Raw genomic sequence first — 175872 nt, 5'->3', positions numbered from 1 at the left:
CTGCGCGGTCACTCCTTCGAGTTCCGTATCAACGGCGAGGACCCGGGCCGTAACTTCCTGCCCGCGCCCGGCACCGTCACCACCTTCGAAGCCCCCTCCGGCCCGGGCGTGCGTCTGGATGCGGGTGTGGAGGCCGGCAGTGTCATCGGCCCGGCGTGGGACTCCCTGCTGGCCAAGCTGATCGTCACCGGCCGCACCCGCAAGGAGGCCCTCCAGCGGGCCGCCCGCGCCCTGGAGGAGTTCCGCGTGGAGGGCATGGCCACCGCCATCCCCTTCCACCGCAAGGTCGTCACCGACCCCGCCTTCGCCCCCGAACTCACCGGCTCCAGCGAGCCGTTCACGGTCCACACCCGGTGGATCGAGACCGAGTTCGTCAACGACATCAAGCCCTTCACCGCCCCGGCCGACGCCGAGGCCGACGAGGACGCGGCGCGTGAGACGGTCGTGGTGGAGGTCGGCGGCAAGCGTCTGGAGGTCTCCCTGCCCTCCAGCCTGGGCATGAGCCTGGCCCGCACGGGTCTTGCGGCCGGGGCCAAGCCCAAGCGGCGCGCGGCGAAGAAGTCCGGGCCCGTCGCGTCCGGCGACACCCTGGCCTCCCCGATGCAGGGCACCGTCGTCAAGATCGCCGTCGAGGAGGGCCAGCAGGTCAAGGAAGGCGACCTGGTCGTCGTCCTGGAGGCCATGAAGATGGAACAGCCCCTCAACGCCCACAAGGCGGGCACCGTCAAGGGCCTGACCGCCGAGGTCGGCGCCTCCCTCACCTCCGGCGCCGCCATCTGCGAGATCAAGGACTGAACCGCAGCCGTACGGCAGTGAAGTGAGTCGGCCCCTGGCGCACGTCGCCGGGGGCCGGCCGCGTTCCGGGACTCTTCGCCCGGCTCGGCGGCGGCGCGCACCCTGGCCACCGTCGTCCGCGGCCTCGCCGTCCACGCCGGACCGCGCACCCGATCGCGAGCCGGACCGAGCGCGGGACCGAGGGCCGGCTCGAGCCGATGGGTGCCGACGAAACGGCGGCCGGCCGCCCGTACCGTACGGGCCGGTCAGCGTCGGCGCAGATCCGCCACGCGCCCGCGTTCGGCCGGGGCCGGTTCGGGCAGCGCCGTGGCGGAGCGGAGCGGGGAGGCGCCCGGTACATGGCTTCTGCGGGGTCCCGGCAGGGAGGTGCGGCGGCCCGCCGGGACCTGGTCACCCCCCGGGTTTCCACTCGCCCCCGCAACGGCGATCTGGACGCCCTGGTCGGCGAGGGCCTGCAGTTCGGTGACCGCGCGGTCGTCGTGGGGCGGGGGCTCGTCGGTGACCAGGCGGGTGATCAGGTCCGTCGGCACGGTCTGGAACATCGTGTCCGTGCCCAGCTTGGTGTGGTCGGCGAGGACCACGACCTCCGCGGCGGCCTGGACGAGCGCCCGGTCGACGGATGCCGAGAGCATGTTGGAGGTGGACAGGCCCCGTTCGGCGGTCAGGCCGCTTCCGGAGAGGAATGCCTTGGAGACGCGCAGGCCCTGGAGGGACTGCTCGGCGCCGGAGCCGACGAGGGCGTAGTTGGAGCCGCGCAGGGTGCCCCCGGTCATCACGACCTCCACCCGGTTGGCGTGGGCGAGCGCCTGGGCCACCAGGAGGGAGTTGGTGACGACCGTCAGGCCCGGCACGCGCGCGAGGCGGCGGGCCAGTTCCTGCGTGGTCGTACCCGCCCCGACCACGATGGCCTCGCCCTCGTCGACGAGGCCCGCGGCGAGGTCGGCGATGGCCGTCTTCTCGGCCGTCGCGAGGTGCGACTTCTGCGGGAAGCCGGACTCCCGCGTGAACCCGCCCGGCAGTACCGCACCGCCGTGACGGCGGTCGAGGAGTCCTTCTGCCTCCAGCGCGCGCACGTCCCGCCGTACGGTCACTTCGGAGGTCTGGACGACGCGGGCGAGCTCACGGAGCGACACGGCACCGTTCGCTCGCACCATTTCGAGGATCAATTGGCGACGTTCAGCAGCGAACACGAAACTGACAGTAACCCCAGCGACCGTCTGGTTTCAGCAGTTTGCGGCGAATAGCAGAAGTTGTTCGCAGTGTGGGACGCGAAGTGGTATAGGGCGCCGATCGGTGCGGTTTCGCCACCCGTCGGCGCCCCGGCCCGCGATGACCAGCGGGAATCCGGCCGGAGTCGTCAGCCCTCCGCGCTCGCCCTGCGGGTGTGCAGCTGCCGGGCGACCTCCGCGATCGACCCCGAAAGGGAGGGGTACACGGTGAAGGCGTTCGCGATCTGTTCGACCGTCATATTGTTGTCGACGGCGATCGAGATGGGGTGGATCAGTTCCGAGGCGCGCGGCGCCACCACGACACCGCCGACGACGATCCCCGTGCCCGGCCGGGAGAAGATCTTCACGAAGCCGTCCCGGATGCCCTGCATCTTGGCGCGCGGGTTGCGCAGCAGCGGCAGCTTGACCACGCGCGCGTCGATCTTGCCCGCGTCCACGTCCGCCTGCGTGTAGCCGACGGTCGCGATCTCGGGGTCCGTGAAGACGTTGGAGGAGACCGACTTCAGGTCCAGCGGGGCCACCGCGTCGCCCAGGAAGTGGTACATCGCGATCCGCCCCTGCATGGCGGCCACGGAGGCGAGGGCGAAGACGCCGGTCACGTCGCCGGCCGCGTAGACGCCGGGGGCGGTGGTGCGCGAGACCTTGTCGGTCCAGATGTGCCCGGACTCGCGCAGCTTGACGCCGGCCTCCTCCAGGCCGAGGCCGGCGCTGTTCGGGATGGCGCCGACGGCCATCAGGCAGTGCGTGCCGGTGATGACCCGGCCGTCGGCCAGCGCCACCTCGACCCGGTCGCCGACGCGCTTGGCGGACTGCGCGCGGGAGCGGGCCATGACGTTCATGCCGCGGCGCCGGAAGACGTCCTCCAGCACGGCGGCGGCGTCCGGGTCCTCGCCGGGCAGCACGCGGTCGCGGGAGGAGACCAGGGTGACCTTGGAGCCGAGGGCCTGGTAGGCGCCGGCGAACTCGGCGCCGGTGACGCCGGAGCCGACCACGATCAGCTCTTCCGGCAGCTCGGTGAGGTCGTAGACCTGGGTCCAGTTCAGGATGCGCTCGCCGTCGGGGCGGGCGTCGGGCAGCTCACGGGGGTGGCCGCCGGTGGCGATGAGGACCGCGTCGGCGGTGAGGGTCTCCTCGGTGCCGTCGGCGGCGGTGACGACGACCTTGCGGGACCCGTCCAGGGCCTGCATGCCCTCCAGCCGGCCGCGCCCGCGCATGACCCGGGCGCCGGCGCGCGTGACGGACGCGGTGATGTCGTGGGACTGGGCGAGCGCGAGGCGCTTCACCCGGCGGTTGACCTTGCCGAGGTCCACCCCGACCACCCGGGCCGACCGCTCCAGCGGCGGGGTGTCGTCGGCCACGATGATCCCCAGCTCCTCGTAGGAGGAGTCGAAGGTGGTCATCACCTCGGCCGTAGCGATAAGGGTCTTCGACGGCACGCAGTCGGTCAGCACCGACGCTCCGCCCAGACCGTCGCAGTCGACGACGGTCACCTCCGCGCCGAGCTGGGCGGCCACCAGGGCCGCCTCGTATCCGCCGGGTCCGCCACCGATGATCACGATCCGAGTCACGTACTCCATTGTCCCGCACGCTTCAAGGTGCTACTGCCCGGGGGCACCGCCGGGTCGCTCCTGTGACGCGCGGGGCGCCCGGGACGTCTGCCGTACCCTCTCCCCATGTCGCTCTATGCCGCCTACGCCGGCAACCTCGACGCGCGTCTGATGTCCCGCCGCGCCCCGCACTCCCCGCTGCGCGCCACCGGCTGGCTGAACGGCTGGCGGCTGACCTTCGGCGGCGAGCAGCTCGGCTGGGAGGGCGCGCTGGCGACGATCGTCGAGGACCCGCTGGCGCAGGTGTTCGTCGGCCTGTACGACATCGCGCCGATGGACGAGGAGTCGCTCGACCGATGGGAGGGGGTGGGGCTGGACCTGTACCGCCGGGTCCGGGTGCGCGCGCACACCCTGGACGGTGAGGAGCCGGCCTGGGCGTACGTCCTCAACGGCTACGAGGGCGGGCTGCCGTCGGCGCGCTATCTGGGCGAGATCGCCGACGCGGCGGAGTCGGCGGGCGCCCCGCACGACTATGTGATGGAACTCCGCAAGCGCCCCTGCTGAGACCGGCAATCCGCCCCTTACCTCCCGTTTCGCCCGCTCTTTGTGGAAAACGACAAGGCAACGAACGCAATCCCGTGTGCTCTGTCATCTACGCGCGTAGGCGAAGAGCGGCTACCCTCGTCGGCGTGAACGCATCTCTTCTTCCGGACGACATCCAGGGCGACCCCTACGCCGCCGCCGACGCCGCCGCCGCGCGCCTGCGCGCCCTCACCGGCGCCGAGACCCACGACGTCGCCCTCGTGATGGGCTCCGGCTGGGCTCCGGCCGTCGACGCGCTGGGCGCCCCCGACGCCGAGTTCCAGGTCACCGAGCTGCCCGGCTTCCCGCCGCCGGCCGTCGAGGGCCACGGCGGCAAGATCCGCTCGTACTCCTTCGGTGACAAGCGCGCCCTGGTCTTCCTGGGCCGCACCCACTACTACGAGGGCCGTGGCGTCGCGGCGGTCGCGCACGGCGTGCGCACGGCGGTCGCGGCCGGCTGCAAGACCGTGGTGCTCACCAACGGCTGCGGCGGCCTGCGCGAGGGCATGCGCCCCGGCCAGCCGGTGCTGATCAGCGACCACATCAACCTCACGGCGACGTCCCCGATCGTCGGCGCGAACTTCGTCGACCTGACGGACCTGTACTCGCCGCGCCTGCGCGCCCTGTGCAAGGAGATCGACCCCACGCTGGAGGAGGGCGTCTACGCCCAGTTCCCCGGCCCGCACTACGAGACCCCGGCCGAGATCCGCATGGCCCGCGTCATCGGCGCGGACCTGGTCGGCATGTCCACCGTCCTGGAGGCCATCGCCGCGCGCGAGGCGGGCGCCGAGGTGCTGGGTATCTCCCTGGTCACCAACCTGGCCGCGGGCATGACCGGTGAGCCCCTCAACCACGAGGAGGTCCTCCAGGCCGGCCGTGACTCGGCGGCCCGGATGGGCTCGCTGCTCGCCCAGGTGCTGGGCAAGCTGTAAGCGGACGCGGGCGCCCCGGCGCCGGTGACGGGGCCCTCGTCGTGCCCGCCTCCCGTCCGACGGTTCCGGGCAGGCGGGCGAACGGGGGTCCGGGGGGCACAGCCCCCAGCGACGACTAGGAGAGGTTGATCCCAAGGTGCACGACGATCTCATCGCCCGGGCCAAGGCATGGCTCGCCGAGGACCCGGACACGGAGACCCGCGACGAACTGGCCAAGCTGATCGACGCCGGTGACACGGCGGAGCTGTCGGACCGCTTCGGCGGCACGCTCCAGTTCGGCACGGCGGGTCTGCGCGGCGAACTCGGCGCCGGCCCCATGCGCATGAACCGCAGCGTCGTCATCCGCGCCGCCGCCGGCCTCGCCGCGTACCTGAGGAAGCAGGGGCAGGGCGACGGCCTCGTGGTCATCGGCTACGACGCCCGGCACAAGTCGGCCGACTTCGCCCGGGACACCGCCGCCGTGATGACCGGCGCCGGCCTGCGTGCCGCCGTGCTCCCGCGCCCGCTGCCCACCCCCGTGCTGGCCTTCGCGATCCGCCACCTCGGCGCGGTGGCCGGCGTGGAGGTCACCGCCAGCCACAACCCGCCCCGGGACAACGGCTACAAGGTCTACCTGGGCGACGGCTCCCAGATCGTGCCGCCCGCGGACGCGGAGATCGCCGCCGAGATCGACGCCATCGCCTCCCTGCACGACGTACCGCGCCCGGACACCGGCTGGGAGATCCTGGACGACTCGGTCCTGGACGCCTATCTGGCCCGTACGGACGCCGTCCTCGCGACCGGCTCCCCGCGCACCGCCCGCACGGTCTACACGGCCATGCACGGCGTCGGCAAGGACGTGCTGCTGGCCGCCTTCGCCCGGGCCGGGTTCCCCGAGCCGGTGCTGGTCGCCGAGCAGGCCGAGCCGGACCCGGACTTCCCGACGGTCGCCTTCCCGAACCCGGAGGAGCCGGGCGCGATGGACCTGGCGTTCGCCCGGGCCCGGGACACCGACCCGGACCTGGTCATCGCCAACGACCCCGACGCCGACCGCTGCGCGGTGGCCGTCAAGGACGGCGCCGACTGGCGGATGCTGCGCGGCGACGAGGTCGGCGCCCTGCTCGCCGCCCACTTGGTCCGCCGCGGCGTGACCGGCACCTTCGCGGAGTCGATCGTCTCCTCCTCCCTGCTCGGCCGGATCGCCGGCAAGGCGGGGCTGCCGTACGAGGAGACCCTGACCGGCTTCAAGTGGATCGCCCGCGTCGACGGCCTGCGCTACGGCTACGAGGAGGCCCTCGGCTACTGCGTGGACCCCGAGGGCGTGCGCGACAAGGACGGCATCACCGCCGCGCTGCTGATCACCGAGCTGGCGTCGGTGCTGAAGGAGGAGGGCCGCACCCTTCTCGACCTGCTCGACGACCTCGCCGTGGAGCACGGCCTGCACGCCACCGACCAGTTGTCGGTGCGGGTCCAGGACCTGTCGCTGATCGCGGACGCGATGCGCCGGCTGCGCGAGCGGCCGCCGGCCGAGCTGGCCGGCCTGCCCGTCGTCCGGGCCGAGGACCTGGCCCGCGGCTCCGAGAGCCTGCCGCCCACCGACGGCCTGCGCTACACCCTGGACGGCGCCCGGGTCGTCGTCCGCCCCAGCGGCACCGAGCCGAAGCTCAAGTGCTACCTGGAGGTCGTCGTCCCGGTCTCCTCCCCGTCCGCCCTGCCGGCCGCCCGCACCCGCGCGGCCGAACTGCTGGCAGCGGTCAAGCGCGATCTGTCGGCGGCCGCCGGCATCTGAGCCCCGCACACCCGCACACCTGAGGGCGCCCCTGTCCGCCGGCCATGGGCGCCCTCAGTCGTGTCCCGGCGGACCGGAACGGGAAAGTGCGGCCGACCCGGTTCGCTCAGCCGGTCGCCAGCAGGATCGCCAGCAGTACCGCTCCCGCCACCGCCGGCGCCACCACCTCGTAGGCCCACCGCACGCCGACCTCACCCTGGGCGGGCTCGGCCGTGCCGTGCTGGTCCAGGAGCTCGCGCAGGTCGTCCATCACCTTGTCGGTGTCGGCGCGGGCCGGCCCGGTGTCCGGGCCGCGCAGCGCGAACCCGCCGAGGCCCAGGCCGCTCGGCCCGAGCCCGCCCCGGCCGCCCGGCGTCCCGCCCCGGGCCGCGTCCGCCGCCGCCCGCTGCTGGCGGCGGGCCGCCTTCTTGCGGGCGCGCAGCGAGACCGGGATCGCCCACAGCTGGTACTTGCCGCCGGACTTGGCGAGGACCTCGTTGGTGTAACCGGAGCGCAGGCCGGCGACCTCGCCCCAGGGCAGGCTGATCACCCGGAACGGGTTGCGTACGCGCAGCCGCTCCTCGTTGGCGAAGACCGCCGGGCGGAGCGTGAAGGCGAGGATCAGCGGCACGACCAGGATCAGGCCGGCCAGCGCCAGCCACGGGGTGCGGCCGTCGCCCTTGAACAGCGCGTCGAAGCCCAGCCAGAGCACGACCAGGAGCAGCAGCGCGCCCCCCGCCAGCCCCAGGGGTGAGCGGTAGATCCGGTCCTTGCCGGCGGGCACCGGAGGCTGTGACGCGGGTGACGGGTGGTCCGGGGTGGTCATGGGCCGATTCTGCCCCACGCCCACGGCGGGCCCCAGCCCCCCACCCGGACACCACCGGCCCCGCCCGGACACCACCGCTCCCGCCCACCGCACCCGACCCGCCCGGAATCGCACGCCCCCGCACCCCACGCGACTGGTCCGGCCCCCGCCGTCACCCGTGCGGCAGGCTCCGCCGTCCCCATGTGGCAGGCTCCGCTCCCCCCGTGCGGCAGCCGTCCGCCGTCCCCCTGTGACAGCCCCCGCCCCGTGTCCGCCGTCCCGGGGCTATACATCCGCTACGCGCGTAGATATGCTCGTCTGGTGACCATGCCCACTACCGCATCCTCAGCCCACGTTCTCTCGGACGTCGCCGCGTCCGACAGCACGCTGCGCCGCTTCCTGCACGGGCTCCCCGGCGTCGACGCGGTCGGCCTGGAGGCGCGCGCCGCGTCCCTCGGCACCCGCTCCATCAAGACCACCGCGAAGGCGTACGCCATCGACCTCGCCATCTCGATGGTCGACCTGACGACGCTGGAAGGCGCGGACACCCCGGGCAAGGTCCGGGCGCTCGGCGCCAAGGCGGTCCACCCCGACCCCACGGACCGTACGACGCCCACGACGGCCGCGGTCTGCGTCTATCCCGACATGGTGGCCGTCGCCAAGGAGGCCGTCGCCGGCTCCGGCGTGAAGGTCGCCTCGGTGGCCACCGCCTTCCCGGCCGGCCGGGCCGCGCTCGACGTGAAGCTGGCCGACGTGCGCGAGGCCGTCGCCGCCGGCGCCGACGAGATCGACATGGTCATCGACCGGGGCGCCTTCCTGGCCGGCCGGTACCTGAAGGTGTACGACGAGATCGTCGCCGTGAAGGAGGCCTGCGGGACGAGCGCCCGGCTGAAGGTCATCTTCGAGACCGGCGAGCTGTCGACGTACGACAACATCCGCCGCGCCTCCTGGCTCGGCATGCTGGCCGGCGCCGACTTCATCAAGACCTCCACCGGCAAGGTGGCCGTCAACGCGACCCCCGCGAACACCCTGCTCATGCTGGAGGCGGTGCGCGACTTCCGGGCGCAGACCGGCGTCCAGGTCGGTGTGAAGCCGGCCGGCGGCATCCGCACCAGCAAGGACGCGATCAAGTTCCTGGTGCTGGTCAACGAGACCGCGGGCGCGGACTGGCTGGACAACCACTGGTTCCGCTTCGGCGCCTCCTCGCTCCTCAACGACCTGCTGATGCAGCGCCAGAAGCTGGCCACGGGCCGCTACTCCGGCCCCGACTACGTTACGGTGGACTGAAACATGGCATTCGAGTACGCTCCCGCGCCCGAATCGCGCGCGATCGTCGACATCGCCCCGTCGTACGGCCTGTTCATCGATGGGGAGTTCGTCGAAAGCTCGGGTGGGGATCTCAACAAAACGGTCTCTCCGGCCACCGAGGAAGTACTCGCCGAGTACACCCAGGCCACCGTGGAGGACGTCGACCGGGCGGTCAAGGCCGCCCGCAAGGCGTTCGAGAAGTGGTCCGCGCTGCCCGGCGCCGAGCGCGCCAAGTACCTGTTCCGCATCGCCCGCATCATCCAGGAGCGCAGCCGCGAGCTGGCCGTCCTGGAGACGCTGGACAACGGCAAGCCGATCAAGGAGACCCGCGACGCGGACCTCCCGCTGGTCGCCGCGCACTTCTTCTACTACGCGGGCTGGGCCGACAAGCTCGACCACGCCGGCTTCGGCGCCAACCCGCGGCCGCTGGGCGTCGCGGGCCAGGTCATCCCGTGGAACTTCCCCCTCCTGATGCTGGCGTGGAAGATCGCCCCGGCGCTGGCGACCGGCAACACGGTCGTCCTGAAGCCGGCCGAGACCACCCCGCTGTCGGCCCTGTTCTTCGCGGACATCTGCCGCCAGGCCGGCCTGCCCAAGGGTGTGGTCAACATCGTGACCGGTGACGGCCGGACGGGCGCCGCGCTCGTCGCGCACCCGGACGTGAACAAGGTCGCCTTCACCGGCTCGACGGCCGTCGGCAAGGAGATCGCCCGCACGGTCGCCGGCACGGCGAAGAAGCTGACGCTCGAACTGGGCGGCAAGGGCGCCAACATCGTCTTCGACGACGCGCCGCTGGACCAGGCCGTCGAGGGCATCGTGAACGGCATCTTCTTCAACCAGGGCCAGGTCTGCTGCGCGGGCTCCCGCCTGCTGGTGCAGGAGTCGGTCCAGGAGGAGCTGCTGGACGCCCTCAAGCGCCGGCTGTCCACGCTCCGCCTCGGCGACCCGCTGGACAAGAACACCGACATCGGCGCGATCAACTCCGCCGAGCAGCTGGCCCGGATCACCGCGCTGGCCGAGCGGGGCGAGGCGGAGGGCGCCGAGCGCTGGTCCCCGGCCTGTGAACTGCCCGCCTCCGGCTACTGGTTCGCCCCGACGCTGTTCACGAACGTCACCCAGGCGCACACCATCGCCCGCGAGGAGATCTTCGGCCCGGTGCTGTCGGTCCTCACCTTCCGTACGCCCGACGAGGCCGTCGCCAAGGCCAACAACACCCAGTACGGCCTGTCGGCCGGCATCTGGTCCGAGAAGGGCTCGCGCATCCTGGCCGTCGCGAACAAGCTGCGCGCCGGTGTCGTCTGGTCCAACACGTTCAACAAGTTCGACCCGACCTCGCCGTTCGGCGGTTACAAGGAGTCGGGCTTCGGCCGCGAGGGCGGCCGCCACGGCCTGGAGGCGTACCTCGATGTCTGACCGTTTGAGTGTCTTCAAGACCTACAAGCTGTACGTCGGCGGGAAGTTCCCGCGTTCCGAGAGCGGCCGGGTGTACGAGGTGACGGACTCGAAGAACAACTGGCTGGCCAACGCCCCCCTCTCCTCCCGCAAGGACGCCCGGGACGCGGTGGTCGCCGCGCGCAAGGCGTTCGGCGGCTGGTCCGGCGCAACCGCCTACAACCGCGGCCAGGTCCTCTACCGCGTCGCGGAGATGCTGGAGGGCCGGCGCGAGCAGTTCGCGCGCGAGGTGGCCGACGCGGAGGGCCTGTCGAAGTCGAAGGCCGCGGCCGTCGTGGACGCGACGATCGACCGCTGGGTCTGGTACGCGGGCTGGACCGACAAGATCGCCCAGGTGACCGGCGGCGCCAACCCGGTCGCGGGCCCGTACTTCAACCTCTCCTCCCCGGAGCCGACCGGTGTGGTCGCCGTCGTGGCCCCGCAGGAGTCGTCCTTCCTCGGGCTGGTGTCGGTGGTGGCCCCGGTGATCGCCACCGGCAACACGGCGGTCGTGATCGCCTCCGAGAAGGCCCCCCTGCCGGCCCTGTCCCTGGGCGAGGTGCTCGCCACGTCCGACGTCCCGGGCGGTGTCGTCAACGTCCTGTCCGGCCGTACGGCGGAACTCGCGGCGCCCCTGGCCGCGCACCAGGACGTCAACGCGATCGACCTCGCGGGGGCGGACGAGGCGCTGGCGAAGGAGCTGGAGATCGCGGCGGCCGACAATCTCAAGCGGGTGCTGCGTCCACAGCCTGTGGACTACTTCGAGACGCCCGGCATCGACCGGATGACGGCGTTCCTGGAGACGAAGACGGTGTGGCACCCGACGGGGTCGCTGGGCGCCGGAGGGTCTTCCTACTGACGGTTCCGCCCCGCGGGCGGGCGCGTTCAGTGCCCCACGGACGCGAGGACCGGGCCTGCCAGGGGCACGCTGCCCAGGGAACTGGCCTGGGCCAGCGGGCCCGTCAGCATCCGGGTGCCGACCGGCTGGAAGTCGGCCACCTGGGTGCCGACGCCGTTGTCCAGCGGGTCGACGCCCGTGCCCGCCAGCGGGTTGGGCTTGAGGCCGGTGACCGGGCCGGTGACGTAGCCGACGATGCCCGTCATGGCGCGCAGGCCGGCCTCGGGGTCGATGCTGCCGGCGTCGGGCGCGCGGTAGGTCACTCCCGAGCCGGAGACCGTCTCGGCGGACGCCGTGGCCGCCCCGGTGCCCAGGACCGCACCGGCGGCGGCGAGGACGACCAGGGCGCGCTGGGCGGCGGAGTGCTGGGGTGAGGCGTGTCGGGCCATCGCTGGTGCCACCTTCTGCTGCACTGGGTGATCGTGTCGGCACGAAGGGTAGTTGAGGCGGGGCTCACGCTCAAAAGCCGACCCGCGGGGTCGGCAGGCGGTCCGCCATGCGTCAAACTGGTGTTCCGTGAGCATTCATCCTCCGTCTCCCGCCCGTGTCGTGCTGCTGTGCGGCCCCTCGGGCTCGGGCAAGTCCCTCGTCGCCGCCCGCTCCGGGCTTCCCGTGCTGCGCCTGGACGACTTCTACAAGGAGGGTGACGACCCGACCCTGCCGCTGGTGGAGGGGAGTTCGGACATCGACTGGGACCACCCGCGGTCCTGGGACGCGGACGTGGCGGTCGAGGCCATCACCCGGCTGTGCGCCACGGGGTCGACGCCGGTGCCGGTGTACGACATCGCGCTGAGCGCCCGTACCGGCGAGGAGACGCTGCGCATCGGCCGTACCCCGCTGTTCATCGCGGAGGGCATCTTCGCCGCGGAGATCATCGGGCGCTGCCGGGAGCTGGGGGTGCTGGCGGACGCGCTGTGCCTGTCGCGCGGGGCGTTCACCACCTTCCGGCGGCGCTTCCTGCGCGATCTGAAGGAGGGCCGCAAGTCGGTGCCGTTCCTGCTGCGCCGCGGCTGGCGGCTGATGCGTGCGGAGCGGTCGATCATCACCCGCCAGGTGTCCCTCGGCGCGCACCGCTGCGACCGGGACGAGGCGCTGGGCCGGCTGGCGGCAGCGGCGGCGGGCCGTCAGGTGCGGCAGCGGACGCCGGCCTGAGCGTCGTACCGGACAAGCCGCCGGTCCGGATGCGCGCAGCCGCCGTACCGGACGCGCGAAGGCGCCGGGTGGCGGGCATGGGAAACGGGACTGGCCGGTCCCCCCGGTCCGCCAGTCCCGTTCCTGTTTCTCCCCGTGTTCCCCCGTGTTCTCCGTGGGCCCACCCCCCAGTGGTCCTCCGGAGTCCCCCGTGTTCCCCCCTCGGGCCACTCCCCAGGTGGCCCTGCCCTCAGGCGACCAGTTCGCCGAAGGCAGTCTCCTCGTCCCGGCCGAAGCTGAGGACCTCGTCGTCGCGCAGGCGGCGCAGCGAGCGCCAGATGCTGGACTTCACCGTGCCGACGCTGATGCCGAGGATGTCGGCGATCTCCGGGTCCGTGCGGCCCTCGTAGTAGCGCAGGACCAGCATGGTGCGCTGGAGTTCGGGCAGCCGGGCCAGCGCCTGCCACAGGACCGCGCGCAGCTCGGTGCCGCGCATCGCGTCCGTCTCGCCGGGCGTCTCCGGCAGTTCCTCGGTCGGGTACTCGTTGAGCTTGCGCCGCCGCCAGGCACTGATGTGCAGGTTCGTCATGGTGCGGCGCAGGTATCCGCCGACCGCGGCCTTGTCGCTGATCCGGTCCCACGCCCGGTAGGTCGAGAACAGCGCGCTCTGCAGCAGGTCCTCGGCCTCGTGGCGGTCGCCGGTCAGGTGGTAGGCGGTGGCGTACAGGGAGGCGCGGCGCTCCTGGACGTAGGCGGTGAACTCCGCCTCCGACAGCGAACGGCGCTCCCCCGGTTCCTCCCCGTACGCGGTTCCCCCGTGCGTTTCCCCCGTGTGCGCGTCAACCACCGACATGTACGCCGGATGCTGACGCCCGGTGCCGCGAGCGCACCCCCGCCCTCCCCCAAGCCCTCGGCTTCGCTCGGGCAGGGAGGTGCCCCCGTCGGCACCGGACTTCTCGGTTCCCCGGTGCACGTCGTGCAGACGCGTGACCACTGCGCTGGTGCTGATGCTGTGCAGCGTGTTCATCTCGCGCTCCCCGTCGTGGACTTCCGGTGGATCTGTCGTACCGGGCCGGTTCCGGCTCGCCGTCCGGCCCGTGACGAAAAGCCTGCCGGGGCGACTTCATGGCCGTGTCCGTCGACTGTCACAGACCTGTCACAGGGGTCCGGCGGGGCTCCGGCCGGGCCGGTCACTTGTCGCGCACGGTGCGTGGCGGTGCGCGAGGAGTGGTACGGGCCGGTCGTACGACACCCCGTCCATGGGCCAGAATGAGGCCGTGCCTTCCCTGTTGCTGATCGAGGACGACGACGCCATCCGTACGGCCCTGGAGCTCTCCCTGACGCGCCAGGGACACCGGGTGGCCACCGCTGCCAGCGGCGAGGACGGTCTGAAGCTGCTGCGCGAGCAGCGGCCGGACCTGATCGTGCTGGATGTGATGCTGCCCGGCATCGACGGGTTCGAGGTCTGCCGCCGCATCCGGCGCACCGACCAGCTCCCGATCATCCTGCTGACCGCGCGCAGCGACGACATCGACGTGGTGGTCGGCCTGGAGTCGGGCGCCGACGACTACGTCGTCAAGCCGGTGCAGGGCCGGGTGCTGGACGCCCGGATCCGGGCCGTGCTGCGGCGCGGCGAGCGCGAGTCCAGCGACTCGGCGACCTTCGGCAACCTCGTCATCGACCGTTCGGCGATGACGGTCACGAAGAACGGCGAGGACCTCCAGCTGACCCCGACCGAGCTGCGGCTGCTGCTGGAGCTGAGCCGGCGGCCCGGTCAGGCGCTGTCCCGGCAGCAGTTGCTGCGGCTGGTGTGGGAGCACGACTACCTGGGCGACTCTCGCCTGGTCGACGCGTGTGTGCAGCGGCTGCGCGCCAAGGTCGAGGACGTGCCGTCGTCCCCGACGCTGATCCGTACCGTCCGTGGTGTCGGCTACCGCCTGGACGCCCCTCAGTGACCGGTACGCGAGGGAGGCTGCGCGGCTGGGCCGCGGGGCGTGGGGGAAGTCTGTCGCGGCTGCGGTTCACCAGTCTGCGGCTGCGCCTGGTGGTGGTGTTCGCGCTGGTCGCGCTCACCGCCGCGGTGTCGGCGTCGGGCATCGCCTACTGGCTCAACCGGGAGGCGGTGCTCACCCGCGCCCAGGACGCGGTGCTGCGCGACTTCCGGCAGGAGATGCAGAACCGCGCGGGCGCGCTGCCCGAGCACCCCAGCCAGGACCAACTGCAGCGCGCGGCGGGCCAGATGGCGGCCAGCAGCCAGCGCTTCAGCGTGCTGCTGGTCGCCACGGACACCGACGGCAAGACGGTGTACGGCAACTCGGGCGGCATCAACGGCTTCGCGCTGGAGGACGTGCCGTCGTCGCTGCGCGCGGCCGTGACCGAGCGGCAGCCGGTGACCGACCAGAACAAGGAGCCGTACCACCTGTACTGGCAGCGGGTCGTGGACCACGGCACGCCGTTCCTGGTGGCCGGGACGCGCGTCATCGGCGGTGGCCCGACCGGCTACATGGCGAAGTCGCTGGAGCCGGAGGCCAAGGACCTCAACTCGCTGGCCTGGTCGCTGGGCATCGCCACCGGGCTCGCGCTGATCGGCGCCGCGCTGCTCGCGCAGGCCGCCGCCACGACCGTGCTGAAGCCGGTGCACCGGCTCGGGGTGGCCGCGCGGCGGCTCGGCGAGGGCAGGCTGGACACCCGGCTGCGGGTCTCCGGCACCGATGAACTCGCCGATCTGTCCCGGACGTTCAACAACGCGGCCGAGGCACTGGAGAAGCGGGTCGCGGAGATGGCCGCGCGGGACGAGGCGTCCCGCCGGTTCGTCGCCGACATGTCGCACGAGCTGCGCACCCCGCTCACCGCCATCACCGCCGTCACGGAGGTGCTGGAGGAGGAGCTGGAGGCGGAGACCGGCAGCATGGACCCGATGATCGAGCCCGCGGTCCGGCTGGTGGTCAGCGAGACCCGGCGGCTGAACGACCTGGTCGAGAACCTGATGGAGGTCACCCGCTTCGACGCGGGCACCGCCCGGCTGGTCCTGGACGACGTCGACGTCGCCGACCAGATCACCGCCTGCATCGACGCCCGGGCCTGGCTGGACGCGGTCGAGCTGGACGCCGAGCGCGGCATCCACGCCCGGCTGGACCCGCGTCGGCTGGACGTGATCCTCGCCAACCTGATCGGCAACGCGCTCAAGCACGGCGGGTCGCCGGTGCGGGTGTCGGTGCGGGAGGCGGAGGACTCGGTCGAGATCCGGGTCCGCGACCACGGGCCGGGCATCCCCGAGGACGTCCTGCCGCACGTCTTCGACCGCTTCTACAAGGCGAGCGCCTCCCGGCCGCGCTCCGAGGGCAGTGGGCTCGGCCTGTCCATCGCCCTGGAGAACGCCCACATCCACGGTGGCGAGATCACCGCCGCCAACTCCGCCGAGGGCGGCGCGGTGTTCACGCTCCGGCTGCCCCGGGACGCCTCGGCGCTGACCGAGCAGGACGGCGAAGACGGCGGAAACGGCGGAAACGGCGGAAACGGCAAGGAAGGCGCGGGCGGCAAGGACGTCAAGGCCGAGCGGGACAGCGCAGGGAAGGAGCGGTCATGAACATACGACGCCTGCTGGCACTGCCCCTCCTCGCCGCGCTGCTCACCGGCTGCGGCATCCGGGCCACGGAGGTGCCGACCGACTTCGGGGCGGCACCGTCCCGGGTGCCGTGCTCGCTGACCGGGCCGGACCGGTCCACGCAGTCCTCGCGGGGGGTGCCGGTGCAGGTCTTCCTGCTGTGCGGGGCGTCCCTGGTCGCGGTGGACCGCACGGTGCCGGTCCCGGAGGGCACCCCGGACGCCCGGCGCCGGGTGATCGTGGCGCAGGGACTGCTGGACCAGCTCGCCGCGTCCCCGTCGGCCGCGGAGCGCTCCGCCGGCTATACGACGTACGTCCCGGGCGGACTCGGCGTGCGCGGGCCCGGCCCGAAGGACCCCGAGGACGCGCTCCGGCTGAGCACGGCGCCCTCGCGCCTGAGCTCCCAGGCCCTGGCCCAGCTGGTGTGCACGCTGTCCGACTCGGCGGCCACGGAGGGCGACGGCTCGGTCATCCTGGGCGGCCCGGACGCGGGGCCGCTGCGGCGGTACGCGTGCACGGACGACGTCCGCGACCACCCGGCCGGCACCCGGCCCCCGTCCAGCGGGGTGACGGAGTAGCCGTCGTCCAGCGGGGTCACGGGGCAGGCGGGGCGGTCCGCCCGGTCTCTTCGGGGCCGTCCGGCTCCTCCGGGTGGCCTCCCGGCCGCCCCTACGGGTGTTCCCCGACGGTGGTGGTCATGCCGGTGGTGGTCACGCCGGTGGTGGTCGGTGTGCGGGCCGGATTGTCGGCGCGGCGGAGACGAAACGTTTTCACCCCGGAACCGTTCCGCACCGTGGTCGCGTCTAGGGGGGCGTGCAGCGTCAAGGCTCCATCGGCGGCAGCGCCGCGATCCGCATCCGTGTGACGGGGGGTGTCCTCCTCGCCACGCACCTCGCCCTCGTCGCCTGGCTGATGCTGCGCCCCCTGGACGTCCCCTGGGTGATGCCCCCGAATCTGCGTCCGCTGGCCGGCATCCGGGCCGATCTGGCACTGGGCTGGCCCGGGGCCGCCCGGCCGCTCGGCGAGGGTCTCGGGCTGCTCGCGCCGCTGGGCGTGCTGCTGCCGGCGGCGCACGGCAGACTCACCGTCTCTCCGCTCGTCTCGCTGCTCAGGACGGCCGCGGCCGGCGCGCTGATCTCCCTGGGTATCGCCCTGTTGCAGACCGGGGTGCCGGGCCGGGTGGTGGACGTCGACTCGCTGCTGCTGAACACGGCGGGGGTCGTGCTGGCCCACCTGGCCGTCGTACCGGCGGGCCGCTCCTGGCTGCGCCGGCGGGCGGAGCGGGAACCGGCGGCCGCGGCCGGGCCGGCGGTCAGCATCGCGGAGGAGCTGTCTCAGGGCCGTACCCCGACGATTCCCAGGGTCGGTATCGCCCCTTAGAGTGATGCTTCGCCCTCTTCGTCCGCCTACCGTTGATGGCAGTTGAGGGACCCGTCCCGGGTCCCGCCACCGGCTCGGGAGCGAGCCGACGACGACGGAGGAGCCGACATGACCGCCCTTTCCCGCCCCACCCACGGCCGCGTGATCGGCGGAGTCTGCGCCGGACTGGCCCGCCGCTTCGGTACGTCGGCCACGACGATGCGGGTGATCTTCCTGGTGTCCTGCCTGCTGCCGGGCCCGCAGTTCCTGCTGTACATAGCGCTGTGGCTGCTGCTGCCGTCCGAGGACAAGGCCCGCACCGCCTGGTGACGCGCGGGCCCGCCCGGTGAGCGGCGGGGGCGGAGCACACCGCGGGGGCGCGTCCGGACGTGCCGGAGCGCCCCGCGTGCCCCGCGGCGGCCGGGGTCAGCCGAGCGGAAGCCCGTTGACCGGCGTGCCCTTGACCGGCAGTCCGCCGAGCAGGCCGGCGACCGGCTTGGTCGGCCCCTCGGCCACGGCGTGCTCGGCGACGGGCTGCGCGACCACCAGCCCCTTGCGGGCGGCCGGCACCGCGGCGGCGACACCGCGCTTGGCCAGGGGCTTGAGCGTCTTCACCGCTCCGCTGTCGGGCAGCGCGTCCACGACCTGCCCGGGCGGCAGCAGCTTGGTGACGGTGTCCAGGGTGTGGGCGGCGTCCGGGGCGGCCGGGGCCGCGTTGGCCGCGCCCGCGCCGATGGCGGCGACGGCGGCGCCCAGGGCGGCGACACCGAGGGTCTTGGCAGCAGACTGCTTCATGGTGCATGCGTCCTTGCGTGCGGAGACGGGGGATCACGAACGATCTGAGCGGTCCACGACCGTAAACACCGGACACCACCCACCGCAAACACCGAAATAGGGACACCACGGGAAAACGCACCCGTGTTCCCCACCCGCCCGGCCTACGACGGTCCGTCCTTCGAGCGGCCGGAACCGCTGGTAGACGCGGTCTGCTGGAACAGCCATTCGGATTTCAGCTCGGCATATCCGGGCTTGATGACCTCGTTGATCATCGCCAGTCTTTCATCGAAAGGGATGAACGCCGATTTCATCGCATTGACGGAGAACCATTGGAGGTCGTCGAGCGTGTAACCGAACGCGTTGACGAGGTGCTCGAATTCCCGGCTCATGCCGGTGTGCGACATCAGCCGGTTGTCGGTGTTCACGGTGACCCGGAAGTGCAGCCGGCGCAGCAGCCCGATCGGGTGCTCGGCGTAGGAGGCGGCCGCGCCGGTCTGGAGGTTGGAGGTGGGGCACAGCTCCAGCGGGATGCGCTTGTCGCGCACGTAGGAGGCGAGCCGGCCGAGCATGACCGAGCCGTCCTCGTGGACGTCGATGTCGTCCACGATCCGCACCCCGTGCCCGAGCCGGTCGGCCCCGCACCACTGGATCGCCTGCCAGATGGAGGGCAGCCCGAAGGCCTCACCGGCGTGGATGGTGAAGTGGTTGTTCTCCCGCTTCAGATACTCGAAGGCATCCAGGTGCCGGGTGGGCGGGTGACCGGCCTCGGCACCGGCGATGTCGAAGCCGACCACGCCCGAGTCCCGGTAGCGGTTGGCGAGTTCGGCGATCTCCAGGGAGCGGGCCGCGTGCCGCATGGCGGTCAGCAGGGCGCCGATCCGGATGCGGTGCCCGGCCTCGCGGGCCAGCCGCTCGCCCTGCCGGAACCCCTCGTCGACGGCCTCGACCACCTCCTGAAGGGTCAGCCCCGCGTCCAGGTGCTGCTCGGGCGCGTAGCGGACCTCGGCGTAGACGACCCCGTCCGCGGCGAGGTCCTCGGCGCACTCCCGGGCGACCCGGATCAGGGACTGCCGGGTCTGCATCACCGCGGCGGTGTGGCGGAAGGTCTCCAGATACCGCTCCAGGGACCCGGAGTCGGCGGCCTGCCGGAACCAGCCGCCCAGCCGGTCCGGGTCGGTCTCGGGCAGCCCGGCATAACCGCATTCCCGGGCGAGTTCGAGCACGGTACGGGGGCGCAGGCCGCCGTCGAGATGATCGTGCAGCAGTACCTTGGGCGCGCGGCGGATCTGGTCCGGCGTGGGAACGCGGGCCGGAACGGTCGCCGGGACGGCCCCCTTCGGTGCGGTCTGGCTCGTCATTTCCGCACTCTAACTCCTACGCGCGTAGAGCGCCCGGTGTACGGAATTGTCTCCGGCGCTTTTCCGTCGATACGCAATGGTGACCCGCCGTACGGGTTTCGTATACCGCCCCTTCTGACACTGTTCTGTCATGGGACAGCAAGCGACGCCGGAGCGAACGGCCAGGCTGGGAAAGGCGGTCGGCCCGGCGCCGACACCGGTGTGCGGAGCGGTGCTGCTGCTCCCCGACGGCCAGGAGGTCTCCACCCGCCGGCCCTCACCCGTGCGGCCCCTCTCCCTCATCCGCTCCCTGGGCCGCGCCCTCGCCCGCGCGGGCCGCGCCGAGGGGCTGGCGGTGCACCGCGTCCGCTACCGCTACCGCGGCTGGAACGGCGGCGAGGCGCATCTGGCGGCGGACGCGGAGTGGGCCGCCGAGGAGGTCGTACGCCGCTACGGCGATGTGCCCGTGTGCCTGGTCGGCGTCGACATGGGCGGCCGGGCGGCACTGCGCTCCGGCGGTCACGAGGCCGTCAACTCCGTGGTGGCGCTGGCTCCGTGGCTCCCGGAGGAGGACATGGCCGCTCCCGCCGAACCGGTGAAGCACCTGGTGGGCCGCCGGATCCTGATCGCCCACGGCACGAACGACGAACGTACGGACCCGGAGCTGTCCTTCCGCTACGCGGCGCGGGCGAAGAAGGCGAACCGCGAGGTGTGCCGCTTCGAGGTGCACTCCGACGGCCACGCACTGCACGGCCATCGCTCCGAAGTCCTCGCCCTGACCACCGACTTCGTCCTGGGCGCCCTGTTCGGCCACCCCGTCTCCCGGCCGGTGGAGGACGCCCTGGCGGCTCCCCCGCCGATCGGCCTGCGGATGCCGTTGGCGGCGGGGTTCGGGCGGTCGTTGCGGCGGTAGCGCCGGGCGGGGCTCAGCGGAACTCGTGCACCAGCCGGATCCGGCCGACGATGTGGGCGTTGAACTCGTCCAGCTCCTCGGCCGGGACCCACAGTTCGAGGATCGTGCGTCCGCCGGCCTGCCGGACCGGGTACCTGCGCAGGAAGCCGGAGTCCACGTCGAAGCGGGTGACGAAGCCGGCGCCGTCGTGCTTGACGTTCCAGTCGCGCGCGATCTTCACGGCGTACTCCTCGTCGAGCACCGGGTAGAAGATCGGCTGCTCGGGAAGCCGGGGCGGCCAGGCACGCCAGTCCAGCTCGCGCACCAGCTCCAGTTCCCTGGGGCCGGTGGGGCGCCACAGGGTCGTCGTCGCTCGCGGGCTGGTCATCGCGGTCGCTCCTCGTCACGGCGGCCGGCCGGGCGGCCGGCCGGGGCCGACGGTACCGACCGCGGGCGCGCGGCGGCCATCGGGTTTCGCTTCCGGTCCCCGCGACCGGGAAAGCCGCTCAGGGCCTTGAGGGCGCTCAGGGCAGCAGGTTGCCCCTTCTCGACAGCAGGAACTTCTTGAACGCCGCGACCGGCGGGGTGTCCGGGCGGTCGGCGAGCCACGCCACGCCGATCTCCCGGGCCGCTCGCGGAGCCGTCACCGTCAGCTCGACCACGCCGGGGCGGGGGACCGTCGGCGGGGGCAGCAGGGCCACGCCGAGACCGGCCGCGACCAGGCCCCGCAGGGTCTCGGCCTCCTCGCCCTCGAACGCGACCCTCGGCCGGAAGCCCGCCTGGCGGCACAGGTCGTCCGTGATGCGGCGCAGGCCGTAGCCGGGCTCCAGGGTGACGAAGGTTTCCTCGGCCGCCTCGGCCAGGCGGATGCGGCGGCGGGCGGCCAGCCGGTGGTCCGCGGGGACGACCAGGCGCAGTTTCTGCTCGTCCAGGCGGCGGGCCACCAGGTCGGGGGCGTCGGGCACCGGCGAGGTGAGGCAGAGGTCCAGCTCGCCGGCGCGCAGCCGCTCCAGCATCGCCTCGCCGTAGTTCTGGACCAGGCTGAAGCGGACGCGCGGGTGGTCGGCGCGGAAGGCGTGCAGCAGGCCGGGTACGGTCTCCGCGCCCATGGTGTGCAGGAAGCCGAAGGCGACCTTGCCGGTGGCCGGGTCGGCGTCCGCGCGGACCTCCTCGGCGGCCCGTTCGACCTCGGCGAGGGCCCGCTCGACGGAGGCGAGGAAGGTGCGGCCGGCGGTGGTCAGGGAGACCGTGCGGCCGTGCCGGGCGAACAGCTCGACGCCCAGGTCCCGTTCCAGGCGGGCCATCGCGCGCGAGAGGGTGGACTGGGGGACGTTCAGCTCCTGCGCGGCCCGGGTGACGTGCTCGGTGCGGGCCACCCCGGCGAAGTAGGCGAGGCGCGGCGCGAGCAACAGCGCCATGTCTTCTGTGTCACTGAACGGTGACAGCCGGGCCTGTGAGCTTCGCTGATGCGCCATGGGAACGATTATGGCCGTTCCATGCATTGGACGCATGAGCCGCGTCGTCCTTACCGTCGAGGCATGTCTCCCGCCAGTACCGGGGCGTCCACCAGCGTGGGCGCCGTACCGTCCGTTCCCGTCCCCGACTCCTCCGGCTCCGACGCCACCGGCTCCGACTCCCGTATGACTCCGGGCGGCCCCGGCTACCGCCGGATGAGCCTCGCCCTCTTCCTCGCCGGGGTCGCGACCTTCGCCCTGCTGTACTCCACCCAGGCGCTGCTGCCGCTGATCTCCGGGGAGTTCGGGGTCGCGGCGAGCGAGGCGAGCTGGACGGTGGCGGCGGCGACCGGCGGGCTGGCCCTGTTCGTGCTGCCGATGAGCGCCCTGTCGGAGCGGTTCGGCCGCCGTACGGTGATGACGGCCTCGCTGGCCGTCGCCGTCGCCGTCGGTCTGCTGGTGCCCTTCGCGCCGTCGATCGGCGCGCTGGTGGTGCTGCGGGGCGTGCAGGGCGCGGCGCTGGCGGGTCTGCCGGCCTCGGCAACGGCCTACCTGGCCGAGGAGGTCCGGCCGAAGGCGCTGGTCACCGCCATCGGGCTGTTCGTGGCGGGCAACAGCGTCGGCGGCATGAGCGGCCGGGTGATCACCGGCTGGGTCGCGCAGGAGTGGGGCTGGCGGGTCTCGGTCGGCGTCATCGGCGCCCTCGCGGTCGCGTGCGCGGTGGCGTTCCGGCTGCTGCTGCCTGCGCCGCGCCACTTCACGCCCGGCTCGCTGCGGCCCCGGGTCCTGTACGGCACGGTCCGCGGCCACCTCGCCGATCCGCTGCTGCGCCGGCTGTACGCGATCGGCGCGCTGTTCATGACGGTGTTCGGCGGGGTCTACACGGTGATCGGCTACCGGCTGACGGCGGCGCCGTTCGGGCTGCCGCAGGGCATCGTGGGCTCGATCTTCCTGGTCTACCTGGTGGGCACGGTGTCGGCCTCGGCCGCGGGCCGGCTGGTGGGCCGGTTCGGCCGCCGGGGCGCGCTGTACCTGGCGGGCGGTACGACGGCGGCGGGACTGCTGCTGTCGCTGGCCGCGTCGCTGCCGCTGGTCCTGCTGGGCCTGGTGCTGATCACGGCGGGTTTCTTCGCCGGGCACGCGGTGGCCTCCTCGGCGGTCGGCAAGACGGCCACGCACGGCCGCGCCCAGGCCTCGGCGCTGTACCAGTCGGCGTACTACATCGGCTCCAGCGCGGGCAGCACGGTCGGCGCGCTGGCCTTCCGCACGGGCGGCTGGGCGGGCACGGTCGGCGTGGGCCTGCTGGCGGTGCTGGGCGTGGTGACGATCACCGTGCTCGGTTCCGTGGCGGCACGGCGGTCGGTGGCGAACCCCGGGCGCGCCTCCGTACGGGCCACGGCGCACTGAGGCCGCCCCGCGGGGGGGGGCTCCGGGCGCTGGGCAGCCGCCACGGCGCCTTGGCGCGGCGGGCATTTTCCGACTCCGGCGGTCAATGTCGGTGGGCTGCGGTAGCTTCCGAGGTGCTGGGGCGCGAGGTGCGCCACGGGGAAGGCCACAGGGGTGGGTGGACGATGGGCAACGGAACGGCGACGGCGGACCTCGATGTCGCGCTGGAGAAGCACCGGACCGAGCTGACCGGGTACTGCTACCGGATGCTCGGTTCCTCCTTCGAGGCCGAGGACGCGGTGCAGGACACCCTGGTCCGGGCCTGGCGGAACCACGAGAAGTTCGAGGGCCGTTCCTCGCTCAGGTCGTGGCTGTACCGGATCGCGACGAACGTGTGCCTGGACATGCTGTCGGCGGGCAACAAGCGGGCCCGGCCGATGGACCTGTCCGAGGCCACCCCGCTCGCGCAGGCGGCGCTCAACCCGCGCCCGGACCACACCTGGCTGGAGCCGATGCCGGACGCGCGGGTGCTGCCGGCCGTGGCGGACCCGGCGGAGGCGGCGGTCGCCAAGGAGTCGGTGCGGCTCGCCTTCATGGCGGCGCTCCAGCAACTGCCGCCCAAGCAGCGGGCGGTGCTGATCCTGCGCGAGGTGCTCGCGTGGAAGGCGAGCGAGGTTGCCGAGCTGCTGGAGACCTCGGTGGCCTCGGTGAACAGCGCGTTGCAGCGGGCCCGGGCCACGCTCGCGGAGCGGGCGGACGCGGGGCCCGAGGGGGCGGTGTCCGATCCGCTGGACGAGGAGCAGCAGAGGCTGCTGGAGCGGTACGTCAAGGCGTTCGAGGGCTATGACATGACGGCGCTGACGGCGCTGCTGCACGAGGACGCCATCATGACGATGCCGCCGTTCGACCTGTGGCTGCGCGGCACGTCCGACATCACCGGCTTCATGACCACCATCGGCGCCTCCTGCGCCGGGTCCCGGCTGGTGCCGGTCCAGGCCAACGGCCTGCCGGCGTTCGCGCACTACAAGCCCGACCCGGAGAACGGCGGTTTCACGCCGTGGGCGGTGCAGGTGCTGGAGATCTCAGCCGGCCGGATCACCGGTTTCCACTGCTTCCTCGACACCCAGCGGTGGTTCCCGCTCTTCGATCTGCCCCTCCGTCTGGAAGCGGAGGCCGAGCAGGTCCAGCAGGGCGAGTAGCGCGGGAGAGGCGTCCCGCAGCCGTATCCGCCCGCCGGCCCGGCGGGCGGTCAGCTCCAGCCGGGCGAGCAGATCGACGGCCGCCAGCCCCGGCGGCCCGAGCCCGCCCACGTCACACACGACCACCCCGCCCGCACGTCCCGCGAGCGCCTCCCGCACGGCGGCGCACCACCCCGCCACCTCATCGGGGCGGACGGGACCGGTCAGCACGAGCACGAGGGGCGTCTTGGCATCCACGTGCGGATAGACCGCCCGGGCGGCCGGAACTCATCGCCGCCCGGCTTGAAGGACCTCAGTCCACCGGCCACTCACCGGTGTCGATGGTGATCCCGAACGGCTCCGGCAACTTGATCGGATCGCCGAACTTCACGGCGGACAGCACGCGGTAGACCTCGCCCTTCGGCTCGCCGTACAGGGTGGCGGTGGGGCCTCCGGGGGCCCAGCGGTCGACGAGGAGGTAGAGCGGGATGCCCGCGGTGGCGTAGGCGGCCGGCTTGCTGACGCGGTCGTGGCGGGCGTTGGACTTGGAGGTGACCTCGACGACGAGTTCGGCGAGGGCGGCGGGGGTGTGGGAATCCGAGTCCTGGCGTGCCTCCACCGGCACCACCAATAGGTCCGGAATGAACATGCCCAGCCGCGACGGGACGGCGATGGCCTCGGTCTGGAAGATCTCCCAGTCCTCTGGGATCACAGAATAAAGGCGACGCTGAATGCGAGCCGCGATCAGGTTGTGACGGAACGCGGGAGCAGGTGACACGGTGACGATCCCCTCGATGATCTCCACCTTGCTGCCCTCAGGCCATTCCATCTCCTCCCAGAACCGGACGAGGTCGTCCCAGCTCTGCTCGGCGTCGTGGCTGACGGTGAGTGCGCTCATGGCGGTCTCCTATCGGTGCGTCACCGATCCCAGCATGCCGAACGGGACCGGTACAGGTCCACCGGTCCCGTTCACCCGAATGGGGAAACCGCAGGTCAGGCGATGCGTTCCAGGACCACCGGGGTGGGCTCGAAGGTGGTGTCCGGGGCCGCGATGTCGTAGGAGCCCGTCACGGCCTGGAGGGCGTACTCGAAGCGGTCCGGGGTGTCGGTGTGGAGGGTGAGGAGGGGCTGGCCCTCGGTCACCCGGTCGCCGGGCTTGGCGTGGAGTTCGACGCCCGCCGCCGCCTGCACCGGGTCCTCCTTGCGGGCGCGGCCGGCGCCCAGGCGCCAGGCGGCGATGCCGATGTCGTAGGCGTCGAGGCGGGTCAGGACACCGGTGGCGGGGGCCTTCACCACGTGCTGTTCCTTCGACGTGGGCAGCGGGGCGTCCGGGTCGCCGCCCTGGGCCGCGATCATCCGGCGCCAGACGTCCATCGCCGAGCCGTCGGCCAGCGCCTTCGCCGGGTCGGCGTCCTTCAGCCCGGCGGCGTCCAGCATCTCCCGGGCCAGCGCGAGCGTCAGTTCCACGACGTCCGCCGGGCCGCCGCCCGCCAGGACCTCCACGGACTCGCGGACCTCCAGCGCGTTGCCCGCCGTCAGGCCCAGCGGGGTGGACATGTCCGTGAGCAGCGCGACCGTCTTCACCCCGTGGTCGGTGCCGAGGCCCACCATCGTGGACGCCAGTTCGCGGGCGTCCTCGATCGTCTTCATGAAGGCGCCGGAGCCCACCTTGACGTCCAGCACCAGCGAGCCGGTGCCCTCGGCGATCTTCTTGGACATGATCGAGGAGGCGATCAGCGGGATGGCCTCGACCGTTCCGGTCACGTCCCGCAGTACGTAGAGCTTCTTGTCGGCGGGGGCCAGGCCGTCGCCCGCCGCGCAGATCACCGCGCCGGTGGTGTCGAGGACGTTCAGCATCTCCTCGTTGGAGAGCAGGGCGCGCCAGCCGGGGATCGACTCCAGCTTGTCCAGGGTGCCGCCGGTGTGGCCGAGGCCCCGGCCGGAGAGCTGGGGCACGGCCGCCCCGCAGGCCGCGACGAGCGGGGCCAGCGGCAGGGTGATCTTGTCGCCGACGCCGCCCGTGGAGTGCTTGTCGGCCGTCGGGCGGGACAGCGAGGAGAAGTCCATGCGCTCGCCGGAGGCGATCATGGCCGCCGTCCAGCGGGCGATCTCGCGGCGGTTCATGCCGTTCAGCAGGATCGCCATGGCGAGCGCGGACATCTGCTCGTCGGCGACCTCGCCGCGGGTGTACGCGTCGACGACCCAGTCGATCTGCTGGTCGGTCAGCTCGCCGCGGTCCCGCTTGGTGCGGATGACGGAGATGGCGTCCATGGCCATGGCTGGGGCTTCCTTCCGGGAGGTGCGAAGTGTGCGGCCCCCCTGCGGACGGGGCAGGGGGGCCGTACGGCGTTACTGGGTGAGATGGTCCGGTCCGAAGGCCTGGGGCAGCATCTCGGCGAGCGTCAGGACGCCCGCGGGGGTGTCCAGCAGCAGGTCCGGGCCGCCGAACTCGTACAGCAGCTGGCGGCAGCGGCCGCACGGGACCAGCAGGGCGCCGGCGCCGTCGACGCAGGTGAAGTGGGTCAGCCGGCCGCCGCCGGTGCGCTGGAGCTCGGAGACCAGGCCGCACTCGGCGCACAGGCCGACGCCGTAGGAGGCGTTCTCCACGTTGCAGCCGGTGACCGTGCGGCCGTCGTCGACCAGGGCCGCGACCCCGACCGGATAGCCCGAGTAGGGGGCGTAGGCGTGGGACATGGCCTCCCGCGCCAGGGCGCGCAGCGGCTCCCAGTCGAAGGCGTCGTCGTGCCGGGTCACTTGCCCTGGCCCTTCCGGTAGCGCATGCCGTCCGCCTTGGGCATCCGCAGCCGCTGCGCGGACAGCGAGAGCACCAGCAGCGTGACGACATACGGGGTGGCGCCGACGAAGTCGCTCGGGACCTCGTCGGTGAGCAGGTACCAGACCAGCACCAGCACGGCCATGACGGCGCTGACCACGCCCTGGACCACGGCCTTCTTGTACAGCTTCCAGCCGGCCAGCAGCGCGAGCAGGACGACCAGGAGCAGCAGCAGCGCGTGCACGGTGACGCCGCCGTTGCGCAGCTGGAGGGCGTCGGAGTAGCCGAACAGGCCCGCGCCCATGGCCAGCCCGCCGGGCCGCCAGTTGCCGAAGATCATGGCGGCGAGACCGATGTAGCCGCGGCCCGCGGTCTGGCCCTCCAGGTAGGTGTGCGAGGTGACCAGCGCGAGGAACGCGCCGCCGAGGCCGGCCAGACCGCCGGAGACGGCGACGGCCGCGTACTTGTACCGGTAGACGTTGACGCCGAGGGACTCCGCGGCGACCGGGTTCTCACCGCAGGAGCGCAGCCGCAGCCCGAACGGGGTGCGCCACAGCAGCCACCAGCTGCCGACGAACAGCAGCACGGCCACGATCGTGATCACGGACAGGTTGGTGACCAGGCCGCCGACGATGCCGGCGAGGTCGGAGACCAGGAACCAGTGGTGCTTCTCGATGGAGGCGAGACCGTCGGACAGGCCGGGGACGGTGATGTCGGGCAGCGAGTCCGCGGGCGGGGACTGCTTGGGGTTGCCGCCCTCCTGCGCAGCCGTGCCGTCGGCGAAGAACAGCTTGGCGAGGTACTGGGTGGCACCGAGCGCGAGCAGGTTGACGGCGACGCCGGAGACGATGTGGTCGACGCCGAAGGTGACGGTGGCGACGGCGTGCACCAGACCGCCGAGGACGCCGAAGCCGATGCCGCACAGCAGGCCGAGCCAGGGGCTGGACTGCCAGCCGACCCAGCCGGCGCCGAAGGTGCCGAGGATCATCATGCCTTCGAGGCCGATGTTGACCACGCCGGCCCGCTCCGACCACAGGCCCGCGAGTCCGGCGAGGCCGATCGGCACGGCGAGGCCGAGCGCGGCGGCGACCTGGCCGGAGGAGTCCAGCTGGTTGGAGTCGGTGATCATCCGGACGGCCGCGAGGAGCAGCAGGGCGCCGGCGACGATCATGAGGACCTGGCCGAGGGAGCGGCCCGAGCGCTGGGGCGCGCCGGGTGCCTTGGGCGCCGCGGGCGGCGGCGTGTCGGTCATCGTGGCAGTCATCACGCCACCTCCTGCTTCTTCGTCGGGGCGGCGGCCTGGGCGGCGAGTTCCGCGCCGACCCGCTGCTGCTGGCGCTTGAGGCCGTAGCGCCGGACGACCTCGTAGGCGATCACGACGCACAGGACGATGACGCCCTGGATCACGCCGAGGATCTCCTTGTCGTAGCCCTGGAACTCCAGGTGGTTGGTGGTGCGCTCCAGGAAGCCCCAGAGCAGGGCGCCGAGCGCGATGCCGATCGGGTTGTTGCGGCCGAGCAGCGCGATGGCGATGCCGGTGAAGCCGATGCCGGTGGGGAAGCTGTTGTCGTACTGGTGGCTCTCGTTCAGCAGCGTGGGCATGCCGATCAGACCGGCCACCGCACCCGAGATGATCATGCTGGTCGCGACCATCTTCTTCACCGACACACCGCTCGCGGCGGCGGCGCTCTCGGACTGGCCGACGGTGCGCAGGTCGAAGCCGAACCGGGTGCGGCCGAGCACGAACCAGTAGGCGAGGCCGACGATCACGGCGACGACGATGAAGCCGTCCAGCACACCGGCCGGGCCGGTGTCGATGCTGAAGAAGAACGAGGACGACGGCAGCGGCTCGGTGGAGACCAGGGTGCCGCCCTGCTGGAGTTCGCCGAGCCGCTCGGGCTGGAGCAGATAGCCGATGACGGCGGTGGCGATGGAGTTCAGCATGATGGTCGCGATGACCTCGCTGACGCCCCGGGTCACCTTCAGCACACCGGCGATGGCCGCCCACAGGGCGCCGGTCGCCATGGCGCAGATCATGATCAGCGGGATGGCGATCCAGCCGGGCACGGCCAGCGCGCCGCCGAGGACGGCGGCGATGAACGCGGCGAGCCGGTACTGGCCGTCGACACCGATGTTGAACAGGTTCATCCGGAAGCCGACGGCGACCGCGATACCGGCGAGGTAGTACGTGGTGGCCTTGTTCAGGATGTAGACCTGGCTGTCGCTGGCGAAGCCGTAGCTCATCATGTCGCTGAACGCGGCGCCGGGGTTCTTGCCGGTCGCGAGGATCACCAGGGCGGTGACGACGAGCGCGGCGACGACCGCCAGCAGCGGCGCGGCGATGCCGAGGGCCAGCCGCTCCTTGTCGATGCGTGAGGTCAGCTTGTTCATCGCTCGTCGTCCTCTGTGTGCTCCAGGTGGCCGGTGGCCGCACCCGTCATGGCGGAGCCCAGCTCTTCGGGGGTGATGGTGGCGGGGTCGGCGTCGGCGACCAGACGGCCCCGGTACATCACCCGCAGGGTGTCGGACAGGCCGATCAGCTCGTCCAGGTCGGCGGAGATCAGCAGTACGGCCAGGCCCTCGCGGCGGGCCTCGCGGATGTAGTCCCAGATGGCCGCCTGGGCGCCGACGTCCACACCACGGGTGGGGTGGGCGGCGATCAGCAGCTTGGGGTTGTGGCTCATCTCGCGGCCGACGATCAGCTTCTGCTGGTTGCCGCCGGACAGCGAGGCCGCGGTCACGTCGATGCCGGGGGTGCGGACGTCGTACGACTTGACGATCCGCTCGGTGTCGGCGCGGGCCGCCTTGATGTCGAGCAGCGCGCCGCGCGAGTTGGGCTTCTCGCTGACGTGGCCGAGGATGCGGTTCTCCCACAGCGGGGCTTCCAGCAGCAGGCCGTGGCGGTGGCGGTCCTCGGGGATGTAGCCGATGCCGGCCAGGCGGCGGTCGCGGGTGGCGGCGCCCGAGATGTCGGCGCCGTCGAGCGTGATGACGCCGGCGTCGGGCTGCCGCATGCCCATGATCGCCTCGACCAGCTCGGACTGGCCGTTGCCCTCCACGCCGGCGATGCCGAGGACCTCGCCCTTGTGGATGGTGAAGGAGATCTCGTCGAGGATGACCCGCTCGATGCCGTCGAGGCCGGTCTGCGTCAGGTGCAGGCCCGCCAGCTGAAGCATCGGGACGTCCGTGACGGTGGACTCCTCGGTGTCCGGGCTGGGCAGCTCGCTGCCGACCATCAGCTCGGCCAGCTGCTTGGGGGTGGTGGTGCGCGGGTCGGCGGTGCCGACGGTGGTGCCGCGCCGGATGACGGTGATCTCGTCGGCGACCGACAGCACCTCGCCCAGCTTGTGGGAGATGAAGATGACGGTGAGGCCCTCGGCCTTCAGCTCGCGCAGGTTGTCGAAGAGCGCCTCGACCTCCTGCGGCACGAGCACGGCGGTCGGCTCGTCGAGGATGAGGGTGCGGGCGCCGCGGTAGAGGACCTTGAGGATCTCCACGCGCTGGCGGTCGGCGACACCCAGCTCCTCCACGAGGACGTCGGGCCGGACGTTCAGGCTGTACGCGTCCGAGATCTCCTTGATCCTGGCGCGGGCCCGGCCCCCGATGCCGTGCAGCTTCTCCGCGCCGAGGACGACGTTCTCCAGCACGGTGAGGTTGTCGGCGAGCATGAAGTGCTGGTGCACCATGCCGATGCCGCGGGCGATGGCGTCGCCGGGGTTGTGCAGGACGACCTGCTCGCCGTTGACCGTGATGGTGCCCTCGTCCGGCTGCTGCATGCCGTAGAGGATCTTCATCAGGGTGGACTTGCCGGCACCGTTCTCACCGCACAGGGCGTGGACGGTGCCCGTGCGTACGGTGATGTCGATGTCGCGGTTGGCGACGACGCCGGGGAAACGCTTGGTGATGCCGCGCAGTTCGACGGCAGCGGGCGGGCTGGACGCGTTGATGGCGCACTCTCCTCGGGGAAAGAGGCTGCGGGGAGGGGGCAGGCGTCGGCGACGCTAGCGCGGCAACTCCGCGCTACACGCGTAGAGTTGACACATTGTTATGGCTCGGCGGGGGGCTGGGGAGGCCCCCCGCCGAGCCGGGGTCCGAGCGGACCCATCAGGTCACGGGGTGGTCTTGACCTTGATGGAGCCGTCGACGATCTTCTTCTTCGCCTCGTCCAGCTTGGCCTGGATGTCGTCGATGAAGCCGCCGCTCGGGGACAGCTTCACGCCGTCCTGGGCGAGCGCGTAGGTGTGGGTGCCGCTCAGCGGCTTGCCGTCGTGGACCGACTTGACGAAGTCGTACACGCCGAGGTCGACGTTCTTGACCATCGAGGTCAGGATCGAGTTCTTGTACTTGGCCAGACCCGGAACGTTGTACTGGTCCGAGTCCACGCCTATCGCCCAGGCGCCCTTCTTGCCCGCGACGGCCTCGATGGCGCCGTTGCCGGAGGAGCCGGCCGCCGTGTAGACGACGTCGGCGCCGTTGTCCAGCATGCCCTGCGCGGCCTCCTTGCCCTTGTCGGGGCTGGCGAAGCCGGAGGTGTCCGAGCCGTGCGACAGGTACTGGGTGTCGACCTTGATCTTCGGGTCGGTGTCCTTGACGCCCTGGAGGTAGCCCGCCTCGAACTTCTTGATCAGCGGGACGTCGACACCGCCGATGAAGCCGACGTGCTTCGACTTGCTCTTCAGCGCGGCGGCGACACCGGCCAGGTAGGAGCCCTGCTCCTCGGTGAAGGTGATGCTGTTGACGTTCTTGCCGTCCACCACCGAGTCGACGATGCCGAAGCTGGTCTTCGGGTACCTCGCGGCGACCTTGGTCATGGAGGCGGCGTAGGCGTAGCCGATGCCGACGATCGGGTTGTAGCCGGCCTCCGCGAGGTCCGACAGGCGCTGCTCGCGGTCGGCCTCGGTGTCCGAGGTCTTGGCGGTCAGCTCCTTGATCTCGCCGCCGAACTCGCCCTTCGCCTTGTCGGCGCCGCGCGCGGCGGAGTCGTTGAAGGAGCGGTCGCCACGGCCGCCGACGTCGAAGGCGAGGCCGACCTTGACCCCCTTGCCGCCACCGGAGGACGAGGAGGACTCCTTCTCGGAGGAGGTGCTGCCACAGGCAGTGGCAGTCACGGCGAGAGCTGCGGACGCGATACACGCAGCAGAAAGCTTGGCTACCCGGCGCACGGGAAGGCTCCTTCACCTGACCTGAGCGCCATGTCGGCGCTTGATGGGAGCACCATGTCAGTGCTCCGGCCGAGTCGCCCCTTCGGCGTCGGCTTCGCGGCATCGTAACGCGCGTAGATGTCGCAAAAAACCCTCTCGCGAAGCCGTTATCGATTCGAGGCAAACACCATCTGAACTCGGAGTCCGGGTCGTATACGAGCCGGGTCGCCGTGCGTGTGCGAATGGCTTGCGTCCGTGTTGCGCCGGAGGGGGGAACGGCCCCGGGGGGCCGTCCGGCCTGTCTCCGTCAGGGGCCTCCCGTCACCTCTCCGCCGTGGCCGCGTCCAGGAAGGCGGCGGCGGTGAACATCTCCACGCCCACCGTGATCGCGTGCTCGTCGGCGTCGAAGTCGCCCTGGTGCAGGTCGCGGACCCGGTGCTCGCCGGGCCGCCGCACACCGAGCCGGGCCAGCGCGCCCGGCACGTGCTCCAGGTACCAGGAGAAGTCCTCGCCGCCGAGGCTCTGCTGGGTGGTCTCCACCGACTTGGTGCCGCGCCGGGCGACCATGGCCCGGTGCAGCAGCTCGGTGGACTGCCGGTCGTTGACGACCGGCGGCACCCCGCGCACATAGGTGATCTCGGACTTGGCCCGGTGCAGGGTGGCGACCTCGTCGATGGCCGCGTGCACGATGTCGGGGGCGTGCCGCCAGGTCTCCAGGTCCAGGCAGCGCACGGTTCCGGACAGCTCCGCGTGCTGCGGGACCACGTTCGGCGCGTGCCCGGACTCGATCCGGCCCCAGGTGAGGGCGAGGCCGACGCGGGTGTCGACCCGGCGGGCGATCAGCGCGGGCACGTCGACGGCGACCCGGGCGGCGGCCGTGACCAGGTCGGTGGTCAGGTGCGGCCGGGCGGTGTGCCCGCCGGGGCCGTCGAGCGCGACCTCCAGGCAGTCGCAGGCGCTGGTGATCGCCCCGGTCCGCAGCCCGACCTTCCCGGCCTCCACCCTCGGGTCGCAGTGCACCGCGAGGATCCGGCCGACGTCGGTCAGCACGCCGTCGGCGATGGAGGACAGGGCGCCGCCGGGCAGCACCTCCTCGGCGGGCTGGAAGACCAGCCGCACCGGGCGCGGCAGCAGGCCCTTGGCGTGCAGGTCGGCGAGGACCAGCCCGGCACCGAGGACGACGGTGGTGTGCACGTCGTGACCGCAGGCGTGCGCCCGGTCCGGCACGGTCGAGCGGTACGCGCAGCCGTCCTTGGTGTCCGGGATGGGCAGCGCGTCGATGTCGGCGCGGAGCGCGAGCAGCGGTTCCTCGGGCCGCTCGCCCTCCGCGAGCCCGATGTCGCAGACGAGTCCGGTCCCGGACGCGAGCACCCGGGGCCTGAGCCCGGCCCGCTCCAGCCGTTCCTTGATGGCGGCGGTCGTACGGAACTCCTGGTTGCCCAGCTCTGGGTGCATGTGCAAGTCGCGCCGGAACGCGACGAGTTCGGCGTGCAGCGACTCGCTCAGCACGCCGGGGAGCACATCCCCCGGAAGGCCGGACCCGGACTCTTGCGACATCAATTGCTTCACCCTCTGAAGGGTAGGACGCCCGCAGGCCAACTTCCCCTGGAATGACGAAAGTTCAGCCCGTTAGGGGACGTAAATCTGACCGGCGGACGCATGGCTGCGGACTCTGGCGGGTAAACCCTCTGTTTCTCTCCTTCCACGCATACCACGCCTCGCCGGGATCACGCGCGCCGTATCCACGAGCATCAGGCTGAGTTTGTGCGGGTTCCTCTTCTTCATCCGGGTGCGGTGTCGTCCTCCCCGCCACCCGTCACCTCGTTGCACCGGCAACGAAACTCGTGACCGAATGCAGGGGAGCCGGGAGTGCTACGCCGGGCTCGTCACCGCCGCCAGCCGGTGTACGTCGCGGGCCGTTCCGGTCACCCCGGACAGGAAGCCCTGGGCGCGTGGGGAGGCGGTGTCCGTGAGCCAGGCCGGGTCGATGTCGCACACCGCCACGCGCACCCCCGTGCCGGCCAGGGCCAGCGGGAGGGTGTGGACGACCGTGGAGGGGAAGCTGAGGATCGTACGGCCGACGGGTCCGCGCCGGGCGATCAGCTCCAGCGGGAGTTCCGGGCGCACTATCTCCAGTCCGGTCTCGGCGGCCAGCCGGCGCAGCTTGTCGGGGTGCTCGCGGCGGTGGGCGAAGTAGCGGGTGGCGCCGTGCGCCTTGGCCAGGGCGCGGACGGCCTCCAGATAGCGCTCGCCGTCCACCACCCCGGTCTCCACCAGCGAGGTGCCGACCATGTCGGCGCCTGCCGTGACGGTGGGCGGGCCGAAGCGGGCGCGGGTCCAGGCGAAGTCGTTGGCGGTGACCGTGACGCCGTCCGGGATCTCGGACACCGGCATGGAGGAGAACACCTCGACGCGCCGCCGGTCGCTCGGGGTGAGGCGGCGCCGGGCGGAGGAGGAGACCGGAGCGAAGAGCAGGTCGCGGGCGCCGGGCCGGCCGCCCTTGCGGTGCCAGCGGACCAGGCGTTCGCCGCGGGCCAGCTGGGCGACGAATTCCATCGTCGCGGTGCCGTCGTCGACCACGACCAGGTCCTTGGCCCGGGTGATCGTCAGCAGCAGCTGTACGTAGCGGGAGAACGGGTCCCCCATGACGATGCGGCCGGCCCGGCGCAGCACGCCCGCCAGTCCGCCGATGGTGTGGAAGGGCGCGGTCGTGCCGCCCCGCGCCTCCTCCCAGCGCACCCGGTACCCCTCCTCCCGGGCCAGGTCGGCCATGCGGCGCAGCTGGCCCCGGGTCATGGGGTCGGTCGGGGCCAGCACGACGACGGTGAGGTCCGCGCCCGCCGCCGGCGCACGGTCCCCCGCCGCCCGCCGGCCCAGCGCCCGGCGGACCGCGGCCCGCCGGGACTGCGCGGGCACGGCGCCGAGCGCGGCGGATGCGGGCAGGGCCGGGGCGGGGACGGGAGCGGCCTGCCCCGGCATCAGGGCCGTGGCCGGATCGACGCCGCCCGGCCAGGCGGCCGTGTCCGGATCCGCGCCGACGGGACGGCCCGCCGTGGCCGGATCGGTGCCGACGGGACAGCCCGCCGTGGCCGGGTCCGTGCCGGCGGGACAGCCCGCACTGGCCCGGTCCGCGCCGACGGGACGGCCCGCCGTGGCCGGATCGGTGCCGACGGGACAGCCCGCCGTGTCCGGATCCGCGCCGACGGGCTGGGCCGCCGTGGCCCGGTCCGCGCCGACGGGACAACCCGCCGTGGCCGGGTCCGTGCCGACGGGCTGGGCCACCGTGGCCCGGTCCGCGCCGACGGGACAGCCCGCCATGGCCGGATCGGTACCGACGGGACAGCCCGCCATGGCCGGATCCGCGCCGACGGGACAGCCCGCACTGGCCCGGTCCGTGCCGGCGGGCTGGGCCGCCGTGGCCGGGCCCGCAGCCGCCGTATCCGTGCCGCCCGCGCCGTCCGTCGTACCCCTACCGCCCGCTCCGGCCGCCCTGGCCGGGGCGGTGCCGCTCGCCCCGGCCGCTATCGGCCGTTCCGCGCCGCCGGTGCCCGGTGGCGCGGCGCGGTCCGCTCCCTCCTCTGCTCGCGCGCCGGCCGGTGTCCGGGCGGCGTGCAGGTGGGCCCACTCCAGTACGTTCAGCAGCTGCACCGGGCTCTCCACGAAGGCGAGCGTGCGGGCGGGGTGGCCGGCCTGACCGGCGCGGGGGCTCATCGGCGTACGACCGTCCCGTCGTCAGTGACCTGGATTCACACCGTGACCGGCTCGCCGGCCGCCGCGGCGATCTCGGCGTCCGCGACGACACCGGGGACCCGGCGCAGCTTCTTCATCGGGCCCAGCTCGGAGTCGTAGACCTTCTTGACGCCGTCGCCGAGGGAGGCCTCGATGGTGCGGATGTCGCGGACCAGGCGCTGAAGGCCCTGCGGCTCCACGGAGGCGGCCTGGTCGGAGCCCCACATGGCGCGGTCCAGGGTGATGTGGCGCTCGACGAAGGTCGCCCCGAGCGCGACCGCGGCGAGGGTGGTCTGCAGGCCGGTCTCGTGGCCGGAGTAGCCGATCGGGACGTTCGGGTACTCCTTCTCCAGCGTGTTGATCACGCGGAGGTTCAGCTCCTCGGCCTTGGCCGGGTAGGTGGAGGTGGCGTGGCAGAGCAGGATGTTGTCGCTGCCCAGGACCTCCACCGCGTGGCGGATCTGCTTGGGGGTGGACATGCCGGTGGAGAGGATGACCGTGCGGCCGGTGGCGCGCAGGGCGCGCAGCAGCTCGTCGTCGGTCAGGGAGGCGGACGCCACCTTGTGGGCGGGCAGGTCGAACTTCTCCAGGAAGGCGACGGCCTCGGTGTCCCACGGGGAGGCGAACCAGTCGATCCCCTTCTCCTTGCAGTACGCGTCGATCTGCCGGTACTCGTCCTCGCCGAACTCCACCCGGTGGCGGTAGTCGATGTAGGTCATCCGGCCCCAGGGGGTGTCGCGCTCGATGTCCCACTGGTCGCGGGGGGTGCAGATCTCGGGGGTGCGCTTCTGGAACTTCACGGCGTCGCAGCCGGCCTCGGCGGCGGCGTCGATCAGCTTGAAGGCGTTCTCCAGCTCACCGTTGTGGTTGATGCCGATCTCGCCGCAGATGTAGACGGGCTTGCCGGGGCCGACCTCGCGCGTACCGAAGGCGCGCAGACGGGAGTGGGTGCTCATCAGGGGGTGTCCTTACTTGGGGAGGGAATCGAGAGAGGGGCCGAGGATCCAGCTGGCGATCTCCCGGATCGCGCCGTCACCGCCGGGGACGGTGGTGACCGCGCGTGCGGCGCCGCGTACGACGTCGTGAGCGCTCGCGACCGCCACGGGCCAGCCCACGAGGGCGAAGCAGGGCAGGTCGTTGACGTCGTTGCCGACGTAGAGCACGCGCTCCGGCGCGATGCCCTGTTCCTCGCACCACTGCTTCAGCGCGAGGTCCTTGCGGTCGATGCCGTGCAGCACGGGGATCTTCAGCTTGCGTGCGCGGGCGGCGACGACCGGGTTCTGTTCCGTGGACAGGATCAGCAGCTTCAGGCCGCTCCTGCGGAGGGCCGCGACGCCGAGACCGTCGCCGCGGTGCACGGCGACGAACTCCCGTCCCTCGGAGTCGATCAGCACCCGGTCGTCGGTCTGGGTGCCGTCGAAGTCGAGTACGACCGCGTCCACGTCGGCGGCGGTCGGCAGCGCGCCGGGGCGGGCCGCGTCGAAGAGCGGCGCGAGGGCCCGGGCCCGGGCGAGGTCGTGCGGGTCGTCGATCTCCAGCACCCGCGCGGGGTCGGTGCGGACCAGCTCGGTGCGGCCGAAGAAGCGGTGGCCGTGCGCGCGGAAGCCGGCCGCGTCCATGGCGTAGGCGGCGCCGGTCTCCAGGAAGTCCTGGGGGCGGTCCTGGCGGCGCGGGCGGTAGGACTTGTCGTGGTTGACGCCCGTCCCGCCCTCGGCCTCGGTGTCGCCGTCGCGCCAGACGAAGCCGTGGAAGGGGGCGACGGTGACGGCGGTGTCGGCGCCGTGCTCGACGACCGCGGCGGCCACCCCGTCGATGTCCTCCCTCAGCAGGAAGGGGCTGGTGCACTGCACGAGCAGGACCACGTCGACGGCCGCGCCGTGCAGTGCCTCGTGGGTGTCCATGGCGTGCCGGACCGCGGCCTCCGAGGTGGCGGTGTCCCCGGCGATCGCGGCGGGCCGCAGCACTACCTCGGCGCCGGCCTCCCGGGCGGCGGCGGCGATGGCCTGGTCGTCGGTGGACACGACGACGTCGGTGACCAGCCGGGCGGCCCGGCACTCGCGGACCGCGCGGACCACCAGCGGGACACCGCCGACGGGGGCGAGGTTCTTCGCGGGCACGCCCTTGGAACCGCCGCGCGCGGGGATGACGGCGAGCACCCGGCGGACCGAGGCGCCCGGGTCCGCTTCCGAGTGGGACATGGGCTCTACTCCTTGCGATGAGGTCACAGCTCGCCCATCCGCCGGATCACGGGGGCGACCCGCTGGACGCCGTGCCGGTAGGCGCCGCGGGCGGCGCGGCGCACGATCTGCCGGACGGGGCCGGGCGACCTGTCGGCGGCGGGCGCGCCGGGCAGCGGGACGCCGTCGGGGCCGAGGTGGTGGCGGGCGAGGATGCCGGGCAGATAGCCGGGCGCGGTCTCGGGGGTGTAGTAGGGGGCGAGGGGCGGCAGTCCGCCGGGCCGGACGAGGAGCTTCGCGATGCGTTCGCGGGCCGCGTCGAAGGCGGTGGCGTAGGAGCCGTCGGCGGCGACGCCCTGCCGGGCCACCCACTCCTCGTCGGGGGCCGGCCGGTGCCCGGCGTCCAGCTGGTCCCAGGAGGCGAGGCAGCCGGAGCCGGTGAAGTGGTGGTTGCCGAGCACCTCGCGCACCCCGAGGTCGGTGAGGACGGCGGTGGGGATACGGCGGTGCAGGGCCTCCAGGGCGGCGGTGGAGCTGACCGTGACCAGCAGGTCGGTGCGGTCGAGCACCTCGCCCATGTGGCCGTAGACCAGACGGAAGTTGGCGGGCAGGTCCTTGCCCTGGGCCAGCTTCTGGTACGGCAGTTCCTCGATGTGGGTGGTGTGTTCGCCGGGCTTGGAGCGCAGCTTGAGCAGCACGTCCCGCTCGGGGTGGCGGCGGGCGTGCTCGATGAGGCGGTCCAGCAGGTAGGTCCGGTCGCGGCGGTTGTCCGGTACGGACGGCTGGGCGGCGAACACCACGGTGTACGGGTCGTGTTCGCCGGTGTACGGGGCTCCGCCGAGGAAGGGCAGCGCGACCTCGGTGACCGCGGAGGCGTCGGCGCCCACGCCCTCGTACACGGCCCGGAACCGGTCGGCGTCGTGGCGGGAGTTGGCGAGGACGAGGTCCGCGCCGTGCCGCAGCAGCAGTCCGTCGGCGAGCTTTTCGTAGACGACGCCGACGTAGCCGGTGACGACCACGGGCCGTTTCCCGGAGCCCCAGGCGGCGCGCAGCCCGTGCAGCATCGCCTGGACACCGCCGCCGACCAGGGCGAGGACGAGGATGTCGGGCGCCGCCCCGCCCATCTCGCGCAGGAACTCGACGCCGGTGACCTCGCGCAGGGAGTCCGCGCGGACGCCGACCTCCTCCAGCTGGCGGGCGGTCGGGGTGGCGCGTCCGCGCAGGAGGTAGCCGTCGAGCCGGACCTCGGCAGCCGGGGGAGTGAGCCGGCGCGCGGTGAGCGCGCCCCACTTCCACCGGGTGTCGGAGTCCGCGAGGACGGCGACCCGCAGGGACTTCGTAGCACTTACTGGCACGTCGAAGACGCTAGGAAGCGTGGGAGAGGAACCGCCCAACCGGAATACAACAAACGGTTAACAGCACATCGCCGAAAGGCGAACCGGCGCGTGTTCGGGTGAAAAAACAGCGTGGTTCACCGCATTGCCACGCGTAGTTCACCGGAAATCAAGCAGTCGGCCAGAATGCGGGCCGGGCTTCCCTCTACCGTCGTCCGCGTGGTGAAGCTCTCGGTCATCGTGCCCTTCTACAACGTCCAGCACTACGCGCCAGACACTCTGAAGAGCCTGCGTGCGAACACACGTGAGGATTTCGAATTCATTCTCGTCGACGACTGTTCGCGCGACGAGACACCGGAGATCCTCGCCCGCGCGGAGCGCGAACTGCCCGGCGCGGTCCTGGTCAGACACGAGCGGAACGGAGGGCTGGCCACCGCGCGCAACACCGGTATCGACCGGGCCCGCGGGGAGTACCTGACATTCCTCGACGGCGACGACTGGCTCGCCCCCGGCTACTACCCCCAACTGGTCGCCGCGATGGACGAGTTGGGCTGCGACTTCATCCGCACCGACCACGTCCAGTGCACCGGACGGGCCCGCGCCATCCACCGGGTGCCGCAGGGCCGCCGCGGTGTGGTGCTGAACCCGCGGGAGGCGATCCTGCCCGCCGACCGCTCCACCTCCGTCGACTACGCGTACGCCTGGGCGGGCATCTACCACCGCCGGCTGGTCGACCGGGGCCTGCTGCACTTCACCCACGGGCTGCGCACGGCCGAGGACCGGCCGTGGATCTGGAAACTGCACCGCGAGGCGGATTCCTTCGCCGCCCTCGGCCTGCTCGGCGTGTACTACCGGCGCGGCGTCGCCTCGTCGCTCACCCAGATCGGTGACGTCCGGCAATTGGATTTCATTCGCGCGTTCGACCAGGTGATCGAGGAAACGGCGCGCGATCCCGAGGCCGATAAGCTGCTGCCGAAGGCCGTGCGCACCTATTGCGCGATCATGGCCCATCACCTCGGATCGATCGAGAGGTTCGAACCCGCCGTGGCCCGACAATTGCGTTCGCTGAGCGCAGCCGCGCTGAAGAGACTCCCGCAGGACGTGCTGGCGCAGGTCATGGACTCGATGGACGCCCAGCGCGCGGGCCGGTTGCGGCGACTGCGGCGCCGGCCCACGGCCGCCCGGACGGTGACCGTCTGATGCCCCGTACCACCCACATCTTCTGCGCGTCGACGCTGTACGGGGCGGCCACCCTGGCCGCCGCCCTCGACGCCGGCCTGTTCGGGCCGGCCGACCGCCGGCTGCTGCTGGTCACCAACAACGCGGCCAATCCCGAGACCACACCGTCCGTGGACCGCATGCCGGGCTTCACCCACATCGCCGAGCGCTTCGACGGGGTGCTCTCCTGGAACGAGACCATCTCTCCCCTGCACCCCAGCGGCTGGGGCCCGCGCGCCAACGACATCCCCATGTGGGAGCGGTACGTACGGCTGCTGTGGGGGCTCGGCGACGACCAGGTCCGGCTCGCCGTGGAGTCGGTGCAGGTCAACCCGGCACTCGCGCTGTGCCAGCTGTTCACCGGCGCCCCCGTCGACGTCTACGCCGACGGCCTCATAAGCTATGGCCCCACGCGCGACAAGATCGACCCGTTGGTCGGCACGCGCATCGAGCGCCTGCTCCACCTCGACCTGGTCCCCGGGCTGACCCCGCTGCTGCTGACCGAGTTCGGGGTGCGCCCGGAGCTGGTGCCCGCCGAGGCCTTCCTGAAGGTGCTGGGCGAACTGGCCGAGGACGACACCGAGTTGCCCGGCGCCGGGGAGCCGCGGCCCGCCCTGCTCCTCGGCCAGTACCTCTCCGCGCTGGACATCCTCAGCGCCGCCGAGGAGGAGGAGCTGCACCTGAGGATGGTGCGGGGCGCGGTCGCGCTCGGCCACCGCGAGCTGGTCTTCAAGCCGCACCCGGTGGCGCCCGCCCGCTGGTCCCGGATGCTCCAGCAGGAGGCGGAGCGGCTCGGTGCCGGACTGACCCTGCTGGACGTGCCGGTGCTCGCCGAGGTGGCCTTCCAGCGGCTGCGTCCCGCGCTGGTCGTCGGCTGCTTCTCCACCGCGCTGTTCACGGCGGCCACGTTCTACGGCCTGCCCGTCGCCCGGGTGGGCACGGACACCGTCCTGGCCCGGCTCGCGCCCTACCAGAACAGCAACCGGGTCCCGGTCACCATCGCCGACGCGCTGCTGCCCGACCTCGGCGACGCCGCCGCCGTGTCCGGCTGGCGCCCGCCCTCGCGGGAACGGGTGGACGAACTGGCCGCGCTGCTCGGCGCGGTGGGCTTCGCCATGCAGCCCAAGATCTACCCGGGGCTGCGGGGTGCCGCCGAGAGCTACCTCGCCCGGCACCTGGACGCGGACACCTGGCGTTACTTCAAGCGCCGCCGGCTGACCGCGCTGGCCCTGCCGGGTGCGGTGCCCGCGCAGCTGGCGTTCATCCCGCGCAACGCGACCGTGCGCAGGCTCGCCCGCCGGGCCCGCGCGCTCACCCCGCGCCCCAGACGCTGAGCCGGCCCCCGCCCCGCCGGGGGCGGGGGTTCTCCGTTCCCGTGTCACCGTCCGGCGCGTTACGTCATCCCGGCGACAGGTGTGCGGCCGGCGGGAGGGACCGCGCGTACCCGGGTAGACGTCCGGCGCCCACGTACCCGCGCGGTACGAGGCCCCGTCCGTCCCCCACGCGGAGGGTCCCGCGATGCACGCGTCCGACCTCGCCCTGCCCGCCACCCCGAAGGAGCCCGCTCCCGCCGCCGGGCCGCACCGGCCCGCCTCCCGGCTGCGGGCGCTGGACGGTCTGCGGCTGCTCGCCGCGCTGATGGTCTGCCTCTACCACTTCGCCGGGCGCGGCGGCCCGGTGGCCGGCGCGTGGCAGGAGTCCCCCGGCCGGCTCTTCCCCGTGCTCTCCCGGGCCGCCGTCTACGGCTGTCTGGGCGTGCAGTTCTTCTTCGTCATCAGCGGCTTCGTGATCTGCATGAGCAGCTGGGGGCGGACCCCCGGCCAGTTCTTCCGCTCCCGCGTCGCCCGGCTGTACCCGGCGTACTGGGCCGCGCTGCTGCTGGTCACCGGAGCCTGTCTGCTGCTGCCGGCCGTCGTGCGCCCGCCGCGGCCGGACGAGTTCCTGGTCAACCTGACGATGCTGCAACAGCCCCTGGGGGCGCCCCGGGTGCTGGGCGTGTGCTGGACGCTGTGGGCCGAGGCGCGCTTCTACGTGCTGTTCGCCCTGTGCGTGGTCCGGCGCGGGGTCACCTACCGCAGGGTGGTGCTGTTCTGCGGCCTGTGGACCCTGGCCGGCGTGCTGGCCCGGGTCGCCCGTGATCCCCTCGTGGACGAGCTGGTGATGCCCGAGCACGCCCCCTTCTTCATCGGCGGTCTGGCGCTGTACCTCGTCCACCGCCACGGCGGCGACCCGCTGCTGTGGGGGATCGTCGCGGTCTCCTGGCTGCTCGGCCAGCGCTCCTGCGTGACGGGCCTGTGGCAACCCCGGCGCCCAGGGCGGCGACTTCCACCGGGATCCGTACGTCATCCAGGCGGTCGTCACGCTCGCCTTCGCGGCCGTGGCGGTGGTGGCGCTGGGCCGGCCACGGTGGGCGGACCGGCGCCTGCTGACGGCGGCGGGGGCGCTGACGTACCCCTTCTATCTGATCCACGAACACCTGGGCTGGTTCGTCATCCGGGTGGTGCGCCAGGACCTGGGGTTCGGCCCGTGGCCGACGCTCGGCGTGACGGTGGCCGGGCTGCTGGGGCTGGCCTGGCTGCTGCACCGGTTCGTGGAACGCCCGGTGGGCCCGTGGCTGAAGCGGGCGCTTTCCGCGCCGTCGGCCAGGGCCCGTACCGGTGTCCCGCCCCGGCCTACCGGCGGCGTGCGCGGATCTGCCGCACGGCCTTGCGCACGGCGGGGTGGCGGCGCAGTGCCTCGGCCCGTACGGGGCTGCCGCCGGGCAGGCGCAGGCTGGTCAGGCGGCGCTTCTTGAAGTACCGCTGGTGCCCGGCGAGGTGGGCGGCGAGCCAGGCGGCCGCCTCCTCGCGCAGATCCGGGTGCTTGCGGGACTGCATGCAGTAGCCGACGGTGCGCACCAGCGGGCCCAGTTCCTCGCCCAGCGTGTCCAGCGGCAGCGGGGTCCCGATGGTGTCGCGTTCGGCGTCGGGCAGGGCGGCGTCGATGAGGGTGAGCGGGACGCGGTTGCTGTTCTCGTACGGCGTGATGCGTTCCAGGAGCAGCTCGGTGCCGACCCGGGCGACCGGGATGCCGTAGAAGGCGGCGGCCGTCATCAGCGCGGTGGAGAAGCAGCCGATGACCAGCTCCGGCTTCAGGTGGGCGAAGACGGTCTCGGCGAGCACGGGTTCGCTCAGGACGGTCAGCCGGATCCCGAGGTCCCTCGCCGTCTCTTCCAGCGAGGTGTTGTAGACGGCGGGTGCGCTGGGGTGGGGCTTGAAGAGCACGGCGCGGTGCCCGGCGCGGGCGGCGGCGCGCACCATGCGGACGTGGAGTTCCTCCTCCTCGTCCTGGGTGATCAGGTCGATGGCCGAGAGGTACTGGCCGAGCAGTACGGCGGTGGGGCGGTGCTCGGCGGGGAGCCGGTCGGCGAGGATCGCGGCGCCCGCCTCCCCGATCCGGGCGAGCACGTCCACGATGGCCTCGTTCGGCACGGGTTCGGGCCGGACCCCGTACTCGGCCAGGAGCATCGGGCGCAGCCCGGGTATCAGGTCGAGGTGCAGCACCCGGGCGATGCGGCTGCTCATGCCGTGCGGGATGCGGTTGCGGGTGGGGCCGTAGCTCATCAGGCCGTCGGCGTACACATGGATCGGGCTGTCGGCGAAGATGTCGGCGACCGCGCGGGAGGGGTTCGCCTGGATGGACTCGCAGGCGATCTCGACCGGCTCGTCGCCGAGCTTCCAGGCGAGGCGTACGGCCTTCTCCCACATCACCAGGTCCTGGCCGCGCGGTGACCAGCCCGCCGGGTGGTGCGGTGCTATGAACTCGTTCCAGGAGCGGACCTCGTCGAACTCCGGGCGTATCCGCTCGAATCCGGCCATCCGGTCCAGCGGGGTGCCGACCTCGGGCACGGCCGCGGTGTTGCTGACGACGAGGATCCGGCGGTGTTCGGAGCGGGGGCCGAAGAGCCCGGCGCGCAGGGCGGCGGTGACGGTGGCGGCCGCGTACTGGGTGGCCGAGAAGAAGATCTGGGTGGTGCCGCTCATGCCGCGACTCCCTTCATTCCGCCGCGTATGCGCCGCAGGACGTCGACCCGCTCCTCGCCCATGCCGAGGAGGGCCTCGTTCAGCTCCTCCTCCGTCATCCGGTCCAGCACCTCGCCGGCCCGCCGCCGCAGCTCGGCGGCGACGCTGCGCTCGAACCGGTCGCGTTGCAGGAGCTGGTGGGCGATGACGACGCAGTAGTTGCGCAGCGCCTTCTTGCGCAGCCGGTGCGCCTCCGGGTCGTCGGCGAGTTCGCCGAGGACCAGGTCGAAGGAGCGGAAGAAGTCCAGCTGGCGCACGTCACCGATCTGGGTCAGCGAACTGGCCACGCCCCTGCGGTAGAAGACGCCGCGCAGGCTGGCGACGGCGTAGGACTCGGCCCTGCGGTGCAGGTCCCAGATCCAGGGCCGGTCCTCGGCGGTGCGCAGCCCGTCGTGGAAGCGGAGCATCCCGCGGTCGAGGAGGCGGCGGTGGTAGACGCCGGCCCAGGCGTAGGGGTAGTCGACCATCGTGGTGTCGTCCACCGGGAGGATGGAGGTGCGGGGGTCGAGCGGGGTGTGCCGGCGGCCTTCGGGGGCCCGGTGGACCATGCGGTTGACGCCGGTGACCTGGACGTGGTCGGTGCGCACGAAGTCGACGTCGAGCCGTTCGATCCACTCCACCAGGTCGGCCAGGTAGCCGGGGGCGAGCCAGTCGTCGCCGTCGAGGAAGGTGAGGTAGCGGCCTTCCGCGGCGTCGATGCCGGTGTTGCGCGCGGTGGCCAGCCCGCCGTTCCGCTCGTGCCGGATCACTCTGCTGTTCGGCAGCCGCTTCGTCAGTTCCAGCAGCGCCTCGTACGTGTGGTCCTTGGTCGAGCGGTCCTCGACGAACAGGAACTCGAAGTCACTGCGGGCGTTGTGGACGCAGCTGGCGACGGTCTCCGGGATATAGCCCTCGACATTGAAGCAGGGGATGATCACCGACAGTCGCGGGGAACGGTTGGTCACACGGACACCTGGGCTCTCTCAGGGGCGGGTCGGAGCGACCGTAGAAAGCGCTCCACGCCAGGGGGCGACGTCCGCCGGAACACCGGGTGAACGCGAGGTGGCGGCTGTCCCCGTGCAGCCGGGTTCAGCCGGCCCCGTACCGCGCCGCGATCCCCGCGATGAGCAGCTCCAGGCCCTCCTCGAACTGCTGGTCGTAGTCGTCGAAGAGCAGCTTCCCGGCCTCGGCGGCCAGCGGGTACCCGGCCAGCCGCCGGGCGCGTTCCGCGACGTCGTAGCCCTCGCGGCGCTCGTCCGGGTGCGGCCGCACCCCCTGTTCCTCGGTGACGAAGCCGAGGGTGTACAGGTGCGTGGTGCGGCCCGCGTGCACGGCCTGGGCGAGGGTGAGGCCGGACTCCGTGAGCAGCCGCAGGTTGGCCTCCAGTTCGGGGCCGTGGTCCGCGCCGGTGAAGCGTGAGCCGCTGAAGACCCGGGCGCCGTCGCGGTAGCCGAGCAGCGCGCCGCGCAGTCCCCGGTTGATCTTCAGCAGCCGCTCCCGCCAGGTGTCGGCGGGGTCGAGCGCGGCCCCGGCGGCCATCCGCCGGTACATCTCGGTGGCCATCTCGTCCAGCAGCGCCTGCTTGTCCTTGAAGTGCCAGTACAGCGCGGGCGCCTTCACGTCCAGTTCGCGCGCGATGGCCCGCAGGGTCAGCCCTTCCAGGCCGACCTCGTTCAGCAGCCGCAAGGCCGTGTCGGCGACTCGTCCACGGTCCAGGGGTGCGCGTTTCTCCGGCTTCACGCTTGACAGCTTAACGCCGTTAAGGACATGCTCACCGACGACGCCACTTAACGCTGTTAAGGAGATGTGTGATGGATGTCCTGATCGTGGGGGCGGGTCCGACGGGTCTGACCCTCGGTATCGACCTCGCCCGACGCGGGGTCGACGCGCTGATACTGGAGCGGGCGGACGGGCTGTTCCCCGGCTCCCGCGGCAAGGCGGTCCAGCCCCGCACCCAGGAGCTCTTCGACGACCTCGGCGTCCTGGCCGAGGCCCGCGCGGCCGGCGGCCCCTACCCGCCCCGGCTGTTCTGGCAGGACGGCGAACCCCTCGGCGCGGAGCCCATGTTCGACCCGGTCCCGGCGGACGAGGGCGCGCCGTACACCGAGCCGTTGATGATCCCGCAGTGGCGGACGCAGGAGATCCTGCACACCCGGCTGACCGCACTGGGCGGCAAGGTCGCCTTCGGCCACGAGGTGACCGGCCTGCGGCAGGACGCGGACGGCGTGACCGTGGAGCTCGCGGACGGTACGGCGCTCCGCGCGGCGTACGTGGTCGCGGCCGACGGCGGACGCTCCACGATCCGGCGCGCGCTCGGCGTGGGGATGGCCGGGGAGACGGTGGACCCGGCCTCGTTCCTGGTGGCGGACGTCCAGGTCAAGGGCCTCGACCGCGACCACTGGCACATGTTCCGGGCAGCGGGGGAGATCGGCCTCGCGCTGTGCCCGCTGGCCGGGACGGACGACTTCCAGTTGCAGGCGCGCCTGCCGGAGGGCACGGAGCCGGAGCCCACCCTGGACGGTGTCCGGTCGCTGGTGGCCGCCTTCACCCATCTGGACGCCGACAGCGTGACCGGGTTGCGGTGGATCTCCGGTTTCCGGTCGCGCACCGGGCTCGCGGACCGGTTCCGGGCGGGCCGGGTCTTCCTCGCCGGCGACGCGGCGCACGTGCACTCGCCGGCCGGCGGCCAGGGCCTGAACACCAGCGTCCAGGACGCCTACAACCTGGGGTGGAAGCTGGGCGCGGTGCTGCGGGGCGGGGCACCGGGGGAGCTGCTGGACACCTACGAGGAGGAGCGCCGGGCCACCGCGGCCGGCGTGCTCGGCCTGTCCACGGCGGTGCACCGCGGGGAGGTGCGGCGCGGCGCGGCGACGGTGCAGCTGGGCCTGGGCTACCGGGAGTCGTCGCTGAGCGTGGAGGGCCGCACGGACCCGGCGGGATTGCGGGCGGGCGACCGGGCCCCGGACGGCCGGGTGGCCGGCGCCCGGCTCTTCGACGTGTTCCGCGGGCCGCACTGGACCCTGCTCGGCGCGTCGCTGCCGGGCGTCCGCTCCCTCCCGTCGGCTCCGGAGTCCTACGGCCCGGGCATCTTCCTGATCAGGCCGGACGGGTACGTGGGCTGGGCCGGCGAGACAACCGCGGGCCTGACGGAGTACGCCTCACGCGTGGGCGGCCTGACGGCGCCGTAGCGTCACGCGCTCGCCAGCGACAGCTTCACCGCGAAGCCCAGGAACAGCGCGCCCGCCGCCGACGTGGCCGTCGCGGAGAGGCGCCTGCGGCGGCGGAAGGCGGCGGACAGGCGGGTGCCGCCGAATATCAGGGCGCTGAGGTACAGGCAGCTCGCCACCTGGGCGAAGGCGCCGAGGACGACGAAGGAGAGGGCCGGGTAGGCGTAGTCCCGGTCCACGAACTGCACGAAGAAGGCGACGAAGAACAGGATCGCCTTGGGGTTGAAGAGGCTGACGACGAAGGCACGGCGGAAGGGGCGCTCGTCGGCGGCCTTCGCGGGCGCCGCGTCCTCGGCGGCCGGTGCGCGGCGGGTCCGCCACATCTGCCGGGCCGCCCGCAGCATGCCTATCGCCAGCCAGGTCAGATATCCGGCGCCGGCGTACTTCACGATGCCGAACAGCACGGCGTTGGCCTGGAGCAGCGAGGCCACCCCGGCGGCGGACAGGGTCATCAGCACGGTGTCCCCGCACCACACGCCCGCCGCCGCGGTGTACCCCGCCCGTACGCCGCGGCGGGCGGCGACGGACAGGACGTAGAGGGAGTTGGGGCCGGGCAGCAGCACGATCAGGATCAGGCCCGCGAGGTACGTGGGGAGGTCGATGACACCGAACATGCGGGGAGTGTCGCACGCGGACACGACAACGCACCCGGACGGTCCGAAGGACGGTACGCGCGGCACGCCGGCCAGGACGCGACCGTACGGGGTCCCGGACGCGGGGCAACGCCGGCCAGGACGTGACCGTACGGTCCCGGGCGCGCGGCACCCCGCTCAAAACGCGTCCGACGGGACGTGACTGCCCCAGACCTCCCGCAGCGCCCCGCACACCTCCCCCACCGTCGCCCGCGCCCGCAGCGCCTCCTTCATCGGGTACAGCACGTTGTCCTCCCCCTCGGCGGCCGTCCGCAGCGCGTCCAGCGCCGCCTCCACCGCCCGCCGGTCCCGGCCGGCCCGCAGCCGGGCCAGGCGCTCGCACTGCCGGGCCTCGATCGCCGGGTCCACCCGCAGGGGCGCGTACGGCTCCTCCTCCTCGAGCCGGAACCGGTTGACGCCGACGACCACCCGGTCACCGGACTCGGTCTCCCGCGCGATCCGGTACGCGTTCCGCTCGATCTCGGCCTTCTGGAAGCCCCGTTCGATCGCCGCGACCGCCCCGCCCGTCTCCTCGACCCTGCGCATCAGGTCCAGCGCGGCCTCCTCCAGGCCGTCCGTCAGCCGTTCGACCGCGTAGGAACCCGCGAACGGGTCCACCGTCGCCGGCACGTCCGTCTCGTGGGCCAGCACCTGCTGGGTGCGCAGCGCCAGCCGCGCGCTCTTCTCCGTGGGCAGCGCGATCGCCTCGTCGAAGGAGTTGGTGTGCAGGGACTGGGTGCCGCCGAGAACGGCCGCCAGGGCCTGCACGGCGACCCGGACCAGGTTCACCTCCGGCTGCTGGGCCGTCAGCTGGACGCCGGCCGTCTGGGTGTGGAAGCGCAGCATCCACGACCTGGGGTCGCGCGCGCCGAACTCCTCCCGCATCACCCGCGCCCAGATCCGGCGCGCCGCGCGGAACTTGGCGACCTCTTCCAGCAGCGTCGTACGGGCCACGAAGAAGAAGGACAGGCGGGGCGCGAAGTCGTCCACGTCCAGGCCGGCCGCCCGCGCCGTACGGACGTACTCGATGCCGTCGGCGAGGGTGAAGGCGACCTCCTGCGCGGGGGACGCGCCCGCCTCGGCCATGTGGTAGCCGGAGATCGAGATCGTGTTCCACCTCGGGGTCCGAGCGGTGCAGTAGCGGAAGATGTCCGCCGTCAGCCGCAGGGACGGCCTGGGCGGGAAGATGTACGTGCCGCGCGCGATGTACTCCTTGAGCACGTCGTTCTGGATGGTGCCGGCGAGCCGGTCCGCGCCGACGCCCTGCTCCTCGGCGACCAGTTGGTACAGGAGCAGCAGCACGGCCGCCGGGGCGTTGATCGTCATGGAGGTGGAGACCCGGTCCAGCGGGATGCCGTCGAACAGCAGCCGCATGTCCTCCAGCGAGTCGACGGCCACGCCCACCCTGCCGACCTCGCCGTGCGCCAGGGGGGCGTCGGAGTCGTGGCCCATCTGGGTGGGCAGGTCGAAGGCCACGGACAGGCCGGTGGTGCCGTGGGCGATCAGCCGGCGGTAGCGGGCGTTGGACTCGGCCGCCGAGCCGAAACCGGCGTACTGGCGCACGGTCCAGGGGCGGCCGGTGTACATGGTGGGGTACACGCCCCGCGTGAACGGGTACGCGCCCGGTTCGCCCAGTTTCCGCTCCGGGTCCCAGCCGGCCAGGTCGGCCGGACCGTAGACCGGCTCGATGGGCAGACCCGATTCCGACTCACGTGCCATGGCTGCCTCCGCGGTACGACGCGTACCCCCCTCCACCATGCCCGCCACCCGGCCACGGTCGCGCGGGGAAGGGGAATCGAGTTCGGCGGCGGCCACGCGGGGAAGCATCCCCGGCATGAGGATTACGGGGAGACCCGCCGCCCTGCTCGCGTCGGCCGCCGCGGTCACCGCGTTCGCCGCCCTCGCCGGCTGCACCGTGCAGCCGCAGGACACCGACGCCAAGCACCGCCTGCCGGTCCGCGTCCAGTTACCCTCCAGCCCCGCTCCCGTGCCCACCGGGATGGCGGGGACCACACCGACCACCCCGCCCCCGCGGGCCACCACCCCCACCCCGGCCACGCCCCCGGCACCTCCCGCGCCCCCGCCCCGGGTGCTGTGGGCGCACGGGAGCAGCGGGCCGGGCGTACGGGAACTCCAGGCGCGGCTGCGCCAGGTGGGCTGGCTGTCCGCCACGCCGACGGGGACGTACGGCCCGCAGACCACGCGGGCCGTCCTCGGCTTCCAGGCCAAGCGCGGGCTGCCGGCGACCGGCAGGCTGGACACCGTCACCTGGCAGCGGCTGCTCGCCATGACGCACCGGCCGACGCGGTGGGAGCTGTACCCGATGGGCGGTCAGCCGGCCGCCGCGCCCGACGCGCGCTGCGTGACCGGCCGGGTGCTGTGCATCGACAAGACCAGCCGGACACTGCGCTGGATGATCGACGGACGCACGCTCGACACGCTGTCCGTCCGGTTCGGCACCCAATACACACCCACCCGTGAAGGTGTGTTCAAGGTCTACTGGAAGTCACGGCACCATGTGTCGACGCTCTACCACTCCCCGATGCCGTACGCGATGTTCTTCAGCGGCGGCCAGGCGGTGCACTACTCGGCCGACTTCGCGGCACGCGGGTACGCGGGCGGTTCGCACGGCTGCGTCAACGTGCGGGACGAGGCGGCGATCGCGCGGCTGTTCGCCCAGGTGAAGGTCGGCGACAAGGTCGTCGTGTCCCGGTGAGGCTGCGGGGCGCGGGCGGGACCGGGGGAACGTGTCCCGCCCGCGCCAGGTGCACGAGCCTTGGGTACGGGGGGAACCCCGGCTCCGTGCGACGGCCGATGACCAGTCGGCTCACTCAGTACTGCGTCACGGGCTTCAAAAACGTCACACCTGGCGCGGAAAAATTTTCTCGCCCTGGTGAAACCGCAGGTCACGGGGGTTTCGGACCGGAGGGTCAGCGGGTGGAGCGGGTGGAGCGGGCGGAGTGCGCCGGGCTCGGCGCGAGGTCCGGCCGCTCGCGGTCCGACTGCCCGTGGCCTGGCTGCCCGTGGCCTGGTTGCGCGCGGTCCGGTCCGCCGGTGTGCGGGGCGACGACGGAGGGGGCGGGCGCGACACCGCCGTGGCGCCCGCCGCCGTGCCCGGAGCCCGGACGGACGGGCCGGCCGCCGCTCCCCTGCCCCCGCCCCTGATCCCCCTTGCCCTCTTTTTCCTCTTTACCCTCTTTACCTCGCTTGGTCTTACCGCTGTTCCCGTCCTCGCCGTGTCCGCCGGCGGACAGCAGGACCTCGCAGTACCGGCTCACGCGGGCGGCCCCGCCGGCCAGGTGCTCCAGGGCGCGCCGGCGGCCGGCGTCCAGGTCCTCACCGTCCCGCAGGGCACGGCAGGCGTCGGCGTCACGGAGCCATCCGGTGCCGGGGGTCGCGGAGGGGGTGCCGGGCGCGGTGCCGCGGCCGGTGCCGGGCTCCTGCCCGCGGGTCCCGCCGGGGCCGGCGCCGTGGCTCCCCTCGGCCCGGCCACCCGGAGTGCCCTTCGTGGCGGGGGCGCCGGTCCCGTTTCCGTCGTCCGGTACGGCCCGCGGGGACGGGGAGGCGAGCGACCGTCCGGTGGTCGTACCGGCGGTGGCGGTGGGGCGGGGCCCGGCGTCGCCGAACGGCGCCGGGAGGGCTCCGCTGCCCGCGGCCACGGCCACCCCGCCGAGCGTGCCGGCGGCCAGCGCGGCGGCGAGCGCCAGACGCGCCGGGCGGACCCGGCGGGGGCGCCGCACCGGGATTCCGGTACGGGCCGGCGCGGCGATGCGGATCAGGTCCGCGTCGGTGCCGGGCGCCGGCGCGCGGGCGGCGGAGGGGGCGTGCGCGGCGGCGGTGCGCTCCGCCTCGGCGGCCTCACGGGCCTTGCGGAACGCGGCCAGCGCGGCCTGCTCGCCGGGGAGTTCACCGGTGGCCGGAGCCGCCTCGGCGGACAGCGCGCCGAGCGCCCGGGAGAGGCGTTCGGCCTGGTCACGGGCGGAGGGGTCGACGGCTTCCAGCGACTCGCCGCGCAGCAGACGTTCCGCCGTCTCACGGTCCAGCCACTTGTCCTGCTCGTCGGCCATCACATGTCCTTCTGCGTCCGCGTACGCGTATGCGTCACAGTTGCGGACGTCACCGCGCGGCGGCGCGGTTCTCGCTGTGGCGGGAGGGCGTCGAGTCCGCCCGCCGATTCCGGATCCGCGCCGATCAGCTCCGCGAGCCGTTTCAGACCGCGGTGCGCGGCGGTGCGGACGGCGCCCGCGCGTTTGCCGAGCGTCTCGGCGGCGGTCTTGGCGTCCAGGCCCACGACCACGCGCAGGACGACGGCCTCGGCCTGGTCCTGCGGGAGCCGGGCGATCAGGGACAGGGTGCTGTCGGTGGCCAGGGCCTCCATGGCCTCGCCCGCCGTGTCGGACTCGGCGGGCCGGCCGGTCAGCTCGGTCTCGTCGCCGCCTATGGCGGGGCGCCGGCCGCGCATGCGGATGTGGTCCAGGGCGCGGTTGCGGGCTATCCGGGCGGCCCAGCCGCGGAACCGGTCGGCGTCGCCGCTGAAGCGGTCCAGGTCACGGGCGATCTGGAGCCATGCCTCGGAGGCGACGTCCTCGGCGTCCGGGTCGCCGACGAGGGTGCGGACGTATCCGAGCAGCCGGGGGTGCACCGCGCGGTACACCGTGCGGAACGCGGTCTCGTCCCCGCCCTGGGCCGCGCGCACCGCGGCGGTCAGCTCCGCGTCGTCCCCCAGCACCGTACTCCCTTTACGCCTGTCCTCCGGTCGGCGCGAAAGGCACGTTACGGCGTGAAAGGGCCGCGCGTCCATGTCCATAGAAGATGCAACTAACTCGTGACCGGGTGCGGATGTGCGCAGGGTGAGGACCCGGTGTGGCCGGGTGTGACAGAAACGGCACGCACGGCGCTGAAGAGAGTACGGGCCGCACGCGACCCGTACGCGCGACGGCCGGGGCCTCTCCTGTGGGGGGTGGCGGCCCCGGTCGTTGCCGTGTCGCCGCTCGATCACGTCCGGAACGGTCAGCTGCCGTAGAGGGTGGGCAGATCGACCAGGAGGAGGTCGTCACGGTGGTCGGCCAGGTCGAGCAGGTCGGGATAGAAGCCGTGCAGGGAGTACAGGGCCAGGGTGGTGGCAGTGGTGTCGTACCCCTGATCCGCGAGCAGGGCACGGATGCGTTCCAGGCGCTCCAGGTCACCGGTGCCACGGCGGGCGGCGGTTGCCTTGGCCTCGCCCAGCAGCGCGATCCTCGCGCGGGCGGCCTGCGGGCGCTCGCCGGCGGCCAGGGCGATGACATCGACCTCGTACTTGGTCCGGGCGACCTGGTCGGCGACCTCGGTGGTACCGACCGGTCCGGGCAGTCCACCGGGCAGCAGGGTATGGGCGTAACGACGGGTGAAGTCGCGGGCCAGGTCCTCGAAGTGCGGCCCGAGGATCTTGGAGTTGAACGTCGGAGCGGCCTGTTGCCACACCTGCTCGGCGAAGCCCTGCTCCACGGCGGCGGCCTGCGGGAGGGTGATGAGCTGGTTGAACCGGATGACGGGATCGGCGAGCGTGATGACTGGGTGCCTGGAGCGGAGGATGTCCTGTTCCCGCCGGATGTAGCCGGTGGATTCCAGCACGCCGAGCGGGTGAGCCACGGCGTTGCGCGGGCGTTCCAGGGCGGCACCGATCTTGCTGGGAGTGGTGGCGCCCTGCGCGATCGCGGTGAGGATGTCGTAGTACAGCGTGTGCTGCGTGATCCTCGGGTCCTCGCGCAGCAGGTACTCGGTCTCGGTACGCGAGTACACCGCCCGCCCCGGGTCGAGCAGCGTCCGGGTGAGCCAGGTGTCGAAACCGTCGTCCGGATGCGGCCGGCCGGCCACCGGCCGGTATCCGGGGGCTCCGCCCAGGACCGCGTGCACCTTCAGCGCGGTCAGCGGATCGGCGATCTGCCAGAAGGCCCGGCTGTCGCGGTAGTCGAAGGCACCCAGCCGTAGATCGATCACGGCACGGCCCCGCAGCGGCTTGGTCCCCGAGAGCAGTTCGTGCATGACACTCATCGCGGAACCACACAGGATCAGCCGGGGCCCCGGCCCGGCACCGGGCCGAGCGCCGCGCTGGCGTTCGTCGTAGAGCTGTTGCAGCAGTCCCGGGATCTCGGGCGAGTGCTGGAGCAAGTACGGCAGCTCGTCGATCACCAGGAGCGGGTGCGGCGAACGAGCGGTCACGTCGAGGGCGTTGGACAGGACGTCACGCCAGTCGGTCAGTCGTAGACTCCCCGGCCGCAGGCCGGCGTGGGTGGCGACGGCGTCACTGAACCGCTGGATCGCGGGCAACCGTCCCTCCTCCCGGACCGCTGTGACGTACAAGCCGCCGACCTGCTGGGACAGGGCCTGAAGAAGGTACGACTTCCCGTGCCTCCGCCGCCCGGACACGATGCCGAGCCGCATCGCCGGATCCGGATCGGTGAGGAACTCCGTGAGCAGTCCCCACTCCCGGTCCCGATCGACCACGTCGTCCGGCTTCACCGGCGGGTTCTTCATCACGTGGACCTCCTGCACACCGCGCGAGGGGACTATGTCTAATTCTACTTCGACAGAATCAGTCGCACTCACTTATATAGAATCAGTACCGCCGCACTGTGACAGGGCCAGGCAGGCGACAGCCTGACGGCCGGCCGCCGTTCAGGTCAGCCACGTCCGCGCCCGTCCTCCCCGTTCCCGTCCTCGTGCCCGCCCCCGGCGCCGGTGCCGGCGAGGTGGCGGGCCAGGCGGCGCAGGCCCCGGTAGGTGGCCGTGCGGACGGCGCCGGGGCGTTTGCCGAGGACGCGGGCGGCGGACGGGCCGTCGAGGCCGACGACCACCCGCAGCAGCACCGCCTCGGCCTGGTCCCGCGGCAGCGCGCGCACCAGCTCCAGCACCCGCCCGGTGGACAGCGACTCCAGGGCCTGGTCGTCGGTGCCGTGCCGGCCGGGCAGTTCCAGGGCGTCCTGTTCCAGCGGGACGGGCCGGGGCCGGGCCCGCTGCCGGCGCAGGTGGTCCAGCGCGCGGTGCCGGGCGATGGCCGCGGTCCAGCCGCGGAAGCCGGCCCCGTCGCCCTGGAAGCGGGCGAGGTCCCGGGCGATCTCCAGCCATGCCTCCGAGGCGATGTCCTCCGCCTCCTCGCCGACCAGGCCGCGCAGATAGCCCAGCAGTCCGGGGTGCACGATCCGGTAGGCCACCGCGAAGGCGGTCTCGTCGCCGCCCTGGGCCCGTGCCACGGCCGCGCCCAGCTCCCCGTCCCGCGGCTGCGGGCGGCGGGGTTGAACTCCCTGGCCCAAGACCGTCCTCGTTCGTGCCGAGTTCCTGGCCACTGCGTGGCGCCTGACCTCACGGTTGCGACACGCTCCGGCCGTGTCGGTCGCCCTCCACGATCATCAGCGTCGGCCCCGACGGAAGTGTCACAGCCGGACGGCGGCCGGAGAAGGGGCGGGGGCGGCCGGCGAAGGGCCGGAGAAGGGGCGGGGCGGCCCACGAACGGCTCGGAAACGGCCCCCCGGTCGGGCCGAGCACGGTCCCCGCTCGGCCCGGGCCCGGCCCGCCTCAGACCTCGGCAGTCACCTCACGCCTCGGTGGTCGCGTCCCGGCACAGCAGTCGGAGCGAGCCGTGGCCGCCGTAGCAGCGGCGGGCCTCGTCGATGGGGTCCCACAGCCGGCCGTCGGGGGTGCGCACCCAGTGCTCGCCGCCCGTCGCCCACCACTCGGCGCCGGTCCGGCGGACGATGACCTCGCCGGCGTAGGCGCCGAAACCGCGCAGGACGCTGCGGACGGCCGCGTACGGCGCCCGCTCCCGGCGTATCTCCTGGATCATCCGGTCCACCCGCCACAGGCTCTGCGCCGAGTAGTCGAGCCGCACCCGGGCGCCCTCGCGCATCGTCGCCACCGCGTCCGCCGCCCAGCGCGCGGGTTTCGCCGCGGCGCGCGGCCTGGTCTCCCGCCGGGCCGGCCCGTACGGGGCCGTCGAACGGGCCGGCGCCGCGGCCGGCACCGGGCCGGTGGCGTAGGCGGTCACATGGGCTGTCGCTTCGGCTGTCGTGTGGGCTGTCACATAGGGAAGAGCGCCCCGGGGCGGGGTCGCGTCACGGGGTTCCGCCCTGTTTCGCCAAACGTTTCGCCAACCGCCGCAGGACCGCCCCACGTCCACCGCACGAAGGTCACAGGCCCGCCCGCGCCCCCGCTTCCGCCGTGTTGCGCGCCCGGCGCGAGACCACCGCGCGCAGCACCCGGCGGCCCTCCACCGTCACCTCCAGCGCCCGGCGCAGCCCCTGGGCGCCGTGGTCCGCGAGGAGCTCCAGCACCAGGGCCTGCCGGCGCAGCTCGGCGGCGACGAGCGGCGAGGGGCCGACGGTGTCCCCCGCGTCCGCCCGTAGGGAATCGCCCGCGTCCGGTCCGGCCCCTGCCGCCGGGTCCAGCAGCCGGTGGACCCGGAGTGAGGCGGTCGAGCATGCCTCGGCCCAGGGCCGCAGCGCGTCGGCGGTGCGCTCGGCGGGGGCCGACTCCAGCATGCGGTGGGCCAGCAGCGCGGCCTCGTCGTCGGGGAGCCGCCCGGCGCCGAGGAGGTCACGGGCGCGCGCCAGGTCCCCGGCCCAGCCGGAGCCGTCGGCGAGGCTCGCCCACAGGGGTCGCAGCGCCTCGTCGTCGCCGCCGAGCAGCGGAAGGCACCGATCAAGACAAGCCAGCCCGCCGACGGCCAGTCCGCGTTCGTCGGCCCGTGCGACCAGTTCCACCAGGCTCATGGAAAGCCTCCCTCACCGGGGCACCGACCGGTACGGAGCCCGCACTCCCCCTTACTGCGTGCGACGGCGCGGGAGTGTCACAGTGGTCGATTTTCAGCCAAGCTCCGGAGCCGGGGGCGGGGCCGGGAACGGCATCTCGCCCGAGCGCAGCTTCCGCTCCTGCAACCGGCTCAGCCGGACGACCACCAGGACGGCGAGCACCGCGGCCACGATGTCGAGCGCGTCGGAGAGCAGCATCGCCCTGGCGGCCTCGTACAGCTCCTCCACCGTCTCGGCGCGCCGGGAACGCGTGTCGGCGAACCGGCCCAGCAGGAGATCGACGAGCCACAGCGTCCACCAGGCGTTGACCAGCGAGTGCCCGGACCGCGCGCCCCAGGGCCCGCTGGCGTCCCAGGTGTCCGCGACGATCCGGCGCGGGAACCACAGGTTCACCACCGGGCAGAACCAGCCGCCGATCGTCCAGCCGAGCCGCATGCGGTGCCGGGAGGCGTCGAACACCCCGGCGTTCACCCGGACCCGCCACAGCCAGCACAGATAGACGACCATCGTGGCCACCAGCGCCACGCCCTGGAGGATGCCGGAGAGGCCGTAGAGGTCGTCCGCGTGGTCGGCCCGGTCGATCACGTCATCGCCCACGACGCCGTCGACGAGGTCCTTGGTGACGTCCATCTCCAGCAGGTCCGCGTAGCAGGCGAACAGGTCGGTGGCGACGACCAGGCCGAGCAGTACGGCGGTGGCCCGGGCGAGCGCGGCCGGTGAGCGCGGCCAGGCGCCGGGCGGGGCCGGGTGCGGGTTCGGCGGCACGGGCACGGGCGAGGTCATGACGAGGTTCCCCCGAGAAGAAAGAGAGGCGGGACGGCGCGTGGTCCTCCCCGGACCCGAGCGCCGCCGGCGGCACCGGCACGTGCGTCGCCGGCGTGCGCGGACACCGGAACATACGGCCGGACGCCCCCGCCCGTCCACCGGGTTCCGGCGCCCGCCCGTTCCGCCTCCCGTGGCTCAGCCCAGCCGGTCCGCCAGTTTCCGGAAGTCCGCCCAGGACAGCGCGGGCCGGCCCGGGTCCCACAGTTTCTGCACGGTGGCCCGCAGCGGCATCCGGATCCCGGCGGCGACCTGCGCCTGCGTCTGCGCGTTGGGGAAGTCGCACCACACGGCGAACGACCCGCCGAGGATCTGCCCGTCGTAGCGCGCGGGCACGGCGGTCTTACCGCGCACCACCCTCGGGTTCCACTGCTCGTAGATGCGCTGTCCGGTCGGGTAGACGAAGGTCTGCGGCTGGCCGAGCACGTAGTAGAGGAACTCGTCGTTGTAGTTGAGCATCCGGCGGCCGGCGCTCAGGTACTCGGCCGGCGGCCGGGCGCCGATCTCCTTGCCGGTCCAGTAGGCGACCTGGAGCGAGGGGTCGGCCTGTACGGAGGTGCCCCGGAAGAAGCCGTCGTTCCAGGCCCGTACGGTCCTGCCGTGGGCGCGGACGGTGGCGGCGCGGTCGTTCAGCCAGCCGGTGGTGAGGTCGGCGACCGTGCCGCCGGGGCCGTACTTGCGCTTCGCGGCGGCGGCCAGCTGCGGGTACGACGTCTGCGGGTCGCGCGCCATCAGCGCCTGGTACTCGTCCCCGCCCAGGTGCCACTGGCCGCCGGTGAACAGGTCGGCGTACTCGTTCAGCAGGTCGTCCACCAGCCGGGCCGAGGCGTCCTTGGAGATGTCGACGGCACCGCGGAGCACCACCCCGTTCGCCTTGCGCAGCCGCAGGTCGGGGTGGGCGGCGAGGACCGCGCCCAGGTGTCCCGGGGAGTCGATCTCGGGGACGACGGTGATGTGCCGGGCGTCCGCCAGCGCCACGATCTCCTTGACCTGGGCCTTGGTCAGGTGGTCCGGGGAGACGATCTCGGGATGGCTGGCGGACTCGATCCGGAAGGCCTGGTCGTCGGAGAAGTGCAGGCCCAGCTCGTTGAACTTCAGGTCCCCCAGCTCGCGTATCCGGTCCTCGATCCAGGCCGCGGTGAACGGTTTGCGCGCGATGTCCAGCATGAACCCGCGCACCGGCTTGGCCGGCTGGTCGCGCACGACGCCCTCCGGTGCCGTGCCGCCGCCGTGGACCTCCTGCTTCAGGGTGCGGGTGCCGTAGAAGACCCCGGCCTCGCCGGGCCCGGTGATCTCGACCCGCCCGCCCCGGACGGTCAGCGTGTACGACTCCCGGTTCCCGCCCCCGCCGCCGAGCGCGAGCCGTACGTCGCCGGCCCGCGCGTCGTTCTTCTCCCCGGCGTACGCCAGCCCCAGCTCCCCGGCTACCAGCCGCCCCTCGTCGGCCAGCGCCGGATCGGCCACCACCACCCGCGCGCCCGGCCGGGGCCGCCAGCCGGGGCCGCGCTCCGGGGTGTGCGAGCGGACCGCGGGTATCGTGCGCGGCGCCTTCGACAGCGGGTACGACCGGCTCGGGCTCGGCGCCACCGACGGGGTGCCCGGTGCCGTGGGCGCCTTACCGGTGCCAGTACCGGGGCCGGTGCCGGTGCCGGTCACCCGGCCGGAGGCCGAGTGGCGCGTGCCGTTCCCCGGCGGTGCGCCGCCGTCGTCCGCCGCGGCCCACAGGCCGACGCCCGTGCCGAGCGCGACCGTCCCGGCGAACGCCGCGACCATCACCGCCCGCTTCCGTACCACCTGTCGCGCCGGTCCCCGGCGCTCGCGCCTGTGCTGGGTCACCCTGCCAACGTACGACCGTTCCCCGGTTCAGCGGTCAGCCGGACGAAGCGAAACTCTGCCGTTCGAGTGAAATTCCGTTATCGCTCGGACACCGTATGACCACTCTCGATAACCTGACGACACTCACATCCTTCACAGAATCCCCTGCCGCACCACAAGTGACGCGAGGACCGACGCTGCCCGCCCACCCTCTGCCGTATCTCCCCAAGCCGCTCGACGCCTTCAACACGGCGTCCGCCGACGAGGCGCGCACCCTTCTGCTGCACTGCCTGCGCAGCCCGCGCTGGTCCGACCGGATCGCCGCGCACCGCCCCTACCCCGACCTGGACTCCCTGCTGGCCGCGGCGGACGAGGCGACGTACGACCTCTCCCCCGCCGACCTCGCCGAGGCCCTGGCCGGGGAGTGCCTCCCCGAGCTGCCCGAGGACACGTACTCGGCGGCCCACATGGCCCTCGGCGCCGCCCACGCCGCCTACGAGGCCCGGTTCGGCCACACGTTCATCATCTACCTGGGCGACATCCCCGCGGACGAGGTCATCGACCACATCCTCCAGGCGATCCGGTCACGATTGGCGAACGATCCGGAGGACGAGCGGGTGGTGGCGGCGGAACAGCTCCGACGCCTCGCGAAAGGGAGAATCGCGGCATTTCTCAGAGGCACCAGGAACCGCGCGACCAGTACCAACGCACCCGCACCCGGCAGATAACCGGACACACCGCACCGGGCTAGCCCAACCGCGTGCCACTTTGATCACACCGGTAGGCCCCCCGTAAGGCACAGCTCATCGCCTCGCTACGATGCTGGGGGCCGGTGGACCGTACCCGGCCGGGCCCGACCGACAGAGAAGCCGGCGCGGCCCTAGTCCCCGCACCCGGAGGGTTCTTCCGTGCCGGCTGGAACGCTGTACCGCGGCCGGGAAGGAATGTGGTCCTGGGTGGCTCACCGAGTCACCGGCGTCCTCATTTTCTTCTTCCTGTTCGTTCACGTGCTGGACACCGCTCTCGTGCGTGTCTCCCCCGAGGACTACGACAAGGTCGTAGCCACGTACAAGACGCCGATCGTCGCGCTGCTGGAGTACGGCCTCGTCGCCGCCATCCTCTTCCACGCGCTCAACGGCCTGCGGGTCATCGCCGTCGACTTCTGGTCGAAGGGCCCGCGCTACCAGAAGCAGATGTTCTGGACCGTGATGGGTGTCTGGATCGTCCTGATGGCCGGGGCGATCTACCCGGTCCTCGGCCACGCGTACCGTGCACTCTTTGGGAGCTGACGCCGATGTCCACGACTGAAACCCCCGCTTCCGGAGTCGGCCCCGTGGAAGGCGCCCCCGTCTACACCGTCGACCACCCGGCCCCGCTGATCGAGGCCCCGCGCAAGCGCACCAAGAAGACCCCCAAGTCGACCCGGGGCAACTTCGAGCTGGCGGCGTGGCTGTTCATGCGCCTGTCCGGCATCGTGCTGGTCGTCCTCGTCCTCGGCCACCTGCTGATCCAGCTGGTGCTGGACGGCGGTGTCTCCAAGGTCGGCTTCGCCTTCGTGGCCGGCCGCTGGGCATCCCCGTTCTGGCAGGTCTGGGACCTGGTGATGCTGTGGCTGGCGATGCTGCACGGCGCCAACGGCCTGCGCACGGTCATCAACGACTACGCCGAGCGGCCGACCAGCCGGTTGTGGCTGAAGGCACTGCTCTACACCGCCACGGTGTTCACCATCCTGCTGGGCACGCTGGTGATCTTCACCTTCGACCCGAACATCCGCTAGGCACGGGGCTGCGAGAATCATGAAGATCCACAAGTACGACACCGTCATCGTCGGCGCCGGCGGCGCGGGCATGCGCGCCGCCATCGAGGCGACGAAGCGCAGCCGCACCGCGGTCCTGACCAAGCTCTACCCCACCCGCTCCCACACGGGCGCCGCGCAGGGCGGCATGGCCGCCGCGCTCGCCAACGTGGAGGAGGACAACTGGGAGTGGCACACCTTCGACACGGTCAAGGGCGGTGACTACCTGGTCGACCAGGACGCCGCCGAGATCCTGGCGAAGGAGGCCATCGACGCCGTCCTCGACCTGGAGAAGATGGGCCTGCCGTTCAACCGGACCCCGAACGGCACCATCGACCAGCGCCGCTTCGGCGGTCACTCCCGCAACCACGGCGAGGCCCCGGTCCGCCGGTCCTGCTACGCCGCGGACCGCACCGGCCACATGATCCTCCAGACGCTGTACCAGAACTGCGTCAAGGAGGGCGTGGAGTTCTTCAACGAGTTCTACGTCCTGGACCAGCTGATCACCGAGGTCGACGGCGTCAAGAAGTCCGCCGGTGTCGTCGCGTACGAGCTGGCCACCGGCGAGATCCACGTCTTCCAGGCGAAGGCCGTCATCTACGCCTCCGGCGGCTGCGGCAAGTTCTTCAAGGTGACGTCGAACGCCCACACCCTGACCGGTGACGGCCAGGCGGCGGTCTACCGGCGCGGGCTCCCGCTGGAGGACATGGAGTTCTTCCAGTTCCACCCGACCGGCATCTGGCGCATGGGCATCCTGCTCACCGAGGGCGCCCGCGGCGAGGGCGGCATCCTGCGCAACAAGGACGGCGAGCGCTTCATGGAGAAGTACGCTCCCGTCATGAAGGACCTGGCGTCCCGTGACGTCGTGTCCCGCTCCATCTACACGGAGATCCGCGAGGGCCGCGGCTGCGGTCCCGAGGGCGACCACGTGTACCTGGACCTGACCCACCTGCCGCCGGAGCAGCTGGACGCCAAGCTGCCGGACATCACCGAGTTCGCGCGGACCTACCTGGGCATCGAGCCGTACACGGACCCGATCCCGATCCAGCCGACCGCGCACTACGCGATGGGCGGCATCCCGACGAACGTCGAGGGTGAGGTCCTGGCGGACAACACCACGGTCGTGCCGGGTCTGTACGCGGCCGGCGAGGTCGCCTGTGTCTCCGTGCACGGCGCCAACCGTCTCGGCACCAACTCGCTGCTGGACATCAACGTCTTCGGCCGCCGCGCGGGCATCGCCGCCGCCGAGTACTCGGCCAAGGCCGACTTCGTGGAGCTGCCGGAGGACCCGGAGTCCTTCGTCGTCGAGCAGATCGAGCGGCTGCGCACCTCCACCGGCAACGAGCGGGTGGCGACCCTGCGCCGCGAGCTGCAGGAGACCATGGACGCCAACGTCATGGTGTTCCGCACCGAGCAGACGATCAAGACGGCGGTCGAGAAGATCGCCGAGCTCAGGGAGCGCTACAAGAACGTGGCGATCCAGGACAAGGGCAAGCGTTTCAACACGGACCTCCTTGAGGCGATCGAGCTGGGCAACCTGCTCGACCTGGCCGAGGTCATGGCCGTCTCGGCCCTCGCCCGCAAGGAGTCCCGCGGCGGTCACTACCGCGAGGACTACCCGAACCGCGACGACGTCAACTTCATGCGGCACACCATGGCGTACCGCGAGGTCGGCGCCGACGGCTCGGAAACCGTCCGTCTCGACTACAAGCCGGTCGTCCAGACCCGCTACCAGCCGATGGAGCGTAAGTACTGATGGCTACCCCTGTTCTGGACAAGGCGGACGCGGCCGGCCGGCCCGAGCCCGGTTTCGCCGACTCCCCCTACATCACGGTCACCTTCCGCGTCCGCCGGTTCAACCCGGAGGTCTCGGCCGAGGCGACCTGGGAAGACTTCCAGCTGGAGATCGACCCCAAGGAGCGAGTCCTCGACGGTCTGCACAAGATCAAGTGGGACATCGACGGCTCCCTCACCTTCCGCCGGTCGTGCGCGCACGGCATCTGCGGCTCGGACGCGATGCGGATCAACGGCAAGAACCGCCTTGCCTGCAAGACGCTGATCAAGGACATCAACCCCGAGAAGCCGATCACGGTCGAGCCCATCAAGGGCCTGACGGTCCTGAAGGACCTGGTCGTGGACATGGAGCCGTTCTTCCAGGCGTACCGGGACGTCATGCCGTTCCTGGTCGTCAAGGAGACGAACGAGCCCACCCGGGAGCGCTTCCAGTCCCCGGAGGACCGCGAGCGCTTCGACGACACGACGAAGTGCATCCTCTGCGCGGCCTGCACCTCCTCCTGCCCGGTGTTCTGGAACGACGGCCAGTACTTCGGTCCGGCCGCGATCGTGAACGCCCACCGCTTCATCTTCGACAGCCGTGACGAGGCGGGCGAGCAGCGCCTGGAGATCCTCAACGACCGCGACGGCGTGTGGCGCTGCCGTACGACCTTCAACTGCACGGACGCCTGCCCGCGCGGTATCGAGGTCACGAAGGCCATCCAGGAAGTCAAGCGCGCCCTCATCACGCGCCGCTACTGACCTGCCGAGGCACCGCCGAGGGCCCCGCTCCGCCACGGAGCGGGGCCCTCGCGCATGTCCGCGCGCCGTACCCCCGCCGGAGTCCGCCGCGGTGGGGCTCCTCGCTTCCCGGGAGCCGGGATCCTAATGTGACGACATGTCAGACGAAGAGTCGTACGAACTGCTCGGCTTCGACAACGTGCTGCTCCCCGTCGGCGACCTCGGCGAGGCCGTCGCCTTCTACGAGCGGGCCGGGTTCACCGTGGGCTTCCGGCTGGACGAGGCCGGTATCGCGCTGCTGAAGGTCGGCGCGGAGACGCCCGGCATCCTGCTGCGCGCCGAGGAGGGGCTGGGCCGGAGGCCGCCGCACTGGCCCTCGCCGCGGGTGTGGCTGGAGGTGCCGGACGCGCGGGCGGCGGCGCGGGAGCTGGCCGCCGCCGGGATCCCGCCGCTGGACGAGATGACCCAGGGCGTCACCGGCTGGACGGTGGAGATCGCCGACCCCTGGGGCAATCTCCTGGGCTTCACGGACTACACCAAGCGCCCGGCGCTGGCCCGCAGGAACTGAGCCCCCACCCTCGGTTGAACGCGTTCAAAAACGGGTCTAGAGTCATCCCTGTCAGCGTTTTGAACGCGTTCAAGAAGGGGTGGGGCATGGACCGCACCGTCATCGCCTACGTCATCTACCTGGTCGTCAGCATCGCGCTGACCATCTGGGTGGCCCGCACGCTCAGCCGCAACGGACGGATCTTCCTGGCCGACGTCCTGCGCGGCGACGAGAGGCTCGCCGACGCCGTCAACCACCTCTTGGTCGTCGGCTTCTACCTCGTCAACCTCGGCTTCGTGGCGCTGTACCTGAGCGATGACGACACGGTCCAGGACACCCGCGGCATCTTCGAGGCCCTGTCCACCAAGCTGGGCGTGGTGCTCCTGGTCCTCGGCGCGATGCACCTGGGGAACGTGTACGTCCTCAACCGGATCCGCCGGCGCGGGATGCTGGAGCGGGAGCAGGTCCCCCCGGTCCGCCCGCAGGAATGGATCGCGCCGGGGGCCGGGGCGTGACCGGCGTGACCACCGCGGCCACCGCACCGGACCGGGACGCCGCCGGGGTCCCGGTCCGCGGGCTGACCGTCCTGTACGACGACCGGACCGCCCTGGGCCTCCACCTGTGCGGCTGGCTGGCACGGCAACCCCGGCTGGTGCCACTGGAGCCGCTGCCCGCCGGTTCGGCCGCGGCCCGCGCCCGCTTCCCCGGGCTCGGCCCCGGCGACCCCCGGGACGAGATCACCGTGGTCGGCGACTCCGGCCAGGTCTACCGGGGCTCGCGCGCCTGGATCGTCCTGCTGTGGGCCCTGCGCGAACACCGCCCGCTCGCCCACCGGCTCGCCGGCCCGGCCGGCGCCAGGGCGGCCCGCGGCGCCGTCCTCACCGCGGCGGGATGGCGCGGACCGCGGCAGCCCGGCGCCCAGTGGGGCGGGCGGGTGTACCAGCGGGCCGACGGCTGGTCCTACCACCCGGTCACGGGCTGGACCTACGCACCGCCGTCCCGGGCGGGAACCGGCCCGGCCACTCGTTAGGCTCTTCTACCGTGCCCGCGAAGAACGACGGCCCCGAGGCGGCCGGCCCCCACAGCAGCAAGTCCGAGCAGACCCGCGCGCTGATTCTCCAGACCGCGATGCGGATGTTCCAGGAGCGCGGCTACGACAAGACGACCATGCGGGCCATCGCCAAGGAGGCCGGGGTCTCCGTCGGCAACGCCTACTACTACTTCGAGGGCAAGGAACACCTGATCCAGGGCTTCTACGACCGGATCGCCGCCGAGCACCAGGCGGCGGTCCGGTCGGTGCTGGAGCGGGAGACCGACCTGGAGGCACGGCTCGCGGGGGTGCTGACCGCGTGGCTGGACATCGCCCGGCCGTACCACGAGTTCGCGGTGCAGTTCTTCAAGAACGCCGCCGACCCCGACAGCCCGCTCAGCCCCTTCTCCCCGGAGAGCGAGCATGCCCGCGAGCAGGCCATCAGCGTGCACCGGGAGGTACTGGCCGGCTCCAAGGCCAAGGTGGCCCCGGAACTGCGGGACGTCCTGCCGGAGTTGATGTGGCTCTCGCAGATGGGCCTGGTGCTGTACTGGATCTTCGACCGCACGGAGAACCGCGAGCGCAGCTACCGGCTGGCCCGGCGCGGGGCCCGGCTGACCGCGCGCGGGGTGGCCCTGGCCCGCTTCCGGGTGCTGCGGCCGCTGGTCATGGAGGTCCACGAGCTGTTCACGGACTTCCTGCCGGGCATGACGAGAGTCCTGCCGGACCCGGGGCGCGGGGGCCGGGAGAGCGGGTGATCACTTTCGGGTGAAGGCGCGGGGACAGGACGCCCGGCGCCGCGGATGCCTACGATGCTGTTCTCGACACAGCCCACAGGAGGCACCAGATGTCCGCAGCAGCTGTCGAGCGGCCTCACGACGACTGGTCGCAGATCGCCGAGGCGAACCAGATCATGGAGCGTCTCCCGGGCCTTCGTGCCGAGATCATCGGAGGCCAGATTCTCGTGAGCCCAGCGCCGGACGGCCCGCACTCCGAGGCCCTCATGCTCTTCGCGGCTCCCTTCCAGCAACTGGGCCTCGTGAGAGCACTGCCGGGAATCGGGCTCTGGCTGCCCACCGGCCCGGAGGACTACGTCATCCCCGACCTGTCGGTGGTCGACGACGACTACCGCGACCACTTGGTGGAGAACAGCTGCTACGACCCGGTCTGCTTCCGCCTGGTCATGGAGGTCACCTCCAGCAACTGGCGAACGGATCTACGCGACAAGGTCGCCTGCTACGCCAGGGCCGGTATCCCGGTCTACGTCATCATCGACCGCCACCACCAGCGCATCCACCTCCTCACCAGCCCGGTGGCCGACCGCTACCAGAACCACGGGATCCACACACCCGGCGAACTCGTGACACTTCCCGAGTCCGTCGGAGGCAAGGTCGCCCTGGACGTGACCCGACTCCTGCAGGCCGGCCAGAGCTGACCCGCCGCTCGTCGGACCCATCCGAGCCCGGACACCCCCGCGCCGCTCCCGGACGCGGGGTTTTCGTGTGTCCGCTATGAGTTTCGGCGCAGTGCGCGTACTCCGCGCAACCCGATGACGCCGATGACCGTCCCCAATACGAAGGAAACGACCGCCAGCAGCAGGTGCACCCAGAAGTACGCGGTCGGGTGACCGTCGTCGAAGGCCAGACCGCTGCTGTCCTTGACGAGATTCTTGACGAAAGTGACCCAGATGACCCAGCTCCACACCCCGAAGGCGAGCAGGAACCAGGAGACAGGGCGGCTGAGCTTCATGAGTCCAGTATCGCCGTCGGGGGTCCGGGTCCGTGCCGGGGGTGGGGCCGCCGCGCTCCCCCGGCGGTCCCTGCTGGTCGTCTCCGCCGCCGCGCTGTGCGTGTCCGTCACCGCGCCCGCCGCCCTCGCCGCCCCGTCCCCCACCACGAGCCCGACGGCCACGCCCCCGGCGCAGATGTCCACCCTCGGCGGCGCCCGGCTCGGGATGCCCGGCACGCAGGTCAACCTCGCGCCCGGGGTACCGGTGCTGCCCAAGGGCCTGACCGCCCGCTCGTGGATCGTCTCCGACGCCGAGTCGGGCCAGGTCCTGGCCGCGCACAACGCGCACTGGCGGCTGCCCCCGGCCAGCACGCTGAAGATGCTGTTCGCGGACACCGTGCTGCCCCGGTTCCCCAAGGACACCCGCTACAAGGTGGCCCCGGCCGATCTCAAGGGGGTGGGCGACGGCTCCAGCGTGGTCGGGGTGAAGGAGGGCGTCACCTACTCCGTGCGCGACCTGTGGCTCGGGGTGTTCCTGAAGTCGGGCAACGACGCGGTGCACGTGCTGTCCGCGATGAACGGCGGGGTGCAGCGGACCGTCGAGGACATGCAGAAGCACGCCGAGGAACTCCAGGCGCTGGACACACAGGTGGTCTCGCCCGACGGCTACGACGCGCCGGAGCAGGTCTCCTCGGCGTACGACCTGACGCTGATCGCCCGCTCGGGCCTGCAGAAGAAGGACTTCCGCGACTACTGCTCGACGGTCAGCGCCAAGTTCGGCGCGACCGAGATCCGCAACACCAACCGGCTGCTGAGCGGGGACAGCGATGTGCCGGTCTACCAGGGCATCGCGGGCGTGAAGAACGGCAACACCACGCACGCGGGCGCCACCTTCACCGGGGTGGCCGAGCGCGGCGGAAAGGTGCTGCTGGTCACGGTGATGAACCCGGAGAAGCACGACCACAACGAGGTCTACAAGGAGACCGCGAAGCTGTTCGACTGGGGTTTCCAGGCGGACGGCAAGGTGAACCCGGTGGGCGAGCTGGTGCCGCCGAGGAGCGCCGTGCCGGTCGGGTCCACCTCCGCGGCGAGCCCCCGGCAGACGCCCGGCACGGGCGGCGGGGCGGGCGCGAAGGCGGCGGCGAGCGCCCCCGCCGCTTCCGGCTCCAGCGGCGTCGGGACCGCCCTGGCCATCGCGGGCGGGCTGCTGGTGCTGCTCGGCGGCGGGGCGTACCTGGTCAACCGCCGGTGGCCGCTGCCGGACCTGATGCGCCGCCGGTCCCGTCCGTGACCTCGGCGACCTCGGCGGCCTCGGTCTCCTTGCTGCCCGTCGCCGTCCAGGCGGCACAGAACAGCACGAGTTTCGCGGTGAAGTTGATCCACAGCAGCAGGGCCACGGGGACCCCGAACGCGCCGTACACACTCTTCGCGGCAACCCCCTGGACATAGCCGCTGAGCAGCAGTTTCAGCAGTTCGAAGCCGACCGCGCCGAGCAGGGCGGCGACCAGCAGGCGGCGGCGCGGCGGCTCGACCCCGGGCAGCAGGGTCAGCACGTAGAGCAGGACCAGGAAGTCGGCGAGCACGGCGACGGCGAACGCGGCGACCTGCAGCAGCGCGGTGCCCCAGCCGTGCTCGTCCAGGCCGAACTGCCTCGACACCAGGCCGACGGCGGCCGAGGCGAGGGTGGAGGCGGCGAGCGTGATCAGCAGGGCGCCGCCGAGACCGAGCAGGATCACGGTGTCCTTCACCTTGGCCAGCACCGGGTTCTCCCCCTGGTCCGGCAGTTCCCACACCGCGCGCAGGCAGTCCCGCACCTGGCCGACCCAGCCGATGCCCGTGAACAGCAGCGCCGCGCCCGCGATGAGCCCGACGGTGCCCGCGTTCTGCACCAGCGAGGTGAGGTCCAACTGGTCGGACAGGCCCGGGAACTGGTCGGCGATCCGCTGCTCCACGATCTTCTGGCGGGCCGGGCTGAGGGTGGCGGCGGTGACCGCGGCGGCCACGGTCAGCAGCGGGAACAGCGCCACGAAGCTGACGAACGTCATGGCGGCGGCCAGCCGGGCCCACTTGACCCGGTCCAGCCGTTCGTAACACCGCCACGCGTGGGTGATCGTCAGGCGGGTGACGATCGGCCCGATGCCGGGCAGCCTCTTCAGCCAGTCCATGATCCGACTCTGCCCGCTGCGCGGGACTGCCAACACCGCGTTTCGCCGCCGGAAGGGTCATATGGGGGCGATACGGTCATCTGTCATGAAGGATGCCACCGAACTGCCCCGGTCCCTGCTCGTCCTCGGCGGCACGTCCGAGATCGCGCTGGCCACCGCGCGCCGGCTGATCGCCCGCCGCACCCGCACGGTGTGGCTGGCGGGCCGCCCCTCGCTCGCGCTGGAGAACGCGGCCGGGAGCCTGCGGGCGCTGGGCGCGGACGTCCACACCGTCGCCTTCGACGCGCTCGCCCCCGAGTCCCACGAGGCCGTCCTCGGCAAGGTGTTCGCCGAGGGACCGGTCGACATGGTGCTGCTCGCCTTCGGCATCCTCGGCGACCAGGCGCACGACGAACGGGACCCGGTCCGCGCGGTCCGGGTCGCCCAGACCAACTACACCGGGGCCGTCTCGGCGGGTCTGGTCGCGGGCCGCGCCCTCCAGACCCAGGGGCACGGGTGGCTCGTCGTGCTGTCCTCCGCCGCCGCCGAACGCGCCCGCCGCGCCGACTTCATCTACGGCTCCAGCAAGGCCGGCCTGGACACGTTCGCCCAGGGTCTCGGGGACGCCCTGTACGGGACGGGCGCGCGCGTCATGGTCGTACGCCCCGGCTTCGTGCGCACCCGCTCCACGGCGGGCCGCCCGCGCAGCCCCTTCGCCACCACCCCGGAGTCGGTGGCCACGGCCGTCGAACTGGGCCTGCGCCGCGGCGCGGAGACGGTGTGGGTGCCGGGCGCGCTCCGCCTGCTGACGGCGGCCCTGCGGCACGCGCCCCGGGCGCTGTTCAGGCGGCTTCCGCTGTAGGGCCACGGGCGGGTCACGGCGCGACGCGCGGCGCGCACACCTCCGCGTGTCCCGGCTGGACCGGTACGACCGGCCCGCCGAACGTGTACTCGCGCAGCTTGCGCCAGACGGCGTCGGCGCCCTGTTCGTACAGCGCGAAGCCGGTGCACGCCCACTCGGCCTCGTAGTCCGCCAGTTCCTCGAAGGCGCGGTCCATCGCCGCCTCCTCGATGCCGTGCGCGACGGTGACGTGCGGGTGGTACGGGAAGAGCAGTTCGCGCGCCATCGGCCCGGACGCGTCCCGGATCCGCTGCTGGAGCCGGGTGCACGCCTCGGCGCCCGCCACCACGCGGACGTAGACCACCGGTGACAGCGGGCGGAAGGTGCCGGTGCCGGACAACCGCATCGGGAACGGCCGGCCCGCCGCGGCGACCTCGGTCAGGTGCGCGTCGACCGCGGGCAGGTCGGCCTCGTCCACCTCGGTCGGCGGCAGCAGTGTGACGTGGGTGGGGATGCCATGAGCCGCGGCGTCGCCGAAGCCCGCGCGCCGCTCCTGGAGCAGGCTGCCGTGAGGCTCCGGGACCGCGATCGACACGCCGATCGTTACGGTCCCCACGTCGTCTCCTGTCGTCGCGTCTGTCGTCGTCTCGGCCGACTGGCCCCGGCCGTTGGCATCGACTGTACGGCCACGGGTGCCCCGTGGGCAGGCGCAGCGGAAGTGATGTGCAGCGCTCTGCCCGCGCGGGCCCGTGCGGTCGTACGCCTCAGTGCTTGGCCGGGAGGAAGCCCACGCGGTCGTACGCCTGCGCGAGGGTCTCGGCGGCGACGGTCCGCGCCTTCTCGGCGCCCTTGGCGAGGATCGAGTCCAGCGTCTCGGCGTCGTCCAGGTACTGGTGGGTGCGCTCGCGGAACGGGGTGACGAAGTCGACCATGACCTCGGCGAGGTCGGTCTTGAGCGCGCCGTACATCTTGCCCTCGTACTCCTGCTCCAGCTCGGCGACGGTCTTGCCGGTGAGCGTGGAGTAGATGGTGAGGAGGTTGGAGACGCCCGGCTTGTTCTCGGTGTCGTAGCGGATCACCGTGTCGGTGTCGGTGACGGCGCTCTTCACCTTCTTGGCCGTGGTCTTCGGCTCGTCCAGGAGGTTGATCAGGCCCTTCGGGGTGGACGCCGACTTGCTCATCTTGACCGCCGGGTCCTGGAGGTCGTAGATCTTCGCCGTCTCCTTGAGGATGTACGGCTTCGGGATCGTGAAGGTGTCGCCGAAGCGGCCGTTGAAGCGCTCGGCGAGGTCCCGGGTCAGCTCGATGTGCTGGCGCTGGTCCTCGCCGACCGGCACCTCGTGGGCCTGGTACAGCAGGATGTCCGCGACCTGGAGGATCGGGTAGGTGAACAGGCCGACGGAGGCCCGGTCGGCGCCCTGCTTGGCGGACTTGTCCTTGAACTGGGTCATGCGGGAGGCCTCGCCGAAGCCGGTGAGGCAGTTCATGACCCAGGCCAGCTGGGCGTGCTCGGGGACGTGGCTCTGCACGAAGAGGGTGCAGCGGTCGGGGTCCAGGCCCGCGGCCAGCAGCTGGGCCGCGGCCAGGCGGGTGTTGGCGCGCAGTTCCGCCGGGTCCTGCGGGACCGTGATCGCGTGCAGGTCGACCACCATGTAGAAGGCGTCGTGGGACTCCTGGAGGGCCACCCACTGGCGGACGGCGCCGAGGTAGTTGCCGAGGTGGAACGAGCCAGCCGTGGGCTGGATGCCGGAGAGCACACGAGGTCGGTCAGTCGCCATGCTTCTCATTGTCTCAGAGCGGGCGGGGGGTTCCGAGCGCGGGCGGGCCCGTCGTGGCCGGGCGCGCCCGCGTGGCGGAGCCGCACATCGGATGCGGCCCCGCGTCCCTTTCAGGGGCGGTTCAGCCGAGGTCGACCTGCGGGTAGAGGGGGAAGCCCGCCACCAGGTCCGTGGCGCGGTGGGCGATCTCGTCGGCGGTCTTCTCGTCCAGGACGTGGCTCGCCTTGGACGGGGCGCCGGACTTGGTGGTGCCCGGCTCGGTGGAGGTGAGGACGCGGTCGATCAGGGCCGCGACCTCGTCCATCTCCGCCGTGCCGAGGCCGCGGGTGGTCAGCGCGGGGGTGCCCACGCGGATGCCGGAGGTGTACCAGGCGCCGTTCGGGTCGGCCGGGATGGCGTTGCGGTTGGTGACGATGCCCGAGTCGAGCAGGGCGGCCTCGGCCTGGCGGCCGGTGAGGCCGTAGGAGGTGGCGACGTCGATCAGGTTGAGGTGGTTGTCGGTGCCGCCGGTGACGAGGGTGGCGCCGCGGCGCATCAGGCCCTCGGCGAGGGCGCGGGAGTTGTCGACGATGCGCTGGGCGTAGTCCTGGAAGGCGGGCTGCCGGGCCTCGGCGAGGGCGACGGCCTTGGCGGCCATGACGTGCGGGAGCGGGCCGCCGAGGACCATCGGGCAGCCGCGGTCCACCTGGTCCTTGAGGGAGTCGTCGCACAGCACCATGCCGCCGCGCGGGCCGCGCAGCGACTTGTGGGTGGTGGTGGTGACGATCTGGGCGTGCGGAACCGGGTCGAAGTCGCCGGTGAGCACCTTGCCGGCGACCAGTCCGGCGAAGTGGGCCATGTCGACCATGAGGGTGGCGCCGACCTCGTCGGCGATCTCGCGCATGATCCGGAAGTTCACCAGCCGGGGGTACGCGGAGTAGCCCGCGACGATGATCAGCGGCTTGAACTCGCGGGCCTGGGCGCGCAGGGCGTCGTAGTCGATCAGGCCGGTGGCCGGGTCGGTGCCGTAGGAGCGCTGGTCGAACATCTTGCCGGAGATGTTCGGGCGGAAGCCGTGGGTGAGGTGGCCGCCGGCGTCCAGGGACATGCCGAGCATGCGCTGGTTGCCGAAGGCCTGGCGCAGCTCGGCCCAGTCGGCGTCGGTGAGGTCGTTGATCTGGCGGGCGCCGGCCTTCTCCAGGAAGGGCACCTCGACGCGGTCGGCGAGGACCGCCCAGAAGGCGACGAGGTTGGCGTCGATGCCGGAGTGCGGCTGGACGTAGGCGTGGCGGGCGCCGAAGAGTTCGCGGGCGTGTTCGGCGGCGAGGGCCTCGACGGTGTCGACGTTGCGGCAGCCGGCGTAGAAGCGGCGGCCGATGGTGCCCTCGGCGTACTTGTCGCTGAACCAGTTGCCCATCGCGAGCAGGGTCGCCGGGGAGGCGTAGTTCTCGGACGCGATCAGCTTGAGCATCCCGCGCTGGTCGGCGACCTCCTGGCCGATGGCGTCGGCGACGCGCGGCTCCACGGCGCGGATGACGTCGAGGGCGGCGCGGAAGGCGGTGGACTCGGTGGAGAGGGGGGCGGCGTTCTCGGGCATCGGGGACCTCCGGACGGTGTGCGTACAGCGTTCACGTTCGGCCCAGGCGCACGGCACTCATACCGCTCGGGCCGCTCCCTGATGGTCCGTCCCATCCCAGCGCGCCAGTCACGGCCCGGGTGCCAGCCTACCGGGCGCGCCGTGCGGGGAAGATCCCGCGTCCACCATGCGAGCGGGGTTAAGAAGGAGGTCATCGTCGTATCCGGGCCGATCCGGGAGTGTCCGTGACCGCTGCCGCAGCAGACCTCATCGCCCTCGCCGACGCGCACTGCGCGCCCACCTACGATCCGCTGCCGGTCGTGCTCGCCACCGGTGAGGGGGCGTGGCTGACGGATGTGGCGGGGCGGCGGTACCTGGACCTGCTGGCCGGTTACTCGGCGCTGAACTTCGGGCACGGCCACCCCCGGCTGGTCGAGGCGGCCCGGCGGCAGCTCCAGCGGCTGACGCTGACCTCCCGCGCCTTCCACCACGACCGGTTCGCGTCGTTCTGCGCCGAGCTGGCGGCGCTGTGCGGGATGGAGATGGTGCTGCCGGCGAACACCGGCGCGGAGGCGGTGGAGGGCGCGATCAAGACGGCCCGGAAGTGGGGCTACCGGGTGAAGGGGGTGCCCGCGGAGATGGCGAAGATCGTCGTGGCGGGCGGCAACTTCCACGGCCGTACGACCACTGTCATCAGCTTCTCCACGGATCCGGAGGCGCGGGCGGACTTCGGGCCGTACACGCCGGGGTTCGAGATCGTGCCGTACGGCGACCTGACCGCGCTGCGGGGGGCGCTGACGGAGAACACGGTGGCGGTGCTGCTGGAGCCGGTGCAGGGCGAGTCGGGGGTGATCGTGCCGCCGGCCGGTTATCTCGCGGGGGTGCGGGAGCTGACCCGGGAGCGGAACGTGCTCTTCGTCGCCGACGAGGTCCAGTCGGGGCTGGGCCGGACCGGGCGGACCTTCGCGTGCGAGAACGAGGGGGTCGTGCCGGATGTGTACGTGCTGGGCAAGGCGCTGGGCGGCGGGATCGTGCCGGTGTCGGCGGTGGTGTCGAGCGCGGCGGTGCTCGGGGTGTTCCGGCCGGGTGAGCACGGGTCGACGTTCGGCGGGAATCCGCTGGCCTGCGCGGTGGCGCTGGAGGTGATCGCGATGCTGCGCACCGGGGAGTACCAGGAGCGGGCGGCGCGGCTGGGCGAGCGGCTGCACCGGCTGCTGGGCGAGCTGGCCGGGACGGGCCGGGTGACGGCGGTGCGCGGGCGGGGGCTGTGGGCCGGGGTGGACATCGCCCCCGCTGTGGGTACCGGGCGGGAGGTCGCCGAGCGGCTGCTGGCCCGTGGGGTCCTGGTCAAGGAGACCCACGGGGCGACGATCCGGATCGCTCCGCCGCTGGTGATCGGCGAGGAGGATCTGGACCGGGGCGTGGAGCAGCTGCGGGCGGTGCTGCTCGGGGCCTGATCAGCGCAGGGGGATGTCCGTGCCGTGTTCGTCCGCGGGCCGGGGTCCGAAGATGCGCCGGTCGGTTTCCTCGATGGCCACGTCGTCGATGCTCGCCTCGCGGCGGCGCATCAGGCCGTACTCGTCGAACTCCCACAGTTCGTTGCCGTAGGAGCGCCACCACTGTCCGTCGGTGTCGCGGCTCTCGTACTGGAAGCGGACGGCGATGCGGTTGTCGTGGAAGCTCCACAGGCTCTTGCGCAGCGCGTAGTCCAGTTCGCGGCGCCACTTCTCGGTGAGGAAGGCGACGATCTCCTCGCGGCCGGTGAGGAACCGGTCGCGGTTGCGCCAGACGGAGTCCTCGGTGTAGGCGAGGGCCACCCGGTGGGGGTCGCGGGTGTTCCAGGCGTCCTCGGCCGCCTGGACCTTCTGCCGGGCGGTTTCCGGGGTGAACGGCGGGTAGGGCGGGCGGGCTTCGGGCACGGCGGTCTCCTCGGGCCGGGGCGGGTCGAGAACGGTCGTTCTCCATCGCTGCGGCTAAGGTAGAGAACGACCGTTCTCAACGTCAAGGAGCCACGAGGAGCCCGGATGCCCGCCCCCGCCACCGAGGAACGCGACCGCCTGGACCGCGAGACCCTCCTGGACACCGCCGAGGCGCTCTTCTACGCGCACGGCATCCAGGCGGTCGGCATGGACCGGGTCCGGGAGGCGTCCGGGCTGCCCCTGAAGCGGATCTACCGGCTGTGCCCGACCAAGGAGGACCTGGTCGTCGCCGTGCTCCGGCGACGCGACCGGCGCTGGCGGGAGAGCCTGGCCGCGCACGTGGAGCGCGTCGCCGACCCGCGCGAACGGGTGCTGGCGGTCTTCGACTGGCTCGCCGCGTGGTTCGCCGAACCCGGCTTCCGCGGCTGCGCCTGGATCAACGCCCACGGGGAGCTGGGCGCCACCTCGGAGGCGGTGCTGCGGGAGGTCCGCGCCCACAAGGACGCCTTCCGCGCCCAGCTGTCGGCCTGGGTCCGGGCCGCGGGATGCCCGCTCACCGAATCCGTCCACCTCCTGGCCGAGGGGGCCATCGTCACGGCGGGCATCACGGGCGACCCCTCCGCGGCCGGGCACGCGCGGCAGGCGGTGGAGGCGTTGCTCGCGGGCGCGCCCGCCTAGAGGATCACGTGCGGCAGGAAGCGGGCGTACTCGTCGGTGATCAGACCGGTGGACTCGCGGATGCCCAGGCCCGCCGGTTCGCCGGCGACGACCCAGGTGCCGAGGACGACGTGGTTGCCGTCGAAGGCGGGCAGGGGGGCCAGCTGCTGGTAGCAGCAGGGCTCCTCGCGGGGGGCCGGCGGGGTGCCGGGCTCGTGGACCGTGATGCCGGCGCCCTCGCGGCCCAGCAGGGGCTTGGCCACGTACCCGGTGGTGGCGGCCAGGTCGCGGGGGCCGTCGAGGTAGGCGGGCAGGAGGCTGGGGTGGCCGGGGTACAGCTCCCAGAGGATCGCCAGCAGGGCCTTGTTGCTCAGCAGCATCTTCCAGGCGGGCTCGATCCACAGGGTGCTGCCGGTGCCGCCGCCGTTGTCCAGGGTGTCCAGGACGTGCGGGCCGAAGGCGTCGGCGGTGAGCCACTCCCAGGGGTAGAGCTTGAAGATGCCCCGGATGAAGCGGAGCCGGTTGTCGACGAAGCGGCCGGAGAGGGAGTCCCAGCCGATCTCCTCCATGGCGAGCCAGTCGGTGGCCAGGCCGGCCTGCTCCGCCGTCTCCTTCAGATAGGCGACCGTCATCAGGTCCTCGCCGAGTTCGTCGGCGGCGGAGTGCGCGAAGTGCAGGGGGGCGCCGGGCGGCAGCAGCGCGGCCTGGGCGCGCCAGGCCTCCACCAGGCGTTCGTGCAGGGAGTTCCACTGGTCGGCGCCGGGAAAACGTTCCTCCATCCAGAACCACTGCGGGGAGGCCGCCTCCACCAGCGAGGTGGGCGTGTCGGCGTTGTACTCCAGCAGCTTCGCCGGGCCGGTACCGTCGTAGCGCAGGTCGAAACGGCCGTAGAGGGAGGGCAGTTCGGCGCGGCGGTGCCAGGACTCGGTGACCGCGGCGGCCACCCGGGCGTCGGTGATGCCGAGGTCGGCCAGCCGGTCCTCGGCCACGATGTGGTCCGCCGCCGCGAGGCACATGCGGTGCAGTTCCGCGACGGTCTCCTCCAGCGCCTCGATCTCCTCCAGGGAGAAGACGTAGTAGGCGCTCTCGTCCCAGTACGGCCGCAGGGAGTCGTCGGGGTGGCGGGTGAGGGGGTAGATCAGGCCCTGGGCCTCGACGGTCTGCTGCCAGCCGGGGCGGGGGGTCGTGGTACGGCGTTCCATGCCCGTCCTCCGCTCAGCCGCCGGAGCTGCCCGAGCCGCCGCCGAAGCCGCCGCGGCTGACCCCGCCGTGACTTCCGCCGCTGTTCCCGTCGTCGTACGACGAGCCGCCCGAGCTGCCACCCGAACTTCCGCCCGATCCGCCGGGCTTGGTGAACGAACCGCCGTCGACCCAGCCGTTCTTCTCCTTGCCCTCGTAGTACCAGGCGGCGTCGACCGGCCGTTTGGCGCCCTTCTTGACGGGCTTCTTCCGGCCCGAGGAGGAGACGCCGCTCCCGCTCGTCGTCTTGCAGTTCTTGTCGGAGACGACCTTGTAGCCCTTGGAGAGGTCGTAACTGTCCCGGTCCACACAGCGTTTGTCCGGGTCGGACGAGCAGGCCGTGAGGGCGGTGGCCAGCAGGCCCACCCCGCCCAGGACGACCGCGCCGGAGCGGAGTTGCCTCCGGTTGTGCGCCATGGTGTGTCTCCCCCGTCGGATGAGTGTTCGGCGGTCAGCCTAGAGACCGGGGCGGCACGGCCGCACGGGGCCCCCGCGGTTGTCCGCCGGGACGGGGGGCTTCGCACTGTTTGACGGGGTGTGTGCCGTCGACGGGCTCGGCGGCAGGGGGCAGGGGGCGGATGGTCCCGCCGTACGGGCTCCTTGATCGGCCGGTTTTTTTGTTCCCACTTTTCACGGAAATGGCTCGCCCACTTCCACGGAAGCGGGCGAGCCATTCCTACTCGGCTCCGGTCACAGATAAAGGACGTAACCGGTGCCGCTCTTGTAAGTGGAACCCACGGTGGAGCAGTAGGCGTACGACCAGCTGTAGTTGCTCGCCGACGCCCCCTGGACCCACTGACCGTTCTTGCACTGCGCGACGGCGATGTACGGACCGCCGGAACAGGAGACTCCGTAGGTGGTGCCGTCGGTCCACGGGGTACGACAGGCCTGCGGTGATGCCTGCGCGCTCCCCGCGTTGGCCACCAGGGCGCCGGAGGCCAGCACGGCCGCGCCGAAGACACCGGCCAGCAGACGTTTCATGGAACACTCCATTCCATCAGCGCGTGACGGGCGTGTGCCCCTTCCGGCGGGAAAGCCTGCACCAAGCGCTTGACGGCCAGGGAGCGTTTTTCCGGCCAACCGCAGGACCGGAGCCGCCGTAAACCGAGATCCGGACACCGGAGAAACACACAGAACGATTCTCGCCTCTTCCTCCCGGCACCCCGCCCGGCGGTATTCCTATTCCGCCGGCCCGTTACGGCAGCACCCGGCACAGTGCCTCCAGTGCTCCCGCCCACGCGCTGTCCGAAGGTGTGCCGTAGCCGACCACCAGGGCGTCCGAGGGGTCGGCCGGGGCGTCGGGGTGGCGGTAGTAGGACAGGCCGTGCAGGGCCAGGCCCTGGAGGTCCGCCGCCTGCACCACCGGCTGTTCCAGGCCCGGCGGGAGCCGCAGCACCGCGTGCAGCCCGGCCGCGATGCCCGTCACCCGCACCGACGGCGCCCGGTCCGCCACGGCCGCGGCGAGGGCGTCCCGGCGGCGCCGGTAGCGCAGCCGGGCGGAGCGGACGTGCCGGTCGTAGGCCCCGGAGGTGAGGAACTCGGCCAGCGTCAGCTGGTCCAGCGACCCGCAGGTGTCGGTGTGCCCCTTGGCCGCCACCGCCTCCTCCGCCAGGGCCGGCGGCAGCACCATCCAGCCCAGCCGCAGCCCGGGCGCGAGGGACTTGCTGGCGGTGCCCAGGTAGACCACCCGGTCGGGGTCGAGGCCCTGGAGGGCGCCGACGGGCTGGCGGTCGTAGCGGAACTCGCCGTCGTAGTCGTCCTCCAGCACCAGGGAACCGGTGCGCCGCGCCCAGTCCACGACGGCGGCCCGCCGGTCGGGGTGCAGCGGGGTGCCCGTCGGGAACTGGTGGGCCGGGGTGAGCAGGACCGCCGCGGCGCCGTCCGGCGGGCGCGGGTCGGTGCCGAGCGCGTCACAGGGCAGTGCGGGGGTGGCCAGGCCCGCCGCGCGCAGCAGCCGCCAGTGGACGTCGAGGCCGTAGGACTCCACCGCCACCGTGTCCGCCCCGCGCGCCCGCAGCATGGTGCCGAGGACGCGCAGGGCGTGCGAGGTGCCGGCGGTGATCACGACGGTGTCCGGGGTGGCGCGCACGCCCCGGACCCGGGCGAGGTATCCGGCGAGGGCGGTGCGCAGCTCGCGCCGGCCGCGCGGGTCGCCGTAGCCGAGGGCGTCGAAGGGGGCTGCGGCCAGCGCCCGGCGGGCGGCCTTGAGCCACTCGGCGCGCGGGAAGGCGGCGAGGTCGGGCGTGCCGGGGACCAGGCTGTACGCGGGGCGGCCCGGCTCCCGGCGGCCCGGCCCGGCCGAGGCGGGCGGCGGGGCCACCACCCGGTCGGCGACCCGGGTGCCGGAGCCCTGCCGGGCGGTGAGCCAGCCCTCGGCCACCAGGTCGGCGTAGGCCTCGGCGACGGTGTTGCGGGCGATGCCGAGGTCGGCGGCGAGGGTCCGGGAGGACGGCAGCCGGGTGCCGGGGGCGAGCCGGCCGGTGCGCACCGCGTCCCGCAGGGCGTCGGTCAGGCCCCGGCGCAGGCCGCCCGCGAGAGCCGGTTCGAGATGCAGGTCGACGCCCAGAGTGGCCCAGGATTCCGCCATGGGAATGGACCATACCCCTGGGCTGCCTCGCTTCTAGGGTCGAAGACATGAGCACTCACGAGGAACCCGTCCCCTACGCCCCCGAGGAGCCGGCGCGGCTGCGCTGGGCCCAGCACGCGCCCGAGGTCTACAAGGCGATGATCCAGCTGGACGCCGTCGCGGGCCAGGGCCTGGACCCCCGGCTGCGCGAGCTGGTCAAGATCCGCGCCTCCCAGGTCAACCACTGCGCGCGCTGCCTCGACATGCACTCCAAGGACGCCCTCGCGGCCGGCGAGAGCGTGGAGCGGATCATCCAGCTCGGCGCCTGGCAGGAGTCCCGGCACTTCTACACCGAGAAGGAGCTGGCGGCGCTGGAGTTGACCGACGCGATCACCGTCCTGACGGACGGCTTCGTGCCGGACGAGGTCTACGAGCGGGCCGCCAAGCACTTCGACGAGGCCGAGCTCTCCCGGCTGATCGCCGCCATCGCCGTGATCAACGCCTGGAACCGGTTCGGCGTGTCCACCCGGACGCCCGCGGGCCACTACCACCCGGGGCAGCACAAGTGAACCGCACCCAGCTGCTGGACCCGAAGGTCTTCCGGGCGATGGCCGCGGTCAGCGCGGCGGCCAAGAAGGGGCTCGGCGATCCGGGCCTGGCCGAACTGGTGATGATCCGCGCCTCGCAGATCAACCACTGCGCGTTCTGCCTCGACATGCACCTGGGCCTGGCCCGCGAGCAGGGGGAGTCCGAGGACCGCATCCACTTCCTCAGCGCCTGGGAGGAGACCGAGGACCTCTACAGCGAGCGGGAGCGGGCCGCGCTGGCGCTGACCGAGGCGGTCACCGTACTCACGGAGGGCTTCGTGCCCGACGAGGTGTACGAGGCCGCCGCCAAGCACTTCGACGAGGCGGGCCTCGCCCACCTCATCGCCCTGATCACCGTCATCAACGGCTGGAACCGACTGATGGTCAGCCGCCGTGTGCCCCCGGGAGGCCGGCAGCCATGAGCAAGGCGGAAGAGTTCCGTGCCCTGCACCGGGGGCGCGCCCCGGGCGACCCGCTGGTGCTGCCCGGGCCGTGGGACGCCGCCGCCGCGCGGGTCTTCGCGGAGGCCGGGTTCCCGGCGCTCGCCACGCCGAGCGCCGGGGTGGCCGCCTCCCTCGGGTACGAGGACGGGGCCACGCCGGCCGACGAGATGTTCGCGGCCGTCGCCCGGATCGCGCGGGCGGTGGACGTGCCGGTCTCGGCGGACGTGGAGGGCGGCTACGGGCTCGCGCCGAAGGAGCTGGTCGAACGGCTGCTGGAGGCCGGTGTCGTGGGCTGCAACCTCGAGGACTCGGACGGGGGTGTCCTCAAGGACCCGCACGCGCACGCCGAGTTCCTCGCCGGGGTGCGCCAGGCCGCCGCCGACCGGCTGTTCGTCAACGCCCGCGTCGATGTGTTCGTGCACGGCGACGGCGATCCGGAGCGGGCCATCGAGCGGGCCGCGCTGTACCGCGCGGCGGGCGCCGACTGCGTGTACCCGGTCCTCGCCCCGGTGGAGCTGGTGCCGCTGCTGCGGTCGGGGATCGAGGGCCCGCTGAACCTGCTGGCCCGGCCGGACGGCCCCTCGCCCGCCGCGCTCGGCGAACTCGGGGCCACCCGGGTCACGTTCGGGCCGGGCCTCCAGCGGCGGGCGACGGCCGCGCTGCGGGAGATCGCCGCGGGCCTGCTGCCGTAGGCCGGGGGCGTCCGGTCAGGACAGCCACTTCTTCCACACGGACGGGTGGCTGTCCACCCACTTCTTCGCCGCCTCGGCCGGGGAGAGCTTCTGCTCGGCGATCATCAGCGACACCTCGTTCTGGTCCTCGGTGGTCCAGCGGAACTTCTTCAGGAAGGCCGCCGCCGCGCCGCCGGACTTGGCGAAGCCCGCGTTGAGGTACTTCTTCAGCGGGGTGTGCGGGTAGCCGCAGGCGACCTTGTCCGGGTCGGCGTCGCAGCCCTCCTTGTGCGGCGGCAGCCTCACCTCCGTCATCGGCACCTTCTCGAACAGCCACTGGGGTGCGTACCAGTACGTCAGGAAGGGCTTCTTCTCCTTGGCGAACCGTTTGATCTGGGTGATCTGGGCGGCCTCGGAGCCGGCGAAGACGACCTGGTAGTCCAGCTTCAGGTTCTTCACCAGGGCCTTGTCGTTGGTGACGTAGGACGGGGAGCCGTCCATCAGCTGTCCCTTGCCGCCGCTCTCCGCGGTGCGGAACAGGTGGGCGTACTTGTCCAGGTTCCGCCAGTCGGTGATGTCCGGGTGCTGCTCGGCGAGGTACGTCGGCACGAACCAGCCGATGTGGCCGGTCACCCCGAGGCCGCCGCCGGGCGCGACCGTCCCCTTCTCCTGGACGTAGCGCTTCTCCTGCTCCGGGTGGCCCCAGTCCTCCAGCAGGGCGTCGACCCGGCCCTGGCTGAGCGCGTCCCAGGCCGGCACCTCGTCGACCTGGACGGTGTCGACGCGGTAGCCGAGCTTGTGCTCCAGGATGTACTGGGCGACGGCCGCGTCGGCCTGCGCGCCCACCCAGGACTGCACGGACAGGGTGACCGTCTTCGCGCCCCGGGCGTTGGCGAACGGGCTGGCCTGCTTGGTCATGTCGGCGGCGCCGCAGCCGGTGGTCAGGGCCAGGACGGCCACGGCGGCCGTGATCGCGGTACGACGCATGTCAGGCTCCCTTCCCCGCGCCGCGCCGGGCCGGCTGGGTCACCCGGTCGAGCATCAGGCCCAGGCAGACGATGGCGGCGCCCGCCACCAGACCGGTGGCCAGGTCGCCCTGGGCCAGGCCGAAGGCGACGTCGTAGCCGAGGGCGCCGCCGCCGACCAGGCCGCCGATGATCACGACGGCGAGGACCAGGACCACGCCCTGGTTGACGGCGAGCAGCAGCGCGCGCCGGGCGAGCGGGAGCTGCACCTGCCACAGCTGCTGCCGTCCGGTCGCGCCGAGCGAGCGCGCCGACTCCAGCGCGGCCTGGTCGACCTGGCGCAGGCCCTGCGCGGTGATCCGGACGACGGCCGGGAGGGCGTAGACGACGGCCGCGGCGACGGCGGGGGCGCGGCCGACGCCGAACAGGGCGACGACCGGGATCAGGTACACGAACTGCGGCATGGTCTGGAAGACGTCCAGGACCGGACGCAGGGCGCGGTCGACGCGGGCGCTGCGGGCCGCAGCGATACCGGTGGCCAGGCCCAGTACGAGGGTGACGGCGACGGCGGCCAGCACCTGGGAGAGGGTGTCGAGCGACGGCTCCCACACACCGAGGACACCGATCGCGGCCATGGCGAGGACGGCGGTCAGCGCGGTACGCCAGGTGCCGATCAGCCAGGCCAGGGCGGCGACCACGAGCAGCACCGACCACCAGGGCATCCCTTGCAGTCCGGCGCGGACCGGGTCCAGGACCCAGGTGGTGAAGTGCCCGGCCCAGTCGGCGGTGCCGCCGACGACGGGGACGCCGGAGTAGAGGTGGTCGGTCATCCAGTCGACGGCCCGGTTGACCGGTCCGGCCATGTCCAGGGTCCGGCCGGCGGGCCAGTCGGTCGCGCCGAGCAGCCGGGCGGCGAGGGCGGCGGTGACGGTACCGGCCAGGGTGAGGGCCCAGGCGATCAGCCTCGGCCGGCCGCCGGTCTCGGGGTGGGCGGTGCCGTCGCCCGCCGCTCCGGTGAGCCGGTCCAGCACGATCGCGAGCAGTACGAGGGGGATGCCGGCGGCGAGGGCCGCGCCGACGTCGACCGAGGCGAGCGCCTGGTAGACGCGGTCGCCGAGGCCGCCGGCGCCGATGACGGCGGCGATGACGGCCATGGACAGCGCCATCATGATCGTCTGGTTGAGGCCGAGCAGCAGCTCCTGGCGGGCCAGCGGGAGGCGGGCGGTCAGCAGCCGCTGGCAGCGGGTGGCGCCGAGCGACTCCACGGCCTCCAGGACTTCGCGGTCGGCTCCGCGCAGGCCGAGCGCGGTGAGGCGGGCCATCGGCGGGGCGGCGTAGACGACGGTGGCGAGGACGGCCGCGGGCACGCCGATGCCGAAGACCAGGACGACGGGGAGGAGGTAGGCGAAGGCCGGGAGCACCTGCATGGTGTCCAGGACCGGGCGCAGGGCGCGGTCGAGCCGGTCGGAGAGGCCGGCGGCGAGGCCGAGCAGCGCGCCGACGACGACGGAGGCGAGGACCGCCACGACCATCAGGGCGAGGGTCTGCATGGTCGGCACCCACATGCCGAGGGCTCCGCAGGCCAGGAAGGCGAGGGCCGTGCCGGCGGCCAGGCGGAGACCGGCGAGGCGCCAGGCGAGCAGCGCGCCGAAGGCCGTGACGCCGGCCCAGCCCGCCGCGAGGAGGGTGAGGTAGACGGCGCGTACGGCGATGACGACCGCGTTGCTGAGGTGGCCGAGGAAGTACAGGAACAGGGGGTGGCTGTCCCGGTTGTCGATGACCCAGTCGCTGGCGGAGGCGAGGGGCTTGTCCACGCTGACGGTCAGGGAGTGCGGCCAGGTGCCGTTGCCCCAGCGGTTCAGCACGGGCAGGAGGACGGCGGTGAGCAGGGCGAGGAGGAGGAGTTTGGCGGCGGCCCGGTTCCTGAGCAGGCGGGGGGCCTTGGTCCGGGCGGTCGGGAGACTGAGCGTTGCCATCAGACGGCCTCCCGGGTGCCGCTCGCCGGGGCCTCGGACGCCGGCCGGTGCTCGCCGAACGCCTGCCGGCGCTCGCCGGGTGCGGGCCGGTGCTCGCCGGGTGCGGTTCCGCGCGGGGCGGGCGCGGATTCGGGGGCGGGGGCGGGAGCGGTCTCAGCGGCTCGAGCGTCCTCGGCCGGGGCGGGCGCGTTCCCGGCGGTACGGGTGCCCGCGGCGGGGGCGGGAGCGTCGCCCACCGCTGCGGCGGGGGCCGTGGCGGTTCCGGCCGGGGTATCGGGGGTGACGCCCGCCACCACGCCCAGCAGCCGGTCGTGGTCGATCACGCCCAGGCAGCGGCCCTCGTCCATCACCCGGGCCGGGGTGCCCGCCCGGGCCACCGCCTCGATGGCCTCGGCGACCGTGGCCTCGGGGCGCAGGGCCGGGCCGTGCGCGGCGTCCTCGGCGGACGCCGGGCGCATGGCGGTACGGCAGGTCAGCACCTGTTCGCGGGGGACGTCCCGGACGAACTCGCGGACGTAGTCGTCGGCCGGGGCGCCGACGATCTCCTCGGGGGTGCCTAGCTGCACCACGCGGCCGTCGCGCATCAGGGCGATCCGGTCGCCGAGTTTCAGGGCCTCGCTCAGGTCGTGGGTGATGAAGACCATCGTGCGCCCCTCCTCCCGGTGCAGCCGGGTCACCTCGTCCTGCATGTCCCGGCGGATCAGGGGGTCCAGGGCGCTGAACGGCTCGTCGAAGAGCAGCACCTCGGGGTCCACGGCCAGGGCCCGGGCCAGGCCCACCCGCTGGCGCTGGCCGCCGGACAGCTGGCCGGGGCGGCGCTTCTCCATGCCGGCCAGGCCGACCTTGGCGACGAACTCGGCGGCGCGCTCCCGGCGTTCGGAGCGGCCGACGCCCTGGATCTCCAGGCCGTAGGCGACGTTGTCGAGGACCGTGCGGTGCGGGAGCAGCCCGAAGTGCTGGAAGACCATCGCGGCCCGGTGCCGGCGCAGTTCGCGCAGCCGGGCCCGGTCCATCGCGCGGACGTCCTCGCCGTCGATGGCGATGGTGCCCGCCGTCGGCTCGATCAGCCGGGTCAGACAGCGGACCAGGGTGGACTTGCCGGAGCCGGACAGGCCCATGACGACGAAGACCTCGCCCTTGCGGACGTCGAAGGAGACGTCCCGGACGGCGGCCGTGCAGCCGGTGCGGGAGCGGAGTTCTCCCGCGGGCAGGGCGCTGAGTTCGGGGTCGGCGGGGACGCGCTCGGGCTTCGGTCCGAAGACCTTCCACAGGCCGGACACCGAGAAGACGGGCTCGGCGGTGGTGGGCGGCTTGCGGGTGGGGACGGTGAGGGTCATCGCAGGTCACCTCCGATCAGGTCGACGGCCTTCTCCCCGACCATGAGCACCCCGATCATCGGGTTGACGGCGGGCATGGCCGGGAAGACGGACGCGTCGGCGATGCGGATGCCGTCGAGCCCTCGGATGCGCAACTCGGGGTCCACGACGGCGAGTTCGTCGTCGGCGGCGCCCATCTTGCAGGTGCCGGCCGGGTGGTAGACGGTGTGGGCCGCCTTGCGGGCGTACTCGCTCAGCTCGGCGTCGCCGGTGATCTCCGGGCCGGGGCACACCTCGCGCTTGAGCCAGCCGGCCAGCGGCTCGGTCCTGGCGATCTCGCGGGCGATGCGGATGCCGTCGACCAGGGTCCGGGCGTCGTAGTCGTCCTCGTCGGTGAAGTAGCGGAAGTCCAGGGCCGGCTTGACGGCGGGGTCCGCGCTGGTCAGGTACAGCCGGCCGCGGCTCTTCGGCTTGGGGATGTTGGGGGTCATCGAGACGCCGAACTCCGGCCGCTCGTAGCCGAGGCGCTCCGGGTTGTCGGTGAACGGGATCTGGTAGAAGTGGAACATCAGGTCCGGCCCGGCGTGCTCCGGGTCGCGGCGCACGAACAGGCCCGCGTCGGAGTCCATCGCCGAGTTCTCCGGGATCGGGCCGTGGGTCTCCCAGACGATGACCGACTCGGGGTGGTCGAGCAGGTTCTCGCCGACGCCCGGCAGGTCGTGCACGACGGGGATGCCGAGCGCCTCGAGGTCGGCGCGGGGGCCGATGCCGGAGTGGAGCAGCAGGCGCGGGGAGTCGACGGCGCCCGCGCACAGCACGACTTCCTGGCGGGCCCGGATCAGCAGCTCCGTACCGTCCTTGGTGCGCACGTGCACGCCCTCGGCGCGGGTGCCGTCCAGCTCGAGCTTGTACGCCCAGGTCTCCAGCAGGATCGTCAGGTTGGGCCGCTCGTCCATCACCGGGTGGAGATAGGCGACGGAGGCGGAGGAGCGCTTGTTGTCCTCCGGGTGGTAGGCGAGGTCGAAGAAGCCGACGCCCTCGGTGAACGGCGCGCGGTTGAAGCCCTCGACGCGGGGTACCCCGAGCGCGGCCTGGGCGGCGTCGACGAAGTCGCGGGCGATGGCGTTCCGGTCCTTCTCGTCGACGGAGACGATGTTGTTCTTCAGGCGGGCGAAGTACGCCTCCATGGGGACGGCGCCCCAGCCCTTGGCGCCGGCGGCCTCCCACTCGTCCCAGTCGGAGGGCAGGGGCTTGAAGGAGATGAGGGTGTTGTGCGAGGAGCAGCCGCCGAGGACGCGGGCGCGGCTGTGCCGGATGTGGGAGTTGCCGCGGGGCTGCTCCACCGTCGGGTAGTCGTAGTCGAGTTCGCCGCCGAGCAGGCCCATCCAGCGGCGCAGGGTGAGGACGTCGTCGCGGCCGACGTCGCTCGGGCCGCCCTCGATGACGGCGACGGTGACGTCCGGGTTCTCGGTGAGGCGGGAGGCGATGACGGAGCCGGCCGTGCCGCCGCCGATGACGACGTAGTCGTAGACGTGGGGGGTGCTGTCGGACATGGGGGTACTACTCCAGGGACTCGTACTCGGTACGGGGGAGCTGATGGAGGGCCGGCCGGTGAGCCGAGGGGATCGGCCCGCGGGCGGAGGGGGGGGTCGGCCGGTGGGCGGGGGTCAGCCGGTGAACCAGCGCACCGGCTTCGGTGCGAGGTTCTGGTAGACGTGCTTGGTCTCGCGGTACTCGGCGAGCCCGGCGGGGCCCAGCTCGCGGCCGGTGCCGCTCCTGCCGAAGCCGCCCCACTCCGCCTGCGGCAGATAGGGGTGGAAGTCGTTGATCCAGACGGTGCCGTGCCGCAGCCGGGACGCCACCCGGCGGGCCTTCGCGGTGTCCGCGCTCCAGACCGCGCCGGCCAGGCCGTACTCGGTGTCGTTGGCGAGGCGGACGGCCTCCTCCTCGGTGCGGAAGGTCTCGACGGTGAGGACCGGGCCGAAGACCTCCTCGCGGACGACGCGCATCTCGCGGTGGCAGGCGTCGAGGACGGTGGGCTCGTAGAACCAGCCGGTCGCGGGCCGCTCGGGTGACGGTTCGGGCCGCTTGCCGCCGCAGCGCAGGACGGCACCCTCTTCGAGGGCGGAGGCGACGTACGCCTCGACCTTGGCGCGCTGCTGCTCGGAGACGAGCGGGCCGCACTCGACGCCGTCCGCCGTGCCCCGGCCGAGCCTGATCCTCTGGGCGCGGCGGGCGAGTTCGGCGACGAAGCGCTCGCGGACGGACTCCTCGACGATGAGCCGGGCGCCGGCCGAGCAGACCTGGCCGCTGTGGATGAAGGCCGCGTTGAGGGCCTGGTCCACGGCGGTGTCGAAGCCCTCCTCGGTGGCGCAGGCGTCGGCGAAGACCACGTTGGGGTTCTTGCCGCCGAGTTCGAGGGCGACCTTCTTGACGGTGGGGGCGGCGGCCTGGGCGACCTTGACGCCGCTGGCCAGGCCGCCGGTGAAGGAGACCAGGTCGACGTCGGGGTGCTCGGCGAGCCGGGCGCCGACGGTGTGCCCGGGGCCGGTGACGAGGTTGGCCACTCCGGCGGGCAGGCCGGCCTCGGCGAGCAGTTCGATCAGCGCGATGGTGGTCATCGGGGTGATCTCGCTGGGCTTGATCACGAAGGTGTTGCCGGCCGCGAGCGCCGGGGCGATCTTCCAACTGGCCTGGAGGAGCGGGTAGTTCCAGGGGGTGATCAGCGCGCAGACGCCGACCGGTTCGTGGACGACCACGCTGTGGATGTCGGGCGAGCCCGCGTCGACCACCCGGCCGGGGGCCTCGGCGGCAACCAGGTCGGCGAAGTACCGGAAGGCGTCGGCGACACAGTCGATGTCGACACGGCCCTCCTCGACGGTCTTGCCCGCGTCCCGGCTCTCCAGCAGGCCGAGTTCCTCGCGGTCGCGCACGAGGAGGGCGGCGACGCGGCGCAGCAGCGCGGCGCGTTCGGCGACCGGGGTGCCGGGCCAGGGGCCGTGGTCGAAGGCCTGCCGGGCGGCGGCCACCGCGCGGTCGGCGTCCTTCTCGTCCCCCTCGGCGACCACGGCGAACGGCCGGGCGTCCGCGGGGTCGAGGATCTCCCGGGTCGCGCCGGAGACCGCTGCCAGCCACGCGCCGTCCGCGTGGATGGTCGCCTGGGGCTGTCGTTCCGTTCTGTCCGCCATGATCGGTGTTGCCTTCCGTTCCTGTTCGGTACCCCTGTGTCACACGCGTGTCACACTCGGGGACCGTCGCCGCCTGCCCAGGGCCCCGGCCCGGCATGCGGAATCCGTGGCCGAACGTGCTCGGGGTCACGGAAATCGGGGGTGATAACGGACGAAAACGGAAGGCAGGCCCGGTCAGCCGCTCGCCGGCCCCGGCGTCAGCAGCTCCCGTACGCAGCCGCGGAGCCAGGCGTGGGCCGGGTCGGCGTCGTGGCGCGGGTGCCAGGCGAACCCCACCGTGATCGTGGGCAGCGGCAGCGGGATCTCGAAGGCGACCAGTCCGAGGGCGTCGGCCAGCGGGCGGCCCCACTCGGTGATCAGCCCGATGAGGCCGGTGTCGCGCAGCACGAACAGGGAGGCCGGATAGCTGCCGACGCTGCCCACCACCCGGCGCTCGAGGCCGAGTCCGGCCAGGGCGTCGTCGATCGGCCCGCGCTGTCTGCCGCGCCGGGAGACGACGAGGTGCCCGGCCGCCGTGGCGAACCGCTCGGGCGTCACCTCGCCCTCCAGCAGCGGGTGCCCGGCCCGTACGACGCCGAGCATGCGGTCCTCGCGCACGGTCTCCACATGCACCTCGGGCACGACCGAGTCGATCACCCCGACCTCCAGGTCGGCGATGCCCTGCCGCAGGTACGGGGCGTCGGTGTGGCTCTCGCTCAAAAAGCGCAGGCGGATGCCGGGGGCCTCGCGGGCGGCGCGGGCGAGGAGGACGGCGCCGTGGGTGGCGGCGATCATGTCGTGGCCGAGGACGGTGAAGGTGCGGGTCACCGTGCGCAGGTCGGTGACCCGCCCCGGCGCGAACAGGGCGCGGGCCCGCTCGACCACCGCGCCGACCTCGGCCCGTACCGCGAGCGCGTGCGGTGTCGGCACCATCCGGCGGCCGGCGCGGACCAGCACCGGGTCGCCGAGCGCCTTGCGGATCCGGCCGAGGGTGCGGCTCATCGCCGGTTCGGACAGGTGCAGCCGGCGGGCGGCGCCCTGCACGCTCTCCTCCTCCAGCAGCACGTCCAGCGCGACCAGCAGATTCAGGTCGAGGCCGGTGGATTGCGTCATGTGCAGGTGTTCCTTGCGAAGGTTGCACTGGAAGTAAGGTCTGCGGCGAGCCTACGGTGAGGACGCATCCCACACCACCCACCAGCTCCCGGGAGGAGCCGTGCCCGCGCACGCCCTGACCCGTCCCGTCCTGCTCACGCTGTGCGCCTGTGTCCTGGTCGCGCAGAGCATGGTCGCGGCGATCAACCTGCTCATACCGCAACTGAGTTCGTCCGGCCTGCACCCCTCGCACACCGAGGTCCTGTGGACGGTCGACGCCTACGTCATCGTCTTCGCGGGCCTGCTCGTCCCGGCCGGCGCGCTCGGCGACCGGCACGGCCGCAAGGGCGCGCTGCTCGCGGGCCTCGCCCTGTTCGCCGCGGGCGCCGCGACCAGCGCGCTGGCCCCCGGTCCGGCGCTGCTGATCGCGGGCCGGGGCCTGTCCGGGGCCGGGGCCGCGCTGATCACCCCGGCGACCATGTCGATCCTGGTGCACCTGGCCGGGCCGGAGCGCCGCGCCCGGGCGATGGCGTCCTGGACGCTGGCCATCGGGCTGGGCGGCATGGCGGGCAACCTGGGCGGCGGGCTGGCCGGCCAGTACCTGTCCTGGCGGGCGCTGTTCGCCGTGATGGTGCCGCTGGCGGCCGTGCTCGCCGCCGCGGTGGCGGTGACCACCCCGCGCACCGCCCGCTCGGCGCAGGGCAGCCCGGACCCGGCCGGCACCCTGCTGCTCACCGCGGGGCTGATCGCGGTGCTGTTCGGCATCATCGAGGGGCCCGGCCACGGCTGGACCTCGGCGCGCATCCTGACCGCGTTCACGGCGGGCGCCCTGCTGCTGGCCGCTTTCACCGGGCACGCCCTGCGCTCGCGCGCCCCGCTGTTCGACCCGCGGGTGTTCCGCTCCGCCGGACTGCGGGCGACCACACTGGGCCTGGCGACCGGATTCTTCGGCCTGTTCGCGCTGTTCTTCGTCAACTCGCAGTACTTGCAGCAGGTCAAGGGCTACGGCCCGGCCGTGACCGGGGTCGCGATCGTGCCGCTGATCGTCGGCATGGCCCTGGTCCCGAGGTTCGCGGCCCGCTGGTCGGCGCGTCCGCGTCCGGTGGTCGGCACGGGGCTGGCGCTGATCGGCCTCGGCCTGCTGGCGGCGTCCACGGCGGACGCCCACACCCCCTACCCGCTGTACGCGTGCTGGCTGCTGGTGATCTCGGCGGGCACGGGCCTGGCCATGCCGGCGCTCACCCTGGGCGTGGTGGTGTCCCTGCCCGCGCACCAGGCGGGCCTCGGCTCCGGCCTCGGCACCTCGGCCCGCGAGATCGGCGCCGCCCTCGGTGTCGCCGTCGCCGGGACCGCCCTGGCGGGCCACGCCGACTTCGCGAGCGGCATGGGCCCGGCGCTGCGGGTGGTGGGGCTGACGGTCCTGGCGGCGACGGCGCTGGTCGTCATCGGCCACCGACCCTCCGGCCGCCCGCCCCGCACGGCTGCGGCGGCCCCCGCGACACGGGAACCGGTGGCCTGAAACGTACGCGGGGCCCCGGTCCGCGGCACACAATGCGGGCCCCGACCGAGAGGACCCGCCGTGCGCCGTATCCCGACCTGTGTGCTGACCGACGCGGCCCCGCCCCGGGCGAGCGACGGGCACGCACCGGACCGCTTCGTACAGATCGGCTCCCTCACCAAGGCGCTGACCGGCACCTTGCTGGCCCGCATGGCGGAGGCGGGCGTGGCCGCGCCCGGCGACCCGGTCGAACGCTGGCTCCCGGCCCCGCCCGGCACCGGGATCACCCTGCTGCACCTGGCCCGGCACACCTCGGGACTCCCCCGGCTGCCAGCCGGCCTCGGCCGCCGGGACCCGTACGCGGCTTTCGGCCACGCGGAGTTGGAACGGCTGGTCCGCGTCGTGGACACCGTCGCCGTGCGCCCGCCGGGGGACGAGGAGTACTCCAATCTCGGGTACGCCGTCCTCGGTGCCGCCCTGGCCGCCGCGGGCGGGGCACCGTACGAGGAACTGCTGACGGAGTACGTCCTGCGGCCGGCGGGCGTCATCGAGGTGACCGTCCGCCCGGCTCCCGCGCGGCGGCTGACGGCCCCCGGCCTGCTGCCGGGGACGCGGCGCAGGCCCTGGACGATGGACGGGGCGATCCTCCCGGCGGGCGGCCTGTGGGCGACACCGCGTGCGGTCGCCGCGCTCGTCGTGGCCCTGCTGGTGGAACGGCGGCTGGGCGAGCCGGGCCCGGGGTGGCAGTCGGCGGGGCCGCTGTCCTGGCACAACGGCGCGACCCGGGACGCGTCCGTGTTCGCGGGGGCGATGGCGGACGGGCGGTGGGCCGTGGTGCACCGGCTCAACGGACGGCCGGAGGACACCGACCGGGCCGGGATCGCGCTGCTGAGGCGGGCGTAGGGCCCCAATCGGCGAGGCCGGGAACGACGAGTCCGGAAACGACGAGGTCCCCTCCCGCCATGACGGGAGGGGACCTCGTGTGTGGAGCGCCGGGCAGGCCTTGCACCTGCATCTCCCCGCAGGAAGCGGGGCGTCTTTCCTTGGACCACCAACGCACAGTCGGCTTCCGGGAGTTCCGGTGGCCGGTGTGTGATCAACTATAGACCACACCGGCCACCGGAGTCACATCCGGACGCTCAGATGAGGCCGAGGCCGCGGACCGCCTCGCGCTCCTCCGCCAGCTCCTTGACGGAGGCGTCGATGCGGGCGCGGGAGAACTCGTTGATCTCCAGGCCCTGCACGATCTCGTACTTGCCGTCCTTGCAGGTGACCGGGAAGGAGGAGATCAGGCCCTCCGGGACGCCGTAGGAGCCGTCCGACGGGATGCCCATGGAGGTCCAGTCGCCCTCGGCGGTGCCGTTGACCCAGGTGTGCACGTGGTCGATGGCGGCGTTGGCGGCGGAGGCGGCCGACGAGGCGCCACGGGCCTCGATGATCGCGGCACCGCGCTTGGCGACGGTCGGGATGAAGTCCTCGGCCAGCCACTTCTCGTCGTTCACGACCTCGGCGGCGTTCTTGCCGGCGACGGTGGCGTGGAAGATGTCCGGGTACTGGGTGGCGGAGTGGTTGCCCCAGATGGTCAGCCGCTTGATGTCGGCGACCGAGGTGCCCGTCTTCTTCGCGAGCTGGGTCAGCGCGCGGTTGTGGTCCAGGCGGGTCATCGCGGTGAAGCGCTCGGCCGGGACGTCCGGCGCGGCGGCCTGCGCGATGAGCGCGTTGGTGTTGGCCGGGTTGCCGACGACGAGCACCTTGATGTCGTCCGCCGCGTGGTCGTTGATGGCCTTGCCCTGCGGCTTGAAGATGCCGCCGTTGGCCTCCAGCAGGTCACCGCGCTCCATGCCCTTGGTGCGCGGGCGGGCGCCCACCAGCAGGGCCACGTTGGCGCCGTCGAACGCCACGTTCGGGTCGTCGGTGATGTCGATGCCCTGGAGCAGCGGGAAGGCGCAGTCGTCCAGCTCCATGGCCGTGCCCTCGGCGGCCTTCAGCGCGGGGGTGATCTCCAGGAGGCGCAGCTTGACCGGCACGTCCGCGCCGAGCAGCTGGCCGGAGGCGATGCGGAAGAGCAGGGCGTAACCGATCTGGCCGGCCGCGCCGGTGACGGTGACGTTCACGGGAGTGCGGGTCATGGCGTTCTCCGTATGACAGCTGGCGGTGGGGCGTCCCTGCCCCGGGCGGATGATCGATCTCTTGGTATCAAGAGAGATCCAGCGGTCAGGCTATCGCGCATCCGGCATGTGAGACCCCCGGGGCCGTGTGGCTCACCCCACAAGGGGACCAGTGGGGCGTAACGCCTGGCCGGCGGCGCGGACGCGAGAACGAACGGCGGCCGTCGGCCGTCCGGGAGAGGTGGGACGACGACGGCCGCCGGTGGGGGCCGGAGTTCCGGACTCCCGTGGGGGTACGGTCCGCGTGCCCGGGATCCGGCCGCCTATGCGCGCCTACCGGAATTTCTCACTCCGTGCAGCCGGTCTGGCCCGACGCGAGCGTGGCGCACGCCCTGGCCTGGGCCGGGTTCCGTACGGCGACCATCGGCGTGTACCCGATGGTGTCCCCCGCGGCGGTGATGTCGCCCGTCTGCCGCTCCTTGCCCGCGGTGACCCGCACGGTGTCGCCCGGCGCGCCGCTGGTGATCCGGCCCCAGACCGTGCCGCAGACCTTGCTGTAGCGGACCTCCAGGGTGGTGGTGCCGACGGTGGCTGTCTTGGCGGTGGACACCAGGTCGCCGCCGCACCCCATGGCCTCGGCGTCCTTGCCGGTGCAGGCGGACCCGGCGCACTTGACGCCGGGCGGCGGGGTGGCCGGGGCGGAGGCCTTCGGGGAGGGCTTGGCCGCGGCGGCCGTGCCGTCGCCGTCGCGGTGGGTGAAGTAGAAGACCCCGCCGATGAGGGCGAGCACGCCGACCAGCCCCGCGAAGAACATGACCACCTGCTGCCGGCGCGCGGACCACCGCTCTCCCGGCGCGGGGCGCCCCTCGGGAGCACGGGCGGGGCCGGTGACCGGGGTACCGGCGGCCGGGGTGCCGACGGGCGGGGTGCCGACGGGCGGGGTGCCGAGGGGGCGGGTGGCACCGAGTCCGGCCGGGGTGCCGACGGCGGCGGGCGGGGTGGCGGTCGCTGCCGCGTCCGGCCGGCCGGAGGACCGGGCACCCGGCCGGGCGCTCGCCGGGGAGGGGCCCCGGTAACCGGCCACGCCCCAGGAGTTCTTGACGGGGGTGTCCGCACGGGAGCCGCCGGCGCCGGCCGTGCCCCCGCCCTTCCCGCTCGCCCCGCCGGAGCCGGAGGCGTTCACCGCGCCGGAGCCGGAGCCGTCCCGGGAGGCCGTGCCCGCGTCCCCGCCGGCCGTACGCCCACCGGACCCCTCGCCGGTGGCCGTGCCCCCGCGCCCCGGACCGTCCGCCCCACCGTCAGGCGCGCCGGTGCCGGTGTCCCGGGCCGACGGCTGGGCCGGGACGGCCGGCGTGGCCCAGCCGGGGCCGCTGCTCCCCGGCGCCACGGCGGTACCGGCGCCGCCCTTCCCGAAACCTTTCCCCGAGCCCTTGCCGAGCCCCTTGCCGACGCCCTGTCCGGCGCTGACGCCGGCACCCTTCCCGGCAGCCTGGCCCACGCCCTTGCCGAGATCCGGACCGGCGCCCTTGCCGAGGCTCGGTCCGATGCCCTCGCCGGCGCTCCTCCGGTCGCTCTCCCCCTCCGCGATCCGCAGTGCCTGCAGCGTGCTGCCGTCCCGCAGCTCCGCCCGGCTCCAGGCGCGTTCGGCCAGTTCCCACAGGGTGGTCAGCGGGCCCGTAGGGGTGCCGGTGACCTCGGCGAGGGCGATGACCGCGCCCTTGGGCGCCAGCAGCCGGCCGTCCAGGTACCGCTCCCAGGACGTCGTGCCGTAGCCCGTCCGGTCGGCCAGTGCCGCGACGCCCAGACCGCCGCGGTCCACGAGTTGCCGCAGTTCGTCGGTGAACTCCCTGATCTGCGGGTCCAGATCGTCCGGCAAGGCTTTCCATCGAGGCATGGGTTCCCCCTCTTCCCCCGGTCGTGCTGTCGAACTCACGCACCCCGGCCACCCACAGGGATGCGTTGACCAAGGATCCCAGTTCCCGGAGCCGGACGCACACCGGCGAAGGCCGACAGCCGCGCGGGAGAGGGGAGATACGGCAGGCGGCCCGCGCCCCCGGGCGGGAGACGCGGGCCACCAGGCGTATCGCGGGCGCTACTTGGCGAGCGTGAAGTGCAGGATGTCCTTCAGGAAAGGCAACTTCAGCAGCGGGTCGGGCTGGATCATCAGCGCCAGCAGGACGATCACCAGGCCCAGGACGCCGTACGTGGCGATGTCCGTGAAGCGGGAACGTACGGCGAGCATGCCGACGTCGGGCAGCAGCCAGCGCAGCACCGCGCCGCCCAGCAGCGCGAGACCGATGATCAGCGTGCCCGCGCGGAACGCGTCCAGCGCGGTCACCAGCAGGCCGAGCGCGACCAGGCCGACGACGGTGAGCAGCGGCCACTGCCGGGCGGGCGCCGGGGCGTCGCCGGGCGCGGCGCGGCCGCCGCCCTCGGGCCGGGCGGTGTCCTTCGTGCGCCATCTCCTGGGCGGTATCCGCCCGGCGCCGCCGCGCGGGAAGCGGCGCGCGCGGCCCGGTCCGGCCGGCGTGGCGCCCCTTTCCCGCAGGGTCGGTTCCGCGTGCCCGCGGGCGTTCTCAGCCGGCACTGCGCTCCGCCGCCTCGACCACGTTGACCAGCAGCTGGGCCCGGGTCATCGGGCCGACACCGCCGGGGTTCGGGGAGATCCAGCCGGCCACCTCGGTCACGTCCGGGTGGACATCGCCGACGATCTTGCCCTCGGCGTTGCGGGAGACGCCGACGTCCAGGACGGCCGCGCCGGGCTTGACGTCCTCGGCGCGGATCAGGTGCGGGGAGCCGGCCGCCGCGATGATGATGTCGGCGCGCTTGAGGTGGGCGGACAGGTCACGGGTGCCGGTGTGGCACTGGGTGACGGTGGCGTTCTCGCTGCGCCGGGTGAGCAGCAGCGGCATCGGGCGGCCGATGGTGACACCGCGGCCGACGACCACGACCTCGGCGCCCTTGATCTCCACGCCGTGGCGGCGCAGCAGGGTGAGGATGCCGTTGGGGGTGCAGGGCAGCGGGGCGGGCTCGTTCAGGACCAGCCGGCCGAGGTTCATCGGGTGCAGGCCGTCGGCGTCCTTGGCCGGGTCCATCAGCTCCAGGACGCGGTTCTCGTCGATGCCACGGGGCAGCGGCAGCTGGACGATGTAGCCGGTGCAGGCCGGGTCGTCGTTCAACTCGCGGACGACCGCCTCGATCTCCTCCTGGGTGGCCGTGGCGGGCAGCTCGCGCTGGATGGAGGCGATGCCCACCTGGGCGCAGTCGCGGTGCTTGCCGGCGACGTACTTCTGGCTGCCGGGGTCGTCCCCGACCAGGATCGTGCCGAGGCCGGGCGTGACGCCCTTCTCCTTCAGCGCCGCCACGCGGGCGGTCAGATCGGACTTGATCTCGGCTGCGGTGGCCTTGCCATCGAGAATCTGGGCGGTCATGTCCCCATCCTCGCGGATGACCCGGCCCCGGTTCCAATCCGGGTGCCGCGGCTCGCTTGTTGATGTTGCACTTGCACAACACCTCCTGGCCCGGCTGGACAAGTAAGACGCTGTTAAAGAACGATGAGCACACAGTGCCGCGGGCAGTACCGGGGGGACGGACCGCATTTCTGTAGAACTCTCCTCCGCACCGTGCCGCGCGTCGTCCCCGCACTTGAGCAACACGACGGAGGAAGTCCGCCATGAGTTTCGGCGATCCGAACAACCCCTACGGCGCCCCGCAGGCGCAGCAGCCGGGCTACGGCTATCCGCAGCAGGGCCAGCAGCCCGGTTACGGCTACCCGCAGGCGCCGCCCGTCGGCGCGTACGGCATGCCGCCGGCGCCCGAGACCATGCCCGGCACCGTCAGCGCGGCCCGGGTGATGATGTGGGTGATCGTCGCCCTTCAGGTCATCGGCGTCGCGCTGTTCGCGTTCAGCGCCATCGGCGTGAACGCCGCGAAGAACGACGACGAACTCAAGGACGACGCCGCCTTCCAGCAGCTCGCCGACTACTCGTCGGGCCTGCTGTGGGGGCTCACGCTGTTCGCCGTGGCCTGGATGGTGCTCACCATCGTGCTGGCGCTCAAGTTCGGCAACGGCGGCAACGGCGTCCGCATCACGACGCTGATCTACGGCATCATCACCGCGATCCTCGGCATCTACCCGTTCATCCTCGTCGGCCTGGTGCACACCGTGCTCGCCATCCTGATCGCCTGCTTCGTCGGCGGCTCCAAGGGCTCGGCCTGGTTCAACCGTCCGCGGTACTGAGCCGCGACAGCACACCGGCACACTCCACAGGCCGCGCCCCGTCCGCCCGGACGGGACGCGGCCTGTGCCGTACGCGAACGCACGCGTACTCCCGCCCGCGGACCGGCGAGGCGGGAGCACGCTCAGGTGCGGGGTATCAGTGGAAGAAGTGGCGCGTGCCCGTGAAGTACATGGTCACGCCCGCCTTCTTGGCGGCCTCCACGACCTGCTCGTCGCGGATCGAGCCGCCCGGCTGGACGATCGCCCGGACGCCGGCGTCGATCAGGATCTGCGGGCCGTCGGGGAAGGGGAAGAAGGCGTCGGAGGCCGCGTAGGCGCCCCGGGCCCGCTCCGCGCCGGCCCGCTCGACGGCCAGCTTGCAGGAGTCGACGCGGTTGACCTGGCCCATGCCGACGCCGACCGAGGCGCCGTCCTTGGCGAGCAGGATCGCGTTGGACTTCACCGCACGGCACGCCCTCCAGGCGAAGGCGAGTTCCTTCAGCTCCGCCTCGGACAGCGCCTCGCCGCTGGCCAGCGTCCAGTTGGCAGGGTCGTCGCCGTCGGCCTGGAGCCGGTCGGTGATCTGGAGCAGCACACCGCCGTCGATGTGCTTGGCCTCGCCCGCGTTCGCGGGGGCGCCGGGGGCCTTCAGTACACGGATGTTCTTCTTCTTCGCGAGGGCCTCCAGCGCGCCCTCCTCGTAGTCCGGGGCCACGATGACCTCGGTGAAGATCTCGGCGACCTGCTCGGCCATCTCCTTGCTGACCGGCCGGTTCACGGCGATCACACCGCCGTACGCGGAGACCGGGTCGCAGGCGTGCGCCTTGCGGTGCGCCTCGGCGACGTCCACGCCGACCGCGATGCCGCAGGGGTTGGCGTGCTTGATGATCGCGACGCAGGGCTCGTCGTGGTCGTACGCGGCACGGCGGGCGGCGTCCGTGTCCGTGTAGTTGTTGTACGACATCTCCTTGCCGTGCAGCTGCTCGGCCTCGGCGAGACCGCCGGCGCCGTCCACGTACAGGGCGGCGTCCTGGTGCGGGTTCTCGCCGTACCGCAGGGTGGCCTTGCGCGTGTAGGTGGTGCCCGTGAAGTCCGGGAAGCGGGAGGCGTCGGCGGGGGCGTAGGCCGCGGCGAACCAGGAGGCGACGGCGAGGTCGTACTCCGCGGTGTGCCGGAACGCCTCGGCGGCCAGCCGCTTGCGCGTGGCGAGGTCGAAGCCGCCGTCCTTGACCGCGGCGAGGACGTCGGCGTACCGCTCCGGGCTCGTGACCACGGCCACGGACGGGTGGTTCTTGGCGGCGGCGCGGACCATCGAGGGGCCGCCGATGTCGATCTGCTCGACGCACTCGTCGGGCGACGCGCCGGAGTCGACGGTCTCGCGGAACGGGTAGAGGTTCACCACGACCAGGTCGAACGGCTCCACGCCCAGCTCGGCGAGCTGCTCACGGTGGCTGTCCAGGCGCAGGTCGGCGAGGATGCCCGCGTGCACCTTGGGGTGCAGGGTCTTCACCCGGCCGTCCAGGCACTCGGGGAAGCCGGTCAGCTCCTCGACCTTGGTGACGGGGACGCCGGCGGCGGCGATCCGGCCGGCCGTGGAGCCGGTGGAGACCAGCTCCACACCGGCCTCGTGCAGCCCGCGGGCCAGCTCTTCGAGCCCGGTCTTGTCATAGACGCTGACAAGCGCACGGCGGATGGCCCGCTTGGCGTTGCTCTCGGCGGTCACTGGATAACTACCTTTCGTCCCTCAATGCGATAGCCGTGGCGGGCGAGCCGGCCCACGACCTCTACGAGCAGCCTTCGCTCGACTTCCTTGATGCGCTCGTGCAGCGCGCTCTCGTCGTCCTCGTCGCGGATCTCGACCACGCCCTGGGCGATGATCGGCCCGGTGTCGACGCCGTCGTCGACGAAGTGGACGGTGCAGCCGGTCACCTTGGCGCCGTACGCGAGCGCGTCGCGGACGCCGTGGGCACCGGGAAAACTGGGGAGCAGGGCGGGGTGGGTGTTGACGAAGCGTCCGCCGAACCGGGCCAGGAACTCCTTGCCGACGATCTTCATGAACCCGGCGGAGACCACGAGGTCGGGCTCGTGGGCGGCGACGGCCTCGGCGAGGGCGGCGTCCCACTCCTCGCGGGTGCCGTAGTCCTTGACCTTGCGCACGAAGGTGGCGATGCCGGCGCGCTCGGCCCGGGCCAGCCCCTCGATGCCTTCACGGTCGGCGCCCACGGCCACGACCCGGGCGCCGTACGCCTCGGGACCGACGGCGGCGATCTCGTCCAGCAGCGCCTGCAAGTTGGTGCCGGAGCCGGAGACCAGCACGACGAGGCGCTTGACTGCCGGGCCGGCGGAGGTGGCGGCCACGATGGGGCCCTTTCTCGGGTTGCGATCCGTGTTCGGCCGGTTTGTACGGTCGTACGAATGCTTCACGCCCCCGGATACGGGGAAGTCTACGAAGCGGCCGGCCGTCAGCAACGATACCGGCACTCCGGACGGGCCCCCCGGGACGGGTGTCCGGCCGGGCGGTAGCGTTCGCGGGGAATCACGAAAGAGCAACCTCGGGAACGCGGTCGTCGTGCGGTGCGTTCACGGAGAGGAAGCTCACGACGGAACCGCCGTAGTCACCTAGGGGAAGACGCTCTTTTGATGCCCGATCGCAGCCTGCGACACCTCACGTTCCCGCCGCGCCCGGCCCAGGGAGGCGAGCGGGGCGCCGCACTGCTGCGCGAGCGCCCGTCCTCGCCCCCGGCCCACACCCCGGGAGGCGGGTGCGACGGCTCCGGGCGGGGCGGTTTCGGACAGAGCGGCTCCGGCGGCTCGGGGCAGGGCGGGCACGGCGGTTCGGGGCACGGTGGCTCGGGGCACGGTGGCTCCGGGCAGGGCGGCGAGCGGCAGGACGACAATCCGTTCGCGCCGCCGCCTGAGGGCACTCCGGACCGGCCCTGGCGGCCCCGGACTCCGGGACATCAGGGAAATCAGGGGGGCGCGGGCGGTCCCGGGTACGGGCCGGGGCAGGGCCCCGGCGCGGGACAGCAGGGCCAGGGTCATGGGTACGCCCCGTGGCCGGAGGCCGGGGCGGGGCAGGGCCCCGGGTCCGGTCAGTGGCAAGGTCCCGGCGCGGGCCAGGGTCCCGGTCAGGGCCAGGGTCAGGGTCAGGGCCAGGGTCAGGGTCAGGGCCCCGGGGGCGGGGCGCCCTGGGGCAGTCAGTGGAGTGACCGGCAGCCCGGCCGCTCCCCCGACGGCTTCGGCCAGCGGCCGGGCGGCGAGCCGCAGGGGCCCGGTGGACCGGCCGGCCCCGGCACGCGCTGGGACCCGAGGGACCCGGCCCAGCGCCGCGCGCGGTTCGCCCTGCTGTCCGGCATGTGGGCCGTCTTCTTCGTCCTGTTCAGCTGGCCGTACGTGGCGCTGCTGCTGGGCGCGCTGTCCCTGTACTGGGGCAGCAGCGCGCTGCGTGCCAAGCCGCGCTCCCAGGCCCCGGACGCCCCGGCGGCCCCGCCCGGCCGGCCGCAGACGACGGCGGCCGTCGGCGGCCTGATCACGGCGTCCCTGGCGCTGGTCCTGGTGGCCTCCACGTTCACCGTGCAGCTGGTCTACCGCGACTACTACACCTGCGTCGGCGACGCCCTCACCCACGAGGCCAAGCAGTCCTGCGAGACCCTGCTGCCGCGCGAGCTGCGGGGCGTACTGGGCGACCAGAACGGCTGACACCACCTCTCACCCGGGCCGCTCACCCGGAGGAGCCGGGGCGGGGCTCCGGTGGGACGGGTGATTCCGGTGGTTCCGGTGCTTCCTGGACAGCGGACGGCTGCCCGGCGAGGGGCTGTCCGGCGGGTGACGGCTCGGTGGAGGGCTGTCCGGCGAGGTCCGGGTCGGTGGCCGGTGTGGCGGCGGGGCCGGACGCGGCCTGCCTCAGGGCCGCCCAGCGGGAGGCGCGGGTCACGTCGTCGCGCCAGTCGCCGGCGCGGGACTCGGTGAACGGCGTGGGGAACGGGTCCTCGGCGGGAAGGAAGTCGTAGAGGTCCTCCTCGGAGGCCGCGGCCGCGGCCGCGGCCTCCGCCTGCGCGGGAACCTTCCTCTTGCCCCGGCCCCACCGCCCGGTCCCGGCGCCTCCCGCACGGCCGCCCGGCCCCGGCACCGCGCCGGCCCGGGCGGGAATCCCGGGGCCGCCCGCGCCCGCCTCCGCCGCCCGGACCGTACCCGGCGTGCCTGGGTCCGCCGTCCGGTCAGGGTCCGGCGTCCGGTCAGGGTCCGGCGTCCGGTCGGTCGCCCCCGGCCTCGCCTGGCCGGTGGGCGCGACGGCCACCGTCCCGCCGTCGCCCTTCTCCTCCCGCGCCCCCTTCTGCGCCGTACTCCCCGCCCCCTGCGCCGGTCCCTCGCCGGAGCGCGGGCGCCGGCCGCGCAGCAGCCGCCAGGCGCGGACGATCAGGGCCACCGGCAGCGCGAACACCGGCGTCCAGAGCCCGGCCGCTCCCCCGGCGCGCGGCCACAGCGGGCCGAGGCGGGACAGCGCGGCCACGCCCAGGGGGCCGCCGGCCAGCGCGGTGAGCAGGGCGACGGCCACCGCGCAGACCGCCGCCGTCAGCAGCACCACCCCGGCGGTCTGCCCGGCCGACCAGCGGGCCCGGGCCGGCTCCCCGGCTCCCGGTGGCCGTACCGCCGCCCGCGCCACGAACCACCCCGCCGTCATCCCGGCCGCCGCCGGCACCAGCCCCACCACCCAGTGCTGCGGCGTACCGGCACCCGGTTCCGGCACCGCGGCCAGCAGCGGGTACGGCGGCAGCAGCGGGGCGGGGTCGGACGCGAACGGGTCGACCAGGTGTCCGGCGCCGAGGGCGAACCCGGGGCCGAGGGCGTAGGAGGCGGCCCACAGCGCGGCGTTGGGGATCAGCGCGACGCCGAGCAGCAGCACGGCGAACCGGCCCGTCCAGCCCTCCGTCAGCTGGAGGAAGGACGCCCGCGCCGCCGCGCCGTGCCACACCAGCGACACCCCGACCAGCAGGGCGCCGCCGCCGAGCAGCACGGCGGTGGCGGCACCGGCGGCCCGTGCCGCCGCGCCCAGCCGGGCCCGCTCGTCCGTGCCGAACACCGGCCGCCGCACCCGTTCCGGCAGCACCGCGAGCACGCGCAGCAGGGGCTCGGCCGGGCAGCCGTGACCCGCCCACACCCCGGCACCGGCCGCGCTCGCCACCACGGCCGGAAGACACACCGTCAGCCAGCCCCAGTGAGGTCGCAGTTCACCACCGGAGCAGTACAGCGCCGCGGCGACACCGACACCCAGATAGCCGAGGACCACGCCGGTCCACGCCGTGCGCGCGGGCACCGGGGGCGGGCCGTCCGGTTCGGCGGACGCGTCGGTGGCGTCCCGCGCCGCCCGGTACAGCAGCCACACCGGCAGGACGAACAGCAGCAGCGGGGTGACGCCGACGGGCATGGGGGTGCCGGAGAGCGTGTCGGTGCGGACCAGTTCGACGCCGTGTCCCAGCAGCCACAGGGCGGCGGTGACGTGCAGCGCGCCGGCCGGTCCGCTGTCGGGGTACGGCGAGCTGACCCACAGCGCCATGACGAGGACCGCCATGACGCCGAGGCCCAGACCGGCCGCGACGGCTCCGCCCAGCAGGCTCGCGGCGAGTCCGGGCGAGCGGTCGCGCAGCCGGGAGAGGGCGGGAGACGACGAGGGGCGCACGGTCATCCGGATCACGCACGCCATGCTCCCAACGACACGCGCTTTCCCGGTGTAACGGGCGAACCCCCGATGTGTCGCCCAATATATGTTTATGTTCTTTTTCGTACGAAAGGGTGCATGGTGACGACGCAGACCCCTGCCGGCCCGCCACCGTCGGGCAACCGCCGACGCCCGCGCCGGTCCCGGCCGCTGACGCCGGTTCAGGAGCCCGCCGGACGGACGGCTCCCGGCGCCACGGACCCGGAACCGGAGCCACGTGCCGGCCTGCCCGATGTCCCGTCCGACCAGCCACGGCAGTTGACACCCGCTCAAGCCTTCGACGCCCTCTACGCCTTCTGCGCCCCCGCCCTCGTACGCCAGACCTATCTGCTCACCGGGCGCCGGGAGCTGGCCCGCGAGGCGGTGGAACGGGCCTTCCAGCTGGCCTGGCAGCGCTGGCCGGACGTGGCCCGGGACCGGGATCCGGCCGGGTGGGTGCGCGCGGTGGCGTACGACTGCGCGCTCTCCCCCTGGCACCGCTTCCGCCCCCGGCACCGGTCCCCGGAACCCCCGCCCGCCGACCCGGCCGACCGGGAACTGCTGCACGCGCTGCTCACGCTGCCGCCGGCGTACCGGCGCACGCTCGTCCTGTACGACGGTGTGGGGCTCGATCTGCCGGAGACGGCGGCGGAGACGGAGGCGAGCACCCCGGCCGCCGCCAGCCGGCTGACCCATGCGCGCGAGGCGGTGGCCGCGCGGCTGCCGGAGCTGGCCGATCCCGCCGCGCTCCACCGCCGGCTGCTCGAACTGGCCTCGGCCGAGCGGCTGGGCGCGGCCCGGCCGACCCATGTGCGCACCGGCTCCGAGCGCCGGAACGTCTTCTGGACCCGGGCGGCCATCGCCTTCACGGTGACGATCGTCGGCGCGACGACGCTCACGCTGCGGACGGCGCCGACGCGCTACGAACCGCCGATCGCCCCGGCGCAGGCCGTGCGCGGAGTGCCGGCGGTGGGCGGGATGGGCCCGCTGTCGCGGGAGGAGCGGCAACTGCGCGAGAAGCTGAGGAAGGCGGAGACCAGCGGGCCGGAGAGGGTGTTTCCGGAGGCGCGGTGAACCACGGTGAACAAGGCCCGCCGAGCCGCCTGATCGTGCTGGGGGGCGTCCGGCTGTCGGGCCGGGCGTCCCTTTCGGCGCGTCCGGCGAAACGTCGGCAGGCCCGCCCCGGACGACGGGGCGGGCCTGCCGATGACGGGCAAGGGCCGGTCAGGCCGAGAGGATCTCCCGGGCCAGCTTCGCCGTCTCGGTCGGGGTCTTGCCGACCTTGACGCCGGCGGCCTCCAGGGCCTCCTTCTTGGCCTGTGCGGTGCCGGAGGAGCCGGAGACGATGGCGCCGGCGTGACCCATGGTCTTGCCCTCCGGCGCGGTGAAGCCCGCGACGTAACCGACGACCGGCTTCGTCACGTTCTCCTTGATGAACGCCGCGGCACGCTCTTCGGCGTCACCGCCGATCTCACCGATCATCACGATGAGGTCGGTCTCGGGGTCGTCCTGGAACGCGGCCAGGGCGTCGATGTGCGTGGTGCCGATGATCGGGTCACCACCGATGCCGACGGCGGTGGTGAAGCCGATGTCCCGCAGCTCGTACATCATCTGGTAGGTCAGCGTGCCGGACTTCGACACCAGGCCGATGCGGCCCGGCTTGGTGATGTCGCCCGGGATGATGCCGACGTTCGACTGGCCCGGGGTGATGATGCCGGGGCAGTTCGGGCCGATGATGCGGGTCTTGTTGCCCTTCTTGCCGGCGTACGCCCAGAACGCGGCCGTGTCGTGCACGGCGATGCCCTCGGTGATGACGACGGCCAGCGGGATCTCGGCGTCGATGGCCTCGACGACCGCGTCCTTGGTGAACTTCTCCGGCACGAAGATGACGGAGACGTTGGCGCCGGTGGCCTCGATGGCCTCCTTGACGGTGCCGAAGACGGGTACCTCGGTGCCGTCGAAGTCCACGGTCTGACCCGCCTTGCGCGGGTTCACGCCGCCCACGACGTTCGTGCCGTCACCGAGCATGAGCTTGGTGTGCTTCATGCCGGTGGCGCCGGTCATGCCCTGGACGATGACCTTGCTGTCCTTGTTGAGCCAGATAGCCATGGTGGTTTGAGTCCTCGTCCTCGTACTTACTTGGCGGCGGCCAGCTCGGCGGCCTTGTCGGCCGCGCCGTCCATGGTGTCGACGCGCTGCACCAGCGGGTGGTTGGCGTCCGTGAGGATCTTCCGGCCCAGCTCGGCGTTGTTGCCGTCGAGGCGGACGACGAGCGGCTTCTCGACCTTCTCGCCGCGGTCCTCCAGGAGCTTCAGGGCCTGCACGATGCCGTTGGCGACCTCGTCGCAGGCGGTGATGCCACCGAAGACGTTCACGAAGACGGACTTCACGTCCGGGTCGCCCAGGATGATCTCCAGGCCGTTCGCCATGACCTGGGCGGAGGCGCCGCCACCGATGTCCAGGAAGTTGGCGGGCTTGACGCCGCCGTGCTTCTCACCGGCGTACGCGACGACGTCCAGGGTGCTCATGACGAGACCGGCGCCGTTGCCGATGATGCCGACCTCGCCGTCCAGCTTGACGTAGTTGAGGCCCTTCTCCTTGGCGGCCGCCTCGAGCGGGTTGGCGGCGGCCTTGTCGTGGAGCTCGTCCCAGTCGTGGCGGAACTCGGCGTTGTCGTCCAGCGACACCTTGCCGTCGAGGGCGATGACCTCACCGGAGGCGACCTTGGCCAGCGGGTTGACCTCGACCAGGAGGGCGTCCGACTTGATGAAGGTGTCCCACAGCTTGACCAGGACGTTCGCGACCTTGTCCGCGACCTCGGCCGGGAACTTGGCGGCCTCGACGATCTCGCGGGCCTTGGCCTCGTCCACACCGTCGATGGCGTCGATCGCGATCTTGGCGACGGCCTCGGGGCGGGTGGCCGCCACCTCCTCGATCTCCATGCCGCCCTCGACGGACGCGATGGAGAGGAAGGTGCGGTTGGCGCGGTCGAGGAGGAAGGAGACGTAGTACTCCTCGAGGATCTCCGGAGCGGTCTCGGCGATCATGACCTTGTGGACCGTGTGGCCCTTGATGTCCATGCCGAGGATGTCCGTCGCACGGGCGACGGCCTCGTCCGGGGTGGCGGCCAGCTTCACGCCACCGGCCTTACCGCGGCCACCGACCTTCACCTGCGCCTTGACGACGGACTTGCCGCCGAGCCGCTCGGTGATCTCGCGCGCCGCCTCAGGCGTGTCGATGACTTCACCGGCCAGCACCGGTACATCGTGCTTGGCGAAGAGGTCCCTCGCCTGGTACTCGAACAGGTCCACGCGCTTCCGTCCCTATCAGTGATCTCGCGGTTCGTTGGATGCGTGGGCGTGCCGCGAAGGGCAACGTGACGTCCGCTTGTCACAAGGGAGGCGCACACGGTGTCCGAGCGCGCGGCATGTCCGTCTCGCAGGTTATCGCCGCTTGAGGGGGCTCCCTAAATCGAGGGTCACACACGAGCGGTGATACCTGTCACATGATGCCGCGTTCCCTGGCACGGGGTGCCGTCGTATGGGTGCGGTTGCGTGCCCCCGCGTATTCTGCGCGGTCTACAGCGGTCTACACGGTCTACGCGATCTGCGCGGTCTCACCGGGCGGGGACGGTCCCGGTGAGACGCGCGGAGGTCAGGCCGGGTCGGGTATGGGCAGCGGGCGCTTCTCCAGGGCCGCCGCCATCACCTCGGGGAACAGGTCGGGGGTGCAGGCGAAGGCGGGGGCGCCCAGCGCGGCGAGTGCCGCCGCGTGCTCCCGGTCGTACGCGGGCGCGCCCTCGTCCGACAGCGCGAGCAGCGCCACGAACTGCACTCCGGACGCCTTCATCGCGGCGACCCGCTTGAGCATCTCGTCGCGGATGCCGCCCTCGTACAGGTCGCTGATCAGCACGACGACGGTCTCGGCCGGCCGGGTGATCCGCTCCTGGCAGTAGGTGAGCGCCCGGTTGATGTCCGTGCCGCCGCCGAGCTGGGTGCCGAAGAGCACGTCGACGGGGTCGTCCAGCTGGTCGGTGAGGTCGACGACCGCCGTGTCGAAGACGACGAGCCGGGTGCTGATCGACCGCATGGAGGCGAGCACCGCGCCGAACACCGACGCGTAGACCACGGACGCCGCCATCGACCCGGACTGGTCGATGCAGAGCACGACCTCCTTCTTCACCGACCGCGCGGCCCGCCCGTAGCCGATCAGCCGCTCGGGCACGACCGTGCGGTACTCCGGCAGGTAGTGCTTGAGGTTGGCCGCGATGGTGCGGTTCCAGTCGATGTCGTGGTGGCGTGGGCGCTGGACGCGCGCGCTGCGGTCCAGGGCGCCGGTGAGGGTGGCCCGGGTGCGGGTGGCGAGCCGTTTCTCCAGCTCCTCGACCACCTTGCGCACCACCGCGCGGGCCGTCTCCCGGGTCGTCTCGGGCATCGCCTTGTGCAGCGAGAGCAGCGTGCCGACCAGGTGCACGTCGGGCTCCACCGCCTGGAGCATCTCCGGCTCCAGCAGCAGGGCGGCCAGGCCGAGCCGGTCGATGGCGTCGCGCTGCATGACCTGGACGACGGAGGACGGGAAGTAGTCGCGGATGTCCCCGAGCCAGCGCGCCACGGACGGTGCCGACGCGCCGAGTCCGGCCGAACGGTCCCGCCCGGTCTGCGCCTTGTCCCCCTTGCCGTAGAGCGCGGCCAGTGCGCCGTCCATCGCCGCGTCCCGGCCGGAGAGCGTGCATCCGGTGCCGTCGGCCTGGTCCCCGCCGAGCACCAGCCGCCAGCGCCGCAGCCGCTCCCGCGCCGGGTCGGCCGCCTGTGCCGATGCCTGTACCGGTGCCGGTGTCTGTCCGAGCGTCGTGTCCGTCATGTGCCCACCCCCGCGAGGCTCCCGTGGTCCGTCGTCTCCGTCATGCCCGTCGTGTCCGTCGTGCCGGTGCCGTCGTCCGCCGTCAGGCCGAGCAGCAGCCGCAGTACGGGCAGTACGGCGTCGGCACGCGCGGTGTCCGGTTCGGCGGCGAAACCGGGGACCGCGGCGGCCTGGGCGGCACCGCCCGGACGGTCACCGGGACCGCGCCGTACCAGTTCGCCCAGCGTTCTGCGCACCCCCGGCTCGTACGCCGCGAAGGTCCGCCGCAGCAGTGGCAGTACGTCCGTGAAGGCGTCCGCCGGCACCCCGGTCAGCCAGGTGTCGAGCAGGCCGAGCAGCCGCTCGTCGTGGACCAGCAGCAGTCCGCCCCCGCCGCCGGCGAAGCCCTCGATCCAGGCGGCGGCAGCGGCGGGCGGCGTGCCCGGCGACAGCGCGAGCCCCATCAGCCGGGCCGCCTCCTCGGGCCGCAACGCGCCGTCGTCCAGCAACAGCCGCACCGCCCGCCCCCGGATGACACCGGGCGCGGTGTCCCGCAGCGACAACGCCCGCAACACCCCCCGCCAGCGCTCCCGTAGCCCCCCACCGACCTCACGCCCCGCCCCGCCCCCGGAAAGCGCGCCGCCCTTGGACGCGCCGCCGGCCCGCTCGGCTCCGGTGGATGCGCCGCCGGCCTCCCCGCCCGTCGTGGCCAGGCTCTCCGTCAGCAGGCCCACCGCCGTGTGTACGGCGTCCACGTGGGCCCGCATCTCCTCCGCTGCGTCGGCGTCGAGGGCGGCGCAGGCCGGGGGCAGGCCGACGAAGACGCGCTCGGCGAGCCCCGCGGCGACCTCGGCCAGCGCCCCGGTGTCGGTGCCGCGCACATCGCCGTAGCGCAGCGAGCGGACCAGGGCGGGCAGGGCCTGGGCCAGGTGACCGACGTCCGTGTCCAGGGCGGCCCGGTCGGCGAGCACCCGCATCACCACGGGCAGCGCCTCCGGCAGCCCCGCCAGCAGGCACTGCTCGGCGAGCGCGGTGACGTCGGCCAGGGCGCGCGCCGCGTCCGCGTCCGCCTCGGCCTTGGCCCGGGCCGCCGCCTGTACGGTCGTCCCCCACACGCCGGCCTCGGCGACCCGCACGGACAGCTCCGGTTCCCAGCGCAGCCGCCAGGTCTCCCGGAAGGTGCCCGTGCCGCCCCGGGACCGGGCCGGCTCGCCCCAGCCGACGCCGAGCAGCCGCAGCCGGTGCAGCAGCCTGCTGCGCCCGGCGTCGGTGTCGCCGCGCAGGTCCAGCTCCAGGTCGCGCTCCAGCGCCTCGGGCTTGAGCCGCAGCGAGCGCTGCTGCCGGGCCAGGTCGCGCTGCAACGGCACCGCGGGCGCCGACTCGGGCACCTCCCCCAGCGCGTCCCCGACCACCAGCCGGTCGTGGACCAGCGCCAGCGGCACGTCCGAGCCTTCGCACAGCACCGCGCGCACGGCGTCGGTGGTCTCGCCGAGGCCGGGCAGCGGCCGGCCGCGCAGCGCGGCCAGCGTCTCCGCGAGCCTGACGGCCTCGATGACGTGCGCGGAGGACACGATCCGGTCCTCCTCGCGCAGCAGTCCCGCCACCTTGGTCAGCCAGCGCTCCACCGGCCGGTCGGGGGCCTGGAAGAGGTGCCCGTACCAGCCGGGCGAGTCGATGCCCGCGCCGTACCCGCCGGACCGGGCCAGCCTGCGGTGCGTCCACGGCACCCAGGTCACGTCGGTCTTGACCTTGGGCAGGCCCCGGAGCAGGGCCCGGTCGGCGGTGACGGTGGTCCTCTCGCGCAGCGCGGGTACGTGCCAGGCCCCGCACACCACGGCCACGGCGTGCCCGAACTCCTTGCGCGCCGCCCGCAGCCGCAGCCGCATGTGCGCCTCGCGGACGAGGTCCCGGTGCCCGCCGGCGCCGTACCGCTCGCGCAGTGCCGTCATGGCCTCCGCCACCGCCGTGAACGGTGCGAAGGGGTCGTCGGCGCCGGGCCCCCGGTGCTCGACGACGTCCTCCCACCAGCGCTCCGGATCGTCGTACCCGGCCGCCTCGGCGAGCACGGCGAGCGGATCGACACGGACTTCCCCGGCGTCGTCGGGACCGGGCCGACGGCCGCCGGGACCGGGGGCGGCCTGGTCGTCAGGGCCGGGCTCGTGGTTGTCCGGGTCGGATGCGTGGCCGTCGGCACCGGACGCGTGACCGTCGGAACCGGACGCGTGGCCGTCGGCACCGGTCGGGTGGTCGCCGCCGGCCCCCTCATGCCCGCCGGCCCCGGATTCCCCCTCTTCCCGCGCCCACGCCAGCGTGTGCGTGGCCGGCAGGTCGATGAAGCGGGCCGGTACACCGTGGTCCAGGGCCCAGCGGATGGCCACCCACTCGGGGCTGAACTCGGCGAACGGCCAGAACGCCGAGCGGCCGGGCTCGTCCACGGCGTGCGCGAGCAGGGCGACCGGAGGCCGCAGACCGGGGTCGGCGGCCAGCGGGATCAGCGGGTCGGCCTCGGGCGGCCCCTCGATGAGGACGACGGCGGGCCGGGCGGCCTCGAGCGCGGCCCGCACCGCGCGCGCGGAGCCGGGACCGTGGTGCCGTACGCCCAGCAGCAGCGGCCCGGCGTCGTAGGCCGTGCTCTCCCGGGCGCCGGTCACGCGCTCACCTCCCGGCAGGCGCGGTAGAAGTCGGTCCAGCCCTCGCGCTCGCGCACGACCGTCTCCAGGTACTCCTGCCAGACGACCCGGTCGGCCGCCGGGTCGCGGACGACGGCGCCGAGGATGCCGGCGGCGACATCGCCCGCGCGCAGCACGCCGTCGCCGAAGTGGGTGGCGAGGGCGAGGCCGTTGGTCACGACGGAGATGGCCTCCGCCGTGGACAGCGTGCCGCTGGGGGACTTGAGCTTCGTGCGGCCGTCGGCGGTGACGCCGTCCCGCAGCTCGCGGAAGACGGTGACGACCCGGCGGATCTCCTCGATGCCGTCGGGCGCCGCCGGCAGGTCCAGGGAGCGGCCGAGCTGTTCGACCCGGCGGGTGACGATGTCCACCTCGGCGTCGGCGCTCTCGGGCAGCGGCAGCACGACGGTGTTGAAGCGGCGGCGCAGGGCGCTGGAGAGATCGTTGACCCCGCGGTCGCGGTCGTTGGCGGTGGCGATGAGGTTGAAGCCGCGGACCGCCTGGACCTCCTCGCCGAGTTCGGGGATGGGCAGGGTCTTCTCGGACAGGATCGTGATCAGCGTGTCCTGCACGTCGGCCGGGATCCGGGTCAGCTCCTCCACCCGGGCCGTCATGCCCTCGGCCATGGCCCGCATGACGGGGCTGGGCACGAGGGCGTCGCGGCTCGGGCCGTGGGCGAGGAGCCGCGCGTAGTTCCAGCCGTAGCGGATGGCCTCCTCCGGGGTGCCGGCGGTGCCCTGCACCAGCAGCGTCGAGTCCCCGCTGACGGCGGCGGCCAGGTGCTCGGACACCCAGGTCTTGGCGGTGCCGGGGACGCCCAGCAGGAGCAGGGCGCGGTCGGTGGCGAGCGTGGTGACGGCGACCTCGACGATGCGGCGCGGGCCCACGTACTTGGGTGTGATCACCGTGCCGTCCGGCAGGGTGCCGCCGAGGAGATAGGTCGCCACCGCCCACGGCGACAGCTTCCAGCGGGCCGGGCGCGGGCGGTCGTCCTGCGCGGCGAGCGCCGCGAGTTCGGCCGCGAAGGCCTGCTCGGCGTGCGGTCGCAGCGCCTGCTCGGTCTGGTCGCGGTGGGGTGTGGCGGTCGTCGGTTCCACGGACACAGTCATGGCTGAGGCCCCCTCCAGCTCGGCCGGTTCGGTTCTGGCATCCACCGTGCACCACGCCACTGACAATCGCTGTGACCTGCGCAAACGCGCTCGCCGGGGCGATTGTCAGTGGTGGGGCCTACCGTCGGTGGCATGACTGAGCAGGGGGTGCGCTGGACCGCGGAGCAGGTGCTGGCACTGGCGCCTGACGCCGCGTCACGCAAGGCGGGGAGCAAGCTCGGGGTGGCCGGGCCGTGGTCCGGGACCGGGAGCGGAGAGGGGACGGTGTGGGGGCTGTGCAAGGGCAGCGGCAGCAGGCCGTACCAGACGGTGGTGGACCTGGCCGGCGCGGCCGGCCCGGGATACAAGTGCAGTTGTCCGAGCCGTAAGTTCCCGTGCAAGCACGCGCTCGGCCTGCTCCTGCTGTGGGCGGGCGACGAGGACGCGGTGCCGGCCGGCGAGCGGCCGCCGGACTGGGCCGGGCAGTGGCTCGCGGGCCGGCGGGGCCGGGAGCAGGCCAGGAAGGCCCGGGACGAGGAGGGTTCGGCCGCTGGTCCCGCCGATCCGGAGGCGGCCCGGCGGCGGGCCGAGCGCCGGGCCGAGCGGGTCACGGCGGGCGTGACCGAGCTGGAGCAGCGCCTGGCGGACCTGCTGCGCGGCGGCCTGGCCGCGGCCGAACAGGCGGGGTACGGCTGGTGGGACGAGGCGGCGGCCCGCATGGTCGACGCCCAGGCGCCGGGCCTGGCCGCACGCGTCCGGGAGCTGGGGGCCGTGCCGGCGTCCGGCGCGGGCTGGCCGGCGCGGCTGCTGGAGGAGTGCGCGCTGCTGCACCTGCTCGACCAGGGCTGGCTGCGCCGGGCCGGGCTGCCGGACGCCCTCGCGGCCACGGTCCGCTCCCGGGTCGGCCTGCCCGCGGCGCCGGACGGCCCGCCGCTGCGCGACCGCTGGCTGGTCCTCGCGCAGTACGACGTCGTGGACCCGAAACTGACGACCCGCCGGATATGGCTGCACGGCGCCCGCTCCGGCCGGACCCGGCAGCTGCTGTCCTACGGCGCGGCGGGCCGGGCCCCGGAGCTGTCCCTGCCGGTCGGGCTGGCGCTGGAGGCGGAGCTGTCGACGTATCCGGGCGGGGGCCGGACCCGGAGCGCACTGGGCGAGCGGTTCGCCGCGCCGGCGCCGGCCGCGTTCCGTCCGCCGGGGACGACCACCGCCGAGGCGGCGGCCCGCTACGGCGAGGCGCTGCGCGACGATCCCTGGCTGGAGTCGGTCCCGGTGACCTTGGACCGGGTGATACCGGTCCCGGACGGCGACCGGTGGCAGCTGGCCGACGCGGACACGGACACGGCCCTGCCGCTGACCGGGTCGGCCCGCTCCCGGCCCGGCCTGTGGCGGCTGGTCGCGCTGTCCGGCGGCGCCCCCGTCACCGTGTTCGGGGAGTGCGGCCACCGCGGGTTCACCCCGCTCACGGCCTGGCCGGAGGGGACGGGCGAGGCGGTGCCGCTGTGCTGACCGGCGGTACCGGGACACGAGGGCAGGCAGGCGAAGGGGAGGGAACGCGATGAACGGGGCACCGAGCGGCAGGGACACGGCGATGCCGGACGGCACCTGGGAGGAGCTGGTCACCACCGCGCTCCTCGGCACCGACCGGCGCGCCCCGGCGCACGTCCCGCCCGGCCGTACGGCACCGGCGGCACTGCTCGACGCGGCGGCCGTGGCCACCGTACGGCGACGGGCCGGGCTGCGCCCCGGGCGGGCGGCGCGCCGGCCCGAGCGCGCGCCCGCCGATCCGCGCCCGCCGCTGCCCGCGCCGGCGGCACGCCGGCTCACCACCCTGCTGGCGGACCGGTCCGGCGGCGCGGGTGGCGGACGGCGGGGCAGTTCCCCGGACCTGATCGAGCTGCTTCCGCAGTGGCTCGCGGCGGCCAACGCGCACGGGTACGCGGCGCCCCCGCAGGCGCTGCCCGCCCTGCTGGACGCGGCCCGTGGCCGCACCGACCTGCGTCCGGCGGCGCTGGCGTTCGCGGGTCCGCGCGCCCTGTGGCTGGCCCGGCTGAACCCGGACTGGCGGTTCGCCCTGCGCGCGGCCCCCGGCGGCGGGGCGGCGCTGCCGGACACCGAGGACGCGGAGGCGGTGCGCCGGCTGTGGCAGGAGGGGCTGTTCGCGGAGCGGGCGGTGCTGCTCGGCGCGCTGCGCACCCGTACGCCCGAGCGGGGGCGGGAGTTGCTGGCGTCGACTTGGGCGACGGAGCGGGCGGAGGACCGGCTGATGTTCCTGGACTCGCTGCGCACGGGCCTGTCGGACGCGGACGAGCCGTTCCTGGAGCAGGCGTTGGGCGACCGCAGCCGCAATGTCCGGGCCACTGCGGCGGATCTGCTGTCGTCGCTGCCGGGCTCGGCGCTCGCCGCGCGGATGGCCGTACGCGCCACGGCGTGTGTGGCCCTGGACCGTACCGGGGACGGGCCGGCGATCGTGGTGGAGGCGCCGCTCGAATGCGACGCGGCCATGGAACGCGACGGGGTGGCGGCCACGCCCCCGGCGGGCCGGGGGGAACGGTCGTGGTGGCTGGGGCAGTTGGTGGAGTCCGCTCCGCTCGGCACCTGGCCGCGGCGGCTGGGCGGGCGGACGCCCGAGGAGATCGTGGCGCTGCCGGTGACGGACGGCTGGCAGGGCGAGCTGCACGCGGCCTGGTGCCGGGCGGCGGTCCGGCAGCGGGACGCCGCGTGGTCGCGGGCGCTGCTCGGCTCGCCGTCGGCACCGGAGGCGGGCGGACCGGGCGCGGTGTCCCTGGCGGAGCGGGCGAAGCTGCTGGCCGCGCTGGGCCCGGACGAGCGGGCCGCGTGGGTGGCCGGGTTCATCGCCATGCACGGCCTGTCGGAGGCGTTCCAGCTGCTCGGTGTGTGCGCGGTGCCGTGGGCGCCGCCGCTGGGCCGCGCGGTGGTGGACGCCCTCGACATCGCCCGGGAGGCGGGCAGTTACCCGTGGAGCTTCAGCGGGGTGATGGGCCTGGCGGAGCGCTGCCTGGACCCGGCCGAGGCCAGGCGGCTGGAGACGCTGCTGGCGATACCCGACGAGCCGGCGGACGCCGCGCCGGGCGCCGGCGGGTACTGGGCGGAGGCGTTCCAGCGGCTGGTCACCACGCTGCGGCTGCGGGCGGAGATGACGCGGGAACTGATGCCGCCCGCCGGGCCGCGGGAGGAGGGCGCTCAGCCGCCGGACGCGGCCGGCTGACGGACGTTCTCCCGGACCCACTCCACGATCGCGGAGGTCGTCGCGCCGGGGGTGAAGATCTCCGCGACGCCCTTCTCCTTCAGCGGCGCGATGTCCTCCTCCGGGATGATGCCGCCGCCGAAGACGAGGATGTCCTCGGCGTCGCGCTCCTTGAGCAGGTCGATGACCGCGGCGAACAGCGTGTTGTGGGCGCCGGAGAGGATGGACAGGCCGATCGCGTCGGCGTCCTCCTGGATGGCGGTGTCGACGATCTGCTCCGGCGTCTGGTGGAGCCCGGTGTAGATGACCTCCATACCGGCGTCGCGCAGAGCCCGCGCGATGACCTTGGCCCCGCGATCGTGACCGTCGAGCCCCGGCTTGGCGACCACCACGCGGATCGGACCGGCTGCCACACCCATCACTGCCTCCATCAAGCGACCACGGAAGCGATCGCTTCCGTTCGTACCGACAAGTACCGCACTTTTGGCGCGTCCCGCCATCGTCGAAGTGAACGAACGTTATCTCCAGCATCCCGCACCGGGCAGTTTTACGGTGCGCGGCGAGGGGGAAATCACATGGTGGGACATGAGGCACACGGGGGTCGAGGACGCCCCCCGCGTGCCGACAGGAGGTCGGCCAATGAAGGTCACCGGGGTACTGCCGCTCTTTTTCCCGTCCTGCCACCGCCTGTGGCCGGGCAGACTGGCCGGGCTGTCCGTGACGCTGCTCCGGGCGACGGCCCTGGAGGCCGCGATCCTGGCGGGTCACCTCCTGCTCTATCCGACCGGCCTGATCCGGGAGCGCCACCCCGCCGCCCTGCCCGCCCCCGACGACGGCACCGCCCGGCTGCCGGTCCGGCCGGCCCCGCCGGTCGTGCTGCTGCACGGCTTCATCGACAACCGCTCGGTGTTCGTCCTGCTGCGCCGCGCCCTCGCCCAGCACGGCCGGCAGCGCGTGGAGTCGCTGAACTACTCGCCGCTCACCTGTGACATCCGCACCGCCGCGGAGCTGCTCGGCCGGCACATCGAGGAGATCTGCGAGCGCACCGGCAGCGCCCGGGTCGACATCGTGGGGCACAGCCTCGGCGGCCTGATCGCGCGCTATTACGCCCAGTGCCTCGGCGGTGACCTGCGGGTACGCACGCTGGTCACGCTGGGCACCCCGCACTCCGGAACCCGGGTGGCACCGCTGGCGGACGCGCATCCGATCGTGCGGCAGATGCGGCCGGGCTCGGCGGTGATAGAGGAGCTGGCCGGGCCCGCGCCCGGCTGCCGGACCCGGTTCGTGAGCTTCTGGAGCGACCTGGACTCCCTCATGGTCCCGCTGGAGACGGCCTGCCTGGAGCACCCCGATCTGGACGCGCACAACGTCCGGGTGAGCGGCATCGGTCATCTCGCCCTGCCCGTGCACCCGGCCGTTGCCGCCGCCATACGCGAGGCCCTCGACGCCCCGCACCCCGGGGACCGGAGCACCGGCGGCCTGACGGTGGCCTGACGGCAACCCGAGGCAGGCCGCGCCGAGAAGCGCACGGGCGCCTCACAGGACGTGCACAGTCGACACAAATCGCCACTCGACATCGAACATTCTTCGAACGCAAGGCCAAAGTCGCGTTGGGAGCCCCCGAAACACGGCCGAATGCCCGTTTCCGGCCCACGCGAAACCGTCCGAAGATTGTCGCGCCCAGGTACTGCCGGGTACAGTCGCCGCACTGCTCTGGCAGCCCCTGTTGTCGAGGCGAAAGAGAAGTTGGTGAACGACCGTCACCCGTCGGGGACGATGACCACCCCGGCCCCGGCTTCCGACGCCTCCACCGGGCACTACGCGCCGTACGGAGCGCAGGAAGCCTCCTACGACGACCTCACCACGTACGACGGCTATGACGCCACCGGTTTTACCGACGGTTCCGGCGGCACGGCCTTCCACGCGGACCCGCTCTTCGGCAGCCTCCCGGGCAGCGAGCCGACCACCGGCGCGTACGGCACCGCCCAGTGGCAGACCGGCACCGGCCAGTTCCCCGCCTACGACGCGTACGCGGCCGGACATGCCGGCGCCTACGACTCCGGTGTCTACGACAGCACCGCCTGGACCGTCCCCGCGCAGGCCACCGGAAACGATGTCAGCGGCCAGTGGGACACGAGCACCTGGCAGCAGCACGGCCCCTCGGGCGCCGCCGACACCACCCAGCAGTGGACGTGGGGCACCCAGACCTTCGACACGGGCGCGTACGACGCCACGCAGTGGAACTCCGCCGGGCAGCCCGCGCCGGCCGAGCCCGAGCAGGACGGGGAACCGTTCGACCGGCAGGCCACCGCGACGTTCGAGGCGGTCGGCGCCCACACCCCGGGCGGACCGGCCACGCCCACGGCCTACGAGCAGGAGCCGTACGGCGACACCGGGCTCACCGAGCCGCCGTCCGCCTCCGACGAAGCGGACGCCACCGGTGAACTGCCCGCCGTGGCCGGTCTGCTGGACGGCCAGGAGGAGATCGCCCCGGTGCCGGCGGCCCGCACGGGCTCACGCGGCGCGGCCCGCTCCCGGCGCCGTACGCCCGCCAAGCGCTCGGCGCTGCTGACCGTCGCCGTGCCCTCGGCCTGTGTGATGGGGGTCGCGGGGATCGCCGCCGCCTCGGTCGGTGCGTTCGGCGACGACTCCCAGGACACCTCCACCACCGTCGCGGACGCGCAGCCGGTCAAGCCCGCGGTCGCCAACAGCAAGCTGGACTCCCAGCTCCAGACCCTCTCCGCCGGTGCCGACGACTTCGCCGACCGGGCGAGCCGCACCCAGGAGCGGATCGACCTCAAGGCACAGCAGGAACTGGAGAAGAAGAAGGCGGCGGCGGAGGCCGCGCTCAAGGAGCGGCTGCGCCCCAAGTTCGCGCTGCCGGTCGCGCAGCACGGGCTCAGCGCCTACTACGGCCAGGCCGGCATCAACTGGATGTCGGTGCACACCGGCATCGACTTCCCGGTCTCCTACGGCACCCCGGTGCTGGCAGCCACCGACGGCACCGTCACCACCAAGTGGAACAGCGCCTACGGCAACATGATGATCGTGACGGCGAAGGACGGCACGGAGACCTGGTACTGCCACCTGTCCAGCTACCGCGTCGCCTCCGGTACGACCGTCAAGGCCGGCGAGCCCATCGCCTACTCCGGCAACTCGGGCAACTCCACCGGCCCGCACCTGCACTTCGAGGTACGGCCGGCGGGCGGATCGGCCATAGACCCACTGCCGTGGCTGCGCAGCCACGGCCTGGATCCCACCTAGCCGGCAGGGCCCCGCTTGCGAGCGGGGCCCTTTTCGCGGGCTACAGCTTCTCCACCGGCGCGTACCGCAGCAGCAGCCGCTTCGGCTTGGCTTCACCGAAGTCGACCGTCGCCTCCGCGTTGGCGCCCGTGCCCTTCACCGCGACGACCGTGCCGAGCCCGAACTGGTCATGGGTGACCCGGTCCCCGACGGCCAGCGCGACCACCGGCTTCTCCGCCGTGCGCCGGGTGGCGAACCCGGACGCCCCCGACGCCGAGGAACGCGAACGGGACGAGGACAGCGACGCCGCGACCCCGGACGCCGGAGCCGTGGCCCCGGTCCGCTTCCACTCCACATGGGTGGGCGGGATCTCCTCCAGGAAGCGGGAGGGCGGGTTGTACGACGGCTGGCCCCAGGCGCTGCGCAGCGCCGCGCGCGTGAGGTACAGCCGCTCCCGCGCGCGCGTGATGCCGACGTACGCCAGGCGCCGCTCCTCCTCCAGCTCCTTGGTCTGGCCGAGGGCCCGCATGTGCGGGAAGACGCCGTCCTCCATGCCGGTCAGGAACACCACCGGGAACTCCAGGCCCTTGGCGGTGTGCAGGGTCATCAGCGTGATGACGCCGTCGCCGTCCTCCTCGTCGGGGATCTGGTCGGAGTCGGCGACCAGGGCGACCTGCTCCAGGAAGTCGGCCAGCGTCCCCTGCTCGCCCTCCCCGCGCTCCTGCTCGAACTCCAGGGCCACGGCCGCGAGTTCCTGGAGGTTCTCGATCCGGGTCTCGTCCTGCGGGTCGGTGGAGGACTGGAGTTCGGCCAGATATCCGGTGCGCTCCAGGACCGCCTCGAGGACGGTGGCCGGTCCGGCGCCGGACTCGACGATCGTGCGCAGCTCCTCCATCAGCGCGTTGAACCGCTTGACCGCGTTGGTGGAACGCGCGGCCATGCCGTACGCCTCGTCCACCCGCTTCAGGGCCTGCGGGAAGCTGATCTTCTCGCGCTGGGCAAGGGCGTCAACCATCGCCTCCGCGCGCTCGCCGATGCCCCGCTTGGGCACGTTGAGGATGCGGCGCAGCGGCACCGAGTCCTCGGGGTTGGCGAGGACGCGCAGGTAGGCCAGGACGTCCCGGACCTCCTTGCGCTCGTAGAAGCGGACCCCGCCGACGACCTTGTAGGGCAGGCCGACGCGGATGAAGACCTCTTCGAAGACACGGGACTGGGCGTTGGTGCGGTAGAAGACGGCGACGTCCGAGGCGCGCGCCTCGCCCGCGTCGACCAGGCGGTCTATCTCGTCGGCGACGAACTGGGCCTCGTCGTGCTCGGTGTCGGCGACGTACCCGACGATCCGGGAGCCCTGGCCGGCGTTGGTCCACAGGTTCTTCGGGCGGCGGGACTCGTTGCGCTCGATGACCGCGTTGGCGGCGGACAGGATGGTCTGCGTGGAGCGGTAGTTCTGCTCCAGCAGGATCGTCGTCGCGTCCGGGTAGTCCTCCTCGAACTGGAGGATGTTGCGGATCGTCGCGCCCCGGAACGCGTAGATCGACTGGTCCGCGTCACCTACGACGCACAGCTCGGCCGGCGGGACGTCGTACTCACTCGGCGGGGCGTCCGTCCCGTCGGCGGCGGGCTCCCCCGTGCCCACGAGCTCCCGGACGAGGGCGTACTGGGCGTGGTTGGTGTCCTGGTACTCGTCGACCAGGACGTGCCGGAAGCGGCGGCGGTAGTGCTCGGCGACGTCCGGGAAGGCGCGCAGCAGGTTGACCGTCGTCATGATCAGGTCGTCGAAGTCCAGCGCGTTGGCCTCGCGCAGCCGCGACTGGTAGAGCGCGTACGCCTGCGCCAGGGTCTTCTCGAAGCCGTCGGTGGCCTGGGCGGCGAAGTCCTCCTCGTCGATCAGCTCGTTCTTCAGATTGCTGATCTTGGCGCTGAAGGACTTGGGCGGGAAGCGCTTGGGGTCGAGGTCCAGGTCGCGGCAGACCAGGGCCATCAGGCGCTTGCTGTCGGCGGCGTCGTAGATCGAGAACGACGAGGTGAAGCCGAGCTTCTTGCTCTCCCGGCGCAGGATGCGCACGCACGCGCTGTGGAAGGTCATCACCCACATCGCGTTCGCGCGCGGGCCGACGAGCTGCTCGACGCGCTCCTTCATCTCGCCCGCGGCCTTGTTGGTGAAGGTGATCGCGAGGATCTGGCCCGGGTGGACGTTCCGCTCGGCCAGCAGGTAGGCGATGCGGTGGGTGAGCACACGGGTCTTGCCGGAGCCGGCGCCGGCGACGATGAGCAGCGGGGAGCCGGCGTGCACGACAGCGGCGCGCTGGTTCTCGTTCAGCCCCTCCAGGAGGGCCGCCGGGTCCAGCGCGGGGCGCGGGGCGCCGTCGCGGTAGTGGGTGTCCCGGTCCGGCGGCATGTCGAACTTCCCGCCGAACAGATCGTCCGGAATCGACTCCGGAAGGTGATCGTCCTCGGGCGGCGGGGGCTCCTCCTCGTGCCCGCGAGGGGCCTGGAGGTCCGCCAGGAAGCTGTCGTCAAAGAGGCTGCTCATCGCTCTCCGAGTCTAGGGCGCCCCACCGACAACCGGTCGCCGTCCCCGGAACATGGCCCGTTTCCGGGGCGGTTGATCTTCCCCGCGTACCGCGTCACCCAGCGGAAACACCTGGTCACCAGCGGGCGCCCCGACCCCCAGGTCACGGAAATGTATCGGACATAGCGTGCGCCGACCTTCACAGAAGACTCACGAGTTGGCTAGGTTGCCGTCAGGCCGCACGACCACCCTCCGGCGAACGTCGCCGGGCCGTACGGCCTCCGCCGAGTCCGGCACGCCCCGCGCGGGTGCCCGGAGCCGGGGACCCATCGATCCTGGGCCGAATCGGCCGACTCCCGCCCGGGACGAAGCCGTGGGGCGCCCCGTGCCGGCACCCGCCCGAGCCCACCGGCAGGCGGCAGCACGGAAGGAGTGGCCCCCTTGGCGTCGCACCGCAAGCCGCGCCCCGGCGGCAGCCAGCCGACAGGCGTCCACACCCCCACCCTGGCCGCCGCCCTGACCTCCATGGCGGTGTTCTCCCAGCCCGCCGAGGCCGCCCTCGCGACCGGCCCGGGCATCCCGACACCGGAGGAGGTCGCCCGCAAGATCGACGACTTCTACCGCCAGGCGGAGACGGCACTGGAGGCCTCCACCGACGGTGGCGGCACCAGGGGGCGGTGGGGGCGCGGGGAGCAGCGGGGGGTGCGTGCGGCGCGGGACGGGCGCGGGGAGCGGGACGGGCGGAGCGAGGATGCGCGGGCGCGCGTCACCGACGGAGCCGGGCGTGGGGAGCGAGCGGCACGCGTGCCCGAGGGCAGTGGGGACGTTGAGCGGGCACGGCTTGCCGACGCGGTCGGGCCCGGGGAACGGGACGGGCGCGGGGAGGGAAGAGCACGCGGGGAACGGGAACGGGCCGACGGCAGTGGGCGGGCCGGGCGCGCCGACGCGGACGGGGGCGGGCCACGAGCCGGAAGCGCCGGACGGGGCGGGGAGGCCGGGTGGAAGGGGCGTCCGGAACCGGCCGGGTGGGCCGTGCCGGCCGAGCGTGCCGAGGCCCCACGTGCCGTGGAGGGCAGCCTTCGGCGGCTCCGTGACGAGGTCGCGCGGCGGGCCCGGCAGCGCCCTCTGCCCGGCGTCCGCGGCATGATCCCGGCTCAGCGCGGCACCGGGCAGTCCGGGCCGGGCATGAGCCAGGCCGGTCCCGGCACTCCACAGGCCGAGCCGGGCATCGGCCAGGCCGGGCCCGGCACGAGGCAGGCAGAGCGGCGCATGGACCAGACCGAGCGCCGTATCCGCCGCACGGGGCACAGCACGAGCCAAACGGAGCCGGGCGCCGATGAGACCCGGCACCGTACCGACCACGCCTGGCACGGGGTCAGCGACCCCACCGCACGTGGGACCAGCCACGCCAAGCGCGACACCGGCCAGGCCACGCTCGGGACCGGCAACGCCCCACTCGGCACCGGCAACGCCACGCTCGACACCGTCCAGGTCCCCCGCGACACCGCTCACGCCCCGCTCGGGACCGGCCAGGTCAGCCGCGGTACCGGCGAAGCCGAGCGCGCCGCCACGCCCGCCGGAAGCCCGGCGGCCCTCGCCCCGCCTCTCCGGGCCTCGGTACCCCGTCAAGCCACGCAGGCCCCGCCGGCCGCCCAGGAAGCCGTCGGCGTGGCAGTAGTACCGACGGGCAGCCGTCGGGAGCCCAGCGCACGTCGCCCGGTCACCACCGCCAGTCGGCCGGACACCCCCTTCGGCGGGCCGAAGGCCGCCAAGGTCGTCACCAGGGAAAAGCTCGCCCACGCGCGCGTGCTGCTGTCCCAGCGGATCGCCGCCCAGGCCCCCGGCACGCTCTCGGGAACGTACGCGACCAAGGCCGGCAAGGCCGTCGCCTTCGCCCGTGCCCAGCTCGGCAAACCGTGTGTGTGGGGCGCCGCCGGCCCCGGCTCCTACGACTGCGCCGGGCTCACCCAGGCCGCCTGGAAGTCCGCCGGCGTGACGCTCCCGCGCACGGCGCCCGGGCAGGCCGGCGTCGGCATCCCGGTACCGCCGGCCGAGGCTCGCCCCGGTGACCTGGTCTTCTTCCATGACGACGCCGGCCACGTAGGACTCTGCACGGGCGACGGCATGATGATCCACGCGCCGAGACCGGGTGCGTACGTCCGCGAGGAACCGGTCTCAGCCCTCGGCGAGGCGGCCGTCCACAGCGTGGTGCGGCCGGGCTGACGCCGACGCGGATCCGGCATCAGACGCCATGACGCTTCCCACAGCCCAGAACCGACCGGACGGGGCCTCACGCCGCGCCGACCCCGTGGCCGACAACGTCTTCGTGGTCGTGTCCGGCCTTCCCGCCAGCGGAAAGAGCACCCTCTCCCACCGCCTCGCCGATCGACTGGGATGGCCCGTCATCGACAAGGACGCGATCCTCGAAACCCTCTTCGACTCCCTCGGCGTCGGCGACCACGCATGGCGGAACCGGCTCAGCCGCGCCGGCGACGACATCCTCTTCACCGTCGCCGCCCGGGCCGGGCACGCCGTTCTCGACAACTGGTGGCACCACGACACCGCACCCGAACGCCTGCGTCAGCTCGACGCCCGCCTGATCGAGATCTTCTGCGACTGCGACCCGGCACTCGCCGCGGAGCGCTTCCTGCGACGCACCCGCCACCCGGGCCACCTCGACCCGCGGCTCACCCCCGGGCAAGTCGCGGAGCGCGTCGCCACCATCCGCGCCACCTACCCAGGCCCCCTGCGCCTGGGCGGCCCACTGCTGACCGTCGACACCAGCCGGCCCCTCGACATCCCCGCCCTCGTCAAAGACGTCCGCGGTCTCCTGGGCGCCTGAGCGACGCGCGGCTGCGCCCGATGCCGGAGCCGCGACGGGGCATACCGGGGATCAGGTCCAGAGGACGGCGATGAAGATGTTGGCCATGGTCAGCAGGCCGACCAGTCCGAAGACGCCCTTGTCGATCCGCTCCTCGTCGCGCTTCACGTAGACGAGGCCCAGGATCACGATCAGCAGGGCCAGCTTCACCCCGAGCTTGATGTTGTTGAGGTGGTGGTCGTCGGCCTGGTTGAGCCCGACCAGAACCACACCGGTGACCAGCATGGTGAGCGCGCCATGCAGCATCCCGGGCACGAACCGGGCCGTGCCCTGGCCCATCGCCTTCATCTGGGTGAGGAAACCGCCGAGCAGCGCGGCGATTCCGATGATGTGCAGGCCGACGAAGAGATGGATGAGTACGTCCATGAGCCGGAGCCTAACGAGCGCCCGCCCACCACCCGGCCACCGACCCCCGCCGCCACCTCCGCCCCACGAACGGCCCTGCGGACGGCTCGCCACCCGCCTCCTGCTCCCCCACCTCCCGAACTCCGCAGCGATCATGCATAAATCCGCCCCATAGCACCCCAACACCCCCGCCAGTAACCGTTTCCCCTCTTTGATCACCACGCTCCGCGAAGGCGACGACTCCGGAACAGCCAGGTGATCCCATACGGTCACACATCGGCCGACGGGAACCAGTTCCGCACACTGCGTTACCCACCCGTCACCATCCGTTTTAGCGTCCTCCCCCAGGTGACCGGCTCCCCATTGCCGCCCGCGGCAACCGGCCACCACCGCCGAGACAGGCCCGGCGGCGGCCACTCCCCCTGTACGGGCCGCCGCGGGGCGCGTACCGACCGCTCGGTGGTACGAGTCGTAGGAAGGACGTGACGGTTCCAGGTGGCAGCCCACCGCAAGCCCCCGCAACGCCCGCTCACCGGCCATACGGTCCGGACGGCCGCCACACTCGCCCTGGCGGGCGCGGCCGCCGCGACCTGCTTCGACGGCACGGGACACGCCGCGCCCCAGCCGACTCCGTCCCAGGTCAAGGCCAGGGTCGCGGCGTTGTACCGGGACGCCGAGGCCGCGACCGAGAAGTACGACGGGGCCAAGGAGGAGGCGGACGCGGCCCAGCGGCGGCTGAGCGCGCTGCAGGACGAGACCGCCCGCAGACAGCAGAGGCTGAACACGGTCCGGAACGCCCTGGGCTCGATCGCGGCGGCGCAGTACCGGGACGGCGCGATCGCCCCGGCCTGGCAACTGGCCCTGTCCAGCGACCCCGACCGGTACCTGGACGGTGCCGCCCTCGCCGAGCGGGCCGGCGACCGGCAGGCCGCCGCGGTGTCACAGGTCCGGCGGCAGTTGCGGGAGATCGAGCGGCTGCGCGGGGCCGCACGCGTCGAGGTGAAGTCGCTGCGGTCCCGGCAGGCCGAGCTGCGCCGGCACAAGAAGACCGTCACCGGCAAGCTGGACGAGGCCCGGCGGCTGCTCGCCCGGCTGTCTCCGCGCCAACGCGACGCGATCACCGGCGCCCCGGAGGAACGCGTCTCCCGGTCGGCCGCCGATCCGCGGGAGCCGCTGGAGCGGGCCGGATCCGTCCCGGCCCCCAGCGGGCGCGCGGCGATGGCCGTCGCCTACGCCTACGGCAAGCTCGGCAGCCCCTATGTGTGGGGTGCCACCGGCCCGAACGCCTTCGACTGCTCGGGCCTGGTCCAGGCCGCCTACCGCGCCGCCGGTCTCTCCCTGCCGCGCACCTCCTACGCCCAGATCGACGCGGGCCGGCGGATCTCCCGCTCGGAGCTGCGCCCGGGCGACCTGGTGTTCTTCTACCCGGGCATCAGCCACGTCGGCATCTACGTGGGCGGCGGCCGGATGATCCACGCCCCCAACCCGTCGGCTCCGGTCCGCTTGGACCCGATCGGCCAGATGCCGTTCGCGGGGGCGACCAGGGTGGCCTGAGGGACGGGGACGGGCGGGCCCGTAGGGGTCAGACCAGCCGGCGCGCGGTCGCCCAGCGGGTCAGCTCGTGCCGGTTGGACAGCTGGAGCTTGCGCAGGACCGCCGAGACATGGGACTCGACCGTTTTCACCGAGATGAACAGCTGCTTGGCGATCTCCTTGTAGGCGTAGCCCCGGGCGATCAGGCGCAGCACCTCGCGTTCCCGCTGGGTGAGGCGGTCCAGGTCCTCGTCCACGGGCGGGGCGTCGGTGGAGGCGAAGGCGTCCAGCACGAACCCGGCCAGCCGCGGGGAGAAGACGGCGTCGCCCTCCTGGACGCGGAAGATCGAGTCGATCAGGTCGGCACCGGTGATGGTCTTGGTGACATAGCCGCGGGCGCCGCCGCGGATCACCCCGATCACGTCCTCGGCGGCGTCCGACACGGACAGCGCGAGGAAGCGGACGGGCCGCTCGGCGTCGGCCGTCAGCGCCGCGCACCGGCGCAGCACCTCGACTCCGCCGCCGCCCGGGAGGTGCACGTCGAGGAGGACCACCTCGGGCCGGGTGGCGGTGATGACCGCGACCGCCTGGTCGACGTCCGCCGCCTCGCCGACCACCTCGACGCCGGTCTCGGCGGTCTGGCCGATCTCGGCCTGGACGCCGGTGCGGAACATCCGGTGGTCGTCCACGAGCACCACCCGCACATGCCGCCCGTCCGCGCCGGCACCTGTCCGGCCCTCCGCCGCCCCCACCGTGCCGTTCGCCTCGGTCGCGTCGCTCATGACGTCTTCTCCGCCCTCTCCATCTCCAGCTCGACCTCGGTGCCGCCGTCGGGCACCGCCCGCAGCCGGGCCGTGCCGCCGTGGCGCTCCATGCGGCCGATGATCGATTCTCTGACACCCATGCGGTCGGCGGGTATCGCGTCGAGGTCGAAGCCGGGACCGCGGTCCCGCACGGACACGAAGACCGATTTCCCCTCGACTTCGGCGTAGACCTGTACGGCACCGCCCTCGCCACCGTACTTGGCGGCGTTCACCATGGCCTCGCGCGCGGCCTGCATCTGTGCTGCGGTCCTCTCGTCCAGCGGGCAGTCGCCGACGATGACGACCTCGATGGGCACGCCGTGCTTGTCCTCCACCTCCGCGGCGTTGCGCCGCACCGCCTCGGCGACCGTGTCCGGCTCGTCGTCCTCGTCCTTGCCGGTGCCCTCCGGCTTGTACAGCCAGGTGCGCAGGTCGCGTTCCTGGGCGCGGGCGAGGCGGCGCACCTCGCCCGCGTTCTCGGCGTTGCGCTGGATCAGGGTGAGGGTGTGCAGCACGGAGTCGTGGACGTGGGCGGCCACCTCGGCGCGCTCCTGGGCGCGGATGCGCATCAGGCGTTCCTCGGAGAGGTCCTGGGTCATGCGGACCAGGTAGGGACCGGCGAGCAGGGTGATGCCGACGAGGACGGCGAGCGCGGCCTGCAGGACCGCGCCCAGGTGAGCGGTCGATCCCTGGAGGACGAAGACGGCCGTGACCCCGGCCGTCACGAGCAGGACGCCACCGGCCGCGCGCAGCAGGGAGAGGGTGCGGCGCCGCCGGCCTGCCTCGACCCAGCGGGCCCGGCGGGCGTTGTCCGCCTGGCGCCACACGAGGGCGACACCGGCCGCGACGAGCACGGCGGGCACCAGATACGCCTTGGTCGCGCTGCCGAGGTTGACGCTGCGCACGAAGATCATGGAGACGATGACCATGAGGAGCAGGGCGGCGATCTGCCCCCGGTCCGGTCTGCGGGCCTTCAGTCTGCGCCGGCCGTCCGGTGTGGTCTCCGCTCCCACCGGCGAGGGCTTCTGGTCGCCGACGCCGCCGATGCCGAGCGGGACGAAGAACCAGAACGCGGCGTAGAGCAGCGCTCCGAGACCGTCGGCCATGAGCAGGCCGGCGAAGACGAGCCGCACCCAGACGACGGGCAGCCCGAGATGCCCGGCGAGCCCTCGCGCCACTCCGCCGAGCCAGCGTCCGTCGCTGCTGCGGTAGAGCTTGCGCGGGGGCCGCGGGTCGTCGAGTGGCAGGCTTGCGGCTTCCGGCATGCCAACGATGGTCACACGGGCGGCGGGGCGGAGCATCAGGGTCGGCCCCGGAGACACCCCTGATCTTCCGTCGGGACCGGTCCGGGTGGGCGGCCCCTGCGGTGTCGCCCGGCGGTCCGCGCCGCTCGAACGCTTCCCCGCCCCGCCTCAGGGACGATTTCAGGGTTGGCCCAGGGTCGTCCCGACTGCCGCCGGGGCGGCCGGGCGGTCACCATGGACGCATGACCGATCACGAGCACGCCGCGACGGGTCCGGGACCCGGCCCCGGCCCGCGCCCGGCCCCGGGCACCGGGCCGACGGATGCCGCGCCCGCCGCGACGGGAGAGAGCGGAGCGGCCGGCCCCGGCTCCCCCGCCCACCCCGGCTTCCGCCCCCGTTCCCACGGCGGCGCCCCTTCCCCCGCGCAGGAGCCGGAGCCGCGGGAGAGCCCCCGGCTTCCCGAGCGGTTCCGGCGCGACCGCGGGCACAAGATGATCGCGGGCGTGTGCGCGGGTCTGGGGCGGCAGACCGACATGGACCCGGTGATCTTCCGGATCACGCTGGCCGTGCTGTCCGCGACGGGCGGCCTGGGCCTCATCTTCTACGGCTTCGCCTGGCTGCTGGTGCCATACGAGGACGAGGAGGAGAACGAGGTCCGCAAGCTGTTCACGGGCCGGGTCGACGGCCAGGCGCTGGCCGCGGTCCTGTTCGCGCTGGTCGGCTGCGGGATCTTCCTGACGATGCTGAGAAACGGCGGGGTGCTGGCGTTCGCCACGGTGCTCTCGCTGCTGCTCGCGGGCGCGGGGTACTGGTCGAGACGCCGTGGTGCCACCGATCACGATCCGCTGGCGGCGCAGGCCGCCGCCGACGCGCCGCCGGAGGCCCAGGCGCCGCCGGTCGTCACCTTCTACCCCTCCTGGTGGCGTGACCCGATCGTCAAGGACGGCACCCATGTCGGCGGCACCGGCTATCTGTGGGGTCCCGGCGACGCCCGCGGACGGGACCTCACCTCGGTCCTGGACGTCGGCATCGCCACCCCCTGGACACACCCCGGGGCGATACCCCCGCCGGCGGCCGAGCCCCCGAGACCGCGCGGCCCGCGCTGGATCGGCGGCTGGGTGTTCCTGCTCGCCCTGCTGGCGGGCGGCCTGGGCACCTGGTCCGGCTGGCACACGCACCCGCTCGGCACCGATCTGCAGACCGGTCTGGCCTGCGCGCTGGCGGTGTTCGGACTGGGCATGGCACTCAGCGCGTTCCTGGGCCGGACGGGAGCCGGGACGGTGTTCTGGGCGCTGGTCACGGCGGCCCTGCTCGCCGGGGCGGCGGCGCTGCCCCGGGACATCACCACGGACTGGAAGGAGGCGACCTGGAAGCCGGCCGCGGTGGCCCAGGTGCGGTCCGAGTACGACCTCGGCACGGGGCGGGGCACGCTGGACCTGACCCGGGTGCACCCGGCCCCCGGGCAGACGGTCGCCACGGACGCCCGGGTGGGCGCGGGAAACCTGAAGGTGATCGTGCCGGCGGATGTGACCGTGCGGATGGACCTGGACGTGGGGGTGGGCGACATCCGGTTGCCCGGGGACCGTGGAGAGGACGTGGACGTGCGGCCCGGCAGGCATCGGAACGTGACGCTGGCACCGGCCAAGGGCACGGCCGGAGCGTCCCGGACGCCGGGGACGCTGGATCTCACGCTCGGCGTAGGAATGGGACAGGTGGAGGTCAGCCGTGCTGCGTCATGAGTTTCAGCCCGGGAGGCTGGTCGCCGGGCTCTTCCTGACCGCCACCGCCGTGGTCTACGCGGGGGACGCGGGCGGCCTGTGGGACACCCCGTGGTTCCTGGTGGTTCCGCTGGTGGTGGGCGGCCTGTGTCTGGCCGGCGCCACGGCCCTGCTGACCCGGGCGATACGCGGGCGGGGCGGCGCCGAGGAGGGTCAGCGGTAGCCGCCGGGCCACCGCCGGGCCCGCCAGGCCGCGTCCACGGAGAAGTAGGGCGCGCCGGCGAGGATCAGGGGGAGCCAGGCCATGAGGTAGGCGAGGTCGTTGCCGTAGTAGTAGGGGGTGGTGGCCCAGCTCACCGTCAGCCAGAGGCTGAGCGAGATCAGCGCGCCGCCGAGCGCGGCGAGGCGGCCGAGGAGACCGAGCAGGGTGGCGATGCCGACGGCCAGCTCACCGAGCGCGATGGCGTAGCCGAAGCCGACCGGGCTCTTCAGGGCCAGGTCGATCAGGGCGGGGATCGCGGCGGAACCGCGGGCGGCGCGCATGGTGTCACCGATCGAGCCGGCGCCGGCGGAGTGCATGAAGGCACTGTCGGTGAGCTTGTCCAGGCCGGCGTAGACGAAGGTGGCACCCAGGAAGAGGCGCAGCGGCAGCAGGGCGTAGTGGGTGGCGGTGTCCCGAAGGCCGCGGGGCTCGTTCAGCCGGGGAATGCGCGTATCCGTCCGCATGCCTTGAGTCATCGCTACAAGCCGCCTTTCACCCGCAGTGCCCCCTGATGTGACGATACGTATGACGAAGGGAGCCCGTTCAATCCTGTCCTAGATGATTTTCCGGATTTCGGCCCTCCGCGGCGAACCCGCCCCTCACTCCGTCACCTGGAGCGGGTACCGGTTCGTCGTCACCCCGGCCGCCGTCACCACCTGGACGTCCACCGCTCCGGGCTCCACGTCCGCGGGTACGGGCACGGTCAGGGTGGTGTCCGTGGGATTGCGGAAGCCTCCGGTGACGGGGATCAGGGGGACGTGGACGTCGACGGCGCCGATGCGGACGACCGTCCGGGAGAGCCGGTCGGCGCTCTGGGCGCCGGGCGGGACGAAGCCGCTGCCCCGGATCTCGATGTCGTCGCCGGTGCGGACCGGGCCGTCGAGGTCGCCGGGCTCCCGGGCGCGAACCACCGAGTGGATCACCGGCCGGCCGCCCTCGGCGTACTTGCCGGCCAGGTAGGTCGCCGCCGAGATCAGGACGACCACGCCCAGGCCCCAGGGCAGGTCGGGCAGCCGGTCAGGGCGGCGGGCCAGCCGTACGGCGGCGAACAGCAGGGCGACGGCGGTGACGGCGAGGTACTGGATGTCGGTGAAGGCGCCCCGGCCGGAGTCGTCGGTGAGCAGGTCGGCGGCGCGCGGCCGGTGGGCCGGCACCTTCTGCAGCCGCTGGGTGTGGAGGCGCGAGGCCACGACCCGGCGGACCAGGACGGCGACGGCGCACACGACGGCGAGGACGGTCACCGCGCCCGCGCCGTGTGCCAGAGCGAGGCCGTCGATCAGCGCGTCGCGTTCGGCGGGGCCGGAGGCGGCGGCCAGGCGGAGGGACAGCAGCAGGACGGCATAGCCGAGGAACAGCACCCAGCAGGCGGCGACGGTACGGGAGGTGGAGATGCGATTGTCCTCGCCGATCAGCGGAGCGAGCGCTCCGCCGTGCGCCCGGTGGAGAAGGCAGGCGGCGGTCAGCGCCCCGGCGACGGCGAGCGCGGCGAGCAGGGCCGCGGTGCGGGCACCGGTCCAGCCCGCGCCGGTCGCGGTGAGCGCCTCGGCGAGCAGCAGCGCGGTGACGGCACCCCACACCGCGCACACCGTGCGCAGCCACAGCCCGGCGAGCCGGACCGCGCCCTCGGCGCGGCCCTGTCCGGCGACGGCCTCGGCGCGCTGGGTGAGTTCCTCGGACACCCACTGGCGGGACGCCGAGGCCGAGTGGGCCACGGCCGCCGGCAGCCCCCGTCCGGCGGCCAGTTCGTCGCGCCGGCGCAGGAACGCGGCGACGGCGCGCCGGTGTCCCTCCCGGGCGCCGTACGGGCAGTCCCCGCAGGCGCAGCCGCCCTCGTGGGTGCCCCCGGCACCCGTGTCCGTCCCCGCCTCCCGCACCGCCACGTCCGACGCCCGCCTTCCCCACGCCCTGCCGACCCCGCCGGCCTCTCCGACGTCACCCGCGGCGCACCGAGCACACAGGGCACACGAGGTACACACGTCGGTTCGGCAACTCCCTTGTGACGACAGCGAATTGTGCCGTACGAGGGGGCCTGCGAGGGGGCCGGTCCGGGTCAGTGCGGGTGAACCCGGGAACGCCGTGTTGACCCGGCCCCGGGAATCCCGCTCCGCGGACGGCTCAGCCGAGCAGGTCCGGTTCGGCGCGGCTGATGTCCTGCCACAGCGGCTGGTAGTTGATCCAGGCCACCAGGTCGCCGCCGAGCTGTTCGCGGGTGGTGACGGCCGCCTTGTGGTCGATGAGCACCGGCCGGCCCGCCGCCCTGGCCGTCAGCTGCACCTGGCAGCACCGCTCCAGGGACAGGAACCACCAGGCGGCGGCGTCCACCGAGTCGCCGACGGTGAGCAGCCCGTGGTTGCGCAGCACCAGTGCCTTGCGGGAGCCCAGCGCGGCGGCGATCCGGCGGCCCCCCTCGGCGTCGACGGTGACGCCGGTGTAGGCGTCGTAGAGGGCGAGGTCCTCGTAGAAGGCGCAGCTCTCCTGGGTGATGGGGTCGATCAGGTCGCCGAGGGCGGCGAGGGCTCGGCCGTACACGGAGTGGCAGTGGGCGACGGCGACCACGTCGGGGCGGGCGGCGTGCACCTGGGCGTGCACGGTGAACGCGGCCTGGTTGACGTGGTAGCGGCCCTCGATCACCTGTCCGTCCTGGTTGGCGAGGACCAGATCACCGACGGTGACGTGCTTGAAGGGCATGCCGAACGGGTTGACCCAGAAGCAGTCGGTGTACTCCGGGTCGCGGGCCGTGATGTGTCCGGACACCCCGTCCTCGAACCCCGCCCGTCCGAAGATCCGCAGGGCGCCCGCGAGCCGCTCCTTGCGGTGTCTGCGTTCGTCCTCGGCGGACTCGTGCACGGGCGGCATGGCGAAGTGCAACCGGTCGGTGGGCAGCGGCAGGGGCGGGGTGGGCCCGTGCATGGATCCTCCAGCGGGGGGCTTGCGGTACGGCCGGAAGGTACCGCCGGCCGGTGCAAAAGGGCAGAGGCGTCCGGTGAAGATGACGTGCGCGACGAATACCCGACAGAAGATGTCGGGATGGGGCGGCAGGCTGGCGCGTATGAACTGGACAGCCTTCCGTACCGCCGTGCCCGAGCTGGCGGCGATCACCGAGGAGCGCTTCGGCGCGTACCGGCATCACGTCCTCGCGACCCTCCGCAGGGACGGCTCGCCCCGCACCTCCGGTCTGGAGGTCAGGTTCCTGGGCGGGGAGCTGTGGCTCGGCATGATGCCGCGTTCCCTGAAGGCCCTGGATCTGCTCCGCGACCCGCGCTTCACCCTCCAGGCCAACCCCGGCGACGGCACGGACCTGGGCGGCGGCGACGTCCGGATCAGCGGGCGGGCGTTCGAGGCCGGGGAGGGCGCGGCCAAGGCCGCCTATGTGAAAGAGGTGGAACCGCCGCAGCCGTTCCACCTCTTCCGCACCGAGCTGACGGAGGTCGTCCGCACCTACGTCGAGGACGACAGGTATCTGGTCGTCCAGGTCTGGCAGCCCGGTGAGCCCTTGCGCACGCTCAAGCGCGCCTAGGGCCTACTCCCACTCGATCGTCCCCGGCGGCTTGCTCGTCACGTCGAGGACGACCCGGTTGACGTCCCGGACCTCGTTGGTGATCCGGGTCGAGATACGGGCCAGGACGTCGTAGGGCAGCCGGGACCAGTCGGCGGTCATGGCGTCCTCGGAGGAGACCGGGCGCAGCACGATCGGGTGACCGTAGGTGCGGCCGTCGCCCTGGACGCCCACGCTGCGGACGTCGGCGAGCAGGACCACCGGGCACTGCCAGATGTCGCGGTCCAGGCCGGCCGCGCTCAGCTCCTCGCGGGCGATCGCGTCGGCCTCGCGCAGCAGGTCCAGCCGCTCCTTGGTGACCTCGCCGACGATCCGGATGCCGAGGCCGGGGCCGGGGAAGGGCTGGCGCTGGACGATCTCCTCCGGCAGGCCCAGCTCCTTGCCGACCATGCGGACCTCGTCCTTGAACAGCTTGCGCAGCGGCTCGATCAGCTTGAACTCGAGGTCCTCGGGCAGGCCGCCGACGTTGTGGTGCGACTTGATGTTCGCGGTGCCGGTGCCGCCGCCGGACTCCACCACGTCCGGGTAGAGGGTGCCCTGGACCAGGAACTCCACGGCCGGGCCCTCGTCGGCGATGATCTCGGCCTGCGCCTGCTCGAAGACGCGGATGAACTCCCGGCCGATGATCTTGCGCTTCTCCTCGGGGTCGGTCACCCCGGCGAGCGCCTTCAGGAAGCGCTCCTCGGCGTCGACGACCTTCAGCTGGACGCCGGTGGCCGCGACGAAGTCCTTCTCGACCTGCTCGGTCTCGCCCTTGCGCATCAGGCCGTGATCGACGTAGACGCAGGTCAGCTGGGAGCCGATGGCCTTCTGCACGAGGGCCGCGGCGACGGCGGAGTCCACCCCGCCGGACAGGCCGCAGATCGCGCGCTTGTCGCCGACCAGCTCGCGGATGGCCTGGACCTGCTCCTCGATGACGTTGCCGGTGGTCCAGTCCGGCTTCAGCCCGGCACCGCGGTAGAGGAAGTGCTCCAGCACCTGCTGGCCGTGCGTGGAGTGCATGACCTCGGGGTGGTACTGGACGCCGTAGAGCTTCTTGTCGTCGTTCTCGAACGCGGCGACCGGGACGACGTCCGTGGACGCGGTGACCGTGAAGCCCTCCGGGGCGGCGGAGCAGGCGTCACCGTGGGACATCCACACGTGCTGCTCCTCCGGGGTGCCCTCGAAGAGGGTGGAGGACGCCCTGGAGACGTGCAGGTCGGTGCGGCCGTACTCGCGGGCGCCGGTGTTGTCGACGGTGCCGCCGAGGACCTGCGCCATCAGCTGGAAGCCGTAGCACATGCCGAAGACGGGGACGCCGGACTCGAAGATCTCGCGGTCGAGGCGGGGCGCGCCCTCCTCGTACACCGACGAGGGACCGCCGGAGAGGATGATCGCCGCGGGCTTCTTGGCGAGCATCTCGCTGACCGGCATGGTGCTCGGCACGATCTCGCTGTAGACCCGCGCCTCGCGGACGCGACGGGCGATGAGCTGGGCGTACTGCGCGCCGAAGTCGACGACCAGGACGGTGTCGGGGGTGGCGGCAGACTGGGTCGCTGATGACACGGGGTGCCTTCTGGTGGTCGGGCGGGGGTCTGTGCTTCCGATTCTAACGGGGTGGCCGCCGGACCTCCGAGACAAGCCGCCGTGGCATACTGACCGCATGCGCAAGCACTCGACCTTCGTCTTTACCTATGGCACCCGGCCCGCCGGCTGCCATGGTCGTGCTGCTTGAGCCAACCGCCAAGCGACTTCCCAGGCGCCCCGGGCCGACAAGGCCCGGGGCGCCTGTCGTGTAACCGGGTTCTGTCGTCCCAGGGCTTCCCTCATCCCCTTCGAGGAGCACCGGATGACCACCACCACCCCAGAAGCGGCCATCGCCGACGCCCGTGAGCGCATCGACGCGCTCGACGACCGGATCATCGGCCTGATCCAGGAGCGGATGGCCGTCTCCGCCGTCGTCCAGCAGACCCGGATCGCCTCCGGCGGGCGGCGGGTGCACCTGTCCCGCGAGATGGAGATCCTCGCCCGCTACCGGGACGCCCTCGGCAAGCCCGGCACCGGCCTCGCCATGACCCTGCTGGAGCTGTGCCGGGGCCGCGTCTGAGTTCGGTCCCGCTCTCACCCGTACGGCACCGTGACCGGCCCGCGTGCCGCTTCGTTGAGGGGGTGTGTCCGTGCCAGCCAGGGGCGGGCGACAGAACCACGCGTGGCTCACCGGAGCGATGAGGCGTACGGGTCGTGCCGTACGCCGTGGGACCTCGCTCCGCGACATGACCGGACGGCAGGGGACAGCAGCCCGGTCAACCAAGAGAACGGCCGGCTCCGGGGACGCCCGGGGCCGGCCGGCGGAAAAACCGCAGACAGTACGTGGCGCGGCGCCGGTCCCGGGCATCGGCGCCGATCCGAGCAAGGGCCCCGCGGCCCCTCCGTCCCGCGGGGCCCTTCGCCCTGCCCGGCCCCCACCCGCCCCTCACCCGTAGGGTGTGACTGAGATCACACGTCGAATGCGGTCCCGGCGAGCAACCCTTCCGGCTCTCGGCTGATCAAACCTGCCGGATCAAGAAGCGGTGGCCGGGACCTGCTTTCGGAGGGGGATGCAGGTCCCGTCCCTCGTTGCGGTCACTTCTTCGGCGGCACCGCCGGTATCCCCAGGAACGGCAGCCGCAGCGCGCCGAACGCGTCCGCCGGGACCACCGGCGCCTTGGGCTCCACCGGCGCCAGCCGCTCGTACGCCGCTCCCTGCGCCGGACGCGGATCCTCCTCGCCCTTGTTCGGCCAGAACGACATCGCCCGCTCCGCCTGCGCGGTGATCGTCAGCGACGGGTTGACGCCCAGGTTCGCCGAGACCGCGGCGCCGTCCACGACCGAGATGCCCGGGTGGCCGTAGAGCCGGTGGTAGGGGTCGATCACGCCGGTCTCCGGGGAGTCGCCGATGGGGCAGCCGCCGAGGAAGTGCGCGGTGAGCGGGGTGCCCATCAGCTCGCCGATGTTGCTGCCGGCGAAGCCGTTGATCTCGGCGGCGAGCGCGGAGGCCGCCTCGGTCGCGGCCCTGATCTGCTTGGGGTTGGGCGCGCCGTGCCCCTGCCGGGCGGTGAGCAGGCCCCTGCCGGGCCCGGCGGGTTTCAGGTACGTGGTCAGCGAGTTGTCCAGGGACTGCATGACCAGGCCGATGATGGTCCGCTCCGACCAGCGCCGGTTGGACAGCGAGCGGGCGACCTGGACCGGGTGCCGGGCCGCGTTCGCCAGCCAGGCCAGCACGCGCGAGGACCCTTCCGTGTACGGCACCTGGAGGATGGACAGGCTGCCCATCGCGTTGGAGCCCTTGCCGTAGCGGACCGGCTCGATGTGGGTGTTCTCGTCAGGGTGGATCGAGGAGGTGATGGCGACGCCCCGGGTGAAGTCGGCCCTCGGCGCGCCGGTCGCCCGGCGGTAGCGGCGGTCGTCGGTCTGCGCGCCCACCAGCGCCTCGGAGTTGGTGCGGGTCAGGTCGCCGAGCCGGGGGGACAGGTACGGCAGCCGGCGGCTCGCCTTCATGCGGTGCAGCAGGGTCTGGGTGCCGTAGGTGCCGGCCGCGAGGACGACCCTGCGGGCGGTGAGGATCCGGCCGTCGGCCTTCCGCTTCCGGTCCGTGGGCAGGGTCGCGACCGCGTAGCCGCCGCGCGAGTCGTCGGTGACGGACACGACCGTGGTCATGGGGTGGACGACCGCGCCCGCCTTCTCGGCGAGATGGAGGTAGTTCTCGTTGAGGGTGTTCTTCGCGCCGTGCCGGCAGCCGGTCATGCACTCGCCGCACTCGGTGCAGGCCCGCCGGTCGGGTCCGGCCCCGCCGAAGTACGGGTCGGCCACCCGCTCGCCGGGCCGGGCCCTCGTCGTGCCGTCGGCGTCCTGGCCGTCCCCGAAGAACACGCCCACCGGGGCGAGATGGAAGGTGTCGCCGACGCCCATCCGCCCGGCCGCCGCCTTCAGATGGACGTCGGAGGGGGTCATGGTGGGGTTGAGCCGCACCCCGAGCATGCGCCGGGCCTGGTCGTAGTACGGCTTCAACTCCTCCTGCCAGTCGGTGATGTGCCGCCACTGGGGGTCGTCGAAGAACGCCTTCGGCGGTATGTAGAGGGTGTTGGCGTAGTTGAGCGAGCCGCCGCCGACGCCCGCGCCGGCCAGCACCATGACGTTGCCCAGCAGGTGGATGCGCTGGATGCCGTACATGCCGAGCCGGGGCGCCCAGAGGTAGTTCCTCAGGTCCCAGGAGTTCTTCGGGAGAGTGGCGGGGGTGAAGCGGCGGCCCGCTTCCAGTACGCCGACTTTGTAGCCCTTTTCCGTCAGGCGCAGGGCGGACACCGAGCCGCCGAAGCCGGAGCCGACGATGATGACGTCGTAATCGTAGGCGTCCTGGGGCACGTGTTCTCCTCGTTGAGTGGTGCGTGCGGGCCGTCTGTGGTGTCGCGCGCGGTTCCCCGCGCCCCTGACGTCGGTTACCTGAACCGGAAGGCCTTCATCAGACGCAGGCTCGTGCTCATGAACCGGGCGTACGCCTCGTCGTCCATGCCCAGCGAGGGCGCCATCGGCAGCAGCCGCTGCTGGGCGACGGTCTGGGCCTCGGTGTACTTGAGGATGCCCTCGGAGCCGTGGCGGCGGCCGAGGCCGGAGTCCTTCATGCCGCCCATCGGGGACTGGGCGCTGCCGTAGGCGGGCGCGTAGCCCTCGTTGACGTTGACGGTGCCGGTGCGCAGGCGGGCGGCGATGTCCCGGCCGCGGCGGGCGTTCGTCGTCCACACGGACGCGTTCAGGCCGTACGGCGTGGCGTTGGCGCGCTCCACCGCCTCGTCGTCGCTCCGGAAGCGGTAGACGGAGACGACCGGGCCGAAGGTCTCCTCCTCGCAGACGGCCATGGCGGGCTCGACGCCGTCGAGGATGGTGGGCTCGAAGAAGTACGGGCCGATGTCGGGGCGGGCCACACCGCCCGCGATCACCTCGGCGCCCTTGGCGACGGCCTCCTCGACGTGCCGCTGGACGGTCTTCAGCTGGCGTTCGCCGACCAGCGAGCCCATGTCGGCGCCGTAGGCGAGGAAGTTGCCGAGCCGCATGGCCCTGGTGCGGGCGGCGAACCGGTCCAGGAAGGCGTCGGCGACGGACTCGTGGACGTAGAGCCGCTCGATGGAGATGCACAGCTGGCCGGCGGAGGAGAAGCAGGCCCGGACGGCGCCGGCGGCGGCCTTCTCGATGTCGGCGTCGTCCAGCACCAGCATGGCGTTCTTGCCGCCGAGTTCGAGGGAGACGCCGACCAGGCGGGAGGCGGCGCCCACGGCGACCTCGCGGCCGGTGCGGGTGGAGCCGGTGAAGGAGACGTAGTCGGCGTGCCTGACCAGCTCGGGGCCGACGACCGGGCCCTCGCCGAGGACGACCTGGAAGACGCCGTCGGGCAGCCCGGCCTCGATCAGCAGGTCCCGCGCCCACAGTGCGGTGAGGCAGGTCTCCGTGTCCGGCTTCATCACCACGGCGTTGCCCGCGACGAAGGCGGGCAGGGCGTCGCCGACGGACAGCTCCAGCGGGTAGTTCCAGGGGGCGATCTGGCCCACCACCCCGCGCGGATGGCGCAGTTCGGTGACCTTCGTCAGGACCGGGACGGCGCCCGTGTGCCGCTTGGGCCGCAGATAGGCGGCGGCGCGGCGGCCGTAGTGCCGGGCGGCGACGGCGACGGCCTGCACCTCCTCGTGCGCGTGCAGGCGGGCCTTGCCGGTCTCCAGCTGGATCAGGTCCAGGACCTCGGCCTGCCGCTCCAGCACCAGGTCGTGGAAGCGCAGCAGCACGGCGGCGCGCTGCCGTACCGGGGTCGCCGCCCACACGGTCTGCGCGGCGCGGGCCGCCGCGAAGGCGTCCCGGACGTCGTCCGGGGTGGACTCGGGCAGGTCGGCCAGCTTCTCACCGGTGAAGGGGGCGTGACTGGCGGTGCGGCCGGAGCCTGTGACGCCCTTGGTGAGCCGGGCCAGCAGCTGCGGGGTGACCACGTCGGCGGCGGTACGGGCGCCGTCGGGAGCGGGCGCGAGCGGGTTGGTACCGGCGATGTCCGGGGCCTGCGTGTCCGTCATGACGCGCAGGGTATGCCGCGGCACGGCCTTTGTGTACCCGTCGGTAACGCGGATTCACCGACCGCTCACATCCTGCCAGTGATCACTGGCAGGAAATGCGCTGATCAGGGCGTTGAGGGGGGACGATCAGCCGGCTGCGGGTTTTTTCGCCGGCGCCGGGGTGAGGAGGACCCGAGGGTACGGCGGCGGGGAGGGACGACCGCGCCCCGCGCCGCCGTCGGAACGGGGCAGCCCTCGTACGTCGGCCCTCATCCGCCGGCCGAGAAGGTGTCCACGGCCACGTCGAAGTACTCCCGTGCCTCGCGGACCTTGCCGACCGGCGCCGACACCCACACGTCGTACAGCCTGCCGTTCTCCTCCCAGCACAGGTCGTAGGTGTGGCGCGGGCCCTCCGCCGGGCTGAAGCCGTTCCAGGTGAACTCCCAGAAGGCGGCCCGGTGTCCGGCGTGCGTGGTGGAGGTGACCCGGCCGTCGTGGTAACCGGGGTTGTTCTCGGGTCCGGCGGCGGCGGACCGCTCCAGCACGCCCCGGGGGCCGCCGGGCTGCGGGCCGGTGACCTTGACGCCGAGGCGGAAGGTCTGTCCCGGCGAGAGGTAGTAGACGCGTTCGCCGCGCGGGCTGCGGACGAAGTCCTCCGGGACGGCGAGGGAGAAACCGGCCGGGTCGTGGGCCGTGCGGTAACCGGAGGGCGCGGTGTGCGCGCCGGTGCCGGGCGGGCTGGTACGCCCCGGTGAGGGAGTGGCCGCCGTCGGGGCGGGTGCCGTACCCGTGGTGCCGGTGCCGGTCGCCGGGGTGGTGGCCGTGCCGCCCGGGGTGCCGCCGCCTGTGTCCCCCCTCTGGTGGAGCAGCAGCGTGGCGGCCGACACGCCGGCCCCGGCCAGCGCGGCGACGAGCAGCGCCGCCACCAGCACCCCGCGCGGGGCCGGGCGCGCCGGGGGCGGCTGGGCCGTCGCGTGGGCGGGGCCGAGCGGCGGCGGCCCGTGGGGCAGGTCCGGCCGGGTCGGCGAGTAGGCCACCGGCGACTTGTGGGTGCGGCCGCCGCCGATCCGGTGCAGGCGCCCGACGCCGTGCGCCCCCGCCGGGCCGTGGCCGCCCGGCGCGGCCGGGGTCCGGCCGGTCTCCAGGTACGTCCGCAGCATCCACTCGGCGTCCGCCGCGCCCAGCCGCCGGTCGGGATCGCGCTCCAGCAGCCCCAGGACGACGGGCAGCAACGGCCCGGCCTGGGCCGGCGGGCGGATCTCGGCGGAGACGACGGCGTGCAGGATGCCGCCCAGCGAGTCGCGCCGGAACGGCGATTCGCCGCTGAGCGCCGTGCACAGCAGCGCGCCCAGCGACCACAGGTCGGACTCCGGCCCGGTGCGCAGCCCGGACATCCGCTCCGGCGCGGTGTATTCGGGCGAGCCCACGAAGGAGCCGGTCTCGGTGAGCGTGGTGGCGCCCTCGACCTGGGCGATGCCGAAGTCGGTGAGTACGACCCGGTCGGTGCCGGACTCGATGAGGACGTTCGCGGGCTTGATGTCCCGGTGCAGCACGCCCGCCTCGTGCGCGGTGTGCACCGCGCTCAGCAGGGCGATGCCGATCCGCGCGGCCTCGGCGGCGTCGACCGGGCCGTCCCGGGCGATCCGTTCGGCGAGTGACGGTCCGTCGACCAGTTCCATCACGAGGTACGGCCGGCCGTCGTGCTCCACCACGTCGTGCACGACGATGATGTGCGGATGCCGTAACTGGCAGACCGCGCGGGCCTCCCGGAACGTACGGTCGCGGCGGCGGCGCGCGTCGTCGCCCGGGAGCGAGTCGTCCGGAAGGAACTCCTTGACCGCCACCTGACGGCCCAGCACCTCGTCGCTCGCCCGCCACACGACGCCCATGCCGCCGCGCCCGACGCGTTCCTCCAGGCGGTAACGGCCCGCGATCAGCCGGAAGCCGCCGGCTCCCTCGGTCCCCATGCGCCCCATCATGCCGCAGCGGGCGCCCGTGTCCTCGAAATCCGGTCGCGGTCCGGGGGCATGCGGATCACCGGTCGGACAGCCGTTCCCGGCGCGGACGGCGCAGTCCGGGGCGCCGGGTTCAGCGCGGCTCCTGCCAGCCCTGGAGCACCGCCTTGAACTGCTTGCTGGTCCGGTCCCAGTCCGCGGCGGGCGAGGATATGTAGATCACGTACTCGGTGCCGTCGCGCGAGATGTACGTCTCCTCCGCGGCGCGCCGCGGCCCCGGGAAGGCGCTGTCCTTCGCCAGCGCGTTCCAGGTGTACTCCCAGACGGAGCCGCCGAGGTCGCGGTAGACGTTCTTCTCCAGCCGGACCCGCTGGTAGCCGGCCAGCCGCCGGGAGAGCTGGCCGTCCAGGTCGAGCTGGTGGGAGTAGGCGTCCTTGAAGTCGGGCGAGGTGTCGATGGCGATGCGGACGAAGTGCTCGCCGCCGTCGGGCGTGTAGTCGACCTGCCGGAGGTCGCCGGGCACCCCGACGACCCTGCGCGACCAGCCCTCGGGCAGATAGAGGCCGAAGCCCCACTCGTCGTCGTAGCGGCGCCAGGAGGCCGGGATCGTGCCGTCGGTGCCGGGCGTGGCGCTGCCGCTCGCGGAGCTGGACGACGTGGCCGGGCCTCCGTTCGGCCCGCCGCCGTCCCCGGTGGTGCTCCACTTCTGCACGGCCACCGCGGCGCCGGCGCCGAGCACGGCCGCGAGGGCGACGACGAGCGCGAGGGTGCGCAGCCGGCGGCGGGGCCGGGCCGGGACCGGGATGCCGACCGGGCCGGACGGTACGGGCGCCACGGCCGTCGGACCGGTGACGGCACCGGTCGCGCCCATGGCTCCGGGAAGGGTGCCGCCTGTCGGGTAACCGGCCGGATGACGGCCCGGATCGGCCGCCCCGGGGGTGTGCCCGCCCGCGCCCCGGGCCGGCGGGAACTCCCGCGCGTCCCGCGCGGTGCGCGGCGTGCGCCCCTCCGCCGCCTCGGCGAGCATCCGCTCCGCCTCCTCGACGCCGGGCCGCCCGGCCGGGTCCTTGCACAGCAGGGCGGCGATGACCGGAGCGAGCGGACCGGCGTGGCGCGGCTCGTCCGTGTCCTCCTCGACGATCGCCTGCATGGTGCTCAGCGGCGACGTCCGCCGGAACGGCGAGCGGCCCTCGACCGCCGTGTACAGCGTGGCGCCGAGCGCCCACAGGTCGGAGGCCGGGCCGGGGTCGTGCCCGCGCACCCGCTCGGGGGCCAGGTAGTCGACGGAGCCGACGACTTCGCCAGTGCGGGTGATGGTGGAGTCGCCCTCTATCTGGGCGATGCCGAAGTCCGTCAGCAGCACCCGGCGGTCCTTGCCGAGCAGGACGTTGCCGGGTTTGACGTCCCGGTGCAGCACACCGGCGGCGTGCGCGGCGCGCAGCGCCCGCAGCACCCACAGCCCTATCCAGGCGGCCTCCGCCGGCTCCACGCGGCCCCGCTCCCTGACCACGTCGGCCAGCGAGTCGCCCTCGACCAGCTCCATCACGATCCACGGCCGGCCGTCGTGTTCGAGGACGTCGTGCACGGTGACGACGGCGGAGTGGTTGATGCGCGCGGCGGCCCGCGCCTCGGCACGGGTCCGGGCGAGCAGCACGGCCCGGTCGCCGTCGGAGGCGTAGAGCGCGGCGGTCAGCTCCTTGACGGCGACCATCCGGTGCAGCACCTCGTCGTGGGCGCGCCACACCCGGCCCATGCCGCCGCTGCCGATGGAATCGGCGAGCCGGTAGCGGCCTGCTACGAGCAGGCCCTGCTTCTGATTCACGTTGCCCCGCAATGCTCTTGACAGGGCCAGACTAAGGACCGGCCTCCCCCCAGGGAACCAGCGGGGTGCACCGGTGACCGCACTGTGACGATGGTCGTTTTCGCGCGAGAGGGGCAACCGCGGTCCCTGGGTACGCGCAGCTCAACCCGTGTAGCGATACGTCGCCACGGCCTGCTCGTACAGCCGGGTCACCTGGTCCCGCTCGGCTTCCGGGCCGCGTACCTGCACGATGTGGTAGCGGCCGTTGAGCAGCAGCGCCATGTTCCGCACGTACCGGTCCCGCCCCTGTCCGTCGGTCCAGGTGAACTGCCCCTCGGCCATGGTCCGTCCGCCCACCTCGGTGGTCCGCAGACCGCTCGCCGTGGACCAGCTGGAGTCGCGGTACGGCTGGAGTTCCCGCTCCTTGTCCCGCTGGTAGGCCATCGGGTCGCTGCCGTAGGCGGACGCCCCGTCCCGGCCCGGTACGACGATCAGCTCGAAGTCCCCGTGGGCGTAGACCACCTGGCCGCTGCCGTTCCTGGGGCTGCGGTCCCAGCCCTCGGCGACGGCGACCCGGAAACCGTCGGGGTCCTTGCGCAGGGTGAACCCGTCGGGCACGGCGGGGTCCCCGCCGGTCTGGGTCTCGGTCGCGGGCGCGGAGGTGCCCTCGTCCGGGGTGCTCTGCCCGGCGGAGGGCTGCCGGGTCTGCGCGGGCAGCGGACCGGTCCGCCCGGCGCTGCCGGTACGGTCCCCGCCGGTGTCCTGCTTGGGCATGAAGAACATCGCGTAGGCGATCCCGCCCGCCAGCAGGAGCAGTATCAGCAGGAGCAGCGTCCGGCCGAGGCTGCGCGGCGAACGGGCACCCTCGGGGGCCCGCTTGTGCCGGCCGTGCGGGCCGGCCACGACCGCGCCGGAACGACGGCGGCGGCGTACCAGTTCGCCCCGGCGCCGCACGATCGGCAGCCGGCTCGGGTCGGCGGGCGGCACGGGGACCACCCGGGTACCGGCCTCCGGCTCCGGCGCGGACCGCACCAGGGAGCGCAGCCAGCCGCTCAGTTCCTCCATGTCCGGCCGCTCGGTGGGGTCCTGACGCAGCAGCGACTCCACGACCGGGCGCAGCGGTCCGCACTCCTCGGCGAAGGCGGGCGGCTCGGCGCACACCAGCTGCACCAGCTCGGCCGTGGACTCCTCCGGGTACGGCGCGTGTCCCTGTACGGCACGGAACAGCAGCGCGCCCAGCGCCCACAGGTCGGTGGCGGGGCCGATGGGCGCGGCCAGCTGCCAGTTCTCGTGCACGGGCCCGGCCTGCTCCGGCGCCCACCGCTCGGTCACCGGCCCCACCACGGCCATCCGCACCTGCCGCGCCCGCTCGGCGGCAAGCGCACTGCGGGGACCCCGGCGTACGGCACCGGGGGCGTCCCAACCGGGGGCGGGGGCCGCGTCCGAGGGCCGGCCGGGGTCGTAACGGCGGACGGGAGCGAGTCCGGACCCCGAGGGACCGTACGGCTCGGAGGGGCGGCCGGGAGCGGGCCCGGACTCCGAAGGACCGTAGGGACCGGCACGGTGACCGGAACCGGCGCCGGAATCCGAGGGGCCGTAGGGGCCGGAGCGGTGGCCCGGAGCAAGGCCGGGCCCGGAGTCCGGGGGGCCGTAGGGGTCGAAGGGGCGGCCGGAGCCGGACGCGGACGTGCCGGGGCCGGTCGCGGCCGGAGACGTGGGGCCGGGTGCCGGCAGCCCTGCGGCGTTGGCGGGATCCGGCGCCGTAGGGCCGGATGGTGAAGGCAGCCCGCCGGGGCCGTCGGCCGGCGGGCGCTGCCTGTCGCGTGCCTGGGGCGGGACACGGCCGGGTTGCGGCTGCGCCGGGGGCAGGCCCGGTCGCCGGGTGCCGCCGTCCAGGGCCTGGGGCGTACCGCTGTCCTGGGAGGTGCCGCCGGACCCGGGGCGCGGCGCGGCACCGTGCCAGGGGGCGCCGCGCACACCGTACGGGTCGGCTATGCGGCCGGGCGGCACCGCGCTGCCCGGCTCCGAGGGGTACGACGGCTCTGCCGGGTCGTCGGTCCGGCCGGAGCCGGCGGCCGCGTCGGCCGGCGGGCGGGCGCCGGGCAGGGCGGGGCGCCGGCTGTGCTCCGCCTCGTGCACCCGGGCGGCGGCCCGGGCGCCCGCGCGGTAGGCGGCGATGGCCCCGGCCCGCGCGGCCCGGACGTCGGAACCGGCCTCCAGAGCGGGCTGCCCGGCCGCGCCGGAGCCCCCGTCCCCGCCGGGCGCGGGCAGCGCTCCGGCGGCCCGGGCCTGGATGGCGGCCCGCCGCGCGGCCTCGGGATCGACGTCCGCCACACCCCCCGCGGCACCACCGGAACCGCCGGCCTCGAATGAACTGCCAGGTCCACCGGATCCGGCGAGGCCCCCGGCATCCTCCGCGTCCGCCTCCGCCCAGCCCGCGTACCCCGCCGGGCCGGTGCCGGGGGCCTCCCCCGTGCCCCCGCCGCCCGCCGGGTCCTCGGTGGCAGGCACCGGGTCGTACCCGCAGAGCGCCTCCTCCGCCGCGCCCGCCGCGAGACCGCTCAGCACCACCCGGCCGTCGTCACAGACCAGAACCGTGCGGACGGTGATGTTGCGGTGCACCCAGCCATGGGCGTGCAGCACCCGCAGGGCCATGAGCACGTCGGAGGCGACCTCGGCCGCCCGGTACGGCGTCAGCGGCCGCTCGGTGAGAAGCGCGGCCAGCGGACGCGCGGCCACCAGTTCGCTGACGATCCACAGGGACCCGCCCTCGGCGAACACGTCGAAGACCTGGTCCAGGCGCGGGTGGTCGGGGACGCGGGCCGCGGCCTGCGCGGCCTCGACGGCGCGCCGTACCGCAGGGTCGGCGGGCTGCCGGGTGGCGCCCCTGGTCTCCGACGGGCGACGGGACGGGCGCTCCCGTGCGGTGAACCCCTCGGGCAGCCCCTCGGCGTCGAGCACCTCGGCCTCGACGACCTCCGGCAACGGCACCTGCCGGACGAGGACTTCCTGGCCGCTGTAGGTGTCGAAGGCGCGGCTCTCGGTGAACTCGTACGCGTCGGAGGGCGGCAACGGCAGGCGGTAGCGGTCGGCGAGCACCCGACCCGCATAGTCGTCCACTGTGCCTCCCTCGGCCGCCCGGCTGGTCATGTCCGTTCGTCTTACGACCCGTTTCGCACACGCCCGCGGCTGCGTACGGTCCGCGACCCTTCACGATACGTGCCAGAGGCAACCCGCACGGTGCGGATGACGGATTCTCAGGCACCGGACCGGAGCGTTCTTTGGCGCCGAACCGGCGGGGGCCGCCTACGACTTGGGCCGGAAGGACTCCGTCAGCGTCTTCCAGGTGTCCTTGCGCAGGTCACCGTGCCAGTCGGCGTCCCGCGCGGTGTACATCAGCGCGTAACCGAGGTGGTCGTTCACCACGAAACCCCGGTCGATCGTGCGGAGCCTGGTGCCGTCGTCGACGTAGGTGAACTCCCAGTCGGCCGTGTTCCAGCCGCGGTAACCCACCTTCTCTATACGGACCTTGTGGTACTGGGGGCGCACCATGGACCGCTCCTGGTTCCGCCAGTCCGCCACCGGGTCGTCCTTGGGCGTACCGGTCCAGGCGACGAGCAGCTTCTGCCCCTGCGGACCGGTGTAGCGGTCCCCGGCCCGGCCGGTGGTCTGGTACTTCCACCCCTTGGGCAGCCCGATCGAGTAGCCCTGGCCGCCCTTGCGGGTGCTCTCGACCGGCGCGCTCCCGCTGTCCTCGGCCTCGGGCGCGGCGGAGCCGCCGGAGCCGTCCGGGTCGCCGGCGGCCGGGCTCGCGCCGGTGTCCGCGGCGGCACCGGTGGCGGTGGACGCCGAGGAGGCGCCGTCCGTCCGCGCCCCGCCGTCCGGGTCCTTGGCGGCGTCCTTGTCCTGTTCGGCGGACGCGCCGGCGCCGGCCGCGGGCTTGGCCCCGCTGTCCTTGCCGTCGTCACCGCTGTCGCTCAGGGCGAAGGCCAGCACGGTCCCGAGCACCGCGAGCACGACCACGGCGACGATGACCACCAGCGTGCGCTTGGGCACCACATCGGTCAGCGGAGCCTTCGGCACCGGCCGCGGCGGCAGGTCCAGGTCCGGCGGCGGCACCACGGGCCAGCCGGAAGCCGGCTTGTTCGCGCTGGAGTTCGGCCCCGCGGCGCCCCCGGGCGCCCCTACGGCACCCGCCCGCGCCCCACCGGGGGAACCGGGCCGCGCCCCGCCGAGGGAACCGCCGGCACCGGGCCGGGAACCTGCGACGGCACCCCTGGCACCCGGAGCCGCGCCGGCGCCCGGCAGCGCGCCCGGAGCCTGCGGCGGGCGGGGAGCGGGCGGCGCGGACGGCGCGCTCCCGCTCCTGGTCCGCGCGGTGGCGGCGCCGGTGGCCGCGCCCGCCGCCTTGCGCACCGAGCGCAGCGCGCCGCGCAGCTTCTCCCCGGCCTCCTCGCCCCGCTTGCCGTCCGGCCCGCCGGGCTGTACGGGCAGCGGAACCACCCGGGTGGCGTCCATCGGCTCCGGCTCGGGCGCGTGGATCACCGCGTTGAGCATGGCCCGGGCACCGGCGTCGTCGAGCCGCTTGGCCGGGTCCTTGCTCAGCAGGCCGTAGATGACGTCCCGCAGCGGTCCCGCGTTCTTGGGCTCCTCCAGCGGCTCGGTCATCACCGCGGTGAGCGTGGCGATCGCCGAGCCCTTGTCGTAGGGGGGCGTGCCCTCGACCGCCGCGTACAGCAGACCGCCGAGCGACCACAGGTCGGCCGCCGGTCCCGGCTTGTGGCCGCGGGCGCGCTCCGGGGCGATGTAGGAGGGGGCGCCTACGAGCATGCCGGTGGAGGTGATGGACGGGTCGCCCTCGACCTGCGCGATGCCGAAGTCGGTGAGCACGACCCGGCCGTCCTCGGCGATGAGCACGTTGGACGGCTTCACGTCCCGGTGCAGGATTCCCTGCCGGTGCGCGGAGCGCAGCACGTCCAGGACGGCGAGCCCCACCTCGGCGGCGCGCCTCGGCTTCAGCACCCCGTCCTCACGGATGACCTCGGCCAGGGACTTGCCCTCGACCAGCTCCATGACGATCCAGGGCCGGTCGTCCTCGTCGACCACGTCGAAGACCGTCACCGCGCTGTTGTTGCGGATCCGGGCGATCGCCTTGGCCTCGCGCAGGGTGCGCGTGATCAGGCGCCGCTTCTCCTCCTCGTCGATGTTCGACGGGAACCGCAGTTCCTTGACGGCGACCGTCCGGCCGAGGGTCTCGTCCTCGGCGCGCCAGACCGTGCCCATACCGCCGCGGCCCAGCACATCCCCCAGCCGGTACCGCCCCGCGAGGAGACGCCGTTCGCTCTTGTCCTGACGAGTCTCCTGACGAGATGTACCCGCCCGCTCCGCCTCCGACATGCGTCCCCTCATACAACCCGCCCTGACAGAGCCTCCATTGTCTCTCACCCGGCAAGTGCCCGGCGCCCAGGGTGCCCCTGGCCGGACCCCGCCTTCCCCGCTGCGGAAGCCCTCTTGAAGCGGGCGTTCCGCTTATCGGGATGAGGGGCCGTAAGAGCGGAGGAACCGGTCTGCCGACGCTTCGGACAGTCCTGTCCATACCGGTGCCCCCGGCGCCGCCCCTCGCCCCGGCGGCACGTCGGCACACCCCCCACCAGCCCCCGGCAAGCCACTCCTGGCCAGGGCTCGGTCAGGGTTCCGCCCTCGCGACCGCGGGCCCTACAGCGGCACGATGTCCGGTGCCCCCAGCCGGGCCGCGTCCGCCGTCTGGTCGTCGGGCTGGAGCTGGGACTCGCGCTCGGCCTCCACCCGCTTCTCGTAGTGCTCGACCTCGCGCGCTATCTGGTCCGCGTCCCAGCCGAGGACCGGCGCCATCAGCTCGGCCGCCTCCCGGGCGCTGCGGGTGCCCCGGTCGAAGGTCTCGATGGAGATGCGGGTGCGCCGGGTGAGGACGTCGTCCAGGTGCCGGGCGCCCTCGTGCGAGGCGGCGTACACCACCTCGGCGCGCAGATAGTCGTCGGCGGCGTGCAGCGGTTCGCCGAGCGCGGGGTCGGCGGCGACGAGTTCCAGGAGTTCCTCGGCCAGCGAGCCGTAGCGGTTGAGCAGGTGTTCCACGCGGACCACGTGCAGTCCGGTGCGGGCGGCGATCCGCGCCCGCGCGTTCCACAGCGCCTGGTAGCCCTCCGCGCCGATCAGCGGGGTCTCCTCGGTCACACAGTCGGCGACGCGCATGTCCAGGCCGTGCACCGCCTCGTCGACGGCGTCCTTGGCCATCACCCGGTAGGTCGTGTACTTGCCGCCCGCCACGACCACCAGCCCCGGCGCCGGATGGGCGACCGTGTGCTCGCGGGACAGCTTGCTGGTGGCGTCGGACTCGCCGGCCAGCAGCGGGCGCAGCCCGGCGTACACCCCCTGCACGTCGTCGCGGGCGAGCGGGACGGCCAGCACCGAGTTGACATGTTCCAGCAGGTAGTCGATGTCGGCGCTGGACGCGGCGGGGTGGGCCTTGTCCAGGTCCCAGTCGGTGTCGGTGGTGCCGATGATCCAGTGCCGGCCCCAGGGGATGACGAACAGGACGGACTTCTCGGTGCGCAGGATCAGGCCGGTGGTGGAGTGGATGCGGTCCTTGGGCACGACCAGGTGGATGCCCTTGGAGGCGCGGACGTGGAACTGCCCGCGCTCGCCCACCATGGCCTGGGTGTCGTCGGTCCACACGCCGGTGGCGTTGACGACCTGCTGCGCGCGGATCTCGTACTCCCCGCCGCCCTCCACGTCCCGCACCCGGGCGCCCACGACCCGCTCACCCTCGCGCAGGAACCCGGTCACGCGCGCGCGGTTGGCCACCTTCGCACCGTAGGACGCGGCCGTGCGCACCAGGGTGGCCACGAAGCGGGCGTCGTCCATCTGGGCGTCGTAGTACTGGAGGGCGCCGACGAGGGCGTCCTTCTTCAGGCAGGGGGCGACGCGCAGGGCGTGACGGCGGGTCAGGTGGCGGTGCATCGGCAGGCCCCGGCCGTGGCCGCGGGCCATCGACATCGCGTCGTACAGCGCGACGCCCGAGCCCGCGTACAGCCGCTCCCAGCCCTTGTGCTGGAGCGGGTAGAGGAACGGCACCGGTTTGACCAGGTGCGGGGCGAGGCGTTCGAGCAGCAGGCCGCGCTCCTTGAGGGCCTCGCGGACCAGGGCGAAGTCGAGCATCTCCAGATAGCGCAGGCCGCCGTGGATGAGCTTGCTGGACCGGCTGGAGGTGCCGGACGCCCAGTCCCGGGCCTCGACCAGGCCCGTGGACAGGCCGCGGGTGACCGCGTCCAGCGCGGTGCCGGCGCCGACCACGCCGCCGCCGACCACCAGCACGTCCAGCTCGCGTTCCGCCATCGCCGCCAGTGCCTCGGCGCGCTGCGCCGGCCCCAGTGTCGCTGTCCTCACCGCTGCCTCCCGCTGTCGCTGACTCGCTCGCGTCGGCCGCACCCGGTGGGCGTAGCCCCGTCATGCCCTCCTCATGCCCAAATGATGACCGCGATGCGCCGCTTCAGCCACCACGGGCCTCCCACCTGTGGACAACTCGCGCACACCCATGGCAAGACACACAAACACAATCACACATAACGGTCATATGTGTACCTAGTCTGTCAGTGCGCTCGCACTTGCTGTCCACAGCGGTTGCGCACCTGTCCCGCTTCGGCTACTGGGAAGGACGGCCCACGCATGCCCGCAGACCTCGCCGTCATCGGACTCGGCCCCTACGGACTGCCGCTCGCCCAGGCCGCCGTCGCCGCCGGCGTCCGCACCGCCGGCTACTCCACCGGCCCCGAGGCGGGCCCGCTCAGCGCCGCGGAGCTGCGCCGGATGCACTCCGCCGGCTTCCGGCTCGCCACCGACCCGGCCCAGCTCGGCCGGGTGCGCACCGCGGTGATCTGCGCGCCCACCCCGCGCGGCGCCGACGGCGGCCTCGACCTCGGCCAGGTCGAGGCCGCCGCCCGCACCCTGGCCGCACACCTGCGCCCGCACACCACGGTCATCCTGGAGTCCCCCGTCCTGCCCGGGACCACGGAGGAGTTCCTGCGCCCGCTGCTGGAGGACGGCTCCGGCCTGCGCGCCGGCCGCGACTTCCACCTCGCCTACTCCCCCAGCCGCGTCGACCCCGGCAGCCGCGCCCACACGCCCGCCTGCACCCCGAGGGTCATCGGCGGCCTCACCCCCGCCTGCACCGAGTCCGCCGCCGCGTTCTACGGCCGGCTCACCGACAAAGTTGTCCGCGCGCGCGGACTGCGCGAGGCGGAGACCGTGCAGTTGCTGGAGACCAACTACCGGCACGTGAACATCGCGCTGGTCAACGAGATGGCCGTGCTCTGCCACGAGCTGGGCGTGGACCTGTGGGACGTCATCCGGTGCGCGGAGACCAAGCCCTTCGGCTTCCAGGCGTTCCGGCCGGGCCCCGGTGTCGGCGGGCACGGCGCCGCCCAGGACCTGACCGGGCACGCGACCCGCACCCTGCGCATGGTCGAACTGGCCCAGCAGGTCAACAGCCGGATGCCCCGGTACGTCGTCCAGCGCGCCGCCACGCTCCTGAACGAGCACGGCAAGTCCGCGCGCGGGGCCAGGGTGCTGCTGCTCGGCGTCACCTACAAGCCCGACCTCGCCGACCTCCAGGGCACGCCCGCGCGGGAGATCGCCGTCCGGCTGATGGAGTTCGGCGCGTCCGTGAGCTACCACGACCCGTACGTGCCCGCCTGGAACGTCCTGGACCGCCCGGTCCCGCGCGCCGACTCCCTCTACGAGGCCGCCGCCGACGCCGACCTCACGATCCTGCTCCAGCACCACCGCACGTACGACTTGCAGGGCCTGTCGGTGAAGGCCCAGCTGCTGCTCGACACCCGGGGCGCCACACCCACGGGGGCGGCGCACCGGTTGTGAAGGGGGGCGCGCGGGGGTGCGGGGGCCGGGGACTGGTGGCGTCGGAAATTCCCCGCCGGTACCTTGGGGACAGACGGAGCCCACCGCAGGGGTCACTGCGGCAGGCTCCTGGATGGATCACGGAGTGTCCACCCCTATGCCCTTTAGGGGTGGCCGCTCACCATCCGAAAGGGCGGAGCCCACCGCAGCGGCCACTGCGGCAGGCTCCTGGATGGATCACGGAGTGTCCACCCCTATCTCTCGTGGGGGTGGCCGCTCACCATCCGAAGATCCGCAAGATCCACCTCCTCCGGAACTTCACCAGCCAAAGGCGAGTGCGGTCCCATCGGTTGGGCTTGCGGTGGCGTCCCATGGGCGCCCCCTTCCACGATGCCGCCCATTGGCCCGGTGGGCGGTGCGTTGGAATTCGGGCCGGGCCCCGACGGCGGGAGCCCGGTCCAGATCCTTGGAAGGGGGCGGCCCAGAGAGCTCGGGTCGCCGGTCACGGACATTACCGGCCCGCTACGCCCGTTCGGCCCACATTCGCCCCGAACACAACCGTGCGCCCCCTTTCACGCAGTGCGCCCCCGGGCAAGAGCGCCCGGGCATGCGAAAGGGCCGGCCGTCCACTCGGGACGACCGGCCCTCAGGCGTCGCGGGGACCGCCCGGCGACTACCGCCGGTGCTGGCTGTCCGCCACCGTGACCTCGACCCGCTGGAACTCCTTCAGCTCGCTGTAGCCGGTGGTGGCCATGGCGCGGCGCAGGGCGCCGAAGAAGTTCATCGAACCGTCCGGGGTGTGCGACGGACCGGTGAGGATCTCCTCGATCGTGCCGACCGTGCCGAGGCCCACCTTCTTGCCGCGGGGCAGCTCCTCGTTGACCGCCTCCATGCCCCAGTGGTGGCCCTTGCCGGGCGCGTCGGTGGCGCGGGCCAGCGGGGAGCCCATCATGACGGCGTCGGCGCCGCAGGCGATCGCCTTGGGCAGGTCGCCGGACCAGCCGACACCGCCGTCCGCGATCACGTGCACGTACCGGCCGCCGGACTCGTCCATGTAGTCCCGGCGGGCCGCGGCCACGTCGGCGACGGCCGTCGCCATCGGGACCTGGATGCCGAGGACGTTGCGCGTGGTGTGCGCGGCGCCGCCGCCGAAGCCGACCAGCACACCGGCCGCACCGGTGCGCATCAGGTGCAGCGCGGCGGTGTACGTGGCGCAGCCGCCGACGATCACCGGCACGTCCAGCTCGTAGATGAACTGCTTGAGGTTCAGCGGCTCGTGCGAGGACGACACGTGCTCCGCCGACACCGTGGTGCCCCGGATCACGAAGATGTCCACGCCCGCGTCCACCACGGCCTTGGAGAACTGGGCGGTGCGCTGCGGGGAGAGCGCGGCGGCGGTGACCACACCGGCGTCGCGCACCTCCTTGATGCGGGCGCCGATCAGCTCCTCCTTGATCGGCGCCGCGTAGATCTCCTGGAGGCGGCGGGTCGCCTGCTCGGCGGGCAGCTCGGCGATCTCGTCCAGCAGCGGCTGCGGGTCCTCGTACCGGGTCCACAGGCCCTCGAGGTTCAGCACGCCGAGGCCGCCCAGCTCACCGATGCGGATCGCGGTGGCCGGGGAGACCACGGAGTCCATGGGGGCGGCCAGGAACGGCAGCTCGAAGCGGTAGGCGTCGATCTGCCAGGCGATCGAGACCTCCTTCGGGTCCCGCGTACGGCGGCTGGGGACGACGGCGATGTCGTCGAAGGCGTACGCCCGGCGGCCGCGCTTGCCGCGCCCGATCTCGATCTCAGTCACGTCTTGGCCTTTCCCTGATGCGTTTCAGCGTCTTCCAGTATCGCCGACGGCTGTGCCGGCGACCCCCCACCCATGCGGCGAGGGCGGCCCCGGAGTCGTCCGGAGCCGCCCTCGAAGAGCCTCACACCTGCGCGCGCGTCACTTCTTGCCGCTGTAGTTCGGTGCCTCGACCGTCATCTGGATGTCGTGCGGGTGGCTCTCCTTCAGGCCCGCCGAGGTGATCCGCACGAACCGGCCGTTCGCCTGGAGCTCGGGCACGGTCCTGCCGCCGACGTAGAACATCGACTGGCGCAGGCCGCCGACGAGCTGGTGGACGACGGAGGACAGCGGGCCGCGGTAGGGCACCTGGCCCTCGATGCCCTCGGGGATCAGCTGCTCGTCGGAGGCGACGCCCTCCTGGAAGTAGCGGTCCTTGGAGAAGGACCGGCGGTCGCCACGGGACTGCATGGCGCCGAGGGAACCCATGCCGCGGTACGACTTGAACTGCTTGCCGTTGATGAACAGCAGCTCGCCCGGGGACTCCTCGCAGCCCGCGAGCAGCGAGCCGAGCATCACCGTGTCGGCGCCCGCGACCAGGGCCTTGGCGATGTCGCCGGAGTACTGCAGACCGCCGTCGCCGATCACCGGGACACCGGCGTCCTTGGCGGCGAGCGCGGCCTCGTAGATCGCGGTGACCTGCGGCACGCCGACGCCGGCGACGACGCGGGTGGTGCAGATGGAGCCGGGACCGACACCGACCTTGATGCCGTCGGCGCCCGCGTCGACCAGGGCCTGGGCGCCGTCGCGGGTGGCGACGTTGCCGCCGATGACGTCGACGCCGGAGGAGTTCGACTTGATCTTGGCGATCATGTCGCCGACCAGCCGGGAGTGGCCGTGCGCGGTGTCCACGACGATGAAGTCGACACCGGCCTCGATCAGGGCCTGGGCGCGCTCGAAGGCGTCACCGGCCACACCGACCGCCGCGCCGACCAGCAGGCGGCCCTCGGCGTCCTTGGCGGCGTTCGGGTACTGCTCCGCCTTGACGAAGTCCTTGACGGTGATCAGGCCCTTGAGGATGCCCTCGTCGTCGACCAGCGGCAGCTTCTCGATCTTGTGCTTGCGCAGCAGCTCCATGGCCTCCGGGCCGGAGATGCCGACCTTGCCGGTGACCAGCGGCATCGGGGTCATGACCTCGTGCACGCGGCGGCTGCGGTCGCTCTCGAAGGCCATGTCACGGTTGGTGACGATGCCGAGGAGCCGCTTGTCGCCGTCGGTCACCGGGACGCCGCTGATGCGGAACTTGGCGCACAGCGCGTCGGCCTCGGCGAGCGTGGCCTCCGGGTGGATGGTGATCGGGTCGGTCACCATGCCGGACTCGGAGCGCTTCACCAGGTCGACCTGGTTGGCCTGGTCCTCGATGGAGAGGTTGCGGTGCAGGACACCGACACCGCCCTGGCGGGCCATCGCGATCGCCATGCGGGACTCGGTCACCTTGTCCATGGCGGCGGACAGCAGCGGGATGTTGACCCGCACATTGCGGGAGACGTACGAGGTGGTGTCGATCTCGTCGGGCGCCATGTCCGACGGGCCCGGCAGCAACAGCACGTCGTCGTAGGTCAGCCCGAGTGTCGCGAATTTACCGGGCACTCCGTCGACGTTGGCAGTCATGACACCTTCCCCAAATGGCCTTGATCGGTGCGGATGTCCATGCTAACGGGAAGCATCGCTAGCAAATTCCACGGTAACGGCTCGCTTCAGGCTTCGTATCTTCGTACGAAACCGTGGGTGCGCGTATGCGGGGACGGGGCTACGGCGGCTCCGTCCAGGGGGATTACTGCTCGGCGAGCGCCCTGAGACGGCTCAGCGCCCGGTGCTGGGCCACGCGGACCGCCCCGGGTGACATTCCCAACATCTGCCCGGTCTCCTCCGCGGTCAAGCCCACGGCGATGCGCAGCAGAAGCAGTTCCCGCTGGTTCTCCGGGAGGTTGGCCAGCAGTTTCTTGGCCCACTCGGCATCGCTGCTGAGCAGGGCGCGCTCCTCCGGGCCGAGGGAGTCGTCGGGCCGCTCGGGCATCTCGTCGGACGGCACCGCCGTCGACCCCGGGTGCCGCATGGCGGCGCGCTGGAGGTCGGCGACCTTGTGGGAGGCGATGGCGAAGACGAACGCCTCGAAGGGCCGGCCGGTGTCGCGGTAGCGCGGCAGCGCGAGCAGGACCGCGACGCAGACCTCCTGGGCGAGGTCCTCCACGAAGTGGCGGGCGTCGCCGGGGAGGCGGGACAGCCGGGTGCGGCAGTAGCGCAGCGCCAGCGGGTGCACCCGGGCCAGCAGGTCGTGCGTGGCCTGCTCGTCCCCGTCGACGGCACGATGCACGAGCGCACCGATCGCCCCAGGGGCCGTGCCCGCCTCGTCGTCGCGCATCGGTCCATGGTGCCCTGTGGCCGCGCGGTCCGTCGCATCGTGCTCGTGGTTGTGCACCGAAGCGTTATGAGCAGGTGCGCCGGCACTCATCCCCTGCGCCCTCCCCTTCCGCTCGACCGACTCGTCCCCGAGAGACTCCACATCTCAAGGATGCGGCATCCGCGCCGAAACGAGCATCGCGCGTCCGGCGGGCCGCCTTGCGCGCGCCCTTCCGGGGGCCCGGCAGAGCGTACGCCGATCGGCCGGACACCCCGCGCCGGGGGCGCCCACCTGCGCCGGAGCACCACTTCCGGGCGCCACGCGCGCCGTAACGCGCGTACGCCCGCCGGGGTGAACGACGGTGCGTACGGCGGCGATCCGTACGGCGGGATCGTGCACCGACGTGAACTCGGACACGGCCGCCACCGGGGCGGCGACGGCAGGCAGGCAGACCGGACGCCGGAACAAGACCAGGCGAGTCCAGGCGCACCTGGCCAGGACCAGGCGGGTCCAGGCATGACCCGACCGGACACCCACGGGGCGCGACCCGCTCGGACGCCCCGGCCGCGGATACCCGCGACCGGCACGACGGGCGGGCAGCCCGGGCCGCACCTCGGCCGGGGTGGCCGGGCCCCGGCCCGCCACCCGGGCGTCAAGCCCGGCCCGTCACCCGGAGCGGCGGCCCCGGCGGGTCAGCGGACCAGGCCCCAGCGGAACCCGAGGGCCACCGCGTGGGCGCGGTCGGAGGCACCCAGTTTCTTGAACAGTCGGCGGGCGTGCGTCTTGACCGTGTCCTCGGAGAGGAACAGCTCGCGGCCGATCTCGGCGTTGGAGCGGCCGTGGCTCATGCCTTCCAGGACCTGGATCTCGCGCGCGGTGAGGGTGGGCGCCGCGCCCATCTCCGCCGAGCGCAGCCGGCGCGGGGCGAGCCGCCAGGTCGGGTCGGCGAGCGCCTGGGTCACGGTGGCCCGCAGCTCCGCGCGCGAGGCGTCCTTGTGCAGGTAGCCACGGGCGCCGGCGGCGACCGCGAGGGCCACGCCGTCCAGGTCCTCGGCGACGGTGAGCATGATGATGCGCGCGCCGGGGTCGGCGGAGAGCAGCCGGCGCACGGTCTCGACGCCGCCCAGACCGGGCATGCGCACGTCCATCAGGATGAGGTCGGAGCGGTCGGCGCCCCAGCGGCGGAGGACTTCCTCGCCGTTGGCCGCCGTCGTCACACGCTCGACACCGGGCACGGTCGCGACCGCGCGGCGGAGCGCTTCTCGGGCAAGCGGGGAGTCGTCGCAGACGAGGACGGATGTCATGACCGCCCTCCGCAGCTGATGCGCGTCACCTTGAGCCTCCAGGCTGGTACGGAATCGTCACCTGTGCGGTCGACCGTCTCGGACGCCTGCCCGAGCGCTTGTTCTTTCAACCGCCTCCGCACTCTCAACGACGGTCACTCGAAAGAGTTACGGGCCCGCGTGCCGTCTTCGGCACTCTATGTGAGGGGACGGACACGGTGCAGACATGCTCGTCGGACTCTCAACTTTTCATCACAACCTATGACCCATTTGGCCCCTTTTCTTCCCGTTTCGCAGTGTCCGGGGCTAGATTCGCAATGAGTCATATTTTCATCTCCTTAGACCGGAGATGTACGGTCGTTGGCACCGTACCCGCCCAGATCGGCGACAAGGGGTCACGTAATGGCAGATTTCTCCCGCCTTCCCGGACCGAACGCGGACCTGTGGGACTGGCAGCTGCTGGCTGCCTGCCGCGGCGTGGACAGCTCGCTCTTCTTCCACCCGGAGGGCGAGCGCGGGGCGGCTCGGAGCGCTCGCGAGAACTCGGCCAAAGAGGTCTGCATGAGGTGCCCGGTCCGCGCGGAGTGCGCGGCGCACGCGCTGGCGGTGCGCGAGCCGTACGGCGTCTGGGGCGGCCTGACCGAGGACGAGCGCGAGGAGTTGATGGGGCGGGCGCGCAACCGGCTGGTGACCGCCTCCACCACCAGCGGGGACACCGCTCAGGATCACTGAAGGAACGTTTCTTTAGGCCGGGTTCGCCGACCGGGTGCGTCCCCCGTCCCGCGCAGGGTCGCGCGCCCGCGCCGACGGCGCGCCGTGCCCGTCCACGCGCGCGCGCCCGTGTCGACCGTCCCGTGGCCCCTCCGCGCGCCCGTGTCGACGGCACCGTGCCCCGTCCGCGCGCCCCGGCCGCCGTACGCGCCCGGCCGCTACATCCGCCCGGCCGCCCGGGCCAGTTGCTCCAGCGTCGCCGCCACCGCCGGCACCTGGGCCAGGTCGGGCAGGGTCAGGGCGACGATCTCGCGTCGTACCGCCGGTTCCAGCCGTACCGCGCGCACGCCTCGCGGCCGTACCGACTCCACGGCCAGCCGGGGCAGCACGGCGACCCCGAGACCCGCGCCGACCAGCCCGACCACGGCGGGATAGTCGTCGGTGGCGAAGTCGATGCGCGGGGTGAACCCGGCCCCCTCGCACACCTCGACCAGCTGGCCGCGGCAGCGCGGGCAGCCCGCGATCCACGGTTCCTGGGCCAGCTCGCCGATGGCGACGCTCTCCGCGCGCGCGAGCCGGTGCCGTTCGGGCACCAGGGCGACCAGGCGGTCCGTCAGCAGGGGGCGTACCACGAGGTCGTCCCAGTCCTCGGCGACCGCGGCGCCCTCGTAACGGAAGGCCAGGGCGAGGTCGCAGTCGCCCTCCCGCAGCAGGGTCACGGACTTCGGGGGCTCGGCCTCCTCCAGTGAGACCCGGGTGCCGGGGTGGGCGGCGCGCAGGGCGGCCAGGGCCGTCGGGACCAGCGTGGAGCTGCCGCTGGGGAAGGAGACCAGCCGGACCCGGCCCGCGCGCAGGCCGGCGATGGCGGCGACCTCCTCCTCGGCCGCGGTGAGCCCGGCGAGGATGCCGGAGGCGTGCCGGACGAGGGCCTCGCCGGCCTGGGTGAGGCGCATCTCGCGTCCGTTGCGGACCAGCAGCGGGGTGCCGACCGATGCCTCCAGGGCCTTCATCTGCTGGCTGACGGCGGGCTGGGTGCAGCCCAGTTCGCGCCCGGCCGCCGAGAAGGAGCCGGTGGTGGCGACGGCGCGCAGGACGCGGAGATGACGAGCCTCGATCACCCTTCGAGCATAAGGCAGCCTTTGGGCGGTGCGCCCGATAACGCTTCGCCACTTTGGGCCCCGATCGCTTAGCGTGCTGGGATGAAGCTTCTTTCCGTCAATGTGGGCCGTCCGCGGCCGGTGCCCTACACGAGCCAGCCGGACGGTGTGACCGGCATCGACAAGCAGCCCGCCGAGGGGCCGGTGCGGGTGGCGGCGCCCGGACCGAAGGGGATCGGCGCGAGCGGGCTGGCCGGGGACGCGGTGTGCGACACGCGCCATCACGGCGGGGACGACCAGGCGGTGTACGCGTACGCCCGCGAGGACCTCGACGCGTGGGAACGGGAACTGGGCCGGCCGCTGGCCAACGGCTGCTTCGGCGAGAACCTGACGACGGACGGTCTGGACGTCTCCGGGGCGCTGATCGGCGAGCGCTGGCGGATCGGTCCGCAGGTGGTGCTGGAGGTGACCGCGGGCCGCATTCCGTGCACCACGTTCCAGGGCCACATGGGCGAACGCGGCTGGGTCAAGAGGTTCACCCAGAAGGCCGCGACGGGTGCCTACCTCCGGGTGATCGAGCCCGGTGAGATCCGCTCGGGCGACCCGGTGGAGATCGTGTACCGGCCGGAGCACGGGGTGACGGCGGCGATGCAGTTCCGCGCGGTCACCACCGAGCGCGAGCTGCTGCCCCGGCTGCTCGCGGCGGGCGAGGCGCTGCACTCGGAGACGCTGGCGCAGGCCCGGAAGTACGTGGCGCAGCAGCGGGTCTGACCGGCCGTCGGCCGGCGCGGGGCGGCCTCGCGCGGTCAGCGGAGGCTGTCGGTCCGGGTCACTACGCTTGGGCCATGACAACGGCTCTGATTACGGGATCGACCGCGGGGATCGGTGCCGCGTTCGCGCGGCGGCTGGCGGCGGACGGGCAGGACCTGGTGCTGGTGGCCCGGGACACCGGGCGGCTGCGCGAGCAGGCGACGGAACTGCACGACCGGCACGGCGTCGAGGTGGAGGTGCTGCCCGCCGATCTCTCCCTGGACGAGGGCATCGAGGCGGTGGCCGCCCGGCTCGGCGACCGCAAGAACCCGGTCGACCTGCTGATCAACAACGCCGGCTTCGGCAACAAGGGCCGCTATCTGGACGTCTCGATGGCGGACGAGCTGCGGATGCTGAAGGTGCACTGCGAGGCGGTGCTGCGGCTGACCTCGGCGGCGGCCGGGGCGATGCGCGAGCGCGGCCGGGGCGGCGTCGTGAACGTCGCCTCGGTGGCCGCCTTCGTGCCGCGCGGCACCTACGGCGCGTCGAAGGCGTGGGTCGTGCAGTTCACCCAGGGCGCGGCGCGGGACCTGGCGGGCAGCGGGGTCCGGCTGATGGCGCTGTGCCCGGGGTTCGTGCGCACCGAGTTCCACCAGCGGGCCGGGATGGGCACGGACAACATCCCCGGCTGGCTGTGGCTGGACGCCGACAAGCTGGTGGCGGCGGCCCTGGCCGACCTGGCCCGGGGCAGGACGGTGTCCATCCCGGATCCCCGGTACAAGGCGCTGATGGGGCTGGTGAAGGTCACGCCGCGCGGGCTGCTGGGCGGGATCAGCTCCCGTACGGGGCGCAAGTACGGGCCGCGGTGACGGGCTGACCGGCGCGCGGGTGGCGCCGCCGTCCCGGTGGGAAAATGGGCGGGACGGTTACCGGGCCAGGGGGGCCGGAGGCGGCGTCATGACCTTCGTACAGCTCATCGAGTGCAGGACGAGCCGGCTGGACGAGATGAACCGGCTGATGGACGACTGGCTCCGGCGGACCCACGGCAGACGGACCGTGACGCACGCGGTGGTGGGCCGGGACCGCTCGGACGCGTCGCACGTGGTGGAGGTCGTGGAGTTCCCCTCGTACGAGGAGGCGCGGCGGAACACCGACCTCCCGGAGGCGGAGCGGATCTTCCGGGAGCTGGCCGCGCTGTGCGAGGAACGGCCGACGTTCACCGGTCTGGACGTCGTGCGGGACGAGCGGCCGGCGGAGCGCGCCGTGCGCCGGTTCTTCCGGGCGCTGGACACGGCGGGCGAGCTGCCGCCGCTGAACGACCTGCTGGACGAGGACGTCCACAGCCGCGATCCGATGAACCCGCAGGACACCATCGGGCTGGACAACGCGCGCGCCGAGTTCCGGATGTGGCGCGGCGCCTTCGACTTCGCGTTCACGGTCGAGGACGTGCTCGCCGAGGGCGACCGGGCCTGCGCCCGCTGGTCCTGGCGCGGCACGCACCGGGGCGACTTCCTGGGGATCACGCCGACCGGCCGGCAGGTCGCCATGACCGGGATGACACTGTTCCGGTTCGGCCCCACCGGCAAGATCACCGAGCTGTGGTGGCAGCACGACCAGCTGGGGCTGATGCAGCAGCTGGGGGCGCTGGACGAGCTGGAGCGGTAGGCGGACAGGGCGAAGGCCCGGCACCCTCGGCGGGTACCGGGCCTTCACTCACGGTGCTTGCCTCAGTGGGCGTGGCCGTGGCTGTGGCCCGCGGCGGCCGGCTCTTCCTCTTCCTTCTTCTCGACGACCAGGGTCTCGGTCGTGAGCAGCAGGGAGGCGATGGAGGCGGCGTTCTCCAGGGCGGAGCGGGTGACCTTGACCGGGTCGATGACGCCGGCCTTGATCAGGTCGCCGTACTCGCCGGTGGCGGCGTTGTAGCCCTGGCCCTTGTCCAGGTCCTTGACCTTGGACACGATGACGTAGCCCTCCTGGCCGGCGTTCTCGCCGATCCAGCGCAGCGGCTCGACCACGGCGTTGCGGACCACGGCGACACCGGTGGCCTCGTCGCCGGTCTTGTCGAGGTTGCCCTCGAGGACCTTGGAGGCGTGGACCAGAGCGGAGCCACCACCGGAGACGATGCCCTCCTCGACCGCGGCGCGGGTCGCGGAGATGGCGTCCTCCAGACGGTGCTTCTTCTCCTTCAGCTCCACCTCGGTGGCGGCGCCGACCTTGATCACGCACACGCCGCCGGCCAGCTTCGCGAGGCGCTCCTGGAGCTTCTCGCGGTCCCAGTCGGAGTCGGTGTTCTCGATCTCGGCCTTGATCTGGGCGACGCGGCCCTGCACGTCCTCGGACTTGCCGGCGCCGTCGACGATCGTGGTGTCGTCCTTGGTGACGGTGACGCGGCGGGCGGAGCCGAGCACGTCGAGACCGACCTGGTCGAGCTTGAGGCCGACCTCCTCGGAGATGACGGTGGCGCCGGTGAGGACGGCCATGTCCTGGAGCATCGCCTTGCGGCGGTCGCCGAAGCCGGGGGCCTTCACCGCGACGGCGTTGAAGGTGCCGCGGATCTTGTTGACGACCAGGGTCGACAGGGCCTCGCCCTCGACGTCCTCGGCGATGATCAGCAGCGGCTTGGAGGAGCCGGCCTGGATGACCTTCTCCAGCAGCGGCAGGAGCTCCGCGATGGCGCCGATCTTGCCCTGCGTGATGAGGATGTACGGGTCGTCGAGGACGGCCTCCATGCGCTCCTGGTCCGTCACGAAGTACGGCGACAGGTAGCCCTTGTCGAAGGCCATGCCCTCGGTGAAGTCCAGCTCCAGACCGAAGGTGTTGGACTCCTCGACGGTGATGACACCGTCCTTGCCGACCTTGTCCATCGCCTCGGCGATCAGCTCGCCGACCTGCTGGTCCTGGGCGGACAGCGCGGCGACGGCGGCGATGTCGGACTTCTCGTCGATCGGGCGCGCGGTGGCGAGCAGGTCCTCGGAGACGGCCTTGACGGCGGCGTCGATGCCCTTCTTCAGGGCGGCCGGGGAGGCGCCGGCGGCGACGTTCTTCAGGCCCTCGCGGACCAGCGCCTGGGCGAGCACGGTGGCGGTGGTGGTGCCGTCACCAGCGATGTCGTTGGTCTTGGTCGCCACCTCCTTCACCAGCTGGGCGCCGAGGTTCTCGTACGGGTCCTCGATCTCGACCTCGCGGGCGATCGTGACACCGTCGTTGGTGATGGTCGGGGCGCCGAACTTCTTGTCGATGACGACGTTGCGGCCGCGGGGGCCGATCGTCACCTTGACCGTGTCGGCAAGCTTGTTGACGCCGCGCTCAAGGGCGCGACGGGCGTCCTCGTCGAACTTCAGGATCTTCGCCATGGCAGCGGGAGCCCTCTCGGAAATCTGTGGGTGAAAAACGCCGCGCCCCGGGCGCCCGGCTTCTTATCGATTCGCGGGGGCCAGGGGCGCAGCTTCAAGCAGAGAGTCGCTTGAGGTGATTACTTCTCGATGATCGCGAGCACGTCGCGAGCCGAGAGGACGAGGTACTCGTCGCCGTTGTACTTCACCTCGGTGCCGCCGTACTTGCTGTAGAGGACGACGTCGCCGACCTTGACGTCGAGCGGAAGGCGCTCGCCGTTCTCGAACCGGCCCGGGCCCACGGCGAGGACGGCGCCCTCCTGGGGCTTCTCCTTCGCGGTGTCCGGGATGACCAGGCCAGAGGCCGTGGTCTGCTCGGCGTCCAGCGGCTGGACCACGATGCGGTCCTCGAGCGGCTTGATGGCAACCTTGGAGCTGGCGGTCGTCACGATCCGACCTCCCCCTTCGGAGATCTCACGGGGTTAACTGTCTGAGGTGGCGACCAGGTCGATCCGTCGTCGCGGGTGCCGGACCTGCCCGTCGCGTTTGTTGGCACTCTCACCTGCGGAGTGCCAGACCCGAGACTATGACCGGGGTTAGCACTCGGTCAAGCGGAGTGCCAATGCCGTGCGGCGCGTCGGCGGTGAATCGGCCGTCGTGGCGTTGACCGGCGGGCCCGAGGAGCCGGCCTCCCGGCGGCAGGCCCTAGAGGTAGTCCTCCAGGCGGGCCACCGTCAGACCCCGTTCCTGGGCCGCCCTGAGGACCCGTGCCGTGCGCTCGCGCAGGGGCAGGTCCGTCGACTCGTCGGGGTCCACGAGGACGATGTCGCCGGGGGCGAGGCGGCGGGTGAGGCCGGCCGGGGTGAGGGCGGTGCGCCACAGGACGACCGCGGAGATGCCGCAGTCGGCCGCGGCGCGCAGCGTGGTGGGGTCGTAGGAGCCGTACGGCGGCCGGAACAGGCGGGGGCGGACGCCCAGGCGGGCGCGGAGGCGGTCCTGCTGGCCGCAGATCTCGGCGCGCTGGCCGGCGTACGGCAGCCCGGCCGGGGCCCGGTGGTCGAGGGTGTGGTTCCCGATGCCGGCGCCGAGCGCGCGCAGGCGGGCGAAGTGGCGGTAGCCGGGGGCGGCGATGGAGTCGGTGAGGAACAGGGTGACCGGCAGGCGCAGTTCGCGGACCATGTCGACGAAGCGGGGGTCGCGTTCGGCGCCGTCGTCGTAGGTGAGGAAGACGACCGGGTCGCGGGTGGGGACGTGGTCGATCACCGGGAGCCGGGCGGGGGCCGCCGGCTGTCCGGCGAGCGGCCGGGCCGGGGAGCGGGACAGCGGGCGGGCCGGGTGGGCCGGGGGGCGGGCGAGCGGCCGGGCCAGCCCCCAGCGCCGGTAGTCGCGGCCGGGGGCGGTGGCGTGCGGGCGCACCCCTTCGGCGGCCTTCTTGCCGAGGCGTTCGATGGGGTCGACGGACTGGGCGCAGCCCGGCAGGAGCAGGGCCGAGGCGAGGACCGCGGCGGGGCCCCGCAGGCGCCTCACAGGTAGTCCTCCAGGCGGGCGACGGCGTAGCCCTCGCGGGTGACCTTGTCCAGGAAACGCCGCATGTCGTCCACCATCGTGCCGTTCCAGTCGTCCCGGCCGCGGAAGTGGGTGAGGACGATGTCGCCGGGGTGCAGCCGGCGGTCCCAGTCGCGGTACTCCCAGTGGTCGACGAAGACCTCCTCGTCCCAGATCGGCGCGTACTTGATGCCGCACTCCTTGGCGGCGCGCAGGGTGTCGCCGTTGTAGTTGCCGTACGGCGGCCGGAAGACGGTGGGCGCCTTGCCGAACTGCTTCTTCATGACGGTCTGCATGCCGCAGATCTCGTCGCGCTGTTCCTCGTAGGACAGGCCGGGCAGGTAGGGGTGGGTGAGGGTGTGGTTGTTCAGGGTGACGCCCTGGGCCTGCATCCGGCGGAAGTAGCCGTAGTCGTCCTCGATGACGTAGTTGCTGAGGAACGCGGTGTACGGCACCTTCAGCTCGCTCATCATGCGCAGGAAGGCCGGGTCCTTCTCGGCGCCGTCGTCGATGGTGAGGAAGACGACCTTCTGCCGGGTGGGGACGGTGGTGAAGACCGGGGGGAGGTTCTCCTCCTCCTGGCCGTCCACCTCGAAGCCGTCCCGGGGGGTGATCCGGGGTTTCCCGGCAGGCGGGGCCGGAGGGGTGAGCGGGGCCCGCTCCAGGCCCCAGCGCCGGGCGGCGGCGGCCAGCCGGGCCTGTTCGGCGGCCTGGCGGGCGCGGGGGTCCAGGGGGCGGGCGGGGCCGCCCTGGGCCGGGGCCGGGGCGGGGTCGCCGGCGCAGCCGGTCAGGAGGGCGGCCAGTGCGAGGGCGGTGGTGGCCGCGGCCGTCTTCGCGGCCCGTGCCCGGCTTCTGTCATCCGTCTTCGCGATCCGTGCCCGACTTTTGTCATTTTGTACTACTGCTCGCATGGTGCCGGATCCTCCCAGGCCCCGGCCCGCGCCCCGGGCCGACACCGCCGCCGCGGGCACACCATCCACCGACTGGCCCACAATGAGCCGGTGAACGACCTCGCTCTGCTCCTCACCCCCGAAGGCCGCGCCCTCCTCGACGAGGTGCGCGACACCGAGCCCGCGCGGGAACTGGCGGTGGCCACCCGGCTGCGCCGCGACCACCCCGCCGAACTGGTCTCGGCCGCGCTGGGCCAGGCCCGGCTGCGGCAGCGGGCGGTGGCGAAATTCGGCGCCGAGGACGCCGGCCGCATGTTCTTCACCCCGAACGGGGTCGAGCAGTCCACCCGGGCGAGCGTGGCGGCGTACCGGGCGCGGCGGCTGACGGAACTGGGCGTGACCTCGGTGGCCGACCTGTGCTGCGGCATCGGCGGGGACGCCATCGCGCTGGCGCGGGCCGGGATCCGGGTGCTGGCCGTGGACCGCGACCCGCTGACCGCGGCGACGGCCCGGGCCAACGCCGAGGCGCTGGGCCTGGCGGAGCTGATCGAGGTGCGCGAGGCCGATGTGACGGAGGTGGACACCGCCGGGTACGACGCGGTGTTCGCGGACCCGGCCCGGCGCGGCGGGCGCGGCCGGGTGTTCGACCCGGAGGCGTACTCGCCGCCGCTGTCCTGGGCGGTCGAGACGGCCCGCCGGGCGCCCCGCGCGGCGCTGAAGATCGCCCCCGGCATCCCGCACGAGATCGTTCCGCCCGAGGCCGAGGCCGAGTGGATCTCGGACGGCGGGGACGTGAAGGAGGCCGTGCTGTGGTTCGGCGCCGGGGCGCCGGGCGCCGTACGGGCCACCCTGCTGCCGGGGCCGCGCACCCTGCTCGGCCGGGGGCTGCCCGACCCGGCGGTGCGGCCGGTGGGGCGGTACCTGTACGAGCCGGACGGCGCGGTCATCCGCGCGCACCTGGTCGCGGAGGTGGCCGAGGAGGTCGGCGGCGGACTGCTGGACGCGACCATCGCCTATGTCACCGCCGACGAGCCGCGGCCCACGCCGTACGCCACCGGCTACGAGATCACCGACCAGTTGCCCTTCAACGTCAAGCGGCTCAAGGCCCTGCTGCGCGAGCGCGGGGTCGGCACGCTGACCGTGAAGAAGCGCGGCTCGGCCGTCGAGCCGGAGGAGCTGCGCCGCAAGGTACGGCCGCAGGGGCCGAACGCGGCCACCGTCTTCCTCACCCGGGTGGCGGGGGCGCCGACGATGCTGATCGGTCAGCCGCTGACCTGATCCGCCCGGCGCAGCAGCAGCGCGCGTTCCCGTTCGTTGCGGGTCAGCTCCGCCGCCCGGAGGAACTCCTCGCGGGCCTCGGCGGCGCGGCCCAGCCGGGACAGCAGGTCGCCGCGGACGCTGGGCAGCAGGTGGTAGTCGCGCAGCGCGGGCCCGGCGGCCAGGGCGTCCACCAGCTCCAGGCCCCGCCGCGGGCCCTCGGCCATCGACACGGCGACCGCGCGGTTCAGCTCGACCACCGGGGAGGGCGCGCGGACGGCCAGCAGGCCGTACAGGGTGGCGATGGCCCGCCAGTCGGTCTCCTCGTAGGAGTACGCGCGCGCGTGGCAGGCGGCGATGGCCGCCTGGAGGGCGTACGGTCCCGGCGGACCCGCCGCGGTGGCGCCGACGCGCTCCAGGGCGTGCACACCGCGCGCGATGAGCATGCGGTTCCAGCGGCGGCGGTCCTGGTCCCTCAACAGCACCGGAGTGCCGTCGGGGGCGGTACGGGCCGGGGCGCGGGACGCCTGGAACTCCAGCAGCGCGGTCAGACCGTGCACCTCGGGCTCCCCGGGCATCAGCCCGGACAGCACCCGGGCCAGCCGCAGGGCGTCCTCGCACAGGCCGGGGCGCAGCCAGTCGTCGCCGGCGGTGGCCGCGTACCCCTCGTTGAAGATCAGGTAGACGACGTCCAGGACGGAGCCGAGGCGGGCCTCGCGGCCGGGTCCGTACGGCACCTCGAAGGCGACGTTCTTCGCCGCGAGGGTGCGTTTGGCGCGCACGATCCGCTGGGCGACCGTCGGCTCCGGCACCAGGAAGGCACGGGCGATCTCGGCCGTGGTCAGGCCGCCGAGCAGGCGCAGCGTGAGCGCGGTGCGGGACTGCGGGGGCAGCACCGGGTGGCAGGCGGTGAAGACCAGCCGGAGCAGGTCGTCGTCGATGCCGTCGGGGTCGGCCATCTCCTCGGGCGGCGCGGTGGTCTCCAGGTCCCGGCCGATCTCGGCGAGTTTGCGGGCGTAGACCTCGCGGCGCCGGACCAGGTCTACGGCCCGGCGCCGGGCGGTGGCCGTCAGCCAGGCGCCGGGGTTGTCGGGCACCCCGTCCCTGGGCCACTGCTCCAGCGCGGCGACCAGCGCGTCCTGCGCCAGTTCCTCGGCGATCCCGACGTCCCGCACGATCCGTGTGACGCCGGCGATCACGCGCGGCGCCTGGAGCCGGAAAACGGTCTCGATGGCCTGGGCGGGGGTCGGCTGGGCTGCCGTGGGCTGTGGTTCCACAGCCCACATGCAACACCGTGTGTGATCTTCGGCCAAATGGCTCAGTACTCAGTACTCGACGATCTCCCGCAGCTCGCATGCGAGGTTCCACTCCGGGCCGTGGATGCTCAGGAAGCGCCGGGTCCATTCCAGGGCCTCGGCGCGGTCCTTGCACTGCATGAACGCGTAGCCGCCGACGACCTCCTTGGACTCGGCGAACGGCCCGTCGGTCACGGAGGTCCGCTCGCCGTCCCAGGCCACCCGGACGGCCTGGTCGGCCGGGGTGAGCCCGGAGGTGTCGAGCAGGACGCCGGCCTTGGTCATCTCCTCGATCAGCTCGCCCATCCGCTGCATCAGCTCCGGGCTGGGGCCCCCGGCGGGCGCGGTGGACTCGTCGATGCGCACGAGCGACAGGTAGCGGGGCATGGTGTCTCCCTCGGTCGGGCGGCGGGGCCGTTCCCCGCCGCTCACCTGTACGTCGAACGGGAGACGCCCGGATCGACACGCGCCCCGAAAAAATCCCGGGAAATTTTTTCCGCCGCCCCGAAAGCCACCGAAGCCCCTGAAAGCTCCCAACTCCCCCGAAACCTTCTGGAATCCCCCGAAATCTCAGCGCAGGGACGCCCAGAGTTCGCTCGCCCGGGGTTCCTCGGGGATCACCCGGTTGGGGTCGGAGGGGGCCGTGACGACCGGCATCGTCACCGTCGTCACCCGGTCGGCGGTGAGGCCCTCCAGGCTCCGGCCGAGGCTCATCAGCTCGCCCAGGGAGTCCAGTCCGGTGTCGGTGGTCAGGCCGGCAGTGGCGGCGTCGGCGACCCGGTACAGCCGGGCCGGGTCGGTGAGCAGTCCGGCGTCGGAGACCTGCTCCAGCAGGGCCTTCACCAGCGTCTGCTGGAGCCCTATGCGGCCCAGGTCGCTGCCGTCGCCTATGCCGTGCCGGGTGCGGGCGAGGGCCAGCGCCCGGGTGCCGTCGAGGTGGTGGGTGCCGGCCGCCAGGCGCAGGTGGCTCTGGTCGTCGTCGATGTCCTGGCCGGTGGTGACGTCCACCCCGCCGAGCGCGTCGACCAGCCGGGCGAAGCCGGAGAAGTCGATCTCGAGGTAGTGGTCCATACGGACGCCGGTGAGGGTCTCCACGGTCTTCACCGCGCACACCGGACCGCCCACCGCGTAGGCGCTGTTGAACATCACGCCGTACGCCGGTGCCGAGGTGCGGCCCGAGTCGAGCGGGCAGGACGGGCGGGTGACGAGCGTGTCGCGCGGGATGCTGACCACGGTCGCCGTCGTCCGGCCCGCGTCGAGGTGCACGACCATCGCCGTGTCGGACCGGGCGCCCTCGCTGTCCCCGCCGCCCAGTTCCCGGTTGGCCGCGCCGCTGCGCGAGTCCGAGCCGAGGACCAGGATGTTCAGCGAGCCGGTGGGCACCGGGGAGGTGTCGGCGGGGGCGGTCGGGGCGGGGGTCAGCATCGCGCGGGCGGGCCGGTCGTCGCCGAGCGCGCTGTCGATGTCGACGCTGGTGATGTTGTGGTTCAGATGCCAGTACGCCCAGCCCGCCGCCGCCACGGCGAGCACCAGGGTGCCCGCCAGGGTCAGGCCGGCGATCCTGAGCGCCCTGGACCGCCGGCCCGTCCGTCTGCCCGTGTCGCCCTGCTCCTCGTGTCGCGTCACGACAGGAACATAAGTCCGAATGATGAACGGGCTGTTAGCGCTTTCGGCGTAAGCCCGTTTTCTTGTGGAATTCTCATCCGGCGGCCGGCGCGGGAGCGGCGGTGCTGGAGCGCACCACCAGGCTCGTGGCCAGCTCGACCCGGGTCGTCGCCCGCTCGTCCTCGGCCCGTCCCAGCTCCAGCACCAGCCGGGCCGCGGCCTCGGCCATCTCGGTCAGCGGCTGCCGTACGGTGGTCAGCGGCGGGCCCACCCAGCGGGCCACCGGCAGATCGTCGAAGCCGACCACGCTGAGGTCCTCCGGTATGCGCAGCCCCAGTTCGCGGGCGGCCTCGTACAGGCCGAGGGCCTGGAGGTCGTTGCCCGCGAAGACGGCGGTGGGCCGGTCCGGGCGGCGCAGCAGCTGCAGTCCCAGGCGGTACCCGGCGTCGTGGTGGAAGTCTCCGGCCAGCACCAGGGAGGGGTCCACGGGCAGCCCGGCCGTCTCCAGTGCCGCCCGGTAGCCGTCCATCCGGGCGCGGCTGCCCATCATCCGGGACGGGCCGCTGATGGCGCCGATCCGGGTGTGGCCGAGTTCCACCAGGTGCCGGGTGGCGGCGAGCCCGCCCTGCCAGTTGGTGGCGCCGATGGAGGGCACGTCCGGGCCCGGGTCGCCGGCCGGGTCCATCACCACGAACGGGACGGAACGGCTGGTCAGCAGGGCCCGCTGGGACTCGTCGAGGTCCGAGAGCACCAGCACCACGCCGTGCGGGCGGCGGGCGGCGACCTGGTCGGCCCAGGTGCGGCCGGGGGTGAGCCGGCCGGCCGACTCGGACAGCACGACGCTCAGCCCGGCGTCCCTGGCCACGTTCTCCACGCCCCGGATGACCTCCAGCGCCCAGGCGCTCTCCAGTTCGTGGAAGACGAGGTCGATCAGCGGCGAGCGGGACGCCTCGGCACGCCGGCGCCGGTAGCCGTAGGCGCGCAGCAGTTCTTCGACCCGGGTGCGGGTCGCCGGGGCGACGTCGGCACGGCCGTTGAGGACCTTCGAAACAGTCGGGGCGGAGACCCCGGCCTCCCGGGCGATCTCGGCGAGCGTCGCCGTCTGTGCTGCTGCGGGCTTCGGAGGCTTCATAGCAGTGATCGTAGCGGCGCGGAAGCGTGCGACGAAGAACCGTGCACTGCATAACGCTTCGAAAGTTTCGGAATCGTGCTCGAAAAAGCGCCGAAACTTTCGGCCCCCTCCGGGTACAACGCGAACACCCCGCCTCCGGTTTCCCGGGGGCGGGGTGTCGAGTGGAGCGCCGGGCAGGCCTTGCACCTGCATCTCCCCGCAGGAAGCGGGGCGTCTTTCCTTGGACCACCAACGCACTGGCTCCGGGCCGGTGTTCCGGCCGTTCGCTGTGTGATGATCATAGCCCAGGAAGGGGGTGCCTCCGCAACTCCAGTCACAGCAGCCTCATCAGCCTCTGCAACTCCACGTGCCCCCTGGCGTCAGTCGTCCGCCACAGCCTCGAACCGCCACCGGTGCACGGCCCGCGTCACCAGCTCCGCGTCCGGCTCGGGCAGCTCCGGGAGCGGGGCGTCGTACGGCGCGTCCCACCAGGTGACGACCAGCACCCGGTCCTGCGGCGCGCGGAAGGTCTCGCGGCGCAGCGGCTCCTCGGCCAGGCGCTGGGCGCGGACCCAGGCGAGCAGGTCGGCGCCCCGCCCGTCGGCGGCCCGCGCCTCCCACATCAGTGCGACGGTCACGAGTACAGGTTCTCCTTGCTGACCTCGTGCACATGGTCGTGGTCATGGCCGTGGCCGGGGACGTGCGGGTCGGTCACCGGCAGGGAGGAGTCGGCCGACAGGTCCCAGCTGGAGGCGGCCCGGTTGCGGGCGACCATCTCGGCGCCCAGCGCGGCCACCATCGCGCCGTTGTCCGTGCACAGCTTGGGGCGCGGCACGCGCAGCCGGATACCGGCCGCCTCGCAGCGCTCCTGGGCGAGGGCGCGCAGCCGGGAGTTGGCCGCGACACCGCCGCCGATCATCAGGTGGTCCACGCCCTCGTCCTTGCAGGCGCGGACGGCCTTGCGGGTCAGCACGTCGACCACGGCCTCCTGGAAGGAGGCGGCGACGTCGCGGACCGGGACCTCCTCGCCGGCCGCGCGCCTGGCCTCGATCCACCGGGCCACGGCGGTCTTCAGGCCGGAGAAGGAGAAGTCGTACGCCGGGTCGCGGGGGCCGGTCAGGCCACGCGGGAAGGCGATGGCCCCCGGGTCGCCCTCCTTGGCGTAGCGGTCGATGACGGGACCGCCGGGGAAGCCCAGGTTCAGCACGCGGGCGATCTTGTCGAAGGCCTCGCCGGCCGCGTCGTCGATGGTCGCGCCCATCGGCCGCACATCGGAGGTGATGTCGGCGGACAGCAGCAGCGAGGAGTGGCCGCCGGAGACCAGCAGGGCCATCGTCGGCTCGGGCAGCGGGCCGTGCTCCAGCTGGTCCACGCAGATGTGCGAGGCCAGGTGGTTGACGCCGTACAGGGGCTTGCCGAGGGCGTAGGCGTACGCCTTGGCCGCCGAGACGCCGACGAGCAGCGCGCCCGCGAGGCCGGGACCCGCGGTGACCGCGATGCCGTCCAGGTCCTTGGCGCTGACCCCCGCCTCCTTCAGCGCGCGGTCGATGGTGGGGACCATCGCCTCCAGGTGGGCCCGGGACGCCACCTCCGGCACGACACCGCCGAAGCGGGCGTGCTCGTCGACGCTGGAGGCGACGGCGTCCGCCAGCAGGGTGGTGCCGCGGACGATGCCGACGCCGGTCTCGTCGCAGGAGGTCTCGATGCCGAGGACGAGAGGTTCGTCAGTCATTGATCTCGGTTCCTTGTACTGGGTCGGACCCGGCGGCGGTGCCGCTGTCGGATCCCGTGGTCAGGCGCATCACCAGGGCGTCCACGTTGCCGGGCTGGTAGTAGCCGCGCCGGAAGCCGACGGGGACGAAGCCGAAGCGTTCGTAGAGCTTCTGGGCGCGGACGTTGTCGACCCGGCATTCGAGCATCACGTCGGGGCACTCGAACGCGGTCGCCGCGCGCAGCAGTTCCGCCAGCAGCCGGGCGCCGAGGCCGGTGCCCTGGTGGTCGCGGGCGACGGCGATGGTCTGGACGTCGGCCACGTCACCGGCCGCGGCCAGGCCCCCGTACCCGACGATCCGGCCGTCGGCGGACTCGGCGACGAGGTAGCACCGGGTGGACTCGGGGCCCCGGGCGTGGGCCAGCTCGGACCAGAACATCCCGCGGGACCAGGCGTCCTCGGGGAACAGGTCCCGCTCCAGCTCCAGGACCGGGTCGATGTCCCACCAGCGCATCTCGCGCAGTCGGGGAGGTGCCGGCTGTGTCACTTGGGGGTGACCACCTTGTAGTTCTTGGGGACCTGGGCGTCCGGGCGGCGCAGGTACAGCGGCCGGGGCGCGGGCAGCTCCTCGCCCGCGGCCAGCCGCTGCGCCGCGAGCGAGGCGAGCGCGGCGGCGGAGACGTGCTCGGGCTCGTGGGCGCTCGGGAACGTGTCCGGGTAGAGCAGCGCGCCCGCGCCGACCGCGGGCAGGCCCGCGACCCGCTCGGCGATGTCGGCGGGGCGGTCCACGGCCGGATCGGTCAGCCGGGTGCGGGAGTCCGCGTACGTCGCCCAGTAGACCTCCTTGCGCCGGGCGTCGGTCGCCACGACGAAGGGGCCCTTCTCGATGTCGGCGGCGTAGGCGAGGCCGTCCAGCGTGCACACGCCGTACACCGGGACACCGAGCGCGAGGCCGAAGGTGTCCGCGGTCATCAGGCCGACACGCAGGCCGGTGTAGGGGCCGGGCCCGGTGCCGACGACGACGCCGGTGACGGACTCCAGCTTCAGTCCGGCCTCGGCGAGGACCCGGTCGACGGCCGGCAGCAGCAGCTCTCCGTGCCGGCGCGCGTCCACCTGGCTCGACGAGGCGATGACGTCCGTGCCGTCGTGCAGCGCGACGGTGACGGCGGGTGTTGCGGTATCCAGAGCGAGCAAGAGCACGCGAACAGCCTACGGCGCCCGCGGCTCGCGCACGGCCGCCCGGGACGAACGGCCACCGGCTGCTACGGTCTCCACGAATACGACATATGCCTCAAAACAGGCTGGATACGGACGCGAAGCAGAGGTGGGCGCAGGTGGCAGGGACCAGCTCGGCGATCGTGGCCGGCCTCACCGCGGCGGCCCTGGGAACGGTCGGCTTCCTCGCGCTGCGGGCCCAGGCGACCGTGCCGGCCGCGCTGCGCGACGGGCCGGCGGCGAGCGCGTCGGCGGCGGCGAAGGCCAAGGCGCCCCGGGACCGTCAGCACCCGGCCGCCCTGCCGGACGGCTCCGGGACGGGCGAACGGGTGGTGTACTCGGTGGACGACGACCGGGTCTGGCTGGTCGCCCCCGGCAACCGGGTGCGGCGCACCTTCACCGTGCGCCCGGGCAGCGTCGACCCGGCGCCGGGCACGTACTGGGTCACCTCCCGCTCCCACACGGCCACCGGCACCGACGGCCTGCCCGTCGAGCACGTGGTGCGGTTCACCAGCGTGGACGGGGTGGTGATCGGGTTCAGCGCGGCCGTGCACGGCGGGGTGGCCCCGGCGGCCGACCCGAACGTGAAGACGGGCGGGATCCGGGAGAGCCGGGCGGACGGCGACGCGCTGTGGCAGTTCGCCACCATCGGGGTGCCCGTGGTGGTGATCCGGTAAGGCGCCGTGCCGCCGGCCGGACGCGGCGCCACCGCGGCCGACGCGGGCGCTCAGCCCGTCAGCGTCTCCAGGCCCGCCTCGGCCCACCGCTCCCCCAGCCCGGTCAGCGTCACGTGCCGGACCTCGTCCGTCGTGTCGCCGACCGCGCGGTGGATGACGACCTGGAGGCGGTCCTCGGTCAGCTCCTCGACCTTGCCCTCGCCCCACTCCACGACGATCACCGAGTCGGGCAGTGAGACGTCGAGGTCCAGGTCCTCCATCTCGTCCAGGCCGCCGGCCAGGCGGTAGGCGTCCACGTGCACGAGCGGCGGCCCGTCGCCGAGGGACGGGTGCACCCGGGCGATGACGAAGGTCGGCGAGGTGACCGCGCCGCGCACCCCGAGCCCCTCGCCGAGACCCCGGGTCAGGGTGGTCTTGCCCGCGCCGAGCTCCCCGCTGAGCATCACCAGGTCGCCCGCGCGCAGCAGCTTGGCCAGCCGCCGGCCCAGCTCCC

157 protein-coding genes, 1 tRNA gene, 1 pseudogene and 1 riboswitch (1 of these 160 cut by a window edge) are annotated in these 175872 nt (G+C 73.1%); of the genes and pseudogenes, 61 read left to right on the top strand and 98 right to left on the bottom strand.

Annotated features, from left to right (window positions below; genetic code table 11):
• A partial coding sequence (locus IE251_RS40565) for a biotin/lipoyl-containing protein (RefSeq protein ID WP_229896527.1) occupies positions 1 to 795 on the top strand: 795 nt, incomplete at its 5' end.
• Positions 796 to 1040: 245 nt separating this feature from the next.
• Here the strand turns inward: IE251_RS40565 and IE251_RS01390 are convergent.
• A complete protein-coding gene (locus IE251_RS01390; RefSeq protein ID WP_444545171.1) occupies positions 1041 to 1985 on the bottom strand; it encodes a DeoR/GlpR family DNA-binding transcription regulator in 945 nt (314 codons plus the stop codon).
• A 167-nt stretch (positions 1986 to 2152) separates the two neighbouring features.
• Positions 2153 to 3601, bottom strand: coding sequence for an NAD(P)H-quinone dehydrogenase (locus IE251_RS01385; RefSeq protein WP_030789669.1), 1449 nt, complete (start codon positions 3599 to 3601; stop codon positions 2153 to 2155).
• 96 nt (positions 3602 to 3697) lie between these two features.
• On the opposite strand from IE251_RS01385, the gene IE251_RS01380 reads away from it, so the two are divergent.
• The 3 genes from IE251_RS01380 (at position 3698) to IE251_RS01370 (ending at position 6853) form a co-directional block, all read left to right on the top strand.
• Positions 3698 to 4135, top strand: a complete 438-nt coding sequence (locus tag IE251_RS01380) for a gamma-glutamylcyclotransferase family protein (protein ID WP_030789665.1) — start codon at positions 3698 to 3700, stop codon at positions 4133 to 4135.
• 125 nt (positions 4136 to 4260) lie between these two features.
• On the top strand, positions 4261 to 5085 hold the full coding sequence (locus tag IE251_RS01375; protein WP_030789661.1) for a purine-nucleoside phosphorylase: 825 nt from the start codon (positions 4261 to 4263) through the stop codon (positions 5083 to 5085).
• Positions 5086 to 5221: 136 nt separating this feature from the next.
• Positions 5222 to 6853: a phospho-sugar mutase gene (locus IE251_RS01370; protein ID WP_189751049.1), complete on the top strand. Its 1632-nt coding sequence runs from the start codon at positions 5222 to 5224 to the stop codon at positions 6851 to 6853.
• A gap of 106 nt (positions 6854 to 6959) precedes the next feature.
• On the opposite strand, the gene IE251_RS01365 is transcribed toward IE251_RS01370, so the two are convergent.
• Positions 6960 to 7658: a PH domain-containing protein gene (locus tag IE251_RS01365; RefSeq protein ID WP_189751048.1), complete on the bottom strand. Its 699-nt coding sequence runs from the start codon at positions 7656 to 7658 to the stop codon at positions 6960 to 6962.
• A 306-nt stretch (positions 7659 to 7964) separates the two neighbouring features.
• On the opposite strand from IE251_RS01365, the gene deoC reads away from it, so the two are divergent.
• The 3 genes from deoC to IE251_RS01350 are packed head-to-tail and all read left to right on the top strand — an operon-like array spanning position 7965 to position 11235.
• Positions 7965 to 8924: a deoxyribose-phosphate aldolase gene (gene deoC / locus IE251_RS01360; RefSeq protein WP_030789653.1), complete on the top strand. Its 960-nt coding sequence runs from the start codon at positions 7965 to 7967 to the stop codon at positions 8922 to 8924.
• 3 nt (positions 8925 to 8927) lie between these two features.
• Positions 8928 to 10358 carry an aldehyde dehydrogenase family protein gene (locus tag IE251_RS01355; RefSeq protein WP_189751047.1) on the top strand — a complete coding sequence of 477 codons (1431 nt, stop codon included), beginning with the start codon at positions 8928 to 8930 and terminating at the stop codon, positions 10356 to 10358.
• The gene (locus tag IE251_RS01350) at positions 10351 to 11235 is read left to right on the top strand and encodes an aldehyde dehydrogenase family protein (protein WP_030789646.1); all 885 of its coding nucleotides are present in this window, start codon (positions 10351 to 10353) and stop codon (positions 11233 to 11235) included. Before IE251_RS01355 ends, IE251_RS01350 begins: the two co-directional genes overlap by 8 nt.
• 26 nt (positions 11236 to 11261) lie before the next feature.
• On the opposite strand, the gene IE251_RS01345 is transcribed toward IE251_RS01350, so the two are convergent.
• Positions 11262 to 11663: a hypothetical protein gene (locus tag IE251_RS01345; RefSeq protein ID WP_189751046.1), complete on the bottom strand. Its 402-nt coding sequence runs from the start codon at positions 11661 to 11663 to the stop codon at positions 11262 to 11264.
• Between the two features lie 127 nt (positions 11664 to 11790).
• Here IE251_RS01345 and IE251_RS01340 point away from each other — a divergent pair, with 127 nt between their 5' ends.
• On the top strand, positions 11791 to 12426 hold the full coding sequence (locus IE251_RS01340; protein WP_229896525.1) for a uridine kinase family protein: 636 nt from the start codon (positions 11791 to 11793) through the stop codon (positions 12424 to 12426).
• 229 nt (positions 12427 to 12655) lie between these two features.
• On the opposite strand, the gene IE251_RS01335 is transcribed toward IE251_RS01340, so the two are convergent.
• Complete coding sequence (locus tag IE251_RS01335) at positions 12656 to 13432, bottom strand: SigE family RNA polymerase sigma factor (RefSeq protein ID WP_189751045.1); 777 nt, start codon at positions 13430 to 13432, stop codon at positions 12656 to 12658.
• A gap of 250 nt (positions 13433 to 13682) precedes the next feature.
• Between IE251_RS01335 and afsQ1 the strand changes: the two genes are divergently transcribed.
• The 5 genes from afsQ1 to IE251_RS01310 all read left to right on the top strand — a co-directional run bounded on the left by afsQ1 (position 13683) and on the right by IE251_RS01310 (position 17698).
• A complete protein-coding gene (gene afsQ1 / locus IE251_RS01330) occupies positions 13683 to 14360 on the top strand; it encodes a two-component system response regulator AfsQ1 (RefSeq protein WP_106980762.1) in 678 nt (225 codons plus the stop codon).
• The gene (locus IE251_RS01325) at positions 14357 to 15991 is read left to right on the top strand and encodes an ATP-binding protein (protein ID WP_189751044.1); all 1635 of its coding nucleotides are present in this window, start codon (positions 14357 to 14359) and stop codon (positions 15989 to 15991) included. The genes afsQ1 and IE251_RS01325 overlap by 4 nt, the downstream gene beginning before the upstream one ends.
• Positions 15988 to 16587, top strand: a complete 600-nt coding sequence (locus IE251_RS01320) for a hypothetical protein (RefSeq protein WP_189751043.1) — start codon at positions 15988 to 15990, stop codon at positions 16585 to 16587. Before IE251_RS01325 ends, IE251_RS01320 begins: the two co-directional genes overlap by 4 nt.
• 235 nt (positions 16588 to 16822) lie before the next feature.
• Positions 16823 to 17389, top strand: coding sequence for a VanZ family protein (locus IE251_RS01315; RefSeq protein WP_189751042.1), 567 nt, complete (start codon positions 16823 to 16825; stop codon positions 17387 to 17389).
• A gap of 108 nt (positions 17390 to 17497) precedes the next feature.
• Entirely contained in the window at positions 17498 to 17698 is a 201-nt protein-coding gene (locus tag IE251_RS01310; protein ID WP_014674578.1) for a PspC domain-containing protein, read from the top strand.
• A 96-nt stretch (positions 17699 to 17794) separates the two neighbouring features.
• On the opposite strand, the gene IE251_RS01305 is transcribed toward IE251_RS01310, so the two are convergent.
• Both IE251_RS01305 and IE251_RS01300 read right to left on the bottom strand, forming a co-directional pair.
• The gene (locus tag IE251_RS01305; RefSeq protein WP_189751041.1) at positions 17795 to 18163 is read right to left on the bottom strand and encodes an ATP-binding protein; all 369 of its coding nucleotides are present in this window, start codon (positions 18161 to 18163) and stop codon (positions 17795 to 17797) included.
• A 143-nt stretch (positions 18164 to 18306) separates the two neighbouring features.
• Positions 18307 to 19503, bottom strand: coding sequence for an adenosine deaminase (locus tag IE251_RS01300; protein WP_189751040.1), 1197 nt, complete (start codon positions 19501 to 19503; stop codon positions 18307 to 18309).
• 130 nt (positions 19504 to 19633) lie between these two features.
• On the opposite strand from IE251_RS01300, the gene IE251_RS01295 reads away from it, so the two are divergent.
• The gene (locus IE251_RS01295) at positions 19634 to 20395 is read left to right on the top strand and encodes a dienelactone hydrolase family protein (protein ID WP_189751039.1); all 762 of its coding nucleotides are present in this window, start codon (positions 19634 to 19636) and stop codon (positions 20393 to 20395) included.
• 13 nt (positions 20396 to 20408) lie between these two features.
• On the opposite strand, the gene IE251_RS01290 is transcribed toward IE251_RS01295, so the two are convergent.
• Positions 20409 to 20762 (bottom strand): hypothetical protein, encoded by a 354-nt coding sequence (locus tag IE251_RS01290; protein WP_189751038.1) that lies wholly within the window; start codon positions 20760 to 20762, stop codon positions 20409 to 20411.
• A 136-nt stretch (positions 20763 to 20898) separates the two neighbouring features.
• Complete coding sequence (locus IE251_RS01285; RefSeq protein ID WP_189751037.1) at positions 20899 to 21849, bottom strand: LysR family transcriptional regulator; 951 nt, start codon at positions 21847 to 21849, stop codon at positions 20899 to 20901.
• Between the two features lie 63 nt (positions 21850 to 21912).
• On the opposite strand from IE251_RS01285, the gene IE251_RS01280 reads away from it, so the two are divergent.
• Positions 21913 to 23235, top strand: coding sequence for an MFS transporter (locus tag IE251_RS01280; RefSeq protein WP_189751036.1), 1323 nt, complete (start codon positions 21913 to 21915; stop codon positions 23233 to 23235).
• A 164-nt stretch (positions 23236 to 23399) separates the two neighbouring features.
• Complete coding sequence (locus IE251_RS01275; RefSeq protein ID WP_189751035.1) at positions 23400 to 24413, top strand: sigma-70 family RNA polymerase sigma factor; 1014 nt, start codon at positions 23400 to 23402, stop codon at positions 24411 to 24413.
• Here IE251_RS01275 and IE251_RS01270 read toward each other — a convergent pair.
• The 13 genes from IE251_RS01270 to IE251_RS01215 all read right to left on the bottom strand — a co-directional run bounded on the left by IE251_RS01270 (position 24297) and on the right by IE251_RS01215 (position 39567).
• On the bottom strand, positions 24297 to 24650 hold the full coding sequence (locus IE251_RS01270; protein ID WP_189751034.1) for an STAS domain-containing protein: 354 nt from the start codon (positions 24648 to 24650) through the stop codon (positions 24297 to 24299). The genes IE251_RS01275 and IE251_RS01270 overlap by 117 nt on opposite strands.
• Before the next feature lie 55 nt (positions 24651 to 24705).
• Positions 24706 to 25290, bottom strand: a complete 585-nt coding sequence (locus tag IE251_RS01265) for a Uma2 family endonuclease (protein ID WP_189751033.1) — start codon at positions 25288 to 25290, stop codon at positions 24706 to 24708.
• A gap of 95 nt (positions 25291 to 25385) precedes the next feature.
• Positions 25386 to 26669 (bottom strand): thymidine phosphorylase, encoded by a 1284-nt coding sequence (locus IE251_RS01260; RefSeq protein WP_189751032.1) that lies wholly within the window; start codon positions 26667 to 26669, stop codon positions 25386 to 25388.
• Positions 26670 to 26741: 72 nt separating this feature from the next.
• Positions 26742 to 27146, bottom strand: coding sequence for a cytidine deaminase (locus tag IE251_RS40560; protein WP_268253303.1), 405 nt, complete (start codon positions 27144 to 27146; stop codon positions 26742 to 26744).
• Complete coding sequence (locus IE251_RS40555) at positions 27143 to 28429, bottom strand: ABC transporter permease (RefSeq protein ID WP_229896524.1); 1287 nt, start codon at positions 28427 to 28429, stop codon at positions 27143 to 27145. Before IE251_RS40555 ends, IE251_RS40560 begins: the two co-directional genes overlap by 4 nt.
• Positions 28429 to 29556 carry an ABC transporter permease gene (locus IE251_RS01250; RefSeq protein WP_030600717.1) on the bottom strand — a complete coding sequence of 376 codons (1128 nt, stop codon included), beginning with the start codon at positions 29554 to 29556 and terminating at the stop codon, positions 28429 to 28431. The genes IE251_RS40555 and IE251_RS01250 overlap by 1 nt, the downstream gene beginning before the upstream one ends.
• Positions 29553 to 31079, bottom strand: coding sequence for an ABC transporter ATP-binding protein (locus IE251_RS01245; RefSeq protein WP_200692480.1), 1527 nt, complete (start codon positions 31077 to 31079; stop codon positions 29553 to 29555). Before IE251_RS01245 ends, IE251_RS01250 begins: the two co-directional genes overlap by 4 nt.
• 195 nt (positions 31080 to 31274) lie before the next feature.
• Positions 31275 to 32327 (bottom strand): BMP family lipoprotein, encoded by a 1053-nt coding sequence (locus IE251_RS01240; protein WP_189751031.1) that lies wholly within the window; start codon positions 32325 to 32327, stop codon positions 31275 to 31277.
• A gap of 300 nt (positions 32328 to 32627) precedes the next feature.
• Complete coding sequence (locus IE251_RS01235; protein WP_189751030.1) at positions 32628 to 33863, bottom strand: amidohydrolase; 1236 nt, start codon at positions 33861 to 33863, stop codon at positions 32628 to 32630.
• A gap of 315 nt (positions 33864 to 34178) precedes the next feature.
• The gene (locus IE251_RS01230; RefSeq protein ID WP_189751285.1) at positions 34179 to 35285 is read right to left on the bottom strand and encodes a hypothetical protein; all 1107 of its coding nucleotides are present in this window, start codon (positions 35283 to 35285) and stop codon (positions 34179 to 34181) included.
• Positions 35286 to 36052: 767 nt separating this feature from the next.
• Complete coding sequence (locus tag IE251_RS01225; protein ID WP_189751029.1) at positions 36053 to 36991, bottom strand: N-acetylneuraminate synthase family protein; 939 nt, start codon at positions 36989 to 36991, stop codon at positions 36053 to 36055.
• Positions 36992 to 37003: 12 nt separating this feature from the next.
• Positions 37004 to 38233 (bottom strand): N-acylneuraminate cytidylyltransferase, encoded by a 1230-nt coding sequence (locus tag IE251_RS01220; protein WP_189751028.1) that lies wholly within the window; start codon positions 38231 to 38233, stop codon positions 37004 to 37006.
• 23 nt (positions 38234 to 38256) lie between these two features.
• On the bottom strand, positions 38257 to 39567 hold the full coding sequence (locus IE251_RS01215) for a DUF6716 putative glycosyltransferase (RefSeq protein WP_189751027.1): 1311 nt from the start codon (positions 39565 to 39567) through the stop codon (positions 38257 to 38259).
• Between the two features lie 198 nt (positions 39568 to 39765).
• Here IE251_RS01215 and IE251_RS01210 point away from each other — a divergent pair, with 198 nt between their 5' ends.
• The 3 genes and pseudogenes from IE251_RS01210 to IE251_RS01200 form a co-directional block, all read left to right on the top strand.
• Entirely contained in the window at positions 39766 to 40746 is a 981-nt protein-coding gene (locus tag IE251_RS01210; RefSeq protein ID WP_189751026.1) for a glycosyltransferase family 2 protein, read from the top strand.
• Positions 40746 to 42098, top strand: coding sequence for a polysialyltransferase family glycosyltransferase (locus tag IE251_RS01205; RefSeq protein ID WP_189751025.1), 1353 nt, complete (start codon positions 40746 to 40748; stop codon positions 42096 to 42098). Before IE251_RS01210 ends, IE251_RS01205 begins: the two co-directional genes overlap by 1 nt.
• Positions 42099 to 42282: 184 nt before the next feature.
• Positions 42283 to 43414 (top strand): annotated as a pseudogene (locus tag IE251_RS01200) (acyltransferase family protein); the annotation flags it as partial.
• Positions 43415 to 43436: 22 nt separating this feature from the next.
• On the opposite strand, the gene IE251_RS01195 reads toward IE251_RS01200, so the two are convergent.
• The 3 genes from IE251_RS01195 to IE251_RS01185 form a co-directional block, all read right to left on the bottom strand.
• Entirely contained in the window at positions 43437 to 44786 is a 1350-nt protein-coding gene (locus IE251_RS01195; protein WP_229896523.1) for a polysialyltransferase family glycosyltransferase, read from the bottom strand.
• Positions 44783 to 45769, bottom strand: coding sequence for a glycosyltransferase family 2 protein (locus IE251_RS01190; protein WP_189751024.1), 987 nt, complete (start codon positions 45767 to 45769; stop codon positions 44783 to 44785). Before IE251_RS01190 ends, IE251_RS01195 begins: the two co-directional genes overlap by 4 nt.
• 124 nt (positions 45770 to 45893) lie before the next feature.
• Complete coding sequence (locus tag IE251_RS01185) at positions 45894 to 46544, bottom strand: TetR/AcrR family transcriptional regulator C-terminal domain-containing protein (protein ID WP_189751023.1); 651 nt, start codon at positions 46542 to 46544, stop codon at positions 45894 to 45896.
• A gap of 71 nt (positions 46545 to 46615) precedes the next feature.
• Here IE251_RS01185 and IE251_RS01180 point away from each other — a divergent pair, with 71 nt between their 5' ends.
• On the top strand, positions 46616 to 47992 hold the full coding sequence (locus IE251_RS01180) for an FAD-dependent monooxygenase (protein ID WP_189751022.1): 1377 nt from the start codon (positions 46616 to 46618) through the stop codon (positions 47990 to 47992).
• A gap of 2 nt (positions 47993 to 47994) precedes the next feature.
• Here the strand turns inward: IE251_RS01180 and leuE are convergent, their stop codons facing one another.
• Together leuE and IE251_RS01170 are read right to left on the bottom strand one after the other, a co-directional pair.
• A complete protein-coding gene (gene leuE / locus IE251_RS01175; protein WP_189751021.1) occupies positions 47995 to 48645 on the bottom strand; it encodes a leucine efflux protein LeuE in 651 nt (216 codons plus the stop codon).
• A gap of 156 nt (positions 48646 to 48801) precedes the next feature.
• A complete protein-coding gene (locus tag IE251_RS01170; protein WP_189751020.1) occupies positions 48802 to 50382 on the bottom strand; it encodes an acyl-CoA mutase large subunit family protein in 1581 nt (526 codons plus the stop codon).
• Between the two features lie 115 nt (positions 50383 to 50497).
• Between IE251_RS01170 and IE251_RS01165 the strand changes: the two genes are divergently transcribed.
• On the top strand, positions 50498 to 51379 hold the full coding sequence (locus tag IE251_RS01165; RefSeq protein ID WP_189751019.1) for a L,D-transpeptidase family protein: 882 nt from the start codon (positions 50498 to 50500) through the stop codon (positions 51377 to 51379).
• Positions 51380 to 51593: 214 nt separating this feature from the next.
• Here the strand turns inward: IE251_RS01165 and IE251_RS01160 are convergent, their stop codons facing one another.
• The 8 genes from IE251_RS01160 to IE251_RS01125 form a co-directional block, all read right to left on the bottom strand.
• A complete protein-coding gene (locus IE251_RS01160; RefSeq protein WP_189751018.1) occupies positions 51594 to 52730 on the bottom strand; it encodes a hypothetical protein in 1137 nt (378 codons plus the stop codon).
• Positions 52730 to 53392, bottom strand: a complete 663-nt coding sequence (locus tag IE251_RS01155; RefSeq protein ID WP_189751017.1) for an RNA polymerase sigma factor — start codon at positions 53390 to 53392, stop codon at positions 52730 to 52732. The genes IE251_RS01160 and IE251_RS01155 overlap by 1 nt, the downstream gene beginning before the upstream one ends.
• 281 nt (positions 53393 to 53673) lie before the next feature.
• Positions 53674 to 55176, bottom strand: coding sequence for a P-loop NTPase family protein (locus tag IE251_RS01150; RefSeq protein ID WP_229896548.1), 1503 nt, complete (start codon positions 55174 to 55176; stop codon positions 53674 to 53676).
• A 146-nt stretch (positions 55177 to 55322) separates the two neighbouring features.
• Entirely contained in the window at positions 55323 to 55952 is a 630-nt protein-coding gene (locus tag IE251_RS01145) for an RNA polymerase sigma factor (RefSeq protein WP_189751015.1), read from the bottom strand.
• A 281-nt stretch (positions 55953 to 56233) separates the two neighbouring features.
• Positions 56234 to 56659, bottom strand: a complete 426-nt coding sequence (locus IE251_RS01140) for a hypothetical protein (protein ID WP_189751284.1) — start codon at positions 56657 to 56659, stop codon at positions 56234 to 56236.
• 166 nt (positions 56660 to 56825) lie between these two features.
• On the bottom strand, positions 56826 to 57407 hold the full coding sequence (locus IE251_RS01135; protein ID WP_189751014.1) for a hypothetical protein: 582 nt from the start codon (positions 57405 to 57407) through the stop codon (positions 56826 to 56828).
• Positions 57408 to 57500: 93 nt separating this feature from the next.
• Positions 57501 to 58229, bottom strand: a complete 729-nt coding sequence (locus tag IE251_RS01130) for a DUF4328 domain-containing protein (protein ID WP_189751013.1) — start codon at positions 58227 to 58229, stop codon at positions 57501 to 57503.
• A gap of 177 nt (positions 58230 to 58406) precedes the next feature.
• Positions 58407 to 60041: a beta-N-acetylhexosaminidase gene (locus tag IE251_RS01125; RefSeq protein ID WP_189751283.1), complete on the bottom strand. Its 1635-nt coding sequence runs from the start codon at positions 60039 to 60041 to the stop codon at positions 58407 to 58409.
• 221 nt (positions 60042 to 60262) lie between these two features.
• Between IE251_RS01125 and IE251_RS01120 the strand changes: the two genes are divergently transcribed.
• The 10 genes from IE251_RS01120 (at position 60263) to IE251_RS01075 (ending at position 67404) form a co-directional block, all read left to right on the top strand.
• Positions 60263 to 60811, top strand: coding sequence for a 2-oxo-4-hydroxy-4-carboxy-5-ureidoimidazoline decarboxylase (locus IE251_RS01120; protein WP_229896522.1), 549 nt, complete (start codon positions 60263 to 60265; stop codon positions 60809 to 60811).
• A gap of 180 nt (positions 60812 to 60991) precedes the next feature.
• Positions 60992 to 61372, top strand: a complete 381-nt coding sequence (sdhC, locus tag IE251_RS01115; RefSeq protein WP_037654050.1) for a succinate dehydrogenase, cytochrome b556 subunit — start codon at positions 60992 to 60994, stop codon at positions 61370 to 61372.
• 5 nt (positions 61373 to 61377) lie between these two features.
• The gene (locus IE251_RS01110) at positions 61378 to 61860 is read left to right on the top strand and encodes a succinate dehydrogenase hydrophobic membrane anchor subunit (protein WP_189751011.1); all 483 of its coding nucleotides are present in this window, start codon (positions 61378 to 61380) and stop codon (positions 61858 to 61860) included.
• 19 nt (positions 61861 to 61879) lie between these two features.
• Complete coding sequence (gene sdhA, locus IE251_RS01105) at positions 61880 to 63634, top strand: succinate dehydrogenase flavoprotein subunit (RefSeq protein ID WP_189751010.1); 1755 nt, start codon at positions 61880 to 61882, stop codon at positions 63632 to 63634.
• Entirely contained in the window at positions 63634 to 64413 is a 780-nt protein-coding gene (locus tag IE251_RS01100; protein WP_189751009.1) for a succinate dehydrogenase iron-sulfur subunit, read from the top strand. Before sdhA ends, IE251_RS01100 begins: the two co-directional genes overlap by 1 nt.
• 136 nt (positions 64414 to 64549) lie before the next feature.
• Entirely contained in the window at positions 64550 to 64960 is a 411-nt protein-coding gene (locus IE251_RS01095; protein ID WP_189751008.1) for a VOC family protein, read from the top strand.
• Between the two features lie 86 nt (positions 64961 to 65046).
• Positions 65047 to 65454: a hypothetical protein gene (locus tag IE251_RS01090; protein ID WP_189751007.1), complete on the top strand. Its 408-nt coding sequence runs from the start codon at positions 65047 to 65049 to the stop codon at positions 65452 to 65454.
• Positions 65451 to 65969 (top strand): DUF393 domain-containing protein, encoded by a 519-nt coding sequence (locus tag IE251_RS01085; protein ID WP_189751006.1) that lies wholly within the window; start codon positions 65451 to 65453, stop codon positions 65967 to 65969. The genes IE251_RS01090 and IE251_RS01085 overlap by 4 nt, the downstream gene beginning before the upstream one ends.
• Before the next feature lie 11 nt (positions 65970 to 65980).
• The gene (locus IE251_RS01080) at positions 65981 to 66727 is read left to right on the top strand and encodes a TetR/AcrR family transcriptional regulator (RefSeq protein ID WP_189751005.1); all 747 of its coding nucleotides are present in this window, start codon (positions 65981 to 65983) and stop codon (positions 66725 to 66727) included.
• Between the two features lie 89 nt (positions 66728 to 66816).
• A complete protein-coding gene (locus IE251_RS01075) occupies positions 66817 to 67404 on the top strand; it encodes a Uma2 family endonuclease (RefSeq protein WP_189751004.1) in 588 nt (195 codons plus the stop codon).
• A 74-nt stretch (positions 67405 to 67478) separates the two neighbouring features.
• Here IE251_RS01075 and IE251_RS01070 read toward each other — a convergent pair whose 3' ends face one another.
• Positions 67479 to 67718 (bottom strand): SCO4848 family membrane protein, encoded by a 240-nt coding sequence (locus IE251_RS01070; protein WP_030789488.1) that lies wholly within the window; start codon positions 67716 to 67718, stop codon positions 67479 to 67481.
• Between IE251_RS01070 and IE251_RS01065 the strand changes: the two genes are divergently transcribed.
• Positions 67717 to 68988: a D-alanyl-D-alanine carboxypeptidase family protein gene (locus tag IE251_RS01065; protein ID WP_350968198.1), complete on the top strand. Its 1272-nt coding sequence runs from the start codon at positions 67717 to 67719 to the stop codon at positions 68986 to 68988. The genes IE251_RS01070 and IE251_RS01065 overlap by 2 nt on opposite strands.
• Here the strand turns inward: IE251_RS01065 and IE251_RS01060 are convergent.
• A complete protein-coding gene (locus IE251_RS01060; protein WP_189751002.1) occupies positions 68936 to 69862 on the bottom strand; it encodes a YihY/virulence factor BrkB family protein in 927 nt (308 codons plus the stop codon). The genes IE251_RS01065 and IE251_RS01060 overlap by 53 nt on opposite strands.
• Positions 69863 to 69947: 85 nt before the next feature.
• Here IE251_RS01060 and dprE2 point away from each other — a divergent pair, with 85 nt between their 5' ends.
• Positions 69948 to 70703, top strand: coding sequence for a decaprenylphospho-beta-D-erythro-pentofuranosid-2-ulose 2-reductase (gene dprE2, locus IE251_RS01055; protein WP_189751001.1), 756 nt, complete (start codon positions 69948 to 69950; stop codon positions 70701 to 70703).
• 13 nt (positions 70704 to 70716) lie between these two features.
• Here dprE2 and IE251_RS01050 read toward each other — a convergent pair whose 3' ends face one another.
• The 3 genes from IE251_RS01050 to IE251_RS01040 form a co-directional block, all read right to left on the bottom strand.
• Positions 70717 to 71298, bottom strand: coding sequence for a 2'-5' RNA ligase family protein (locus IE251_RS01050; RefSeq protein ID WP_189751000.1), 582 nt, complete (start codon positions 71296 to 71298; stop codon positions 70717 to 70719).
• 148 nt (positions 71299 to 71446) lie between these two features.
• A complete protein-coding gene (gene trpS, locus IE251_RS01045) occupies positions 71447 to 72460 on the bottom strand; it encodes a tryptophan--tRNA ligase (protein ID WP_189750999.1) in 1014 nt (337 codons plus the stop codon).
• A gap of 121 nt (positions 72461 to 72581) precedes the next feature.
• Complete coding sequence (locus IE251_RS01040; protein ID WP_189750998.1) at positions 72582 to 74036, bottom strand: glycine hydroxymethyltransferase; 1455 nt, start codon at positions 74034 to 74036, stop codon at positions 72582 to 72584.
• A 33-nt stretch (positions 74037 to 74069) separates the two neighbouring features.
• A riboswitch (ZMP/ZTP riboswitch) is annotated at positions 74070 to 74158 on the bottom strand.
• Positions 74159 to 74260: 102 nt separating this feature from the next.
• Between IE251_RS01040 and rocD the strand changes: the two genes are divergently transcribed.
• Positions 74261 to 75472: an ornithine--oxo-acid transaminase gene (rocD, locus tag IE251_RS01035; protein ID WP_189750997.1), complete on the top strand. Its 1212-nt coding sequence runs from the start codon at positions 74261 to 74263 to the stop codon at positions 75470 to 75472.
• On the opposite strand, the gene IE251_RS01030 is transcribed toward rocD, so the two are convergent.
• The gene (locus IE251_RS01030; protein WP_189750996.1) at positions 75473 to 75934 is read right to left on the bottom strand and encodes a nuclear transport factor 2 family protein; all 462 of its coding nucleotides are present in this window, start codon (positions 75932 to 75934) and stop codon (positions 75473 to 75475) included.
• Positions 75935 to 76039: 105 nt separating this feature from the next.
• Here IE251_RS01030 and IE251_RS01025 point away from each other — a divergent pair, with 105 nt between their 5' ends.
• A complete protein-coding gene (locus tag IE251_RS01025; protein WP_189750995.1) occupies positions 76040 to 76612 on the top strand; it encodes a TetR/AcrR family transcriptional regulator in 573 nt (190 codons plus the stop codon).
• Here the strand turns inward: IE251_RS01025 and IE251_RS01020 are convergent.
• From IE251_RS01020 to pdxR, 4 genes are all read right to left on the bottom strand, one after another.
• Positions 76609 to 77793: a glutathionylspermidine synthase family protein gene (locus IE251_RS01020; protein ID WP_189750994.1), complete on the bottom strand. Its 1185-nt coding sequence runs from the start codon at positions 77791 to 77793 to the stop codon at positions 76609 to 76611. The genes IE251_RS01025 and IE251_RS01020 overlap by 4 nt on opposite strands.
• 13 nt (positions 77794 to 77806) lie before the next feature.
• Complete coding sequence (locus IE251_RS01015; RefSeq protein WP_189750993.1) at positions 77807 to 78247, bottom strand: hypothetical protein; 441 nt, start codon at positions 78245 to 78247, stop codon at positions 77807 to 77809.
• A gap of 273 nt (positions 78248 to 78520) precedes the next feature.
• Positions 78521 to 78811, bottom strand: a complete 291-nt coding sequence (locus IE251_RS01010) for a hypothetical protein (protein ID WP_189750992.1) — start codon at positions 78809 to 78811, stop codon at positions 78521 to 78523.
• Between the two features lie 214 nt (positions 78812 to 79025).
• On the bottom strand, positions 79026 to 80417 hold the full coding sequence (gene pdxR / locus IE251_RS01005; RefSeq protein ID WP_189750991.1) for a MocR-like pyridoxine biosynthesis transcription factor PdxR: 1392 nt from the start codon (positions 80415 to 80417) through the stop codon (positions 79026 to 79028).
• Between the two features lie 47 nt (positions 80418 to 80464).
• On the opposite strand from pdxR, the gene IE251_RS01000 reads away from it, so the two are divergent.
• From IE251_RS01000 to IE251_RS00990, 3 genes are read left to right on the top strand one after another with little or no spacing between them, the layout of a single operon-like run.
• A complete protein-coding gene (locus IE251_RS01000) occupies positions 80465 to 80965 on the top strand; it encodes a carboxymuconolactone decarboxylase family protein (protein ID WP_189750990.1) in 501 nt (166 codons plus the stop codon).
• Complete coding sequence (locus tag IE251_RS00995) at positions 80962 to 81405, top strand: carboxymuconolactone decarboxylase family protein (protein WP_268253301.1); 444 nt, start codon at positions 80962 to 80964, stop codon at positions 81403 to 81405. The genes IE251_RS01000 and IE251_RS00995 overlap by 4 nt, the downstream gene beginning before the upstream one ends.
• Positions 81402 to 82118 carry an isocitrate lyase/PEP mutase family protein gene (locus tag IE251_RS00990; RefSeq protein WP_189750989.1) on the top strand — a complete coding sequence of 239 codons (717 nt, stop codon included), beginning with the start codon at positions 81402 to 81404 and terminating at the stop codon, positions 82116 to 82118. Before IE251_RS00995 ends, IE251_RS00990 begins: the two co-directional genes overlap by 4 nt.
• A 15-nt stretch (positions 82119 to 82133) precedes the next feature.
• On the opposite strand, the gene IE251_RS00985 is transcribed toward IE251_RS00990, so the two are convergent.
• The 6 genes from IE251_RS00985 to IE251_RS00960 all read right to left on the bottom strand — a co-directional run bounded on the left by IE251_RS00985 (position 82134) and on the right by IE251_RS00960 (position 90634).
• Entirely contained in the window at positions 82134 to 83084 is a 951-nt protein-coding gene (locus tag IE251_RS00985; protein WP_189750988.1) for an ABC transporter substrate-binding protein, read from the bottom strand.
• A 1-nt stretch (position 83085) separates the two neighbouring features.
• Positions 83086 to 85038 (bottom strand): ABC transporter permease, encoded by a 1953-nt coding sequence (locus IE251_RS00980; protein WP_189750987.1) that lies wholly within the window; start codon positions 85036 to 85038, stop codon positions 83086 to 83088.
• Positions 85038 to 86375: a quaternary amine ABC transporter ATP-binding protein gene (locus IE251_RS00975; RefSeq protein ID WP_229896521.1), complete on the bottom strand. Its 1338-nt coding sequence runs from the start codon at positions 86373 to 86375 to the stop codon at positions 85038 to 85040. The genes IE251_RS00980 and IE251_RS00975 overlap by 1 nt, the downstream gene beginning before the upstream one ends.
• Positions 86372 to 87907: a GMC family oxidoreductase gene (locus tag IE251_RS00970; protein WP_189750986.1), complete on the bottom strand. Its 1536-nt coding sequence runs from the start codon at positions 87905 to 87907 to the stop codon at positions 86372 to 86374. The genes IE251_RS00975 and IE251_RS00970 overlap by 4 nt, the downstream gene beginning before the upstream one ends.
• Positions 87908 to 88021: 114 nt before the next feature.
• Positions 88022 to 89542: an aldehyde dehydrogenase family protein gene (locus IE251_RS00965; RefSeq protein ID WP_189750985.1), complete on the bottom strand. Its 1521-nt coding sequence runs from the start codon at positions 89540 to 89542 to the stop codon at positions 88022 to 88024.
• A gap of 174 nt (positions 89543 to 89716) precedes the next feature.
• The gene (locus IE251_RS00960) at positions 89717 to 90634 is read right to left on the bottom strand and encodes a LysR family transcriptional regulator (protein ID WP_189750984.1); all 918 of its coding nucleotides are present in this window, start codon (positions 90632 to 90634) and stop codon (positions 89717 to 89719) included.
• Positions 90635 to 90734: 100 nt separating this feature from the next.
• On the opposite strand from IE251_RS00960, the gene IE251_RS00955 reads away from it, so the two are divergent.
• Together IE251_RS00955 and IE251_RS00950 are read left to right on the top strand one after the other, a co-directional pair.
• Complete coding sequence (locus tag IE251_RS00955; RefSeq protein ID WP_189750983.1) at positions 90735 to 92132, top strand: MFS transporter; 1398 nt, start codon at positions 90735 to 90737, stop codon at positions 92130 to 92132.
• A 60-nt stretch (positions 92133 to 92192) separates the two neighbouring features.
• Positions 92193 to 93014, top strand: a complete 822-nt coding sequence (locus IE251_RS00950; protein ID WP_189750982.1) for a serine hydrolase domain-containing protein — start codon at positions 92193 to 92195, stop codon at positions 93012 to 93014.
• A gap of 236 nt (positions 93015 to 93250) precedes the next feature.
• Here the strand turns inward: IE251_RS00950 and IE251_RS00945 are convergent, their stop codons facing one another.
• The 4 genes from IE251_RS00945 to IE251_RS00930 all read right to left on the bottom strand — a co-directional run bounded on the left by IE251_RS00945 (position 93251) and on the right by IE251_RS00930 (position 97650).
• Complete coding sequence (locus IE251_RS00945; RefSeq protein ID WP_189750981.1) at positions 93251 to 94240, bottom strand: malate dehydrogenase; 990 nt, start codon at positions 94238 to 94240, stop codon at positions 93251 to 93253.
• Positions 94241 to 94565: 325 nt separating this feature from the next.
• A complete protein-coding gene (locus IE251_RS00940; protein WP_189750980.1) occupies positions 94566 to 96113 on the bottom strand; it encodes an XRE family transcriptional regulator in 1548 nt (515 codons plus the stop codon).
• 198 nt (positions 96114 to 96311) lie between these two features.
• Positions 96312 to 96806, bottom strand: a complete 495-nt coding sequence (locus IE251_RS00935; protein WP_189750979.1) for a DUF3017 domain-containing protein — start codon at positions 96804 to 96806, stop codon at positions 96312 to 96314.
• Positions 96796 to 97650 (bottom strand): bifunctional methylenetetrahydrofolate dehydrogenase/methenyltetrahydrofolate cyclohydrolase, encoded by an 855-nt coding sequence (locus IE251_RS00930; protein ID WP_030789408.1) that lies wholly within the window; start codon positions 97648 to 97650, stop codon positions 96796 to 96798. Before IE251_RS00930 ends, IE251_RS00935 begins: the two co-directional genes overlap by 11 nt.
• A gap of 242 nt (positions 97651 to 97892) precedes the next feature.
• Here IE251_RS00930 and IE251_RS00925 point away from each other — a divergent pair, with 242 nt between their 5' ends.
• Positions 97893 to 98459, top strand: a complete 567-nt coding sequence (locus IE251_RS00925) for a hypothetical protein (RefSeq protein WP_189750978.1) — start codon at positions 97893 to 97895, stop codon at positions 98457 to 98459.
• Between the two features lie 136 nt (positions 98460 to 98595).
• Here the strand turns inward: IE251_RS00925 and purH are convergent, their stop codons facing one another.
• Both purH and purN read right to left on the bottom strand, forming a co-directional pair.
• Entirely contained in the window at positions 98596 to 100161 is a 1566-nt protein-coding gene (gene purH / locus IE251_RS00920; RefSeq protein WP_189750977.1) for a bifunctional phosphoribosylaminoimidazolecarboxamide formyltransferase/IMP cyclohydrolase, read from the bottom strand.
• The gene (purN, locus tag IE251_RS00915) at positions 100158 to 100796 is read right to left on the bottom strand and encodes a phosphoribosylglycinamide formyltransferase (RefSeq protein ID WP_030789400.1); all 639 of its coding nucleotides are present in this window, start codon (positions 100794 to 100796) and stop codon (positions 100158 to 100160) included. The genes purH and purN overlap by 4 nt, the downstream gene beginning before the upstream one ends.
• Before the next feature lie 282 nt (positions 100797 to 101078).
• Between purN and IE251_RS00910 the strand changes: the two genes are divergently transcribed.
• Complete coding sequence (locus tag IE251_RS00910) at positions 101079 to 102137, top strand: hypothetical protein (protein WP_189750976.1); 1059 nt, start codon at positions 101079 to 101081, stop codon at positions 102135 to 102137.
• 22 nt (positions 102138 to 102159) lie between these two features.
• Here IE251_RS00910 and IE251_RS00905 read toward each other — a convergent pair whose 3' ends face one another.
• Positions 102160 to 104139, bottom strand: a complete 1980-nt coding sequence (locus IE251_RS00905; protein ID WP_229896520.1) for a cell division protein PerM — start codon at positions 104137 to 104139, stop codon at positions 102160 to 102162.
• Positions 104140 to 104412: 273 nt separating this feature from the next.
• Here IE251_RS00905 and IE251_RS00900 point away from each other — a divergent pair, with 273 nt between their 5' ends.
• The gene (locus tag IE251_RS00900; RefSeq protein ID WP_373301954.1) at positions 104413 to 105207 is read left to right on the top strand and encodes an RNA polymerase sigma factor; all 795 of its coding nucleotides are present in this window, start codon (positions 104413 to 104415) and stop codon (positions 105205 to 105207) included.
• A gap of 150 nt (positions 105208 to 105357) precedes the next feature.
• Here IE251_RS00900 and sucD read toward each other — a convergent pair whose 3' ends face one another.
• The 5 genes from sucD to IE251_RS00875 form a co-directional block, all read right to left on the bottom strand.
• Positions 105358 to 106242: a succinate--CoA ligase subunit alpha gene (gene sucD, locus IE251_RS00895; RefSeq protein ID WP_030600937.1), complete on the bottom strand. Its 885-nt coding sequence runs from the start codon at positions 106240 to 106242 to the stop codon at positions 105358 to 105360.
• A 26-nt stretch (positions 106243 to 106268) separates the two neighbouring features.
• Positions 106269 to 107444 carry an ADP-forming succinate--CoA ligase subunit beta gene (gene sucC, locus IE251_RS00890; RefSeq protein WP_030789386.1) on the bottom strand — a complete coding sequence of 392 codons (1176 nt, stop codon included), beginning with the start codon at positions 107442 to 107444 and terminating at the stop codon, positions 106269 to 106271.
• A gap of 343 nt (positions 107445 to 107787) precedes the next feature.
• Positions 107788 to 108993 (bottom strand): VWA domain-containing protein, encoded by a 1206-nt coding sequence (locus IE251_RS00885; protein WP_189750973.1) that lies wholly within the window; start codon positions 108991 to 108993, stop codon positions 107788 to 107790.
• On the bottom strand, positions 108990 to 111623 hold the full coding sequence (locus IE251_RS00880; protein WP_229896519.1) for a DUF5682 family protein: 2634 nt from the start codon (positions 111621 to 111623) through the stop codon (positions 108990 to 108992). The genes IE251_RS00885 and IE251_RS00880 overlap by 4 nt, the downstream gene beginning before the upstream one ends.
• Complete coding sequence (locus IE251_RS00875; RefSeq protein ID WP_030789377.1) at positions 111620 to 112750, bottom strand: ATP-binding protein; 1131 nt, start codon at positions 112748 to 112750, stop codon at positions 111620 to 111622. The genes IE251_RS00880 and IE251_RS00875 overlap by 4 nt, the downstream gene beginning before the upstream one ends.
• 132 nt (positions 112751 to 112882) lie before the next feature.
• Between IE251_RS00875 and IE251_RS00870 the strand changes: the two genes are divergently transcribed.
• Complete coding sequence (locus tag IE251_RS00870) at positions 112883 to 114238, top strand: SWIM zinc finger family protein (protein WP_189750972.1); 1356 nt, start codon at positions 112883 to 112885, stop codon at positions 114236 to 114238.
• Between the two features lie 49 nt (positions 114239 to 114287).
• Positions 114288 to 115958 carry a DUF5691 domain-containing protein gene (locus IE251_RS00865; protein WP_189750971.1) on the top strand — a complete coding sequence of 557 codons (1671 nt, stop codon included), beginning with the start codon at positions 114288 to 114290 and terminating at the stop codon, positions 115956 to 115958.
• On the opposite strand, the gene icmB is transcribed toward IE251_RS00865, so the two are convergent.
• Complete coding sequence (gene icmB / locus IE251_RS00860; protein ID WP_030600962.1) at positions 115934 to 116356, bottom strand: coenzyme B12-dependent isobutyryl CoA mutase small subunit; 423 nt, start codon at positions 116354 to 116356, stop codon at positions 115934 to 115936. The two genes, IE251_RS00865 and icmB, sit on opposite strands and share 25 nt — an antisense overlap.
• Before the next feature lie 220 nt (positions 116357 to 116576).
• Here icmB and IE251_RS00855 point away from each other — a divergent pair, with 220 nt between their 5' ends.
• Both IE251_RS00855 and IE251_RS00850 read left to right on the top strand, forming a co-directional pair.
• Positions 116577 to 117431: an esterase/lipase family protein gene (locus IE251_RS00855; protein WP_189750970.1), complete on the top strand. Its 855-nt coding sequence runs from the start codon at positions 116577 to 116579 to the stop codon at positions 117429 to 117431.
• A 255-nt stretch (positions 117432 to 117686) separates the two neighbouring features.
• Entirely contained in the window at positions 117687 to 119201 is a 1515-nt protein-coding gene (locus IE251_RS00850; RefSeq protein ID WP_229896518.1) for a peptidoglycan DD-metalloendopeptidase family protein, read from the top strand.
• Positions 119202 to 119241: 40 nt separating this feature from the next.
• Here the strand turns inward: IE251_RS00850 and pcrA are convergent, their stop codons facing one another.
• A complete protein-coding gene (pcrA, locus tag IE251_RS00845) occupies positions 119242 to 121713 on the bottom strand; it encodes a DNA helicase PcrA (protein ID WP_189750968.1) in 2472 nt (823 codons plus the stop codon).
• Positions 121714 to 122133: 420 nt separating this feature from the next.
• On the opposite strand from pcrA, the gene IE251_RS41970 reads away from it, so the two are divergent.
• On the top strand, positions 122134 to 123915 hold the full coding sequence (locus IE251_RS41970) for an NlpC/P60 family protein (protein WP_373301953.1): 1782 nt from the start codon (positions 122134 to 122136) through the stop codon (positions 123913 to 123915).
• 28 nt (positions 123916 to 123943) lie between these two features.
• Complete coding sequence (locus IE251_RS00835; protein WP_189750967.1) at positions 123944 to 124534, top strand: P-loop nucleotide/nucleoside kinase family protein; 591 nt, start codon at positions 123944 to 123946, stop codon at positions 124532 to 124534.
• Between the two features lie 51 nt (positions 124535 to 124585).
• Here IE251_RS00835 and IE251_RS00830 read toward each other — a convergent pair whose 3' ends face one another.
• On the bottom strand, positions 124586 to 124939 hold the full coding sequence (locus IE251_RS00830) for a hypothetical protein (protein ID WP_030789348.1): 354 nt from the start codon (positions 124937 to 124939) through the stop codon (positions 124586 to 124588).
• A 474-nt stretch (positions 124940 to 125413) separates the two neighbouring features.
• Between IE251_RS00830 and IE251_RS00825 the strand changes: the two genes are divergently transcribed.
• Positions 125414 to 126472 carry a C40 family peptidase gene (locus tag IE251_RS00825; RefSeq protein ID WP_189750966.1) on the top strand — a complete coding sequence of 353 codons (1059 nt, stop codon included), beginning with the start codon at positions 125414 to 125416 and terminating at the stop codon, positions 126470 to 126472.
• A gap of 28 nt (positions 126473 to 126500) precedes the next feature.
• Here IE251_RS00825 and IE251_RS00820 read toward each other — a convergent pair whose 3' ends face one another.
• Positions 126501 to 127232, bottom strand: a complete 732-nt coding sequence (locus tag IE251_RS00820) for a LuxR C-terminal-related transcriptional regulator (protein ID WP_189750965.1) — start codon at positions 127230 to 127232, stop codon at positions 126501 to 126503.
• Positions 127229 to 128518 (bottom strand): ATP-binding protein, encoded by a 1290-nt coding sequence (locus IE251_RS00815; protein ID WP_189750964.1) that lies wholly within the window; start codon positions 128516 to 128518, stop codon positions 127229 to 127231. Before IE251_RS00815 ends, IE251_RS00820 begins: the two co-directional genes overlap by 4 nt.
• Positions 128519 to 128739: 221 nt before the next feature.
• Between IE251_RS00815 and IE251_RS00810 the strand changes: the two genes are divergently transcribed.
• The gene (locus tag IE251_RS00810) at positions 128740 to 130236 is read left to right on the top strand and encodes a PspC domain-containing protein (protein WP_189750963.1); all 1497 of its coding nucleotides are present in this window, start codon (positions 128740 to 128742) and stop codon (positions 130234 to 130236) included.
• Positions 130223 to 130438 (top strand): hypothetical protein, encoded by a 216-nt coding sequence (locus tag IE251_RS00805; protein ID WP_189750962.1) that lies wholly within the window; start codon positions 130223 to 130225, stop codon positions 130436 to 130438. The genes IE251_RS00810 and IE251_RS00805 overlap by 14 nt, the downstream gene beginning before the upstream one ends.
• Here the strand turns inward: IE251_RS00805 and IE251_RS00800 are convergent.
• The 3 genes from IE251_RS00800 to IE251_RS00790 all read right to left on the bottom strand — a co-directional run bounded on the left by IE251_RS00800 (position 130429) and on the right by IE251_RS00790 (position 133387).
• The gene (locus IE251_RS00800) at positions 130429 to 130953 is read right to left on the bottom strand and encodes a DoxX family membrane protein (RefSeq protein WP_189750961.1); all 525 of its coding nucleotides are present in this window, start codon (positions 130951 to 130953) and stop codon (positions 130429 to 130431) included. The genes IE251_RS00805 and IE251_RS00800 overlap by 10 nt on opposite strands.
• Positions 130954 to 131076: 123 nt before the next feature.
• Positions 131077 to 132357, bottom strand: coding sequence for a hypothetical protein (locus IE251_RS00795; RefSeq protein WP_189750960.1), 1281 nt, complete (start codon positions 132355 to 132357; stop codon positions 131077 to 131079).
• A gap of 235 nt (positions 132358 to 132592) precedes the next feature.
• Positions 132593 to 133387, bottom strand: a complete 795-nt coding sequence (locus IE251_RS00790; RefSeq protein ID WP_189750959.1) for a class II aldolase/adducin family protein — start codon at positions 133385 to 133387, stop codon at positions 132593 to 132595.
• A 139-nt stretch (positions 133388 to 133526) separates the two neighbouring features.
• On the opposite strand from IE251_RS00790, the gene IE251_RS00785 reads away from it, so the two are divergent.
• A complete protein-coding gene (locus IE251_RS00785) occupies positions 133527 to 133994 on the top strand; it encodes a pyridoxamine 5'-phosphate oxidase family protein (protein ID WP_189750958.1) in 468 nt (155 codons plus the stop codon).
• Positions 133995 to 133997: 3 nt separating this feature from the next.
• Here the strand turns inward: IE251_RS00785 and guaA are convergent, their stop codons facing one another.
• Positions 133998 to 135578 (bottom strand): glutamine-hydrolyzing GMP synthase, encoded by a 1581-nt coding sequence (guaA, locus tag IE251_RS00780; RefSeq protein ID WP_189750957.1) that lies wholly within the window; start codon positions 135576 to 135578, stop codon positions 133998 to 134000.
• Positions 135579 to 135861: 283 nt separating this feature from the next.
• On the opposite strand from guaA, the gene IE251_RS00775 reads away from it, so the two are divergent.
• A complete protein-coding gene (locus tag IE251_RS00775; RefSeq protein WP_030794406.1) occupies positions 135862 to 136119 on the top strand; it encodes a chorismate mutase in 258 nt (85 codons plus the stop codon).
• A 515-nt stretch (positions 136120 to 136634) separates the two neighbouring features.
• On the opposite strand, the gene IE251_RS00770 is transcribed toward IE251_RS00775, so the two are convergent.
• From IE251_RS00770 to IE251_RS00740, 7 genes are all read right to left on the bottom strand, one after another.
• On the bottom strand, positions 136635 to 138413 hold the full coding sequence (locus IE251_RS00770) for a GMC family oxidoreductase N-terminal domain-containing protein (protein ID WP_189750956.1): 1779 nt from the start codon (positions 138411 to 138413) through the stop codon (positions 136635 to 136637).
• 74 nt (positions 138414 to 138487) lie between these two features.
• Positions 138488 to 140101: a succinic semialdehyde dehydrogenase gene (locus IE251_RS00765; protein ID WP_189750955.1), complete on the bottom strand. Its 1614-nt coding sequence runs from the start codon at positions 140099 to 140101 to the stop codon at positions 138488 to 138490.
• Positions 140102 to 140349: 248 nt separating this feature from the next.
• A complete protein-coding gene (locus IE251_RS00760) occupies positions 140350 to 142047 on the bottom strand; it encodes a protein kinase domain-containing protein (RefSeq protein ID WP_189750954.1) in 1698 nt (565 codons plus the stop codon).
• A gap of 121 nt (positions 142048 to 142168) precedes the next feature.
• Entirely contained in the window at positions 142169 to 143788 is a 1620-nt protein-coding gene (locus IE251_RS00755) for a serine/threonine-protein kinase (RefSeq protein ID WP_229896546.1), read from the bottom strand.
• A gap of 210 nt (positions 143789 to 143998) precedes the next feature.
• Positions 143999 to 146956 carry a serine/threonine kinase C-terminal domain-containing protein gene (locus IE251_RS00750; protein ID WP_229896517.1) on the bottom strand — a complete coding sequence of 986 codons (2958 nt, stop codon included), beginning with the start codon at positions 146954 to 146956 and terminating at the stop codon, positions 143999 to 144001.
• A 186-nt stretch (positions 146957 to 147142) separates the two neighbouring features.
• A complete protein-coding gene (locus IE251_RS00745) occupies positions 147143 to 149233 on the bottom strand; it encodes a serine/threonine-protein kinase (RefSeq protein WP_189750951.1) in 2091 nt (696 codons plus the stop codon).
• Between the two features lie 318 nt (positions 149234 to 149551).
• Positions 149552 to 151258: a glycerol-3-phosphate dehydrogenase/oxidase gene (locus IE251_RS00740; protein WP_189750950.1), complete on the bottom strand. Its 1707-nt coding sequence runs from the start codon at positions 151256 to 151258 to the stop codon at positions 149552 to 149554.
• A gap of 279 nt (positions 151259 to 151537) precedes the next feature.
• On the opposite strand from IE251_RS00740, the gene IE251_RS00735 reads away from it, so the two are divergent.
• The gene (locus IE251_RS00735; RefSeq protein ID WP_189750949.1) at positions 151538 to 152746 is read left to right on the top strand and encodes a nucleotide sugar dehydrogenase; all 1209 of its coding nucleotides are present in this window, start codon (positions 151538 to 151540) and stop codon (positions 152744 to 152746) included.
• Between the two features lie 652 nt (positions 152747 to 153398).
• Here IE251_RS00735 and IE251_RS00730 read toward each other — a convergent pair.
• The 4 genes from IE251_RS00730 to IE251_RS00715 all read right to left on the bottom strand — a co-directional run bounded on the left by IE251_RS00730 (position 153399) and on the right by IE251_RS00715 (position 158204).
• Complete coding sequence (locus IE251_RS00730) at positions 153399 to 154523, bottom strand: GuaB3 family IMP dehydrogenase-related protein (protein ID WP_030601053.1); 1125 nt, start codon at positions 154521 to 154523, stop codon at positions 153399 to 153401.
• A gap of 138 nt (positions 154524 to 154661) precedes the next feature.
• Positions 154662 to 156170, bottom strand: a complete 1509-nt coding sequence (gene guaB / locus IE251_RS00725; RefSeq protein ID WP_030601055.1) for an IMP dehydrogenase — start codon at positions 156168 to 156170, stop codon at positions 154662 to 154664.
• Between the two features lie 163 nt (positions 156171 to 156333).
• A complete protein-coding gene (locus IE251_RS00720; protein WP_030601058.1) occupies positions 156334 to 156921 on the bottom strand; it encodes a sigma-70 family RNA polymerase sigma factor in 588 nt (195 codons plus the stop codon).
• 671 nt (positions 156922 to 157592) lie between these two features.
• Positions 157593 to 158204 carry a response regulator transcription factor gene (locus IE251_RS00715; RefSeq protein WP_003948568.1) on the bottom strand — a complete coding sequence of 204 codons (612 nt, stop codon included), beginning with the start codon at positions 158202 to 158204 and terminating at the stop codon, positions 157593 to 157595.
• A 381-nt stretch (positions 158205 to 158585) separates the two neighbouring features.
• On the opposite strand from IE251_RS00715, the gene IE251_RS00710 reads away from it, so the two are divergent.
• Positions 158586 to 158915: a WhiB family transcriptional regulator gene (locus IE251_RS00710; protein WP_030794380.1), complete on the top strand. Its 330-nt coding sequence runs from the start codon at positions 158586 to 158588 to the stop codon at positions 158913 to 158915.
• A gap of 197 nt (positions 158916 to 159112) precedes the next feature.
• Here IE251_RS00710 and IE251_RS00705 read toward each other — a convergent pair whose 3' ends face one another.
• A complete protein-coding gene (locus IE251_RS00705) occupies positions 159113 to 160012 on the bottom strand; it encodes a LysR family transcriptional regulator (RefSeq protein ID WP_189750948.1) in 900 nt (299 codons plus the stop codon).
• An 81-nt stretch (positions 160013 to 160093) separates the two neighbouring features.
• Between IE251_RS00705 and IE251_RS00700 the strand changes: the two genes are divergently transcribed.
• The 3 genes from IE251_RS00700 (at position 160094) to IE251_RS00690 (ending at position 162406) form a co-directional block, all read left to right on the top strand.
• On the top strand, positions 160094 to 160762 hold the full coding sequence (locus IE251_RS00700; RefSeq protein WP_189750947.1) for an MOSC domain-containing protein: 669 nt from the start codon (positions 160094 to 160096) through the stop codon (positions 160760 to 160762).
• A gap of 74 nt (positions 160763 to 160836) precedes the next feature.
• A complete protein-coding gene (locus IE251_RS00695; protein ID WP_030794371.1) occupies positions 160837 to 161610 on the top strand; it encodes an SDR family NAD(P)-dependent oxidoreductase in 774 nt (257 codons plus the stop codon).
• A gap of 88 nt (positions 161611 to 161698) precedes the next feature.
• Entirely contained in the window at positions 161699 to 162406 is a 708-nt protein-coding gene (locus IE251_RS00690) for an ester cyclase (protein WP_189750946.1), read from the top strand.
• Positions 162407 to 162468: 62 nt separating this feature from the next.
• Here the strand turns inward: IE251_RS00690 and groL are convergent, their stop codons facing one another.
• From groL to IE251_RS00670, 4 genes are all read right to left on the bottom strand, one after another.
• Positions 162469 to 164094 carry a chaperonin GroEL gene (gene groL / locus IE251_RS00685; RefSeq protein ID WP_189750945.1) on the bottom strand — a complete coding sequence of 542 codons (1626 nt, stop codon included), beginning with the start codon at positions 164092 to 164094 and terminating at the stop codon, positions 162469 to 162471.
• A 119-nt stretch (positions 164095 to 164213) separates the two neighbouring features.
• Positions 164214 to 164522, bottom strand: coding sequence for a co-chaperone GroES (gene groES, locus IE251_RS00680; RefSeq protein ID WP_004955293.1), 309 nt, complete (start codon positions 164520 to 164522; stop codon positions 164214 to 164216).
• A gap of 256 nt (positions 164523 to 164778) precedes the next feature.
• Positions 164779 to 165600 carry a polysaccharide deacetylase family protein gene (locus IE251_RS00675; RefSeq protein WP_189750944.1) on the bottom strand — a complete coding sequence of 274 codons (822 nt, stop codon included), beginning with the start codon at positions 165598 to 165600 and terminating at the stop codon, positions 164779 to 164781.
• Positions 165597 to 166529 carry a polysaccharide deacetylase family protein gene (locus IE251_RS00670; RefSeq protein WP_189750943.1) on the bottom strand — a complete coding sequence of 311 codons (933 nt, stop codon included), beginning with the start codon at positions 166527 to 166529 and terminating at the stop codon, positions 165597 to 165599. The genes IE251_RS00675 and IE251_RS00670 overlap by 4 nt, the downstream gene beginning before the upstream one ends.
• A gap of 90 nt (positions 166530 to 166619) precedes the next feature.
• Here IE251_RS00670 and IE251_RS00665 point away from each other — a divergent pair, with 90 nt between their 5' ends.
• Positions 166620 to 167786: a THUMP-like domain-containing protein gene (locus IE251_RS00665; RefSeq protein WP_229896516.1), complete on the top strand. Its 1167-nt coding sequence runs from the start codon at positions 166620 to 166622 to the stop codon at positions 167784 to 167786.
• On the opposite strand, the gene IE251_RS00660 is transcribed toward IE251_RS00665, so the two are convergent.
• The 9 genes from IE251_RS00660 to tsaB all read right to left on the bottom strand — a co-directional run bounded on the left by IE251_RS00660 (position 167771) and on the right by tsaB (position 174687).
• The gene (locus tag IE251_RS00660) at positions 167771 to 169051 is read right to left on the bottom strand and encodes an RNA polymerase sigma factor (RefSeq protein ID WP_189750941.1); all 1281 of its coding nucleotides are present in this window, start codon (positions 169049 to 169051) and stop codon (positions 167771 to 167773) included. The genes IE251_RS00665 and IE251_RS00660 overlap by 16 nt on opposite strands.
• A 39-nt stretch (positions 169052 to 169090) precedes the next feature.
• Positions 169091 to 169447 carry a YciI family protein gene (locus IE251_RS00655; protein WP_189750940.1) on the bottom strand — a complete coding sequence of 119 codons (357 nt, stop codon included), beginning with the start codon at positions 169445 to 169447 and terminating at the stop codon, positions 169091 to 169093.
• 183 nt (positions 169448 to 169630) lie between these two features.
• Positions 169631 to 170686, bottom strand: a complete 1056-nt coding sequence (locus IE251_RS00650; protein ID WP_189750939.1) for an LCP family protein — start codon at positions 170684 to 170686, stop codon at positions 169631 to 169633.
• A gap of 73 nt (positions 170687 to 170759) precedes the next feature.
• The gene (locus IE251_RS00645) at positions 170760 to 171797 is read right to left on the bottom strand and encodes a LacI family DNA-binding transcriptional regulator (RefSeq protein WP_189750938.1); all 1038 of its coding nucleotides are present in this window, start codon (positions 171795 to 171797) and stop codon (positions 170760 to 170762) included.
• 162 nt (positions 171798 to 171959) lie between these two features.
• Positions 171960 to 172032 (bottom strand) — tRNA-Gly (locus IE251_RS00640).
• Positions 172033 to 172156: 124 nt separating this feature from the next.
• Positions 172157 to 172414, bottom strand: a complete 258-nt coding sequence (locus tag IE251_RS00635) for a hypothetical protein (RefSeq protein ID WP_189750937.1) — start codon at positions 172412 to 172414, stop codon at positions 172157 to 172159.
• Positions 172411 to 173508, bottom strand: a complete 1098-nt coding sequence (tsaD, locus tag IE251_RS00630) for a tRNA (adenosine(37)-N6)-threonylcarbamoyltransferase complex transferase subunit TsaD (RefSeq protein WP_189750936.1) — start codon at positions 173506 to 173508, stop codon at positions 172411 to 172413. The genes IE251_RS00635 and tsaD overlap by 4 nt, the downstream gene beginning before the upstream one ends.
• A complete protein-coding gene (rimI, locus tag IE251_RS00625; RefSeq protein ID WP_181795647.1) occupies positions 173501 to 174001 on the bottom strand; it encodes a ribosomal protein S18-alanine N-acetyltransferase in 501 nt (166 codons plus the stop codon). Before rimI ends, tsaD begins: the two co-directional genes overlap by 8 nt.
• Before the next feature lie 29 nt (positions 174002 to 174030).
• On the bottom strand, positions 174031 to 174687 hold the full coding sequence (gene tsaB / locus IE251_RS00620) for a tRNA (adenosine(37)-N6)-threonylcarbamoyltransferase complex dimerization subunit type 1 TsaB (RefSeq protein WP_189750935.1): 657 nt from the start codon (positions 174685 to 174687) through the stop codon (positions 174031 to 174033).
• Between the two features lie 134 nt (positions 174688 to 174821).
• Between tsaB and IE251_RS00615 the strand changes: the two genes are divergently transcribed.
• Positions 174822 to 175379 carry a hypothetical protein gene (locus IE251_RS00615; protein ID WP_189750934.1) on the top strand — a complete coding sequence of 186 codons (558 nt, stop codon included), beginning with the start codon at positions 174822 to 174824 and terminating at the stop codon, positions 175377 to 175379.
• Positions 175380 to 175429: 50 nt separating this feature from the next.
• Here the strand turns inward: IE251_RS00615 and tsaE are convergent, their stop codons facing one another.
• Positions 175430 to 175872, bottom strand: partial view of a tRNA (adenosine(37)-N6)-threonylcarbamoyltransferase complex ATPase subunit type 1 TsaE gene (gene tsaE, locus IE251_RS00610; protein ID WP_030778565.1) — the 3' portion only. The gene runs 76 nt beyond the window's last position; the window shows 443 of its 519 coding nt (coding positions 77–519); the start codon falls outside the window, past its right edge; it ends in the stop codon at positions 175430 to 175432.

It is taken from the genome of Streptomyces eurythermus (assembly GCF_014649115.1).
GTDB classification, from domain to species: Bacteria; Actinomycetota; Actinomycetes; order Streptomycetales; family Streptomycetaceae; genus Streptomyces; species Streptomyces eurythermus.
Note: the sequence above shows the minus strand (reverse complement) of the source record. Positions and strands in the feature narration are given on the sequence as shown.

Coding starts and splice junctions, on each gene's coding strand:
- IE251_RS01345 (WP_189751046.1), bottom strand. CDS start 11,663: ATGGCCCGACACGCCTCACCCCAGCACTCCGCCGCCCAGCGCGCCCTG.
- IE251_RS01015 (WP_189750993.1), bottom strand. CDS start 78,247: ATGGCGCACAACCGGAGGCAACTCCGCTCCGGCGCGGTCGTCCTGGGC.
- IE251_RS00710 (WP_030794380.1), top strand. CDS start 158,586: ATGGCAGATTTCTCCCGCCTTCCCGGACCGAACGCGGACCTGTGGGAC.
- groL (WP_189750945.1), bottom strand. CDS start 164,094: ATGGCGAAGATCCTGAAGTTCGACGAGGACGCCCGTCGCGCCCTTGAG.
- pdxR (WP_189750991.1), bottom strand. CDS start 80,417: ATGGCGGAATCCTGGGCCACTCTGGGCGTCGACCTGCATCTCGAACCG.
- IE251_RS01305 (WP_189751041.1), bottom strand. CDS start 18,163: ATGAAGCAGTCTGCTGCCAAGACCCTCGGTGTCGCCGCCCTGGGCGCC.
- IE251_RS00655 (WP_189750940.1), bottom strand. CDS start 169,447: ATGCCCCGCTACCTGTCGCTCGTGCGCATCGACGAGTCCACCGCGCCC.
- IE251_RS01280 (WP_189751036.1), top strand. CDS start 21,913: ATGTCTCCCGCCAGTACCGGGGCGTCCACCAGCGTGGGCGCCGTACCG.
- IE251_RS00980 (WP_189750987.1), bottom strand. CDS start 85,038: ATGGCAACGCTCAGTCTCCCGACCGCCCGGACCAAGGCCCCCCGCCTG.
- IE251_RS01165 (WP_189751019.1), top strand. CDS start 50,498: ATGAGGATTACGGGGAGACCCGCCGCCCTGCTCGCGTCGGCCGCCGCG.
- IE251_RS01040 (WP_189750998.1), bottom strand. CDS start 74,036: ATGCCCGAGAACGCCGCCCCCCTCTCCACCGAGTCCACCGCCTTCCGC.
- IE251_RS01025 (WP_189750995.1), top strand. CDS start 76,040: ATGCCCGCCCCCGCCACCGAGGAACGCGACCGCCTGGACCGCGAGACC.
- leuE (WP_189751021.1), bottom strand. CDS start 48,645: ATGTTCGGTGTCATCGACCTCCCCACGTACCTCGCGGGCCTGATCCTG.
- IE251_RS00865 (WP_189750971.1), top strand. CDS start 114,288: ATGAACGGGGCACCGAGCGGCAGGGACACGGCGATGCCGGACGGCACC.
- tsaD (WP_189750936.1), bottom strand. CDS start 173,508: ATGACTGACGAACCTCTCGTCCTCGGCATCGAGACCTCCTGCGACGAG.
- IE251_RS00990 (WP_189750989.1), top strand. CDS start 81,402: ATGAGCAAGGCGGAAGAGTTCCGTGCCCTGCACCGGGGGCGCGCCCCG.
- IE251_RS00700 (WP_189750947.1), top strand. CDS start 160,094: ATGAAGCTTCTTTCCGTCAATGTGGGCCGTCCGCGGCCGGTGCCCTAC.
- IE251_RS01180 (WP_189751022.1), top strand. CDS start 46,616: ATGGATGTCCTGATCGTGGGGGCGGGTCCGACGGGTCTGACCCTCGGT.
- sdhA (WP_189751010.1), top strand. CDS start 61,880: ATGAAGATCCACAAGTACGACACCGTCATCGTCGGCGCCGGCGGCGCG.
- rimI (WP_181795647.1), bottom strand. CDS start 174,001: ATGCGCTGGTGGGACATCGACCCGGTCCTGGAGCTGGAGCGGGACCTG.
- IE251_RS01380 (WP_030789665.1), top strand. CDS start 3,698: ATGTCGCTCTATGCCGCCTACGCCGGCAACCTCGACGCGCGTCTGATG.
- IE251_RS01100 (WP_189751009.1), top strand. CDS start 63,634: ATGGCTACCCCTGTTCTGGACAAGGCGGACGCGGCCGGCCGGCCCGAG.
- IE251_RS00965 (WP_189750985.1), bottom strand. CDS start 89,542: ATGGCGGACAGAACGGAACGACAGCCCCAGGCGACCATCCACGCGGAC.
- IE251_RS00790 (WP_189750959.1), bottom strand. CDS start 133,387: ATGCACGGGCCCACCCCGCCCCTGCCGCTGCCCACCGACCGGTTGCAC.
- IE251_RS01275 (WP_189751035.1), top strand. CDS start 23,400: ATGGGCAACGGAACGGCGACGGCGGACCTCGATGTCGCGCTGGAGAAG.
- IE251_RS00735 (WP_189750949.1), top strand. CDS start 151,538: ATGCCCGCAGACCTCGCCGTCATCGGACTCGGCCCCTACGGACTGCCG.
- IE251_RS01265 (WP_189751033.1), bottom strand. CDS start 25,290: ATGAGCGCACTCACCGTCAGCCACGACGCCGAGCAGAGCTGGGACGAC.
- IE251_RS01365 (WP_189751048.1), bottom strand. CDS start 7,658: ATGACCACCCCGGACCACCCGTCACCCGCGTCACAGCCTCCGGTGCCC.
- IE251_RS00765 (WP_189750955.1), bottom strand. CDS start 140,101: ATGACGGACACGCAGGCCCCGGACATCGCCGGTACCAACCCGCTCGCG.
- IE251_RS01020 (WP_189750994.1), bottom strand. CDS start 77,793: ATGGAACGCCGTACCACGACCCCCCGCCCCGGCTGGCAGCAGACCGTC.
- IE251_RS00905 (WP_229896520.1), bottom strand. CDS start 104,139: ATGGCGTGCGTGATCCGGATGACCGTGCGCCCCTCGTCGTCTCCCGCC.
- icmB (WP_030600962.1), bottom strand. CDS start 116,356: ATGGGTGTGGCAGCCGGTCCGATCCGCGTGGTGGTCGCCAAGCCGGGG.
- dprE2 (WP_189751001.1), top strand. CDS start 69,948: ATGAAGGATGCCACCGAACTGCCCCGGTCCCTGCTCGTCCTCGGCGGC.
- IE251_RS00670 (WP_189750943.1), bottom strand. CDS start 166,529: ATGCGAGCAGTAGTACAAAATGACAAAAGTCGGGCACGGATCGCGAAG.
- IE251_RS00715 (WP_003948568.1), bottom strand. CDS start 158,204: ATGACATCCGTCCTCGTCTGCGACGACTCCCCGCTTGCCCGAGAAGCG.
- IE251_RS01135 (WP_189751014.1), bottom strand. CDS start 57,407: ATGAGCCTGGTGGAACTGGTCGCACGGGCCGACGAACGCGGACTGGCC.
- IE251_RS01310 (WP_014674578.1), top strand. CDS start 17,498: ATGACCGCCCTTTCCCGCCCCACCCACGGCCGCGTGATCGGCGGAGTC.
- IE251_RS00800 (WP_189750961.1), bottom strand. CDS start 130,953: ATGACTCAAGGCATGCGGACGGATACGCGCATTCCCCGGCTGAACGAG.
- IE251_RS00695 (WP_030794371.1), top strand. CDS start 160,837: ATGACAACGGCTCTGATTACGGGATCGACCGCGGGGATCGGTGCCGCG.
- IE251_RS00775 (WP_030794406.1), top strand. CDS start 135,862: ATGACCACCACCACCCCAGAAGCGGCCATCGCCGACGCCCGTGAGCGC.
- trpS (WP_189750999.1), bottom strand. CDS start 72,460: ATGGCGACTGACCGACCTCGTGTGCTCTCCGGCATCCAGCCCACGGCT.
- IE251_RS01130 (WP_189751013.1), bottom strand. CDS start 58,229: ATGACCTCGCCCGTGCCCGTGCCGCCGAACCCGCACCCGGCCCCGCCC.
- IE251_RS01295 (WP_189751039.1), top strand. CDS start 19,634: ATGGGACAGCAAGCGACGCCGGAGCGAACGGCCAGGCTGGGAAAGGCG.
- IE251_RS00940 (WP_189750980.1), bottom strand. CDS start 96,113: ATGCCTCGATGGAAAGCCTTGCCGGACGATCTGGACCCGCAGATCAGG.
- IE251_RS01335 (WP_189751045.1), bottom strand. CDS start 13,432: ATGAACACGCTGCACAGCATCAGCACCAGCGCAGTGGTCACGCGTCTG.
- IE251_RS01160 (WP_189751018.1), bottom strand. CDS start 52,730: ATGGCCGACGAGCAGGACAAGTGGCTGGACCGTGAGACGGCGGAACGT.
- IE251_RS01150 (WP_229896548.1), bottom strand. CDS start 55,176: ATGAAGAACCCGCCGGTGAAGCCGGACGACGTGGTCGATCGGGACCGG.
- sucD (WP_030600937.1), bottom strand. CDS start 106,242: ATGGCTATCTGGCTCAACAAGGACAGCAAGGTCATCGTCCAGGGCATG.
- IE251_RS01225 (WP_189751029.1), bottom strand. CDS start 36,991: ATGAGCACCCACTCCCGTCTGCGCGCCTTCGGTACGCGCGAGGTCGGC.
- IE251_RS01000 (WP_189750990.1), top strand. CDS start 80,465: ATGAGCACTCACGAGGAACCCGTCCCCTACGCCCCCGAGGAGCCGGCG.
- IE251_RS01220 (WP_189751028.1), bottom strand. CDS start 38,233: ATGTCCCACTCGGAAGCGGACCCGGGCGCCTCGGTCCGCCGGGTGCTC.
- IE251_RS00690 (WP_189750946.1), top strand. CDS start 161,699: ATGACCTTCGTACAGCTCATCGAGTGCAGGACGAGCCGGCTGGACGAG.
- IE251_RS01070 (WP_030789488.1), bottom strand. CDS start 67,718: ATGAAGCTCAGCCGCCCTGTCTCCTGGTTCCTGCTCGCCTTCGGGGTG.
- IE251_RS00745 (WP_189750951.1), bottom strand. CDS start 149,233: ATGTCGGAGGCGGAGCGGGCGGGTACATCTCGTCAGGAGACTCGTCAG.
- IE251_RS00755 (WP_229896546.1), bottom strand. CDS start 143,788: ATGGGCCGGGTGTGGCGCGCCCACGACGAGGTGCTGCACCGGATGGTC.
- deoC (WP_030789653.1), top strand. CDS start 7,965: ATGCCCACTACCGCATCCTCAGCCCACGTTCTCTCGGACGTCGCCGCG.
- IE251_RS00720 (WP_030601058.1), bottom strand. CDS start 156,921: ATGCGCGACGACGAGGCGGGCACGGCCCCTGGGGCGATCGGTGCGCTC.
- IE251_RS00970 (WP_189750986.1), bottom strand. CDS start 87,907: ATGTCCGACAGCACCCCCCACGTCTACGACTACGTCGTCATCGGCGGC.
- IE251_RS00660 (WP_189750941.1), bottom strand. CDS start 169,051: ATGTGGGCTGTGGAACCACAGCCCACGGCAGCCCAGCCGACCCCCGCC.
- IE251_RS01205 (WP_189751025.1), top strand. CDS start 40,746: ATGCCCCGTACCACCCACATCTTCTGCGCGTCGACGCTGTACGGGGCG.
- IE251_RS01235 (WP_189751030.1), bottom strand. CDS start 33,863: ATGTCGCAAGAGTCCGGGTCCGGCCTTCCGGGGGATGTGCTCCCCGGC.
- IE251_RS00810 (WP_189750963.1), top strand. CDS start 128,740: ATGACCGATCACGAGCACGCCGCGACGGGTCCGGGACCCGGCCCCGGC.
- IE251_RS01075 (WP_189751004.1), top strand. CDS start 66,817: ATGTCCGCAGCAGCTGTCGAGCGGCCTCACGACGACTGGTCGCAGATC.
- IE251_RS01385 (WP_030789669.1), bottom strand. CDS start 3,601: ATGGAGTACGTGACTCGGATCGTGATCATCGGTGGCGGACCCGGCGGA.
- IE251_RS00875 (WP_030789377.1), bottom strand. CDS start 112,750: ATGACTGTGTCCGTGGAACCGACGACCGCCACACCCCACCGCGACCAG.
- IE251_RS00830 (WP_030789348.1), bottom strand. CDS start 124,939: ATGGACGTACTCATCCATCTCTTCGTCGGCCTGCACATCATCGGAATC.
- IE251_RS00985 (WP_189750988.1), bottom strand. CDS start 83,084: ATGCGTCGTACCGCGATCACGGCCGCCGTGGCCGTCCTGGCCCTGACC.
- IE251_RS01195 (WP_229896523.1), bottom strand. CDS start 44,786: ATGAGCGGCACCACCCAGATCTTCTTCTCGGCCACCCAGTACGCGGCC.
- IE251_RS00925 (WP_189750978.1), top strand. CDS start 97,893: ATGAGTTTCGGCGATCCGAACAACCCCTACGGCGCCCCGCAGGCGCAG.
- IE251_RS00855 (WP_189750970.1), top strand. CDS start 116,577: ATGAAGGTCACCGGGGTACTGCCGCTCTTTTTCCCGTCCTGCCACCGC.
- IE251_RS01110 (WP_189751011.1), top strand. CDS start 61,378: ATGTCCACGACTGAAACCCCCGCTTCCGGAGTCGGCCCCGTGGAAGGC.
- IE251_RS01230 (WP_189751285.1), bottom strand. CDS start 35,285: ATGCCGGGGCAGGCCGCTCCCGTCCCCGCCCCGGCCCTGCCCGCATCC.
- IE251_RS01125 (WP_189751283.1), bottom strand. CDS start 60,041: ATGGTCGCGGCGTTCGCCGGGACGGTCGCGCTCGGCACGGGCGTCGGC.
- IE251_RS00945 (WP_189750981.1), bottom strand. CDS start 94,240: ATGACCCGCACTCCCGTGAACGTCACCGTCACCGGCGCGGCCGGCCAG.
- IE251_RS01320 (WP_189751043.1), top strand. CDS start 15,988: ATGAACATACGACGCCTGCTGGCACTGCCCCTCCTCGCCGCGCTGCTC.
- IE251_RS01285 (WP_189751037.1), bottom strand. CDS start 21,849: ATGGCGCATCAGCGAAGCTCACAGGCCCGGCTGTCACCGTTCAGTGAC.
- IE251_RS01350 (WP_030789646.1), top strand. CDS start 10,351: ATGTCTGACCGTTTGAGTGTCTTCAAGACCTACAAGCTGTACGTCGGC.
- IE251_RS00975 (WP_229896521.1), bottom strand. CDS start 86,375: ATGACCCTCACCGTCCCCACCCGCAAGCCGCCCACCACCGCCGAGCCC.
- IE251_RS01095 (WP_189751008.1), top strand. CDS start 64,550: ATGTCAGACGAAGAGTCGTACGAACTGCTCGGCTTCGACAACGTGCTG.
- IE251_RS01290 (WP_189751038.1), bottom strand. CDS start 20,762: ATGACCAGCCCGCGAGCGACGACGACCCTGTGGCGCCCCACCGGCCCC.
- IE251_RS01010 (WP_189750992.1), bottom strand. CDS start 78,811: ATGAAACGTCTGCTGGCCGGTGTCTTCGGCGCGGCCGTGCTGGCCTCC.
- IE251_RS00960 (WP_189750984.1), bottom strand. CDS start 90,634: ATGACGCAATCCACCGGCCTCGACCTGAATCTGCTGGTCGCGCTGGAC.
- IE251_RS00820 (WP_189750965.1), bottom strand. CDS start 127,232: ATGAGCGACGCGACCGAGGCGAACGGCACGGTGGGGGCGGCGGAGGGC.
- IE251_RS40555 (WP_229896524.1), bottom strand. CDS start 28,429: ATGACTGCCACGATGACCGACACGCCGCCGCCCGCGGCGCCCAAGGCA.
- IE251_RS00835 (WP_189750967.1), top strand. CDS start 123,944: ATGACGCTTCCCACAGCCCAGAACCGACCGGACGGGGCCTCACGCCGC.
- pcrA (WP_189750968.1), bottom strand. CDS start 121,713: ATGAGCAGCCTCTTTGACGACAGCTTCCTGGCGGACCTCCAGGCCCCT.
- IE251_RS01260 (WP_189751032.1), bottom strand. CDS start 26,669: ATGGCCATGGACGCCATCTCCGTCATCCGCACCAAGCGGGACCGCGGC.
- guaB (WP_030601055.1), bottom strand. CDS start 156,170: ATGACTGCCAACGTCGACGGAGTGCCCGGTAAATTCGCGACACTCGGG.
- IE251_RS01250 (WP_030600717.1), bottom strand. CDS start 29,556: ATGAACAAGCTGACCTCACGCATCGACAAGGAGCGGCTGGCCCTCGGC.
- IE251_RS00785 (WP_189750958.1), top strand. CDS start 133,527: ATGAACTGGACAGCCTTCCGTACCGCCGTGCCCGAGCTGGCGGCGATC.
- IE251_RS01065 (WP_350968198.1), top strand. CDS start 67,717: ATGAGTCCAGTATCGCCGTCGGGGGTCCGGGTCCGTGCCGGGGGTGGG.
- IE251_RS00870 (WP_189750972.1), top strand. CDS start 112,883: ATGACTGAGCAGGGGGTGCGCTGGACCGCGGAGCAGGTGCTGGCACTG.
- IE251_RS01170 (WP_189751020.1), bottom strand. CDS start 50,382: ATGGCACGTGAGTCGGAATCGGGTCTGCCCATCGAGCCGGTCTACGGT.
- IE251_RS00815 (WP_189750964.1), bottom strand. CDS start 128,518: ATGCCGGAAGCCGCAAGCCTGCCACTCGACGACCCGCGGCCCCCGCGC.
- IE251_RS00760 (WP_189750954.1), bottom strand. CDS start 142,047: ATGGGGACCGAGGGAGCCGGCGGCTTCCGGCTGATCGCGGGCCGTTAC.
- IE251_RS00930 (WP_030789408.1), bottom strand. CDS start 97,650: ATGACCGCCCAGATTCTCGATGGCAAGGCCACCGCAGCCGAGATCAAG.
- IE251_RS00645 (WP_189750938.1), bottom strand. CDS start 171,797: ATGAAGCCTCCGAAGCCCGCAGCAGCACAGACGGCGACGCTCGCCGAG.
- IE251_RS01355 (WP_189751047.1), top strand. CDS start 8,928: ATGGCATTCGAGTACGCTCCCGCGCCCGAATCGCGCGCGATCGTCGAC.
- IE251_RS01060 (WP_189751002.1), bottom strand. CDS start 69,862: ATGGACTGGCTGAAGAGGCTGCCCGGCATCGGGCCGATCGTCACCCGC.
- IE251_RS01300 (WP_189751040.1), bottom strand. CDS start 19,503: ATGACGAGCCAGACCGCACCGAAGGGGGCCGTCCCGGCGACCGTTCCG.
- IE251_RS00910 (WP_189750976.1), top strand. CDS start 101,079: ATGCCCGATCGCAGCCTGCGACACCTCACGTTCCCGCCGCGCCCGGCC.
- IE251_RS00885 (WP_189750973.1), bottom strand. CDS start 108,993: ATGACGGACACGACGCTCGGACAGACACCGGCACCGGTACAGGCATCG.
- IE251_RS01090 (WP_189751007.1), top strand. CDS start 65,047: ATGGACCGCACCGTCATCGCCTACGTCATCTACCTGGTCGTCAGCATC.